The organism is Streptomyces sp. NRRL F-5135, from assembly GCF_000719775.1.
Lineage (GTDB): Bacteria > Actinomycetota > Actinomycetes > Streptomycetales > Streptomycetaceae > Streptomyces > Streptomyces hebeiensis.
Genome location: NZ_JOHR01000019.1, coordinates 1 through 180,835, shown reverse-complemented (window position 1 = coordinate 180,835; position 180,835 = coordinate 1). Strand labels below are relative to the sequence as shown.

157 protein-coding genes, 8 tRNA genes and 2 pseudogenes are annotated in these 180,835 nt (G+C 72.1%); 112 read left to right on the top strand and 55 right to left on the bottom strand.

Annotation, left to right across the window (positions count from 1 at the left end; genetic code table 11):
* Positions 1-206: 206 nt before the first annotated feature.
* Positions 207-294 (bottom strand) — tRNA-Leu (locus IG02_RS0129390).
* Positions 295-513: 219 nt separating this feature from the next.
* Between IG02_RS0129390 and IG02_RS0129385 the strand changes: the two genes are divergently transcribed.
* The 3 genes from IG02_RS0129385 to IG02_RS43720 all read left to right on the top strand — a co-directional run bounded on the left by IG02_RS0129385 (position 514) and on the right by IG02_RS43720 (position 3,309).
* Entirely contained in the window at positions 514-1,839 is a 1,326-nt protein-coding gene (locus IG02_RS0129385; protein ID WP_030754603.1) for a M20/M25/M40 family metallo-hydrolase, read from the top strand.
* 185 nt (positions 1,840-2,024) lie between these two features.
* Positions 2,025-2,258: a chaplin ChpH gene (chpH, locus tag IG02_RS0129380; protein WP_030754601.1), complete on the top strand. Its 234-nt coding sequence runs from the start codon at positions 2,025-2,027 to the stop codon at positions 2,256-2,258.
* A gap of 160 nt (positions 2,259-2,418) precedes the next feature.
* Positions 2,419-3,309, top strand: coding sequence for a chaplin family protein (locus IG02_RS43720; protein WP_030754599.1), 891 nt, complete (start codon positions 2,419-2,421; stop codon positions 3,307-3,309).
* A gap of 62 nt (positions 3,310-3,371) precedes the next feature.
* Here the strand turns inward: IG02_RS43720 and IG02_RS0129370 are convergent, their stop codons facing one another.
* Positions 3,372-3,560 (bottom strand): DUF5703 family protein, encoded by a 189-nt coding sequence (locus IG02_RS0129370; RefSeq protein ID WP_030754597.1) that lies wholly within the window; start codon positions 3,558-3,560, stop codon positions 3,372-3,374.
* Between the two features lie 47 nt (positions 3,561-3,607).
* Here IG02_RS0129370 and IG02_RS0129365 point away from each other — a divergent pair, with 47 nt between their 5' ends.
* Positions 3,608-4,261, top strand: coding sequence for a hypothetical protein (locus IG02_RS0129365; protein ID WP_030754595.1), 654 nt, complete (start codon positions 3,608-3,610; stop codon positions 4,259-4,261).
* Positions 4,262-4,538: 277 nt separating this feature from the next.
* On the opposite strand, the gene IG02_RS0129360 is transcribed toward IG02_RS0129365, so the two are convergent.
* Positions 4,539-6,959: a helix-hairpin-helix domain-containing protein gene (locus IG02_RS0129360; RefSeq protein ID WP_078854924.1), complete on the bottom strand. Its 2,421-nt coding sequence runs from the start codon at positions 6,957-6,959 to the stop codon at positions 4,539-4,541.
* Positions 6,944-7,927, bottom strand: a complete 984-nt coding sequence (locus IG02_RS0129355; RefSeq protein ID WP_030754591.1) for an aldo/keto reductase — start codon at positions 7,925-7,927, stop codon at positions 6,944-6,946. The genes IG02_RS0129360 and IG02_RS0129355 overlap by 16 nt, the downstream gene beginning before the upstream one ends.
* A 126-nt stretch (positions 7,928-8,053) precedes the next feature.
* Between IG02_RS0129355 and IG02_RS0129350 the strand changes: the two genes are divergently transcribed.
* Together IG02_RS0129350 and IG02_RS0129345 are read left to right on the top strand one after the other, a co-directional pair.
* Positions 8,054-9,103, top strand: coding sequence for an LLM class F420-dependent oxidoreductase (locus IG02_RS0129350; RefSeq protein ID WP_030754589.1), 1,050 nt, complete (start codon positions 8,054-8,056; stop codon positions 9,101-9,103).
* 358 nt (positions 9,104-9,461) lie between these two features.
* Entirely contained in the window at positions 9,462-10,247 is a 786-nt protein-coding gene (locus tag IG02_RS0129345; RefSeq protein ID WP_030754586.1) for a ferritin-like domain-containing protein, read from the top strand.
* A 99-nt stretch (positions 10,248-10,346) separates the two neighbouring features.
* Here the strand turns inward: IG02_RS0129345 and IG02_RS0129340 are convergent, their stop codons facing one another.
* Positions 10,347-11,354 carry a magnesium and cobalt transport protein CorA gene (locus IG02_RS0129340; protein WP_030754583.1) on the bottom strand — a complete coding sequence of 336 codons (1,008 nt, stop codon included), beginning with the start codon at positions 11,352-11,354 and terminating at the stop codon, positions 10,347-10,349.
* A 110-nt stretch (positions 11,355-11,464) separates the two neighbouring features.
* Between IG02_RS0129340 and IG02_RS0129335 the strand changes: the two genes are divergently transcribed.
* The 4 genes from IG02_RS0129335 (at position 11,465) to mshC (ending at position 15,366) form a co-directional block, all read left to right on the top strand.
* A complete protein-coding gene (locus IG02_RS0129335) occupies positions 11,465-12,163 on the top strand; it encodes a histidine phosphatase family protein (protein ID WP_030754581.1) in 699 nt (232 codons plus the stop codon).
* Positions 12,164-12,280: 117 nt separating this feature from the next.
* Complete coding sequence (locus tag IG02_RS0129330) at positions 12,281-12,871, top strand: DUF3090 domain-containing protein (RefSeq protein WP_078854923.1); 591 nt, start codon at positions 12,281-12,283, stop codon at positions 12,869-12,871.
* Positions 12,872-13,059: 188 nt separating this feature from the next.
* Positions 13,060-13,854, top strand: coding sequence for an SCO1664 family protein (locus IG02_RS0129325; RefSeq protein WP_030754576.1), 795 nt, complete (start codon positions 13,060-13,062; stop codon positions 13,852-13,854).
* A gap of 282 nt (positions 13,855-14,136) precedes the next feature.
* Positions 14,137-15,366, top strand: coding sequence for a cysteine--1-D-myo-inosityl 2-amino-2-deoxy-alpha-D-glucopyranoside ligase (gene mshC / locus IG02_RS0129320; RefSeq protein WP_030754574.1), 1,230 nt, complete (start codon positions 14,137-14,139; stop codon positions 15,364-15,366).
* A 249-nt stretch (positions 15,367-15,615) separates the two neighbouring features.
* On the opposite strand, the gene IG02_RS0129315 is transcribed toward mshC, so the two are convergent.
* Complete coding sequence (locus IG02_RS0129315; RefSeq protein ID WP_078854921.1) at positions 15,616-16,779, bottom strand: PAC2 family protein; 1,164 nt, start codon at positions 16,777-16,779, stop codon at positions 15,616-15,618.
* 276 nt (positions 16,780-17,055) lie between these two features.
* Between IG02_RS0129315 and IG02_RS0129310 the strand changes: the two genes are divergently transcribed.
* The 5 genes from IG02_RS0129310 (at position 17,056) to IG02_RS0129290 (ending at position 23,198) form a co-directional block, all read left to right on the top strand.
* Positions 17,056-18,459 (top strand): enolase C-terminal domain-like protein, encoded by a 1,404-nt coding sequence (locus tag IG02_RS0129310; protein ID WP_078854920.1) that lies wholly within the window; start codon positions 17,056-17,058, stop codon positions 18,457-18,459.
* Positions 18,456-19,232, top strand: a complete 777-nt coding sequence (locus IG02_RS0129305; protein WP_030754567.1) for an SDR family NAD(P)-dependent oxidoreductase — start codon at positions 18,456-18,458, stop codon at positions 19,230-19,232. Before IG02_RS0129310 ends, IG02_RS0129305 begins: the two co-directional genes overlap by 4 nt.
* Positions 19,233-19,316: 84 nt before the next feature.
* Entirely contained in the window at positions 19,317-20,408 is a 1,092-nt protein-coding gene (locus IG02_RS0129300) for a sugar ABC transporter substrate-binding protein (protein ID WP_051765852.1), read from the top strand.
* A 7-nt stretch (positions 20,409-20,415) separates the two neighbouring features.
* Positions 20,416-22,173, top strand: a complete 1,758-nt coding sequence (locus IG02_RS0129295; protein ID WP_078854919.1) for a sugar ABC transporter ATP-binding protein — start codon at positions 20,416-20,418, stop codon at positions 22,171-22,173.
* Positions 22,170-23,198 carry an ABC transporter permease gene (locus IG02_RS0129290; RefSeq protein WP_030754560.1) on the top strand — a complete coding sequence of 343 codons (1,029 nt, stop codon included), beginning with the start codon at positions 22,170-22,172 and terminating at the stop codon, positions 23,196-23,198. The genes IG02_RS0129295 and IG02_RS0129290 overlap by 4 nt, the downstream gene beginning before the upstream one ends.
* 75 nt (positions 23,199-23,273) lie before the next feature.
* On the opposite strand, the gene IG02_RS0129285 is transcribed toward IG02_RS0129290, so the two are convergent.
* From IG02_RS0129285 to IG02_RS0129265, 5 genes are all read right to left on the bottom strand, one after another.
* Positions 23,274-23,945 (bottom strand): FadR/GntR family transcriptional regulator, encoded by a 672-nt coding sequence (locus IG02_RS0129285; protein ID WP_030754558.1) that lies wholly within the window; start codon positions 23,943-23,945, stop codon positions 23,274-23,276.
* 121 nt (positions 23,946-24,066) lie between these two features.
* On the bottom strand, positions 24,067-25,677 hold the full coding sequence (locus tag IG02_RS0129280) for a glycerol-3-phosphate dehydrogenase/oxidase (RefSeq protein WP_030754556.1): 1,611 nt from the start codon (positions 25,675-25,677) through the stop codon (positions 24,067-24,069).
* Between the two features lie 63 nt (positions 25,678-25,740).
* Positions 25,741-27,303 carry a glycerol kinase GlpK gene (gene glpK, locus IG02_RS0129275; RefSeq protein ID WP_030754553.1) on the bottom strand — a complete coding sequence of 521 codons (1,563 nt, stop codon included), beginning with the start codon at positions 27,301-27,303 and terminating at the stop codon, positions 25,741-25,743.
* Between the two features lie 36 nt (positions 27,304-27,339).
* A complete protein-coding gene (locus IG02_RS0129270) occupies positions 27,340-28,131 on the bottom strand; it encodes an MIP/aquaporin family protein (protein ID WP_030754551.1) in 792 nt (263 codons plus the stop codon).
* Positions 28,132-28,356: 225 nt separating this feature from the next.
* Positions 28,357-29,121 (bottom strand): IclR family transcriptional regulator, encoded by a 765-nt coding sequence (locus IG02_RS0129265; protein WP_030754549.1) that lies wholly within the window; start codon positions 29,119-29,121, stop codon positions 28,357-28,359.
* A gap of 272 nt (positions 29,122-29,393) precedes the next feature.
* Here IG02_RS0129265 and metH point away from each other — a divergent pair, with 272 nt between their 5' ends.
* From metH to IG02_RS0129250, 3 genes are all read left to right on the top strand, one after another.
* Positions 29,394-32,906 carry a methionine synthase gene (gene metH, locus IG02_RS0129260; protein ID WP_030754547.1) on the top strand — a complete coding sequence of 1,171 codons (3,513 nt, stop codon included), beginning with the start codon at positions 29,394-29,396 and terminating at the stop codon, positions 32,904-32,906.
* Positions 32,907-33,108: 202 nt separating this feature from the next.
* Positions 33,109-33,810, top strand: coding sequence for an HAD family hydrolase (locus IG02_RS0129255; protein WP_030754544.1), 702 nt, complete (start codon positions 33,109-33,111; stop codon positions 33,808-33,810).
* Between the two features lie 505 nt (positions 33,811-34,315).
* The gene (locus IG02_RS0129250) at positions 34,316-35,926 is read left to right on the top strand and encodes an ABC transporter substrate-binding protein (RefSeq protein WP_030754542.1); all 1,611 of its coding nucleotides are present in this window, start codon (positions 34,316-34,318) and stop codon (positions 35,924-35,926) included.
* Between the two features lie 233 nt (positions 35,927-36,159).
* Here IG02_RS0129250 and IG02_RS0129245 read toward each other — a convergent pair whose 3' ends face one another.
* Positions 36,160-36,831 (bottom strand): response regulator, encoded by a 672-nt coding sequence (locus tag IG02_RS0129245; protein WP_030754539.1) that lies wholly within the window; start codon positions 36,829-36,831, stop codon positions 36,160-36,162.
* A gap of 129 nt (positions 36,832-36,960) precedes the next feature.
* A complete protein-coding gene (locus tag IG02_RS0129240; protein ID WP_420707802.1) occupies positions 36,961-37,863 on the bottom strand; it encodes a RecB family exonuclease in 903 nt (300 codons plus the stop codon).
* A gap of 157 nt (positions 37,864-38,020) precedes the next feature.
* On the opposite strand from IG02_RS0129240, the gene IG02_RS0129235 reads away from it, so the two are divergent.
* From IG02_RS0129235 to IG02_RS0129225, 3 genes are all read left to right on the top strand, one after another.
* Complete coding sequence (locus IG02_RS0129235; protein WP_030754535.1) at positions 38,021-39,268, top strand: site-2 protease family protein; 1,248 nt, start codon at positions 38,021-38,023, stop codon at positions 39,266-39,268.
* A gap of 137 nt (positions 39,269-39,405) precedes the next feature.
* Positions 39,406-40,302, top strand: a complete 897-nt coding sequence (locus tag IG02_RS0129230; RefSeq protein ID WP_030754532.1) for a tRNA (adenine-N1)-methyltransferase — start codon at positions 39,406-39,408, stop codon at positions 40,300-40,302.
* A 233-nt stretch (positions 40,303-40,535) separates the two neighbouring features.
* Entirely contained in the window at positions 40,536-41,123 is a 588-nt protein-coding gene (locus IG02_RS0129225; RefSeq protein WP_030754531.1) for a hypothetical protein, read from the top strand.
* A gap of 61 nt (positions 41,124-41,184) precedes the next feature.
* Here IG02_RS0129225 and IG02_RS0129220 read toward each other — a convergent pair whose 3' ends face one another.
* Positions 41,185-41,505 carry a ferredoxin gene (locus IG02_RS0129220; RefSeq protein ID WP_030754530.1) on the bottom strand — a complete coding sequence of 107 codons (321 nt, stop codon included), beginning with the start codon at positions 41,503-41,505 and terminating at the stop codon, positions 41,185-41,187.
* 252 nt (positions 41,506-41,757) lie between these two features.
* Here IG02_RS0129220 and arc point away from each other — a divergent pair, with 252 nt between their 5' ends.
* From arc to prcA, 5 genes are all read left to right on the top strand, one after another.
* Positions 41,758-43,524 carry a proteasome ATPase gene (arc, locus tag IG02_RS0129215; RefSeq protein ID WP_030754529.1) on the top strand — a complete coding sequence of 589 codons (1,767 nt, stop codon included), beginning with the start codon at positions 41,758-41,760 and terminating at the stop codon, positions 43,522-43,524.
* Between the two features lie 251 nt (positions 43,525-43,775).
* On the top strand, positions 43,776-45,287 hold the full coding sequence (gene dop / locus IG02_RS0129210; RefSeq protein WP_344278716.1) for a depupylase/deamidase Dop: 1,512 nt from the start codon (positions 43,776-43,778) through the stop codon (positions 45,285-45,287).
* Positions 45,288-45,431: 144 nt separating this feature from the next.
* Entirely contained in the window at positions 45,432-45,650 is a 219-nt protein-coding gene (locus IG02_RS0129205) for a ubiquitin-like protein Pup (protein WP_030754525.1), read from the top strand.
* Between the two features lie 144 nt (positions 45,651-45,794).
* Complete coding sequence (prcB, locus tag IG02_RS0129200; protein ID WP_030754523.1) at positions 45,795-46,640, top strand: proteasome subunit beta; 846 nt, start codon at positions 45,795-45,797, stop codon at positions 46,638-46,640.
* Positions 46,641-46,692: 52 nt separating this feature from the next.
* Positions 46,693-47,457: a proteasome subunit alpha gene (gene prcA / locus IG02_RS0129195; protein ID WP_037804598.1), complete on the top strand. Its 765-nt coding sequence runs from the start codon at positions 46,693-46,695 to the stop codon at positions 47,455-47,457.
* A 69-nt stretch (positions 47,458-47,526) separates the two neighbouring features.
* Here the strand turns inward: prcA and IG02_RS0129190 are convergent, their stop codons facing one another.
* A complete protein-coding gene (locus tag IG02_RS0129190) occupies positions 47,527-48,561 on the bottom strand; it encodes a LacI family DNA-binding transcriptional regulator (RefSeq protein ID WP_030754519.1) in 1,035 nt (344 codons plus the stop codon).
* A 159-nt stretch (positions 48,562-48,720) separates the two neighbouring features.
* Here IG02_RS0129190 and IG02_RS0129180 point away from each other — a divergent pair, with 159 nt between their 5' ends.
* From IG02_RS0129180 to IG02_RS0129130, 11 genes are all read left to right on the top strand, one after another.
* Positions 48,721-49,989: an MFS transporter gene (locus IG02_RS0129180; protein WP_030754516.1), complete on the top strand. Its 1,269-nt coding sequence runs from the start codon at positions 48,721-48,723 to the stop codon at positions 49,987-49,989.
* A gap of 9 nt (positions 49,990-49,998) precedes the next feature.
* Positions 49,999-51,360, top strand: a complete 1,362-nt coding sequence (gene pafA, locus IG02_RS0129175; protein ID WP_030754514.1) for a Pup--protein ligase — start codon at positions 49,999-50,001, stop codon at positions 51,358-51,360.
* 228 nt (positions 51,361-51,588) lie between these two features.
* The gene (locus IG02_RS0129170; protein WP_030754512.1) at positions 51,589-52,524 is read left to right on the top strand and encodes an FKBP-type peptidyl-prolyl cis-trans isomerase; all 936 of its coding nucleotides are present in this window, start codon (positions 51,589-51,591) and stop codon (positions 52,522-52,524) included.
* 43 nt (positions 52,525-52,567) lie between these two features.
* Entirely contained in the window at positions 52,568-52,942 is a 375-nt protein-coding gene (locus IG02_RS0129165) for an FKBP-type peptidyl-prolyl cis-trans isomerase (protein WP_030754509.1), read from the top strand.
* Positions 52,943-53,128: 186 nt separating this feature from the next.
* Entirely contained in the window at positions 53,129-54,085 is a 957-nt protein-coding gene (locus IG02_RS0129160) for a helix-turn-helix transcriptional regulator (protein ID WP_030754507.1), read from the top strand.
* A 19-nt stretch (positions 54,086-54,104) separates the two neighbouring features.
* A complete protein-coding gene (locus tag IG02_RS0129155; protein ID WP_030754505.1) occupies positions 54,105-55,118 on the top strand; it encodes a helix-turn-helix transcriptional regulator in 1,014 nt (337 codons plus the stop codon).
* Positions 55,119-55,159: 41 nt separating this feature from the next.
* Positions 55,160-55,411: a hypothetical protein gene (locus tag IG02_RS0129150; RefSeq protein ID WP_420707801.1), complete on the top strand. Its 252-nt coding sequence runs from the start codon at positions 55,160-55,162 to the stop codon at positions 55,409-55,411.
* Between the two features lie 9 nt (positions 55,412-55,420).
* Entirely contained in the window at positions 55,421-55,618 is a 198-nt protein-coding gene (locus IG02_RS0129145; RefSeq protein WP_030754501.1) for a hypothetical protein, read from the top strand.
* Between the two features lie 226 nt (positions 55,619-55,844).
* Positions 55,845-56,135, top strand: a complete 291-nt coding sequence (tatA, locus tag IG02_RS0129140) for a Sec-independent protein translocase subunit TatA (protein WP_030754498.1) — start codon at positions 55,845-55,847, stop codon at positions 56,133-56,135.
* A gap of 187 nt (positions 56,136-56,322) precedes the next feature.
* Positions 56,323-57,273, top strand: coding sequence for a twin-arginine translocase subunit TatC (gene tatC / locus IG02_RS0129135; RefSeq protein ID WP_030754495.1), 951 nt, complete (start codon positions 56,323-56,325; stop codon positions 57,271-57,273).
* A gap of 136 nt (positions 57,274-57,409) precedes the next feature.
* Positions 57,410-60,238, top strand: coding sequence for a DEAD/DEAH box helicase (locus IG02_RS0129130; protein ID WP_030754493.1), 2,829 nt, complete (start codon positions 57,410-57,412; stop codon positions 60,236-60,238).
* A gap of 109 nt (positions 60,239-60,347) precedes the next feature.
* On the opposite strand, the gene IG02_RS0129125 is transcribed toward IG02_RS0129130, so the two are convergent.
* From IG02_RS0129125 to IG02_RS0129115, 3 genes are read right to left on the bottom strand one after another with little or no spacing between them, the layout of a single operon-like run.
* On the bottom strand, positions 60,348-61,730 hold the full coding sequence (locus tag IG02_RS0129125; protein WP_030754491.1) for a cryptochrome/photolyase family protein: 1,383 nt from the start codon (positions 61,728-61,730) through the stop codon (positions 60,348-60,350).
* 46 nt (positions 61,731-61,776) lie between these two features.
* On the bottom strand, positions 61,777-62,535 hold the full coding sequence (locus IG02_RS0129120) for an anti-sigma factor (RefSeq protein ID WP_030754489.1): 759 nt from the start codon (positions 62,533-62,535) through the stop codon (positions 61,777-61,779).
* Positions 62,532-63,116 carry a sigma-70 family RNA polymerase sigma factor gene (locus IG02_RS0129115; protein ID WP_030754487.1) on the bottom strand — a complete coding sequence of 195 codons (585 nt, stop codon included), beginning with the start codon at positions 63,114-63,116 and terminating at the stop codon, positions 62,532-62,534. Before IG02_RS0129115 ends, IG02_RS0129120 begins: the two co-directional genes overlap by 4 nt.
* A 214-nt stretch (positions 63,117-63,330) precedes the next feature.
* Here IG02_RS0129115 and IG02_RS0129110 point away from each other — a divergent pair, with 214 nt between their 5' ends.
* From IG02_RS0129110 to IG02_RS0129100, 3 genes are all read left to right on the top strand, one after another.
* Positions 63,331-64,098, top strand: a complete 768-nt coding sequence (locus tag IG02_RS0129110) for a PadR family transcriptional regulator (RefSeq protein ID WP_078854930.1) — start codon at positions 63,331-63,333, stop codon at positions 64,096-64,098.
* Positions 64,099-64,565: 467 nt separating this feature from the next.
* Positions 64,566-65,588, top strand: a complete 1,023-nt coding sequence (locus IG02_RS0129105; protein ID WP_234314952.1) for an ATP-binding cassette domain-containing protein — start codon at positions 64,566-64,568, stop codon at positions 65,586-65,588.
* Positions 65,585-66,364: an ABC transporter permease gene (locus IG02_RS0129100; protein WP_030754479.1), complete on the top strand. Its 780-nt coding sequence runs from the start codon at positions 65,585-65,587 to the stop codon at positions 66,362-66,364. Before IG02_RS0129105 ends, IG02_RS0129100 begins: the two co-directional genes overlap by 4 nt.
* Before the next feature lie 60 nt (positions 66,365-66,424).
* Here the strand turns inward: IG02_RS0129100 and IG02_RS0129095 are convergent, their stop codons facing one another.
* The gene (locus tag IG02_RS0129095) at positions 66,425-67,396 is read right to left on the bottom strand and encodes a hypothetical protein (RefSeq protein ID WP_030754478.1); all 972 of its coding nucleotides are present in this window, start codon (positions 67,394-67,396) and stop codon (positions 66,425-66,427) included.
* Positions 67,397-67,470: 74 nt separating this feature from the next.
* Between IG02_RS0129095 and IG02_RS43535 the strand changes: the two genes are divergently transcribed.
* Positions 67,471-68,151 carry a MerR family transcriptional regulator gene (locus tag IG02_RS43535; protein ID WP_267958543.1) on the top strand — a complete coding sequence of 227 codons (681 nt, stop codon included), beginning with the start codon at positions 67,471-67,473 and terminating at the stop codon, positions 68,149-68,151.
* Between the two features lie 317 nt (positions 68,152-68,468).
* On the opposite strand, the gene IG02_RS0129085 is transcribed toward IG02_RS43535, so the two are convergent.
* Together IG02_RS0129085 and IG02_RS0129080 are read right to left on the bottom strand one after the other, a co-directional pair.
* Positions 68,469-69,323 (bottom strand): siderophore-interacting protein, encoded by an 855-nt coding sequence (locus tag IG02_RS0129085; RefSeq protein WP_030754473.1) that lies wholly within the window; start codon positions 69,321-69,323, stop codon positions 68,469-68,471.
* 67 nt (positions 69,324-69,390) lie between these two features.
* The gene (locus IG02_RS0129080) at positions 69,391-70,314 is read right to left on the bottom strand and encodes a 5'-3' exonuclease (RefSeq protein ID WP_030754472.1); all 924 of its coding nucleotides are present in this window, start codon (positions 70,312-70,314) and stop codon (positions 69,391-69,393) included.
* Between the two features lie 300 nt (positions 70,315-70,614).
* Here IG02_RS0129080 and IG02_RS0129075 point away from each other — a divergent pair, with 300 nt between their 5' ends.
* The 3 genes from IG02_RS0129075 (at position 70,615) to IG02_RS0129065 (ending at position 75,303) form a co-directional block, all read left to right on the top strand.
* On the top strand, positions 70,615-71,805 hold the full coding sequence (locus IG02_RS0129075) for a quaternary amine ABC transporter ATP-binding protein (protein ID WP_030754470.1): 1,191 nt from the start codon (positions 70,615-70,617) through the stop codon (positions 71,803-71,805).
* Positions 71,798-74,434 (top strand): ABC transporter permease/substrate binding protein, encoded by a 2,637-nt coding sequence (locus IG02_RS0129070; RefSeq protein WP_030754468.1) that lies wholly within the window; start codon positions 71,798-71,800, stop codon positions 74,432-74,434. Before IG02_RS0129075 ends, IG02_RS0129070 begins: the two co-directional genes overlap by 8 nt.
* Before the next feature lie 320 nt (positions 74,435-74,754).
* A complete protein-coding gene (locus tag IG02_RS0129065) occupies positions 74,755-75,303 on the top strand; it encodes a helix-turn-helix domain-containing protein (protein ID WP_030754466.1) in 549 nt (182 codons plus the stop codon).
* A gap of 165 nt (positions 75,304-75,468) precedes the next feature.
* On the opposite strand, the gene IG02_RS0129060 is transcribed toward IG02_RS0129065, so the two are convergent.
* From IG02_RS0129060 to IG02_RS0129050, 3 genes are all read right to left on the bottom strand, one after another.
* Positions 75,469-76,236 (bottom strand): gamma-glutamyl-gamma-aminobutyrate hydrolase family protein, encoded by a 768-nt coding sequence (locus IG02_RS0129060; RefSeq protein WP_078854916.1) that lies wholly within the window; start codon positions 76,234-76,236, stop codon positions 75,469-75,471.
* Positions 76,237-76,363: 127 nt separating this feature from the next.
* The gene (eat, locus tag IG02_RS0129055; RefSeq protein WP_030754462.1) at positions 76,364-77,851 is read right to left on the bottom strand and encodes an ethanolamine permease; all 1,488 of its coding nucleotides are present in this window, start codon (positions 77,849-77,851) and stop codon (positions 76,364-76,366) included.
* A gap of 145 nt (positions 77,852-77,996) precedes the next feature.
* Positions 77,997-78,734, bottom strand: coding sequence for a FadR/GntR family transcriptional regulator (locus IG02_RS0129050; protein WP_030754460.1), 738 nt, complete (start codon positions 78,732-78,734; stop codon positions 77,997-77,999).
* A gap of 90 nt (positions 78,735-78,824) precedes the next feature.
* On the opposite strand from IG02_RS0129050, the gene IG02_RS0129045 reads away from it, so the two are divergent.
* The 4 genes from IG02_RS0129045 (at position 78,825) to IG02_RS0129030 (ending at position 83,530) form a co-directional block, all read left to right on the top strand.
* Positions 78,825-80,189: a glutamine synthetase family protein gene (locus IG02_RS0129045; RefSeq protein WP_030754458.1), complete on the top strand. Its 1,365-nt coding sequence runs from the start codon at positions 78,825-78,827 to the stop codon at positions 80,187-80,189.
* Positions 80,190-80,294: 105 nt separating this feature from the next.
* A complete protein-coding gene (locus IG02_RS0129040) occupies positions 80,295-81,677 on the top strand; it encodes an aldehyde dehydrogenase family protein (RefSeq protein ID WP_030754456.1) in 1,383 nt (460 codons plus the stop codon).
* Positions 81,678-81,682: 5 nt separating this feature from the next.
* Positions 81,683-82,525 carry a 3-oxoacyl-ACP reductase gene (locus tag IG02_RS0129035; RefSeq protein WP_234314948.1) on the top strand — a complete coding sequence of 281 codons (843 nt, stop codon included), beginning with the start codon at positions 81,683-81,685 and terminating at the stop codon, positions 82,523-82,525.
* Positions 82,526-82,579: 54 nt separating this feature from the next.
* Entirely contained in the window at positions 82,580-83,530 is a 951-nt protein-coding gene (locus IG02_RS0129030; protein ID WP_030754451.1) for a DUF2510 domain-containing protein, read from the top strand.
* 89 nt (positions 83,531-83,619) lie between these two features.
* On the opposite strand, the gene IG02_RS0129025 is transcribed toward IG02_RS0129030, so the two are convergent.
* Positions 83,620-84,822 (bottom strand): amino acid deaminase/aldolase, encoded by a 1,203-nt coding sequence (locus tag IG02_RS0129025; RefSeq protein WP_030754448.1) that lies wholly within the window; start codon positions 84,820-84,822, stop codon positions 83,620-83,622.
* Between the two features lie 1,060 nt (positions 84,823-85,882).
* Here IG02_RS0129025 and IG02_RS0129020 point away from each other — a divergent pair.
* Both IG02_RS0129020 and mycP read left to right on the top strand, forming a co-directional pair.
* Positions 85,883-86,734, top strand: coding sequence for a hypothetical protein (locus IG02_RS0129020; protein ID WP_234314947.1), 852 nt, complete (start codon positions 85,883-85,885; stop codon positions 86,732-86,734).
* A gap of 77 nt (positions 86,735-86,811) precedes the next feature.
* Positions 86,812-88,107 carry a type VII secretion-associated serine protease mycosin gene (mycP, locus tag IG02_RS0129015; RefSeq protein WP_051765848.1) on the top strand — a complete coding sequence of 432 codons (1,296 nt, stop codon included), beginning with the start codon at positions 86,812-86,814 and terminating at the stop codon, positions 88,105-88,107.
* A 139-nt stretch (positions 88,108-88,246) separates the two neighbouring features.
* On the opposite strand, the gene IG02_RS0129010 is transcribed toward mycP, so the two are convergent.
* Positions 88,247-88,891, bottom strand: coding sequence for a serine hydrolase (locus tag IG02_RS0129010; protein WP_234314946.1), 645 nt, complete (start codon positions 88,889-88,891; stop codon positions 88,247-88,249).
* A gap of 41 nt (positions 88,892-88,932) precedes the next feature.
* Between IG02_RS0129010 and IG02_RS0129005 the strand changes: the two genes are divergently transcribed.
* Positions 88,933-89,715 (top strand): SseB family protein, encoded by a 783-nt coding sequence (locus IG02_RS0129005; RefSeq protein WP_030754433.1) that lies wholly within the window; start codon positions 88,933-88,935, stop codon positions 89,713-89,715.
* Positions 89,716-89,814: 99 nt separating this feature from the next.
* Here IG02_RS0129005 and IG02_RS0129000 read toward each other — a convergent pair whose 3' ends face one another.
* Positions 89,815-90,204 carry a DUF1844 domain-containing protein gene (locus tag IG02_RS0129000; RefSeq protein ID WP_030754431.1) on the bottom strand — a complete coding sequence of 130 codons (390 nt, stop codon included), beginning with the start codon at positions 90,202-90,204 and terminating at the stop codon, positions 89,815-89,817.
* A 367-nt stretch (positions 90,205-90,571) separates the two neighbouring features.
* On the opposite strand from IG02_RS0129000, the gene infC reads away from it, so the two are divergent.
* From infC to IG02_RS0128955, 9 genes are all read left to right on the top strand, one after another.
* Positions 90,572-91,210, top strand: coding sequence for a translation initiation factor IF-3 (gene infC / locus IG02_RS0128995; protein ID WP_037804583.1), 639 nt, complete (start codon positions 90,572-90,574; stop codon positions 91,208-91,210).
* Positions 91,211-91,337: 127 nt separating this feature from the next.
* Positions 91,338-91,532, top strand: a complete 195-nt coding sequence (gene rpmI, locus IG02_RS0128990; protein ID WP_030754426.1) for a 50S ribosomal protein L35 — start codon at positions 91,338-91,340, stop codon at positions 91,530-91,532.
* 101 nt (positions 91,533-91,633) lie between these two features.
* Positions 91,634-92,020 carry a 50S ribosomal protein L20 gene (gene rplT, locus IG02_RS0128985; RefSeq protein ID WP_017945472.1) on the top strand — a complete coding sequence of 129 codons (387 nt, stop codon included), beginning with the start codon at positions 91,634-91,636 and terminating at the stop codon, positions 92,018-92,020.
* A 130-nt stretch (positions 92,021-92,150) separates the two neighbouring features.
* Positions 92,151-92,990, top strand: coding sequence for a TrmH family RNA methyltransferase (locus IG02_RS0128980; RefSeq protein ID WP_030754423.1), 840 nt, complete (start codon positions 92,151-92,153; stop codon positions 92,988-92,990).
* 378 nt (positions 92,991-93,368) lie between these two features.
* Positions 93,369-94,484: an ATP-binding protein gene (locus tag IG02_RS0128975; protein WP_051765862.1), complete on the top strand. Its 1,116-nt coding sequence runs from the start codon at positions 93,369-93,371 to the stop codon at positions 94,482-94,484.
* Positions 94,485-94,730: 246 nt separating this feature from the next.
* On the top strand, positions 94,731-95,858 hold the full coding sequence (pheS, locus tag IG02_RS0128970) for a phenylalanine--tRNA ligase subunit alpha (RefSeq protein WP_030754419.1): 1,128 nt from the start codon (positions 94,731-94,733) through the stop codon (positions 95,856-95,858).
* Entirely contained in the window at positions 95,858-98,386 is a 2,529-nt protein-coding gene (gene pheT / locus IG02_RS0128965; RefSeq protein WP_030754418.1) for a phenylalanine--tRNA ligase subunit beta, read from the top strand. Before pheS ends, pheT begins: the two co-directional genes overlap by 1 nt.
* A gap of 416 nt (positions 98,387-98,802) precedes the next feature.
* The gene (locus tag IG02_RS0128960) at positions 98,803-100,143 is read left to right on the top strand and encodes a hypothetical protein (RefSeq protein WP_030754417.1); all 1,341 of its coding nucleotides are present in this window, start codon (positions 98,803-98,805) and stop codon (positions 100,141-100,143) included.
* Between the two features lie 222 nt (positions 100,144-100,365).
* Positions 100,366-100,896, top strand: coding sequence for an NUDIX hydrolase (locus tag IG02_RS0128955; RefSeq protein ID WP_030754415.1), 531 nt, complete (start codon positions 100,366-100,368; stop codon positions 100,894-100,896).
* A 96-nt stretch (positions 100,897-100,992) separates the two neighbouring features.
* Here the strand turns inward: IG02_RS0128955 and IG02_RS0128950 are convergent, their stop codons facing one another.
* The gene (locus IG02_RS0128950; protein ID WP_030754413.1) at positions 100,993-101,250 is read right to left on the bottom strand and encodes a hypothetical protein; all 258 of its coding nucleotides are present in this window, start codon (positions 101,248-101,250) and stop codon (positions 100,993-100,995) included.
* Positions 101,251-101,467: 217 nt separating this feature from the next.
* A complete protein-coding gene (locus IG02_RS0128945) occupies positions 101,468-102,328 on the bottom strand; it encodes a 3-hydroxybutyryl-CoA dehydrogenase (protein WP_030754411.1) in 861 nt (286 codons plus the stop codon).
* A gap of 408 nt (positions 102,329-102,736) precedes the next feature.
* Between IG02_RS0128945 and IG02_RS0128940 the strand changes: the two genes are divergently transcribed.
* Positions 102,737-104,011, top strand: a complete 1,275-nt coding sequence (locus IG02_RS0128940) for a glycoside hydrolase family 10 protein (RefSeq protein ID WP_030754409.1) — start codon at positions 102,737-102,739, stop codon at positions 104,009-104,011.
* A gap of 289 nt (positions 104,012-104,300) precedes the next feature.
* Here IG02_RS0128940 and recQ read toward each other — a convergent pair whose 3' ends face one another.
* Both recQ and IG02_RS0128930 read right to left on the bottom strand, forming a co-directional pair.
* Entirely contained in the window at positions 104,301-106,205 is a 1,905-nt protein-coding gene (recQ, locus tag IG02_RS0128935; protein WP_030754405.1) for a DNA helicase RecQ, read from the bottom strand.
* Between the two features lie 202 nt (positions 106,206-106,407).
* Positions 106,408-106,599, bottom strand: coding sequence for a DUF1059 domain-containing protein (locus tag IG02_RS0128930; protein ID WP_030754403.1), 192 nt, complete (start codon positions 106,597-106,599; stop codon positions 106,408-106,410).
* A 134-nt stretch (positions 106,600-106,733) separates the two neighbouring features.
* Between IG02_RS0128930 and argC the strand changes: the two genes are divergently transcribed.
* The 5 genes from argC to IG02_RS0128905 all read left to right on the top strand — a co-directional run bounded on the left by argC (position 106,734) and on the right by IG02_RS0128905 (position 111,704).
* A complete protein-coding gene (gene argC / locus IG02_RS0128925) occupies positions 106,734-107,762 on the top strand; it encodes an N-acetyl-gamma-glutamyl-phosphate reductase (RefSeq protein ID WP_030754401.1) in 1,029 nt (342 codons plus the stop codon).
* Positions 107,759-108,925, top strand: coding sequence for a bifunctional glutamate N-acetyltransferase/amino-acid acetyltransferase ArgJ (argJ, locus tag IG02_RS0128920; protein WP_030754399.1), 1,167 nt, complete (start codon positions 107,759-107,761; stop codon positions 108,923-108,925). The genes argC and argJ overlap by 4 nt, the downstream gene beginning before the upstream one ends.
* Complete coding sequence (gene argB / locus IG02_RS0128915) at positions 108,922-109,899, top strand: acetylglutamate kinase (protein ID WP_051765846.1); 978 nt, start codon at positions 108,922-108,924, stop codon at positions 109,897-109,899. Before argJ ends, argB begins: the two co-directional genes overlap by 4 nt.
* A gap of 95 nt (positions 109,900-109,994) precedes the next feature.
* Entirely contained in the window at positions 109,995-111,146 is a 1,152-nt protein-coding gene (locus tag IG02_RS0128910; protein ID WP_051765860.1) for an acetylornithine transaminase, read from the top strand.
* 15 nt (positions 111,147-111,161) lie between these two features.
* Entirely contained in the window at positions 111,162-111,704 is a 543-nt protein-coding gene (locus IG02_RS0128905) for an arginine repressor (protein WP_030754392.1), read from the top strand.
* Positions 111,705-111,850: 146 nt separating this feature from the next.
* Here IG02_RS0128905 and IG02_RS0128900 read toward each other — a convergent pair whose 3' ends face one another.
* The 6 genes and pseudogenes from IG02_RS0128900 to IG02_RS37070 all read right to left on the bottom strand — a co-directional run.
* Positions 111,851-112,642, bottom strand: a complete 792-nt coding sequence (locus IG02_RS0128900) for an FAD:protein FMN transferase (protein ID WP_234314945.1) — start codon at positions 112,640-112,642, stop codon at positions 111,851-111,853.
* Positions 112,642-113,088, bottom strand: a complete 447-nt coding sequence (locus tag IG02_RS0128895; protein WP_030754388.1) for an FMN-binding protein — start codon at positions 113,086-113,088, stop codon at positions 112,642-112,644. Before IG02_RS0128895 ends, IG02_RS0128900 begins: the two co-directional genes overlap by 1 nt.
* A gap of 8 nt (positions 113,089-113,096) precedes the next feature.
* Positions 113,097-114,464: a ferric reductase-like transmembrane domain-containing protein gene (locus IG02_RS0128890; protein WP_030754385.1), complete on the bottom strand. Its 1,368-nt coding sequence runs from the start codon at positions 114,462-114,464 to the stop codon at positions 113,097-113,099.
* 124 nt (positions 114,465-114,588) lie between these two features.
* Entirely contained in the window at positions 114,589-115,401 is an 813-nt protein-coding gene (locus IG02_RS0128885; RefSeq protein ID WP_107055725.1) for a L,D-transpeptidase family protein, read from the bottom strand.
* Between the two features lie 162 nt (positions 115,402-115,563).
* Positions 115,564-116,145 (bottom strand): pyridoxamine 5'-phosphate oxidase family protein, encoded by a 582-nt coding sequence (locus IG02_RS0128880; RefSeq protein ID WP_030754380.1) that lies wholly within the window; start codon positions 116,143-116,145, stop codon positions 115,564-115,566.
* A gap of 14 nt (positions 116,146-116,159) precedes the next feature.
* A pseudogene (locus tag IG02_RS37070) lies at positions 116,160-116,947 on the bottom strand (hypothetical protein); the annotation flags it as partial.
* A 227-nt stretch (positions 116,948-117,174) separates the two neighbouring features.
* Here IG02_RS37070 and IG02_RS0128870 point away from each other — a divergent pair.
* From IG02_RS0128870 to IG02_RS0128855, 4 genes are all read left to right on the top strand, one after another.
* On the top strand, positions 117,175-118,368 hold the full coding sequence (locus IG02_RS0128870) for an argininosuccinate synthase (RefSeq protein ID WP_030754378.1): 1,194 nt from the start codon (positions 117,175-117,177) through the stop codon (positions 118,366-118,368).
* A 138-nt stretch (positions 118,369-118,506) separates the two neighbouring features.
* Entirely contained in the window at positions 118,507-119,964 is a 1,458-nt protein-coding gene (gene argH, locus IG02_RS0128865) for an argininosuccinate lyase (protein WP_030754375.1), read from the top strand.
* 108 nt (positions 119,965-120,072) lie between these two features.
* The gene (locus IG02_RS0128860) at positions 120,073-120,621 is read left to right on the top strand and encodes a TetR/AcrR family transcriptional regulator (protein ID WP_030754374.1); all 549 of its coding nucleotides are present in this window, start codon (positions 120,073-120,075) and stop codon (positions 120,619-120,621) included.
* Positions 120,618-122,162, top strand: a complete 1,545-nt coding sequence (locus IG02_RS0128855) for an MFS transporter (RefSeq protein WP_030754372.1) — start codon at positions 120,618-120,620, stop codon at positions 122,160-122,162. Before IG02_RS0128860 ends, IG02_RS0128855 begins: the two co-directional genes overlap by 4 nt.
* Before the next feature lie 187 nt (positions 122,163-122,349).
* Here the strand turns inward: IG02_RS0128855 and IG02_RS0128850 are convergent, their stop codons facing one another.
* Complete coding sequence (locus IG02_RS0128850) at positions 122,350-123,057, bottom strand: lysophospholipid acyltransferase family protein (protein WP_078854915.1); 708 nt, start codon at positions 123,055-123,057, stop codon at positions 122,350-122,352.
* Positions 123,058-123,345: 288 nt separating this feature from the next.
* On the opposite strand from IG02_RS0128850, the gene IG02_RS0128845 reads away from it, so the two are divergent.
* The 3 genes from IG02_RS0128845 (at position 123,346) to IG02_RS0128835 (ending at position 126,117) form a co-directional block, all read left to right on the top strand.
* Entirely contained in the window at positions 123,346-124,509 is a 1,164-nt protein-coding gene (locus tag IG02_RS0128845) for a glycerophosphodiester phosphodiesterase (RefSeq protein ID WP_030754366.1), read from the top strand.
* A 441-nt stretch (positions 124,510-124,950) separates the two neighbouring features.
* On the top strand, positions 124,951-125,577 hold the full coding sequence (locus tag IG02_RS0128840) for a sigma-70 family RNA polymerase sigma factor (RefSeq protein WP_107055727.1): 627 nt from the start codon (positions 124,951-124,953) through the stop codon (positions 125,575-125,577).
* Between the two features lie 36 nt (positions 125,578-125,613).
* Positions 125,614-126,117 (top strand): GNAT family N-acetyltransferase, encoded by a 504-nt coding sequence (locus IG02_RS0128835; RefSeq protein WP_030754361.1) that lies wholly within the window; start codon positions 125,614-125,616, stop codon positions 126,115-126,117.
* Between the two features lie 164 nt (positions 126,118-126,281).
* Here IG02_RS0128835 and IG02_RS0128830 read toward each other — a convergent pair whose 3' ends face one another.
* Both IG02_RS0128830 and IG02_RS0128825 read right to left on the bottom strand, forming a co-directional pair.
* Positions 126,282-126,740 (bottom strand): hypothetical protein, encoded by a 459-nt coding sequence (locus IG02_RS0128830; protein WP_037804580.1) that lies wholly within the window; start codon positions 126,738-126,740, stop codon positions 126,282-126,284.
* Positions 126,741-126,746: 6 nt separating this feature from the next.
* On the bottom strand, positions 126,747-127,106 hold the full coding sequence (locus tag IG02_RS0128825) for a hypothetical protein (RefSeq protein ID WP_030754357.1): 360 nt from the start codon (positions 127,104-127,106) through the stop codon (positions 126,747-126,749).
* A gap of 174 nt (positions 127,107-127,280) precedes the next feature.
* Between IG02_RS0128825 and IG02_RS0128820 the strand changes: the two genes are divergently transcribed.
* From IG02_RS0128820 to IG02_RS0128780, 9 genes are all read left to right on the top strand, one after another.
* A complete protein-coding gene (locus IG02_RS0128820) occupies positions 127,281-127,925 on the top strand; it encodes an HAD family hydrolase (RefSeq protein WP_030754355.1) in 645 nt (214 codons plus the stop codon).
* Between the two features lie 441 nt (positions 127,926-128,366).
* Positions 128,367-129,518, top strand: coding sequence for a methionine ABC transporter ATP-binding protein (locus IG02_RS0128815; RefSeq protein ID WP_030754353.1), 1,152 nt, complete (start codon positions 128,367-128,369; stop codon positions 129,516-129,518).
* Positions 129,515-130,186 carry a methionine ABC transporter permease gene (locus tag IG02_RS0128810; RefSeq protein WP_030754351.1) on the top strand — a complete coding sequence of 224 codons (672 nt, stop codon included), beginning with the start codon at positions 129,515-129,517 and terminating at the stop codon, positions 130,184-130,186. The genes IG02_RS0128815 and IG02_RS0128810 overlap by 4 nt, the downstream gene beginning before the upstream one ends.
* Positions 130,187-130,279: 93 nt before the next feature.
* Entirely contained in the window at positions 130,280-131,134 is an 855-nt protein-coding gene (locus IG02_RS0128805) for a MetQ/NlpA family ABC transporter substrate-binding protein (RefSeq protein ID WP_030754348.1), read from the top strand.
* 160 nt (positions 131,135-131,294) lie between these two features.
* Entirely contained in the window at positions 131,295-131,933 is a 639-nt protein-coding gene (locus IG02_RS0128800) for a GNAT family N-acetyltransferase (RefSeq protein ID WP_051765856.1), read from the top strand.
* A gap of 346 nt (positions 131,934-132,279) precedes the next feature.
* Positions 132,280-133,500 carry a precorrin-6y C5,15-methyltransferase (decarboxylating) subunit CbiE gene (gene cbiE / locus IG02_RS0128795; RefSeq protein ID WP_030754344.1) on the top strand — a complete coding sequence of 407 codons (1,221 nt, stop codon included), beginning with the start codon at positions 132,280-132,282 and terminating at the stop codon, positions 133,498-133,500.
* Positions 133,501-133,843: 343 nt separating this feature from the next.
* A complete protein-coding gene (gene cobT, locus IG02_RS0128790) occupies positions 133,844-137,905 on the top strand; it encodes a nicotinate-nucleotide--dimethylbenzimidazole phosphoribosyltransferase (protein ID WP_030754342.1) in 4,062 nt (1,353 codons plus the stop codon).
* A 553-nt stretch (positions 137,906-138,458) separates the two neighbouring features.
* Positions 138,459-139,793: a uroporphyrinogen-III C-methyltransferase gene (cobA, locus tag IG02_RS0128785; RefSeq protein ID WP_078854914.1), complete on the top strand. Its 1,335-nt coding sequence runs from the start codon at positions 138,459-138,461 to the stop codon at positions 139,791-139,793.
* Positions 139,786-140,604, top strand: coding sequence for a TrmH family RNA methyltransferase (locus IG02_RS0128780; RefSeq protein WP_030754336.1), 819 nt, complete (start codon positions 139,786-139,788; stop codon positions 140,602-140,604). The genes cobA and IG02_RS0128780 overlap by 8 nt, the downstream gene beginning before the upstream one ends.
* Positions 140,605-140,645: 41 nt before the next feature.
* Here the strand turns inward: IG02_RS0128780 and IG02_RS0128775 are convergent, their stop codons facing one another.
* Positions 140,646-141,857 (bottom strand): serine/threonine-protein kinase, encoded by a 1,212-nt coding sequence (locus tag IG02_RS0128775; RefSeq protein WP_199814105.1) that lies wholly within the window; start codon positions 141,855-141,857, stop codon positions 140,646-140,648.
* A gap of 217 nt (positions 141,858-142,074) precedes the next feature.
* On the opposite strand from IG02_RS0128775, the gene IG02_RS0128770 reads away from it, so the two are divergent.
* Positions 142,075-142,335, top strand: a complete 261-nt coding sequence (locus tag IG02_RS0128770) for a hypothetical protein (RefSeq protein WP_030754332.1) — start codon at positions 142,075-142,077, stop codon at positions 142,333-142,335.
* A gap of 186 nt (positions 142,336-142,521) precedes the next feature.
* Positions 142,522-142,728 (top strand): hypothetical protein, encoded by a 207-nt coding sequence (locus tag IG02_RS0128760; RefSeq protein WP_030754327.1) that lies wholly within the window; start codon positions 142,522-142,524, stop codon positions 142,726-142,728.
* A gap of 213 nt (positions 142,729-142,941) precedes the next feature.
* On the opposite strand, the gene IG02_RS0128755 is transcribed toward IG02_RS0128760, so the two are convergent.
* The 5 genes from IG02_RS0128755 to IG02_RS0128735 all read right to left on the bottom strand — a co-directional run bounded on the left by IG02_RS0128755 (position 142,942) and on the right by IG02_RS0128735 (position 143,401).
* A tRNA-Val gene (locus IG02_RS0128755) sits at positions 142,942-143,013 on the bottom strand.
* Between the two features lie 30 nt (positions 143,014-143,043).
* Positions 143,044-143,115: transfer RNA gene (locus IG02_RS0128750), tRNA-Val, on the bottom strand.
* A 28-nt stretch (positions 143,116-143,143) separates the two neighbouring features.
* A tRNA-Val gene (locus IG02_RS0128745) sits at positions 143,144-143,215 on the bottom strand.
* Between the two features lies 1 nt (position 143,216).
* Positions 143,217-143,290, bottom strand: a tRNA-Cys gene (locus tag IG02_RS0128740).
* Positions 143,291-143,328: 38 nt separating this feature from the next.
* Positions 143,329-143,401, bottom strand: a tRNA-Gly gene (locus IG02_RS0128735).
* A gap of 294 nt (positions 143,402-143,695) precedes the next feature.
* Here IG02_RS0128735 and IG02_RS0128730 point away from each other — a divergent pair.
* From IG02_RS0128730 to IG02_RS0128720, 3 genes are all read left to right on the top strand, one after another.
* A complete protein-coding gene (locus tag IG02_RS0128730) occupies positions 143,696-144,757 on the top strand; it encodes a chorismate-binding protein (RefSeq protein WP_030754325.1) in 1,062 nt (353 codons plus the stop codon).
* On the top strand, positions 144,758-145,579 hold the full coding sequence (locus IG02_RS0128725; RefSeq protein ID WP_030754322.1) for an aminotransferase class IV: 822 nt from the start codon (positions 144,758-144,760) through the stop codon (positions 145,577-145,579).
* Positions 145,580-145,671: 92 nt separating this feature from the next.
* The gene (locus IG02_RS0128720; RefSeq protein WP_030754320.1) at positions 145,672-146,511 is read left to right on the top strand and encodes a GNAT family N-acetyltransferase; all 840 of its coding nucleotides are present in this window, start codon (positions 145,672-145,674) and stop codon (positions 146,509-146,511) included.
* Positions 146,512-146,575: 64 nt separating this feature from the next.
* Here the strand turns inward: IG02_RS0128720 and IG02_RS0128715 are convergent, their stop codons facing one another.
* Positions 146,576-147,094 (bottom strand): DsbA family protein, encoded by a 519-nt coding sequence (locus tag IG02_RS0128715; protein WP_030754317.1) that lies wholly within the window; start codon positions 147,092-147,094, stop codon positions 146,576-146,578.
* A gap of 249 nt (positions 147,095-147,343) precedes the next feature.
* Here IG02_RS0128715 and IG02_RS0128710 point away from each other — a divergent pair, with 249 nt between their 5' ends.
* Together IG02_RS0128710 and IG02_RS42300 are read left to right on the top strand one after the other, a co-directional pair.
* Positions 147,344-147,790, top strand: a complete 447-nt coding sequence (locus IG02_RS0128710) for a hypothetical protein (protein ID WP_030754315.1) — start codon at positions 147,344-147,346, stop codon at positions 147,788-147,790.
* A 227-nt stretch (positions 147,791-148,017) separates the two neighbouring features.
* Positions 148,018-148,170, top strand: a complete 153-nt coding sequence (locus IG02_RS42300) for a hypothetical protein (protein WP_199814103.1) — start codon at positions 148,018-148,020, stop codon at positions 148,168-148,170.
* 3 nt (positions 148,171-148,173) lie between these two features.
* On the opposite strand, the gene IG02_RS0128700 is transcribed toward IG02_RS42300, so the two are convergent.
* Together IG02_RS0128700 and IG02_RS0128695 are read right to left on the bottom strand one after the other, a co-directional pair.
* Positions 148,174-148,743, bottom strand: a complete 570-nt coding sequence (locus tag IG02_RS0128700; RefSeq protein ID WP_030754313.1) for a CGNR zinc finger domain-containing protein — start codon at positions 148,741-148,743, stop codon at positions 148,174-148,176.
* Between the two features lie 454 nt (positions 148,744-149,197).
* Complete coding sequence (locus IG02_RS0128695; RefSeq protein ID WP_003959770.1) at positions 149,198-149,611, bottom strand: SsgA family sporulation/cell division regulator; 414 nt, start codon at positions 149,609-149,611, stop codon at positions 149,198-149,200.
* 190 nt (positions 149,612-149,801) lie between these two features.
* Between IG02_RS0128695 and IG02_RS0128690 the strand changes: the two genes are divergently transcribed.
* The 3 genes from IG02_RS0128690 (at position 149,802) to IG02_RS0128675 (ending at position 150,802) form a co-directional block, all read left to right on the top strand.
* Complete coding sequence (locus IG02_RS0128690) at positions 149,802-150,275, top strand: TIGR02611 family protein (RefSeq protein WP_030754310.1); 474 nt, start codon at positions 149,802-149,804, stop codon at positions 150,273-150,275.
* Between the two features lie 54 nt (positions 150,276-150,329).
* Positions 150,330-150,401, top strand: a tRNA-Val gene (locus IG02_RS0128685).
* 326 nt (positions 150,402-150,727) lie between these two features.
* Positions 150,728-150,802 (top strand) — tRNA-Val (locus IG02_RS0128675).
* 84 nt (positions 150,803-150,886) lie between these two features.
* Here IG02_RS0128675 and IG02_RS0128670 read toward each other — a convergent pair.
* Positions 150,887-151,612, bottom strand: a complete 726-nt coding sequence (locus IG02_RS0128670) for a 3'-5' exonuclease (protein WP_030754308.1) — start codon at positions 151,610-151,612, stop codon at positions 150,887-150,889.
* A 516-nt stretch (positions 151,613-152,128) separates the two neighbouring features.
* On the opposite strand from IG02_RS0128670, the gene thrS reads away from it, so the two are divergent.
* A complete protein-coding gene (gene thrS, locus IG02_RS0128665; RefSeq protein WP_030754306.1) occupies positions 152,129-154,105 on the top strand; it encodes a threonine--tRNA ligase in 1,977 nt (658 codons plus the stop codon).
* A gap of 68 nt (positions 154,106-154,173) precedes the next feature.
* Here thrS and IG02_RS0128660 read toward each other — a convergent pair whose 3' ends face one another.
* Complete coding sequence (locus tag IG02_RS0128660; protein ID WP_030754304.1) at positions 154,174-154,848, bottom strand: potassium channel family protein; 675 nt, start codon at positions 154,846-154,848, stop codon at positions 154,174-154,176.
* A gap of 66 nt (positions 154,849-154,914) precedes the next feature.
* Here IG02_RS0128660 and IG02_RS0128655 point away from each other — a divergent pair, with 66 nt between their 5' ends.
* Positions 154,915-155,484: an HIT family protein gene (locus tag IG02_RS0128655; protein ID WP_030754301.1), complete on the top strand. Its 570-nt coding sequence runs from the start codon at positions 154,915-154,917 to the stop codon at positions 155,482-155,484.
* Between the two features lie 104 nt (positions 155,485-155,588).
* On the opposite strand, the gene IG02_RS0128650 is transcribed toward IG02_RS0128655, so the two are convergent.
* Entirely contained in the window at positions 155,589-157,241 is a 1,653-nt protein-coding gene (locus IG02_RS0128650; protein ID WP_030754299.1) for a membrane protein, read from the bottom strand.
* Positions 157,242-157,622: 381 nt separating this feature from the next.
* Positions 157,623-159,830 (bottom strand): elongation factor G-like protein EF-G2, encoded by a 2,208-nt coding sequence (locus tag IG02_RS0128645; protein ID WP_030754298.1) that lies wholly within the window; start codon positions 159,828-159,830, stop codon positions 157,623-157,625.
* Between the two features lie 321 nt (positions 159,831-160,151).
* Between IG02_RS0128645 and pgsA the strand changes: the two genes are divergently transcribed.
* The 15 genes from pgsA to IG02_RS0128570 all read left to right on the top strand — a co-directional run bounded on the left by pgsA (position 160,152) and on the right by IG02_RS0128570 (position 175,972).
* The gene (gene pgsA, locus IG02_RS0128640; RefSeq protein WP_030754296.1) at positions 160,152-160,883 is read left to right on the top strand and encodes a phosphatidylinositol phosphate synthase; all 732 of its coding nucleotides are present in this window, start codon (positions 160,152-160,154) and stop codon (positions 160,881-160,883) included.
* Entirely contained in the window at positions 160,880-161,905 is a 1,026-nt protein-coding gene (locus IG02_RS0128635) for a phosphatidylinositol mannoside acyltransferase (protein ID WP_078854913.1), read from the top strand. Before pgsA ends, IG02_RS0128635 begins: the two co-directional genes overlap by 4 nt.
* Positions 161,902-163,062, top strand: coding sequence for a glycosyltransferase family 4 protein (locus IG02_RS0128630; protein WP_030754292.1), 1,161 nt, complete (start codon positions 161,902-161,904; stop codon positions 163,060-163,062). The genes IG02_RS0128635 and IG02_RS0128630 overlap by 4 nt, the downstream gene beginning before the upstream one ends.
* A gap of 162 nt (positions 163,063-163,224) precedes the next feature.
* A complete protein-coding gene (locus IG02_RS0128625) occupies positions 163,225-163,773 on the top strand; it encodes a membrane protein (protein ID WP_030754290.1) in 549 nt (182 codons plus the stop codon).
* Positions 163,774-163,883: 110 nt separating this feature from the next.
* The gene (pdxS, locus tag IG02_RS0128620; protein ID WP_030754288.1) at positions 163,884-164,798 is read left to right on the top strand and encodes a pyridoxal 5'-phosphate synthase lyase subunit PdxS; all 915 of its coding nucleotides are present in this window, start codon (positions 163,884-163,886) and stop codon (positions 164,796-164,798) included.
* A gap of 6 nt (positions 164,799-164,804) precedes the next feature.
* Complete coding sequence (gene pdxT, locus IG02_RS0128615) at positions 164,805-165,413, top strand: pyridoxal 5'-phosphate synthase glutaminase subunit PdxT (RefSeq protein WP_030754285.1); 609 nt, start codon at positions 164,805-164,807, stop codon at positions 165,411-165,413.
* A 61-nt stretch (positions 165,414-165,474) separates the two neighbouring features.
* Positions 165,475-166,227: a YebC/PmpR family DNA-binding transcriptional regulator gene (locus tag IG02_RS0128610; protein WP_030754282.1), complete on the top strand. Its 753-nt coding sequence runs from the start codon at positions 165,475-165,477 to the stop codon at positions 166,225-166,227.
* Between the two features lie 210 nt (positions 166,228-166,437).
* Complete coding sequence (gene ruvC / locus IG02_RS0128605; RefSeq protein WP_030754279.1) at positions 166,438-167,004, top strand: crossover junction endodeoxyribonuclease RuvC; 567 nt, start codon at positions 166,438-166,440, stop codon at positions 167,002-167,004.
* On the top strand, positions 167,001-167,627 hold the full coding sequence (ruvA, locus tag IG02_RS0128600) for a Holliday junction branch migration protein RuvA (RefSeq protein WP_030754277.1): 627 nt from the start codon (positions 167,001-167,003) through the stop codon (positions 167,625-167,627). The genes ruvC and ruvA overlap by 4 nt, the downstream gene beginning before the upstream one ends.
* A gap of 108 nt (positions 167,628-167,735) precedes the next feature.
* Complete coding sequence (gene ruvB / locus IG02_RS0128595; protein WP_030754273.1) at positions 167,736-168,827, top strand: Holliday junction branch migration DNA helicase RuvB; 1,092 nt, start codon at positions 167,736-167,738, stop codon at positions 168,825-168,827.
* Positions 168,828-169,004: 177 nt separating this feature from the next.
* Complete coding sequence (gene yajC / locus IG02_RS0128590; protein WP_030754270.1) at positions 169,005-169,553, top strand: preprotein translocase subunit YajC; 549 nt, start codon at positions 169,005-169,007, stop codon at positions 169,551-169,553.
* Between the two features lie 144 nt (positions 169,554-169,697).
* Positions 169,698-171,509, top strand: coding sequence for a protein translocase subunit SecD (gene secD / locus IG02_RS0128585; protein ID WP_030754268.1), 1,812 nt, complete (start codon positions 169,698-169,700; stop codon positions 171,507-171,509).
* Position 171,510: 1 nt separating this feature from the next.
* Positions 171,511-172,632: a protein translocase subunit SecF gene (gene secF / locus IG02_RS0128580; protein ID WP_030754265.1), complete on the top strand. Its 1,122-nt coding sequence runs from the start codon at positions 171,511-171,513 to the stop codon at positions 172,630-172,632.
* Positions 172,629-173,174 (top strand): adenine phosphoribosyltransferase, encoded by a 546-nt coding sequence (locus IG02_RS0128575; RefSeq protein ID WP_030754262.1) that lies wholly within the window; start codon positions 172,629-172,631, stop codon positions 173,172-173,174. Before secF ends, IG02_RS0128575 begins: the two co-directional genes overlap by 4 nt.
* A gap of 197 nt (positions 173,175-173,371) precedes the next feature.
* A complete protein-coding gene (locus tag IG02_RS0128570) occupies positions 173,372-175,972 on the top strand; it encodes a RelA/SpoT family protein (RefSeq protein WP_030754259.1) in 2,601 nt (866 codons plus the stop codon).
* Between the two features lie 92 nt (positions 175,973-176,064).
* Here IG02_RS0128570 and IG02_RS0128565 read toward each other — a convergent pair whose 3' ends face one another.
* Both IG02_RS0128565 and IG02_RS0128560 read right to left on the bottom strand, forming a co-directional pair.
* Positions 176,065-177,294, bottom strand: a complete 1,230-nt coding sequence (locus IG02_RS0128565) for a DUF349 domain-containing protein (RefSeq protein ID WP_030754257.1) — start codon at positions 177,292-177,294, stop codon at positions 176,065-176,067.
* A 151-nt stretch (positions 177,295-177,445) separates the two neighbouring features.
* Positions 177,446-178,234, bottom strand: coding sequence for a peptidylprolyl isomerase (locus tag IG02_RS0128560; protein ID WP_030754254.1), 789 nt, complete (start codon positions 178,232-178,234; stop codon positions 177,446-177,448).
* Between the two features lie 208 nt (positions 178,235-178,442).
* Between IG02_RS0128560 and IG02_RS0128555 the strand changes: the two genes are divergently transcribed.
* The 3 genes and pseudogenes from IG02_RS0128555 to IG02_RS0128545 form a co-directional block, all read left to right on the top strand.
* Positions 178,443-179,159 carry an MBL fold metallo-hydrolase gene (locus IG02_RS0128555; RefSeq protein WP_030754252.1) on the top strand — a complete coding sequence of 239 codons (717 nt, stop codon included), beginning with the start codon at positions 178,443-178,445 and terminating at the stop codon, positions 179,157-179,159.
* Positions 179,160-179,172: 13 nt separating this feature from the next.
* Complete coding sequence (hisS, locus tag IG02_RS0128550) at positions 179,173-180,435, top strand: histidine--tRNA ligase (RefSeq protein WP_030754250.1); 1,263 nt, start codon at positions 179,173-179,175, stop codon at positions 180,433-180,435.
* A 210-nt stretch (positions 180,436-180,645) separates the two neighbouring features.
* Positions 180,646-180,835: pseudogene (locus IG02_RS0128545) on the top strand (hypothetical protein); the annotation flags it as partial.

The following is a 180,835-nucleotide window of genomic DNA, read 5'->3' as shown; positions in this document are numbered from 1 at the left end:
GTCCGGGCGCAGGGACGGGAAGGACAGGCGTGCGGCATCGGTGAACAGGACCCAGGTGAGCGTGGTCTCCGCCACCGCCTTGACCGCCTCGCGGGACGGCGCCGGGCCCAGCTCGCCGAAGCCCAGGTGCATCAGGAAGCCGACGAGGACGAAGACCACGGGCCGGAAAACAGAAAAACCCCAGATCAACTGGGGTTTTCGCTGGTTGGTGTCCGAGGGGGGACTTGAACCCCCACGCCCGATAAAGGGCACTAGCACCTCAAGCTAGCGCGTCTGCCATTCCGCCACCCGGACAAGGTGTCCGTCGTCGGGCCCTGGGCCGTTCCGACGTGGAAAACCATAGCAAACATTCAGGGGTGCCCGATCACGGCCGGTCCTGTGTGACAGCCGTATGACAGGCGTCCGAGGTGCGGATCCCGCCCTTGGGCGGCGGGGGCGGAACGCGCGAGGATATGGGGGACCCACCAGCGCGGAAACACCGGAAACAGCAGCAACGACCTGGGAGTGAGCAGCGTGAGCGAACCGAACGAGGGCCGGGCCCTGTCCGGCCAGGACGAGGTCGTGGACCTCTGCCGGGACCTGATCCGGATCGACACCAGCAACTACGGCGACCACTCCGGCCCCGGCGAACGTCTCGCGGCCGAGTATGTCGCGGAGAAGCTCGCCGAGGTGGGCCTCGAGCCCAAGATCTTCGAATCCCACAAGGGCCGGGCCTCGACGGTCGCGCGGATCGAGGGCGAGGACCCCTCCAAGCCCGCCCTGCTCATCCACGGCCACACCGACGTCGTCCCGGCCAACGCCGAGGACTGGCGGCACGACCCGTTCTCCGGGGAGATCGCGGACGGCTGCGTCTGGGGCCGGGGCGCCGTGGACATGAAGGACATGGACGCGATGACCCTCGCCGTCGTACGGGACCGGATGCGCACCGGCCGCAAGCCCCCGCGCGACATCGTCCTGGCGTTCCTGGCGGACGAGGAGGCGGGTGGTACGTACGGCGCGCGGTACCTGGTCGACCACCACCCCGAGCTCTTCGAAGGCGTCACGGAGGCGATCAGCGAGGTGGGCGGCTTCTCCTTCACGGTCAACGAGAACCTGCGGCTGTACCTCGTCGAGACGGCGCAGAAGGGCATGCACTGGATGCGCCTGACCGTCGACGGCACCGCCGGGCACGGCTCGATGACCAATACCGACAACGCCATCACCGAGCTGTGCGAGGCCGTCGGGCGGCTCGGCCGGCACCAGTGGCCGGTGCGGGTGACCAAGACCGTACGGTCGTTCCTGGACGAGCTGTCCGACGCGCTCGGCACCCCGCTCGACCCCGAGGACATGGACGCCACGCTCGTCAAGCTCGGCGGCATCGCCAAGATGATCGGCGCCACGCTGCGCAACTCGGCCGCCCCCACCATGCTCGGCGCCGGCTACAAGGTGAACGTGATCCCCGGCCAGGCGACCGCGCATGTCGACGGCCGCTTCCTGCCCGGGTACGAGGAGGAGTTCCTGGCCGACCTCGACCGCATCCTCGGCCCGCGCGTCAGGCGCGAGGACGTGCACGGCGACAAGGCGCTGGAGACCAGCTTCGACGGCAAGCTGGTGGACGCCATGCAGACGGCGCTGGCGGCGGAGGACCCGATCGCGCGGGCCGTGCCGTACATGCTCTCCGGCGGTACGGACGCCAAGTCCTTCGACGACCTCGGCATCCGGGGCTTCGGGTTCGCCCCGCTCAAGCTGCCCCCGGAGCTGGACTTCGCGGGGATGTTCCACGGTGTGGACGAGCGGGTGCCGGTGGACGGACTGAAGTTCGGCGTTCGCGTACTGGACCGGCTCATCGACCACAGCTGACACGGCGACGCGGCACGCCCTCCGGGAGGCGGCTCAACGGCCTTACGGGGGGCCGGAATCGACAGCGCGTGCGCATCCGACTGAGAAGGGTGAATCCGACCATAGGCTCGTAGCTCCATTACTCCCTCCTCGTTACACGTGGTGCGGTCCGCGGCTGGGACCGCATGTGACTACAAGGAGGAAAAATGCTCAAGAAGGTCGTCGCCACCGCTGCTGTCACCGGTGGTCTGGTGCTCGCGGGCGCGGGTATGGCCGCCGCCGACGCGGGGGCCCAGGGTGCGGCTGTGAACTCCCCCGGCGTGGTCTCGGGCAACGTCGTCCAGGTTCCGGTCCACGTGCCGGTGAACGTCTGCGGCAACACGATCTCCGTGGTCGGTCTGCTGAACCCCGCGTTCGGCAACGTCTGCCTCAACAAGTGACGTCGTACGGCGTCACCGTGTGACGTCGTCACCCGGCCCGCGAGCGGGCCGAGCCTGTGCGGCCCCGGAGTGCGCGCCATGCACTCCGGGGCCGTCGGGCACCCTGCCCCCGGCACCGACGCCAGGGGCAGTCCGGCGGTCGAAAGGCAGGGATCGAACAATGAGGCAGGTCACCCGCAAGGGCTTGATCACCGTGGCGGCGGCGGGCGGCGTACTCGCGCTGGGCGGCGCTCCCGCGCACGCGGACGCGACGGGAGGGAGTCTCGCGACGCATTCACCGGGCGTGCTGTCCGGCAACAGCGTCCAGGTTCCGGTGCACGTGCCGGTCAACGCGTGCGGCAACACCGTCAACGTGGTCGGAGTGCTGAACCCGGCCTTCGGCAACCGCTGCGGCAATGTGTCGCACGGGAAGAAGACCGGACAGACCGGGCAGGGGGCGGGCCGCGGCGGTGCTCACGCGGGCGGCGGCGCCCATCACTCGCCGGGCGTCGGCTCCGGCAACACGGTCCAGGTGCCGATCGACGCTCCCGTGAACGTCTGCGGCAACAGCGTCAGTGTCGGCGGCCTCGGCAATCCGGCCTTCGGCAACGAGTGCGGGAACGGCTCCCCGGCGACGCCGCCGGGGAAGCCGCAGCAGCCCGGCAATCCCGGTAACCCGGGTACGCCGGGTCAGCCCGGTAACCCCGGCACTCCGGGGGAACCCGGTCATCCCGGCACGCCGGGCACCCCTGGCAACCCCGGTACGCCGGGCAATCCCGGTCATCCCGGCACCCCCGGAACACCGGGGCATCCGGGCAACCCCGGCCACCCCGGTGCGCCCGGCACCCCCCACACCCCGTCCGAGCACGCGGTGACGCCCCCGTCGGCCCCCGCCGCGCACACCCCGGGTGCGCGCGGCGTCTCGTACGAGCGTGCCCCCGGCCGGCGGTCCGAGGTCACCGGGGAACTCGCCCGGACGGGCGCGGGATCACTCGCGCTGGCGCTCCCCCTGGGCGCCGGCATGCTGCTCGCGGGCAGCGTCCTCTACCGCCGAGCCCGCGCCGGAGCGTAGCCGTACGGGCACCCGGACGGCCGAGGGCGGGCCCCGCAGCAGTGGGGCCCGCTCCGCCGCCCTCACCAGGTGGCGCGCACCTGACGGATGATGCGCCGCCGCAGCCGTACCCGACGGCTGCCGTCCCGGCGCAGGCTCAGGCGGTCCAGTTCCCAGTGCCCGTACTCGGCATGGTCGGTCAGGAGACGGGCCGCTTCCTTGCGGGAGACCCCGCGCGGCACGTACACGTCGACAAATTCGTATTCCGGCATCGCATCTATTGTGCGGGCAGAGCCCCGGTACGGATAGCGTCTGCACTATGTCTGATGCTGCGCAGCCCACCGCTGCCGAGGTACGTGCTGCCGCCGAGGCGGTCAAGGTAGCCCTGGACCGCCATCTCGCGGCGGTCGAACACCGCACGGGTGAGGACGACCCGGCCGTCTCCGAAGCGTTCAATGCCCTTGCCGTCGCGGCCGAGGTCTACGACGAGCGGCTCTACAACAGGTACGACGAAGTCACCCCCTTCGAGATCCCGGACCCCGACGATTCCCTGCCGCCCTACAACGGCCCGGAGGAGCCGAACGCCCTGAGTGTGCTGATCCGGCGCGACTACGCGGTGGTGGAGCCGCAGCGGTTGCTCGCGCAGGCGCAGCGCATCGCCGACGCGGACGGGGACGACGACGATTCGGGCGCGGTCGTGGGCAGCAGTGTGCACGCCGCCCTCGGCGTGCTCTTCGGCGAGTACGAACCGGACGAGATCGCCTCCCGGCACAAGGAGTTCGGACTCGAAGAGGGCGATTCCACCCTGTGGGTGGCGGCGGCCGACGACCTTCCCGAACCGGGGGAGTGGCTCAGCGCCCCCTTCGACCAGGCCGACCCCCAGCAGGTGGTCTGCCGCTTCGACGTCAGCGCGGTCTTCGACGAGGACGACCTCGACCAGGACCTGGACGACCTGGAGGAGCAGGACGCCTGACCCCGGCGCGCCCGGCCCCGTACTCCCGGCCGGGCCTCCCGCCCCGCCCCCGCCATCGGTCCCGGCCGACGGCGGGAGGCGGGGCCGGTCCTCACGCGCCGTTCCCCAACCGTCCCGTTCCGTGCCCCTCCCGACGCGTTCGCTCCCGCGTGTCCCGGCCCCGTGCATCCGTGGGCGTCCCCCGCGGCCGTTCCCCCGCTGCCGGGCCGGGCGAGGGCGACGGGGGGAGCGCGCGGGGGAACGGCGGAGCGGCCCCGGGCCGGGCTCGGGTGAGCCGTCAGCCCTGCCGCTCCGCCGTGTGGTCCGGCGGCGCCAGCAGGGCCCGCACCAGCGGCAGCAGCCGCGTCGTGCGCTCCTGGGCCGGGATCTCGGCCACCGCGCGCGGCAGAGCCCGGTCGACGCCGTGCACCACGGACAGATGGCGCTCACCCCGGCCGAACGCCGTGTAGACCCAGGGCCGGCTCAGCCCCTTCGCCGCGTCGCCCGGCAGGACCACGACCGCCGCGGGCCACCGCATTCCCGCCGCCTGGTGCGCGGTGAGCGCCCACCCGTGGCGTACGGCCGACTCGACACGATCCCTCGGCACGACGACCGCCGCGCCCCCGCAGTCGAGCCGCAGCCCTTCGGCGTCCGCCGAGACCACCGAGCCCTCGAGCGTCCGGCCCGGTTCCGGTACGTACGCGACCCGGTCGCCCGGATCGAAACCGCCGAACCGGCCGGGCCCCGGGTTGAGCCGTTCCTTGAGCGCCGCGTTCAGCGCGCGCGTGCCCGCCGATCCGCCGTGTCCGACGGCGATCACCCGCGTCCGCGCCGGCTCCGTACCGAACGCGCGCGGGACGGAGTCGGCGACCAACTGCACCGTCCGGTGCACGGCCTCGCCCGCGTCCCGTACGGGCACGATCACGACCTCCTTGCCCGGCGCCGCCACCTCGTTCAGCTCGCCGGCCCCGATTCCGGAGACCAGCTCGCCGATCGGACCGGGATCGGGGGTGCGGGACGCGACGCGCGGGCACACCCGGGCGGCCAGCAGATCGGCGAAGACCCGGCCCGCGCCCGCCGACCACAGCACACCGGGGTCGCCGCTGAGCACCAGCCGGGCCCCGTCGGGCAGCGACTCCACGAGCATGGCCGCCGTCTCCACGTCCAGCTGCGGGGCGTCCAGGACGACGAGGAGGTCCAGCGCGAACATCCCGTCCGCGTCCCGGCCCGGGCCCTCCGCCCCGGCGAGCAGCCCGGCCACGGTGACCACCTCGGCAGGCTCCGGCCCGCCGGCCGTCCGCAGCCGGTCCCGGCCGTTCTCGCTGTGGACCGCGACGGTGGCGCGCAGCCCGTGCGCGCGGACGGATTCCGCCAGCGCGACCGGCTCCGCGCGCGCCGCCTCACCGCCCGTGTGGAGCACGAGCCCGTGGCCGGTGGCCGCACGCGCCAGGTCGGCGGCCACCGGGGGCGCCGCCTCCACCGCTTCCGGCCAGGGAGCCTCGGAACCGGTCCTGACCAGCCGGGCGAGGCCGTCGGCGAGGCTCTCCTCCGCCAGCGCGTACCGGTCGAGACCCAGCAGGACCGGGACCTCCGGGGCGCCGGCGCCGTCGGCTGCTCCCGCTCCTGGGGCGACCGTCTCGGACGTGCTCTCGGCGTCCCCGTCCGGGGCCTCCTCGAACTCTCCGCCTTCTTCGCCGCCTTCGAGACCGTCCTCGTCGCCCTCCCGGAACACCAGCACCGCGCCCTCGGCGACGGCGTGCCGCACCGCCTCGTCCGGGTCCGGAACCGCGTGTCCGGCCAGCGCTTTCCGTACCGCCGACGCCTCCAGCGCCGTGTGTCCCTGGAGCGCGGCCCGCTCCAGCAGCCATCCCACCAGGGCGACGGCCCGCCGTGCGTCTCCGGGCCCGCACTCCGCGCCGAGCAGCGCCCGCGCGAAGCCGTCGGCCTGCTCGGGCCGGACCCCCGCCACGGCCAGCAGCCGCCAGGGGTCCGCACGCAGCGCGTCGGCTGCCCGCTCCCCGAGCACGGCCGCGACCCGCCCCGCCAGCGCGTCCGGCGCACCGCCCCGCGCCAGCACCTCCCGGACGGCGGCGACCGCCTCCGGCGGTACGCGCGGCGAGGCCGCGGGAGTCGGCGGGACTCCGGGCGCCGTGGGGGCCGCGGGACCGGCCGGGCCCGGCGGCCGCTGGGGGCGCGAGGGGGCCCGTCCCTCCGTCGGCCGCCCGTCACCGCCCGGGGCGGCGGCCGGCGGCCGCGCGGCCGGTGGCGGGCCCAGCAGACCCGGCTCGACCCGCTCGCCGCTCTCCACGGCCCGTACGGCCGCGAGCAGATCGGCGGCCCGGCCGCTCAGCTTTCCCCCGGCGTCGATGGGCCCCGCCTTCTCCGCCTTCCGCTGCTCGATCCGCTCCCGCACCGCCCGCTGCGCGGCCAGCTCAGCCTCGGTCTCGGACAGCTCCCCGGCGCTTGCGGCCTCCTCGGCACTGTCGGTGTCCCCGCTGCCGTCCGCGTCACCGGAGCCGTCGCCGACCTCGGACGGCCCCTCCTCGGGAGCGGCCTCGGAAGGGGCCCTGGAAGTGGCAGCGGCGGCGGCCCCGGCGGTTCCCGGGGCCGCCGCCGTCCCGGGCTCCGGCGCCGGGTCCGCGGCGACCCGGCCCGTGTCGGCGGCCGGCCCGGTCTCCTCCCTGGCGGCCTCGCGGTCCGTGCTCACAGCGTGCTCCAGTCCTGGTCGGGGTAGCGGTGCACGGGCGCGGACACATCGTCCAGCGCCCGGCAGATCTCGTCAGGAAGACTAAGGCTCTCCACTGACAGTGCCGCGGTGAGCTGCTGCGCGTTGCGCGCGCCGACGATCGGCGCCACCACCCCGGGGCGGTCCCTGACCCACGCCAGCGCCACCTCCAGCGGTGTCGTGGCGAGCCCGTCCGCCGCCGTCGCGACCGCGTCCACGATCCGGCGCGTCGGATCGTCCAGATACGGCTCCACGAAGGGCGCCATGTGGTCGGAGGCGCCCCGTGAGTCGGACGGCGTGCCGTGGCGGTACTTGCCCGTCAGCACGCCCCGGCCCAGCGGCGACGACGGCAGCAGCCCGACGCCCAGGTCGAGCGCGGCCGGCAGCACCTCCCGCTCCACCCCGCGCTGCACCAGCGAGTACTCCATCTGAGTGCTGGCCAGCCGGGTCCGCACGCCCGGCGCCGCCAGCTGCCACGTGGCGGCCTTGGCGAGCTGCCAGCCGCTGTAGTTCGACACCCCCGCGTACCGGGCCCGGCCGCTGGAGACCGCGATGTCCAGCGCGTGGAGCGTCTCCTCCAGCGGGGTGCCGGTGTCGAAGGCGTGTATCTGCCACAGGTCCACATGGTCCGTGCGGAGCCGTTCCAGCGAGGCGTCGAGCGCGGCGAGCAGATGGCCCCGGGAACCGTCGAAGCGCCGGTAGGGATCCGGCACGCTGCCGGCCTTCGTGGCGATGACCAGGTCCCGGCGCGGGATCAGCCGCTCCACGAGCTGCCCGAGCAGGTATTCGGCCTCCCCGCCGCCGTACACGTCGGCCGTGTCGATCAGAGTGCCGCCCGCTTCCCAGAACGTCTTCAACTGGTCCGCGGCATCGTGTTCGTCGGTGTCCCGGCCCCAGGTCAGGGTGCCGAGCCCGATCCGGGACACACGCAGGCCGGTACGGCCGAGATGCCTCTGCTCCATGCCGCCTGAGGTTACTGGCCGGGACGGCGCGGGCGGAGAGGCTGTGGACAACGTGCCCCTGACGGATGGCGGTGCCGCGCGCTAGAGTCCGGCACACGGACGTTACTGATCAGTAAGGGAGTGGTTATGCGGCTCGGCATCAATCTCGGGTACTGGGGCGCGGGGATGGACGGCGACAACCTCGAGGTCGCGCGCGAGGCCGACCGGCTCGGCTACGACGTCTGCTGGGCGGCCGAGGCGTACGGTTCCGACGTCCCGACCGTGCTCAGCTGGGTCGCCGCGCAGACCGAGCGCATCGACGTCGGGTCCGCCATCCTCCAGATCCCGGCGCGGCAGCCCGCCATGACCGCGATGACCGCGGCCACGCTCGACTCCCTCTCCGGCGGCCGGTTCCGGCTCGGTCTCGGGGTCTCGGGCCCGCAGGTCTCGGAGGGCTGGTACGGCGTCAAGTTCGACAAGCCGCTCGCCCGCACCCGGGAGTACGTCGAGATCGTCCGCAAGGCCATGTCCCGGGAGCGCCTGTCGTACGAGGGCGAGCACTGGACGCTGCCGCTGCCGGGAGGGCCCGGGAAGCCGATCAAGCTCACCGTCCACCCGCAGCGCGAGCACATCCCGCTCTACATCGCCGCCATCGGTCCCAGGAACCTGGAGCAGACCGGCGAGATCGCCGACGGCGCCCTGCTGATCTTCCCCTCCGCCGACCACCTGGAGGAGACGGCGATCAGCCACCTGCGTGCGGGCCGGGAGAAGGCCGGGCTCACCATGGACGGCTTCGACGTCTGCCCCACCGTGCCGCTGGCGGTCGGCGACGACGTGCACGCCCTGGCCGACACCTTCCGGCCGTACACCGCGCTGTACGTGGGCGGCATGGGCAGTCGCAAGCAGAACTTCTACAACCAGCTCGCCCGGCGGATGGGGTACGAGAAGGAGGCCGCCGAGATCCAGGACGCCTACCTCTCCGGCGACAAGGACGGCGCCGCGGCTGCGGTCCCGCACCAGCTGATCGACTCGACCACGCTGCTCGGCACCGTGGAGCGCATCGCCGACCGGATGGCGGCGTACGCCGCCGCGGGGGTCACCACGCTGACCCTGTCGCCGTCCGGATTCACACGGGACGAGCGGATCGCGGCGCTGCGCGCGGGCACCGAGGCGCTGGAACGCGCGGGACTGGCGTGATGACCGGCCGCCGTCCCTGACCGGGCCCCGGCCCCCGACGCGGACGCGGCGTCCCGCCCGGATTCACGGGCGTGCGTCCGGGCCGGACAGCGGCTCCGGACTCCGAGACCGGCCACCAGGAGGTGACGTGTCCGGAGCCGGCGGCCGCTGCCCGTGGCGGAGGCCCCGGTGCCGGCCCGTCACGAACGGGTACCGCGACATCCCCGCCCGCGCCCGCGCCCGCGCCCGCTCACGCGCCGCACGCCGCGCCCCGCCGCGATCCTTCGTTCGGCGCAGTGCGGCGGCGCACCTGTTGCCCGGCGTCCCGCATCCGATTTGACTCGGTTTCTGCGGATGTCCGCGTATGGAGGTGACAGTGATGTTCTCGGCCCGAAGCCTGTTCCAGGAGATCCTGGACGACGACCGGACCTTCCGGCTCTTCTGTTCCGTCGCGGCCAGCGGCGAGGCCCAGGGCGGCTGGGAGAACGGCCGGATCGCCGCCCTCGTCCCCGAGAGCATGCGGGACCTCGCCCCGAAGATCGCCCGGCACGGCGCCGACGAGGACAAGCACGGCCGGATCTTCAACGCCCTCCTGAGGAAACGCGGTCTCACGCCCGTGCCCGTCCCGGCCGACACCGACTACACGATGCTGTTGGAGCGCCGCGGCATCGGCCTCGCCCACAGCAAGCTGCGCCGCGACGAGCCGCTGACGGAGCGGGACATCGTCGTCTACCTGTCGCACAGCCGGATCACCGAGCAGCGGGCGGCCGACCAGATGGTGATGCTGGTCAGGTACTTCGGCGACCACCCCGAGGTCGGCAAGGCCATCAAGATGATCAGTAACGACGAGGAGAACCACCTCGCCTACTGCCACGAGGAGCTGCTGCGGCTGGCCCGGGCGGGCCACGGCCGGCTGATCCAGCGCGTCCTGCGCCAGTGCGTCCGGGTCGAGATCCGCGTCTACCGGCAGGTGAGCCTCGCGGTGATGAGCCGGATGGGGCGCCTCCTCGGCTGGTCCACGCCCAAGGCCACGGTGCTGGCGCTGGGCATCAACGCCCTGTACGCCTACGAGCGGCTCATCGGCTGGCGCCGGATGGTGAACCTCACGATGCCCGAGCGGCGCGACGCGCTCGGCGGCCCGGCCGCCCCGGCCCCCGCGTCGTGAGTGCCGGCGTCGCGAGCCCCGCGTCGTGGGCCGAGGCCGCCGCTCAGGGCCGTACGGACCCCGCTCGGAGCCCTCCTGGGCGCCCTGGTCCCGGACGCCTCAGAGCCAGCCGCGGTGCTTGAACATCCGGTGCAGGCCGAAGACGACGAGCGCCATGAAGACCAGTACCGCCGGATACGCCCAGACGTAGGCCAGCTCGGGCATGTGCCGGAAATTCATCCCGTAGATCCCCGCCACCATCGTGGGGACGGCGGCCATGGCCGCCCACGCCGAGATCTTGCGCATGTCGTCGTTCTGCCGCACCCCCATCTGCGCGAGGTGTGCCGAGAGGATGTCGGAGAGCAGCCGGTCCAACGACTCCACCTGCTCGTTCGCATGCGTCAGATGGTCGTTGACGTCCCGGAAGAACGGCCGGGAGCGCTCCTGCACGAAGGGCACACCCGCCCCGGCCAGCCGGGTCATCGGCGCGGCCAGCGGCCCGCTCGCCCGGCGGAACTCCAGCACCTGCCGCTTGAAGTCGTAGATCCGCGCGGCGGTCGGGGTCCCCGAAGCGGACGACCGTGCCGGCCCGTCCGGCGCGAAGACCTCCGCCTCCAGCTCCTCCAGGTCGACCTGGAGCTCGGCGGCGACGTCTATGTAGTGGTCCACGATCGCGTCGCCGACCGCGTACAGCACGGCGGTGGGGCCGTGGGCCAGCACCTCGGGCTCCGCCTCGAGCCGCCTCCGTACGGCGGCGAGCGGGGCGCCCTCGCCGTGCCGCACGGTCACCACGAAGGAGTCGCCGATGAAGACCATCAGCTCGCCGGTGGTGACCTCGTCGCTCTCCGGCGCGTACTCCACCGGCTTCAGCACCACGAACAGCGAGTCGTCGTACACCTCCAGCTTCGGCCGCTGGTGCGCGGTGAGGGCGTCCTCCACCGCCAGCGGATGCAGCCCGAACTCGCTGCTCACCAGGGAGAACTCGTGCTCGGTCGGCTCGTGGAGCCCGATCCACAAGAACGCGTCCCCCACCGCGCGCGCCTGGTCCAGGGCGTCGGAGAAATCGGCGGGACCGTCCGTGCGGTGTCCGTCGCGGTAAATGGCGCAATCCACGATCACGGCGGGCATTCTGCCCGCTCCTGGGGCGGCCAATCCACGACTCGGAGGTCGCGCGGACAGGGCGGACAGGTGGGGGCGACGCGCCCCGCCTGTCCGCGCGACCTCTTACGCTGGCGGGCATGGCCACCTTGCTCCTCGTACGTCATGGACGCTCCACCGCCAACACCGCCGGGCTGCTCGCGGGCTGGACCCCGGGCGTCGCCCTGGACGAGCGCGGCGCCGCCCAGGCCGCCGCCCTGCCCGGGCGTCTCGCCGACGTGCCGCTCGCCGCCGTCGTCACCAGCCCGCTCCAGCGCTGTCAGGAGACCGTCCGGCCACTGCTGGACGCCCGCCCCGGCCTCCCGTCCCACAGCGACGAACGGATCGGCGAGTGCCACTACGGCGAGTGGTCGGGCCGCAAGCTGGCCGAGCTGGCCGACGAGCCGCTGATGACGGTCGTGCAGCAGCACCCGTCCGCCGCGGCCTTCCCCGGCGGCGAGTCGATGCGCGCGATGCAGGCACGCGCCGTGGAGGCGGTGCGGGACTGGAACGCGCGGATCGAGGAGGAGCACGGCGAGGAGGCCGTCTTCCTGATGTGCTCCCACGGGGACATCATCAAGGCGCTCGTGGCGGACGCCCTCGGCATGCACCTCGACCTCTTCCAGCGGATCCACGTGGACCCCTGCTCCGTGACGGCCGTCCGCTACACCCGCTTGCGGCCCTTTCTGCTGCGGCTCGGCGAAACGGGCGACCTCGGCGGTCTCGCACCCCGGGGGAACAGCGGCAACGGCCAGGGAAACGGTGACGGTGTCGTAGGAGGCGGCGCGGGAGCACCGTGATCGCTCAGCGCAGTAGGGTGGACGCGCCGTCCGTACGGGCCGGGAAGTGCCGGGCCCGCCGGCGGCACCGTTCCGTACCGGTTTCCACGACTTCCACGACTTCCAAGGGAGCAGGACGTGTCCCGTCAGGTGTTCCTCTACGACCCGCCGGACCGATTCGTCGCCGGTACGGTCGGGCTGCCTGGCCGCCGTACGTTCTTCCTCCAGGCTTCCGCCGCGGGGCGCGTGACCAGCGTCGCCCTGGAGAAGACGCAGGTGGCCGCGCTCGCCGAGCGGATCGACGAACTGCTGGACGAGGTCGTGCGCCGGACCGGCGGCAACGCGCCCGTACCGGCTGTGGCGCCCGCCGAGATCGCCGACTCCGCGCCGCTGGACTCCCCGGTCGAGGAGGAGTTCCGGGTCGGCACGATGGCGCTGGCGTGGGACGGTGACGAACAGCGCATGATCGTCGAGGCGCAGGCACTGGTCGAGCTGGACGCCGAGACCGACGAGGACTTGGCCGAGGCCGAGGAGCGGCTGCTCCAGGACGAGGAGAACGGCCCGCCGATGCTCCGCGTACGGCTCACCGGCGCGCAGGCCAGGGCGTTCGCCAAGCGCGCGCTGGACGTGGTCAACGCGGGCCGCCCGCCGTGCCCGCTGTGCAGTCTGCCGCTCGACCCGGAAGGGCATGTGTGCCCGCGCCAGAACGGATACCGGCGGGGAGCATGACCTCGTCGGAGAACACGCGGGTACCGTCCCAGGTGGACGGGGCGTCGTCGCGGGACGTCGCGCCGCCGGGCGGCGCGGCCGGTACGGGCGATGTCGCCGGGACGGCCGGGACCGCCGAGGTTGCCGAGGTCTCCGGGACTGTCGTGGCGGCCGAGGCGGCAGTCGGGGCCGACGCCGGGGCCGGGGGCGTGACCGTCCTCGATCTGCTCGCCAAGGGCGAGCTGACGGTCCTCGGCCGGATCGAGGAGGCGTCGAACGCGGCGCTGTACTGCTCCGTCACCTACCGGGGCAGGCAGGCCCACTGCGTCTACAAGCCCGTCGCCGGTGAGCGGCCGCTGTGGGATTTTCCCGACGGCACGCTCGCCCAGCGGGAGGTGGCGGCGTACGAGGTCTCCGAGGCCACCGGCTGGTCCCTCGTACCGCCGACCGTGCTCAGGCAGGGCCCGTACGGCGAGGGCATGTGCCAGCTGTGGATCGAGCCGGGCACCGACGACGCGACGGACCCGCTGCTGGCCCTGGTCGAGGACGAGGAGCCCGGCGAGGGCTGGAAGGCGATCGGCCTCGCCGAGGTGGGGGAGGGCCGCACGGCCCTGCTCGTGCACGCCGACGACGAGCGGCTGCGACGCCTCGCCGTGCTCGACGCGGTGATCAACAACGGCGACCGCAAGGGCGGCCACCTGCTGCCCGCGCCCGAAGGACGGCTGTACGCCATCGACCACGGTGTGACCTTCAACGTGGACGACAAGCTGCGCACCCTGCTCTGGGGCTGGGCGGGCGAGCCGTTGACCGAGGAGACCCTCCAGGTGCTGGCGAGGCTGGAGGAACGCCTGGCCGGGGCCGGGGCCCTCGCCACCCGGCTGGCGGAACTGCTCACGGCCGCCGAGACCGAGGCCGTACGGTCCCGGATCCGCGAGCTGCGCCGGACCGGACGGCATCCGGAACCCTCCGGTCAGTGGCCGCCGATACCCTGGCCACCCGTGTGACCTGGCCCTGCCTGCCCGGGTGACCGGGCCCCGCCCGGCCGTGTGTCCAGGCCCCGCCCGGCCGACCGGCCGGTCAGGTCCGGTCAGGTCCGGTCGGGCCTGGGCAGGTCCGGGGCGTCCGAACCCCTGAGCGCGACCCCGTCGAGCCGGGCGTGCGTGGCATCGGCCGACGCCCTCCCACGCGCGCGAAGCAGGTCCCACCCGAGTGCGCAAGAGGGCCCAACCGGCCATGACCGCACCTCCGGTTCGTATCCGGAAGTTCCGTCCGGTTAGGCTCATGACATGCATGCCTGGCCCGCTTCCGAGGTCCCCGCCCTGCCTGGCAAGGGCCGCGACCTCCGGATACACGACACGTCGACCGGCGGACGAGTGACCCTCGACCCCGGTCCCGTCGCCCGTATCTACGTCTGCGGCATCACGCCGTACGACGCCACCCACATGGGACACGCGGCGACCTACAACGCGTTCGACCTCGTGCAGCGCGTGTGGCTCGACACGAAGCGGCAGGTCCACTACGTCCAGAACGTCACCGACGTCGACGATCCGCTGCTGGAGCGGGCGCAGCGCGACGGCGAGGACTGGACCGGGCTCGCGGAGCGCGAGACGGCCCTCTTCCGGGAGGACATGACGGCGCTGCGGATGCTGCCGCCCCAGCACTACATCGGGGCGGTAGAGGCCATACCGGGCATCGTCCCGCTGGTGGAACGGCTGCTGGAGGCGGGTGCCGCCTACGAACTGGAGGGCGACGTCTACTTCTCCGTGGCGGCCGACCCGCACTTCGGCGAGGTCTCCCGGCTGGACGCCGAGGCGATGCGGATCCTGTCCGCCGAGCGCGGCGGCGACCCGGAGCGCCCCGGCAAGAAGAACCCGCTCGACCCGCTGCTCTGGCTGGCCGCGCGCCCCGGCGAGCCGAGCTGGGACGGCGGCAGCCTCGGCCGCGGCCGGCCCGGCTGGCACATCGAGTGCGTGGCCATCGCCCTCGACCACCTGGGCATGGGCTTCGACGTCCAGGGCGGCGGCAGCGACCTGGCCTTCCCGCACCACGAGATGGGCGCCTCGCACGCGCAGGCGCTGACCGGCCAACATCCGTTCGCGCGGGCGTACGTGCACGCCGGAATGGTCGCCCTCGACGGCGAGAAGATGTCCAAGTCCAAGGGAAACCTCGTCTTCGTCTCCGCGCTGCGCAGGCAGGGCGTGGACCCGGCGGCGATCCGGCTCGCGCTCCTCGCGCACCACTACCGCGCCGACTGGGAATGGACGGAGCAGGTGCTTCCGGACGCCGAGGCCCGGTTGGCGCGCTGGCGCGCGGCGGTCTCCCGGCCGGACGGCCCGCCGGCCGAGGCGCTCGTCGAGGAGGTCCGCGAGGCGCTGGCGGACGACCTGGACGCGCCGTCCGCGCTGGCGGCCGTCGACCGCTGGGCCGCGCTCCAGCAGGAGGCGGGCGGCACGGACGAGGGGGCGCCCGGCGTGGTGTCGCGCACGGTCGACGCGCTCCTGGGCGTGGCACTGTGACGCCAACGCGAGTGAACCGGACGCGGGCGAGCGGGAGGCCCGTGCCCGTGAACGCGGTGCCGGTGTAAGGGGAACGGCGCGGGTCGTCCCTCGTCCGCCCACTCATCCATGCGCTGACGGCACGGCCGGTAGGGGACCGAAGCGTCCCTTACCGGCCATGCCGTGCTGTGCGATTCGGCCAAACCCGAACCCGGTGCGGCTGCTGCGCCGCCCCTCCGCCGGCCCCGCGGGGCGGCCGGGCGCCCTCGCTCAGTCCTCCGAAGGGCTTGACGGACCGTCAGGGGAGGGGCCGTCAGGGGAAGGACCGTCCGCGCCGTCCGGCCCCGATTCCTTCCCCGAGCCCTTGCCCGCCCCGTCGTCCTTCCCGGTGCCCGCGCCCGTGTCCGTACCGGAGCCGGAGCCGGAGTCGGAGCCCGCGCCCGGTGCCGGTCCGGGCTCCGGGCCGCCCGCCGCGTCCGGGCCGCCGCGAGCGGGCCCCCGCGGCCTGCCCCGGCCGCCCGGCGCGTCGCGCAGGAATGACGTGCCGTCACCCGTCTCCGTCGCGTGCCCGCCGGACGCCGTCTGTCCGGGGCCGCCGTCGCGGCGCCGCAAATACCGCTCGAACTCCCGGGCGATGGCCTCGCCAGAGGCCTCCGGCAGCTCCGCAGTGTCCCGCGCCTCCTCCAGGGACTGCACGTACTCCGCGACCTCGCTGTCCTCGGCGGCCAGCTGGTCCACGCCCAGTTGCCAGGCGCGCGCGTCCTCCGTCAGCTCGCCCAGCGGGATCCGCAGGCCGATCAGGTCCTCCAGCCGGTTCAGGAGCGCCAGCGTCGCCTTGGGGTTGGGCGGCTGGGACACGTAGTGCGGCACGGCGGCCCAGAGGCTCACCGCCGGTACGCCCGCGTGCGTGCACGCCTCCTGGAGGATGCCGACGATTCCGGTCGGGCCCTCGTACCGGGTCTCCTCCAGGTCCATCGTCCGGGCCAGGTCCGTGTCCGAGGTGACCCCGCTGACCGGTACCGGACGGGTGTGCGGGGTGTCCCCGAGCAGCGCGCCCAGGATCACCACCATCTCCACGCCCAGCTCATGGGCGAAGCCCAGCAGCTCGTTGCAGAACGAGCGCCAGCGCATGGACGGCTCGATGCCGCGGACCAGCACCAGGTCACGCGGGGTCTCCCCGCCGACCCGCACCACGGACAGCCGGGTGGTCGGCCAGGTGATCTTCCGCACGCCGCCCTCCAGGAAGACCGTGGGCCGGTTGACCTGGAAGTCGTAGTAGTCCTCGGCGTCGAGCGCCGCGAACACCTCGCCCTTCCACTCCCGGTTCAGGTGCGCGACCGCGCTGGAGGCTGCGTCGCCCGCGTCGTTCCAGCCCTCGAACGCGGCCACCATGACCGGGTCGATCAGCTCGGGAACACCGTCGAGCTCGATCACCCAGTGCCTCCTTCCGAAGTTTTCTGCCGTACGGACCAACCTTACGGCTTGAACAGTGCCCGCCCGCAGCCCCGTGCACGCGCGGGTGAACTTCGCGGTAGTGGCGTATAAGCCCGAGGAATTAGTGCGTTGCTCAGCCGATTCATCCGAGCTGTGGTTCCGGAGGCATCTGAGCAATGGGGGTAAATATCGTTCTCGCTCTGGACGATCGAGGTCGTCCGACGCTATACATCGGATGACCGACAGAGGTCCGATGTACTTCTCCAGGGGGCGTCCATGAGCCAGACCGTCACGGGCTTCGAGGTCCATGACATCCGCTTCCCCACCTCGGAACAGCTCGACGGCTCCGACGCCATGAATCCCGACCCCGACTACTCGGCCGCGTACGTCGTCCTGCGTACCGCCGACGGCCGCGAGGGGCACGGGTTCTGCTTCACCATCGGCCGGGGCAACGACGTGACAGCCGCGGCCATCGAGGCCCTGCGGCCGTACGTCCTGGGGTCCCCCGCGCCGGGCGACGCGGCCGGGCTGGCCGCGCTCTCCCTCGCGCTCACCCACGACTCGCAGCTGCGCTGGCTCGGTCCCGAGAAGGGGGTGACGCACATGGCCGCCGGTGCCGTGATCAACGCGGCCTGGGACCTGGCGGCCAAGAGGGCGTCCAAGCCCGTCTGGGAGTTCCTGGCCACCATGACGCCCGAGGAACTCGTCTCGCTGGTCGACTTCCGCTACCTGACGGACGCCCTCACACCGGACGAGGCGCTCGCCCTGCTGCGCGCGGCCGAGCCGGGGCGCGCCGAGCGGACCGCGCGGCTGCGGGCCGAGGGATATCCCGCGTACACCACCTCGCCGGGCTGGCTCGGCTACTCCGACTCCAAGCTGGTCACGCTCGCCCGGCAGGCGGTCGCGGACGGCTTCACCCAGATCAAGCTCAAGGTCGGCGGCGACCTCGCGGACGACGTCCGCAGGATGAAGCTGGCGCGCGACGCCGTCGGTCCCGACGTACGGATCGCGGTCGACGCCAACCAGCGCTGGGACGTCTCCGACGCGCTGCGCTGGATGGCCGCCCTCGCCCCGTACGCCCCGCACTGGATCGAGGAGCCGACCAGCCCCGACGACATCCTCGGCCATGCCGCCGTACGGGCCGGGCAGCCCGTCAAGGTCGCCACCGGGGAACACGTCGCCAACCGCGTCGTCTTCAAACAACTGCTCCAGGCCGGAGCCGTGGACTACCTCCAGATCGACGCGGCACGGGTCGCGGGCGTCAACGAGAATCTGGCCGTCCTGCTGCTCGCGGCGAAGTACGGTGTGCCCGTCTGCCCGCACGCGGGCGGCGTCGGACTGTGCGAACTCGTCCAGCACCTCTCGATGTTCGACTACATCGCCGTCTCCGGCAGCCGGGAAGGACGCGTCATCGAGTACGTCGACCACCTCCACGAGCACTTCGCCGACCCCGTGGTGATCGCCTCCGGCCACTACCGGGTGCCCACCGCGCCGGGCTTCTCGGCCCGGATGCACCCTGCTTCGATCGCCGCCCACCGCTATCCGGAGGGGCCCGTCTGGCGGGCCCGCCGCGCGGCCGGGTGGTCCGCGGACGAGAGCACCGGGAACGACGCCGAGAAGACCGCCGGGGAGATGGCCGGGACGACCGTCGACGAGACGGCGGAGAGGAGCAGCCGATGACGGACATACGGGACTTCGAGGGGCTCGGCGCCCTGGTGACCGGCGGCGCGTCCGGCATCGGCGCGGCCGTCGCCGCCCTGCTGCTCCGGCGGGGCGCCCGCGTCGCCGTGCTGGACCGGGACACCGCGGGCGCGCCCGCCGGGACGCTGGCCCTGACGGCGGACGTGACGGACGACGCGGCGGTACGGGAGGCGGTGGACGCGGCGGCGGCCGAGTTCGGGGGGCTGCACACCGTCGTCTCCAACGCCGGTGTCGGCGCCGTCGGCACGGTCGAGGACAACCCCGACGACGAGTGGCGGCGGGTCCTCGACATCAACGTCCTCGGCATGGCCCGCACCGCCCGGCACGCCCTGCCCCATCTGCGCCGCGCGGCCCCGGAGCGGCCCGGCTGCGTCTCGATCACCCAGACCTGCTCCATCGCGGCCACCGCCGGGCTGCCGCAGCGCGCGCTCTACAGCGCCAGCAAGGGCGCGGTCCTGTCGCTGACCCTGGCCATGGCCGCCGACCACGTCCGCGAGGGAATCCGCGTCAACTGCGTCAACCCCGGTACCGCCGACACGCCCTGGGTCGGACGACTGCTCGACCAGGCCCAGGACCCGGCGGCCGAACGCGCCGCCCTCGAAGCGCGCCAGCCCACCGGACGGCTGGTCGGCGCGGACGAGGTCGCCGCCGCCGTCGTCTACCTCGCCGGCCCGGCCGCTGCCGCCGTCACGGGCACGTCGCTCGCCGTCGACGGCGGGATGCAGGGCCTGCGCCTGCGCCCCGCCACCTGATCGCACTCCCGGGCCGCCGCCCGGGCCCCGGGCCAGGACCCCGGCCCGTACTCACTCCCCAGGGACGCAAAGGACGGGACATCCATGCACGGCACCTCCACGGCACACCACTTCGGGCGGCGAAGGGTCCGCACGACGAGGGTCCGCACGACGAGCGTCGCGGCGTGTGCGGCGCTCCTCGCTGTCATGGCCCTGGCAAGCTGTAACCGGGACCACGGCGCCGGCGCGGCCGGTGGCGGCAAGGTCGGCATCGACCTGCCCCGCAGCGACAGCGACTTCTGGAACTCGTACCAGAACTACATCGAGAAGGGTGTCGAGGACGGCGAGGTCGGGGCCCTTCCCCTGACCAACTCGCAGAACGACATCGGCAAGCTCGTCTCCAACGTCCAGGTCTTCACCGACCAGGGGGCCAAGGCCGTCATCATGGCCCCGCAGGACACCGGCGCCATCACCGAGACGCTCCGCACGCTGAAGGAGCGGAAGATCCCGGTCGTCTCCGTGGACACCCGCCCCGACCAGGGCGATGTCTACATGGTCGTACGGGCCGACAACCGCGCGTACGGCGAGAAGGCGTGCGCGTACCTGGGCGAGCAGCTCAAGGGCAAGGGCAAGGTCGCCGAGTTCCAGGGCGACCTGTCCTCCATCAACGGCCGGGACCGGTCCGAGGCGTTCAAGTCCTGCATGCGGCGCGAGTTCCCCGGCATCACGGTCTTCGAGCTGGCCACCGACTGGAAGGGCGACGTCGCCTCGGCCAAGCTCCAGTCGACGCTCGCCGCCCACCCCGACCTGGGCGGGATCTACATGCAGGCCGGCGGAGTGTTCCTGCAGCCCACCCTGGCGCTGCTGGAGCAGAAGAAACTGCTCAAGGCACCCGGCACCCCGGGCCACATCACGATCGTCTCCAACGACGGCATCCCCGAGGAACTGGACGCCATCCGGGCGGGCAAGATCGACGCCACCGTCTCCCAGCCCGCCGACCTCTACGCCAAGTACGCGCTGTACTACGCGAAGCGGGCGCTGGCGGGCGAGACACCGAAGACCGGGCCGACCGACCACGACTCCACCGTCATCAAGATCCCGGGCGGCTTCGAGGACCAGCTGCCCGCACCCTTGGTGACCAAGGACAACGTGGACGATCCGGGGCTCTGGGCCAATCAGCTGGAAAAGAAGAGCTGATCAGATCATGGATGCCGCACGAGCCGACGGGCACGCGCACGACGAGGCGCACGCGCACGACGAGGCACACGCACACGACGAGGCACACGCACACCCGCCCGCGCACGCACCCGCCGGGCGGGCCGGGCACCGGGACCGGCACGCGTCGGCCCCGGCAGCGCTCCGGGCGGAGGGCATCGTCAAACGCTTCGGCCCCACCCTGGCCCTCGACGAGGTACGGCTCACGGTCCGGCCCGGCGAGTCCCACGCGCTCGTGGGCCGTAACGGCGCGGGCAAGTCGACCCTGGTCGGAGTGGTCACCGGACTGCACCGGCCGGATGCGGGTGAGGTCACCTTCGACGGCGATCCCGCCCCCGCCTTCGGTGACACCGGGGCCTGGCGCTCCCGGATCGCCTGCGTCCACCAGAAGTCCATGGCGGTCCCCGACCTGACCGTCGCCGAGAACCTCTTCCTGGGGGACTACGGGCTCGACCGCGGCCGCCGCCTGATCAACTGGCGGGGGCTGCGCCGGCGCGCGCGGGACCTGCTCGCGGAGTACGGCGTCGAGGTCGACCCGGACACCCGCGCGAAGGACCTGCCCGTCGAACACCGGCAGTTCATGGAGATCGCGCGGGCGCTGTCCTTCGGTGCCCGGCTGATCGTCCTGGACGAGCCCACGGCACAGCTCGACGCGCGCGGGATCCAGCGGCTGTTCGACAAGCTCCGCGAACTGCGCGAGCAGGGGGTGGCGTTCCTGTTCATCTCCCACCACCTCCAGGAGGTGTACGAGCTGTGCACGACCGTCACCGTCTACCGGGACGCCCGCCACGTGCTGACCGCCCCCGTGGCGGGACTGCCCAAGGCGGACCTGGTGGCGGCGATGACGGGGGAGTCCGCCGGGGCGGCCGGGACCTGGCACGCGAAGCCCGCGGGGGCGGAATCCGCGTCGGCTCCCGCGCCCGGCCTCGTACCGGAGGCCGTACCCGGTTCCCGTCCGGGGCCCGCGCACGGTACCGCCCCGGACCGCGCGGCCGGCGGGTCGTCCGCCGGCCGCGCCGAGCCCGTCCTGACCGCCGAAGCCCTCGCGCTCGACGGGGAGTTCGAGGCTCTCGACCTCGCCGTGCGGCCCGGCGAGGTGCTCGGCCTCGCCGGGGCCGCCGCCAGCGGCACCACCGCGCTGGGCGAGACCCTCGTCGGGATGCGCGCGGCGACATCCGGCCGGATCGCCGTGCGCGGACGCCCGGTCCGGTCCGGCAGCGTCCCGCACGCCCTGGACGCCGGCATCGGCTACGTCCCCGAGGACCGGCACCGCCAGGGGCTGGTCGCCGACCGCAGCGTCGCGGAGAACGCCACGCTCACCGTGACCGACCAGCTCGGCCGCTGGGGGGCCGTACTGCCGTCCCGTACCAGGGAGTTCGCCCAGGGCATGATCGAATCGCTGGACATCAAGACCCGGGGGCCCGAGCAGCCGGTCTCCGGACTGTCGGGCGGCAACCAGCAGAAGGTCGTCGTCGCCCGCGCGCTGGCCCGTGGGCCGGCGGTGCTGGTGGCCCTGCGGCCCACCGCGGGGGTGGACGTCACCTCGAAGAACGCGCTGCTCGGCGTCGTGCGCCGGGTCGCGGACGAGGGCCGCGCGGCCGTGATCGTCTCGGACGAGCTGGACGATCTGCGGGTGTGCGACCGGGTGCTCGCCCTCTTCCACGGGCGGGTGGTGGCAACGTTCGGGAGCGGCTGGAGCGACCGGGAACTGGTCGCCGCGATGGAAGGTGTGGGGGAGCGGGAATGACACAGACCGTACAGCCGCCGACGGCGGGCGCCGCGGAGCGCGCGGCCCCGCGGAGCCGGGTGCGGGCCATCCGGTGGAGCGACTTCTCCCTGGTCCCGGTGATCCTGGTGCTGATGGTGATCGGCTTCATCGTCTCGCCGGTGTTCCTCACCGCCGACAACCTGATCAGCGTCGTCCAGCAGTCCTCGGAGCTGAGCCTGCTGGTGCTGGGCCAGGCGCTGATCCTGATCTGCGGACGGATGGACCTGTCCCTGGAATCGACCATCGGTATCGCGCCGGTCGTCGCCATGTGGCTGGTACTGCCCACGGAGGGCGGCCGGTTCGCCGGGCTCGACCTGCTGCCGGTCTGGCTGGCGATACCCGCCTGCCTGCTCGTCGGCGTGGTCATCGGCCTCGCCAACGGCTTCCTGATGCTCAAGCTGCGGGTCAACGGCTTCATCGCCACCCTCGGCATGCTCACCATGCTGCGCGGCCTGCACATCGGTATCACCGAGGGCAAGTCGATCACCGGTGTGCCGGAGTCCTTCCGCTACCTCGGCAAGACCGACTGGCTGGGCGTCCCGGCCGCCGTGTGGATCTGTCTGGCGCTGTTCGCGCTCGGCGGCGCGGCGCTGGCCTGGCTGCGGCACGGCCGCGCGCTGTACGCCATCGGCGGCAACCCGGAGGCGGCGCGCGCGGCCGGGATCCGGGTGGACCGCGTCACCTGGACCGTCCTCGCCGTCGGCGGACTGCTCGCGGCCTTCGCGGGCATCCTCTACACCGGCCACTACGGCTCGGTCGCGGCCACCCAGGGCAACGGCTGGATCTTCCAGGTCTTCGCCGCCGCCGTCATCGGCGGGATCAGCCTCAAGGGCGGACGCGGCACGCTCTTCGGCGCGCTCACCGGGGTGCTGACCCTCCAGCTGGTGGTGAACGTGATGACGCTGGGAGGCGTGCCGGCGCTGTGGAACCAGTTCCTCAACGGCGCGATCATCATCCTCGCCCTGGTCATCTCGCGCTTCGCGAGCGGCGAGAAGCAGGACTGACGCGGCTGACGGGTGTGACGTCACCTGACGGGCCCTCCGGCACACCGCGCACGGCGTACAGGCGTCGTGCACGGCTCACAGCGTGGAGCGCAGCCACATCTCCACGCTCGCGATATGGACCGTGGCCCAGGACCTGGCCGCCTCCGCGTCCCGGTCCCGGAGCGCGGAGAGGATCGCCCGGTGCTCGTGGAGCGTACGGCTGACCGCGTCCCGCTGGGTCAGCCCGCGCCAGATACGGGCCCGGGTGGTCGGCCCGGAGAGCCCGTCCAGCAGGGAGCACAGCACCGAGTTGCCCGACGCGGAGACGATGCCGTGGTGGAACTCCAGGTCGGCCGCGACGAGCTGCTCCACCGAAGGGTCCGGGCCGAGCGCGTCCAACTGGGCTTCGAGCGCGTCCAGTTCGGCATCGGTGACGCGGCTGCTCGCCATGGCCGTCGCGGCGGGCTCCAGGATGCGGCGGACGGCGAGGAACTCCAGCACGGTGTCGTCGCGGTGGAAGTCCACGACGAAGCTCAGCGCCTCCAGCAGGAGCTGGGGATCGAGGCTGGTGACGTACGTACCGTCCCCCTGCCGTACGTCGAGGATGCGGATGAGCGACAGCGCCCGCACCGCCTCGCGCAGCGAGTTGCGCGACAGCCCCAGCTCGGCGGCGAGTTCGCTCTCCTTGGGCAGCCGGTCACCCGGGCGCAGCGCGCCGGAGACGATCATCCCCTTGATCTTCTCGATGGCCTCGTCGGTGACAGCCATGGCGACCCCTCCGCACATCCGATGTATCGGCCCATTATGCGCGCTGGGGCAGGTGCGCGGCGGCGCTCCCCCGGACGGCCCGTACGGTCCGGGGGAGCGCCCTGTGCGCGGCGTCCGGAGATCAGGCCGGCCGCTTGCCGAGGACGTCCTCGACCCCGGCGCGGATCTCGTCCGTGGCCAGGCCGCGGATCGTCAGCGTCGTACGGCGGCGCAGCACGTCGTCCGCCGTCTCGGCCCATTCGTGGTCCCGGGCGTAGACGACCTGCGCCCAGATCTCCGGCGCGTCCGGGTGGATCCGCTCGGCGAGCTCGGGGCGTTCGTTCGCCAGCCGCGCGATGTGGAAGGAGAGCGAGCCGTAGTGGGTGGCGAGGTGCCGCGCGGTGTCGGAGGCCATGGCCGGTCCCTGCCCCGCGCCGTCGACGAGCAGCCGGTGGGCGACCGCGCGCGGACTGGCGATGCCCGGCAGCGGCGGCTTCTTCGGCAGCCGGGAGACGGGTTCCATGCCCTGGCCGAGGGGGTGCCCCGGCAGGGCCGCCAGCTTGTTCAGGACCGTACGGCCGATGTGCCGGAACGTGGTCCACTTGCCGCCCGCGACCGAGAGCATGCCGCCGCGGCCCTCGGTCACGACGGTCTCGCGCTTGGCCTTGGAGGTGTCGCCCGGCCCGCCGGGCAGCACCCGCAGACCGGCGAACGCGTAGGTGATCAGGTCCCGGTCCAGCTGCTGGTCCCGTACGGAGAACGCCGCCTCGTCGAGGATCTGGCGGATGTCCTTCTCGTCGACCGAGAGGTCCGCCGGGTCGCCCTCGTACTCCTCGTCCGTCGTTCCCAGCAGCAGCATGTCCTCCCAAGGGAGGGCGAAGGTGATGCGGTACTTGTCTATCGGGGTGGCGAGCGCGGCCCGCCAGGGGGCGGTGCGCTTGAGGACCAGGTGCGCCCCCTTGGAGAGCCGGATGGAGGGTGCCGCGTCCGGGTTCTCCATCTTCCGCAGGTGGTCGACCCAGGGACCGGTGGCGTTCAGCACGAGCCGGGCGTCCACCCCGAACTCGGTGCCGTCCACCCGGTCCTCGAGGTCGGCGCCGGTCACCCGGCCCCCGGTGAACCGCAGGCCGGTGACCTGGGCGTGGTTGAGGACGACCGCGCCGGACTCGACGGCGGCCCGGACCGTCATCAGCGCCATCCGCGCGTCGTTCATCTGGTCGTCGCCGTAGACGGCCACGGCCTTCAGATCGTCCGTACGCAGCTCGGGAACGGCCCGCCGGGCCTTGTCCGGGCTGATCACATGGCCGACGCCGTCGCCGAACGCGGAGAGCGCGGAGTAGGCGAAGACGCCCGCGCCGAGCTTGGCCGCGCCGTGCGGGCCGCCCTTGTAGACCGGCAGATAGAAGGTCAGCGGGTTGGCCAGGTGCGGTGCCACCTGCCGGGAGACCGCACGGCGCTCGAAGTGGTTCTCCGCGACCAGCTTCACCGCGCCGGTCTGGAGGTAGCGCAGACCGCCGTGGAGCAGCTTGGAGGAGGCGGAGGAGGTGGCGCCGGCGAAGTCACCGGCGTCGACCAGGGCCACCCGCAGACCCGACTGGGAGGCATGCCAGGCCGTGGAGATGCCCAGGATGCCGCCGCCGATCACCAGGAGGTCGAATGCCGCGTTGGACAGCCGGTCCCGGGTCTCGGCGCGGCTCGGCAGGAAACCGCCGGCCGGGTGGGTCCCCAGAGCGGGGACGTGCAGGGTGCTCATCGTTAACTCCTCTTCGCCTCTCTCCGGCTCGCGGCTCGGGCGGCCGGCCGGGCTGGGTGTGGTTCAGCTGTCGTCGTCGACGTCGAGCCAGCCCGTGGTGCGCTCGACGGCCTTGAGCCAGTTCTTGTACTCACGGTCCCGGGTCGCCGGGTCCATCCGGGGCGTCCACTCGGCGGCCCGGCGCCAGTTGGCGCGCAGCGCCTCGGTGTCCGGCCAGAAGCCCACGGCCAGGCCGGCCGCGTAGGCGGCGCCGAGACAGGTGGTCTCGGCGACCATCGGGCGCACCACCGGCGCGTCCAGGACGTCCGAGAGCGTCTGCATCAGCAGGTTGTTGGAGGTCATCCCGCCGTCGACCTTGAGCGAGGTCAGCTCGACCCCGGAGTCCTTCGTCATGGCGTCACTGATCTCACGGGTCTGCCAGGCCGTGGCCTCCAGCACCGCCCGGGCGATGTGCGCCTTGGTGACGTAGCTGGTCAGGCCCGCGATGACGCCGCGCGCGTCGGGGCGCCAGTGCGGGGCGAAGAGCCCGGAGAAGGCGGGCACGAAGTACGCGCCGCCGTTGTCGTCCACCGAGGACGCCAGGGTCTCGATCTCGGCCGCGGAGTTGATCAGGCCCATCTGGTCGCGCATCCACTGCACCAGCGAACCGGTGACGGCGATGGAGCCCTCCAGGGCGTAGACCGCGTCCTGGTCGCCGATCCGGTAGCCGACCGTCGTCAGCAGGCCGGCGTAGGAGTTGACCGGCTTGTTGGCGGTGTTCATCAGCATGAACGTGCCGGTGCCGTACGTGGACTTCGCCTCGCCCTCGGCGAAACAGGTCTGGCCGAACAGCGCGGCCTGCTGGTCACCGAGCGCGGAGGCGACCGGGATGCCGTCCAGGACGCCGCCCTTGGCGGTGCCGTACACCTCGGCGGAGGACCGGATCTCCGGCAGCATCGCGGTCGGGACCTCCATCGAGGCCGCGATCTTCGCGTCCCACTGGAGGGTGTGCAGGTTCATCAGCATCGTGCGGGAGGCGTTGGTGACGTCCGTGACGTGCACGCCGCCGTCGGTGCCGCCGGTGAGGTTCCAGATGACCCACGAGTCCATCGTGCCGAAGAGGATCTCGCCGCGTTCGGCGCGCTCGCGCAGCCCGGGCACGTTGTCCAGCAGCCAGCGGGCCTTCGGCCCCGCGAAGTAGCTGGCCAGCGGCAGGCCGGTCTCACGGCGGAAGCGGTCCTGGCCGACGTTGCGGCCGAGCTCGCGGCAGAGCGCGTTGGTCCGGGTGTCCTGCCAGACGATGGCGTTGTGGACGGGCTCACCGGTGTTCTTGTCCCACAGCAGCGTGGTCTCGCGCTGGTTGGTGATGCCGATGGCCTTGACGTCCGCGGAGGTGATGCCGGCCTTCTCGACGGCGCGGGTCACGACCTCCTGGACATTGGCCCAGATCTCGGTGGCGTCGTGTTCCACCCAGCCGGGCCTGGGAAAGATCTGCTCATGCTCCTTCTGGTCGACGGAGACGATGCGGCCGTCCCGGTCGAAGACGATGCAGCGGCTGGACGTGGTGCCCTGGTCGATCGCCGCGATGAAGGGTCCCGAGCCGTGCGAGGAGGTGCCGGTCGTGCCGGTGGTTGTCGTGTCGCTCACGGTGTCTGCTCCTGTTCGGTGCGAAGGGGAGGGGGCTTACGCGAAGACCCAGTTGTAGTAACCGCCGGCGAGGGCTCCGCCGATCAGCGGCGCGACCACCGGGATCCAGGCGTAACCCCAGTCGGAGCCGCCCTTGTTGGGCAGCGGCAGCAGCGCGTGCACGATGCGGGGACCGAGGTCACGGGCCGGGTTGATGGCGTAGCCCGTGGGCCCGCCCAGGGACAGGCCGATGCCCACGACGAGGAACGCGGTGATCAGCACACCGAGGGGGCCGAGGCCGTCGCCCTCGTTGTTCAGTCCCTGGGTGAGGATCGATATGACCAGGACGAAGGTGGCGACGATCTCCGTGAGCGCGTTCTGCAGGGCGTTGCGGACCTCGGGACCCGTGGAGAAGACACCGAGCACGGGCCCCGCCGCGGGTGCCGCCTTCTGATCCACCAGGCCCTCCTTCTCCGGCTGCGCGGCGAGAATCTCCGGGTCGGTCAGATGAGCCTTGAACTGGCCCATGTAGACCACCCACACCAGCAAAGCGCCGATCATCGCGCCCAGCATCTGGGAGCCGATGTAGAGGGGTACGTCGCTCCACTTCGTACCGCCCTCGATGGCGAGGCCGAGAGTGACCGCAGGATTGAGGTGGGCACCGGAGACACCGGACGAGAGATACGCGCCGACCATCACCGCGAAGCCCCAGCCGAGGCTGATGGCGACCCAGCCGGCGTTGTGCGCCTTGGAGCGCTTGAGCACCACGCCGGCGACCACGCCGCCGCCGAGCAGGATGAGCAGGGCCGTACCCGTGACCTCACCTATGAAGATGTCGAAGTGGGACACCCGAGACTCCTTCGTCCAGGGGTAGACAAACCTCCGGTTCGCACCAGTGGTCCGCGCCCTCGGGCGAGGGCGTTGCCGGCTGATGGCGTTGTCACACACTAACTCCTATGGTCGATAGGCGTTCGACAATGCCGACCGTTGAACGGCAGTTTTGTCCCGCGATCCTCCGTCGTCAAGGGTTCGGTGCCCGAATTCCGACTCGTTATCGACGACCGGCCGTCGGCTTCAGAACCGCCCGGCGCCGATGTCCCGGGAGACGGCGCGGGCGCACTCCCGTACGGCGGCCACCAGCTCGGAACGCACCTCGCCGGCCGGGCAGATCCGCTCCACCGCGCCGGTGATGGCGATGGCGCCGACCGGCATCCGGCGCCGGTTGTGGATGGGGGCGGCCACCGCCGCCACGCCCTCCCAGGTCTCCTCCAGGTCCTCCGCCCAGCCGCGCGCCCTGGTCAGGTCGAGCACCTTCTCGAACGCCGCCAGGTCCGTGACCGTGCGCGGCGTGAGGACCGCCCGCTCGTTCTCCACCGCCTCGTTGTGCGCCACCGGGTCGTACGCGGCGAGCACCTTGCCCAGCGCGGTGGAGTGCAGCGGCTGCATCGCGCCCACCTCCAGCACCTGCCGGCTGTCGTCAGGGCGGAAGACGTGGTGGACGATCAGGACGCCCGCCTGGTGGACGACGCCCAGGTGCACGCTCTCGCCGCTGGAGCGGGCCAGGTCGTCCGTCCAGACCAGGGCGCGGGCGCGCAGCTCGTGCACGTCGAGGTAGCTGTTGCCCAGGCGCAGCAGCTCGGCGCCCAGCTGGTAGCGGCCGGAGGCGGTGTCCTGCTCGACGAAGCCCTCCGCCTGGAGGGTGCGGAGGATGCCGTGGGCGGTGCCCTTGGCCAGCCCGAGGGAGGAGGAGATCTCCGACAGGCCGAGCCTGCGCTCGCCCCCCGCGAGCAGCCGGAGCATCGCCGCCGCCCGTTCCAGCGACTGAATGTTCTTCGCCATCGGCCCCGGTCCTCCACTACGTTCGACAATGCTGAACACTATCGGTCGTTGCCGACCTTTTCTCACCGTGGAGACGATCTGTCAAGACCTGGTGCCCCTTCCGGCGTTCCTCGCCGGTCGCGGCCCCGACCCCCGGTTTTTCCGCAGAACAGGATGCCGTCCGCCCACCGGGACACCCCACCGAGAGTCGAGCGGGAGAGCTAGGCTGGCCCGGTGCGCTCGCCCATCGCGGGCGCAAAGCCGACAGCCGTCGCAGCCCAGGGAGTACTTTCATGGCCCCGTCGCCGACCCCCGCCACCGACAGCAGGACCCGTATCGAAGCCCTCCGCGAGGCGCTCGCCACCCGTGTGGTGGTGGCCGACGGCGCGATGGGCACGATGCTCCAGGCGCAGGACCCCACCCTCGCGGACTTCCAGGACCTGGAGGGCTGCAACGAGATCCTGAACGTGACGCGCCCGGACATCGTCCGGTCCGTGCACGAGGAGTACTTCGCGGTCGGCGTCGACTGCGTCGAGACCAACACGTTCGGCGCGAACTTCGCGGCCCTGGGGGAGTACGACATCCCCGAGCGGGTCTTCGAGCTCTCCGAGGCCGGTGCCCGTATCGCCCGCGAGGCCGCCGACGAGGCCACCGCCGCCACCGGACAGCAGCGCTGGGTGCTGGGCTCCATGGGCCCCGGTACCAAGCTGCCGACCCTCGGCCACGCCCCGTACACCACCCTGCGCGACGCCTACCAGCAGAACGCCGAGGGCATGATCGCCGGCGGCGCCGACGCCCTGCTGGTGGAGACCACCCAGGACCTGCTCCAGACCAAGGCCGCCGTCCTCGGCGCCCGCCGCGCGCTGGCGGCGACCGGCGCGAACCTCCCCGTCATCTGCTCCGTGACGGTCGAGACGACCGGCACGATGCTGCTCGGCTCGGAGATCGGCGCGGCCCTGACCGCGCTGGAGCCGCTGGGCATCGACATGATCGGCCTCAACTGCGCCACCGGCCCGGCCGAGATGAGCGAGCACCTGCGCTACCTCGCCCGGCACTCCCGCATCCCGCTGTCCTGCATGCCGAACGCCGGCCTGCCGGTGCTCGGCAAGGACGGGGCGCACTACCCGCTGACCCCCGGCGAGCTCGCCGACGCCCAGGAGACCTTCGTCCGGGAGTACGGCCTGTCCCTGGTCGGCGGGTGCTGCGGTACGACCCCGGAGCACCTGCGCCAGGTCGTCGAGCGGGTGCGCGGCGTGGCCTCCACCGAGCGCACCCCGCGCCCCGAGCCCGGCGCCGCGTCCCTCTACCAGTCCGTTCCCTTCCGGCAGGACACCGCGTACCTCGCCATCGGTGAGCGGACGAACGCCAACGGTTCGAAGAAGTTCCGCGAGGCCATGCTGGCCGGCCGCTGGGACGACTGCGTGGAGCTGGCCCGCGAGCAGATCCGCGAGGGCGCCCACCTGCTGGACCTCTGCGTCGACTACGTCGGCCGGGACGGCGTCGCCGACATGGAGGAGCTCGCCGGACGGTTCGCCACCGCCTCCACCCTGCCGATCGTTCTGGACTCCACGGAGGTCGACGTCATCCGGGCGGGCCTGGAGAAGCTCGGCGGCCGCGCGGTGATCAACTCCGTGAACTACGAGGACGGCGACGGACCCGAGTCCCGCTTCGCGAAGGTCACGGAACTGGCGCGGGAGCACGGCGCCGCGCTGATCGCGCTGACCATCGACGAGGAGGGCCAGGCCCGCACCCCGGAGAAGAAGGTCGAGATCGCCGAGCGGCTGATCGACGACCTGACCGGCAACTGGGGCATCCACGAGTCGGACATCCTCATCGACACCCTGACCTTCACCATCTGCACCGGTCAGGAGGAGTCCCGCAAGGACGGCGTCGCCACCATCGAGGCGATCCGCGAGCTCAAGCGCCGCCACCCCGAGGTGCAGACCACCCTGGGCCTGTCCAACATCTCCTTCGGACTCAACCCGGCCGCCCGGATCGTCCTGAACTCCGTCTTCCTGGACGAGTGCGTCAAGGCGGGTCTGGACTCGGCGATCGTGCACGCCTCGAAGATCCTTCCCATCGCCCGTTTCAGCGAGGAAGAGGTGCGAACGGCCCTCGACCTGATCTACGACCGCCGCGCCGAGGGGTACGACCCGCTCCAGAGGCTCATGGAGCTGTTCGAGGGCGCCACCGCCAAGTCCCTCAAGGCGGGCAAGGCCGAGGAACTGGCCGCCCTGCCGCTGGACGAGCGCCTCCAGCGCCGCATCATCGACGGCGAGCGCAACGGCCTGGAGGCCGACCTGGACGAGGCGCTGCTCACCCGGCCCGCCCTGGAGATCGTCAACGACACCCTGCTGGAGGGCATGAAGGTCGTCGGCGAGCTGTTCGGCTCCGGTCAGATGCAGTTGCCGTTCGTCCTCCAGTCCGCCGAGGTCATGAAGACGGCCGTGGCGCACCTCGAACCGCACATGGAGAAGTCGGACGACGAGGGGAAGGGCACGATCGTGCTCGCCACCGTCCGCGGCGACGTCCACGACATCGGCAAGAACCTCGTGGACATCATCCTCTCCAACAACGGCTACAACGTGGTGAACCTGGGCATCAAGCAGCCCGTCTCCGCGATCCTGGACGCCGCGCGCGAAAACCGCGCGGACGTGATCGGCATGTCCGGTCTGCTGGTGAAGTCGACCGTGATCATGAAGGAGAACCTGGAGGAGCTCAACCAGCGCAGGATGGCCGCCGACTACCCGGTGATCCTCGGTGGCGCGGCCCTCACCCGCGCCTACGTCGAGCAGGACCTGCACGAGATCTACGAGGGCGAGGTCCGCTACGCGCGCGACGCGTTCGAGGGCCTGCGCCTGATGGACGCGCTGATCGCCGTCAAGCGCGGTGTGCCCGGCGCCACCCTCCCCGAGCTCAAGCAGCGCCGGGTCAGGGCCACGGCGAGCGCGGTCGTGGAGGACCGGCCCGACGAGGGCGCGGTCCGCTCCGACGTCGCCGTCGACAACCCCGTGCCCACGCCGCCGTTCCGGGGCACCCGGGTCGTCAAGGGCATCCAGCTCAAGGAGTACGCCTCCTGGCTGGACGAAGGCGCTCTCTTCAAGGGCCAGTGGGGCCTGAAGGAGTCCCGCAAGGGCGACGGCCCCGGCTACGAGGAACTGGTGGAGACCGAGGGACGGCCCCGGCTGCGCGGCTGGCTCGACCGGTTGCAGACCGAGAACCTGCTGGAAGCCGCCGTCGTGTACGGCTACTTCCCCTGTGTGTCCAAGGGCGACGACCTCATCCTGCTGGGCGACGACGGCGCCGAGCGCACCCGCTTCACGTTCCCGCGCCAGCGCCGGGGCCGCAGGCTCTGCCTGGCGGACTTCTTCCGCCCCGAGGACTCCGGCGAGACGGATGTCGTCGGGCTCCAGGTCGTCACCGTCGGCTCGAAGATCGGCGCGGCCACGGCGGAGCTGTTCGAGGCCAACGCCTACCGCGACTACCTCGAACTGCACGGCCTGTCCGTCCAGCTCGCCGAGGCGCTCGCCGAGTACTGGCACGCCCGGGTCCGCTCCGAGCTGGGCTTCGCGGGAGAGGACCCGGCCGACGTCGAAGGCATGTTCGCCCTGAAGTACCGGGGCGCGCGCTTCTCGCTCGGTTACGGGGCCTGCCCGGACCTGGAGGACCGCGCGAAGATCGCCGAGCTGCTGGAGCCCGAGCGGATCGGGGTGCGGCTGTCGGAGGAGTTCCAGCTCCACCCCGAGCAGTCCACGGACGCGATCGTCATCCACCACCCGGAGGCGAAGTACTTCAACGCCCGCTGACGCCGTCCGCACGGGGCGCCGCCTGTGGCCTGATCCTCCTCAGGGATGTGCTCCGACCCGGGCGCCTCGTCCGGTCCCCGGGCGGCGTGCCCGGCGGACCGGACGTACACTGGTCGGTCCAGTGCAGGCCGGTCGCCTGTCCCGATGGGAAACCACGCCGGGGAAGGTGGCCGGCCTTCTCGTCCCTCACGGAGGTGTCCGGATGACCAGTACGGTCCCCGCGTCCTTGACCCGAACGGCGGATGGCTCCGCCCTGCAGGCCGTCCTGCTCGACATGGACGGCACCCTGGTCGACACCGAGGGCTTCTGGTGGGACGCGGAGGTCGAGGTCTTCAAGGCCCTCGGCCATGTCCTCGACGAGACCTGGCGCGACGTGGTGGTCGGCGGGCCCATGACCCGCAGCGCGAGCTTCCTCATCGAGGCCACCGGCGCCGCGATCACGCTCGCCGAACTGACCGTACTGCTCAACGACACCTTCGAGGACCGCATCGCCCGAGGCGTGCCGATGATGCCGGGCGCGCGCCGGCTGCTCGGCGAACTGGCCAACCAGGGCGTGCCCGCCGCCCTCGTCTCCGCCTCGCACCGCCGCATCATCGACCGCGTGCTGACCTCGCTGGGGCCCGAGCACTTCGCGCTGACCGTCGCGGGTGACGAGGTGCCCCGCACCAAACCGCATCCCGACCCGTACCTGCTCGCCGCCCGCGGCCTGGGCGCGGACCCGGCCCGCTGCGCCGTCGTCGAGGACACCGCCACCGGCGTGGCCGCCGCCGAGGCCGCCGGCTGCCGCGTGGTCGCCGTACCGTCCGTCGCGCCGATCCCGCCCGCCTCCGGGCGTACCGTCGTCGCCTCCCTCGAAGAGGTGGACCTCGCATTTCTGCGCCGGATGATGACGCGCCGCCCCTGATTCGCACACCGAGCGTCGCCCCGAAAGCGGTACGGAAACTCTGGGCATTGGCCCGGACGTTTTCCGTTACCCCGTATACGGTATTCATGATCCCGAAAAAAGCCTCCGGACGTGACCTTTATCACTGGTATATGCGTCGACAGGTGGCGTCCCTGCTGATCCAGACCGCACTCGGGCAGGCCCGACTGTGTCCTTGTGTCCGGATTGGTGGAGGGGTGTACGAAACCTTCCCGAGCCCGGATATCACCAGGTCGCTATTGCCGATCACTGTGTGACGCCGACGCCCTTCGGGCCCGTTCCGGCATTCCTGGCGCCGCCGACTAATCTCATCGCGAGCACTTCGCCGCATCAAACGAACGCGTCCCGGCGGTCACCCAAGTCGCCGTGGCACAGGACCGATCGCTCTGATTCCCGGCCCGATCGCACTGCCCCGACCGGGTGGGCACGGCGGAGTCTCCCATGTGCATCGCTGTATCTCAGTGCCGGATGAGGGAGTACGTCCAGGATGAACCGCAAGACTTTGGTGCTGTCGGCCACGTTCGGCCTGCTTGCGCCCGTGCTCGCCGGTTGCGGCGGTTCGGACGGCGGCTCTGACGGCGGTGACCCCATTGTCGTGGGCACCACGGACCGGTACGAGGCCACGAAGGACGCCCCTGCGCCCCTCGACCCGGCTGCCGCGTACGACGTGGGCATCTGGAACATCCTGCGCCAGACGGTGCAGACGCTGATGTACGTGCCGCGCGGCGGTGGCGCGCCCGTGCCCGAGGCCGCCTCCAGCTGCGGCTTCACCGACCGGGAGAACCAGAGTTTCCGCTGCAAGCTGCGCGAGGGGCTGAAGTTCTCCAATGGCGACCCCGTGACGGCGGAGGACGTGAAGTTCTCCTTCCAGCGAGCCCTGTCGATCAAGGATGCCAGCGGTGTCTACGCCCTGCTGTCGAACATCGACACGATGGAGACCAACGGCGACTCCGAGATCATCTTCCATCTCAAGGCGTCCGACGCGACCTTCCCGTACAAGCTGACGACGCCGGTGGCCGGCATCGTGAGCCCCAAGCTGTACTCGGCGAACAAGGTCCGGGACGGCTTCGACGTCGACGGCTCCGGCCCGTACACCTTCAAGGGTGAGGTCAAGGACAACACGCTCGTCAAGGCCACCTTCACCAAGAACCCGAACTACAAGGGCGACCTGAAGGTCCTGAACGACAAGGTCGAGATGCGGTCCTTCGAGGACGCCGACGCCATGGGCAAGGCGCTCGACTCCGACGACATCGACGTGATGACCCGGGCCATGTCGCCCGAGCAGGTTCAGGCGATGCTCAAGAAGCCCAAGGACGGCATCGAACTCACCGAGATGCCCGGCCTCGAGATCCGTTTCCTCGGCTTCGACACCAGCGCGCCGAACGCCAAGGAGAAGGCGGTGCGCCAGGCGATCGCCTACGCCATCGACCGGGGTGAGCTGATCAGCAAGGTGTACAGCGGCATGGCGGAGCCGCTGTACTCCCTCATCCCGTCCAGCGTCGCCACGCACACCAACTCGTTCTTCAACAAGTACGGTGACCGCGACCTGGCCAAGGCCACCAGCACGCTCAACAACGCCGGGATCGAAGCCCCGGTGAAGCTCACGCTGCACTACACGACGGACCACTACGGCTCGGGCACCCAGAAGGAGTTCGAGGTCCTCCGGGACCAGCTCAACAGCAGCGGGCTCTTCGACGTCTCCATCAAGGGCGAGGAGTGGAAGGACTACCGGCCGAAGCAGATCGAGGGTGAGTACGAGGTCTACGGCATGGGCTGGTTCCCGGACTTCCCGGATCCGGAGAACTACATCGTGCCCTTCCTCGACAAGGACAACACCATCGGTTCGCCCTACGTCAACAGCACACTGCGCGGCCAGCTGATCCCGCAGTCGCGCCGCGAGGCCGACCGCAGCGCCGCCACGAAGACGTTCGGGGAGATCCAGAACATCGTCGCCGACGACGTGCCGGTGCTGCCGCTGTGGCAGGGCAAGACCTATGTCGCCGCGCGGGAGGACATCGCCGGTGTCGAGTGGGCGGTCAACCCCGCCTCCGAGCTCCAGCTGTGGGAGCTGCGCCGCGGCTCGGTCGACCCCACCTGATCCGACGCCGCGTGCGCACGGCGGTCCCGAGCAGCACGGTCGTGATCACTGCGGCTGCGAGGACGGCGGCTGTGAGGGCGACGGCTGCGCGTACGGCGCGAGCACCAGGGGCCGCGCGGAACACCTTCCGCCCGGCCCGGCCCGCGTACGCCGGCCCGGGGACCGGCGGCCCTGGGGGCCGACGCCGGGCGGGCGGAAGGCGTCCCCGGGCGGCCCCGCGCCGTGGCCTCGGCTTACTGGGCGCCGGGGCGCACCAGTCCGCTCTCGTACGCGTACACCGCCGCCTGCACCCGGTCGCGCAGCCCCAGCTTGGTCAGCACATGGCCCACGTGCGTCTTGACGGTGGTCTCGCTGACGAAGAGGTCCGCGGCGATCTCGGCGTTGGACAGGCCGCGGGCGACCAGCTTCAGCACCTCCATCTCGCGCTCCGTCAGCGAGTTCAGCGTGTCCGGCACCGGCTCCTCGCCGGAGGGCAGATGGTCCGCGTACTTGTCGAGCAGCCGGCGCGTGATGCTCGGGGCGAGCATCGCCTCGCCCGCCGCCACCACCCGGATGGCCTGCACCAGTTCGTGCGCGGGCGCGTCCTTGAGCAGGAAGCCGCTGGCCCCCGCGCGCAGCGCCTCCACCACGTACTCGTCGAGGTCGAAGGTCGTCAGGACCAGCACCTTCGCCGGGCCGTCCCGGCCGGGGCCGGTGATCTGACGCGTCGCCTCGACCCCGTCCATCCGCGGCATCCGGATGTCCATCAGCACCACATCGGGCTGGAGCGCGCGAACCTGGTCGATGGCCTGGAGGCCGTCCCCGGCCTCGCCGACGACCGCGATGTCCTGCTCCGCCTCCAGGATCATCCGGAACCCGGTGCGCAACAGCGGCTGGTCGTCGACCAGTAGGACGCGGACAGTCACGGGGAACTCCTTCACTAGACCGGCCCCATTCTGCCCTGCCCCCTTGTCCCGCCACCGAGCCGGGCAGGGGCGCCGCTCCGCTCCCTGCGACGCGCCGGCCGCGTCGTTTCCAGGCGCGCTCGAACGCGCTCAGGCCCCCTCGGGCGCCACCTCCGCCGGTGCGTCCGACGCCGACGCCGACGACCGGGCGGGCCCCGGGCTCGGCTCCGCCGCCGTACCCGGCGCCCGCGCGGAATCCGACGGGGACGAGAACGCCGGCTCCGCACGCTGGGCCGGCACCGTGAGCGGATACACCGGCGGAGTCCCGCCGAACTCGGGACAGAACGCCTGGTGGTCGCACCAGCCGCACAGCTTGGTGGGCCGGGGCCGCCAGTCGCCCGTCCGCGTGGCGTGGCTGATCGCCTCCCACAGGGCCAGCAGCTTGCGCTCCACCCGCTTCAGGTCCGCCTCCACCGGGTCGTACGTCACGACCTCGCCGCTGCCCAGGTAGACCAGCTGGAGCCGGCGCGGCACCACGCCCTTGAGCCGCCACACCACCAAGGCGTAGAACGTCATCTGGAACCGCGCGCCCTCCGCGTACTCAGGACGCGGGGCCTTGCCCGTCTTGTAGTCGACGATCCGGACCTCGCCCGTGGGCGCGACGTCCACCCGGTCGATCACCCCCCGCAGCCGCAGCCCCGACTCCAGCTCCGTCTCGACGAACAGCTCCCGCTCCACGGGCTCCAGGCGCGTCGGGTCCTCCAGCGAGAACCACCGCTCCACCAGCCGCTCGGCCTCGCCCAGCCACCGCGTCAACCGCTCGCCGCCGGGATCCTCCGCGAACAGCCCGGCCAACTCGGGACGTGACGCCAACAGCCGCTCCCACTGGCCCGGCACCAGCCCCCGTGCCCGCGGCGCCGTCCGCTCGCCGGCCGGGGCGTCGAACAGGCGCTCGAGCACGGCATGCACCAGCGTGCCGCGCGTCGCCGCCTCGCTCGGCTTCTCGGGCAGCTTGTCGATCACCCGGAACCGGTACAGCAGAGGGCACTGCATGAAGTCGCTCGCACGGGACGGCGACAGCGAAGTGGGCGGCTGGCTCGTACTCATGACGCCGACCCTACGGCCCGCCACCGACAGCCGGACGAATACCATCGACTGCAGAACCCCTCGCACCGCCTGGCCGAGCGGGTGACGCCGACGAAGGGAACCCGTGAACGAGGACGACGAGCGCGGCGAGAGCGGGAGGCCGCAGCCCGGCAAGGGGGACACGGGCCCCGGCTCGGACGGCAAGCCGCCGCGCCGTGAGGATCCCGGCGGTGGCATTCTCATGGGCCGCCCCTTCGGCGTGCCCGTCTACGTCGCCCCGAGCTGGTTCGTGGTGGCCGCGCTCATCACCTGGATCTTCGGCGGCCAGCTCGAGCGGGTGCTGCCGGAGCTGGGCAACCTGCGGTACCTGGTCTCCCTGTTCTTCGCGGTCGCCTTCTACGCCTCCGTCCTGGTGCACGAACTGGCCCACACGGTCGCCGCGCTGCGCTTCAAGCTGCCGGTGCGCCGCATCCAGCTCCAGTTCTTCGGCGGGGTCTCCGAGATCGAGAAGGAGTCCGAGAGCCCAGGCCGGGAATTCGTCCTGGCCTTCGTGGGACCGCTGCTCTCGCTGGTCCTCGCCGGCGTCTTCTACCTGGGCCTGCTGGCCGTCGAGGGCGGTACGGTCCCCGGCGTCCTGCTGGCCGGCCTGATGGTCTCCAATCTGATCGTCGCCGCCTTCAACCTGCTGCCCGGCCTGCCGCTGGACGGCGGCCGGATGCTGCGCGCCATCGTCTGGAAGATCACCGGCAAGCCGATGAGCGGTACCGTCGCCGCCGCCTGGGTCGGCCGCGCGCTGGCCGTCGCCGTGCTGATCGGTCTGCCGCTGCTCACCCGTACGGGCGCACTCGGCAGGTCCGCCGCGAACGCGAGCGCGATGGAGACGGTCACCGACGCGCTCCTCGCCGCGATCCTCGCGGCGATCATCTGGACCGGAGCGGGCAACAGCCTGCGGATGGCGCGGCTCCGCGAGCACCTGCCCGAACTCCGCGCCCGCGCGCTCACCCGCCGCGCGGTCCCGGTCGAGGCCGCGACGCCCCTGTCCGAGGCCCTGCGCCGCGCGAACGAGGCGGGCGCGCGCGCCCTGGTGGTCGTCGACGGCCAGGGCAACCCGACGGCCCTGGTCCGCGAGTCCGCCATCGTCGGCGTCCCCCAGCACCGCCGCCCCTGGGTCGCGGTGAGCACCCTGGCGCAGGACCTCACGGAGGGCATGAAGGTCCCCGCGGAACTGGCGGGCGAGGCGCTGCTGGAGCGCCTGCGGGCGAGCCCGGCCACGGAGTACCTGGTGCTGGAGGAGACGGGCGAGATCTACGGGGTGCTGTCGACGGCGGACGTGGAGAAGGCCTTCGTGGCGGCGATGGCCCGCCCGCAGTAGGCGGAGGCCCGCCCGCGGTGGACGGATACCTGCCCGCGGTGGACGGGGACCCGCCTGCCCCCGCGGTGGGCGGGCGGCGGACGGTGTGCGCGGGAACGGGCCGCCGGGCCGGGAATACGAACGGCTAAGCTGGGGGCATGTCCGAACCGACCGGTGCCGCCCGTCGTCGCGGCCCCTTCAAGGTCGGGGACCAGGTCCAGCTCACCGACCCCAAGGGACGTCACTACACCTTCACGCTCGAGGCCGGGAAGAACTTCCACACCCACAAAGGGTCCTTCCCCCACGACGAGCTGATCGGTGCTCCCGAGGGCAGTGTTGTCCGTACCACGGGAAACGTCGCCTACCTCGCGCTGCGCCCCCTGCTCCCCGACTATGTCCTGTCCATGCCCCGCGGTGCCGCCGTGGTCTACCCGAAGGACGCGGGCCAGATCCTGGCCTTCGCCGACATCTTTCCCGGCGCGCGCGTCGTCGAGGCGGGGGTGGGATCCGGGTCGCTCAGCAGCTTCCTGCTGCGCGTCATCGGTGACCAGGGCATGCTGCACTCCTACGAGCGCCGGCAGGACTTCGCCGACATCGCCCGCCAGAACGTCGAGCGCTACTTCGGCGAGCCGCACCCCGCCTGGCAGCTGACGGTCGGCGACCTCCAGGACAACCTGTCGGACACGGATGTCGACCGCGTGATCCTGGACATGCTGGCGCCCTGGGAGTGCGTCGAGGCGGTCTCCAAGGCACTGGTGCCCGGCGGCATCCTGTGCGCGTACGTCGCGACGACCACCCAGCTCGCGCGGACGGTCGAGACGATCAGGGAGTTCGGCACGTTCAACGAGCCGGCCGCCTGGGAGTCCATGATCCGCAACTGGCACGTGGAGGGCCTGGCCGTACGGCCGGACCACCGGATGATCGGGCACACCGGCTTCCTGGTGACCGCCCGCCGCCTCGCGGACGGTGTGGAGCCGCCGCTGCGCCGCCGTCGGCCCGCCAAGGGCGCGTACGGCGAGGACTACGAAGGGCCCGGCAGCGGATCACGCGGCTGACACCGACCCTCCTCTCCCGTCAACATCATGACGGCACCGCCCAGTTCGGCTCCCCCGAGCGGAACTGGGCGGTGCCGTTCTCACGTTGGGCTCAGGGCGCCTTTCACCGAGAGCGTCCGATCAAGGACCCTCTACGCACCCCGCTGTTCCGCGGCGCTGTGACGTGTGGCACCATGCTGTCCACCTCCCCCGCTGGCCATGTGCCGCCACCGCCTCCACAGGAGACACCTCGCGTGCAGATCTCCGACCTCCCGGACCTCGCGCACACCCGCCCCACCGCGATGCACTGGCTCGCCACGGCCACCGCCATGGCAGCCGTCGTCGCCCTCGCCGGTGTGCTGGAGCCGGACGCCGCCACGGCGTCCCAGTCGGCCGACCGCACGCTCAGAGCCACGGGCAAGGGAGGCGCGCCGCTGCCCGCCCCCGATCCCTCCGCCGTCGTCTTCCCGCTGGAGTGCGGCGGCGCGAGCACGGTCGTCACGCGCAAGGCGTCCGGAGATCTCGACGGGGACGGCAATCCCGAGACGGTGGCCGCGGTCCGCTGCGACGCGGGATCGGGCACGCCGCCCAGCGGCATGTACGTACTCACCAGGGGCGAGGAGAACGAACCCCGGGTCGTGGCGACACTGGTCGAGCCGAGGGACCAGCAGAGCGTGGGCCCCGGTCTCGTGGTGCGGGACGGGCGGATCCTGGCGACACTGCTGGGTTACTCGGGCTCCGACGTGCCGCGCTGCTGCCCCGATCAGGAGTTGCGGGTCGCCTGGCAGTGGCGGAACGGGGCGTTCGTCCGCGGCGAACAGCCCGCGGCGCGCGGCGTATGAGCGTCACCTCCCGTCACGCGCGGTGAGGCGACGGGTGCGGCCGTCGGGGCCGGGCGGCGGACTACTCCGCGTCGGGGCCGTAGACCTCGACCTTGTCCGATACGCGGCGTACGTGGATGCAGTCGCCCGGGCACTCCTTGGCGGAGTCGACGACCTCGGTCAGAAGGGGCAGTGGTACGCGCGTGGTCGCCCCCGGGTCCTGGAGCAGTTCGTCGTCCTCGCTCTTGACGTAGGCCAGACCGTCGATGTCCAGCTCGAAGACCTCGGGCGCGTACTGTGCGCAGATTCCGTCACCGGTGCACAGATCCTGATCGATCCAGACCTCAAGGGGGTCTCCGGTCCCGGTGGCGCCTTCGGCGGGGGCCTCCTGCTGCACGGTCATCTCTCCTGACCTTTCCTGCGTCGTGCGGCGTGGAATGACGTAAGTCATGCCAGCGCTGACGGGTGTTGAACGCTTCGACGATACAACCGGCAGCTTTCCGATGCCGCTGGGTGGGTATTCCCCTGGCGTGAGGGAGAGCGCAAGGGTGAAGATCGGACATACGCCGACAGTCTTTGTGATCTAGGGTTTCAATCATCACCCACCCAGGTAGGGTCAGGAAGCGTCCAGCTCCCCTTGGAGGAGGTGAGGACCGTGGCAGCACACGACGACGACATCAACCGCGGCATCCGGCCGGGGCGGGGGTCTGAAGACCCCGCGGGCCAGGTTGCCTATCTCGAGCAGGAAATCGCCGTCCTGCGACGCAAGCTCGCCGACTCTCCGCGGCACACGAGAATTCTCGAAGAGCGGATTGTCGAGCTGCAGACGAACCTGGCGGGCGTGTCCGCACAGAACGAGCGGCTCGCCAATACGCTCCGTGAGGCCCGCGACCAGATCGTGGCCCTCAAGGAAGAGGTCGACCGGCTGGCCCAGCCGCCGGCGGGCTTCGGCGTCTTCCTCCAGGCCAACGAGGACGAGACGGCCGACATCTTCACCGGCGGGCGCAAGCTCCGGGTGAACGTCAGCCCCGGCGTCGAGCTCGACGAGCTCAGGCGCGGCCAGGAGGTCATGCTCAACGAGGCGCTCAACGTGGTCGAGGCCATGGCGTACGAGCGCGCCGGGGACATCGTCACCCTGAAGGAGGTCCTGGAGGACGGCGAGCGAGCCCTGGTGATCGGGCACACCGATGAGGAGCGGGTGGTGCGGCTCGCCGAGCCCCTGCTGGACACCACCATCCGCCCCGGCGACGCCCTCCTGCTCGAACCCCGCTCCGGCTACGTCTACGAGGTGGTCCCCAAGAGCGAGGTCGAGGAGCTGGTCCTCGAAGAGGTCCCCGACGTCGACTACGACAAGATCGGCGGTCTGGGCGGCCAGATCGAGATGATCCGCGACGCGGTCGAGCTCCCGTACCTCCACCCGGACCTGTTCAAGGAGCACGAGCTGCGCCCGCCGAAGGGCATCCTGCTCTACGGCCCGCCCGGCTGCGGCAAGACGCTGATCGCCAAGGCGGTCGCCAACTCCCTCGCCAAGAAGGTCGCGGAAGTGACCGGCAGGCCCGCGGGGAAGAGCTACTTCCTGAACATCAAGGGCCCGGAGCTCCTGAACAAGTACGTCGGGGAGACCGAGCGCCACATCCGCCTGGTCTTCCAGCGGGCCCGGGAGAAGGCGAGCGAGGGCACCCCCGTCATCGTCTTCTTCGACGAGATGGAGTCGCTCTTCCGCACCCGTGGCTCCGGTGTGAGCTCGGACGTGGAGAACACGATCGTTCCCCAGCTGCTCGCCGAGATCGACGGCGTGGAGGGCCTGGAGAACGTCATCGTGATCGGCGCGTCCAACCGCGAGGACATGATCGACCCCGCGATCCTGCGGCCCGGCCGGCTCGATGTGAAGATCAAGATCGAGCGTCCGGACGCGGAGGCCGCGAAGGACATCTTCGCGAAGTACCTCACGCCTTCTCTGCCGCTGCACGTGGACGACCTCTCCGAGCACAATGGATCGAAGGAAGCCGCGACGCTGGGCATGATCCAGTCCGTCGTGGAGCAGATGTACGCGGAGTCCGAGGAGAACCGCTTCCTGGAGGTCACCTACGCCAACGGTGACAAGGAAGTTCTCTACTTCAAGGACTTCAACTCCGGCGCGATGATCCAGAACATCGTCGACCGGGCGAAGAAGATGGCCATCAAGGCCTTCCTCGACCACAACCAGAAGGGTCTTCGGGTCTCCCACCTCCTCCAGGCGTGCGTGGACGAGTTCAAGGAGAACGAGGACCTGCCGAACACCACCAACCCGGACGACTGGGCCCGTATCTCCGGCAAGAAGGGCGAGCGGATCGTCTTCATCCGCACCCTGGTGACCGGGAAGCAGGGCGCGGACACCGGGCGCTCCATCGACACGGTGGCGAACACCGGGCAGTACCTGTAGAGCGCGGACCGGCTGCGGGTGTCCGGGAGGGCATCCGCAGCCGGTTGCTTTCCCGCACCACTCACCCCACGGGCCGACCACCACACCAGGCCAATGACGGAAATGATCTCCCCAGCGGCGCAGAGGCGTTCTAGGCTCTTCCGTACCGCCGCGTCGCGCAGTGCGGGGCCGGGCACCGTACACGCACCGGAGCACCAGCGGTACTTGAGCGCCGCTCCCGGAGGGGAGCGCCGCCGGGCAAGGAGGGCCGCATGACCGTACGGCGAGTAATGGGCATCGAGACGGAGTACGGGATCTCCGTTCCCGGCCACCCGAACGCCAATGCCATGCTCACCTCGTCCCAGATCGTCAACGCCTACGCGGCCGCGATGCACCGGGCGCGGCGCGCACGCTGGGACTTCGAGGAGGAGAACCCGCTGCGGGACGCCCGCGGCTTCGACCTCGCCCGGGAGACGGCCGACGCCAGTCAGCTCACCGACGAGGACATCGGCCTGGCCAATGTGATCCTCACGAACGGCGCGCGGCTGTACGTGGACCATGCCCACCCGGAGTACAGCTCTCCGGAAATCACCAACCCGCGGGACGCGGTCCTCTGGGACAAGGCCGGCGAGCGCGTGATGGCGGAGGCCGCCGAGCGGGCCGCCCAGCTGCCGGGCGCCCAGCCGATCCACCTGTACAAGAACAACACCGACAACAAGGGCGCGTCCTACGGCACGCACGAGAACTACCTGATGAAGCGGGAGACGCCGTTCTCGGACATCGTGCGCCACCTGACGCCGTTCTTCGTCTCCCGCCAGGTGATCACCGGCGCCGGCCGGGTCGGCATCGGCCAGGACGGCCACGAGCACGGCTTCCAGATCAGCCAGCGCGCGGACTACTTCGAGGTCGAGGTGGGTCTGGAGACGACCCTCAAGCGGCCCATCATCAACACCCGCGACGAACCGCACTCGGACGCCGAGAAGTACCGTCGGCTCCACGTGATCATCGGCGACGCGAACCTGTCGGAGATCTCCACCTACCTCAAGCTCGGCACGACCGCGCTCGTCCTGTCCATGATCGAGGACGGCTTCATCAACGTCGACCTGGCCGTGGACCAGCCGGTCCGCACGCTGCACCAGGTCTCGCACGACCCTTCGCTGGCCCAGCTGGTCACGCTCCGCAGCGGCCGGACACTCACCGCGGTCCAGCTTCAGATGGAGTACTACGAACTGGCCAGGAAGTACGTGGAGGAACGGTACGGCGTCGACGCGGACGAGCAGACCAAGGACGTCCTCGGGCGCTGGGAGGACACGCTGAGCCGGCTGGAGAGCGACCCGATGAGCCTGTCGGGGGAGCTGGACTGGGTCGCCAAGCGGGAGCTCCTGGAGGGCTACCGCCGCCGTGACGGCCTGGACTGGGACGCGGCCCGGCTGCACCTCGTGGACCTCCAGTACGCCGACGTACGGCCCGACAAGGGCCTCTACAACCGGCTGGCGTCCCGCGGCAAGATGCGGCGGCTCCTGGACGAGCAGGACGTCGAGCGGGCCAGGACCCGGCCCCCGGAGGACACGCGGGCCTACTTCCGCGGCCGCTGCCTGGAGCAGTACGCGGACGACGTGGCCGCGGCCTCCTGGGACTCGGTCATCTTCGACCTGCCGGGCCGCGACTCGCTGCAACGGGTGCCCACCCTGGAACCGCTGCGGGGGACCCGTAATCACGTCAAGGAACTCCTCGACCGGTGCCGCACCGCCGAGGACCTGGTACGGGTGCTGTCCGGAGGCTGATCCACGGCTGAAAGGGGCCGGGCCCGGGAATGATCGGGGTGGTGCCCGGACGTTGGGCAAGTACGGGGCCGATGTCCGACCCTCCTTGTAGGGTCGGATCTTGCAGGTCACATCGAGCTGGGCGAACCGAGCGGGGTGAGGGTTATGGCGACCAAGGACACCGGCGGCGGACAGCAGAAGGCGACGCGTTCCACCGAGGAGACCGAGGAGCAGGCGCAGGAGGCGCAGGCGTCCGAGGACCTCAAGGAGCGCCAGGAGAAGCTGTCGGACGACGTGGACTCCGTCCTGGACGAGATCGACGACGTGCTCGAGGAGAACGCCGAGGACTTCGTGAGGTCCTTCGTCCAAAAGGGCGGCCAGTAGCGATGGTCGTCCGCCCCGGTCCGCCCGGCGAAAGCCCGGGGGACCGGGGCGGATGACGCGCGACGGCGCGGGTAAGGTCCGTGCACAGTTTCGTGAAATCGGCCCGGCCCCAGGGGCGGGCCGCCGCCCACCGGAAGGAAACGTGTGGAAGCCAATCCTCGTAGCACCGGGCGTCTGCCGGCAGCCTTCCTGACGCCCGGCTCGTCCTCGTTCATGGACTTCCTGTCCGACCACTCGCCGGAGCTGCTGCCCGGGAAGCGCACCCTGCCGCCCGTGCAGGGCGCCATCGAGGCGCCGCACGGGACGACGATCGTCGCGGCCTCGTTCCCCGGCGGAGTGGTGCTGGCCGGTGACCGGCGGGCCACGATGGGGAACATGATCGCGCAGCGCGACATCGAGAAGGTCTTCCCGGCCGACGAGTACTCGGCCGTGGGTATCGCGGGCACCGCCGGGCTCGCCGTGGAGATGGTCAAGCTCTTCCAGCTGGAGCTGGAGCACTTCGAGAAGGTCGAAGGGGTGCAGCTCTCCCTGGAGGGCAAGGCCAACCGGCTCTCCACGATGATCCGCAGCAATCTGGCCATGGCCATGCAGGGCCTGGCGGTCGTCCCGCTCTTCGCGGGCTGGGACGTGGACCGGCAGAAGGGCCGCATCTTCTCGTACGACGTGACGGGCGGCCGTTCCGAGGAGCAGGGCTTCGCGTCCACCGGCTCGGGATCGATCTTCGCCCGGGGAGCGATGAAGAAGCTCTTCCGTGAGGACCTGTCCGAGGAGCAGGCCATCACCCTGGTCGTGCAGGCGCTCTACGACGCGGCGGACGACGACTCGGCGACGGGCGGCCCGGACGTGGCCCGCCAGATCTACCCGATCGTCACCGTGATCACCGACGAGGGGTTCCGGAAGCTGGGCGACGACGAGTCCGCCGGGATCGCCCGCTCGATCCTGGAGCGCCGCCTGGAGCAGCCCGACGGCCCACGCGCCGCGCTGCTGTGACGCCGTCCTTTCCCGTATACCGATGCCACTGACAGAAAGGGACGGATAGCCGGTGTCGACGCCGTTCTATGTCTCACCCCAGCAGGCCATGGCCGACCGGGCGGAGTACGCCCGCAAGGGCATCGCCCGTGGCCGGAGCCTGGTCGTGCTCCAGTACGCCGACGGCATCGTGTTCGTCGGCGAGAACCCGTCCCGCGCCCTGCACAAGTTCAGCGAGATCTACGACCGGATCGGCTTCGCGGCCGCCGGGAAGTACAACGAGTACGAGAACCTGCGCATCGGCGGCGTCCGCTACGCCGACCTGCGCGGATACACCTACGACCGGGACGACGTCACGGCCCGGGGGCTGGCCAACGTCTACGCCCAGACTCTGGGCACGATCTTCTCCAGCGCCGGCGAGAAGCCGTACGAGGTGGAGCTGGTCGTCGCCGAGGTCGGGGCCACGCCCGACGGCGACCAGATCTACCGGCTGCCGCACGACGGCTCCATCGTGGACGAGCACGGCTCGGTCGCGGTCGGGGGCAACGCGGAGCAGATCAGCACCTTCCTCGACCAGCGGCACCGCGACGGCATGTCGCTGGCGGAGGCGTTGAAGCTGGCCGTCCAGGCCCTGTCCCGGGACACCAACGGCGGCGAGCGGGAAATCCCCGCCGAGCGCCTGGAGGTCGCGATCCTGGACCGGACGCGGCCACAGCAGCGCAAGTTCAAGCGCATCGTCGGCCGGCAGCTGGCCCGGCTGCTCGAGGCGGACGGGGCGGCCTCGACCCCGACGGACGCCCCTTCCGACGAGGAGGAGCCGGACGACTCCGAGAAGTAGCGGGAGCCGCCCCTTCAGGGCGGCGACCGCGCCCCGGGCCGTCGACGCACGGCCCGGGGCGCGCCCGTGTCAGTCGTCCTCCGGCGGCGGGGGCGCCGTGGAGGCCCGGAGGACCAGCGTGACCGGGAGGGGGGCGCCCGGGGGCGGGATCCGGCCGTCCAGGACCGTCAGCAGGGCGGTCATGCCGCGCTCGCCCACCCGCTCGGCCGGCAGGCCGACCGTCGTCAACTCCGGTTCCACCGCCCGCGCCAGCGCCAGGTCGTCGAAGCCGGTGACGGAAACGTCCCGCGGCACCCGCAGGCCGAGTCCGCGCACCGCCTTGCAGGCGCCCGCGGCCAGGACGTCGCCGTCGCAGATCAGCGCGGTGGGCCGGGGGCCGGGACCGGTCAGGGCGCGTTCGGCTGCGGCCCGGCCGGCCTCCACTTCCAGCGGCGCGGACACCGTCGTCACGGTCGTGTCCGGAGCGGTCCGTACGACCTCGGCGATCGCCCGCGCCCGTACGTCGAAGGTCCAGGAGGGGACGGCCGACGCGAGATGGACCATCCTCCGGTGGCCGAGGTCCAGCAGGTGCCGCGTCACCTGGCGCATACCGTCCTCGATGTCCACATTCACCCGTGCGGCGGGTCCCGGCGCCGCCGGATCGCTGTCGAGCATCACCAGGGGCAGATCCGCGCCGTCGGCACCCCGGAACGCGTCGAGCGCTTCGGCCGCCATCGAGGACGCGATCACCCCGTCCAGCGCGTGCCGGGCCGAGGCGAAGGGGTCGCTGGCCGGGCCCGTTCCGGCCGGGGAGGGGTAGAGGAGCACACCGACCCCGTGCTCGGCGGCCACCCCGGCCGCGCCCGTGTAGACGCGGGCGAAGAACTCGTTGGTGAGCGCGGGCACGACCAGCAGAACGGTCCTGGTCCGGCCCAGCCGCAGATTGCGGGCGGCCAGGTTCGGCCGGTAGCCGAGCGTCCGCGCGGCCTCCCGCACCAGGGCCGCGGTCCGCTCCGAGACGCGGCCCCGCCACTTGTCGCCGAGCACGAGGGAGACCGTGGCCTGGGACACGCCCGCGGTCCTGGCCACGTCCCTGCTGGTGGGCCTGGCGGGCCGCTCCGTCATCGCGCCGTACTCCGTCGTGTCGGTCGAACTCGTGCGCCGCGGCGTCATGGTGGACCCGCGGACTGCGCACATGGTACGTATGACCCTGGACGTTATACGTAACACGTGAGGGCCGGGGACCACGGCACGGCCGGAGAACACGTGAAGAGGGGGCGGGACATGGCCGCGGGAGCGACCGGTTACGGGGACATCCTCAAGGCGCCGCACGCCGTGCGGCTGCTCGTCGGCACACTCGTGGGGAGGCTGCCCAACGCCACGGGTCACATCGCGATCGTGATGTTCACGCGCGCCGAAGGCGGCAGTTACACCCTCGCGGGCGCGCTGGCGGCCGTGTACGGCATCGCCACGGCGGTCGGCCAGCCCCTGCTCGGCCGCGCCGTCGACCTCTTCGGCCAGCCCCGGGTGCAGCTCCCGGCGGCCGTGGTCTCCGCGCTCGGCATGGTCCTGCTCACCGTTTCCGGTACGGACGTCCTGCCGCTCGCCTACGCCGCCGTGGCCGTGGCGGGGCTGTTCACGCCCCCGCTGGAGGGCGGGCTGCGGGCGCTGTGGCCGAGCGTCCTCGGCGGCGAGGACCGGGTGCACCGCGCGTACGCGCTGGACGCCGTGGCCCAGGAGGTGATGTTCACACTCGGGCCGCTGCTGGTCACCCTGCTGGTCGCGGTCCAGTCCCCGGCCGCCGCCCTGCTCGTCGTCAACGCGCTCGGCGTGCTCGGCGCGCTCTCCGTCGTCGTGTCCCGTCCGTCGCGCGCCTGGCGCTCCGCGCCCCGCGAGGCGCACTGGCTGGGCGCGCTGCGCTCACCGGGGCTGCTCGCCCTGCTGGCCGCGTTCCTCTTCGTCGGGCTGGCCCTCGGCTCGATCACGGTCGCCGGGGTCGCGTACGCCGACGACCACGGCCGGGAGTCCGTCTACGGCTGGCTGATGGCGGCGCTCGGGCTGGGCGCGCTGGTGGGCGGCGCGGTCTACGGGGCCCGGCAGTGGTCGGACGCCCCCGAGCGCCGGCTGCGTGTCATCGTCGCCCTGCTCGCCCTGTGCTACCTGCCGCTGACGCTCACCCCGGGTGTCGTCGCCATGACCGCTCTGGCCGCCCTCGCCGGACTCTTCCTGGCGCCCGCGCTCGCCTGCGCCTTCGTCGTCGTGGACCGGCACGCGCCCCGAGGCACCGTCACCGAGGCGTTCTCCTGGCTCGTGACGACCTTCGGTGTGGGCGCGGCCCTGGGAACGGGCGTGGCGGGCCCCGCCGTAGAGCTCGGCGGCACGGCCGCGAGTTTCGCCGTGGCCGGGGCCGGGGGAGTGGCCGCGTCGTTGGTGCTGCTGGTGACACAGGGGGTTCTCGGTGCTCCCGAGCATCCCGCGGACGTGCCGCCCGGAACGGAAAATGATCGAAGCGGGGCGGCCGAACCCGGTTTCAGCTCAGGCCATCAGGCGTAATGTTCAGACATGGACCGCCGCATTTTCGGGCTGGAGAACGAGTACGGCGTCACGTGCACGTTCAGGGGACAGCGCCGACTGTCACCTGACGAAGTGGCGCGCTACCTCTTCCGCCGTGTCGTCTCATGGGGCCGCAGCAGCAATGTCTTCCTGCGGAACGGCGCCCGTCTGTACCTCGACGTGGGCTCACATCCGGAATACGCGACCCCCGAATGTGACAACGTGACCGAGCTGGTCACCCACGACAAGGCCGGCGAGCGCATTCTCGAGGGCTTGCTCGTCGACGCAGAGCGCCGCCTGCACGAGGAGGGAATCGCGGGCGACGTCTATCTCTTCAAGAACAACACCGACTCGGCGGGAAACTCCTACGGCTGCCACGAGAACTATCTGGTGGCCCGGCACGGCGAGTTCTCGCGGCTGGCGGACATCCTGATCCCCTTCCTCGTCACGCGACAGCTGCTCTGCGGCGCCGGCAAGGTGCTCCAGACCCCGCGCGGTGCCGTCTACTGCGTCAGCCAGCGAGCCGAGCACATCTGGGAGGGTGTCAGCTCCGCCACCACCCGCTCACGGCCGATCATCAACACCCGCGACGAACCGCACGCCGACGCGGAGCGCTACCGCCGCCTGCACGTCATCGTCGGCGACTCGAACATGTCCGAGACGACCATGCTGCTCAAGGTCGGCGCCACGGATCTCGTGCTCCGGATGATCGAGGCCGGCACGGTCATGCGCGACCTCACGCTGGAGAATCCGATCCGCGCCATCCGCGAGGTCAGCCATGACCTGACGGGGCGGCGCAAGGTACGCCTGGCGAGCGGCCGGGAGGCCTCCGCCCTGGAGGTCCAGCGGGAGTACTACGAGAAGGCGGTGGACTTCGTCGAGCGCCGGGGCATCCGCACCGGCACCGTCGAGAAGGTCCTGGAGCTGTGGGGCCGCACGCTCGAGGCGATCGAGCAGGAGGATCTCGACCGTATCGCCACCGAGATCGACTGGGTGATGAAATACCAGCTCATCGAGCGGTACCGGGCCAAGCACAACATGACCATGTCGCATCCGAGGGTCGCGCAGATAGACCTCGCCTACCACGACATCCACCGTCGCCGCGGCCTGTATTACCTGCTGGAGAAAAAGGGGCAGGCCACCCGCATCTGCAATGACCTGAAGATCTTCGAGGGGAAGTCGGTTCCCCCGCAGACCACGCGGGCGCGGCTGCGCGGCGATTTCATCCGCCGCGCCCAGGAACAGCGGCGGGACTTCACCGTCGACTGGGTGCACCTCAAACTCAATGACCAGGCACAGCGCACGGTGCTCTGCAAGGACCCGTTCCGTTCGGTGGACGACCGGGTGGAAAAACTGATCGCCGGTATGTGAGCCGGTGAAGCGGTGGATCCGGTGGACGGGCGGCGCACGGGCAGTGAACGGGCCGCGCGCGGCCCGTGAATGAGCGGCCGGCGAGCCGGCACGGGACACCGTCCTCCCGGCCGGAACGTGACACGCAGTGGTGGAATGCGGCCAGGGCCCCGTCGTATCGCGGACGGGGCCCTCGTCACGCCCTAGAGTGGCGGGCGACTACTGTGCCGTCTGAGATCTGAGGAACACGTGCGCCGACTTGCCGGCCTGATCGTCGTCCCCTTGCTGCTGCTGTCGACAGCGGCCTGCGGTGACGAGAAGGGCTCCGAATCCACCTCGTCCAAGAGCGGACTCCCAGCCGTCACCGCGGGCGAGAAGTTCGGTGAGAAACCGACCCTCGACAAGGGGGAGGGGAACCCGCCGAAGAAGCTGACGGTCGACGTCCTCAAGAAGGGCGACGGCGCCACGGTCAAGAGCGGCGATGCCGTCCAGGTCAACTACCTGGGCCAGAGCTGGGACTCCGTCAAGCCGTTCGACAACAGCTTCGACCGCAAGCAGCCGTTCGACCTGACCCTCGGCGCCGGCATGGTCATCAAGGGCTGGGACCAGGGCCTGGAGGGCCAGAAGGTCGGCAGCCGGGTCGAGCTGGGCATCCCCCCGGAGCTCGGCTACGGTTCCCAGGGGCAGGGTGACATCAAGCCCAACGCCACGCTCGTGTTCGTCGTCGACATCCTGAAGTCGACCCAGGTCCCCAAGTCCGCCAAGGGCACCGAGGTCCCGCAGAGCGACGCCGCCCTGCCGAAGGTCGGGACGAACACCGACGGCAAGGAGCCGGAGGTGACGATCCCGAAGACCGACCCGCCGAAGAAGCTGGTCTCGAACTACGTGCTGGAGGGCACGGGCGAGCCGGTCAAGGCGACGGACACGGTCGTCCTCAACTACACGGCGTACATCTGGAACGACCGTAAGCAGTTCGACAGCACGTACAAGACGGGCCGTACGGCCACCTTCCCGCTGCCGCAGCTGACCCTGAAGGGTCTCAAGGCCGGCGTCGTGGACAAGAAGGTGGGCAGCAGGGTGCTCCTGGTACTCCCGCCCGACCAGGCGTTCGGCGACCAGGAGCAGCAGGGCATTCCGAAGAACTCCACACTGGTGTTCGCGGTGGACATCCTTGCGAAGGTGTAAGACTGTCCCGGTTGCCCCGTTCATCATTTAGAGGAGCAGTTCAGTGAGCATCGACAAGCCCGAGGTCGACTTCCCGGGCGGCGAACCGCCGGCCGATCTGGAGATCAAGGACATCACCGAGGGCACCGGCCCGGAGGCCAAGGCGGGCGACACCGTCTCCGTCCACTACGTGGGCGTCTCCTTCTCCACCGGCGAGGAGTTCGACGCGTCCTGGAACCGGGGCACGCCGCTCCAGTTCCAGCTGGGCGCCGGCCAGGTCATCCCTGGCTGGGACCGGGGCGTGCAGGGGATGAAGGTCGGCGGCCGGCGCCAGCTGACCATCCCGGCGCACCTCGCGTACGGCGACCGCGGCGCGGGTGGCGGCCGGATCGCGCCGGGCGAGACGCTGATCTTCGTCTGTGACCTGATCTCCGTCTGACCGGACAGTCGGACCTCCGAGGGCCTCCGCCGGCCGGCGGAGGCCCTCGAGTCCGTCCGGACGCCGGGTACGTACGCGGGCCGGCACCGGGCGGGTGTACGAGGGGCTCGGCTTTTGCCGCGCCACCCCGGGGCGGTACGGTCAGGCGGGCGGGTGCGGCACGATCAAGTGGGGTGTAGGGCGTCGATGGCGATTGCCAAGGCCGAGCGGCTGATGAACCTTGCGCTGTGTCTACTGGGCACCCGGCGCCCCCTCAGCAAGCGTGAGCTGCGTGGCTCCATCGAGGCGTACCTGGAGGCCGGCGGCGACGACTCGTTCAACCGTATGTTCGAGCGGGACAAGGAAGACCTGCGCGAACTCGGCCTGATCATCGACACGGTGGAGAACCTCGACGGCGAGACCGGGTACCTCGCCCGCCGCGACAGCAACCGGCTGCCCGCCATCACGCTCGACGCCGAGGAGGCCGCCGCCCTCGGTCTGGCGGCCAAGGTCTGGCAGCAGGCCCGGCTCGCCGGCGCCGCCAGCGGCGCCCTCCAGAAACTGCGCGCCGCCGGGATGCCGGAGGCGGAGGACGCGTACGAGGTCCACCACAGCGCCCTCGAGCCGCGGATCCCCGTCCACGAGGCCGCTTTCGAACCGCTGATGCTCGCCTGCCGCGACCGGCGCCCCGTCGTCTTCGACTACCGCAAGGCCAACGCCGCCCGGCCCGAGCAGCGCCACGTGGAGCCCTGGACCCTGGAGTGCTGGCGGGGCCACTGGTACCTCGCCGGGTGGGACCGGGACCGGGGCGCCGAGCGCGTCTTCAGGCTCTCCCGGATCACCGGCAGGGTCCGCTCCCGTGCCGGGGTCTTCAGCGCGCCCGTACCCGATGTCGTCACGGTACGGGAGACCGTGGAGAGCTGGGCGGGGGAGAGCGCCACCCGCTCCGCGCTGATCAAGCTGCGCTCCGGCTGCGGCTACCCGCTGCGCGCCAAGGCGCTCTCGTCGCGGGCGCTGGGCGACGGCTGGGACGAGCTGGAGATCCCCTACGGCCACGGCCTGGACGCCTGGCTCGTGGAGTTCGGCCCGGACGTGGTCGTAGTGGAACCCGCGGACCTGCGGGCCGATGTGGTGGAGCGGCTGCGCGCCGTGGCCAAGGGCTGAGGGGGGCTCGTAACACACCATGGCAGTCAACGCGATCGACCAGACCCGTCGGATGCTCTCGCTGGTGACGTACCTGCGGGAGCGGCCGGGCGCCCATGTCAGCGATGTGGCCCGCGCCTTCGGGATCAGCGAGGACGAGCTGATCTCGGACCTCGACGTCCTGCCCATGTGCGGGACCAGCTTCCGGGGCGGTGACCTGCTCGACATCGACACCGACGGCGACCGCATCTGGTGGCACAACCCGGACGACGTCGCCGAGCCGCTGCGGCTCGCCGCCGACGAGGCGACGGCGCTGCTGGTCGCGGCCCGCGCCGTCGCCACCCTGCCGGGGCTGCGCGAGGGGGACCGGCAGGCGCTGCTGCGCGCCACCGCGAAGCTGGAGAACGCGGCCGGGGAGGCCGCCGGGGCGAGCTCCCGCCTCTCGGTGACCTTCGAGGCCGAGGGCGGGGTGTTCGCGGAGGTCGACCGGGCCATCTCGGAGCGGCGTCGGCTGTGGCTGCGCTACTACTCGCCGGCGCGTGACGAGCTGACGGAGCGCGAGGTCGACCCGATCCGGCTGTTCGCCGTGGGGCGCACCTATATGGAGGCGTGGTGCCGGCTCTCCGAGGACCGGCGTACGTTCCGGCTCGACCGGGTCGCGGCGATCCGGCTGCTCGACGAGCCGGCCGCGCCGCCGGAGCTGGAGCTCAGGGACCTGTCGGAGGGGCTGGTACAGCCGTCGGCGGAGGACCCCGAGGTGGTGGTGGAGGTCGGGCCGGGCGGACGCTGGGTCGCCGAGTACTACGCGCACGACAGCGCGGTCGAACTCCCCGACGGCGGGCTCCGGATCACACTGCGCGCCTCCGCGCCGGCTCTGCTGCGCAGGCTCGCGCTGCGGCTCGGCGCGGACGGACGGATCCTCTCCCCGCCGGAACTGGCGGAAAGCGCCCGGCTGGCGGCCGTCGAGGCGCTCGCGGCCTATGAGGTCCAGGACGGCCACGACGGCTATGACGGCCGTGGCCCCGACGGCCACGGCTACGACGGCCACGAGTGAACGGCCGCTGAGGACAAGGAGAGCCAAGGAATATGTCGACGATGTCTGATGTGTCCGGTTTCTCGACCATTGCTCCTGTCTTCTTCAAGGCAGCCTGCCCCGAGTGCAGAGCCCGCTTCGAACTCTCCGCCGGGGCACTGCGGCTGGCCATCGGCGCCAGCCGGAGCACCACGTTCTACACGTTCACCTGCCCCGAGTGCGAAGCACCGGTACGCAAGCCGGCGGGGGAGCGCATCATCGAACTCCTCACCGGCGGCGGGGTGCGGACGCTGCGCCTCCACTCCACGGTCTAGGCTCTGCCCATGTTCTGGCCCATGCTCGCCATCGCCCTGGGTTTCTGCGGGATAGCCGTGCTCGGCGTGCTCGCGATCCGCGTCTTCATCGAGGCCCAGCGGCTCGGCCGCCAGGTGGCCGCCACCACGGACCGGATCAACCGGGCCGCCGAGGACCTGGAGCGGTCGGCCACCCGGTTGGCGGCGACGGGGGACGCGCTGCGTTGAAGGCGGCGTCAGAGGCGTACGGAGGCGCTCTCCTCCGGAAAGCCGACGGCGGGTACCCTGACGATCGTGGCCTGACGAGGGGCCGCCGGACGCCGCCGGGAGTACGCACAGGGATTGCCTCACGTTTACCCCTGCGGGTTACGATCGCGTTCGGCACCAATGCCGGGCGTGGGTCCGGTGTCTACGGGAAGCCCCACCCGCCGTCTCAGTGAGAAGGAAGTCCCACATGATCGGCAACCTGAAGCCGCTCGAGATCGTTCTGATCATCGCCGTCATCCTGCTGCTGTTCGGCGCCAAGAAGCTTCCCGACATGGCGCGCTCGCTCGGCAAGTCGGCCCGGATCCTCAAGAGTGAGGCCAAGGCCATGAAGAAGGACGACGAGAAGTCGGCCCCTGCCGGCGAGCAGCCCGCCGACACGAGCGCCCAGCAGGCCACGCACCGCACGATCCAGGCGTCCCCGGGCGATGTGACCAGCTCCCGCCCGGTCGGCGAGCCGAACCGCACCGCGCAGAGCTGACCCGGGCCGCTCGGACGGCCGGGACCGGTGTACGGTCCTGAGCCGATGGGGCGTCGGACCGGAAGGCCGAGGCCCTGCCCGAACAGCCTGACGCCTTCCCGGAGCGAGCCCTGGCCGGGCTGCGGCCCGGGCCGATGTAGCTGACGTACTTCACTGACGGCCGTTGTTGACGAGACGAGGACGTGGGTTGCTCAAGTCTGCCCCGAAGCAGGAGAAGGACGCCGAGGGGCGCATGCCTCTCGCGGAGCACCTGCGTGAACTGCGAAATCGCCTGCTGAAGTCAGTGCTGGCGATCTTGGTCATCACGATCATCGCGGCATTCTTCTACAAGGAACTGATCGCTTTCCTTATGGACCCAATCCTTCACTCGGTTGGGTGCGTTGATGGTTCCCTGAAACAGAAGAACGGCGAGCCATGCGCGGACATGACCGTGAACGGTCTGATCTCGCCCTTCTCCATCGCGCTCAAGGTCTCGCTGGTGGCCGGCCTGGTGCTGGCGGCGCCGGTCTGGCTTTACCAACTCTGGGGCTTCCTCGCGCCAGGTCTGCACAGCCACGAGAAGAAGTACGCGATGTCCTTCGTGGGCGTGGGTGCCCCGCTCTTCCTGGCGGGGGCCGTTCTCGCGTACAAGATCCTTCCGCAGACCGCGACGGTCCTCCTCGGCTTCACTCCCGAGAACGCCCGCAACCTGCTGCCACTGGACGAGTATCTCGACCTCATCGTGCGGATGGTCATCGTCTTCGGACTGGCCTTCGAGCTGCCCTTGCTGCTCGTGCTGCTCAACTTCACCGGCATACTGTCCGCGAAGCGGCTCGCCGGCTGGTGGCGCGGGTTCGTGCTGGGTATCACGATCTTCTCCGCCTTCGCCACGCCGACCGGTGACCCGCTGACGATGCTGTCGCTGGCCGCGCCCATCGTCGTGCTCTACTTCGCGGCGCTCGGCGTGTGCCTCATCAACGACCGCCGACGCCGGCGCAACAACCCGGACGCGGATCTGGACGACGACGAGGCCTCGGACCTGGACCTGACCCCCGAGCGCGTCGGCCCGATCGAGTCGGTCTCGCCACCGCCCGCCCTCCCCGGACAGTCCGACGGCGGCCGGTCGAACCGGCTGAACGGCTACGACGACATCACCTGACGCGCGAGGTCTGCCGAAGACCGGCCCCGGGGTGGACCTTCCTCCACCCCGGGGCCGGTGTGGTTCGCAGGTGCGTTCCAAGCCCGGCTAAAGATCGTGCTGATTGTCAGAGGTGCCGGGTAGGCTCGACCGCAAGATGACAGAGGACCTCTCACCAGCCGAGCGGTACGCCGCAGCCCGGATCCGCGCCGCCGAGCAGGCCACGGCGCTGTATTCGTTCCGGGAGATGTACGACTTCGGCCTGGATCCCTTTCAGGTCGAGGCGTGCCAGGCCCTGGAAGCCGGCAAGGGCGTGCTGGTGGCGGCGCCCACCGGCTCGGGGAAGACGATCGTCGGCGAGTTCGCCGTCCATCTGGCCCTGGCCGAGGGCCGTAAATGCTTCTACACGACGCCGATCAAGGCACTCTCCAACCAGAAGTACGCCGACCTGGCCAAGCGCTACGGGGCCGACAAGGTCGGCCTGCTGACCGGGGACAACAGTGTCAACGCGGACGCTCCCGTGGTCGTCATGACCACCGAGGTGCTCCGCAACATGCTGTACGCGGGCTCGCAGGCACTGCTCGGGCTCGGTTATGTGGTCATGGACGAGGTGCACTACCTCTCCGACCGTTTCCGGGGCGCCGTCTGGGAAGAGGTGATCATCCACCTGCCCGAGTCGGTCACCCTGGTGTCGCTCTCCGCGACGGTTTCGAACGCGGAGGAGTTCGGTGACTGGCTGGACACGGTCCGCGGCCACACCGAGGTGATCGTCTCCGAGCACCGGCCCGTGCCGCTCTGGCAGCATGTGCTGGCCGGCCGCCGGATGTACGACCTCTTCGAGGAGGAGACCGACCACGGGGGCCGCGGGGGCGCCCGGCGGGAGGTGAACCCCGACCTGGTCCGGCTGGCCCGGATGGAGAACCAGCGCACGTTCAACCCGCGCGAGCGACGGCGCGGCAAGATGCTCCGGGAGGCGGACCGGGAGCGGGAGCGCCGCCAGCGCAGCCGGATCTGGACGCCCTCGCGGCCGGAGGTCATCGACCGCCTCGACGCCGAGGGGCTGCTGCCCGCGATCACCTTCATCTTCAGCCGGGCCGGCTGTGAGGCCGCCGTTCAGCAGTGCCTCTACGCGGGCCTGCGGCTCAACGACGAGGACGCCCGGCGCCGGGTGCGTGAGCTGGTCGAGGAGCGCACGGCCTCCATCCCCCATGAGGATCTCCACGTCCTCGGTTACTACGAATGGCTCGAAGGGCTGGAGCGGGGCATCGCCGCGCACCACGCCGGCATGCTGCCGACCTTCAAGGAGGTGGTGGAGGAGCTGTTCGTCCGAGGGCTGGTCAAGGCGGTCTTCGCCACCGAGACCCTGGCGCTCGGCATCAACATGCCGGCCAGGTCCGTGGTCCTGGAGAAGCTCGTCAAGTGGAACGGCGAGCAGCACGCCGACATCACTCCCGGCGAGTACACCCAGCTCACCGGACGCGCGGGCCGCCGGGGCATCGATGTGGAGGGCCATGCCGTGGTCCTCTGGCAGCGCGGTATGGATCCGGGCGCGCTGGCCGGGCTGGCCGGCACCCGGACGTATCCCCTGCGCTCCAGCTTCCGGCCGTCGTACAACATGGCGGTCAATCTCGTCCAGCAGTTCGGCCGGCACCGCTCGCGTGAGCTGCTGGAGACGTCGTTCGCGCAGTTCCAGGCGGACAAGTCGGTCGTCGGGATCTCGCGCCAGGTCCAGAAGAACGAGGAGGGACTCGAGGGCTACCGCGCGGGCATGACCTGCCACCTCGGGGACTTCGAGGAGTACGCGCGGCTGCGCCGCGACCTCAAGGACCGCGAGACCGAGCTGGCCAAGCAGGGCGCGGCCCAGCGCAGGGCCGCCGCGGCGGCGTCGCTGGAGAAGCTCAAGCCGGGTGACGTCATCCACGTGCCGACCGGGAAGTTCGCGGGTCTGGCGCTGGTCCTGGACCCGGGCCTGCCCGCCGGCCGGGCCAACGGACACCGCGGGTTCGAGTACCAGGACGGTCCGCGCCCGCTCGTGCTGACGGCGGAGCGTCAGGTCAAGCGGCTGGCGTCGATCGACTTCCCGGTGCCCGTGGAGGCGCTGGAGCGGATGCGGATCCCGAAGTCCTTCAACCCGCGCTCACCGCAGTCCCGCCGGGACCTGGCGTCCGCGCTGCGCACGAAGGCCGGGCACGTCGTGCCCGACCGGCACCGCAAGCAGCGCGGGCCCGCCGCGGACGACCGGGAGATCGCCCGGCTGCGCACGGCGTTGCGCGCCCACCCCTGCCACGGCTGTGACGAGCGCGAGGACCATGCACGCTGGGCTGAGCGCTACCACCGCCTCAAGCGGGACACGCACCAGCTGGAGCGCCGGATCGAGGGGCGGACGAACACGATCGCCCGCACCTTCGACCGGATCGTCGCGCTCCTGACGGAGCTCGACTACCTGCGCGGCGACGAGGTGACCGAGCACGGCAGGCGGCTGGCCCGGCTCTACGGGGAGCTGGACCTGCTGGCCAGCGAGTGCCTGCGCGACCAGGTGTGGGAGGGGCTCACCCCGGCCGAGCTCGCCGCGTGCGTCTCCGCGCTGGTGTACGAGGCGCGGCAGGCCGACGACGCGGTGGCGCCCAAGCTGCCCTCGGGCGCGGCGAAGCAGGCACTGGCCGAGATGGTGCGCATCTGGGGCCGGCTGGACGCCCTGGAGGAGGACCTGAAGATCAACCAGGCGGAGGGCGTCGGCCAGCGCGAGCCCGATCTGGGCTTCGCCTGGGCGGTCTACATGTGGGCCTCGGGCAAGGGCCTGGACGAGGTGCTGCGCGAGGCGGAGATGCCGGCCGGGGACTTCGTGCGCTGGTGCAAGCAGGTCATCGACGTGCTCGGCCAGATCGCGGCGGCCGCGCCGCGCGAGCACAGCACGGTCGCGAAGAACGCCCGTAAGGCGGTCGACGCGGTGCTGCGCGGGGTGGTGGCGTACAGCTCCCTGGGCTGACCCGGCCGGCCGACGCGGCCTCGGGCCGGGTCGGCCGCGCCTCGACCGGCCGTCCTGGGATCGGCGTCAGCGCGGGCCCCACCAGGGGCGGCGGGTTCGGCCGGGCAGGTCAGGTCCCGCCGCCTCGGCGGTCCCGGGCTCGGGCGAAGCGCTCTCCGGCTTCCGTCAGGTCCACGATCGGATCCGGGTAGTCGAGGCGGGCCCGGACGCGGGCGTCGAGTTTCCATGGCTGGTGGACGGCCGCGCCCTCGATGCCGGCCAGTTCCGGTACCCAGCGGCGCACGTAGTCGCCCCGCGGATCGAACCGCTTGGCCTGGGTCAGCGGATTCAGTACCCGGTTGGGGCGGGTGTCCGTGCCGGTGCCCGCCACCCACTGCCAGTTGAGCTGGTTGTCGGCCAGGTCGCCGTCCACCAGCAGGTCCAGGAAGTGGCGCGCGCCCTCCCGCCAGTCCACGTAGAGGGTCTTGGTGAGGAAACTCGCCGTCAGCAGCCGGGCCCGGTTGTGCATCCAGCCCTCGTAGCGCAGTTGGCGCATCGGCGCGTCCACCACCGGGTAGCCGGTACGGCCCTCCCGCCAGGCGATCGTCTCGCTTCGTGCCGCCAGGTCCCCGCGCCAGCGGTCGTGGCGGGCGCGGTAGTCCGAGAAGGCCGACTCCGGGCGTGCCGCGAGTACTTGGTGGTGGAAGTCGCGCCAGGCCACTTGCCGCACGAAGGCGTCCGCTCCCGGGCCGTCCGCGCGCAGGGCCCGTTCGGTCAGCTCCACCGGGGACAGACAGCCGAAGTGGAGGTAGGGGGACAGCCGTGAGGTGGCGTCGTCGGCGAGACCGTCCTGCCGGTCCTCGTACGTCTCGATCCCTCGTGTCAGCCAGGACGACAGGCGGGCGCGTCCCGCCTCCTCGCCGCCCTCGGGGACCCCCGGTGACACGCCCTCCACCGTGTCCCGGACGGGCAGCGGCTCGCCGCCGACGGACGGGGGGACCCGGACCGTACGGGGCGCGGCCATCACGGCGCGCCGGTCCGTCTCCCGCCAGCGGCGGAAGTAAGGCGTGAATACCGCGAAGTGGTCCTTGCCCGACGGTACGAGCCGGCCCGGCGGCACGACGGTGATCACCGAGTCGTGGACGACGAGCGCGCACGTCCCCTCGAGTGCCGTGCGCAGCCTGTCCTCCCGGCGTGCGGCGTATCCGCTGACCCCGGCCGCCAGGTGCACCTCCCGGGCCCCGGCCTCCCGTACCACCCGGCGGACCTGCTCGACGACCTCACCCGAGCGGACGACCAGCCGGCCGCCCCGGCGCCGCAACGACGCGTCGAGCGAGGCGAGACAGTCGGCGAGGAACGCCCGGCGGTTGGGGACGTCGTAACCGGCCGCCGTCACCCCGGAGTCGCGCACGAACAGGGGCACCACCTCGTCGGCGGCCCGCAGGGCGGCACGCAGCACGGGCTGGTCGTGCACGCGCAGATCGGAGGTGAACAGGGCGATCGCGACGCTCATGCCTCCCGTCCTAGCCCGGCCGTCCGAGGTGGGCCCGCACATGTGCTCACGTGGCGGGGAAGCTCAGCAGAACGAGTGGATCCGAGGTGGGGTGGGCGGAGCCGCCCGCCGGTTCCACCGTGAGGCCCATGCCGGAAGCCGCGCCGACGGGACCGGCCAGCAGGACGGCGTCCGATTCCGTGGCGGGGTCCATCAGACCGGCGCCCCGCATCGTCCCGCCGTCGTCGTACCAGAGCTGGTAGACCATCCCCCTCGGAGCCTTCGGCAGCCCGGACGTAAGGAACACGGCCTTGTCCTGACCGCGCGAGACGACCACGGTGCTGTTCGCGCCGCTGGGCAGCCGCGCCGTGGCGAGCTTGGCGTCCGGGGCGGCGAGGACCGCGACCACGGCCTGGGAACGCTGCTCGGCCGCCTCGGCCCGGCCGCGTGCGTCCTGGGCCGCCCGTTGTTGCCACGCCGCCACGCCGCCGAACGCGGCGGCCGCGGCCAGACAGGCGGCCAGCGCGAACCGGGACATCGCGCGCCCCCGCGCTCCGCCGCCCCCGCTCGGGCGGGAGCGCGCGCGGCCCCTGGGTGGGTCCTGTCGTTCGGTGGCGATCCGCCGGAGCACCTGTTCCTTGAGGGCGGGCGGCGGGGAAACGGCCGCGGCGCTTCCCAGTCGGGCGGCGGTGGCGGCCAGTTCGCGCACTTCCTGGGCGCACGGCGGGCACGCGTCGAGGTGCCCTTCGAACGCGGCGCGTTCCCCGGGCTCCAGGGCGTGCAGTACGTACGCGCCGGTCAATGTGTGCAGATCGGCCGCGGTCATGCGGACACCCCCAGGCAGTCGCGCAGTCGGATGAGCCCGTCGCGCATCCGGGTCTTGACCGTGCCGAGCGGCACCGAGAGCAGCTCGGCCACCTCCCGGTAGGCCAGGCCCCGGTAGTAGGCCAGCGTCACGGACTGGCGCTGGAGCTCGGTCAGGGTGCGCAGACAGCGGCGCACCTGTTCACGTTCGAGTCCGGCCTCCACCTGTTCGGTGACCTCGTCGTAGGCCGGTGTCCGCTCCAGCAGCGCGGCCCGGCGTTCCCGGTCGCCGGCCGCCTGGGCCGAGCGGACCCGGTCCACCGCGCGCCGGTGGGCGAGGGTGAGGATCCAGGTCATGGCGCTGCCCCGGTCGGACCGGAAGCGCGGCGCCGTACGCCAGACCTCCAGCAGTACCTCCTGGACGACCTCCTCCGACTGGGCGGGGTCGCGCAGGACGGACCGCACGAGGCCGAGGACGGGCCCACTGGCCAGGTCGTACACGCGGGAGAACGCCTCCTGGTCACCCCGGGCGACCAGGGCCAGCAGTTCCTGGAGGTCCGGGCCCGCGGAGGAGGGTCCCCCGATGAAGACGGCTTCTTTCACGCGGTTTCCTTCCGAACGGACTGCACTCGGCATTCGGAGCCGGGGCTCCGGCGGATTGCCGTGACGAGGCTGCGTTGCGAAGTGATGATTCCATGATCTGATGAAACGCGATATGTCGCGTTGACTGAACCGCGCCTTCGCGATATGTTCGTTGGCGAGTATTCGTCCGCGGAGCATGTCTCCGTCGATCCGTCGCGTGCGGCAGGGGGTGGAGATGAAACGGCGCAAGCTCGGCAATCCGCTGGCGTTGGCGGTGATGACGCTGTTGTCCGAACGCCCCATGCATCCGTACGAGATGGCGCAGACGCTGCGCAGGCGCGGCAAGGAACACAGCGTCAAGATCAATTACGGCTCCCTCTATACGGTCGTACGGAACCTGGAGAGGTACGGGTTCGTGACGGTCGCCGAGGTGCAGCGGCAGGGCAACCGGCCGGAACGCACGCTGTACGGCCTCACACCCACCGGGCGCGAGGAGATGCGGGAGTGGCTGGCCGACCTGCTGGCGGTCCCCGCGCGCGAGTTCCCGCTGTTCGGGACGGCGCTGTCGCTGATAGGAGCGCTGTCACCGGACGAGGTGATACCGCTGCTGCGGGAGCGGGCGGCCTCGCTCGACATAGAGGCGGCGGGGCTGAGGGGGGTGCTGGCGAAGCTGTGCGAGCGGCTGCCGCGGCTCTTCGTCGTGGAGACGGAGTACCAGCTGCACATGGTCGAGGCCCAGGCCGGCTGGATCAGGGGACTGCTGGCGGAACTGGCCGACGGGACGCTGACGGGCCTGGACGGCTGGCGCCTGTTCTACGAGACGGGCGAGGTGCCCCAGGAATGGCGAGAACTGGACGGTGTGGAAATCGACGTACACAACTACACGCACAGCGACGTACGCGGTGACGTGCGCAGCGGTATGAACACCGACACAGGCGGCGGCGACGCGGGTGGCGACGGAGGCTGCGATGTGATGAAGGAGGGCCGGTCCCGCCGGCCCTGAAAACCGGAAGGACCCCGGCGGCGGCTGTTGCAGCAGCGACCGCCGGGGTCGCGAACCCCGGACCGGGCCTGCCGCGAGGGCGCCCGGGCGATCGAGGTGCGGCACGCCTACCATAGCCCGGCGCTCCTCGGGCGGACCGGCTCGGTATATCCGAGTACCGTTCACCGAAGGAGAGTTCTGTCATGAGTACCGAAACGCCGGGAACGGCCGCGTCCGGGGCCGGCGCCCTGGCCGTCGGCCCGGGCGCGGCGAGTCCGGTGGCCAGGGCCGAGGCCCATGGCGCGGACCGCGCCGAGGCAGGTACGGATGCCCGTGGTGAGTCGCGCACCGATGCCTCCGGAGAAGCGCGTGGCGCCGCCGTCGACCGGGCGGGCGCCGGGCCGGCCCGCACGGGGACGGCCGCGCCCGCCGTATGGGCGCGAGGCCTGGTCAAGACCTATCCGGGTGGTGTCACCGCGCTGAACGGCATGGACATCACCGTCACACCCGGCACGGTCCTCGGGCTCCTCGGGCCCAACGGGGCGGGCAAGTCCACCGCGGTGAAGATCCTGACCACGCTCGCCCGCCCCGACAGCGGCACGGCCACCGTCGCCGGGCACGACGTCCTGCGCCACCCCGACCGCGTGCGCCGGGCGATCGGGGTGGTCGCCCAGCGGTCCGGCGCCGACCCGGTGGCCACCGGCCGGGAGAACCTGATCCTCCAGGGGCGGCTCTACGGTCTGCGCGGCGCGGAACTGAACCGCCGGGCGGACGCCCTGCTGGAGCGGTTCACCCTCACCGACGCCGCGAAGCGGATGGTGCAGGGATATTCGGGCGGGATGCGACGACGGCTCGATGTGGCGCTCGGACTGGTCCACCGGCCCGAGGTGCTCTTCCTGGACGAGCCCACGACCGGGCTCGACCCCGAGGCCCGCACGGCGATGTGGGACGAGATCGGCCGGCTCGCCGGGGACGAGGGGCTGACGATCGTGCTCACCACGCACTACCTCGAAGAGGCGGACAGGCTCGCCGAGCGCATCGCCATCGTGGACCGCGGCCGGGTGGTCGTCGAGGGCACCCCCGACGAGCTGAAGGGGGAACTGCGCGGTGACGCCGTCCATGTGGAACTGCGCGCCGACGGCGACCGTACGACCCTGACCGAGGCCCTCGCCGGGCTGACGGGCCTGCACGACCTCACGCTGGACGGCCGCAGGGTCAGCGTCCGCGCCGACGACGGGGCTGCCGCCGTACCGGCCCTGCTCGCCGCCCTGGAGCGGGCCGGCGCGGCGGTGGCCGCCGCGACCGTGGCCCGGCCCTCCCTGGACGACGTCTACCTGCGCTACGCGGGACGCCGTTTCTCCGAGGCCGAGGCGGCGGAGCCCGCGGACCGCGCGGACCGCGTCGAGGCCGTGCCGGATACGACCGACGAGAAGGACGCCACGGACGCGAAGGACGCGAAGGCCACCGGACCCGACGCGTCCGGCCGGGCCACCACCGGAGGCACCCGATGAGTACGAACGTCCTCGCTCACACCTGGTTCATGACGCAGCGCCAGCTCATGGCGATCGTGCGGCAGCCCGTGTTCCTGCTGGTCAATCTGATCCAGCCGGTGATCTGGCTCTACCTCTTCGGCAGCCTGTTCAAAAAGGTCGTCCAGCTCGGCGGCTTCGGTACGACGTCGTACCTGGACTACCTGATCCCGGGCATCGTCGTGATGAGCGCGTTCGGCTCCAGCATGTGGACCGGCATGGGCACCCTGGAGGAGATCGAACGCGGCACGCTCAACCGCTTCCTGACCACCCCGGTCAGCCGCAGCGCCCTCCTGCACGCCAACGTCGTGCAGAACGGCATCACCACCGCCTTCCAGTCCGTGGTCATCGTGGTGCTGGGACTGATCGGCGGGGCCGACTACCCGGGAGGGATCGGTGGACTGCTCATCCTGGTGGTCGCGTCCGTCCTGCTCGGTACGGTCTTCGGTGCGCTGTCCAACGCCCTCGGCATGCTGGTCCGCCGCCGCGAGTCCATCATCGGCATCAACACCTTCCTGCTGCTGCCGCTGACGTTCCTCTCCTCCGCCTTCATGGCGCCGGCCCAGATGCCGGACTGGATGGTGCGGATCGCGGACTTCAACCCGGTCAACTGGGCCATGGTCGCGGGCCGTTCCGCGTTGTCCGCCGATACCGACTGGACGGTCGTGCTCAGCAGGGGCGGGGCGCTGCTGGCCCTGACAGTGGCGGCGGTCTGGCTGTCGACCCGATCCTTCCGCACGTACCAGAAGGCCGTGTGAAGTCGTCCGGGAGCCGCCCGGAGCCGTCCGAGGGCCGGGGCGACCGGTTCCCTCCGGTGCTCACCGCCCGGACTGGACGCGCTCCGGCGGAGTCACGGCGGTGACCGGTACGGCCGCGGCCGGTCGCAGCGCCGCATAGGCGGCGAGGGCGCCGCAGAGGAGGACGAGGGCGGCTGCCGAGGCGGTTGCCCCGTCCGGGCGGACCAGCGGCTGACCACGCAGGGCCTGCCAGGTGAGCACGGCGATGACGGCCGCGTAGACTCCCGAGAAGACGAATACCAGGCGGAGCCGTGCCCGTTCGTCACGCAGCAGGGCGAAGCGCGGGGCGAGCGCGACGAGGACGAGCAGGAAGAGCGGGACCAGTTGCAGGCCGTGCAAGCCGACGAAGTGCGGTATGCGCAGGTCTCCGCCCGTGGCCGCCCAGCCGGTGAGCGGCAGCGCGGGACCACCCTCCGGTACGCCCACGCTGTGCGAGCCGATCACGTCGGCCACGCCCCGGCCGTCGGCCGCGCGCTGCTCGGGCGTCGGCCGGGTCATCAGCATGCCGAGGGCTGCCCCGGCCAGGCTGATGACCGCACCGAGTCGCATCGCCCAGGCGGCCGGCCGGTCGGCCAGCGGGGAGCGGAACAGCAGCACCACTATCAGCAGCGACGCGCACCACAGGACGACGATGGTGACGGCCATGATGTCGAAGAGCAGGCTGTCGAACGGGGTCTCGTTGTTGAAGTGGCTGCGCTTGCCCCGTATCACCTGCCCCACGATGATCACCATTTCGGCCGTGCCCGCCAGGGCGACCACCGTGCCCGCCCATTGACCCGCACGGCGGCCCCGGGTGGTCAGCGAGAGCATCCAGGCCAGCGACAGCGCGTACATCAGCAGCGACACCGAGAACTTGAACGGCTTGAACCAGATCGGCGAGCCGACCAGGACCCGGTCGTCGACGACCATGCCGACCGCCGAAACGACGGCGAGCAGACCCATCGCCGCGGCGTGGAACACCAGTGGGCGGTGCCAGGAACGCCATGAAGACATGAGTGACCCCCCGAAGAGTTTATGGATAGCGGCACTTTCCGCTAACCGATAGTTGCACTATCTATGATGGATCGGTGACATGGCAAGGCGAACGGAGTGAACGCGCGGTGCGCATCGGTGAATTGAGTCGCAGGACCGGCGTCCCGGTGCCGACGATCAAGTACTACGTCCGTGCGGGACTGCTTCCGTCAGGGGAGCTGACCAGCCCGAACCAGGCGAGTTACGGGGAGGCGCACGAGCGCAGACTGCGCCTGGTGCGTGCGCTGCTGGAGGTGGGCGGCCTGAAGGTGGCGGCCGTCGCCGAGCTCCTCGCGGTGGTGGATGATCAGAACAGAACGCCACACAAGGTGCTCGGAGCGGCGGCGGCCCGGCTCGGCGGACCGGGCGATGACGACGAGGACGAGGAGGCCGTGGCCGCGCGCGCCGAGGTCGAGGCGCTGGCGGCGCGGCGTGGCTGGAAGCTGGACGAGTCGAATGCCGCCACGGCGGACCTGGTCCAGGCGCTGGCCACGATGTTCCGGCTGGGGCACGGCGAGTTCGCGCGGGTGCTGGACGACTACGCGGAGGCGGCGGAGCGGGTCGCGCGCGCCGACCTCGACCATGTGGGGCGGTCCGGTGACCTCGAGGGCATCGTCGAGAGCATGGTGATCGGAACGGTGCTGGGCGAGGTGGTGCTGGCCGCGATGCGCCGCGTCGCGCACGTGAACGCCTCGGCGGACAAGTTCGGTGACGGCAGCGGCCCGGCCGGCGCCTGAAGGAGGCGGCGCGGTCGCCGCGGACCGGTCATGGCCGTGCGGGCGGCCATGTCATCGGCCCGCCGTGTGGTGGGCCGGCGTACGGCGCCGCCGAGCCGGCCCGTGCGGACCGGCTCGGCGGCGCCGTGGGTGGGATGGCAAGGCGCCGGAGAGCCCTGGGACGGGCTCTCCTCCGTTCGAACGGAGATTCGACTCGTACGCCCGGTTGAAACCGCCGAGCTGAGAGTTCGAGGAAGGAGTTACCCGGGTTCTCCGACAACGCGGCGAGGTGTGGTGCCGGGCCGCGCGCCCCGGACGGACAGAGTGCGAGGAACCCTTCAGGCCGCGGGGGACTGCTGAGTCTCCTGCTCCCGCTCCACCTGCTCGTTCCACGCGCGCTTGACGCTCCGCCATGCCTCGTCGGTCTGGCCCAGCCGCCAGTAGCCGGAGATCGAGAGCCGTTCGCGCGGGATCCCCCGGTCCAGCCGCAGATGACGGCGCAGCTCCTTCACGAAGCCCGCCTCGCCGTGCACGAACGCGTGCACCTCGCCCTCGGGGAAGTCCAGCTCCCGTACCGCCCTGACGAGGCCCTCGCCCACCGGACGGTCCCCACGGTGCAGCCAGGTGATGCCGGCGCCGTCCGGGGTCGTGATCTTCTGCTCCTCCTCCGGGCCGGGGACCTCGACGAAGGCGTGCGCGGTGGCTCCGGCCGGGACCCGCTCCATGGCCGCGGCGATCGCCGGCAGGGCGCTCTCGTCCCCCACCAGCAGGTGCCAGTCCGCGGCCGGGTCGGGCGCGTACAGCCCGCCCGGGCCGAGGAGGCGTATCGTCTCGCCGGGGCGGACCCGGGCCGCCCAGGGACCGGCCAGGCCCTCGTCCCCGTGGACGACGAAGTCGATGGTCATCTCCAGCGCCGTCGGATCCCAGGCGCGGACGGTGTATGTGCGGTTCGCCGGCCACTGCTCGCGCGGGAACTCCGCGCGGATCCGCTCCATGTCGAAGGGCTCGGGGTAGGTCACGCCCGGCACGGGGAACAGCAGCTTGACGTAGTGGTCGGTGAATTCGCCGGCCCGCACCGCGGCCAGCCCCTCACCGCCGAGGACCACGCGCACCATGTGCGGCGAGAGCCGTTCGGTGCGCAGCACCCGCCCCTCGTGCGTGGTGGGTGAGGTGCGAGCCGGCTTGTCTGCCACGGTGGTCTCCCTGCCTTCCGCTCACAGGCGGACTTCTGGGCTGCTTAGGCTTACCTAAGCTAACACCTCAGGCCGGGCCCGGCGCGTGGACGCCGAGGGTTTCCAGCAGCCGGTTGAGCGGCGAACGCAGTCCCCAGCGCTCAGAGAGGTCCACGAGCGCGGCCGGGTCCCGCGGCTCGCGCGGCAGCGCCGGATCGAAGGCCGGCAGGGGAACGTCCCCGGCGACCCGGACCACCGTGGGCGCGACGGCCAGGTACGCGCGGGACTCGTCCAGGCGACGGCGCCGGGCGGGGGTGAGGCGGGCGACCGGATCGGCGGCCGCCGCGAGGATGCCCGCGAGGTCACCGAACTCCGCGATGAGCTGCGCGGCCGTCTTCTCGCCGATGCCCGGGACGCCCGGCAGGCCATCGCTGGGGTCGCCGCGCAACACCGCGAAGTCCACGTACTGAGCGCCGGTCACACCGTACTTCTCCCGCAGCAGTGCCTCGTCGGTGGACTGGAGCGTGCCCACGCCCTTGACCGGGTAGAGCACCCGGACCTCGCGGGCGTCGTCGACCAACTGGTAGAGGTCGCGGTCCCCGGTGACGATGTCCACCGGCCCTCGCGCCCGGCCGGCGAGGGTGCCGATCACGTCGTCCGCCTCGTACCCCTCCGCGCCGACCCGGGCGATGCCCAGCGCGTCGAGCACCGCCTCGATGACGGGGACCTGGGGCGCGAGCGTGTCCGGCGTCTCCTCCTCGTCGGGCCCCTCCGCGTGCTCCTCCGCCACCCGGTGGGCCTTGTACGAGGGGATCAGCTCCACCCGCCAGGCCGGCCGCCAGTCCGCGTCCATGCAGGCCACCAGCTCGTCGGGGCGGTGGTCCTGGACCAGGCGGGCGATGAAGTCCAGCAGCCCGCGCACCGCGTTGACCGGGGTGCCGTCCGGGGCCCGTACGGAGTCGGGAACCCCGAAATATGCCCGGAAGTACAGGGAAGCGGTGTCGAGGAGCATCAGGCGTCGCGTCACAACCCCGATCATGCCGCAGCCCACTGACAGCAGCCCACTGACAGAGCGGCCCCCTGACAGCGTCCCGTCGCCCCGCGGGCCCCGTACGTCTGACCAGCGACGCCATCGAATGTGACGTGAATCACTTAATTGTTTGTCTCGTGTAAGCCGGGGCAGGCGCGCAGCCGGAGCGAACCAGGTTGCATCTTCAAGCACCGCGACCGGGTGGGCGGGCCGACCCCGCCTGTTCCACGGCCTGCCCGCGGGGGTGGTAGGCCGTTTTTCCGTTCAACGCGTGAGGTGTATGTGTCCAGGCTGCAAGCCGAACACCTGTACAAAGTCTTCGGCAGACGACCCGATGAGGCCGTGGGGAAGCTCAAGGAGGGTACGGACCGTAACCAACTCCGCGCTGATGGTACGACCGCCGCGGTGATCGATGCCTCCTTCTCGGTCGAGTCCGGCCAGATCTTTGTGGTCATGGGCCTGTCCGGCTCGGGGAAGTCCACGCTGCTCCGCATGCTCAACGGCCTGCTGGAGCCGACGTCCGGCCGGGTGCTCTTCGACGGCCAGGACCTGACCGCTCTCAGCCCGCAGGAGCTGCGGCACGTCCGCTCCACGAAGATCAGCATGGTGTTCCAGCACTTCGCGCTCTTCCCGCACCGCAGTGTGCTGGAGAACGCGGCGTACGGTCTCGAGGTGCAGGGGGTGCCCCGCGCGGAGCGCGAGAAGCGTGCCGCCGAGGCGCTGGAGCTGACCGGTCTGGGCGGCTGGGAGACGTCCTGGCCGGACGAGCTCTCCGGCGGCATGCAGCAGCGCGTCGGCCTCGCCCGCGCGCTGGCCACGGACGCCGACCTGCTGCTGATGGACGAGTCCTTCAGCGCGCTCGACCCGCTGATCCGTCGCGACATGCAGGATCAGCTGCTGGAGCTCCAGAAGCGGCTCAAGAAGACCATCGTCTTCATCACCCACGACCTCAACGAGGCCATGCGTCTCGGTGACCGCATCGCCGTGATGCGGGACGGCGAGATCGTGCAGCAGGGGACCGCCGAGGACATCCTCGTCACCCCGGCCAACGACTACGTCGCCTCCTTCACCCAGGACGTCGACCGCTCCCGTGTGCTCACCGCCGGGGCGATCATGGCCGACCCGGAGACCGCCTTCGGTACCCGGACGGACGGTGGCAGGGAACTGCGCACCGCCCAGGACGTGCTCGACGCGGCGCCCGCCAGGGTGACCGAGTCCGCTCCGATCATCGACCTGTTCACCCCCTGCTCCACCAGTGGGGTCGCCGTGGCCGTCGTCGGTGAGGAGGGCGATCTCATAGGGGTCGTGCCCCGCGCCCGGCTGCTGGCCGTGCTCGGTGAGCCGATGGTGTCGGACACGCCCGTGGCCGGGCCGGGCCCCCTCTCGAAGGACGGCACGGCGGGCGGCTCCCGGGCCGACGCGGGCGACAACGGCGAGACGGCTCAGTCGGACAAGGCGGTAGCAAGTGCCTAGGATCCCTCTCGGCGACTGGGTCGACAGCGCCGTCGACTTCCTCCAGCTGCACCTCGGCTGGCTGTTCGACGCTGCCTCCTCGGTCGTCTCGGGCATGTACGACGGCATCAACGCGGTGCTGTCGGCTCCCGAGCCCCTGCTCCTCGCGGGCATCTTCGCGATACTCGCCTGGTGGCTGAGCAGTCTCTCGGCCGGTGTGTTCAGCTTCCTGGGCTTCGCCCTGATCGACTCCATCGAGCTGTGGGACGCCGCGATGGAGACCCTCTCGCTCGTGATGGTCGCGACGATCGTGATCCTTGTGATCGCGGTACCACTCGGCATCTGGGCCGCGCGGTCCAAGACGGTGAGCGCGATCGTCCGGCCGGTGCTCGACCTGATGCAGACCATGCCCGCCATGGTCTACCTGATCCCGGGCGTCGTCTTCTTCGGTCTGGGCGCGGTGCCCGGCATCATCGCCACGATCATCTTCGCCCTGCCGCCCGGTGTCCGGATGACCGAACTCGGCATCCGGCAGGTGGACGAGGAGCTGGTGGAGGCCGCCGAGGCGTTCGGCACCACGCCCAAGAACACCCTGCTCCGGGTACAGCTGCCGCTGGCCCTCCAGACGATCATGGCCGGCGTCAACCAGGTGATCATGCTCGGCCTGTCCATGGTGGTCATCGCCGGCATGGTCGGCGGCGGCGGGCTCGGCGGCGCCGTCTACCGCGCGCTCGGCAACATCGACATCGGCCTCGGCTTCGAGGCGGGCGTCTCCGTGGTGATCCTCGCCATGTACCTGGACCGGATCACCGGCGCGCTCAGCCTCCAGGCGTCCCCGGTCGGGCGCCGTGCGCTGGCCAAGGCCAAGGAGATGGCCGGCGGGCTGAAGATCTGGAACCACCGTCCGCAGCCCGTCGTGGCCATCGCGGGCGTGGTCGTCCTCGCGCTCGTCGCGGGCGGCATCGGCATGTTCGGCGGCTCGAAGAGCGAGACCGCGAACGGCGCCGAGAACGTCGGCCAGGGCAAGAAGATCACCATGGGGTACATCCCCTGGGACGAGGGCATCGCCTCCACCTTCCTGTGGAAGGAACTGCTGGAGCGGCGCGGCTTCGAGGTCGACGCCCAGCAGTACGAGGCGGGCTCGCTCTACACGGGCCAGGCGAACGGCCAGATCGACATCCAGACCGACTCCTGGCTGCCCGTCACCCACGCCAATTACTGGAACAAGTACAAGGACAAGCTGGAGGACATGGGGGCCTGGTACGACAAGACCTCCCTGGAACTCTCCGTGCCGTCCTACGTGAAGGGCGTCAACTCGCTCGAGGACCTGAAGGGCAAGAGCTCCACCTTCAAGGGCAAGATCATCGGCATCGAGCCCAGCGCGGGCGAGATGGGCCTGCTGAAGGACAAGGTCCTCAAGGCGTACGGGCTCGACAAGGAGTACCAGCTTCTCGACGGCTCCACCTCCGGCATGCTCGCCGAGCTGAAGCGGGCGTACGCCAAGAAGGAGCCGATCGTCGTCGTGCTGTGGTCGCCGCACTGGGCGTACAGCGACTACGACCTGACCAAGCTGAAGGACCCGAAGAAGGCGTTCGGCGCGGAGAGCGACGGCGTCCACACCCTGGCGCGCAAGGGCTTCTCGTCGGATAACCCGACGGTCGCCAAGTGGCTCAAGGACTTCAAGATGAATGAGGAGCAGCTCACGAGTCTCGAAGCCAAGATCCAGGCCACCGGCAAGGGCAAGGAGCAGGAGGCCGTCCGCGCCTGGCTCGAGGAGAACCCGGGTCTCGCCGACAAGTGGGCCCCGGCCGGCGGCTCCGCGCAGTCGGCCGGCAAGGCCGCGAACGGCAAGGACGAGCGTGAGCGGCCCCTGGAGATCGGCTGGTTCCCCTGGGAGGAGGACATCGCCGCCACCTACCTGTGGAAGGCGGTCCTTGAGGAGCGCGGCTACAAGGTCAACCTCAAGCAGTTCGAGCTCGGGCCCATGTACGCGGCGATGGCCGAGGGCCAGGTCGATGTCCAGTTCGACGCCTGGCTGCCCAACGCGCAGAAGAGATACTGGGACAAGTACCGAGACGATCTGACCCAGCTCGGGTCCTGGTACGGGCCCACGACCCGCGAGATCGCCGTCCCCTCGTACGTCAAGGGAGTGGACTCGCTGGCCGATCTCAAGGGCCGCGGGGACGAGTTCGCGGGCCGCATCGTCGGCATCGAGCCCGGTACCGAGGAGATGAACGTCCTCAAGGACAAGGTCCTGCCGGAGTACGGGCTCGACGACGAGTACAAGGTCGTGGACGGCTCGACGCCGGGGATGCTCGCGGAGCTGAAGCGGGCGTACGCCAAGAAGGAGCCGATCGCGGTCACGCTGTGGACCCCGCACTGGGCCTACAAGGAGTACGACCTGATCAAGCTGAAGGACCCCAGGAAGACCTTCGGCGACGGTGACCGGCTCACGAACGTCGCGCACAAGGACTTCCCCGGGAACTACCCGCAGCTGACGAAGTGGCTCAAGGACTTCAAGCTGAGCGAGCAGCAACTCGCCGGCCTGGAGAACGAGATCCAGAAGCGCGGCACGGGTCACGAGGAGGAGGCCGTCGCGGCGTGGATGAAGGAGAACCCGGGCATCGCGGACAAGATGGCCCCGCAGTAGGGGCGCCGTAGCGGACGGGCACGACGGACACGTCCGTGGTGCCCCCGCACCGGGCACGGAAGGGGTGGACCTCGCCGCTGGGCGGGGCCACCCCTTCGGCCTGTCCCGGCCCGGAGAACCGGGCGTCTCCCCTGTCCGAACGGGCCCGCTGACCCGGGCCTTTGCGATTCACCCGGCGGCGCGCATCATGGATCCGGGGAACACCCGTTCTCTTCGCTCACGTGTTCGTATCAGTGGGATCGGTCGCGGGTGAGGCAGGACAGCTCTTGTACCGGCGTCAACTCTGAGAGGATGACGATCCGGGCGGGAGGGAGCCAGTCATGGACGACAAGGAAGCGCTCAGGGTGGGCGCGGCCGTCCGCAGGCGGCGCAGGTCCCTGGGCCTGACCCTGGCGGCGGTGGCTGCCCGCAGCGGACTGTCCGTGCCTTTCCTCAGCCAGATCGAGAACGAGCGCGCCCGGCCGAGTGTCCGTTCGCTCGAACGGGTGGCGGACGCCCTGGAGACGACCCCGGCCCGGCTGAACGCGGCCGCCGACTCGGCGCGCACGGTGGATGTCGTACGGGCGGCGGACGGCGGGGGCGGGGTACGCCGGGTGGTGCGCGGCGGGCACCAGTTGAACGCGAAGGAGTTCACCGGCGAGCAGGACACCGGGCGGGAGTACCAGCACCGCAACGACGAGATCATGTACGTCGCCGACGGCGCCGTCGAGGTGGAGGCGGAGGGCCGGGCGTACCGGCTGGAGCGCGGGGACACGCTCTACCTGTCCGGCGGAGTGCGGCACCGCTGGCGGGCCACCGAGGCGGATACGCGCATTCTGGTGGTGGCCGTCGCCGAGCACATCGACGCGACGGTCGACCCGCGGCAGTGAGGCGCGGGGCCGCGGGCGGCGGCGGGCCGCGCCGGGAGAGGCGGGACGCCGAGCCCCGTGGCGGCGGCGCGGGCTGCGAGGCGGCGCGGAGTCGCGGGCCCGCCGTCCGCCGGGCGCCCGGCTCTCGCGCACGCGCCGTGATCGCACGACCGGACAGGACAGGTGTCAGGCGCTCTCGGCGCGTGGTGTGCCGCCGGCCCGCGGTGACGCGCTCGTGTCGACGATGCCCGCGGCCCGCACTCCGCGGGCACGGGCCGCCGCCGCGCGGACGAGCGAGGCCATGACACGGGTGTCGTCCGCCATCTCCGGATGCCACTGGACGCCCACCACCCATCGAGGGGCCGGCAGCTCCACCGCCTCGACCGTGCCGTCCGCGGCGAACGCCGAGACCGTCAGCCCCCGGCCGAGCCGGTCCACCGTCTGGTGGTGATGGGTCGGTACGCGGGACTCCTCCGGCACCAGGTCGCCGTACCGGGTCCCGGACACCGGCTTCACCGTGTGCTCGCCGAAACGGCCGGCGACGGCCGAGGTGTGCCCTTCCACGTGCTGGACGAGCGTTCCGCCCAGGGCCACGTTGAGCAGTTGCATGCCCCGGCAGATGCCCAGCACCGGGATGCCCGCCGTGAGGGCCGCCTCGATCAGCGCCAGCTCCCAGGCGTCCCGCTCCCGGGCGGGCGGTCCGGTACGGGGATGACGCGCGGCCCCGTACCGTACGGGCTCGACATCGGGGCCGCCGGCGATCACCAGGGCGTCGAGCCGGCCCACCACGGAGGCGGCCTCGGCCGGGTCGTCCGGTGGGAGCATCGCGGCCAGCCCGCCGGAACGCCGGACGAGCCGGGGGTACCCGGCCGGCAGCAGAGCGGCGGGGAGATTCCAGGTGCCCCACGCGGCGTTCTCCTCCAGATACGTGCTGATGCCGATGAGCGGCTTCACGGGTCGTCCTCCGTCGTGGGGTGTGCCGGGCGCTTGGTGCGTTCCCTACCCGGACCTTCGGCCCGTTGACGCGGAGAACGCGGTTTCCGCGCGGATGTCCGCCGCCGGACGCGTTCCCCTTTCCGCCTCAGTCGCGTTCCAGTTCCGCCTCGGCGGCGGCCAGGGCCGCGAATTCCTCCTCCGGCGCCGCCGCGACCAGCCGGTGCCTGCTGTAGAGGGCGAAGTAGGCGAGGGCGACCGCGTAGACGACCAGCGCGATGACCGCCGCCGCGACGTCCACCAGGAACGTCGCCACCAGCGCGGACAGGGCCAGGAAGAACGCCACGCCCGAGGTGAGCGCCCCGCCGGGCGTGCGGTAGGGGCGGGGGAGCGCGGGTTCGCGGCGGCGCAGCACGAGGTGGGACAGGGCCATCAGCGCGTACGAGATGGTCGCCCCGAACACCGCGATGTTGAGCATCCGGCCGCCGTCACCGGTGCTCGCGGCGAGCGCGAATCCGATGGCGCCGGGGATGAGGAGACCCGGATAGGGGGCTTTGCGGGCGCTGGTGAGGGACAGGAAACGGGGCAGGTAACCCGCCCGGGACAGTGCGAAGAGCTGCCGGGAGCCCGCGTAGATGAGGGAGAAGAAGGATGCCACGAGACCGGCGAGCCCCGCGTAGTTCACGAACCGGCTCAGCGGGGTCGGGGCACCGTCGCCCTGGAGGGCCACCACCAGCGGATTGCCCGCCTCCTGGACGGCGGCCGAGCCGCGCGCCCCCGTCGCCGCGAAGAAGGTGATCAGGGCGAGCAGTACCAGTACGCCCATGGCGATCGACAGGGCCCTGGGCATCGAGCGGACGGGGTCCTTGGCCTCCTCCGCCGCGAGCGGGACTCCCTCCACCCCGAGGAAGAACCACATGCCGAAGGGGAAGGCGGCCCAGATGCCGAGGAGTCCGAACGGCAGCCAGGAACTGGCCCCGAACGCGTCGTGGTCGACGGGGATGTCGTTCAGACCGCCCGCGTCGAACTCGCTGAAGGCGCCGACGGCGAAGATCAGCAACGCGGCCACCGCGATCGCGGTCACGACGAGACTGAAGCGCAGGGCCTCGCCCACGCCCCAGAGGTGGATCCCGATGAAGACGGCGAAACAGGCCAGGTAGACGGGCCAGCCGGCGGTGAGCCCGAAGAGGTGGAGGGACTCGACGTAGTCCCCGATGAAGATGGAGATCGCGGCGGGAGCGAGGACGTACTCGATGAGGATGGCCGTACCGGTGAGGAAGCCGCCCCAGGTGCCCAGCGCACGGCGGGCGAAACCGTATCCGCCGCCGGCGGTCGGCAGGATGGCGGACAGTTCCGCGAGCGAGAAGACCAGACAGGCGTACATCGCGCCCATGAGCACAGTGGCGATCGCGAGACCGCCGAAGCCTCCTTCGGACAGGCCGATGTTCCAGCCGGAGAAGTCCCCGGAGACGACGTAGGCGACCCCGAGGCCGGTGAGCAGCAGCCAGCCGGCGCTGCCGCGGCGCAGGGAACGCCGCCGGAGGTAGTCGGCGTCCGTGCCGGGCGCGAGGGACTGTCCGGAGGGCGAAGCGGTGGGAGCGGGCGGCGGAACGCGCGAATCGGTGCCGTCGGGCATGATCAGCTCCTGCCTCGGGAAGGGTAAAGGTGTGAGGCCATACCATTGCGGCCGGGCAGGTCGCGCGCAAGTCCCCCGCGTCAACAGGCTGTTACGGCTGCTCCGCGTCGGGGGAGGTGCCGCGCCGGCCCGCCGTGCCCGGGCATCAGGACAGAAAGCCCCGCAGCAGGGCCGCCGTACCCCCGCAGTGCTCGCGCGCTATCTCGCGCGCCGCGTCCGCGTCCGCGTCCAGCACGGCCTCGACCAGGGCCGTGTGCTGGCGCTGCGAGTGCTCCAGGTTCCGCACGAGCAGCGGTATGCAGTCCAGCAGGCCGTTGACGGTCGCCCGCACCGCCGCGTAACTCGCGGTCAGGGTCGCGGAGCCGGACAGCTCGGCGAGGGACAGGTGGAGCAGCGTGTCGCACCTGCGGTACTCCGTCAGGGGCGCGTCGTGGGTGGCGGCGAGCGCGGCCCGCAGCCGTTCCGCCCGCTCGCCGGACAGCGCCGCCGTGGCGCACAGCCCCGCCGCGCCCACCTCCAGCACCTCGCGGAAGCGCAGGACGTCCTCGATGTCCACGTCCGCCACCCGCCGCCGCAGCTCCTCCTCGGCGCCGCGGGGCGGCGCGGCGGCCCGCGGCCGTACGAAGGTCCCGCCGTAGCGGCCGCGCCTGCTCTCCAGCAGCCCCTCGTCCTGGAGCACCTTCAGCACCTCGCGCAGAGTGACCCGGCTGATTCGCAGCCGGTCCGCCAGTGCCCGCTCGGCGGGCAGTCGTTCGCCGCCCGGCACCAGGCCGAGCCGCACGACCTGAAGGATCTGCTCCAGGGCCTCCTCGAACCCGTTTCCCGCGCGCACGGGCCGCAGCACCGGAGTGAGCGGATCCGTCGGCTCGTCCTTCGTCGCCACGTCGCCGGCTCCTCTTCCGCATCACTTCCCAACCAAAGGTCTCCAGGCATACCTTATGGCTTCCGGTCGATCCAAGGAGGAGCGAGACCCGTGGCAGACCGCACACCCCCGCTCGGCGTCGAGGAACTGCGTCTCCTCGTGGAGAGCGGCGAGATCGACACGGTCGTCCTGGCCTTCCCCGACATGCAGGGCCGTCTCCAGGGGAAGCGGTTCGCCGCCCCGTTCTTCCTGGCCGACGTCCTCGAGCACGGCACGGAGGGCTGCAACTACCTGCTCGCCGTCGACACCGACATGAACACCGTCGACGGGTACGCCATGTCCTCCTGGGAGCGTGGTTACGGTGACTTCGCCATGCGTCCCGACCTGTCCACCCTGCGCCGTGTTCCCTGGCACGAGGGCACGGCACTGCTGCTGGCCGACCTCGCCTGGGAGAACGGCTCACCCGTCGTCGCCGCGCCCCGGCAGATCCTGCGGCGCCAACTGGAGCGCCTGGCCGCCCACGGCTACACGGCGCACGTCGGCACGGAACTCGAGTTCATCGTGTTCCGCGACACCTACGAGCAGGCGTGGGACAGCGGCTACCGCGGCCTGACCCCCGCCAACCAGTACAACGTCGACTACTCGGTCCTCGGCACCGGCCGCGTCGAGCCCCTGCTGCGCCGGATCCGCAACGAGATGGCGGGCGCGGGGCTGACCGTCGAGTCCGCCAAGGGCGAGTGCAACCCGGGCCAGCACGAGATCGCCTTCAAGTACGCGGACGCCCTCACCACCTGCGACCAGCACGCCGTGTACAAGACCGGAGCCAAGGAGATCGCCGCGCAGGAGGGCGTCTCGCTCACCTTCATGGCCAAGTACAACGAGCGGGAGGGAAACTCCTGCCACATCCACCTCTCCCTCCAGGACGAGTCCGGCTCCAGCGTCATGGCGGGGGACGGTCCCGGCGGCATGTCGCCGGTCATGCGGCACTTCCTGGCGGGCCAGCTCGCCGCGCTGCGCGACTTCTCCCTGCTGTACGCGCCGACCGTCAACGCGTACAAGCGCTTTCAGCCGGGATCCTTCGCGCCCACCGCCGTCGCGTGGGGCCGGGACAACCGCACCTGTGCGCTGCGGGTGGTCGGCCACGGCAGGTCGCTGCGGTTCGAGAACCGGCTGCCCGGCGGGGACGTCAATCCCCATCTGGCCGTCGCCGGGATGATCGCCGCCGGGCTCCACGGCCTGGAGAACGAGCTGGAGCTGCCAGAGCCGTGCGCGGGCAACGCGTACGCCGCCGCCTACGAGCACGTCCCGCGCACCCTGCGGGACGCCGCGGAGCTCTGGGAGAACAGCCCGCGGGCCAAGGACGCGTTCGGGGACGAGGTTGTGGCCCACTACCGCAACATGGCGCGGGTCGAGGTGGACGCGTTCGACGCCGCGGTGACCGACTGGGAGCTTCGCCGCTCCTTCGAACGCCTGTGACCGAGGCCCGTGAGCGACACCGGCGACCGGGATTCGCGACCGATACCCGCGACCGATGCCCGTGACCTCCGACCGCGACCGAAGCCCGTGACTGTGAGGAACGACGTGCAACAGCAGCCCCATCGCGCGACAGAACACCAGATCCTCAACCCGGCCACCGGAGAGGTGATCGCCACCGTCCCCGCGACGACCGCCGCCGAGGTCGACACCGCCGTCGCGCGCGCGACGGCCGCCCAACGCGGGTGGGCCGCCGCGGCGCCCGCCGACCGGGCCCGGCTGCTGCGCCGCTTCGCCCTCCTGGTGGACGAGCACATCGGAGAACTGGCCGGGCTGGAGGTCCGCGAGGCGGGCCACACGCTGGGGAACGCCCGCTGGGAGGCGGGCAACGTCCGCGACCTGCTGGACTACGCGGCCGGGGGAGTGGAGCGGCTGAGCGGCCGGCAGATCCCCGTCGCCGGCGGGCTCGACGTCACGTTCCTCGAACCGCTCGGCGTGGTCGGGGTGATCGCCCCCTGGAACTTCCCCATGCCCATCGCCGCCTGGGGCACCGCCCCCGCCCTCGCGGCGGGCAACGCGGTCCTGCTCAAACCCGCCGAGACGACCCCGCTCACCGCGCTGCGCCTGGCCGAACTCGCCCTGGCGGCGGGACTGCCCGAGCATCTGTTCCAGGTGCTGCCCGGCGCGGGCGACGAAGCGGGCGACGCGCTGGTGGAACACCCGGGCGTGGCCAAGATCGTATTCACCGGCTCCACCCGTGTCGGCAAGCGGATCATGGCCAAGAGCGCCGCGCGGGTGAAGCGGGTGACCCTCGAACTCGGCGGCAAGAGCCCGAACATCGTCTTCGCCGACGCCGACCTCGAGCGGGCCGCGGCCACCGCCCCCATGGCCTTCCTCGACAACGCCGGCCAGGACTGCTGCGCCCGCACCCGCGTCCTCGTACAGCGTGAGGTCCACGACCGGTTCCTGGAACTGCTCGCCCCGGCCGTCGAGTCGGTCGTCGTAGGCGACCCGTCAGACGAGAGGACCCAGATGGGGCCGCTGATCTCGGCGGCCCAGCTGGAACGCGTACGGTCCTATGTCCCCGACGGGGCCAAGGGCATCCGGGGCAGCGCGCCCGCGGGCCCCGGCTTCTGGTTCCCGCCGACGGTCCTCACCGACGCGGCCGCCGACTCCCCGGTGGCCACCGACGAGGTCTTCGGGCCGGTGGCCGTCGTGCTGCCCTTCGAGGACGAGGACGAGGCGGTACGGCTGGCCAACGCCACCGACTACGGGCTGTCCGGCTCGATCTGGACCCGGGACGTCGGGCGGGCGCTGCGGGTCTCGCGCGCCGTCGCCGCAGGGAACCTGTCCGTCAACTCGCACAGCAGCGTCCGCTACGGGACGCCGTTCGGCGGGGTCAAGCAGTCCGGACTCGGCCGCGAACTGGGGCCCGACGCCCTCGCCGCCTTCACCGAAACCAAGAACGTCTTCATCAGCACGGAGGCATGAGCAGCATGAGCGACCGCACGAACCGGCCCCTGCCCGACGCCACGCCCGACACCGACACCAGTCCCGGGCCCGAGGTAGCGGTCTGCCGCCGGCTGGTCGGCCGTACCGCCGTCGTCACCGGCGCCGGCAGCGGCATCGGACTGGCCGCCGCCCGCCGGCTCGCCTCCGAGGGCGCGCGTGTCGTCTGCGGGGACATCGACGAGAGCGCGGGCAAGGCGGCGGCCGAACAGGTGGGCGGCATCTTCGTCCGCGTCGACGTGACCGACGCCGACGAGGTCGAGGCGCTGTTCCGGACGGCGTACGAGACCTATGGCAGCGTCGACGTCGCGTTCAACAACGCGGGCATCTCCCCGCCCGAGGACGACTCGATCCTCACCACCGGGATCGAGGCGTGGGCGCGCGTCCAGGAGGTCAACCTCACCTCCGTCTACCTGTGCTGCAAGGCCGCGATCCCCTACATGCGGCGCCAGGGCAAGGGTTCCATCATCAACACCGCCTCCTTCGTGGCCCGGATGGGAGCGGCGACCTCACAGATCTCGTACACCGCGTCCAAGGGCGGAGTGCTCGCGATGTCGCGCGAACTGGGGGTGCAGTTCGCGCGCGAGGGGATCCGCGTCAACGCGCTGTGCCCGGGACCCGTCAACACCCCGCTGCTGCGCGAACTGTTCGCCAAGGACCCGGAGCGTGCGGCGCGGCGGCTGGTGCACATCCCGCTCGGGCGGTTCGCGGAGGCGGACGAGATCGCGGCGGCGGTCGCCTTCCTCGCCAGCGACGACTCGTCGTTCGTGAACGCGACGGACTTCCTGGTCGACGGAGGCATCTCGGGGGCGTACGTCACCCCCGTATAGGCGTCCACCGCTTCTCCTGTGTGGGGGCCGGGGATCAGACCATATGGTGGGCGGATGAGTATGCCGACTCCACCGGGCTGGTACCCCGATCCCGGTGTCCCCTCGCTCGAACGCTGGTGGGACGGGACCGCCTGGACCGCCCACACCCGCATGCCGGGCGGCGGCGAGGAGCAGGGCGCCGGCGGGGCGCGTCACGGAGACGGTGGAGGCACGGCAGGGGGAGGCGGAGGCAAGGGCGGCCGGAACGGCGGCCTGTTGGCGGTGTTCGCCGTCGGTGTGGCTCTCGTCGTGGCGGTCGCCGCCGGAGTGACACTGCTCGGCGACGACGAGGCCGGGACCCGGCCGAGCGCCACGGGCGGCGACGTGCCCCCGCCCTCCACGCCCGCCGCGGCGGAGGGCGGCACCGGCGCGACGCCCAGCGGCACCCCCGGCCAGGACGCGACGGTCCTGGTCGACCAGCTCAACGGCATCACGCTGCCGATTCCCGACGGCTGGGAGATACCGCAGAGCACGATCGACGGGAACGTCACGATGTCCACGACGGACACCTATGAGTGCCCGGGCGACTCGGGGCGGTTCTGCCCCTGGGGCAGGGTCACCACCCGCACGGTCACGGACACCGACGAGACCTCTCCGCGGGCGCTGGCCGAGCAGGACATCTCCCGGGCCGCCGACACGATGTACGAGGAGAACGTCGTCGGTGACCGCCTCTACGGGCGCATCGTGTCCCACACGGTGGTCACGTCCGGACCGGCCGTGGTCGCCAACCGCTCCGGGTATCTGGTGCGGTGGCAGGTGAGGACCAAGCACGGGCCGGGCGGCTATGTGCAGTCGCTGGTCTTCCCCTCGGCGCGGGGCAGTGAGTCACCGGTCGTCGTGCGCTTCGCCTTCGACAAGGGGCCGGAGTCGAGGACGGTTCCGCCGGGCATGATGGACACGATCACCGAGGGGATCCGTCCGATCGGCGATGTCTCGGGCGGGGTGGGCAGTTCGATCGGTCCGTGAGGCGCGGGCGCCCGGACGGGCCGCGCGGGGCCGGGCGGTGGGCCCGGGCGGCCGGTCCGGCAGACGCGTCGGCGCCCGCCCGCGGGCGGTCACAGGAACGTGTGGCCCTCGCCCCGGTAGGTGGGGACGGACTCGACCACCCGGTCGCCCTCGACCAGGTGCAGGGTGGCGAACCGCTCGCACAGCTCCCCGGCCTTGGCGTGCCGGAACCACACCTTGTCACCGACCAGCAGGTCGTCGGCGGCCGGACCGAGCAGCGGGGTCTGCACCTCGCCCGCGCCCTCCTGCGCGTCGTAGCGCAGTCCCTCGGGGAGGTACGGCTCGGGCAGCCGGTCCCGGCCCGCCGCCCCGGACGCGGGATAGCCGCCGCCGAGGACCGTGACGACGCCCACGCCGGGCCGACGGACCACGGGCAGGGCGAACAGGGCGGCGGGGCGGCCGGTGAACGACGTGTAGTTGTCGAACAGCCGTGGCACGTAGAGGCCGGAGCCCGCGGCGATCTCCGTCACCGCGTGCTCGGCGGCGGTGTGCTGGACACTGCCCGTGCCGCCGCCGTTGACGAACTCCAGGTCCGGGGCGACGGCCCGGACCGCCCGCACCACGGCCGCGCGCCGCTCCGCCAGTTCGCGACGGGCCACGGACTGCATCACACGGATCGCGCGCGAGCGCAGCGGCCGTCCCGCCAACGCGTCCCCGACACCGGCCACATGGCCCTCGTACGCCATCAGCCCGACCAGGCGGAAACCGGGCCGGCGCGCGACGGAGCGGGCCAGCTCGGCCAGTTGGGCGGGCTCCCGCAGCGGTGAACGGCGTGCGCCGACCCGGAACCGGCCACCGAACAGGCTTAAGGACGTGTCCAGTTCCAGACAGACCCTGATCTCTTCCCGGCCACCGTCACGGGCCGCGTCGATCAGGTTCAGTTGCGCGGGGTCGTCGACCATCACGGTGACGGCGGCGGCCAGTTTCGGATCCGCCGCGAGCCGCGCGTAGCCGGCGCGGTCGGCGGAGGGATAGGCGAGGAGCACGTCGTCGAACCCCGCTCCGGCCAGCCACAGCGACTCGGTCAGGGTGAAGGACATGATCCCGGCGAAACCGTCCCGCGCCAGGACGCGTTCCAGGAGCGCCCGGCTGCGGACGGACTTGCTCGCCACCCGGACGGGTTTGCCCGCCGCGCGCCGGACGAGGTCGTCGGCGTTGGCGTCCAGCGCCGCCACGTCGACGAGGGCGAGGGGAGCGTCGAGATGGGCGGTCGCCCGGTCGTAGCGGGCCCGGTCAGTGGCGCGTGGAGTCATGGGCCGAGCTTGCCAGACCGGATCAACGCGCGGCAGGGGGATGATCTGGGCAGATCGCCCGGGGCTTTCGCGCGTGTACCCGCGGGGGCCGCTCCAGCCCGTAGAGTGACGCACACAGGATCGCGAACGTGCCTGATCCGCCAGGACGATCCGGGCCCCGGCCCGGCGGCGCCGGCGGGTCGGGAGATCCGGTCGGCAGGGGCGGCACAGTGGCACAGGGGGGCGGATGACCACCGGAGCGGGACGTGCCCCCGTACCTCGCCCGGTACCGTCCGGGCCCGCGACGCCCGCTGAGCCCGACGGGGAACCGGAGGCGGGGCGTACACCGGTCTCACGGATCACGGAAGCGCTTCTTCCGCCGTCCGAGCCGCCGTCCCGGATACCGGCTCGTACGGTGCCCCCGCCGTCTCCCTCCCCCTCGTCGACCGCGCCGCCCGCGTCGGCCGCGCCGCCGGTCAAGGCCCAGGGCCCCGACCGTCCGCGGCCGCCCGCGGCCCGCGCGCACGGCGCGACCGGGGCACCGCCGCCCCGTCCGGCCCCGGTCCCGGCGCCCGGCTCCTCGGCCGGGCGGCCGCAGGCGCCGCGGGCCGGCGCCCCGGAGGCCGGTGCGCGACCGGTACCGGCGGCCGATCCGCGAACCGGTCTGGCCCGCCCGCGCGCCGCGGGCGGCCCCGCCCGCACCACCGTTCCACGCCCCGCACGGGCACCGTCGGCCGGCGGCCCCCGCCCCGGTGAGCGACCGGGCCCGGCCGTCCCGCCGCCGGGCGGTGCCGAGGAACGCCCCGCCGCTGCCGGCCCGCGTACGCCGCAGCGGACGCCCTCCGCCGGGGGGCCGGCGCGTGTGAGCGGTCCGGCCGACGGCGACCGTCCCGTACCGCCGGCGGTCCCGCCCGCCGCGCGGCCGGACCCCGCGCCGCGTCCAGCGCCCGCCGCGCGTCCCGTACGCGCGCCGGCGCCACGTCCCGCGCCGCCCTCGGGGCACACGCCGCCCTCCGGGCACACATCCAGCGAGACGACGACCCGGCTGCGGCCCGTCCCCGCCTCCGTTCCCGTGCCGCCCATGCCGCGCACCCGTCCCTTCGGCGGGGCCGCCCCCGGCGTCGCGTACCCACCGGATCAGCCGATTCCGTGGGAAGGCGAACAGGCCCGGCCCGCACGGCGGCGCGGCAGGGCCGTGGCCGCCGTCGTCTGTGTCGTCCTCGGACTCGGGCTGATCGGCGGTGCCGCCACGGGCAGTTGGCTCACCGGCGACTCCGCGGCCGAGCCCCCCGCCCAGGACACGTTCACCACCGCCCGGGGCCTCTGGCACAGCCTCCCCGTCGACACCTTCTTCCCCCGCACCCTCAAGGGGAACGGCGCGGGTCCCGGCGGCGCCGACCGGGACTGGGTACGCGTCGGCGTGGCGCCCGACAGCGGCTGCGCCGGTACGGTCGACACCCGGCTGCTGACCGCCCTGCGCCCGGTCGGCTGCGCGCGCGTGCTGCGCGCCACCTACGCCGACACCACCTCCAGCACCGTCACCACCGTCGGCCTCGTCTTCACGGAGGCGGACGCCGCCGCCATGACCGCCCTGCGCACCCGCTTCAGGACCGACGGCCTCGACGAGCGCGCCGATCTGATGCCCCGCGGCTTCCCGGTCAGGGGGACCCCCGCCGCCGGTTTCGGGGACGCCCAGCGCGCGAGCTGGACCGTGAACGTCCTCACCGACGCGCCCGTCGTCGTCTTCGCCGTCTCCGGCTTCGCGGACGGACGCGTCGTCAGCACCCCGCAGCCCGCGGCCGCCGCGATGGCCAAGGGCGCCACGACCGCGCCCGCACAGGCCGGCCTCGGGCACGAGGCGAAGGGCATCGCGGACCGGGTCGAGCGCGGACTGCGCAAGGCCGTCGACGACGGTACGGAGGAGAAGCCGTGAGCCCGGCCGGGGAAGCCGTGAGCCCGGCCGCCGGGGCGGCGGGCACAGCACGTATCCGTACGAGCCCGAGGACCGCCATGCCCGCTTCGCACACCGGCCCACGGACCGCCCCGGCCACCGCCTCGCGGACGGCCCCGGGCGCCGGCTCCCGCCGCCCCGGCCGCCGCGCCCGGCACCGGGTCGCCGCCGTACTCGCCGCCGCGTCCTTCCTGCTCGTCCCCGCCGCACCCGCGCACGCCGATACGATCCGGGCCCAGCAGTGGGCCCTCGACGCGCTGCGCACCGAACAGGCGTGGCGCACCAGCCAGGGTGCCGGCATCACGGTCGCCGTCCTCGACACCGGCGTCGACGACTCCCACCCCGACCTCACCGGACAGGTCCTGCCCGGCCGGGACCTGATCGGTTTCGGCGCCACCTCCGGCGACCGCTCCTGGGCCCGGCACGGCACCGCCATGGCCGGGATCATCGCCGGGCACGGGCATGGCACCGGCGACGCCGACGGCGTCCTCGGCATCGCGCCCCAGGCCAAGATCCTCCCCATCCGGGTGATCCTCGAAGGCACCGACCCCGCCCGCGACAAGGCCCGGGCCTCCAAGGGCGGCGCGCTCGCCGAAGGCATACGCTGGGCCGCCGACCAGGGCGCCGACGTCATCAACCTCTCCCTCGGCGACGACAGCGAGTCCGCCCACCCCGAGCCGGCCGAGGACGCCGCGGTCCGCTACGCCCTCGACAAGGGCGCGGTCGTCGTCGCCTCCGCCGGCAACGGCGGCGAGAAGGGCGACCGCGTCTCGTACCCCGCCGCCTACCCCGGCGTGATCGCCGTGGCCGCCGTCGACCGCTTCGGCTCGCACGCCCCCTTCTCCACCCGCCGCTGGTACGCCACCGTCAGCGCCCCGGGCGTCGACGTCGTCATAGCGGACCCCGACCGCCGCTACTACGAGGGCTGGGGGACCAGCGCCGCCGCCGCGTTCGTCTCCGGGGCCGTCGCCCTCGTACGGTCCGCGCACCCCGACCTGACCCCCGCGCAGATCAAGAAGCTCCTCATGGACACGGCCCGGGACGCCCCCGCGGGCGGGCGGGACGACCTGCGGGGGTACGGGTTCGTGGACCCGGCCGCCGCGATCGAGGAGGGCGGCAAGCTGTCCCGTACCGATCCGCGGGACGAGGCCGCCGACTACGGCAAGCGGTACTTCGGCAGCGGTCCGGAGCGGGCCGAGGCGGCGCCCGAGCCCTCCGGATGGATCGCTCCCGTGGCCGGTGGCGCCGGTGCGCTCCTGCTCGCCTGCGCGGTGGTCCTGTGGCGCGGGGGCGCGGGCCTCCGCCGTACCGACGGCACGGCGTCCCGGTACCCCGGCAGCGCGTCGTACCGGTGACGCCGGACGCGACCGCGTGAGTCGGCCACCGACCGTGGGATTCGGACGCCGGGAGCCAGGAGCCGGGAGCCGGGAGCCGGGAGCCGGAATACCGCGAGCCGGGGCGTCGTGACCCACTGACCCGGCGAGCCGACCCGTGTCACACCGGGCGCCGCATCGCCCCCTTCGCCGCCTCCTCCACCCGGGCTATCCCTTCCTCCATCGAGGCGTGACCGTCCGACAACACCGCCATCAGACGGTGATCCACCCGCCCCACCGAGTGGATCACCCACAGGCCGCTGTCGCTCCTCGGCAACCAGCCGTTCTTCAGGGCCCAGTCACCGCCGGCCGCCGAGACGCCCCAGTCCTGGCCCGGCACCACACGCCCCATCAGTCCCGCCAGATACGCGCGGGAATCGCCGTCGAGCGCCGCGGCGGCGGCCTCGGGTGCGAACACCGCTCTCAGCAGGGTCAGTTGGTCGCTCGCGGTGGTGCGGGTCAGTCCCCACGCCCGCTCCGCCTCGGTCCTGCCCATCCCCAGCCGCGCGTGGGCGGCGCGCAGCCCCTCGATACCGCCGACCGCCTCCCGCAGGGCCGTCGCCGCGTCGTTGTCGCTGCGCCGCATCATCTCCTCGGCCAGGCGCTCCTGTTCGGCCGTCAGCCACCGGCCCGTGTCCTGGGCCCTGAACAACAACGCGGCCAGGATCGCCGTCTTCACCACACTGGCGGTGACGTACACGCGGTCCGCGCCGTACGCCGTTCCCCGCCCGTCCGCCATGTCGTATACCGCGACCGAGAGATTCACCCGACGACTCTACGGCGGAGCCGCTCATCTAGTCTCGACTTGTGGAGCTGAAGAACATCCCGGACCCCGGTTTCTCGGACGACGACGGCGGCGCCGACCCCGCTCTCGCGGCGGCCCTCGCCGCCTGGGCGGCGGATCCCTCCGCCGAGCCGGAGGTCCTGGCCGCGCTGAAGGGGGCCCGGCTGCTCGTGCCCGTGGTCGCGGTCCTCGGCGAGGTGGAGGAGGACGAAGACGAGGGGGGCCGCGCAGCGTCCGGTGAGGGCGGTGGTGGGCGACGGGCGGGCGGGTTGCGGCGCGAGAAGACCAGTGACATGGCCGTGCCCACGCTCACCGCCGGCGACCGGCGCGCGCTGCCCGCCTTCACCTCCACCGAGACGCTGGCCCGCTGGGACCCGGCGGCCCGGCCCGTCGCCGTACCCCTGCACCAGGCGCTCCGGGCCGCCGCGCACGAGAAGGCCGACACGCTGGTGCTCGACCTGGCGGGCCCCGTCCCCTACCAGCTGGCGGGTCCCGCCCTGCTCGCCCTCGCCGAGGGGCGCATCAGCGCCGATCCGCTCGACGACCCCGCCGTCACCGCGGCGGTGCGTTCCGCGGTCGCCGCGGAACCCGCCGTGCTGCGCGCCTATCTCGGTCCGGGCAGCGCGGACGGCACGCTCGCGCTCGTCCTGGGGCCGACGGCGCCGCCCGCCGAGGCGGCCCGCCGGGTCGCCCGGGCGCTGGCGGCCGACGACGTGCTGAGGGCCCGCCTGGTGCGCGGGCTCGACCTGGCACTGCTGCCGGCCGAGGCCACGCCACCGGGCGAGCCCTTGTTCGTGCGCGGATGAGTGGTGAGGGGGACGGGGGCGCCCCGTAACGGCGCGGGCACCCGCGCCGCACGGACGGCGGAAGGCGCACGCGACCTGGAAGGCGCGGCGCCCGGCGGCTCAGCCGTAGACCGGACCCGTGTACTTCTCGCCGGGGCCCTGTCCCGGCTCGTCCGGCACGAGTGACGCCTCCCGGAACGCGAGCTGGAGCGACTTCAGCCCGTCCCGCAGCGGTGCGGCGTGGAACGAGCTGATCTCCGTCGTGCTCGCGTCCAGCAGCCCGGCCAGCGCGTGGACCAGCTTCCGCGCCTCGTCGAGATCCTTGTGCTCCGCGCCGTCCTCGGTCAGGCCGAGCTTGACGGCGGCGGCGCTCATCAGGTTGACCGCGACCGTGACGATCACCTCGACGGCGGGCACCTCCGCGATGTCGCGGGTCATGGCGTCGAAGCCGGCCGACGCGGCGGCGGCATCGGCTCCGGCGTCGGGGGAGGAGGGGGTCACGTCGCTCATGCTCCACACGATAGGCCCCCGCCGCCGCGGCCCCGTCCCCGGGATTCCGGCGGACGCCTGGTTAGCGCACCCGCGCGGCGGCTGCTAACCTGGAGTGACGACCGGCCGGACACCAGAGTGCCCGGCCCGCAAGTGGAGGCTCCGATCTCCCACCTGGCTGCCCCTGTCGGGCAGCGGGTCACCGGTCAGGCGGCGGCCATCGTTCCGTACGGACGATGGAGGTCGCCCGATGCGCCCCGTGGCAGTACGCGGCGGTGCTCCGGTTTCGAGGAGCTCCTGCCTGTGTGCCGTTCCGGGGCATTTTTGATGTGCCGCCGCGGTTGGTCCGAAGAGAAACAGACGTTGCGCGGCTGTCTGCCAGACAGTCGTGTGGTGCTACCGAGGAGGATCCATCAGCGCCGAGCCCCGCATCAACGACCGGATTCGCGTTCCCGAGGTGCGACTTGTCGGTCCCAGTGGTGAGCAGGTGGGCATCGTCCCGCTGGCCAAGGCACTGGAGCTTGCGCAGGAGTACGACCTGGACCTGGTCGAGGTCGCGGCGAACGCCCGTCCGCCCGTGTGCAAGCTCATGGACTACGGGAAGTTCAAGTACGAGTCGGCCATGAAGGCCCGTGAGGCGCGCAAGAACCAGGCGCACACGGTCATCAAGGAGATGAAGCTCCGGCCGAAGATCGACCCGCACGACTACGACACCAAGAAGGGTCATGTCGTCCGGTTCCTCAAGCAGGGCGACAAGGTAAAGATCACGATCATGTTCCGCGGTCGTGAGCAGTCCCGGCCCGAGCTGGGCTTCCGGCTGCTCCAGCGACTCGCTTCGGATGTCGAGGACCTCGGGTTCATCGAGTCGAACCCGAAGCAGGACGGCCGGAACATGATCATGGTTCTTGGCCCGCACAAGAAGAAGACCGAGGCCATGGCCGAGGCACGCGCGGCTCAGGACGCCCGCAAGGCGGGACGCCAGAGCGAGGCGGCCGAGACCCCGGCCGAGGCGTCTTCCGAGGCATGAGCCGGGGCGGACCGCTCGCGCGGCCCCCGGTTCCCGCCCGGAACCCCATACCAGAGATCTGACGCTCCCGCTCGCCGGTCGCCCGCGACCGGCTGGGAGCGCCACTGACGAGGAGAGAAACGGCGCCATGCCGAAGAACAAGTCGCACAGCGGTGCCAGCAAGCGCTTCAAGATCACCGGCTCCGGCAAGGTGCTGCGCGAGCGGGCCGGCAAGCGCCACCTGCTCGAGCACAAGTCGTCCAAGCTGACGCGTCGCCTCACCGGCAACGCCGAGATGGCCCCGGGCGACGCCAAGAAGATCAAGAAGCTTCTCGGCAAGTGAGGCCGCGTCCCCCGGTGACGGGGGCCGCGACCACAGGACCGGGATCATTCGTTTCCGGGCCGTGTGAGCACTACCACGGCCCCGCTACAAGGAGTTAACACGTGGCACGCGTCAAGCGGGCAGTCAACGCCCACAAGAAGCGCCGGGCAATCCTCGAGCAGGCCAGCGGCTACCGCGGCCAGCGCTCGCGCCTGTACCGCAAGGCGAAGGAGCAGGTCACCCACTCCCTCGTCTACAACTACAACGACCGCAAGAAGCGCAAGGGCGACTTCCGTCAGCTGTGGATCCAGCGCATCAACGCCGCTGCCCGCGCCAACGGCATCACCTACAACCGCTTCATCCAGGGGCTGAAGGCCGCCAACGTCGAGGTGGACCGCAAGATCCTGGCCGAGCTGGCGGTCAACGACGCGAACGCGTTCGCGGCGCTGGTGGAGGTTGCCCAGAAGGCGCTTCCGAGCGACGTCAACGCCCCGAAGGCCGCCGCCTGACCGTCGACCGACCGTCGTCAGGACGCCGTTTCTTCCCGCCGGACCCGCAGGCACAGCGCCTGCGGGTCCGGTGCGTTCCGGCCCTGCCCGCCCCCGTTCCGACCCGTACGAGAAGTGAGAGCCGTCGCCCATGGGCACCCCCGAGCTGATCTCCCCGCGTTCCCCGCGTGTCACGGCCGCGCGGCGGCTCGCCAAGCGCGCCTTCCGGGGCAAGGAGCGGCGGTTCATCGCCGAGGGGCCGCAGGCCGTACGGGAGGCGGTGGCGCACCGCGGTGAGGGCGGTGAACCGACGCTCCTGGAGCTGTTCGCCACCGTCGAGGCCGCCGAACGGTACGCGGACATCGTCACCGCGGCCCGCGCGGCCGGCGCCCGCGTGCACTTCGCCGCCGACACGGTGATCGCCGAGGTGTCCCAGACCGTCACCCCCCAGGGGCTGCTCGGCGTCTGCCGCTTCCTCGACTCGCCGTTCGAGGACATCCTGCGCTCCCGGCCCCGGCTGGTCGCCGTCCTGGCGCACGTCCGCGACCCGGGGAACGCCGGTACGGTGCTGCGCTGCGCGGACGCCGCGGGCGCCGACGCCGTCGTGCTCACCGACGCCTCCGTCGACCTGTACAACCCGAAGTCGGTGCGGGCCTCCGTGGGCTCGCTCTTCCATCTGCCGGTGGCCGTCGGCGTCCCCGTCGAGCGGGCCGTCCACGGGCTCAAGGAAGCGGGCGTCCGGATTCTGGCGGCCGACGGGGCGGGCGCGGACGACCTGGACGACGAACTGGACGCGGGCACCATGGGCGGGCCCACGGCCTGGATCTTCGGCAACGAGGCATGGGGGCTGCCGGCGGAGACCAGGGCCCTCGCGGACGCCGTCGTGCGGGTGCCGATCCACGGAAAGGCGGAGAGCCTGAACCTCGCGACGGCCGCGGCCGTATGTCTCTATGCCTCAGCGCGCGCCCAGCGAACCCGCGGCGAACGCTGAGGGGGTCCGCTCCGTCACGTTCAGCTAGTAGTGTGGCGGTTTCGGAGCCCCACTGAGCACTGAGCGACGCGGAAGAAGGTGGGATGCGGGATGGTTGTCGGCGCGAGCGGCCCCGCCCGGGTCCAGGGACCCTTACCTTCACCACGTGCCTCCGACCGGTGCGGAACAGGCACCACCGGTTCCGCGCCGGACCCTGCCGCCGGGCCGGCGTCGGACGACGGGGTGGCCGGTGCCGCCGTCGGCCGTGTCGAAGCCGGGACGGCGTCGCTCCCCGGGAACGGACCCCGCGACGGGACCGGACGCGCTCCCGGTGCCGGGCACGGGCCCGGGACCGGTCCCGACGAGGACCTGGCCGGTGACCCGGGAACCGGTGAGCCCGTGGCCGGCGGCCCGGGGATCGGCGAGCCTCGGGGCGGTGACCTGGGGATCGGCGATCTGGGAATCGGCCCCGACGACCTCCCCGACGGCCTGGTCGTCGCCGACGAGACCGGCCGCGTCATCGGCTTCAACGCCGCCGCCGTCCGTATCACCGCCGTACCGCTCTCCGAGGCGCTCGGCGAACCGCTGGAGCGCGCCCTGCCGCTGGAGGACCTCAAGGGCCGCCGCTGGTGGGCCCTGACCGACCCGTACGGGGGGCTGGCCACGCGGGTCGGCCAGCCCGAGCGGAACCTGCTGCTGCCGGGCGGCCGCGAGGTCCTGGTCTCGGCGCGCTACGTCCGTACCCGGCCCACCGGGCCCGTCCACCGGCTGGTCGTCTCCATCCGCGGCACCGAGGCCCGGCGCCGTACGGAGCGCAGCCACGCGGAGCTGATCGCCACCGTCGCCCACGAACTGCGCTCGCCGCTGACGTCCGTGAAGGGGTTCACGGCGACGCTGCTGGCCAAGTGGGAGCGGTTCACCGACGACCAGAAGCGGCTGATGCTGGAGACCGTCGACGCCGACGCCAACCGGGTCACCCGGCTGATCGCGGAACTGCTCGACATCTCCCGCATCGATTCGGGCCGGCTGGAGGTACGCCGCCAGCCGGTCGACATCGGCGCGGCCGTCGGCCGCCACGTCCAGGCCCACACCGCCTCCGGACAGTCGCCCGACCGGTTCCTGGTACGGATCCAGCAGCCGCTGCCCGATCTGTGGGCCGACCCCGACAAGATCGACCAGATTCTCGCCAACCTGCTGGAAAACGCGGTGCGCCACGGCGAGGGAACCGTCACCATCGAGGTGGCGGCCGCGCGCCTCGTGCGCGCGGACAGCGAGGAGAAGGGAACGGCCGTCACCGTGTGCGACGAGGGCCCCGGTATTCCCGAGGAGTCGATGAGCCGTGTCTTCACCCGCTTCTGGCGGGGCAGCAAGCGCGGCGGGACCGGTCTCGGCCTCTACATCGTCAAGGGCATCGTCGAGGCCCACGGCGGCACGATCACGGTCGGCCGGGGGCCCTGCGGCGGCGCGGAGTTCCGATTTACCCTGCCCGTCGGCGCTCCGGCCTATCTGTCCTGAGCCGCCCACGGGCTCCCCCGGGTCACTCGCTCCGGCCGCCCGGCCCGCGCACGGCCGACCGCCGGCCTCCGCGCCGCGCGGACCGCACGCACCGCGCGGCGGACCTTGCGACCGCCTCACCCCCGTACGGCCCGTAGACTCGACTTTCGGCACCTTCGCGCCCCGTGATCGCGCCCCCGGAGTCCGAGCCGGTTCCAGGGACCCGACGGGGGCCGTTTCGCCAGCCAATCGGAAGTACGGGAAGAGATGTCGGCACCCAACAAGTCGTACGACCCAGTCGAGGTCGAAGCACTGAAACCGGAAGAGATCGAGCGCATGCGGGACGAGGCGCTCGCCGCCTTCGCCGCCGCCGGTGACCTCGACGCGCTCGCCCACGCCAAGACGGCCCACACCTCGGGCACCTCGCCGCTGGCCCTGGCCAACCGCGAGATCGGCGCGCTGCCGCCGCAGGCCAAGGCCGAGGCGGGCAAGCGGGTGGGGCAGGCGCGCGGCGCCGTGTCCAAGGCGCTCGCCGCCCGTCAGACGGAGCTGGAGGCCGAGCGGGACGCCCGGGTGCTGGTCGAGGAGGCGGTGGACGTCACCCTGCCCTACGACCGCGTCCCCGCCGGCGCCCGCCACCCGCTGACCACGTTCATGGAACGGGTCGCCGATGTCTTCGTCGCCATGGGCTACGAGATCGCGGAGGGACCCGAGGCCGAGGCGGAGTGGTTCAACTTCGACGCGCTCAACTTTGTCCCCGATCATCCCGCGCGCCAGATGCAGGACACGTTCTTCGTGCGGGGCCCGGAGGGAACGGCGGCCGACGAGTCCGGTGTGGTGCTCCGCACGCACACCTCGCCGGTCCAGGCCCGTACGCTGATCGACCGCGAGCCGCCCGTCTACGTCGTCTGCCCGGGGCGGGTCTACCGCACCGACGAGCTGGACGCCACGCACACCCCGGTCTTCCACCAGATCGAGCTCCTCGCCGTCGACGAGGGCCTGACCATGGCGGACCTCAAGGGCACCCTCGACCACATGGTCCGGGAGCTCTTCGGGCCCGGTATGAAGACCCGGCTCCGCCCGAACTTCTTCCCCTTCACCGAGCCGTCCGCCGAGATGGACATGGTCTGCTACGTGTGCCGCGGCGAGTCCGTCGGCAACCCCGACCGGCCCTGCCGCACCTGCGGCAGCGAGGGCTGGATCGAGCTGGGCGGCTGCGGCATGGTCAACCCCAAGGTGCTCACGGCCTGTGGCGTCGATCCCCGGAAGTACAGCGGATTCGCCTTCGGGTTCGGCATCGAACGGATGCTGATGTTCCGCCACAACGTCGAAGACATGCGAGACATGGTCGAAGGTGACGTCCGGTTCACCCGGCCCTTCGGGATGGAGATCTGATGCGCGTCCCGCTTTCCTGGCTGCGGGAGTACGTCGACCTGCCGGCGACGGAGACCGGCCGTGACGTCCAGGCGAGGCTCGTCTCCGCCGGTCTGGAGGTCGAGACCGTCGAGCGGCTCGGCGCCGACCTCAAGGGTCCCCTGGTCGTCGGCAAGGTGCTCACCATCGAGGAGCTGGAGGGCTTCAAGAAGCCGATCCGCTTCTGCACGGTCGACGTCGGCACCGCCAACGGCACGGGCGAGCCGCAGGAGATCGTCTGCGGCGCCCGCAACTTCGCCGTCGGGGACAAGGTCGTCGTGGTGCTGCCCGGCGCGGTCCTCCCCGGTGGCTTCGCGATCTCCGCGCGCAAGACGTACGGCAAGGTCTCGCACGGCATGATCTGCTCCGGCGACGAGCTGGGCATGGGCGACGACGGCTCGGGCGGCATCATCGTGCTGTCGCCCGAGCACGAGGCCGGCACCGACGCCATCGCGCTGCTGGAGCTGGTGGACGAGGTCCTCGACATCGCCGTCACCCCCGACCGCGGCTACTGCCTCTCGATGCGCGGGGTCGCGCGGGAGACCGCCATCGCCTACGGCCTGCCGCTGCGCGACCCGGCGCTGATCGACACCCCGGCCCCGAACGCCTACGGCCACCCGGTCAAGGTCGCCGACCCGGTGGGCTGCTCCCGCTTCACCGCCCGTACGGTCACCGGCATCGACCCCGAGGCCCGCAGCCCGATCTGGCTCACGCGCCGCCTCCAGAAGGCGGGCATGCGGCCGGTCTCGCTCGCCGTCGACATCACCAATTACGTGATGCTGGAGCTGGGCCAGCCGCTGCACGCCTACGACCGGTCCCGGCTGGAAGGGCCGATCGGTGTCCGGCGCGCCCGGTCCGGGGAGAAGATCACCACCCTCGACGGCGCCAAGCGGGTCCTCGACCCCGAGGACCTCGTCATCACCGACGACCGGGGCCCCATCGGGCTGGCCGGCGTGATGGGCGGTGCCGACACCGAGATCGCCGACCCGGTGGCCGACCCCGGGACCGGCGAGGTGACGGGCACCACCGAGGTGGTCATCGAGGCCGCGCACTTCGACGCGATCACGATCGCCCGCGCCGCGCGCCGCCACAAGCTCCCCTCCGAGGCGTCCAAGCGCTTCGAGCGGGGCGTCGACCCCGAGGCCACGGCAGCCGCCGCGCAGCGGACCGCCGACCTGCTGGTGCTGCTCGCCGGCGGTTCGGCCGAGGCCGGCGTCACGGAGGTCATCGCGCCCTCCGCGCCGCACACCGTCGCCATGCCGGCCGACCACCCCGACCGGGTCGCGGGAGTCGACTACGGCCGGGAGACCGTCGTACGGCGGCTCCAGCAGATCGGCTGCGACGTCTACGGGCAGGACGAGCTGGTCGTCACCGTCCCGTCCTGGCGGCCCGACCTGCGCGAGCCCAACGACCTCGCCGAGGAGGTCATCCGCCTGGAGGGGTACGAGAACCTCCCCTCGACGCTGCCCACCCCGCCCGCGGGGCGCGGGCTGACCGAGCGGCAGCGGCTGCACCGCCGGGTGGGCCGGGCGCTGGCGGGCGCCGGTTACGTCGAGGCGCTGAACTACCCGTTCCTCGGGGACGCGGCGCTCGACGCCCTGGGCCTGCCCGCCGACGACGACCGGCGCCGTACGGTCACGCTGGCCAACCCGCTCTCCGACGAGGAGCCCGCGCTGCGCACCACGCTGCTGCCGGGCCTGCTCGCCGCGCTCCGCCGCAACGACGGCCGGGGCTCGCACGACCTGGCGCTGTTCGAGACCGGGCTGGTCTTCCGGGCCACCGGCGAGGAGACCGTACCGGCCCGGCTGCCCGTGGACCGGCGCCCGGCCGACGAGCAGCTGGCCACGCTCGACGCGGCGCTGCCGCGCCAGCCGCGGCACGCCGCCGTCGTCCTGGCCGGGGCCCGCGAACAGGCCGGCTGGTGGGGCCGGGGCCGCCCGGCCGACTGGGCGGACGCCGTCGAGGCGGCCCGTGGCGTCGCCCGCGAGGCGGGGGCCGAACTGCTCGTCCGGGCCGGCCAGTACGAGCCGTGGCACCCGGGCCGGTGCGCCGCGCTCTTCGTCACCGTGGACGGCGTCGAGACGCCCGTCGGCCACGCGGGCGAGCTGCACCCGCGGGCCGTGAAGGCACTCGGGCTGCCCGCCAGGACCTGTGCCATGGAGCTCGACCTCGACCTGCTGGAGCGCGCGGGCACGGGCCCGCTCCGGGCGCCCCGCATCTCCGCCTACCCGGTCGCCACCCAGGACGTGGCGCTGGTCGTCCCGGCCGAGGTGCCGGCCGTCGAGGTGGAGCGGGCGCTGCGCGAGGGCGCGGGCGAACTCCTGGAGTCCCTGCGGCTGTTCGACGTCTTCACGGGCGAGCAGATCGGCGCGGGCCACAAGTCGCTGGCGTACGCCCTGCGCTTCCGCGCGGCGGACCGGACGCTGACGGTCGAGGAGGCCACGGCGGCCCGGGACGCGGCGGTCGCCCTCGCGGCCGAGCGCACGGGCGCGGTGCTGCGCGGCGCGTAGGCCGTGTCGGAGAAGCAGCGCCGTCCGTATGTGTCCGCGGGCTGTCGTGTCGAGGGGTGTACTCGGATCTCCTTTCCGGGTACGCCCCTTGTCCGTTTGTCCGGCCCGGTGGTGAACCGGGCCGGCGCCGTCCGCCCCGCCGCGGGAGCCGGGCAGGACAACGGGACGGACGGCGCGGGAGCGGGCCGCCGTACCTGTATACGCGGGAGGCCGGCGGCCCGGCCGCCTCCCCGGCCCCGTCCGGCCGGCGAGCTCCGTCGGGAGGCGGGGAACAGTCAACCGCCGCCGTGGCCGCGGCGGCAGAGTGCGTGCGGCACGGCCCGGCGCATTCCGTTCACACCCCGTGTGTTCCGCGGGCTTCGCTACTCTGGGTGGGCTTCGCTACTCTGGGTGTACCGAGTCACCGGAGGGGCCAGATGCAGCCCAACACCCTGCTCGATTCCTTACTTGACGAAGCGGGCATTTCCCATGCGGGCCTCGCCGCACGGATCAACCACGCGGGCCGGGCCAGGGGCCTCGCGCTGCGCTACGAACACACCGCCGTCTCACGCTGGTTGAAAGGCCAGCGGCCGCGCGGCCAAGTACCCGACCTGATCTGTGTGGTGCTCGGCGACCGGCTGCGACGGCCGTTGTCGCTGGACGACATCGGTCTCGGCGTACCGGGCGAACCGCTGACGCCGGGCGCCACTCCGCTCGCCGGGTTCGTGGAGCGGGCCACGGCGCTGTGGCGCAGCGACGAGCAGCAGCGGCCGCACATCGTGAGCGCTCCCGCCGTCACCGGCACCCCCGCCGTGATGCCCGTGTGGGAGTGGGAGAACCCGCCGGAGGACTCCGACGTCTCCCGCCCGGGCCGGACGAAGGTCTCGCCGGCCGACGTCCACCTGCTGCGGGCGGCACGGGCTCACTACGAACTGATGTACCGGCGGACGGGCGGGGTCGCGACCCGCGCCCGCGTGGTCGGCTTCCTCAACGCCGAGACGGCGCCGCTGCTGCGCGGCGGCTACACCGACTCCCTGGGACGGCAGTTGCACCGGGCGACCGGCGGGCTGGTCGCGGTGGCCGGAATCTGCGCCTACGACTCGGACTCCCACGGGCTGGCCCAGCGCTACTTCCACCAGGCGCTGCGGCTGGCCAAGGCGAGCGGCGACCGGGGGCTCGGCGCCTATGTGATCGCGCTCCTGGTCAACCAGTCCGTGTACCTGGGGGAGTACCGCCAGGCCGTCGCCTTCGCCGAGGCGGCGCTGCGTACGGCGGGCCGCCAGATCACCCCCGCGCTGGCCGCGGATCTGTACGCGATGCAGGCGAAGTCGTATGCGCACCTCGGCGACGCCGCCGGGGCGCTCGGCTGTATCCGGCGGGCGGAGACGGAGGCTGAGCGCATCAGACCGGGGTACGAGCCGGACGAGACGGGCTACGTCCAGCCCGGACTGGTGAACGTACAGGTGGCGGAGGCACTGCTCAGCCTCGGCGAACTGGCGGCCGCCCAGGAGCATGCCTCGGCGGCCGTCGAGACCCCGGCGCACGACCGGGGCCGGGTGCACCGGCTCGCCATGCTCAGCCATATCGAACTGCGGCTGGGCGAGGCGGACCGGGCCGCGCGGACGGCGGCGGAGATGGCGGAACGGGCCCGGGGCATGGAGTCCCAGCGGCTGCGGGACCGGCTGCGGGAGGTCCGCGAGCAGTTGGTCGCCAGTGGTTCCGCGGACGCGGGCGAGACGGCCGAACTGATCGACGGGGCCCTGCGGGTTCCGCTGTAGAGGACGCCCTCGGCGGATCCGCTCCAGGATCCGGACGGAGGTCCGGACCGACGACCGGCCCGGGCCCAGGGTCCTCGGCCAAGCCGGAAGGGAAGGCTCCGGGGCCGGTCGGGGCCCGTGCGGGGCCTGGGGGCAAGGCCGTCGGTGATCGCCCCGCGCATTCCCGCGCGGTTGTACGGCTGCTGCCATATTGCCACCAACTCGAGGGAAGGTGGCAGAAACGTGCAGTGGACAAACTTGAGCGAACAGACCGTGTATGAGAACCGTTGGTTCCGGGTCAACCTCGCGGACGTCAAGCTCCCCGACGGCCGGCACCTGGACCACTTCCTCATCCGGCTCCGCCCGGTCGCCGTGGCGACCGTGGTCAACGACGCCAACGAGGTGCTCATGCTCTGGCGGCACCGCTTCATCACCGACAGCTGGGGCTGGGAGCTGGCCGCCGGTGTGGTCGAGGACGGCGAGGACATCGCCGCCGCGGCGGCCCGGGAGATGGAGGAGGAGACCGGCTGGCGGCCGGGGCCGCTGCGGCACCTGCTCACGGTCGAGCCCTCCAACGGCCTGACCGACGCCCGGCACCACCTCTACTGGGGGGACAGCGCGACGTACATCGGCCATCCCGAGGACGACTTCGAGTCCTCACGCCGGGAGTGGGTCCCGCTCGAACGCGTGCCGGGCATGATCGCCCGGGGGGAGATCCCGGCCGCCAATATGACGGCCGGTCTCCTGATGCTCCATCACTTGAGGCTCGGCTGACGGCCGGCGGGGCCGTTCGGAGCTGTCGGGTCTTCGGACCGTAGGGGCTCGTCGGGGGACGCGGGGGGTTTCGTCAGGGGCCGCCGGCCGATGAGGTCAGCGGCCGAGCACCTGCCAGACCGTCACGACAAGCGCTCCGAGTGAGCAGAGCGTCCCCAGAGCGGGCAGCGGCCACCTGGAGTGTTCCAGCGCCGCGACGCGCGCGGCCAGATCGTCCACGTCTCTCTCGGTCTGGTCGTTGCGCTGGGCCAGTAGCGCCATCCTTCCGTCCGCCTTGGCGAGACCGACGTCGAGGCCGCGACGTAACTCCGCGTAGGTGTCGGCGGCCACGGGCTGATCGGTATCGGGGGTCAAGAGTTCGCTCCTGTTCGGGAAAGTCGTTCTTCGGTTCTCATGTGCGCAGAACCGAGTCAACTCCCCTGAGGAGCAGGCCGGAAGGTGTGTGGCGTGCATATGCGGGCGCCCTGCGCACACGCCGTGTGAACCGGGTGTGCGGGTGTGCGCAGGGGCGTGCGGGCGCGTCCGGGAACGCGCGGATCATTACACGCTCGGTGACGGCCCGTGCCGGTGGTCAGGCGTACGGGTAGAAGCCCGCGCCCGACTTCCGGCCGAGCCGGCCCGCGTCCACCATGCGCTGGAGCAGCGGGGGAGCGGCGTACAGGGGCTCCTTGAACTCCGCGTACATCGAGTCGGCGACCGACGCGACGGTGTCGAGACCGATCAGATCGGCGAGCTTGAGCGGCCCCATCGGGTGGGCGCACCCCATCTCCATGCCGTTGTCGATGTCCTCGCGGCTCGCGGCGCCCGACTCGAACATCCGGACCGCGGCGAGCAGATACGGGATGAGCAGCGCGTTCACCACAAAGCCCGAGCGGTCCTGGGCCCGGATGGCATGCTTGCCCAGCAGTCCCGTGACCACCGCCTCGGCCCGCAGGACCGTCTCCTCGGAGGTCGTCAGCGCCGGGATCAGCTCGACCAGCCTCTGCACGGGCGCGGGGTTGAAGAAGTGGATCCCGATCACCTGGTCGGGGCGGGAGGTCGCGACGGCGAGCTTGACCAGCGGGATGGAGGAGGTGTTGGAGGCGAGGATCGCGTCGGAGCGGGTCACCACCTGGTCGAGCACCTGGAAGATCTCGGTTTTGACCTGCTCGTTCTCCACGACCGCCTCGATGACGAGGTCACGGTCGGCGAACTCCCCGAGGTCCGTGGTGAAGCTGAGCCGGTCGATGGCGGCGTCCCGCTCCGGCTCGGTGATCTTGCTGCGCTCGGCGGCCTTCGCGAGCGAGTTCAGCAGGCGGGTACGGCCGATCTCCAGCGCCTCCCCGGTGGTCTCCGCGACCATGACCTCCAGGCCGCTGCGGGCGGCGACCTCGGCGATGCCTGCGCCCATCTGGCCGCAGCCCACCACTCCGACGCGGGCGATATCGGTCAGGGTCTCGGTCACATCGTGCCTTTCGCTGGTCCGTGTCGCGGCAGGTCCCCATGGTCGCCGGCTGCTGTCCGGCGCCCGCCTCGGGACAGGACGTTACTCCGCCGAGGTGTGTGGGCGGTGGGCCGGGGCGGGAAGGCTGCTGTGCCCGGAGCGGCCGTAGGGACGGGTGTGACGGGGTGCGATGGTGTCAGGACGCGCTGTGGCGCGGTGAGGTGCGGTGCGGTCCGGTCCCCGTGGGGTCGGTTCCGGTACGGAAGGACGGTGGCGAGACGTATGGCGGCGGAGTGGAAGCGGACGGGGCCCGACGGCGGGACCGGACACGGGGCCGGTCACAGAGCCGGCCGCGGGGCGGGTCACGCGGCGGCTGACGGGGCGGCCGGAGGGACGGCCCGGAGGGCGGGGACCGGCATGGGAGGGCGATCGGCGTCCGACGTGATCGGCCGGCGCGGGCTCGTGGCGGGCGCGGCGGGGCTGGCGGCCGCGCTGCTGACGGCGGGGGACATGCCCGCCGACACGTACCCGCGGGAGACGAACGCCCGGGGCACGGACCTGCGCGGCATGTGGATCGCCACCGTGACCAACCGGGACTGGCCGTCGAAGCCCGGACTGACCGCCGCTCAGCAGCGCGCCGAGCTGATCCGGCACCTGGACACGGCGGTGAAGCGCGGGCTGAACGCCGTCATGCTCCAGGTCCGGCCCACGGCGGACGCCCTGTGGCCCTCGCCGTACGAGCCGTGGGCCCAGTGCCTCACCGGCGCCCAGGGCAAGGACCCGGGGTGGGACCCGCTGGGCACGGCGGTGCGCGAGGCGCACGCGCGCGGCCTGGAACTGCACGCCTGGTTCAACCCGTACCGAGTGGCGAACCACACCGACCCGTCGCGGCTGACCGCGAAGCACCCCGCGCGGCTGCACCCCGGCTGGGTCGTGCCGTACGGCGGCAAGCTGTACTACAACCCCGGGCTGCCCGAGGTCAGGAAGTTCGTCCAGGACGCGATGCTGGACGCGGTCCGGCGGTACGCGATCGACGCCGTCCACTGGGACGACTACTTCTACCCGTACCCGGTCGCCGGCCAGACGTTCCAGGACGACGCGGCCTACAAGCGCTACGGCACGGGTTTCTCCAGCCGGGCGGCCTGGCGCCGGGACAACATCGACCGGCTGGTGCGGGAGACGTCGGAGCGGATCGCGAGGACGAGGAAGGGCGTGCGGTTCGGGATCAGCCCGTTCGGCGTGTGGCGGAACGCCACCACCGACCCGGCGGGGTCCGACACGCGGGGCGGCGTCCAGACGTACGACGACCTGTACGCCGACACCCGCACATGGGTCAGGAAGGGCTGGATCGACTACGTCGTCCCGCAGTTGTACTGGGAGATCGGCCATGCCGCGTGCGACTACGGCACGCTGCTGCGCTGGTGGAACGGGGTGGTCCGGTCCACCGGAGTGGATCTCTACGTGGGCGAGGCCCTCTACAAGGCCGGCGACCCGGCCCAGCCCGCCCCCTGGCGCGACCCGGCGGAGCTGTCCCGGCACCTCACGCTGGCCAAGAAGCACGCGGGCGTGCGCGGACACGTCTTCTTCGCCGCGAAGGAGGTGGGCGGGGACCCGGCCGGGGCGATGACCCGGGTGGTCAAGGACCACTACGGCAAGCGCGCGGCGACACCGGACCGGGCGCCGGGGAAGTAGACCGGCGCCCGGACCGTGCGCGGGCAGGGCCGGAACACGTCGGCGGCGGCGACCGGCGGACCGGAGCCCCCTGGCGCCGACGCCCGGCCGACCGGTCCACCGGGTCGGCACACGGCACACGGCACACGGCACACGGCACACGGCGTACAGCACACGGCGTACGGCGCACGGGCGGGGCGCACGGGCGGTCCCGGTCCGCATGGACGGGGCCGGACCGCATGGACGGGGCCTGGACCGCCGCGCCCGTGTGCCTCGCGCGGCTCGTGCGGCTCATGGGCTCACGGCCGCCTCAGAGCGCGTCCAGCGTCTGAAGGATCTGCTCCCCGTACTTCGCCAGCTTGTTCTCCCCGACCCCGGTCACCGTGCCCAGCTCCGCCAACGTCGTCGGGGCCGTCGTCGCGATCTCGCGCAGCGTCGCGTCGTGGAAGACGACGTACGCGGGCACGCCCTGCTCCTTCGCCGTCGCCGCGCGCCAGGCCCGTAGCGACTCGAACACCGGGACCGCCTCGGCCGGCAGGTCGACGGGGGCGGCCGAGCGGCCCTTGGCCGCCTTCTCCGTGCGGGGCGCGCGGGCCGGTTTCTCCGGCTCGCGGCGCAGCGTCACCCGGCGCCGGCCGCCCAGCACCTCGCCGCTGTCCTCCGTCAGCACGAGCGTGCCGTAGTCGCCCTCGACCGCGATCAGGCCCTGGGCGAGCAACTGCCGTGCCACCGAGCGCCATTCCGCCTCGCGCAGGTCCGTGCCGATGCCGAACACGCTGAGCGCGTCGTGGTCGAACTGGATGACCTTCGCCGTCTTCCGGCCCAGCAGGATGTCGGTGATCTGGCCCGCGCCGAACTTCTGGTTCCGCTCGCGCTTCAGCCGTACCACCGTCGACAGCAGTTTCTGCGCCGGAACCGTCCCGTCCCAGGACTCCGCGGGCGTCAGGCAGGTGTCACAGTTCCCGCACGGCCCGCTCTTCTCGCCGAAGTACGCCAGCAGTTGGACCCGGCGGCACTCCACCGTCTCGCACAGCGCCAGCATCGCGTCGACGTGCGCGCCCAGCCGGCGCCGGTGCGCCTCGTCGCCCTCGGAGGTGTCGATCATCTTCCGCTGCTGGACGACGTCCTGGAGTCCGTACGCCAGCCAGGCCGTGGACGGCAGCCCGTCCCGCCCGGCCCGGCCGGTCTCCTGGTAGTAGCCCTCGACCGACTTCGGCAGGTCGAGATGGGCCACGAAGCGCACGTCCGGCTTGTCGATGCCCATGCCGAACGCGATCGTCGCCACCATGACCAGCCCCTCCTCCCGCAGGAAGCGCGCCTGGTGCTCGGCGCGCGTCGCGGCGTCGAGACCCGCGTGGTACGGGAGCGCGGCGACCTCGTTCCGCACCAGGAACTCGGCGGTCTTCTCCACCGAGGCCCGGGAGAGGCAGTAGACGATCCCCGCGTCCCCGGGGTGCTCGGTGCGCAGCAACTGGAGCAGCTGCTTCTTGGGGTCGTTCTTGGGCGCGATCCGGTACTGGATGTTGGGCCGGTCGAAGCTCGCGACGAAGTGCCGGGCGTTCTGGAGGCTGAGCCGCGTGGCGATCTCCGTGTGCGTGGCCTCGGTGGCGGTCGCGGTCAGCGCGATGCGCGGCACGTCCGGCCAGCGTTCGTGCAGCGACGACAGGGCGAGGTAGTCGGGCCGGAAGTCGTGCCCCCACTGCGCCACGCAGTGCGCCTCGTCGATGGCGAACAGCGAGATCGTGCCGCGCTCCAGCAGGCGTACGGTCGACTCGACGCGCAGCCGCTCGGGCGCCAGGTAGAGCAGGTCCAGCTCGCCGGAGAGGAACTCGGCCTCCACCAGCCGCCGTTCGTCCAGGTCCTGCGTGGAGTTCAGGAACCCGGCGCGGACGCCGAGCGCACGCAGGGCGTCGACCTGGTCCTGCATGAGGGCGATCAGCGGGGAGACGACGACGCCGACGCCCTTCCGCACGAGTGCCGGGATCTGGTAGCAGAGCGACTTGCCGCCACCGGTCGGCATGAGGACGAGCGCGTCGCCGCCGGCCACCACGTGATCGATGATCTCCCGTTGGGCGCCCCGGAAGGAGTCGTACCCGAAGACGCGGCGCAGCGTGCGCAGCGCTTCGCTCTCCTCGGTGGCCGCGCCGGCCGCCGGGGAGTTCGCCGCGGTGCCTGGCTCGGAGGTGATCACGGGACCGGAGTCGGGAGCGCTCATCCGGCGATTCTACGAGCCGGACACGGCGGGAGCGGCGGCGCCGGTAGGACCGCCGGAGATCCACGGGAAGGGGGCCGGCGGACCGGCCCGGGCGAAGCGGGCCCGCCACCGGGAGGGAACCGGTGGCGGGCCCTGGCCCGGGCCGCGATCCAGGTCTGCGACGCAAGGTCCGCGTCACGGCCTACGGCATCAGCCGTGCGGCTCAGGCGTGCTGCGGGACGTCGTCCTTCAGCATGGAGCGGATCTGCTCCCGCAGCTCCGGGCTGTTCGTGTGCCCGTGCACGGACTCGGCGTGTTCGCCGGCGGCGCGCACGACTTCCTCCTCCTCACCGGAGATCGCGAGGGTGCACTTGGTCTCGCTGGGGAAATCCCGGCAGTCGGCAATCTTGCGCATGACGCACCTCCTCGTTCCAGTATTAGCCCGTACGTTCGATGGGGCTATTCGGACCGTCGGGCGGCCGCGATCCAAGCCATTGCATAAAGCTGCAAGCGATCGTATAGTCATGCTGTTACCGAGGAGGATTTTCCATGGCTGTACGTGCGGCAGTGGCAGGAGCGAGCGGGTACGCGGGCGGCGAGCTGCTCCGTCTGCTGCTCACACACCCAGGGGTCGAGATAGGCGCCCTCACCGGCAACTCCAACGCGGGGCAGCGCCTCGGCGGGCTCCAGCCGCACCTGCTGCCGCTGGCCGACCGGGTGCTGGAGCCGACCGCGCCGGAGGTGCTCGCCGGGCACGAGGTGGTCTTCCTCGCGCTGCCGCACGGGCAGTCCGCGGCCGTCGCCGAGCAGCTCGGGGACGAGGTGCTGGTGGTCGACATGGGGGCCGACTTCCGGCTGCGGGACGCGGGGGACTGGGAGCGGTTCTACGGGTCCCCCCACGCCGGGACCTGGCCCTACGGGCTGCCCGAGCTGCCGGGCGCGCGCGCCGCGCTGGCGGGGACCAAGCGCATCGCCGTGCCCGGCTGCTACCCCACCGCCGTCTCGCTGGCGCTCTTCCCCGCTTACGCGGCGGGCCTCGTCGAGCCCGAGGCCGTGATCACCGCCGCGTCGGGCACCTCCGGCGCCGGCAAGGCGGCCAAGCCGCACCTGCTCGGCTCCGAGGTGATGGGCTCCATGAGCCCGTACGGCGTCGGCGGCGGTCACCGGCACACGCCCGAGATGATCCAGAATCTCAGCGAGGCGGCGGGCGAGCCCGTCACCGTCTCCTTCACCCCGACCCTGGCCCCGATGCCCCGCGGCATCCTGGCCACCTGCTCCGCCAAGGCGAAGCAGGGCACGACGGCCCAGGACGTGCGGCAGGCGTACGAGAAGGCGTTCGCCGACGAGCCCTTCGTGCACCTCCTTCCCGAGGGACAGTGGCCGGCCACCGCCTCGGTCTACGGATCCAACGCGGTCCAGGTCCAGGTCGCCCACGACGAGGCCGCCGGCCGCGTCATCGCCATCAGCGCCGTCGACAACCTCACCAAGGGCACGGCGGGCGGCGCGCTGCAGAGCATGAACATCGCCCTCGGACTCCCCGAGGACACGGGACTTTCGACGATCGGAGTGGCACCTTGAGCGTCACGGCAGCGAAGGGATTCACGGCGGCCGGAGTGGCCGCCGGGATCAAGGAGAACGGCGGGCTCGACCTGGCCCTCGTGGTCAACGCCGGGCCGCGCCGCGCCGCCGCCGGCGTCTTCACCTCCAACCGGGTCAAGGCCGCCCCCGTCCTGTGGTCCGAGCAGGTCCTCAAGGGCGGCGAGGTCACCGCAGTCGTCCTCAACTCCGGTGGCGCCAACGCCTGTACGGGCCCGAAGGGCTTCCAGGACACCCACGCCACCGCCGAGAAGGCCGCCGAGGTCCTCGACGGCCACAGCGCGGGCGAGATCGCCGTGGCCTCGACCGGGCTGATCGGGGTCGAGCTGCCCATGGACAAGCTGCTGCCCGGGCTGGACAAGGCCGCCGCCGAACTCTCCGCGCACGGCGGTGAGAAGGCCGCCATCGCCATCAAGACCACGGACACCGTCCACAAGACGGCCGTCGCGAGCGGCGGCAGCGGGGACGCCTGCTGGACCGTCGGCGGTATGGCCAAGGGCGCCGGCATGCTCGCGCCCGGCCTCGCCACCATGCTCGTCGTCCTCACCACCGACGCCGACGTCGAGGCCCCCGCGCTCGACTCCGCGCTGCGCGCCGCCACCCGTACCACCTTCGACCGGGTCGACTCCGACGGCTGCATGTCGACCAACGACACCGTGCTGCTGCTCGCGTCCGGGGCCTCCGGCGTGGTGCCGGAGTACGACGCCTTCGCCGAGGCCGTCCGCACGGTCTGCGCCGACCTCGCGCGTCAGCTCATCGGGGACGCCGAGGGCGCCTCCAAGGACATCCGCATCGAGGTGGTCAACGCCGCGAGCGAGGACGACGCCGTCGAGGTGGGCCGTTCCATCGCCCGCAACAACCTCCTCAAGTGCGCCATCCACGGTGAGGACCCCAACTGGGGCCGGGTGCTCTCCGCCATCGGCACGACGAGCGCCGCCTTCGAACCCGACCGCCTCAACGTGGCCATCAACGACGTGTGGGTCTGCAGAGACGGTTCGGTCGGCGAGGACCGCGACCTGGTCGACATGCGCTACCGCGAGGTGCGGATCACCGCCGATCTCGCGGCCGGCACCGAGTCCGCGGTCATCTGGGCCAACGACCTGACGGCCGACTACGTCCACGAGAACAGCGCGTACAGCTCATGAGCACCCGCAAGCACACCGCGCTCCCCAAGGCCCGGATCCTCGTCGAGGCCCTGCCCTGGCTGACCCGGCACAACGGGAAGACCGTCGTCATCAAGTTCGGCGGCAACGCCATGGTGGACGACGAGCTCAAGGCCGCCTTCGCCCAGGATGTCGTCTTCCTGCGGCAGGCCGGGCTCAAGCCGGTCGTCGTGCACGGCGGCGGCCCGCAGATCAGCGCCCAGCTCGACCGGCACGGGCTGGTCAGCGAGTTCAAGGCGGGACTGCGCGTCACCACGCCCGAGGCGATGGACGTCGTACGGATGGTGCTGGCCGGACAGGTCCAGCGCGAGCTGGTCGGCCTGCTCAACCAGCACGGCCCGCTGGCCGTGGGCCTGACTGGCGAGGACGCGCACACCATAAGCGCGAGCCGGCACCGCCCGCGGATCGACGGCGAACTGGTCGACATCGGCCGGGTCGGCGAGATCACCGAGATCGACACGGGCGCGATCGAGGCGCTGCTGGCCGACGGCCGTATCCCGGTGATCTCCTCGATCGCGCGCAGCGTCGACGACGGCCATGTCTACAACGTCAACGCGGACACCGCCGCCGCCGCGCTGGCCGCCGCGCTGGGCGCGGAGACGCTGATGGTCCTCACCGACGTGGAGGGCCTGTACGAGGACTGGCCGAACAGCGACGAGGTCATCAGCAGGCTCACCGCCAGTCAGCTGGAGAAGCTGCTGCCCGACCTGTCCAGCGGCATGGTGCCCAAGATGGAGGGGTGCCTGTTCGCCGTACGGAACGGGGTCGTCACCGCCCGGGTGATCGACGGCCGGGTACCGCATTCGATCCTGCTGGAGATCTTCACCGACGAGGGAATCGGCACGATGGTCGTGCCCGACGGTCAGAGCGACACGGTGCGAGGCGACCAGGGCGACCAGGGCGAACAGAGTAACCAGGGCGAACAGGGCGAACAGAACGAAGGGGCGGCACAGTGACCGGCACCGGTACCGGCAACGCCGACATCAGCGGCGCCGCCGACGGCGGCAGTGGCAGCGGCAACCAGGGGCTCGTGACCCGCTGGCAGGGCGTCATGACCGACAACTACGGCACGCCGAAGCTGGCGCTCGTCCGGGGCGAGGGCGCCCGTGTCTGGGACGCGGACGGCACCGCGTACGCCGACTTCGTCGGCGGCATCGCGGTCAACGCCCTCGGCCACGGGCACCCCGCCGTCGTCGAGGCCGTCTCCCGGCAGATCGCCTCGCTCGGCCATGTCTCCAACCTCTTCGTCGCGGAGCCCCCGGTCGCGCTCGCCGAGCGGCTGGTGCGACTCGCCGGCCGCCCCGGCCGGGTGTTCTTCTGCAACTCCGGCGCGGAGGCCAACGAGGCCGCGTTCAAGATCGGCCGGCTGACCGGCCGTACGCACATGGTCGCCACCGCCGGCGGCTTCCACGGCCGCACGATGGGCTCGCTGGCCCTCACCGGCCAGCCGGGCAAGCGGGAGCCGTTCGAGCCTCTCCCGGGCGATGTGACGCATGTGCCGTACGGGGACGCCGAGGCGCTGCGCGCCGCGGTGACCGAGGAGACCGCGCTGGTGATCATCGAGCCGATCCAGGGCGAGAACGGAGTGGTCGTCCCGCCCAAGGGCTATCTGGAGGCGGCCCGCGAGATCACCCGCGCCACCGGCACCCTGCTCGTGCTGGACGAGGTGCAGACGGGTATCGGGCGGACCGGCCAGTGGTTCGAGCACCAGGCGCACCAGGGCGTCGAACCCGACGTCGTCACCCTCGCCAAGGGGCTGGGCGGTGGTCTGCCGCTGGGGGCGGTCATCGCCTTCGGCGAGGCGGCGGAGCTGCTGCGGCCGGGACAGCACGGCACGACGTTCGGCGGCAACCCGGTCGCCTGCGCCGCCGGGCTCGCCGTCCTCGACACCCTGGCCGCCGGCCATCTCCTGGACCAGGTGAAGCGGCTCGGCGAGAAGCTGCGCGCGGGCGTGGAGGCGCTCGGCCACCCGTTGGTCTCTTATGTCCGTGGCGCGGGCCTGCTCCTGGGTATCGTGCTCACCGAGCCCCTTGCGCCACAGGTGCAACAGGCGGCTCAGGGTGCCGGTTTCCTCGTGAACGCGCCCGCCCCCGACGTCGTCCGGCTGATGCCGCCGCTGGTCATCGGCGACGAGGAGGTGGACGCGCTGCTGGGGGCTCTCCCCGGCATCCTCGACAACGCGTACGGGGACGGGCGAGCCTGAGAGATGAGACGGACGATGACCGAGGCCCAGGGGCCGGAGACCGAGCAGAGCGGGCCTTCGGTGCCGCAGACCAGAACGGCCCGCCACCGCAGGATCGTTGACATCCTCAACCGGCAGCCGGTGCGTTCGCAGAGCCAGTTGGCGAAGCTGCTCGCGGACGACGGGCTGAGCGTCACCCAGGCGACGCTCTCCCGGGACCTGGACGAACTGGGCGCGGTCAAGATCCGCAACACCGGTGGTGAGTTGATCTACGCGGTCCCCAGCGAGGGCGGCTTCCGCACCCCGCACGCCCCGCTCGGCGAGTCGGCGAAGGAGGAGCGGATGCGCCGGCTCGCCGGTGAACTGCTCATCTCCGCCGAGGCGTCGGCCAACCTGGTGGTCCTGCGGACGCCGCCGGGCGCGGCGCAGTTCCTGGCGTCCGCGATCGACCAGGCCGAACTGCACGCCATCCTGGGCACGATCGCGGGCGACGACACCCTGCTCCTGATCAGCCGTGACCCGGCGGGCGGCCAGGCACTGGCGGACCACTTGCTGCGACTGGCCCAGAACGACCGCTGAGCTCCGCCGCCGCGCGGGGGGTTGCTCTCGGGCAGGGCCGGGCAGGGCCGGGCCGGGCTCGGGGTGCGCGCGGGGCCGGGGGCGTGCCGGTCGGCCTCCGGCCGGCCCGCCGGGCGACGGTCCGGGCCGGTGCCCGCTCCCGCGCCCTACACCGCCAGCTGGGCCGCGTAGTGGCGGAACCCCGTGGTCGTCCAGGTCCCGCCCGTCGCCGTGACGGCGAAGCCCTCCGCGTCCGGGAGCGCTTCCAGCCAGTCGCGGGCCTCCTCGCCCATGGCGTACGCGGCGGTCGCCCGGGCGTCCGCCGCCGTCAGGCCCGTCGGGCAGACCACCGTGATCGACGCGAGGCCGCGCACCGGGGGCTCACCCGTGTGCGGGTCCAGGACGTGGCAGCCGCGCTCCGCCGGGCCCGAAGTGGCCACGGCCAGGCCCTCCTGGGCCTCCGGTGCCTCCACCACCGTCGCCAGCGCGCCCGGGCGCAGCGGGTCGGCGATGCCCACCCGCCAGGGGCCGCCGTGGAGCTGGACGTCGCCGCCCCCGTTCAGGCACACCGACTCCGCTCCCGACGAGGCGATCATCCGTACCGCCCGCTCCACCGCCCAGCCCTTCACCAGGCCCGTCGGGTCGAGCCGGCCCGCGTGGCGGGTACTGAACCAGCCGTCGCTCTCCCGCTCCGCCGCCGCGCACAGATCCAGGACCTCCGCGACCTCCGTCACACACTCCGCCGGCGTCAGCTCGCCCCGGCCGAGCCGCGTGATCTGGCTGTCCGGCCGGAACGTCGAGAAGATCTCGTCCACCCGGTGCAGCGAGGCCACGGCCGCCCGCAGCCCGGCGCGTACCCGTGCCTCGTCCGTCACACCGCGGATGTCGAACGAGAAGACCGTGCCCATCGACTCCTCGACGTGGCGCAGCCGTCCCGGCTCCGGGGACCCGGCCGCCATCAGAGGCCGGCCTTGTCGAGGGCGCTCTGGAGTGATTCCTGGTAGCCCTTGCTGGTGTAGCTGGCTCCGGAAACGGCGTCGACCTGGGCGTTCTGAGTGGTGAGGGCGGCTTGGTTGAGTTTGGGTACGGCGTTGGCGGTGATGGACTGGCTGCGGGCGTCGCTGTCGGGTGCCTGGACGGCTTCGGCCTGGGTGATCTTGCCGTCCGTGACGGTGACGCGGACCTGGACGGGGCCGTACTGGGTGTTCACCGCCTCCCCGAGCACGGTCTGCCCGGCCGCGGCCCCGGCCGCCCCCACCGACGTCCCCGCCCCGGCCCCCGGCTGTTGTGCGGGCCCCGCCACCGACGAGCCGCCGGGCTGCTTCAGCGCGAGCAGGGCGACAACGGCCGACGCGGTCGCGGCGGCACCGATCATGATCCGCCGGAACGGATGTTTCCTCTTCACCGGCTGCCTCACATTTCGAAGGACTCGTGGTGGATACGGCGCGTGGGCACTCCGGCCGCACGCAAGGCGTCGTACGTCTGCCGGGCGAGTCCCGTGGGCCCGCACACGTACACGTCGTGGTCTTCGATGTCCGGCAGCAGCTCGCGCAGCCGGTCCGTGGTGATCTCGGGCCGTACCCCGTCCGGCCCGTTGACCGCGTACAGCAGCCGGGCCCCGCGCGCCGACGCGATCTCCCGCAGCTCGGCCCACAGCGCCAGATCCTCCGTCTTGCTGGCCCGGTAGAGCAGCGTGAGATCGCCGGGCCCGCCGGGCAGCGTCTCGAACAGCGCGCGCATCGGCGTGATCCCGGCGCCACCCGCGATCATCAGCACCTTCTCCTTGCTGCGCCGCGCCGCCGTCATCGCCCCGTACGGGCCCTCGGCCCATACCCGTGTGCCCGGCTCCAGCCGCGACAGCGCCTCGCTGTGCTCGCCGTTCGCGCGGACGGTGATCCGCAGCAGGTCGGGCCGGGGCGGTGCCGAGAGCGAGTACGGGTTGGAGCTCCAGCGCAGCCCGGAGGTGCGGAACCGCCAGCGGAAGAACTGCCCCGGCTCGGCCCCCAGCCGGTGCAGACGCCTGCCGCTGATCAGGACGGACACCACGCCCGGCGCCTCGTAGACCGTCGAGTGGACCCGCATCCGATGGCGCTGGTTGAGCCGGATCGGGGTCAGGACGCGGTACCAGACCAGCAGCGCGCCGGCGGCGCCGTACAGCACGTACCAGGCCGTCCGTGCCGTCGCGTCGCCCACGAACTCGGCACCGGTGGCGAGCTGGTGCCAGAACGTGAGGTAGACCGCGACATAGGTGAGCAGGTGGATGTAGTACCAGGTCTCGTACGCGACCCTCCGGCGCACCATGCCCACCGAGACGAAGCCGATGATCAGGAAGAGCACGGTCCCGGCGGTCGCCTCGATCATCCGCGGGAAGGTGGTGACCATGTCGACGGTCTGCCGGACGAAGTCCACCTGGGCCTGCGCCGCGTACCCGGCGATGGTCAGCGGTACATGGGCGATCACCAGACAGATGGCGTACCGCCCGCTCATCGCGTGCCAGCGGGCCACGCGGTCCGAGCCCACCCGCCGCTCCAGGGCCGGTACGCGGGCCATCAGCAGCACCACGATCGCGATCATGTAGCCGCCGAGCAGGCCGGTCAGCCGGCCCGCACCGGTCAGCCACTCGGCCAGGGCCATGCGCACGAGCGGGGTGTTCTGCCACCACAGCGCCATGACGGCCGCCGCGCCCGCCCAGCCCAGGATCAACAGGGGCAGCGCGCCCGACCGTTGCGGGCGGATGGCACGCATGGTCTGCCGTCTGGCCGCCCGGCCGTTGTGCAACATCGCCACGGGACCGCTCCTCAGCTCTCCTCCGTGCCCGCCGATACGGATTTGAGCGGCGGCCAGTTCAAACGGATGCCGGAGGAGACCGAGCGGAGTCGGCCTTTGGCCGTTTATGGAGCTTCTGTTACGAGGCTTTCCGGGCGGCTCGCTGCCGCGCGGTGTGTCCGTCACCCACGATGTCCGTGATGGCGGTCGGGCCGGTGGCCGTGCCGATCGCGATGTGCGGGGCCCGGACCGGGTCGGCCCAGCTCAGGATGGCGCTCATGGTGCCGGCGGGTACGGAGACGCACCCCGCGGTGGCGCCCTTGCCGTTGACGTGCAGGAAGATCCCGGCGCCCCGGCCGCGCACCGGACGGTCGTAGTTGAAGCCGATCACCAGGCCGCGCGCGTACTGCTGCCCGTAGTCGGCCATGTGCTCGGCGCGGGAGGCCCGGCAGTCGTCGGGCAGGCCCTCCACCCAGCGGTTGTAGGAGACCGAGTCGTTGTCCTGGCACCACCACGAGTCGTCCGTCACCGGCCGGTAGCCGTACAGCGTCCCCGCCGGAGCGCGCTCGATACCGAAGGCGTACGGCATGGCGTACACCCCCGCGGGGGTGGTGGAGGTGCCCTGTTCGCGTTTCCTGCCGGCCACCAGCCCGCCCGCCCCGAAGCGCGCCTTCGCGGAACCGGCGGCCACCCAGTGGCCCTCGCGCCGGTCCCACCAGGTGACCGTGCCCGTGGTCGATGTGGTGGCGGGCGCCTCGGCGGTGATGAGCTGGTCACCGCCGCCGGTGTCCGCCATCCGCTCGGGCAGGGGGGTGTCGGCGGGTGGCAGGGAGGGCTGGGACGGTGCCCTCCGCGGCGCGGGGGAGGCGCGGGCGTCCGGGGCCGTGACAGCGGTGGCGGTCAGGGCCGCCGTGGTGAGCAGCGTGGCGGCGAGTACGAGGGAGAGACGCATGGTCCGGACCGTAGCCGGGCGGGCGGGAGGCGGCCTGCTCACTGCGCCGAACGGCCCGCACCCCGACGGCCGGACCGCGGCGGGATCCGAGGCACGAGGTGCCGTCCGGCCCGCGCGGCCCGGTCGCGGGGACCGCGGCGTGAGGAGGTGACCGGCCCGGCGTCAGTCGCCGCGCGGCGGCAGCGGCAACGGCAGGGCCGGCAGCCCGTCCAGGCTCACTCCCACGTGGTCCTTCTTCTCGCAGTACGCGGCGAACTCCTCGTCCGTCTTCCGGGCGAAGTGTTCGGCGTGCTGCGTGCGTTCCTCGCGGTAGTCCATGAACGGCACCGCGAATCCGCAGGAGTCACTGACGCGCTCGGCGTGGATGACGATGATCGCCCGGGCGGCCGGCCCGTCGGCGTCCTTGAAGTACGGGATGTACAGCGCCCAGCGCGGGTCGTCCCGGAAGACGGGCTCGCCCCGGCCGTGCACCCGGAGCACCTTCGGCGGTCCGGTGAACGCGCACCACATCAGGGTGATCCGGCCGTTCTCCCGCAGATGGGCGATCGTCTCGGCGGCGCTGCCGCCGAAGTCGAGGTAGGCGAGGGTCAGGCTGTCGAGCACTGCGAGTGTCCCGGCCCGTCCCTTGGGGGAGACGTTCACATGGCCGTCGCCGGTCAGCGGGGCGGTCGCGGTGAAGAAGACGGGCTGTTCCTCGATGAAGGCGCGGATACGTCCGTCGATCCGTTCGTAGAGCTTTCCCATGGGGCCGAGTATCGGCCGTCGGCCGCCGCCCCGGAAGTTCCCATGGCGGTGGCGATGCGGTTGATGGTGGCGACGCGCTTGTCCTCCAGCGGGCCGAGGATGGCGTTCTGGACGAAGTTGGCCCCGCCCTGGCCGACGGTGTCGATCAGGCGCTGGTTGGCCTCGCTGATCTGGGTGTCGAGGAGGGCGAGGTTGCGGTCCACCTCGGCCTGGGCGGAGGCGGGGATCGCGGGCAGGCTCGGCGCGACGTCCGGACAGTTCACCGTGGAGGCGCCCGTGGCACCGCCGGCCCCGTCCCCTCCGGCGTTGCCCGCGTCACCCCCGGCGTTCCCGGCACCCGCGTCGCCGGCGCCCGCGCCCGCGTTCCCGGCCCCGGCGTCACCGGCGCCCGCGTTCCCGGCACCGGCTTCCCCGGCATGGCGGTGGCGATGCGGTTGATGGTGGCGACGCGCTTGTCCTCCAGCGGGCCGAGGATGGCGTTCTGGACGAAGTTGGCCCCGCCCTGGCCGACGGTGCTGACCAGGCGCTGGTTGGCCTCGCTGATCTGGGTGTTCAGCAGCGCGAGATTGCGGTCCACCTCGGCCTGGGCGGAGGCCGGGATCGCGGGCAGGCTGGGCGCGACGTCCGGGCAGTTCACCGAGCCGGGCGACGCCGCCGTACGGCCGTCGGCCGCCGCCTGGCCGCTGTCGCCCTCCCCCGCCATGGCACTGCTGACGATCACCGCGCCCGACAGCACGACCGCTGCCGCGCCACCCGCGATGAGAACACGGCGCTTGTTGTACTTCGCGATACCCCTGGACATGCGGAAACCTCACTCGGATCAGGGTGGGGAGGACGCCGTCCGGTGCGTGGCCGGACGGCTTGCCCTTGATGGTCTGGACGCGGCGCCTGCGTTCGGTGAGGTGTACGGGACCGGGCGTCCCGGTGTTCAAACCTGGTGCGGATTGTTCGAACCAATCTGAGATTGACGAACCATACGGAGCAATGCATAGTTATACCCATCAGTGGATGCACCGTAAGGAGAAACCCGTGACCGAGCGCGTCGTACTCGCCTACTCGGGCGGCCTGGACACCTCCGTCGCCATCGGCTGGATCGCCGAGGAGACGGGCGCCGAGGTCATCGCCGTCGCCGTCGATGTCGGCCAGGGCGGCGAGGACCTGGACGTCATCCGCAAGCGCGCGCTCGCCTGCGGTGCCGTCGAGGCCGAGGTCGCGGATGCCAAGGACGAGTTCGCCGACGAGTACTGCCTCCCGGCGATCAAGGCCAACGCCCTCTACATGGACCGGTACCCGCTGGTCTCCGCCCTCTCCCGGCCCACGATCGTCAAGCACCTCGTCGCCGCCGCCGAGAAGCACGGCGCGGGCACCGTCGCGCACGGCTGCACCGGCAAGGGCAACGACCAGGTGCGGTTCGAGGCCGGTATCGCCGCCCTCGGTCCCGACCTGAAGTGCATCGCCCCGGTCCGTGACTACGCGATGACCCGGGACAAGGCGATCGCCTTCTGCGAGGAGAAGAACCTCCCGATCGCCACCACCAAGAAGTCCCCGTACTCCATCGACCAGAACGTTTTCGGTCGCGCGGTGGAGACGGGCTTCCTGGAGGACATCTGGAACGCGCCGATCGAGGACATCTACGAGTACACGCAGAACCCGGCCACCGCCCGCGAGGCCGATGAGGTCGTCATCTCCTTCAAGGAGGGCGTCCCGGTCGCCATCGACGGCCGGCCCGTCACCGTCCTCCAGGCGATCCAGCAGCTCAACGAGCGGGCCGGCGCCCAGGGCATCGGCCGGATCGACATGGTCGAGGACCGGCTCGTGGGCATCAAGTCCCGGGAGGTCTACGAGGCCCCCGGCGCGATCGCGCTGATCACCGCCCACCAGGAGCTGGAGAGCGTCACGGTCGAGCGCGAGCTGGCCCGCTACAAGCGCCAGGTCGAGCAGCGCTGGGGCGAGCTGGTCTACGACGGCCTGTGGTTCTCCCCGCTCAAGCGAGCCCTGGACGGCTTCATCAACGAGGCGAACCAGCACGTCACGGGCGACATCCGGATGACGATGCACGGCGGGCGCGCCGTCGTCACCGGCCGCAGGTCGGAGCAGTCGCTGTACGACTTCAACCTCGCCACGTACGACACGGGCGACACGTTCGACCAGTCCAAGGCGCAGGGCTTCATCGAGATCTTCGGCCTCTCCTCGAAGATCGCGGCCAAGCGCGACCTGGGCTGAGTCCAGCCCCGTCCGTACGGCGACACGCGTACGACGGCCGCCTCCCCGGCCCTCGATCCGGCGGGGGCGGCCGCGTCTCCCCGGCGCCGTGCCCGTCCGGCACCGCGTCCGTCCTCCCCGCCTTCCCAAGGAGCAGAAGTGAGCAGCAACAACGGTGACGTCCGGCTCTGGGGCGGCCGTTTCGCCGACGGGCCGTCCGAGGCCCTGGCGGCCCTGTCGGCGTCCGTCCACTTCGACTGGCGGCTCGCTCCGTACGACATCGCAGGCTCCCGCGCCCACGCCCGCGCGCTGCACCGGGCCGGGCTGCTCGGCGACGACGAACTGACCCGCATGCTGGCCGGTCTCGACCAGCTGGAGGCGGACGTCGCCGACGGCTCCTTCACCGGCACGGTCGCCGACGAGGACGTCCACACGGCCCTGGAGCGCGGCCTGCTGGAGCGTCTCGGCGCCGATCTCGGCGGCAAGCTGCGGGCCGGGCGGTCCCGCAACGACCAGATCGCCACGCTGTTCCGGATGTACCTGCGCGACCACGCCCGGATCATCGGAGGACTGATCGCGGACCTCCAGGACGCGCTGGTCGGCCTCGCCCAGAAGTACGCGGACGTCGCCATGCCCGGCCGTACGCACCTCCAGCACGCGCAGCCCGTCCTCTTCGCGCACCACGTCCTGGCACACGTCCAGGCGCTGTCCCGGGACGCGGAGCGGCTGCGCCAGTGGGACAAGCGGACGGCGGTCTCCCCGTACGGCTCGGGCGCGCTGGCCGGGTCCTCGCTCGGCCTGGACCCCGAGGGCGTCGCCATGGACCTGGGCTTCGAGCGCGGCTCGGCGGGGAACTCGATCGACGGCACGGCCTCGCGCGACTTCGTCGCCGAGTTCGCCTTCATCACCGCGATGATCGGCGTCAACCTGTCGCGGATCGCGGAGGAGGTCATCCTCTGGAACACGAAGGAGTTCTCCTTCGTCACGCTGCACGACGCCTTCTCCACCGGCTCGTCGATCATGCCGCAGAAGAAGAACCCGGACATCGCGGAGCTGGCGCGCGGCAAGTCGGGGCGGCTCATCGGCAACCTGACCGGCCTGCTGGCCACCCTCAAGGCGCTGCCGCTCGCCTACAACCGTGACCTCCAGGAGGACAAGGAGCCGGTCTTCGACTCCTGCGACCAGCTGGAGGTCCTGCTGCCGGCCCTCACCGGCATGATGGCGACCCTGACCGTGCACCGGGAACGGATGCAGGAGCTGGCCCCGGCCGGGTTCTCGCTGGCCACCGACATCGCCGAGTGGCTGGTCCGGCAGGGCGTGCCGTTCCGGGTGGCGCACGAGGTCGCGGGGGAGTGCGTCAAGGAGTGCGAGGCGCACGGCATCGAGCTGGACCAGCTGACCGACGAGCAGTTCGCGAAGATCTCCGAACACCTCACACCGGAGGTGCGGTCGGTGCTCAACGTGCCGGGCTCGCTCGCGTCCCGGAGCGGCCGGGGCGGTACGGCGCCTTCGGCGGTGGCCGTCCAGCTCTCGGAGGTCAAGGCGGACCTGGTGATCCAGCACGCCTGGGCCGACGCCAAGAACAAGGTCGCGAAGGGCGACGACGCGAAGAGTTGAGGACGCTGCGGGCTGACGGCTCGAACAGTCGCGGCCGGTCGAACAGCCGATAGATGACCGAGTCACCCACATGAGACGTTCATGTCTCATGTGGGTTATCTTTGACTCATGGCTGTCAATCGTGAACAGGTGCTGCGCAGCGCTGCCGCGCTCCTCACCCGGCAACCGACCGCGACGATGGACGAGGTCGCCAAGGCCGCCGGCATCGGCAGGGCCACGCTGCACCGGCACTTCGCCGGGCGCGAGGTGCTGATCGAGGCGCTGGAGGAGCTGGGCATCCAGGAGCTGGAGGCGGCGATCGACGGGGCCCGGCTGGACGAGGGCGCGGCCGACGAGGCGCTGCGGCGGCTCGTCGAGCGGATCGAGCCCGCCGCGGGCCTGATCGCCTTCCTCGTCACCGAGAACCAGCTCTTCGAGGGCGACGTGCACGAGGGCTGGGCACGGACCGACGCGCGCTTCGCCGCGCTGTTCCGGCGCGGCCAGGAACAGGGCGAGTTCCGGATCGACCTCAGCCCCGCCTGGCTGACCGAGGCCCTGTACGGACTCATCGGTGCCGCGGCCTGGTCGGTCCAGGACGGGCGGGTGGCGGCCAAGGACTTCTCGTACATGGTCGTCGAACTGCTGCTCGGCGGCGCGCGCCGGAGCGTGCGGTCATGACCGGTGTGCAGAACCCGGCTCAGGCCGAGAGCGCCGTCGCCCAGCGCCCCGGGCGGTGGCTGGCCCTGGTGGTGCTGGTGCTGGCGGTACTGCTGGTGGCGGTCGACGCCACGGTCCTCGGTCTCGCCACGCCCTTCCTCAGCGAGGACCTCAAGCCGTCCGGCACCCAGTTGCTGTGGATCGGCGACATCTACTCGTTCGTGATCGCGGGCCTGCTGGTCTCCATGGGCAGCCTCGGGGACCGCGTCGGCCGCAAGAAGCTGCTGCTGTGCGGGGCGGTCGCGTTCGGCGGGGTCTCCGTCCTGACCGCCTACGCGGCCACGCCCGAGATGATGATCCTGGCCAGGGGCCTGCTCGGGGTCGCGGGCGCCACTCTGATGCCGTCGACCCTCGCCCTGATCCGGACGCTCTTCCACGATCCCAGGGAGCGCAGTGTCGCCATCGGTGTCTGGGGCGCGATGGCCTCGGCGGGCGCGGCGGTCGGCCCGGTCGTCGGCGGCTTCCTGCTGGAGCACTTCTGGTGGGGCTCGGTCTTTCTGATCAACCTGCCGGTGATGGCGCTGCTGGTGGTCGTCGGCATCAGGACGCTGCCCGAGTCGCGCAACCCGGCGCCCGGTCCGTGGGACGCGCCCAGCGTGCTGCTGTCGCTGGTCGGCATCGTGGGCGTCGTCTACGCGATCAAGGAGGCGGCGGCGCACGGGCCGGTCTGGAGCGCCGGCGTGGCGGGTGCGCTGGGCGCGGGCGCCCTGTACGCGTTCGTACGGCGCCAGCTCACGCTCCCGTCGCCCCTGCTGGACATGCGGCTCTTCCACCGCCGGGGCTTCTCGGCGGCCGTCCTGGCGGACCTGCTGGCCATCCTCGGCCTGTCGGGACTGGTGTTCTTCCTGTCCCAGTACCTGCAACTGGTCCAGGGGCGTTCGCCGTTGGAGGCGGGGGTGGCCGAACTGCCGGCCACCGTGGGCGCGATCGTGGCGGGCCTGATCGCCGGGCGGGTGGCGCGGCGCTTCTCCGTGCGGTCCGTCGTGAGCGGCGGCCTCGCGGCGATCGGAGTCGCGCTGGCGGCCCTGCTGTGGCTCGGCGTCGCCACGGGCTATCCGCTGCTGGGCACGGTGCTGCTGGTCGTCGGTGTCGGCGCGGGCTTCTCGTTCACGGTCACGGCGGACGTGATTCTCTCCAGCGTGCCCAAGGAGGAGGCCGGTTCGGCCTCGGCGGTGTCCGAGACGGCCTACGAACTGGGCGCGGCGCTCGGGATCGCGCTGCTGGGCTCGATCGTCACGGGTGTCTACCGCGGCTTCCCGACCCCGCCCGGCGTCCCGGGGGACGCCGCGTCGGCGGCGCACGAGTCGCTGGGCGGCGCGGCGGAGACGGCCGCCCACCTACCGTCTCCGCTCTCCGCCGACCTCATGGCCGCGGCCCAGGAGTCCTTCGTCGCCGGTCTGCACGCCGCCTCGGCGGTCGGGGCGGTGGTCCTCCTGGCGGCGGCGACGGCGACGTGGTTCCTGCTGCGCGGCCAGAAGCTGGGGCACGACACGGAGCACTGAGCCGGCCGTCCCACCCGGGGCCCGGGGCCGGGGCCATCCCGAGGTCCACCGCCCCGGCCCGTTCCGAGGCCCGTCGCAAGCGCCTTCCCGGGCCCGGCACCCCGCCATCGACGCGGGCCCCGTCGGGTCCGGCCGGGTACGGGCGGAGCGCACCGCGGGGATCACTCCCGGGGCGCGCCCCGCCCCGTCACGCCGCTTTCGCCTTCGTGGCGTACATGTCCACGTACTCCTGCCCCGACAGCCGCATCACCTCGGCCATCACCGAGTCCGTCACCGCCCGCAGCACATAACGGTCGCGGTCCATCCCCTCGTACCGCGAGAACTCCATCGGGTCCCCGAACCGCACGGTCACCTTGCCGAGGCGCGGCATTCCCGCACCGTTCGGCTGGAGCTTGTCCGTGCCGATCATGGCGAAGGGGACCACCGGCGCGCCCGTCATCAGCGTCAGCCGCGCGATGCCCGTACGGCCCCGGTACAGCCGGCCGTCCGGCGAGCGCGTGCCCTCCGGGTAGATGCCGAAGATGTTGCCGCCCTCCAGCACCCGGCGGCCCGTCATCAGCGCCGCGACCCCGCCGCGCCCGCCGTCGCGGTCCACCGGGATCATGCCGACGCCCGTGAAGAACCAGGCCATCAGCCGCCCCTTGAGGCCCTTGCCCGTGACGTACTCGTCCTTGCCGATGAAGAAGACCTGGCGGTCGCAGACCAGCGGCAGGACCACCGAGTCGATGAACGTCAGATGGTTGCCGGCGAGGATCACCGGCCCGCTCCCCGGGATCTTCTCCGCGCCCTCCACTCGAGCGCGGAACAACAGGCGCAAGATCGGTCCGAGCACTGCCTTGAGGAGTGCGAAGCGGGACAACGGATCCTCCCGTGTCGTGGGACGGTCTGAGAACAGTGGGTCGTGCGGGTACCGCCGGTGTCACGTGCGCCGACCGCCCGTCCGTCGTGCCGAAGCCGTCGGCCGGTGAAGTCTGTGCAGGTGAGGACGATACTCGCGGACCGACCATCCGCGCACACCGGGTTCACCGATGTGATACGCGCTGTTGACATGTGTTCCCGGTGAGTTCGCCGCACGTCTCCCCCACGGAGGGCCGCGCCGCTTACGCTCGGGCCCCGTCCGGCGGGTGCGGGACATCACACCCGGCGCCGCACCGGACACCACATCGAGGAGCAGGGAGCCTTCATGACTCAGGGTGCGCACCACACGCCCGGACGGCGGACCGTACTGGGAGCAGCGGTGCTCGGCTCGGCCGCCGTCGGGCTGCCCGTCGCGACACAGGCCACGGCACAGGCCGCCGAGCGCGGTACGGCGGACCGCGGCCCCGCGGGCCCCCGCCTCCCGGTCCCCACGATCGTCGGCCACCGCGGCGCCAGCGGCTACCGCCCCGAGCACACCCTGGGCTCGTACCAACTGGCCCTCGACATGGGCGCGCACGTGATCGAGCAGGACCTGGTGCCCACCAAGGACGGCCATCTCGTATGCCGTCACGAGAACGACATCACCGCCACCACGGATGTCGCCGACCATCCCGAGTTCGCCGGCCGCCGGACCACCAAGAGCGTCGACGGCGTCAGCCTCACGGGCTGGTTCACCGAGGACTTCACACTCGCCGAGCTCAAGACCCTGCGCGCCAAGGAGCGCATCCCCGGCACCCGCCGGCACAACACCCTCTACGACGGCCGCTGGACGGTTCCCACGTTCGAGGAGGTGCTGCGCTGGGCGGACGAGCAGGGCCGCCGCCGGGGCCGCCCGGTCTGGCTCTACACCGAGACCAAGCACCCCACCTACTTCCGTTCCCTCGGCCTCGGACTGGAGGAGCGGCTGGCGAAGCTGCTGCGCCGCCACGGGCGGGACCGCGCGGACTCCGCGATCTTCCTCCAGTCCTTCGAGCCCAGCAGCATCCAGCGGCTGGCGAAGCTGGTCGACTCGCCCGGCGTCGTCCTGCTCGACGCGGCGGGCACCCGGCCCTGGGACTTCAAGGTCGCGGGCGACCCGCGTACGGTCGACGACCTGGTCGCGCCGGCCGGCCTGAAGTGGATCGCCTCCTACGCGCGGGGCATCGGCCCGACCCTCGACCTCGTCATCCCGAAGGACGGCACGGGCAAGCTGGGCGAGCCGACCCCGCTGGTACGGGACGCGCACGCCGCGCGCCTGGTCGTCCACCCGTACACGCTGCGCAACGAGAACGCGTTCCTGCCCGCCGACTTCCGGCGCGGTACGGACCCGGCCGCCTTCGGTGACGCCTTCGGCGCGCTCACCGCGTACTTCGAGACGGGCATCGACGGCATCTTCACCGACCACCCGGACACCGCTCTGCTGGCCCGGGCGGATTTCGTCAGCCGCTGACGCCCCGTTGCCCCGGTCGGGTGACGTGCCCGGCCGGGAGCAACCGTCCGTCGCCGTCGTGTCGTCCCGCCCGTCATGACGCCGGACTTCATGCCAGCCCCAGGCCCACTCTCCCGGAAACCGGACATGGCCGTCCCGTCCCGCCGCGCGGCCCGGCCGCCCCGGACCGGCGCGCCGCGCGCGCCCCTGCCCGAACGGCCCAGGACCGTGCCGGTGGCACGAACCTCGCGCGGCACGGGCGGTACGGGCGGCTCAGGGGGCGCAGGCAGCACGGGCGGACCGACCGGCACGGGCGGCACACACGTCCCAGCCGGACCGACAGGCACAAGTATCCCGAGCATCCCGGGTGTCCCCGGCATCCCGGGTGTCCCCGGCATCCCGGGGAGGCCGGAAGGGCGCACCGCCTCGGACGCACCGGCCTCCTCCGACGACCTCTTCCGCGTGCTCCTCCCGCTCGTACGCGCCGAGGCGGAGGCCGAGGCCGCGGCGGCCGGCGCCGAGGCGCGTGACCTCGAACAGGGCGTCTGGGTACGGCTGCTGGAACGGCTCGCGCACGCCCCGGCGGGACGCCACGCCCCCGGCGGCCGCCGTCCCCGTGACGCCTCCGATCCGTACGTCCCGGCCCCGCATGCTCCCGCCGCCCCGGGCCTGCCCGGCCCGTACGCCCCCGCCCAGGACGCTCCCGGCCCCGGCGACGGCCTCGCCCACTGGGTACGGGACGCCGTACGGGAGGAGGCCCGCCACGCGCTGCGCATCGCCGCGCACGAAGGCCGTTACGTCCGCCGCGACGGCCCCGCCGCCGGCCCGGAGACCGACCCCGAAGGGCTGGCGCTGCGCACCGACCGGCGCCGTACGCTCCGCGCGGCCGTCGGACGCACCCCCGGTCGCTGTCCGGAGGTGCTCACCGCGATGCTGTCGCCCGAAGACCCCACCTACCGTGAGATCGCGGGGGAGTTGGGTATGTCACAGGGCAGTTTGGGGCCATTGAGGTCGAGATGCCTGGGATGCCTTCGCAGATTGCTGGTGGCGGAGGTTGGGCTTCCGGGCCGAAGGGGAAAGGAGCGATAGACAACCGGTCGGCAAGTGAGCGGGAGGCATGCACACATGGGCATGAGCGTGACCATCTCAGCGGCGAGAGCGCAGGACGCGGAGCAGATCCTCAAGCTCCAGTACCTCTGCTACCAGTCAGAGGCCGAGCTCTACGGCGACTACACCATCGAGCCGCTCACCCAGAGCCTCGACGACCTCACGGCCGAACTCGCCCGCGGGCACGGCCTGGTGGCCCGCCTCGGTGACGAAGTGGTGGCGTCGGTACGCGGCTGTGCGGACGCGGAGGGCACCGCACGGATCGCCAAGCTCGTCGTCCACCCGCGGCTGCGCCACCACGGTCTCGGGGGACGGCTGCTCGACGCCATGGAACTCCACTTCACGAGCGATCCGGCCGTCCGGCGCCTGCAGTTGTCCACCGGCCACCGCAGCGAGGGCAATCTGCGGCTGTACCGCAGCCGTGGCTACACGCCCGTGGCGACGGAACAGGCCGGGCCGCGCCTGCGGCTGGTCACCCTGGAGAAGGCGGCTCCCTCCGGGGCGTATGCGGCGAGCGCCTGACGTGCGGGGCGGAATCCTTCGGGTCGCTCCGGTCCCGCCCGCTGTTCCCGCCGGTCCCGTCCGGTCCCGGGCGTCCGACCGACTCGGCCGCAGAGGATTCCGCCGTCATCCGCCTCCCGCCGGCCGGCCCCTGTCACCCGGCCTCCGCTGCCAACCGGTCCCCGTCATCCCGTCGCCGAACCGGATCCCGTCGCCGAACCGGCCGCCGCTCCGTTCCGCCGGGACCTCCGCAGCCAGAGGATGCCGGTCACGGGCAGCAGCACGGGGATGAACACGTATCCCATGCCGTAGTCCGACCAGACCGTGGCGTCCGGGAAGGCCGACGGATCCGCCAGCGTCCAGGTCCCGACGATCAGGACCCCCGCCAGCTCGGCGCCGCAGCACACCAGCGCCGCCTTGCGCGCCGTCTCCCCGCCGCGCACGAACGTGTACGTGATGAACACGTACACCACGCCCGCCACGGCCGACAGGACATGGGCCAGGGGCGCGCCGTCGAAGTCGGTGGCGATCTGGTAGACCGACCGTGAGACGGCGCCGACGGACATCACGCCGTACAGCCACACCAGCAGCAGACCGGGGCCCCGCACCAGCTTCGCCGGTGCCACCCGCCCTTCCTCCGCCATGCCGCGTCACCCTCCCCAGATGTCGTGCAGCCGCACTTCCAGCACCGCGAGGACGACCGCGCCCGCCGACACGGTCACCGAGCCCCAACGGGTCCGCTCACCGAGCGAGAGGAAGCCTGCCGCCGGAACCGCCAGCAGGGCGCCCAGCAGGTACGAGACGAAGATCACCGACCCCTGCGCGGGCCGTTCACCGCGCGCCAGCAGCACGATCGCCACCGCCAGTTGGGCGAGCGTCAGCACGGTCACGACGGCCATGCCGATGAAGTGCCAGTCCTTGGTGGGCTGGTCGCGGTACGCGGCGTGACCGCACCAGGCGGCGAGGACGAGCGCGGTCACGGAGACCGCGACCGTCAGGGCGACAAGCATGGACCTGAGCGTATTACGGGGTGAAAAGCCCTCGTCGCGCGCCCCCGGACGGCCCGTGCCCGACCTCCCCGGGGACCTCGGGCGGCGGTCCGGACCCCGGGCATGGGGGGTGTGCGCGGCCCGGACACCGCCCGGACGCGGACCGGTCGTCCCGGCCACGTAGGGTCGGGCCACATGAAGACGCACGCCGAAGCCCTGCTGTTCGACAACGACGGGACCCTTGTCTCCTCCCAGGACTCGGTGGACCGCTGCTGGGGCCTGTGGGCGAAGGAATACGGCATCACCGCCGAGGACCTGGCGCGTGCCGGGCTGCACGGCCGTCCCGCGGTCGAAATCGCCGCCGACCTGCTGCCCGCCGGTATCGTGCCCGCCGCCCTGGCCCGCATCGAACAGCTGGAGGTGGACGACGTCGCCTCCGTCACGGTGCTGCCGGGCACCGCCGACCTGCTCGCCGCCCTGCCGGGCGAGCGCTGGGCCGTGGTCACCTCCGCCACCCGCCGCCTGGCCGAGGCCCGGCTCGCCCGGGCCTCCATCCGGCCCAAGACGGTGATCGCCGCCGACGACATCACGCGGGGCAAGCCCGACCCGGAGCCGTATCTGCTCGCCGCCCGGCGGCTCGGGGTGGCGCCGGAGCGCTGTGTCGTCTTCGAGGACGCCCCGGCCGGACTCGCGTCCGCGCACGCCGCCGGTATGCGGACCGTGGCCTTGGCCACAACACACGACCGGTCCGAACTGACCGCCGACGCGGTGGTCAGCGACCTCTCCCAGGTATCGGTGCAGGTCACGGCGGACGGGGTGGAGATCCGTACGGCCGGGTGACGACCTCGACGCGAGGGCGCCGTACGGCGTGGACCGGTCGAGCCGTCCGAATGCCGCGACATAAATGTCCGGTATACGGACTGCCCTCTTTCGGTCGCGCGCCGGTCTGCTTTACTGACGGCATGACCACGACGAGCTACCGCGCCCCCGCGACCGAGGCGATCACAACGCCCGGTGCTCGTTGTCTGTGTCGAATGTGCGCCATCTGAGGGCCCCTGCCCGACGCCTCGCGCCCCGAAGCGAGGCCCGTACGACAGCCCGCGCCACGTCCGCGCGCCATGGGGCCCCGTCACACCGGGGACCGTGCGCCGGATTGCCCCGCCTCCGCCCGCACACACCGCCGCACGGCCACCCGCCGCGTCGGTGTGGAGCGTCGGAACGACGAATGCCCCGTGTCCGGCTCACACTGCGCCGGGCACTCGACAGTGACGGATACCCCCTGTGATCACTACTACGGGCCTGACGAAGGTGTACCGGTCCGCGCGCTCGCGCGGCCGGCACGTCACCGCGCTCGACGGCGTCGACCTGCACGTCCGCGAGGGCGAGGTCTTCGGCGTCGTCGGACAGAGCGGCGCCGGGAAGTCGTCGCTCATCCGCTGCGTGAACCTCCTGGAGCGCCCCACCTCCGGCACCGTGACGGTGGACGGCCAGGACCTCACCGCACTCGCCGGCCGCGGCCGGCGGGCGGGGCGGGAACTGCGCAAGGCCCGCAGCTCCATCGGCATGGTCTTCCAGCACTTCAACCTGCTCTCCTCGCGGACGGTCAAGGACAACGTCGAGCTGCCGCTGGAGATCCTGGGGGTCTCCGGCCAGGCACGCTCCCGCCGCGCCCTGGAACTGCTGGACCTGGTCGGCCTGGCCGACAAGGCCAAGGCGTACCCCGGCCAGCTCTCCGGCGGGCAGAAGCAGCGCGTCGGCATCGCCCGCGCGCTGGCCGGTGACCCCAAGGTGCTGCTGTCCGACGAGGCGACCAGCGCGCTCGACCCCGAGACCACGCGCTCGATCCTCCAGCTGCTGCGCGACCTCAACCAGCAGCTCGGCCTGACCGTGCTGCTCATCACGCACGAGATGGAGGTCGTCAAGACGATCTGCGACTCGGCCGCGCTGATGAGCGGCGGCCGGATCACCGAGTCCGGCACGGTCGACGGACTGCTCGCCACCCCCGGTTCGCGGCTCGCGCGGGAGCTGTTCCCGGTGGGCGGGGCGGCCTCCGGCCCGGGCCGTACGGTCGTCGACATCACCTTCCACGGGGAAACGGCGAGCAGGCCGGTGATCTCGGAGCTGGCCCGCACCTACAACATCGACATATCGATCCTGGGCGCCGCGATGGACACCGTCGCCGGACGCCAGATCGGCCGGATGCGCATCGAACTGCCCGGCTCCTACGAGGACAACGTCGTGCCGATCGGCTTCCTGCGGGAACAGGGGCTCCAGGCCGAGATCGCGGACGGGGACGGCGGGGACGCGAAGAACCACCGGACCGCCGGGGCCGCGGCCGCCCCCGAGGCGGCCGGGACGGCGGAGGCCGCACGCGGCGCCGCGCCGACCGTGCCCGCGCAGCAGACCGCCCCGGCGAAGGAGACGTCCAAGTGACCTGGTCGGAAATGCAGCCCCTGCTGTCCCAGGGGACCATCGACACCCTCTACATGGTGCTGTGGTCCGCGCTCGTCACCATCGGCGGCGGACTGCCCCTCGGACTGCTGCTCGTCCTCACGGACCAGGGCGGACTGCTCCGGAACGCGCCGGTGAACAAGGTCCTCGGTGCGATCGTGAACATCGGCCGCTCGCTGCCCTTCATGATCCTGCTCATCGCGCTGATCCCGTTCACCACCCTGGTGGTGGGGACGTTCATCGGCCCGACCGCGATGATCGTGCCGCTCTCCGTCGGCGCCATCCCGTTCTTCGCGCGGCTCGTCGAGACGGCGGTCCGCGAGGTCGACCACGGACTGGTCGAGGCGGTCCAGGCGATGGGCGGCTCGATCCCCACGATCATCCGCAAGGTGCTGCTGCCACAGGCGCTGCCCTCGCTGGTCTCCGCGGTGACCACCACCGTCATCGTCCTCATCGGCTACTCGGCCATGGCGGGCGCGGTCGGCGGCGAAGGTCTCGGTTCCAAAGCGGTCACCTACGGGTTCCAGCGCTTCGAGAACAACTTCATGATCGCCACGGTCGTGATCCTCATCCTGATCGTCACCGTGATCCAGCTGATCGGGGACGGAGTCGTACGGCTGCTCGCCCGCCGGGGCCGCGCCGCGTCCTGATCCCCGGCCGGCTCTCCCGACCTTCCGCCGGCCCGCACTCCTTGTCCGGGCCCTCACCACGACACCCGTTTCTTTCGGAAAGAGGCACTTTTCGTGCGTACCAGCATCAAGTACACGGCGGCCGCGGCCGCCACCGCCGCCCTCGCCCTCGGTCTCACCGCCTGCGGCACCGCGTCCGACCCCGGCTCCTCCGACGACGCCACGGCCGACACCTCCAAGCCGCTGGTCGTCGCGGCGTCCCCGACCCCGCACGCGGACATCCTGAACTACGTCAAGAAGAACCTCGCGGCGAAGGCCGGCCTCAAGCTGGAGGTCAAGGAGTTCACGGACTACGTCCTGCCGAACACCGCCACCCAGAGCGGCGAGGTCGGCGCCAACTTCTTCCAGCACAAGCCGTACCTGGACGACTTCAACAAGAAGAAGGGCACCGACATCGTGCCCGTCGTCAACGTCGAGCTGGAGCCCCTGGGCCTGTACTCGAACAAGGTCAAGGACATCAAGGACCTCAAGTCCGGCCAGACCGTGGCGCTCCCGAACGACACCACCAACGAGGGCCGCGCGCTCAAGCTGCTCGCGGACAACGGTGTGATCACCCTCAAGGACGGCGTGGGCAACGACGCCAACCTCTCCAGCATCAAGGACGCCAAGGGGCTGAAGTTCAAGGAGCTGGAGGCGGCCACCCTGCCCCGGGCCCTGAACGACGTCGACGCGGCCGTCATCAACGGCAACTACGCCATCGAGGCCAAGCTCAGGCCCGCCGAGGACGCGCTGGTCCTGGAGAAGGCGGAGAACAACCCCTACGCCAACTTCCTCGCCGTGAAGCGCGGCAACGAGAAGGACCCGCGGGTGACGAAGCTGGCCGAGCTGCTCAACTCGCCCGAGGTGAAGAAGTACATCGAGGACACCTTCGACGGCGCGATCGTGCCCGCGTTCGGCGCGGTCGAGTAGGACCGGCCCGCCAGGACCGCCGGACCGTCGCCCGTCGGCGAGTGCCCCGCGTACACCCGTTGTGCGCGGGGCACTCGTATCCGTACCGCCCCGCCCATGCGCATCCCCGCCCGATGCTGCATGCTGTGCATTTACGACGGACTGAGGCATGGAGCTGTGCATGACTACCACCTTTCCGGACGTCTCCATCAGCACGGAGCGGTTGGTGCTGCGCCCCTTCGAACGGGCGGACATTCCGGCGCACATCGAGATGATGAACGACGAGTTGGTCACCGCCTGGACCTCCGTACCGCACCCGTACACCAGGAGGGACGCCGAGGAGTGGGTCAGCAGGATCGCCCCGGCCGAACGTGAGAAGGGCCGCGGGATCGCCTTCGCCGTCACCGAGTTCCTCACCCAGCGGCTCGTCGGTGTCATACGGCTGCGCAACACCAACTGGCACGCCCTCGCCACCGAGGCCGCGTACGTCACCGCTCCCTGGGCCCGGGGCGAGGGGTACGCCACCGAATCGGTGCTCGCCGTCGCCCAGTGGCTGTTCCGCGACCAGAAGTTCGAGCGCATCGAACTGCGCACGGCCGCCGACAACACCGCCTCCCAGCAGGTCGCGCAGAAGATCGGCTGTATCAGCGAAGGTGTCCTGCGCAACGCGTGGATAGCCAGGACCCGTACCGAGGACGGCGGCTGGACCGACATCAGGACCGACCTCATCGTGTGGGGCCTGCTGCCCGAGGACCTCGAGGGAGTCGCCGAACAGCTGGCGGACACCTCGGGATACGCGTCGTACACCGACTGGCGCTGAGAGCCGCCGCGCGCGAACCGGCGACGACGCCCCGACCGGCCGTCCCGCACCGCCGCCCGCACCACGGGCCCGTGCCGGCCATATCCCCGTACCACCCACGCCGCCGTACCACCCACGCCACCGCACCGGACACCACCCGGCCGTTCCACCCCCGGCCGCCCGGCCGCCCGAAAACCGGGACAGGTACTCTCACCGTGCCCAACCCGCCCGCCACCGCGCGGCCGAGCCCCCGGTGCCACGGCCGCGGCCCGTGCCGACGACGGCCGACCGCCGGGCGGCGGCACCAGGCGCGATCCCTCGCGCCCGCCCGCGCCCGCCCGCGACAACACTCGGGAGACTGACGACGATGGCCGACCGCGTCATGGTGATCGGCTGGGACGGCTCGCCCCTCACCCCCGCGGCCAGGTCCGCGCTCTCGGCCGCCACCCTGGTCGCCGGTGCCGCCCACCACCTCGCGCTCCCGGAAGTGCCGCCGAACGCCGAGCGCATCCGGCTCGGCAGCATCGACCTGGCCGCCCGCCGGATCGCCGGGCACCGCGGCAGCGCCGTCGTCCTCGCCGACGGCGATCCGGGCTTCTTCGGCGTCGTCCGTACCCTGCGCGCCCCCGAACACGGCCTGGAGGTCGAGGTCGTACCGGCGGTCTCCGCCGTGGCCACCGCCTTCGCCCGCGCCGGGATGGCCTGGGACGACGCCCAGATCGTGGTCGCCCACCCGCGTACGCTGCGCCGTGCCGTCAATGTCTGCCGGGCGCACACCAAGGTCGCCGTCCTCACCTCCCCGGGCGCCGGGCCCGCCGAACTCGCCCTGCTCCTCGAAGGCGTCCACCGCACCTTCGTCATCTGCGAGGAACTCGGCACCGAGCGGGAACAGGTCAGCGTGCTGACCTCCGACAAGGCCGCCGACCACGTCTGGCGGGACCCCAACGTCGTGATCGTCATCGGCGGGATCGGCACGGCGGCCTCCCCGGGCGCGGGCTGGCTCGCGGGCCGGGACCCCGGCTACCCGCCCGCCGCCCGCGGCTGGGCACTGCCCACCGCGGAGTACGGCGTCACCCTCGACGAGGGCGAGTCGACCTGGCTGCGCGCCGCCCAACTGGCCAGGCTCGGCCCGCGTACCGGCGACCTCATCTGGGACATCGGCTCGGGCAGCGGGGCGATCGCGGCGGAGGCCGCCAGGTTCGGCGCCGCCGTGATCGCCGTGGACGACGAGCCGGGGGCCTGTGCCAGCACCGCCGCGGCCGCCCGCCGCGCCGGGGTCCAGATGCAGGTCGTCCAGGGCCGCGCGCCGCAGATCCTGGAGCGGTTGCCCGAGCCGGATGTCGTACGGATCGGGGGCGGCGGCATCGACGTCGTCGTCGCCTGCGCCGACCGCAGGCCCGAACGGATCGTCACCCACGCCGCGACCAGGGACGAGGCGGAGGCTGTCGGCACGGCGCTGCGGGGCGGCGGGTACGTGGTGGAGTGCACCCTCCTGCAGTCCGTCGAACTCGACACCGGCGCCTGGTCGGAGCGCGAACGGTCGGTCGTCTTCCTGGTCTCGGGACGGCGGCGGGAAAGCGCCCCCTGACCCGCGTTCCGCCTGGCGCGAGGTAGGCTGGCCGATCGTTGTACGGCAGCCGGGCGTTCGTCGTTTCGTTCGTCAATGTCCGGAAAAGGGGACTGTTTTGGGCCCCCTGTGGTACGACGAGGACCGGGGGACGCGTCGACGTGGCGCAGTCCACACAGCCGGGACGGACCTCCCGCCACGGCTGTGCAAGCCCGCGTGAAACCGCGAGAATTCGTGGACGACCGCGGGCCATTCGTGCCGCGTGGCGCCGACGCTCGTTGTTCTCGACGGGCGCCGCGAGCGCCACGGCGCGGGCGCCCGGTCGAAGGGCTGAAGGAGCACAACCAATGGGCGAGGGGTACGCATGACTGACACCGGCCAGGTCCCGGGCGAGGGACTGCCGGAGAACGCAGGCATGGTGGATCAACCGGGCATGCCCGCTCCCGGCGCGTACACCTACCTGGACCCCTCGGCACCCGCCACCGAGGACGAGGACGTCCTGCTGATGCCGAGTTCCCAGGGGGGCTGGGGCGATCCGCAGGTGGTGCCCGCGGAGACCCACGCCGCGTACGCCGCGCCCGGGGGCTACGCCGTCCCCGAGGGGTACGCGGCGAACGGGGGCTACGCGGTCCCCGAGGGCTACGCGACGCAGGAGGGCTACGTGGCCCCCGACGGGTACGCCGTGCCCGAGGGGTACGCCGCCCCCGCCGAGGTGTACGCGGGCGCGGGGGCGGCCGGTCACCCCGGCCAGGGTGCCGAGGCGTACGCGAACCCCGAGCAGGCCCAGGTCCAGCAGGTCGCGGTCCAGCAGCAGGTACCGCCCATAGAACAGCCGGCGCCGACGGCGGAGCCGGTGGCCCAGACCCGGACCGAGACGCAGCTGCCGGCTCAGGCCCAGGGCGGCCCGGCGATGCCGGGGCAGCAGGCCGTCGCGGAGGCGCGGCACGCCTACGGGACGCCCGAACAGCCCGAGTTCGCCCCGGCGGGGCCGGACGCGACGGCGTCGGCGCAGGCGGTTCCGGAGGCCGGGACGGCCGTTCCCGACGCGGGCCAGGGGCCGGAGGCCGCCGCCGGGACCCAGGCCCCGCACCAGCCGGACGCGCACGAGACGGGGGGCCGCGACACCGGTTCGGTGGACCTCAGCGGTGTACGGATGCCGGCCCCGCCCACGCCCGCCCCGGCGCCGGGCCCGGCCGCCCCGACGCCGCCGCGCCGTCCGTTGCACCTCGGCCCGCCGGTGCCCGACCCGACGGGCGGTGTGGTGCGCTCGCTCGCCGACCGGGGGCCCGCGGGTGCCCCGTCGCGCACCGCGCGGGCGCGGAAGCGGCCCCAGCAGGCCCAGGCCCAGGCGGCCGCGCCGGTCCAGGTCCCCGTCCAGGCCCCGGCCCAGGTCCAGATTCAGGCGCCGCCCCAGGCCGCCCCGGCGGTCGCGGTGGAACAGCCCGCCGTCGCGGGGGGCGAGGGCGCGACGCCGCCGGGGCCGTCGCTCGGCGAGATGCCGCCGCGTGCGGGCGAGCCGTGGACGACGGAGGCACCGGCCGAGCCGCAGCCGCGGCAGCAGTCCGGTACCGGACCGGCCACGGCCGAGGCGGAGGTGCCCGCAGAAACGGTCGTCCCCGAGGCGGTTCCCATGCCGGCCCCCGAGCAGGTGACGGAGCCCGCCGGGACGACGCAGGCGCCCCAGGAGGTGCCGACGCCTCAGGAGCCGCAGGCCCCGCAGGGAGAGGAGGCCCCCGAAGCCGCGGTAGCGGAACCCGCCGCGCAGCCGGCCGCCGAGCCCGTCCCGGTGCCGGAGGCCGCCGTCGCGGAGCCCGCCGCCGTGGCCGAGGTGCCCGTGCCGGAGGCCCCGGCGGAACCGGCCCCGGTGACCGAGACCCCCGCTCCGGTGGCCGAGGCGCGACAGGAGCCGGAGCCTGCCGTTCAGCAGGAGCAGGAGCAGGAGCAGGAGCAGGAGCCTGCCTTTCAGCAGGTGGTGGAGCCGGAGCCGGTACCCGAACCGGCCGCCGAGGCCGTGCCGGAGGAGCGGCCGGAAGCGCAGGCCGAGCCGGCGCGGGCAACCGAACCGGCCCAGGCCCAGGTCCACGTCCAGGCCGAGGTCCAGGTCCAGACGCCTGATCAGGCAGAAGCCCCGGCCCCCGAGACGGAACCTGCCACCGAGCCGCCCGTCGTCCAGGAGGCGGCCCCGGAGCCGGATCCCCAGCCGTCCCCCGAAGCCGAGCCCGTTGCCGAAGACCGGACCGAAGCCGGCCGGGCGCCCGCCGCGGAGGAGGCGGAGGTGCCCGCCGCCCCGCCCGCTCCCGAGTCCGTACCGGAACCCGCACCCGAACCCGCCGCCGCGCCTGCTTCCGAGCAGCCGCCGGAGCACCGGGCCGAGCGGGAGACCGCTACGGAGGCCCCCCAGGAGGTCCAGGAAGCCGCCCCGGACCCCGTGTCCGAGCCCGAGCCCGCTCGGCCGGCCCCCGCGACCGCGCAGGCGGCGCAGCCGGCAGCGGACTCCGTACCGGACTCAGCACCTCAGCCGGCTCCGGCCGCCGAGGCGCTGACCGAGAGCCGGCCGGAGTCCGGGACAGAGGCCGAGGCGGAGTCCGGGACAGAGGCCGAGGCGGAGTCCGGGACAGAGGCCGAGGCGGAGACCGGGACACCGGCGGAGACCGCTGCCACCGCTTCCGCCACCCAGGACGAGATCCCCGGCACGCCCGCCGAGTCCGGCTACGACGACGCCGAGCGCGAGGCGGTGCTCCGCGTGATGCGCGAGCGCCGTGACATCCGCAACGGCTTCCGCCCCGACCCCATCCCGCACGAGGTGCTGCTCCGCGTCCTGGAAGCCGCGCACACGGCCCCCAGCGTGGGCCACTCACAGCCCTGGGACTTCGTCGTCATCCGCTCCGCCGAGACCCGGCGGTCGATGCACGAACTGGCCCAGCGCCAGCGCGACGCGTACGCCAAGTCGCTGCCCAAGGGCCGGGCCAAGCAGTTCAAGGAACTGAAGATCGAGGCCATCCTCGACACCCCGGTGAACATCGTCGTCACCGCCGACCCGACGCGCGGCGGACGCCACACCCTCGGCCGGCACACCCAGCCGCAGATGGCGCCGTACTCCTCCGCGCTCGCCGTGGAGAACCTCTGGCTCGCGGCCCGCGCCGAGGGCCTCGGGGTCGGCTGGGTCAGCTTCTTCGACGAGCGGGAGATGGTCCGCACGCTGGGCCTGCCCGAGCACCTCGAGGTCGTGGCGTACCTCTGCGTCGGCTACGTGGACGAGTTCCCGCAGGAACCGGAACTGCTCCAGGCGGGCTGGTCCAAGCGGCGACCGCTGTCCTGGGTCGTGCACGAGGAGACCTACGGCCGCCGGGCCCTGCCGGGCGAGGACCCGCACAATCTGCTCCAGGAGACCATCACCGGCATCCGCCCGCTGGACGCCAAGGCGCTCGGTGAGGCGTGGGAGCGCCAGAAGCGGATGACCAAGCCGGCCGGTGCGCTCGGCATGCTGGAGATCATCTCGGCACAGCTGAGCGGGCTGTCGCGGATGTGCCCGCCGCCGATCCCGGAGCCGGCCGCCGTAGCGGTCTTCGCGGGCGACCACGGCGTGCACGCCCAGGGCGTGACCCCGTGGCCCCAGGAGGTGACCGGACAGATGGTCGCCAACTTCCTGGCCGGCGGGGCGGTGTGCAACGCGTTCGCGACCCAGGTGGGGGCGGAGGTGTGCGTCGTCGACGTGGGGGTCGCGAGCGAACTCCCCGCGACCCCGGGCCTGCTGCCGCGCAAGGTCCGCGCCGGCACGGCCGACTTCACGACCGGACACGCGCTGACCCGCGAAGAGGTCCTGTCCGCGATCGAGGTCGGCATCGAGACGGCGCGCGACCTGGTGGCCGCGGGCAACAAGGCGCTGCTGACGGGCGAGATGGGCATCGCCAACACGACCGTGTCCGCCGCGCTGATCTGCGTCTACACGGGCCAGGACCCGGCGGAGGTGACCGGGCGCGGCACGGGCGTCAACGACGAGACGCACGCGCGCAAGGTCGACGTGGTGCGCCGCGCGCTCGAACTCCACCAGCCCGACCCGTCCGACCCCATCGGCGTCCTCGCCGCCGTCGGCGGTCTCGAACACGCGGCGCTGGTCGGCTTCCTGCTCGGCGGCGCGTCGATGCGGACACCGGTGGTCCTGGACGGTGTGAGCGCGGGGGCGGCGGCGCTGGTGGCGCGCGCGATCGCGCCGGAAGCCCTGGCGGCGTGCATCGCGGGCCACCGCAGCGCGGAACCGGGCCATGCGGTGGCCCTGAACAAGCTGGGCCTGCGTCCGCTGGTCGACCTCGACCTACGCCTGGGCGAGGGTACGGGCGCGCTGCTCGCCCTGCCGTTGATCCAGAGCGCCGCGCGCGCGATGCACGAGGTGGCGACGTTCGATTCGGCGGGGGTGACGGAGAAGTAGCGGGCCGCTTCCCCGTCAGGCCTCCGCGCATCCACGGGCCCGGCGGCGAGGCCGCCCCTCCCGGGTCCGGGCGCCGGGCACACGGAGCCGTGGGATCGGCCGTGAGCCCACGGACGGGCCCGACGGCCGTCCGCACCCGGCTCCGCCCCCTGGTACACGGGAACGGACCTCCGCCCCGTACCCGCCCGGCCCCGGGCACGTCCTCGAGCGGACCGGACACGCCGGACCGGACACGCCGGACCGGACACGCCGGACCGGACATGCCGGACCGGACGCGCCGGAGCGGGCGCGGCGCGGCGCCTGCCGCGGTGGCGCGCCCGAGGAAGGGCCCGAACAGCCGGAACAGGGCGTGGTGGGCGCACCCCCGCGGCGCCGCCGCCCCGTAAGCTGATCCCCGGGCCACCCGCCCCCACCAGCCGCTTCACCGACGCAGCGGCCCGCGGCCGGCAGCCTGTGTTCCGCGCCCGGCCGCACCGCGCAACGCGCCCGGCGCGATGCGCACCGCACGCCCGCGCCGCACTACCCGCCCGCTGTCCGAGGAGCCCCTACCGATATGGCCGAGCACGCCGACCGCGCCGCGCAGACGACGCACCCCGCCTACCCCGTAGGACTCCGCCTCGCCGGACGGCGCGTCGTCGTCCTCGGCGGCGGTCAGGTCGCCCAGCGCAGGCTGCCCGCGCTCATCGCGGCCGGCGCGGACGTCCTGCTGGTCTCGCCGTCCGCGACGCCCTCCGTCGAGGCCATGGCGACAAGCGGGGAGATCCGCTGGGAGCGCCGGCGCTACCAGGAAGGCGATCTCGACGGCGCCTGGTACGTCCTCGTCGCCTCCAGCGACCCCGAGGCCAACCGCGCCGCCTCCGCCGAGGCCGAGCGCGGCCGCGTCTGGTGCGTCCGCAGTGACGACGCGGACGCCGCTACCGCCTGGACCCCGGCCACCGGCCGGGACGAGGGCGTCACGGTCGCCGTGCTCACCGGCCGCGACCCGCGCCGCTCCGCCGCCGTACGGGACGCCATCGTCGATGGACTGCGCGAAGGCACCCTCGCCGCCCCCCAGCACCGCACCCGCACCCCCGGCGTCGCCCTCGTCGGCGGCGGCCCCGGCGACCCCGACCTGATCACCGTGCGCGGCCGGCGGCTCCTGGCCGAGGCCGATGTCGTGATCGCCGACCGGCTGGGCCCGCGCGACCTGCTGGACGAACTGCCGCCGCACGTCGAGGTGATCGACGCGGCGAAGATCCCGTACGGCCGCGCCATGGCCCAGGAGGCCATCAACGAGGCGCTGATCGAGCACGCCAGGGCGGGCAAGGCGGTCGTACGGCTCAAGGGCGGCGACCCGTTCGTGTTCGGGCGCGGCATGGAGGAGGCGCAGGCGCTCGCCCGGGCGGGCGTCCCGTGCACGGTGGTGCCCGGCATCTCCAGCTCCATCAGCGTGCCCGGCGCCGCCGGGATCCCCGTCACCCACCGGGGGGTGGCCCACGAGTTCACCGTCGTCAGCGGTCATGTCACGCCGGACGACGACCGTTCCCTGGTGGACTGGGCGGCGCTGGCCCGGCTCCGCGGCACGCTCGTGCTGCTGATGGCCGTCGACAAGATCGGCGCCATCGCCGAGGCGCTCGTCGCGCACGGCAAGGACCCCGGGACACCCGTCGCCCTGGTCCAGGAGGGCACCACGGCCGCCCAGCGCAGGGTGGACGCGACGCTCGCGACGGTGGGGGAGCGGGCCAGGGCCGAACAGGTACGGCCGCCCGCCGTCATCGTCATCGGGGACGTGGTGGCCGTGGCGGCCGATACCCGGGTCGCCACGGCCGGCGCGCCGCGCACCGCGGCCGGCGCGGTCCCCGCCCCGGCCGACGCGGACCCGACGGGGGCGGCGCCCGGCCGTGGCTGACCTCATCACCGTCGACGACCCCGACGACCCGCGCCTGCGGGACTACACCGGCCTGACCGACGTGGAACTGCGCCGTCGGCGGGAACCGGCCGAGGGCCTGTTCATCGCCGAGGGCGAGAAGGTCATCCGCCGTGCCGGGCAGGCCGGGTACGCGATGCGGTCCATGCTGCTGTCGGCCAAGTGGGCGGACGCGATGCGGGACGTCATCGAGTCCGCCGGGGCACCGGTGTACGTGGTCGAGCCCCGGCTCGCCGAGCGGGTGACCGGCTACCACGTGCACCGGGGCGCCCTGGCCTCCATGGGCCGTAAACCGCTGCCGACGACGGCCGAGGTGCTGCGTACGGCCCGCCGCGTCGCGGTGATGGAGGCGGTCAACGACCACACCAACATCGGCGCGATCTTCCGCAGCGCCGCCGCGCTCGGGATGGACGCGGTCCTGCTCTCCCCGGACTGCGCCGATCCGCTCTACCGGCGTTCGGTGAAGGTCTCCATGGGCGCGGTCTTCGCCGTCCCGTACGCCCGTCTCGACGGTTGGCCGACCGCGCTGGAGGCCGTGCGGGAAGCGGGTTTCCGGCTGCTGGCCCTCACCCCGGACGCGGCGGCGGTGCCGATGGACACCGTCGCGCCGCACCGGATGGAACGGGTCGCGCTGATGCTGGGCGCGGAGGGCGACGGGCTGTCCCGGCGGGCGCTCGACGCGGCCGACACCCGGGTCCGGATCCCCATGGCACACGGGGTGGACTCGCTGAACGTCGGTGCCGCCGCGGCCGTCGCCTTCTACGCGGTCACGGCGGGCCGCCCGGAGAGCTGACGGGCCCGCCGGCCACGGGGCGGGCACAGTGAAAGGACCCCTCAGAGCTGCTGGGCCGCCGCGATCCCCAGTGCCACGATCAGCGTCACCACGACGAAGACGATCAGCCGCTGCCGCAGCAGGCGCGGATTGGCCGGTCTGAGTCCGGAGGACGAGGGCCGCGCGCCGGTCCGCCTGCTCCCTCCGGTGGGCGAGCCGCCACGGGGCCGCGGGGCCCGTGCGCCACCGGGCCGGGCGGAGGAGCCCGTACCGCGTGGGGGACCGGCGGACCGGGAGGCCTGGCCGCCCGGAGCCCGGCCGGGGGGGCCGACGGAGCCGCGGTCGGACATGCGCTCGGCGGCGCGTTCCGTGTACCGCTCGGTCAGCCGGGGCGCCGGTGGCTCCTGCCCCTCCCGGGCCCGCCGGACGAACGGCCGGCTGTCGGACAGCCCCTGCGCCTCCCGCGCCGCGATCTCCTTGAGCCGCATGGACAGCTGGAGCGTGCTGGGCCGCTCCTCCGGGTCCTTCGCCAGACAGGCCCGCACCAGCGGCGCGAGGGCGTCCGGCACCCCGTACAGCTGGGCCTCCTCGTGCACCACCCGGTAGAGCATGACCTCGGAACTGCCGTGCCCGAACGGCGAATCGGCGGTGGCCGCGTACGCCAGCGTCGCGCCCAGCGAGAACACGTCCGTCGCGGGCGTGACCGCCGCGCCGCGCACCTGCTCGGGGGCCAGGAACCCGGGCGAGCCGACGGCCGTGCCCACGTGCGTCAGCGTGCTCGCGCCGGTCGCCCAGGCGATGCCGAAGTCGATGATGCGCGGTCCCTTGGGGGAGAGCAGGATGTTCGACGGCTTGAGGTCGCGGTGCACGACCCCCGCCTCGTGCACGGCCACCAGACCCTCGGACAGCGCGGCACCCACCGATGCCACCTCGGCCGCGGTGAGCGGGCCCTCCTCGTTGACCTTGTCGTGCAGCGAGGGCCCGGGAACGTACTGGGTGGCGAACCACGGCCGGTCCGCTTCGAGATCGGCGGCCACGAGCCGCGCCGTACAGCCTCCCCGGATCCGCCGGGCGGCGGACACCTCACGGGCGAACCGCGACCGGAACTCCTGGTCCTCGGCCAGATCCGGCCGGATCACCTTCAGCGCGACGCGCTGGCCCCGCCGGTCGGAACCCAGGTAGACCACACCCATGCCGCCCGCGCCCAGCCGCCGGTGCAGCCTGAACGAGCCGACGACACGCGGGTCCTCGCGCCGGAGCCGCATCATCGCCATGTCCATCCCCGCTGCCCGGTCGTCCGTGTGACGTGGCACAGCTTACGTACCCGCACCCCGGTGCGCTCATAGGCCGCGCCCTCGCGGACCGACCGATTGTCAGTGCCGGGTGGGAAACTTGAGGAGTGGTCAGGGGGGCGGGGCCGTGGGCGGAACGATCCCGGGTCCCCGCCCCGTGCGAGATCCCAAAGATCCGGTACAGAAGGGGGATTGGATCGTGAAGGGTGACCGTGTGGAGATAGTCGTGGACGCTGGGGACACGACGCGTACGTACGAAGTGGTGGCGAGCAGGGCGGGCCGCCGGGTGGAGACGGCCGTGCGCCGTGGCGTGGTGGAAGTGAGCGAAGTCACCCGTAGCGGGGCGGTGGTCAGGACGGCGCGTTTCATGGCGAGCCGGGTGCTCGCGCTGGTCGAGCAGCCGGCGCCCGTGGACGCGCCGTCGCAGCGTCCCCCTCTCAGGGAATCCCCCCAGGCCTAGGACCCGCTCTCCACCCAGGGGAGTACGTCCCGGGGGCGCGCGTCATCCTCCGGGAGGCCCGGCAATCGGTACGCGGGCATGACGCCGTACGTCCGCCCGGTCCCTAGTGTTGGGGCCATGCGGCGGGTGCAGCACTCGTCCCCCGAGGTCGACACCCGCCGCTCCTGAACGGACAGGGAGAGGGACATGGCGGACACGGCAGCGCGGGCGATGATCCGGACACGGGGGCGCAGGGCGTTCGCCGCGTTCGCCGCCCGCCCGTCCGGCAGGCGCCACCCGCTGGTGGCGACGGCGATGGTCCTCCCCCTGGCGGCACTGCTCGTGGTCGCCTTCGGCGGCTGGGAGGCAGTGGTGACACAGGCGTCGTCCGTGGGCGTGATGCTGGGGCGCTGAGCGGCGCCCCGGACCCGGGAGAGCGGCCCGGGTCGGGGACATCCGGCCAAAACCCCGTGGGGACGGGGGTGCGGCGGACGGCAGTGATCGGCCGGTCAGCTGGGGAGCTGACCGGCCGTTTCGCGTGCCCGCCCCGTCGGTCCCACCGCCCCCCTGGTCACCGGCCACAGAAGAAGCCCCCGGTCGATGATCCGACCGGGGGCTCCCCACAAGTGCGCGATACTGGGATTGAACCAGTGACCTCTTCCGTGTCAGGGAAGCGCTCTCCCGCTGAGCTAATCGCGCAGGTGAACCTGCGTTGGTGCGTGTGCCGCGTGCGCGATACTGGGATTGAACCAGTGACCTCTTCCGTGTCAGGGAAGCGCTCTCCCGCTGAGCTAATCGCGCGGGGAATCCGGACGGATCCAGGATTCAGTGGACGATACTGGGATTGAACCAGTGACCTCTTCCGTGTCAGGGAAGCGCTCTCCCGCTGAGCTAATCGTCCTTGGAGGTGGAGACGGGATTTGAACCCGTGTAGACGGCTTTGCAGGCCGTTGCCTCGCCTCTCGGCCACTCCACCAGGAGTGCGGGAACTCCGTGAAGATCCCCCACTGTCCGAGCGGACGACCAGGTTCGAACTGGCGACCTCAACCTTGGCAAGGTTGCGCTCTACCAACTGAGCTACGTCCGCGTGCCGTTTTCCGGGTCCAGTTGCGCGGCCCGGCGACGTGTTGAACTCTAGCGGATTCCGGGGCCAGCACAAAAACGCGTTTCCGCAGCGTGCTGCGGTGCGTTCGCCGCAGGCCCGGGCCCGGCCGAGGGGCGGGGCGAGCCGGGGCCCGCGTCCGGCGGGGTGCCGCGTCCGGCGGGGTTGCCCGGTGAGGGGCGTGCGCACCGGCCGTCGCGACGCGGTGTACGCCGCCGGGAGGGGCGCCGGTGCCGCGACCGGGCGAACCTCGCCGGGAGGGGCACTAGACTCGCAAACGTGTACGACCTCGCGCCTTTGGCCCGTTTCGGCGGCCTCGTAGCCACGGGTCTGCGGGATGTCACCCATGATCCGGAGGCGCTCGACTCCACCGGCTTCTGGGCGGTCGCCGCCGACTTCGAAGGGCGCTTGACCTGCGCCCGCTTCGCCGATGTGCGGCCCGCCGCGGTGCCCGCTCCCGAGCCCGGCCAATGGCGCGGACCGGGGCCCGGTGACTGGACGTCCTCCCTCGACCGCGCCGCGTACACGGCGGGTGTACGCCGTATCCGCGAGCACATCGCGGCGGGCGAGGTCTACCAGGCCAACCTCTGCCGTGTGCTGTCCGCTCCGCTGCCCGGGCCGGACTCCGCGACGGCCGACGTCGACGCGCTCACGGCCCTGCTGGCCCGCGACAACCCCGCGCCGTACGCGGGCACGATCCGGCTGCCGGCGCACGGCGTGGAGATCTCCACCGCCTCGCCCGAGCTCTACCTCCGCCGCACCGGCCGCGTCGTCGAGTCCGGCCCCATCAAGGGCACCGGCCGCACCGCCGCCGACCTGCTGGACAAGGACCACGCCGAGAACGTCATGATCGTGGACCTCGTCCGCAACGACCTCGGCCGGGTCTGCGCCACCGGATCCGTCACCGTGCCCGCCCTGTGTGCCGTCGAGCCCCACCCCGGCCTCGTCCACCTGGTCTCGGCCGTACGGGGGCGGCTCGCCGGCCGGGCCGGCTGGCCCGAACTGCTGGCCGCCACCTTCCCGCCCGGCTCGGTCACCGGCGCCCCCAAGTCCAGCGCCCTGAAGATCATCGAAGAGCTGGAGACGGCCCCGCGCGGCCCCTACTGCGGCGGCATCGGCTGGGTGGACGCGGACCGCGGCACCGCCGCGCTCGCGGTCGGGATCCGCACCTTCTGGATCGACCGCGCCACGGCGGCCCGGCCCGTGCTGCGCTTCGGCGCCGGGGCCGGGATCACCTGGGGATCCGATCCGGAGGCGGAGTGGGAGGAGACGGAACTGAAGGCCTCCCGGCTGCTCGCGATAGCGTCGGGAGCATACGAGGCGAGTGGAAGGACCGCGTAGATGAAGATCTGGGTCAACGGCGGACTGGTGACCGCCGAGGGAGCCCTGGTGTCCGTGTTCGACCACGGCCTCACCGTGGGCGACGGCGTCTTCGAGACGGTCAAGACCATCCAGGGGCGCCCGTTCGCCCTCACCCGCCACCTGGACCGGCTCACCCGCTCCGCCCGGGGCCTCGGGCTGCCCGCCCCCGACCACGACGAGGTGCGCCGCGCCTGCGCCGCCGTCCTGGAGGCCGACCCCGTGGACCTCGGCAGGCTGCGGATCACCTACACCGGCGGGCTGTCGCCCCTGAGCTCCGACCGGGGCGACAAGGGCCCCACGCTGGTCGTCGCCGTCACCGCCATCACACGCCGCCCGGACGACACCGCCGTGATCACCGTCCCCTGGACGCGCAACGAACGCGGTGCCGTCACCGGCCTGAAGACCACGTCGTACGCGGAGAACGTCGTCGCGCTCGCCCGCGCCCACGAACGCGGCGCGACCGAGGCGCTGTTCGCCAACACCGTGGGACGGCTGTGCGAGGGCACCGGCTCCAACGTCTTCGTCGTCCTCGACGGCGAACTGCACACACCGCCGCTCTCCTCCGGCTGCCTCGACGGCATCACCCGGGCGCTCGTCGCCGAATGGTCCGGCGCCCGGGAGACCGACCTGCCGCTGGACGTCCTGGAACGCGCCGACGAGATCTTCCTGACCTCCTCGACGCGCGACGTACAGGCCGTCAGCCGTGTCGACGGCCGTGAACTCCCGGGCGCGGCGGGGCCGGTGACCAGCAAGGCGATGCGCGTCTTCGAGGAGCGCGCGGGCGCCGACCTGGACCCGTGAGAAACCGGCCCGCACCGGTGGGACGACGGCCCGGACCGCGTCATCCTTTAATCGGATGACGCGCCACCGCGCGGCGGGTACAACACCCTGTGATGACCACCACCCTGCGGCCGGCCGGGCCGCTTCACGAGACCGCCGACGGCAGCAGGTCGCGCACCTACGACGTCTGTGTGAACAGCCGCCCCGTCGGATCGATCGAGCTGGCCACGGACCCCGTCTTCGGTCACACGGCCGTGTCCGTGCCGACGCTGCGGATCGACGAGGCCGACCGGCGGCGTGGTCGCGCCACCGTCGCCGCGCTCGCCGCGGAGGAGATCGCGCGCGGCTGGGGCTGCGGCCTGATGACGGCCTCCGTGCCGCCCGCCGCGCACGCCGCACTGCGCCTGGCCGAATCCCTCGGCTACACCGAGCGCAGCCGCAACATGGTCAAGACGCTGCCCGCGCACCCGCCGGAGCCGCCCGCGGGGGTCGAGGCCCGGTCCATGACCGCCGCGGAGTACGAGCGGTGGCTGGCCGGCGCGTACGACGACTACGCCCAGAGCTGGATCGACCGCGGCCTGTCCCCGGACGTGGCCCGCGCCAAGTCGCGGGAGAGCTTCGCGAAGCTGCTGCCCGACGGCCTCGCCACGCCCGGCACCTCGATCGAGGTACTGGTCCACCAGGGTGCGGTGGTCGGCCATGTCTGGGTCGCGCGCCGCGAGTTGAGCCCCGGCACGTCGGGCGCGTACGTGTACGAGGTGGTCGTCGTCGAGGAGCAGCGGGGCAAGGGCCACGGGCGCGCGCTGATGCTCCTGGCCGAGCGGACCGCCCTGGCCGCCGGGCACACGGAGCTGGGACTGCACGTCTTCGCGGACAACACCCCGGCCGTCCGCCTCTACGAATCCCTCGGCTACGCGACCACCCGGCACAACTACTTCAAGCGGTTGCTGTGACCGCCGGGCCCTTTCGGCTCGCGTACCGGTGAGCGAGCCGAAAAGGCCCGGCGGCGGCACGCGGTCAGGCGTCCCCGGCCGACGCCAGCAGCCGGTCCGCGATCTCCTGGATCCGCTCCCGCAGCCCCGCCTGGCTCTTGCCGCCGTCGAGACGTTCGTCGCCGATGACGTACGTCGGGGTGCCGGTGACGCCGATCGCCCTGCCCTCGGCCTGGTCGGCGTCCACGGCCAGGAGGTGACGCCCGTCGATCAGCGCGGTGTCGAACTCCTCGGCGTCCAGGCCCAGCTCGCGCGCCACCTCCAGCAGAACGGGCTCGCCGCGGGCTGCCAGGTCCTCCGCCCGGACCAGCAGCGCCTCCGCGTACTCCCACCCCCGGCCCTGCTCGGCGGCTTCCTCGGCGGCCTGCGCCGCCGCGTAGGCGTGCTTGTGCTTCGCCAGCGGGAAGTGCCGCAGCCGCTGCTCCAGTCGGTCGCCGTAGCGCTCGCGCAGGGCACGCAGATCGGTCAGGGCGGCACGGCAGTCGGTGCACTGGAGTTCGCACCACACGTCGAGGACGACGCGGGCGGGTGAGGAGTCGCTCATGGGGCCAGTCTCGCAGGACCCGATCGCCTCCCCGCCCGTCGGGACGCGGTCCGCAGCCCGGTCCGGGGCCGGCTCCCCGGACGCGGCCCGGCCCTCCTCGGTCTGGGACCTGGGGAGGACACCGCCCCCGAGATCTCCCCGAGATCCGCCGGGAGCGGGCACCCCACCGTGGCCCGGAGCGGTCCGCCAGGTGCACGATGGGGGGAGAAGACCGGTTCGGCCGAAGACACGCTCTGCCTGGAGGACCCGATGATTGCCGAGACGATCGGCGCGGCGGTGTCGGCGGCGGGCCTGGGCATCGCCGCGATCACGGCGTACCGCAAGCGATTCCTCGCGGCGACGAGGATCGCCGCCTACGCCCTGATCCCGGCCGCGCTGGTGATGACGGGACTGGTGAAGTGGGCCGCCAACACGGCCTTCAGCCTGACGGCGTGGGCCGGCTTCGGTGTCCTCGCGGTGGCCTGGCTGCTCTTCATGACGACCCGGGCCGTGGAGCGCCGGACCGGCGGCAGCCGCAAGGAGCGCAGGGCGGCGGCCAGGGCGGCCCGGGAGGACGCGGTCGAGCCGGCCGCGTCCGCGCCCTCGCTCGGCCCGGGCGCCGGGCCCGCCGAGCGCCGCCCGGCGGGCAAGCGGCCCGCCGCCCAGGAGGACGACTTCAGCGACATCGAGGCCATCCTCAAGAAGCACGGCATCTGACGGACCTGACCTGCGACGCGCGGCCACGAGGAACACGAGAGCGGTCGTCGGCGCAGGTCAGCGGTTCACATGCCGGCCGTGACCCGGTGCTGCGCGCGACATGGATCACAACTCGGCGCTCCGCGTAGGGGATTCCCGGCCACAATCCACGGAATATGATGAACTCCCGGCCTGGTTACACGTGTTGGCCGGTGGCCGGGATTCCGGTAGGTCATCATCGCCCCGAGATGCTCGATACCTCCCGGGATGAACCTCCCGCACCCACCGATGAGCAGCGCGGTTGCCTTTTCGCGCTGTCCCAGCCGCCGTTGATGATCTTCCTGGCGGTGATCGGCTCGCTGCTGCTGATGGCGGCGGTGCACGATTTGTTCCTGCTGTGAACGTCAACCGGCCGCTTCCTTGCGGCGCGCCCGGTAGGCGGCCACGTGCAGTCGGTTGCCGCAGGTCCGGCTGTCGCAGTAACGGCGCGAGCGGTTGCGCGACAGGTCGACGAACGCGTGCCCGCAGTCCGGGGCCCCGCACCGCCGCAGCCGTTCCCGTTCGCCGGCCACCACCATGAAGGCCAGGGCCATGCCGCCGTCGGCGGCGAGATGGTCGGCGACCGACGCCCCGGGGGCGAAGTAGTGGACGTGCCAGTCGTAACCGTCGTGGTCGGTCAGCTGCGGAGTCGTCCCCGCGGCGGCCACCAGCCGGTTGATCAGCTTGGCCGCGGTGCGCGGGTCCGGGGCCGCGACCACCTCCGTGAAGCGTCTCCGTACGGCCTGTACGGCGCGCAGGTCCCGCTCGCCGAGCTCACCCACCCCGCTGACGTCGTGGGCGCGGAGGAAGCCGTAGAGCGCCTCGACGTCCGCGAGCCGGTCGGCCGCGCCGTCCCCGGCGTGCGTCCGCGGCGCGGTGTTCACCAGGTCCGTGACGGTGGCGAGGGCGATCCGGGTGTCGTGTGGAATCAGCACGGTCCGCTCCCTGGCCTGCCCGCGGGCCGGTGCGCCCGCCGATCCCGCCGACTTTAGTCCCTGCCGGGCGGCGGGGGGACGGGGGACGGGCGGGGAACATACGGGCGGGCGCGGGCCGCCACCGGCGCCGGCCCGCGCCACCCGGCCCGCCTTGCCCACCGCGTCCCCGGCGCGGTCGTGTCCTGCCGCGCCGACCGCCTGACCGTGGTCGTACGCGTCCGCGATGATCACTCCCACCGCGGTCGTCCCCGTCCGCCGTCGTCCCCGGCCACGACGGCCATCGGCCGCGGTGCCCGGCGTCGGCGCCCCGTGCGCGTGCCGTGCCCCGATCACGCGCGCCGGCGCCCTCCCCGCGGTGGTTTCCGCGGCGACGGCGCCGGTGTCCTCCGTATGAGGTTGTCCGCGCGGCGCCGTCTCCCCGAGTCGGACGGCGCCGAGCAGCTCTCGGCCTGGCTCAGCTCTCGGCCAGGATGTGTGAGAGTTCCGTGTCGAGGTCGAAGTGACGATGCTCGGTGCCCGGAGGCACCGCGGCGTCGGTCCGCTTCAGGAACGACTCCAGGGCCCGCGCGGGGGCCTCCAGCAGGGCTTCGCCCTCCGGGGAGCTCAGCGCGATGCAGACGACGCCCTGACCGTGGCTGCGGGACGGCCAGACCCGGACGTCGCCGGTGCCGGTGGGCCGGTGCAGCCCCTCGGCGAGCAGGTCGCGGGCGAAGACCCATTCGACCGTCTCTTCGGCTCCGGTGTGGAAGGTGGCGTGCACGGCATAGGGATCGGCCGTGTCATACCGCAGGCCCGCCGGTACAGGCAGTGAGGACTCGCTCGATACAACGAGGCGCAGGTGCAGCTCGCAGCTGACCGTGGTGTTCATAAGCGCCAGGGCCTTTCGCTCAGTGTGCGCTCGGGGATTCGCACGTCGGCGAAATCGACATGCCACCTACGGTGCCGTTGTAAACCCCTCTGTCTGTTTTGTGATCCTTCGGGTACCTCGTACAGCGGTGTGTGACTTCGAGGCATACCGCCATTCCGGTGAAGGCGAGGACTCGGGTAGGTTGAGCCCCATGCGTGCGGAGAGTGACGAGCGGGGGCGTGGCGGGGTGCCGACGGCCGTGGACGTGGACACCGCGACGGAGGCGGTGACGGGCGACGTGGCGACGGGCGGGCGGCCGCTCGGCTCGCGCGCGCCGCGATTCATCAAGGCCTCGCGACCGCTCCACCTGAGCTGGCAGGTCGGCGTCTTCGTCGTCGGCCTCGCGGTGGTGATCACGGGCATCATCATGCTTCCGCTGCCGGGCCCCGGCTGGCTGGTGATCTTCGCGGGCATGGCGATCTGGGCGACCGAGTTCGTCTGGGCGCAGCTCGTGCTCCGCTGGACCCGGCGGAAGGTCACCGAGGCGGCCCAGCGCGCCCTGGACCCCGCGGTCAGGCGGCGGAACATCATCCTCACCGGCGTCGGTGTGGTGATCATGGCCGTGCTGGCCGGGATCTATGTGTGGAAGTTCGGCCTCGTCATGCCCTGGAAGATCGACCAGTGACCGGGCGGGCGGCGAGGAGCGCCGCTGACATCGGGTAATGTGTGCGGTGCGCCCGGGCGATTAGCTCAGTGGGAGAGCGCTTCGTTCACACCGAAGAGGTCACTGGTTCGAACCCAGTATCGCCCACGTCCGGAGCCGAGGCCCCGAGGACCGACAGGTCCCGGGGCCTTTGCCGTACGCGGATCTTCCGCGGGCCCGGGCCTTCGCGGGCTCCCCGTGATCGGCGCGTCCGGCCGGCGAGTGGCCCGTACGTCGTCCTCGCACCGTCCAGGAGGCGGCGCGAAGCCCGGCGCGTCGGCAACCGGCCCCCGCGCGCGTCGAGTCGGGTCGACCGCCGGGCCGTGGCGGGACCTTCTCCGCGACCGGCGAGTGTGGCGCCGGAAGTCGGCGTGAGTACGTCGTATCCGGTTTGAAGGAAAGCCGCCGAGACCTGTAAGGTTCAGTCCGTTCCCGGGCGATTAGCTCAGCGGGAGAGCGCTTCGTTCACACCGAAGAGGTCACTGGTTCGAACCCAGTATCGCCCACCAGGAGAGGCCGGTCCGTCCATGACGGACCGGCCTTTACTCGTTGACTCATTCCGCCGCCCGGCCGTTCGCGCGGACATCGGGCGGTCAGGCCGCGGCGGGCAGTGCGGGCCTGAACGGCCACGCCGTGTCCACCGGCTCCTGCGCGCCGTTGCGCGAGAACCAGGTCTGCCCGGCGCGCGCCTGCGCCGCGTGCCACCTGGCCTGGAGCGTGTGCAGTTCGGCGGCCGTCAGGCGCTCCATCCGGGCGCAGAACCGCCGGCCGACCGCCCGCACCACCTCCAGCGCCGCCAGCGCGTCGGACGACGCGTCCTGTGCCTCGTCCGGCTCGACGCCGTACCGCGCGCACAGGTCCGTGAGCGCACGGCGGCCCTTGCGGTAGCGGTCCAGGTGCCTGTCGAGCACCAGGGGGTCCAGCACCCGCAGCGGAACGCCCGCCAGGCGGCCCTCCAGTGACGAGGCCCGGTGCCGGCGCAACTCGCGGTCCAGCAGCGTGAGATCGAACGGCGCGTTCATCACCACCAGGGGACGGCCCGCCGCGCACTGGGCCGCCACCTCGCCGGCCAGCTCCTCCACGGCCGGCGCCGGCCACCGGCCGTTGCGGTGCAGGAAGTCCGCGGTCAGGCCGTGGACGGCGGTGGCCTCCGGCGGCACCGGCACCCCCGGATCTATCACCCAGCGGGCCACCCGCAGCCGGCCTTCCGGTATGTCCTGGACGACCACGGTGGCCGAGACGATCCGGTCCTGCTCGACGTCCACTCCTGTCGTCTCCGTGTCAAATGCCGCCAACGGCCCCTCGAACCAGTACGTCATTTCCGAACTCCTCGCGCCCGCACGGCAGATGACGCTCATCCACTGCCCGATCCGGTTGATACCCGGACAGGTCGTGCGGTACGCGCCGTTCAGGACGGGCGGGCCCTCGGCGGCCCGGGGGTGCCTCGCCGCCTTGTCGCCGGGGGCGGGGTCGTACGGCTGCCGTCCCGGCGGGCGCCGAGTCGTTCCGCCTGCGTCGGGCGCGCGTGTCCGGCCGACCGGACGATCGGTCCGGTCGGTCCGGGCGGTCGGCGGGAGCGGAGCCCGGCCCGAGCGCCGGCACCGCGCGAGGAACGGCTCGTCGGGCGTCACGGGTCGTCGGCGACGCCGGGACCGGTTGTGAGCGCGTGCGGTCCACGGGGGCTCCCCGGCCGAGGCCCGGAGGTCGGCCCCGGGCCCCCGGTCGGGCGCTGCGGCTCCGCGGCCGGTGAACCGTTTCGCGAGTGGCCCCGGCGGCTCGGTACGATTCAGAACGCGCAGTGTCCGCTGTCGCGCCCCTTCAGTCAGGAGAGACCGGTGTCAGACGTCCGTGTGATCATCCAACGCGATTCCGAGCGGGAAGAGCGCGTGGTGACGACGGGCACTACGGCGGCCGAGCTCTTCCCCGGCGAGCGCACCGTGATCGCGGCCCGCGTGGGCGGCGAGCTGAAGGACCTCGCGTACGAGCTCTCCGAGGGCGAGGTCGTCGAGCCCGTCGAGATCTCCTCCGAGGACGGTCTGAACATTTTGCGCCACTCCACCGCGCACGTCATGGCACAAGCCGTGCAGGAGCTGCACCCCGAGGCCAAGCTGGGCATCGGCCCGCCGGTCAAGGACGGCTTCTACTACGACTTCGACGTGGCCACCCCCTTCACCCCCGATGACCTCAAGGCCATCGAGAAGAAGATGCAGGAGATCCAGAAGCGCGGCCAGCGCTTCTCGCGCCGCGTCGTCACCGACGAGGCGGCCCGCGAGGAACTGGCGGACGAGCCGTACAAGCTGGAGCTGATCGGCATCAAGGGCGCCGCCTCGACCGACGACGGCGCGGACGTCGAGGTGGGCGGCGGCGAGCTGACCATCTACGACAACCTCGACGCGAAGACCGGCGAGCTGTGCTGGAAGGACCTGTGCCGGGGCCCGCACCTGCCGACGACCCGGAACATCCCCGCGTTCAAGCTGATGCGGAACGCCGCCGCGTACTGGCGGGGCAGCGAGAAGAACCCGATGCTCCAGCGCATCTACGGCACCGCGTGGCCCTCCAAGGAGGAGCTGAAGGCGCACCTGGACTTCCTGGCCGAGGCCGAGAAGCGCGACCACCGCAAGCTCGGCAACGAGCTGGACCTGTTCTCCTTCCCCGACGAGGTCGGCTCCGGTCTCGCCGTCTTCCATCCGAAGGGCGGCATCATCCGTCGCGTGATGGAGGACTACTCGCGCCGCCGGCACGAGGAGGAGGGCTACGAGTTCGTCTACTCGCCGCACGCCACCAAGGGCGCGCTCTTCGAGAAGAGCGGGCACCTGGACTGGTACGCCGACGGGATGTACCCGCCCATGCAGCTCGACGAGGGTGTGGACTACTACCTGAAGCCCATGAACTGTCCGATGCACAATCTGATCTTCGACGCGCGGGGCCGTTCCTACCGTGAACTGCCGCTGCGCCTCTTCGAGTTCGGAACGGTGTACCGGTACGAGAAGTCCGGCGTCGTGCACGGCCTGACCCGGGCCCGCGGCTTCACCCAGGACGACGCGCACATCTACTGCACCCGCGAGCAGATGGCGGACGAGCTGGACTCGACGCTGACCTTCGTGCTGAACCTGCTGCGCGACTACGGTCTGACCGACTTCTACCTGGAGCTGTCCACGAAGGACCCGGAGAAGTTCGTCGGGTCGGACGAGGCGTGGGAGGAGGCCACCGAGGTCCTGCGCAAGGTGGCCGAGAAGCAGGGGCTGCCGCTCACTCCCGACCCGGGCGGTGCCGCGTTCTACGGCCCGAAGATCTCGGTGCAGGCGCGCGACGCCATCGGGCGGACCTGGCAGATGTCGACCGTGCAGCTCGACTTCAACCTCCCCGAAAGGTTCGATCTCGAGTACACCGCCCCCGACGGCACCAAGCAGCGGCCCGTGATGATCCACCGCGCGCTGTTCGGCTCGATCGAGCGGTTCTTCGCGGTGCTGCTGGAGCACTACGCGGGCGCGTTCCCCGCGTGGCTGGCGCCGGTGCAGGCGGTGGGCATCCCGGTGGGTGACGCGCACGTGCCCTATCTTCAGGAGTTCGCGGCCGAGGCGCGGAAGAAGGGCCTGCGGGTCGAGGTGGACGCGTCGTCCGACCGCATGCAGAAGAAGATCCGCACGCAGCAGAAGCAGAAGGTCCCCTTCATGATCATTGTCGGTGACGACGACATGAACGCGGGCACGGTGTCCTTCCGCCACCGCGACGGATCGCAGGAGAACGGCGTTCCGCGGGACGAGGCGCTGGCCAAGCTCGTCGACGTGGTGGAGCGCCGCGTACAGGTGTGACGGCCGGCCGCCGCCGGCATCGGAGGCCCCGGGAGCGTCGTCGGCTCCCGGGGGCCTTCTCCGTGTCCTCAGCGTCCGACCGGTGGCTCCTGGCCGTTCCGGTCCTCCCGGCCGAAGGCCTGGATCAGCCACGACGAGAACGAACCCGTCACCGCGCCCAGCAGCGCGACTCCGCATGCCATCAGCAACACCGCGCACGCCCGTCCGAGCGGGGTCACCGGCGTCGCGTCCCCGTACCCGACCGTCGTGATCGTCGAGCACGCCCACCACACCGAGTCACCGAAGGTCACGATCGTCGCGCCGGGCGCGTCCCGTTCCAGCTGGTAGACGGCGAGGGCGGCGGAGAAGCTGAGCAGGACCGAGGTGATCCCGGCGTAGGACATCACCCGCGCGTACAGGCTCAGCCGGGGGCGCTCCCGACGGCGCTGGAGCTTCGTGTACGTGTCGACGATCCGCAGGGGCCGCAGCAGCGGCAGGAGCAGGACGACCGTGTCCAGCCAGTGCGTCCGTACGAAGCCGATGCCCTGGCCGCTGAGGACCAGGCGCACCCCGTAGTCCAGCGCGAACCCCGCCCAGATCGTCAGGGCCAGGGCCAGCGCGAGATCGCGCAGGAGCGGGTCGGCCCCCTGCGCGAGGACGCGTACCGCGTAGCAGGCGAGGAAGACCGGCGAGGCCACCAGCAGGGGCAGATCCGTGCGCTGTTCCCAGTGGCGCAGCCGGTCGGGGCCGGGGCGGACATGCATCCGCCCAGCATCCCCGCAGGCCCTGCGGCGCGGGCCCGACGACACGCTCGGGGGGCCCGAAGTCATATGCTGCACAGCATGACGAGTGAGCCGGAGCAGCAGATCGGAGTGGGCACCCAGGACGCGTTCCAGCGTCTGTGGACGCCCCACCGGATGGCCTACATCCAGGGTGAGAACAAGCCCACGGGGCCGGGCGCCGACGACGGATGCCCGTTCTGCTCGATCCCGTCGAAGTCGGACGAGGACGGCCTGGTCATCGCACGCGGTGAGCGGGTGTACGCGGTGCTCAACCTCTACCCGTACAACGGCGGGCACCTGATGGTCGTGCCCTTCCGGCACGTCGCCGACTACACGGAGCTGGACGAGGCCGAGACCGCCGAGCTGGCCGTCTTCACCAAGCGCGCGATGACCGCCCTGCGTACGGCGTCGGGCGCGCACGGGTTCAACATCGGGGTGAACCAGGGCGTCGCGGCGGGCGCCGGGATCGCCGCCCACCTGCACCAGCACGTCGTGCCGCGCTGGGGCGGCGACGCCAACTTCATGCCGGTCGTCGGACATACGCGCGTGCTGCCGCAGCTGCTCGCCGACACCCGCGCGATGCTCGCGGACGCCTGGCCCGCCTCCGTCGAGCCGTAGGCGGCGGTCCCGCTGCCGCCACCACGGGACGTGGCGACGCGGGCACGCCTCCACATGCCCGCGTCCTTGTGGCTCCGTGCCTGTCCTCCTCCGTGCCTGTCGGCCTACGCGTCGTAGACGTCGGCCTTCTTCGGTGAGGCGTCCTGGACCGCGCCGCCGAGGGACAGGGAGCGGTTTCCGAAGCGCTCGGTGTCCACACCGTGCTCGTCCAGGACCTTCAGCGCGGCGTTGTGCGCCACCCGCAGGATCGGGGTCGCCGCGCGCATCGCGTCGTCGGCCATGAAGCGGTGCCGCCACGGCTGGTCCGCCCAGGCGTGCCGCAGACCGAAGGGCTCGGGCAGGGAGAGCTTGCCGCCGAGGAAGTCGAGGACCGGCGGATACCAGGTGAGGGGCGCGCGCACGGCGAGCCGGACGACCTCCCTCGGCTCGACCAGGGGCAGGGTGGTCGACGTGGTCTCCCAGAACCGGACGGTCTTGGGCTTGGTGATCGTCTTCGGGGACGACTTCGTCGTGAAGAGGGGGTGAACCGGGCCCAGGGCGTGGCCGGTGATCTCGATGCGCAGGGTCTCGTGCAGCACGGTGACCGTGATCATCATGGTGATGATCAGCTGGCCGTCCCAGAGGACGAACTGCACGCCCAGGTAGTGGCGCTCGTTGCTGCCGAACTGCTGCTCGTTGCAGATCCGCTGTATCTCGTGCGGCTTGACCTGGAACGCCTCGACGTCCTGCCCCTCGCGCCGGGACACCGAGCCGGCGCCCTCACCGACCGCCGAGACGATCCAGTGCTTGACCGAGGGCTTCGGGAAACCGCCCGAGTTCAGCGGGCCCCGCTCCAGCATCTTCAGCTGGTCGTGCATCGCCCGTATCACGTCGTAGCTGCGGAACTGGTGGATCTCCTTGCCCGGCTCCTTGGGGACCAGCTCCTCGGCGAGCTGCCAGCTGCCCCAGCGCGTGCCCATGCCGAGAATGCCCTTGGGGCCGGCGTAGAAGACCATGTTCGAGTGCTGCTCGGCGGTGAGGTTCTGGAGGCTCTGGCGCAGCGCCTCCCGGGCCGAGTCGCCGGGATTGCCGGGGACCGCGTCGGGGATCTTGGCGCCGAGACTGCCGCCCGACAGGAGGCCGTCCCAGCGCTCCCGCAGGTCCTTGGCGGTCGACTCGCAGATCCGTTTGGCGAGCACCCAGCCGATGACGGGGGCGACGAGCATGGCGCGCAGGTACCAGCCCAGGACGCCGTCGAACGGCAGCCGGATCAGGAAGATCACGGCCAGTACCCCTACGGCCAGCAGCGCCCCGTTGCCCAGCAGTCCGGTCCGCTTGTCCTTCGACCCCGCGAGGGTGCGGCGCAGTTGGAAGACGCCCAGCCAGATCAGCAGGCCGGGCAGGAAGAGCACGCCGAACACGACGGTCACGGCGGTGAGTTTGCTGTCCCGCTCCTTGCGGATGTGGCCGGCCGCCAGGGCGTGCTCCACCACGGTCTGCGGCTCCATGCCGAAGGACTGGATGAGCGCCGCCCGGCCGGCGCCCAGCATCCGCACCCGGACGGCCTGCGAGAACGCCTCGCCGAGATTGGGCTCGAAGAGCGAGAAACGGCCCTTGGTCACCTTGGACTTGTGCCACTCGTTGTCGGCCTTGAGGATCTCCTCCATCGGGCTGTCCCGGTACGCCGCCGAAGCGAGCGCATGGGTCGCCGCGGTCTGGCCGGCCGCGCCCTGGAGCGGCACCTGCGCTCCTGGGCTGAAGTCGAACCCGTCCGCCATCGCCGCCGCCCCCTTGCCGCACGTAAACGCGAGTAGTCCTGCCGCCCGAGCCTCTTCCCGGCTCGCGTGCCCCGCACACCTGCTGGAGCTGCGCATCACAGCGTAACCGTGCGGCACTCTCCGCGTCAGGGGGTCCGCCCGTCTTCGGCCACCGGCATGTGCGTACGCGTACGCGCCGATGCTCGCCGCCAGTTGAGGCGTGCGCGGGCGCTCGAGAGCGCCCGGGGGCGTGCGCCGGTGCGCGTGCCTGCCCCGGGGATGCGTCGGCTGTGGTGCCCGGCCACGGAGCCGGGAGGCGGCGACGTACCCGCCGCGTGCCTGCGGCCTGCCCGCGTCGTCCCTCGACGGCGCGGGCACGCCGCCCCGTTGCCGGGAGGGGTACTAGACCTCGGCCGCCTCCCGTTCACCGAGCCGGTCCGCGACGGCCGTCGGCATCGGCTCGTGGCGGGCGTACGAGCGGTCGAACCGGCCGGCGCCGTGGGTGACCGACCGCAGGTCCACCGTGTAGCGGCCCAGCTCCAGCTCCGGCACCTCCGCCCGGATCAACGTCCGCCCCGGGCCGGCCTGTTCGGTGCCGACCACCCGGCCGCGCCGCCCGGACAGGTCGCTCATCACCGGTCCGACATACGCGTCGGGCACCAGGACCGCGACGTCCGCGACCGGCTCCAGCAGTTGGATCGCCCCTTCCCCGGCCGCCTCGCGGAGCGCCAGCGCGCCCGCTGTCTGGAACGCGGCGTCGGAGGAGTCCACCGAGTGGGCCTTGCCGTCGAGCAGCGTGACGCGGACGTCGACCAGCGGGTACCCGGTCGTGACCCCGCGCGCGGCCTGTGCCCGCACCCCCTTCTCGACGGACGGGATGAACTGGCGCGGCACCGCGCCGCCGACCACCTTGTCCACGAACTCGACGCCGGACCCGGCCGGCAGCGGCTCCACCTCGATCTCGCAGATGGCGAACTGCCCGTGGCCACCGGACTGCTTGACGTGCCGGCCGCGCCCCGCCGCCCGCGCGCCGAAGGTCTCCCGCAGGGCGACCTTGTACGGTACGGCGTCCACCTGGACCCCGTACCGGCCGCGCAGCCGGTCCAGCGCCACCTCCCGGTGCGCCTCGCCCAGGCACCAGAGCACCACCTGGCGGGTGTCCGGGTTCTGTTCGAGGCGCATCGTCGGGTCCTCCGCCACCAGCCGTGCCAGCCCCTGGGACAGCCTGTCCTCGTCGGCCTTGCTGTGCGCCCGCACCGCGAGCGGCAGCAGCGGGTCGGGCATGGTCCAGGGTTCCATCAGGAGCGGGTCCGCCGCGGCGGAGAGCGTGTCCCCGGTCTCGGCGCGGGAGAGCTTGCCCACGCACGCGAGGTCCCCGGCCACGCAGTGGGCCAGCACCCGCTGCTGCTTGCCGAAGGGGGAGGAGAGCGCTCCGATCCGCTCGTCGACGTCGTGGTCCTCGTGGCCGCGGTCGGTGAGGCCGTGGCCGGAGACGTGCACCGTCTCGTCCGGCCGCAGCGTGCCGGAGAAGACCCGTACCAGGGACATCCGGCCGACGTACGGATCGGAGGCGGTCTTGACCACCTCGGCGACGAGCGGCCCGTCCGGATCGCAGGAGATCTCCGGGCGCGGGGCGCCGTCGGGCGTGGTCACGGCGGGCGCCGGCCGCTCCAGCGGGGTGGGGAAGCCGTTCGCGATCAGATCGAGCAGTTCGACCGTGCCCAGGCCCTGCCGGGCACCCGGCGCGGCGGGCGCCGCCGCGAGCACCGGGTGGAACACGCCCCGCGCGACCGCCTTCTCCAGGTCCGCGACGAGCGTCTTGACGTCGACCTCACCGCCGCCGAGGTAGTGGTCCATGAGGGTCTCGTCCTCGCTCTCGGCGATGACGCCCTCGATGAGCCGGTTGCGGAACTCCTCGATCACCGGCAGCCGGTCCGGGTCGGGCGGGAGTTCGCGGCGCTCCCCCGAGGCGTAGTCGAAGATCTTCTGGGAGAGCAGTCCGACCAGCCCGGTGGCCGTGGCGTGGCCGTCCGGGCCGGGGGCGCCGAACACCGGCAGGTACAGCGGCAGCACCGCGTCGGGGTCGTCCCCGCCGAAGATCCGCGCGCAGATCGCGGTCATCTCGTCGAAACCGGTGCGGGCCGTGTCCAGGTGGGTGATGACGAGGGCGCGGGGCATGCCGACGGCCGCGCACTCCTCCCAGAGCATGCGGGTGGCACCGGCGACGGCCTCGGGTTCCTGCGCGGCCGAGACGACGAAGAGGGCCGCGTCCGCCGCCCGCAGACCGGCCCTCAGCTCCCCGACGAAGTCCGCGTAGCCGGGGGTGTCCAGGAGATTGATCTTGTACCCGTCCCATTCCAGGGGGACGAGGGAGAGCTGTACGGACCGTTGCTGGCGGTGCTCGATCTCGTCGTAGTCGGAGACCGTCGCGCCGTCCTCGACCCGGCCCGCCCGGCTCAGCGCGCCCGCGGTGAGCGCGAGCGCCTCGACGAGTGTGGTCTTGCCCGAGCCGCTGTGGCCGACCAGGACCACGTTCCGTACGGACGCGGGCCGGTCGGCCGTCGTCGCCCTGCCGGCGGCCCCGGGGTGGGTGTGCGCCTTGTCGCCCATGATTCCTGCCTCCTGATCGGTGGCACGGTGAGGGGGTATGGGGAGAGATGGAGGGAGATGGGTGATGTGGGAGTCGGGGAGCGGGCGTGGCGGGCGGAGAGCCGTCCGGCGGCTCCCACGGCGCCCTCGCCGGTCCTTCGAGCTTCGCACTCCGGCCATGGTGCGTCCATACGTCGTACCCGCGGCCCCGGCCAGGGTGGGCGGCGGTGCGGCGATGGGGGCGTGGCTACGATGGGCCTGACCTGTCGGCCCCAGGACCTGGACCGGCCGGCCCGCCGGTGGCCGTAGGGGCCGCCCGGCACACCGAACCTCGGGAAGGCCATGCTGAACAAGTACGCGCGTGCATTCTTCACGCGTGTCCTCACACCGTTCGCAGCGTTTCTGCTCCGTCGTGGAGTCAGCCCCGACGCGGTCACGCTCGTCGGTACCGTCGGGGTGATGGCGGGCGCGCTGGTCTTCTTCCCGCGCGGGGAGTTCTTCTGGGGGACGATCGTCATCACGGTCTTCGTCTTCTCGGACCTCGTCGACGGCAACATGGCCCGGCAGGCGGGGATCTCCAGCCGCTGGGGCGCCTTCCTGGACTCGACGCTCGACCGGGTCGCCGACGGCGCCGTCTTCGGCGGATTCGCGCTCTGGTACGCGGGCACCGGCGACAACAACGTGCTCTGCGCGGTTTCGATCTTCTGCCTGGCCAGCGGCCAGGTCGTGTCGTACACCAAGGCGCGGGGCGAGTCGATCGGGCTGCCGGTCGCCGTCAACGGGCTGGTGGAGCGCGCGGAGCGGCTGGTCATCTCGCTGGTCGCGGCCGGGCTGGCCGGACTGGGCGCCTTCGGAGTGCCGGGCATCGGGATCCTGCTGCCGATCGCGCTGTGGGTCGTGGCCGTGGGCAGCGCGGTGACGCTCGGCCAGCGGGTCGTCACCGTACGGCGGGAGGCGGCGGAGGCCGACGCGGCGGCGCGCGCCGACGGGCCGTCCGACGGGCGCTCCGGCAAGCCGTCCGACGGGCCGAGCGGTGCCGACAGCGGCCGGCGGGGGAGCGAGGCGGCGTCATGAGCGAGGTGCGCGAACGGCTGACCGACGCGCTCTACGGCCTCGGCTGGAGCACGGTCAAGAAGCTGCCCGAGCCGGTGGCCGTCGCCCTCGGCCGGGCCGTCGCCGACGCCGCGTGGAAGCGGCGCGGCAAGGGCGTCCTGCGGCTGGAGGCCAATCTCGCCCGCGTGGTGCCGGACGCGGGTCCCGAGCGGCTGGCCGCGCTGTCCCGGGCCGGCATGCGCTCGTACACGCGGTACTGGATGGAGTCGTTCCGGCTGCCGGCCTGGAGCAGGGAGCGGGTGCGCGACAGCGTCGAGGTCAAGGACATCGACCTCCTGACCGACACGCTGGCCACCGGGCGCGGTGTCGTGCTCGCGCTGCCGCACCTGGCCAACTGGGACCTGGCCGGCGTCTGGGCCACCAGGGTCCTCGGGGTGCCCTTCACGACGGTCGCGGAGCGGCTGAAGCCGGAGTCGCTGTACGACAGGTTCGTGGCGTACCGCGAGGGCCTGGGCATGGAGGTGCTGCCGCACACCGGCGGGTCCGCCTTCGGCGCCCTGGCGCGCCGGCTGCGCGCCGGCGGGCTGGTGTGCCTGGTCGCGGACCGGGACCTGGCGGAGTCCGGTGTCGAGGTGGACTTCTTCGGCCACCGCGCCCGGATGCCGGCGGGCCCGGCGCTGCTGGCCCAGCAGACCGGGGCGCTGCTGCTGCCGGTCACGCTGTGGTACGACGACGCGACGATGATGCGGGGGCGTGTCCTGCCGCCCGTCGAGGTGCCCGGGACAGGCACGCGCGCCGAGAAGACGTCTGTGATGACACAGGCGATGGCCGATGCCTTCGCCGGCGGGATCGCCGAGCACCCGGAGGACTGGCACATGCTGCAGCGACTGTGGACCGCCGATCTGGACGGGTCCTCCGGGCCGCGACGGGGGCCCGGACCGGAATCCTCCCGACCGGGGCCTCCGCGCCAGGGGGCCGCCCAGCAGGAGTCCTCACGACCCGGCTCCTGCGACCAGGGGCCGTCCCGACAGGAGTCCCGGTGAAGATCGGCATCGTCTGCCCGTACTCCTGGGACGTGCCGGGCGGCGTCCAGTTCCACATCCGGGACCTGGCGGAACACCTGATCCGACGGGGTCACGAGGTGTCCGTCCTGGCGCCCGCCGACGACGAGACCCCGCTGCCGCCGTACGTCGTCTCCGCCGGCCGCGCGGTGCCCGTGCCGTACAACGGCTCCGTGGCGCGGCTGAACTTCGGTTTCCTGTCGGCGGCACGGGTGCGGCGGTGGCTGCACGACGGCACGTTCGACGTGATCCACATCCACGAGCCGGCCTCGCCGTCCCTGGGGCTGCTCGCCTGCTGGGCGGCGCAGGGCCCCATCGTGGCGACGTTCCACACCTCGAACCCCCGCTCGCGGGCCATGATCGCGGCGTATCCGATCCTCCAGCCCGCGCTGGAGAAGATCAGCGCCCGGATCGCGGTGAGCGAGTACGCCCGCCGGACGCTGGTCGAACACCTGGGCGGCGACGCCGTGGTCATCCCGAACGGCGTCGACGTCGACTTCTTCGCCAAGGCCGGGGAGGAGCCGGCGTGGCAGGGCCGCACGATCGGCTTCATCGGCCGCATCGACGAGCCGCGCAAGGGGCTGCCGGTGCTGATGCGGGCCCTGCCGAAGATCCTCGCGGCGTACCCGGAGACCCGGCTGCTGGTGGCGGGGCGCGGAGACGAGAAGGAGGCCGTGGAGTCGCTTCCGGCGCCGCTGCGGGAGCGTGTCGAGTTCCTCGGGATGGTCAGCGACGAGGACAAGGCCCGGCTGCTGCGCAGCGTCGACCTGTACGTCGCGCCGAACACCGGCGGTGAGAGCTTCGGCATCATCCTGGTCGAGGCGCTTTCGGCGGGCGCGGCGGTCCTGGCGAGCGACCTGGACGCGTTCGCGCAGGTCCTGGACCACGGCGCGGCGGGCGAGCTGTTCGCCAACGAGGACGCGGACGCCCTGGCGAACGCGGCGGTACGGCTGCTGGGGGACGCGGCGCGGCGGGCGGAGCTGCGGGAGCGGGGGAGCGCGCACGTGCGGCGGTTCGACTGGTCGACGGTCGGGGCGGACATCCTGGCGGTGTACGAGACGGTGGCGGACGGCGCGGCGTCGGTGGCGACGGACGACCGGCCGGGGCTGCGGGCGAGGTTCGGCCTGGCGCGGGACTGACGAGGTCCCCGCGGGGCGCGGGCCTCGGCCGGGGCCTGGAGGTGTCTGCCGGTGGTCCCGGAGACCGCACAGCTGTAGCCGTCCGCCGGCCCCCGGCACCCCCCACCGGGCGCCCGCGCACCCCACGGCCCGCCGCGAGGGCGACCGGTAACGTTGGGCCGCGTGATCGAAACCCTCATCTGGATCGTCGTCGCCGTCGTCGCGATCGGGCTCTACCTCAGCTGGACCGCCGGCCGTCTCGATCGTCTGCACACGCGTATCGACGCCGCTCGCGCGGCGCTCGACGCGCAGCTCCTGCGGCGGGCGTCGGTCGCGCAGGAGCTGGCGACCTCGGGGGTGCTCGATCCCGCCGCGTCGATCGTGCTGTACCAGGCCGCGCACGCCGCCCGGCAGGCCGAGGAGGAGCAGCGCGAGGTCGCGGAGAGCGAGCTGAGCCAGGCGCTGCGCGCCGTGTTCGGGGAGGCGGCGCAGGTGGAGGCCGTACGGGCGGCGCCGGGCGGCGAGGAGGCCGCCGGGGAGCTGGCCGCGGCCGTGCGCCGGGTGCCGATGGCCCGGCGGTTCCACAACGACACCGTGCGCGCCGCCCGCGCCCTGCGGCGGCACCGTACGGTCCGCTGGTTCCGGCTGGCGGGCCATGCCGCGTTTCCGCTGGCGTTCGAGATGGACGACGAGCCACCCGCCGCCCTGGCGGACCGTCCGGGCAGCGCCTGACCGACGGGAACGATCCACCGGCTGTTCATTGGCCCTTGTCCCGGGTGGTGTCCGCGGCGTCTCCTTTCGGTGGCAGTTCTCCGCTTTCAGCCCCTTGAGAGGTCACTTCCGTGTCCAGCACGCTCCCCACCACCCCCCAGACCCCCGAGACCGGCACCGCACGCGTCAAGCGCGGCATGGCGGAGCAGCTCAAGGGCGGTGTGATCATGGACGTCGTCACCCCGGAGCAGGCCAGGATCGCCGAGGACGCCGGCGCGGTCGCCGTGATGGCGCTGGAGCGGGTGCCCGCCGACATCCGTAAGGACGGCGGCGTCGCCCGGATGTCCGACCCGGACATGATCGAGTCCATCATCGGCGCCGTCTCGATCCCCGTCATGGCCAAGTCCCGGATCGGCCACTTCGTGGAGGCCCAGGTCCTGCAGTCCCTCGGCGTGGACTACATCGACGAGTCCGAGGTGCTCACCCCGGCCGACGAGGTCAACCACTCCGACAAGTGGGCCTTCACCACGCCGTTCGTCTGCGGCGCCACCAACCTGGGCGAGGCGCTGCGCCGGATCGCCGAGGGCGCGGCCATGATCCGTTCCAAGGGCGAGGCCGGCACGGGCAACGTCGTGGAGGCCGTCCGGCACCTGCGGCAGATCAAGGGCGGGATCGCCAAGCTGCGCGGCTGCGACAACAACGAGCTGTACGCGGCGGCCAAGGAGCTGCGGGCCCCGTACGAGCTGGTCAAGGAGGTCGCCGAACTCGGCAAGCTGCCCGTGGTGCTGTTCTCCGCCGGTGGTGTGGCCACCCCCGCCGACGCCGCGCTGATGCGTCAGCTCGGCGCCGAGGGCGTCTTCGTCGGCTCCGGCATCTTCAAGTCCGGCGACCCGGCCAAGCGCGCCGCCGCGATCGTGAAGGCGACCACCTTCCACGACGACCCGAAGATCATCGCGGACGCGTCCCGGGACCTGGGAGAGGCCATGGTCGGCATCAACTGCGACACGCTCCCCGAGAACGAGCGCTACGCGAACCGGGGCTGGTAACCGCCGATGCCCACCACCTCCGGAACGCGGGCTCCCGTGATCGGGGTCCTGGCCCTCCAGGGCGACGTACGCGAACACCTCGCCGCCCTGGCCGCCACGGGCGCCGAGGCCAGGACCGTACGCCGCCCCGAGGAACTCGACTCCGTGGCCGGGCTGGTGATCCCCGGCGGCGAGTCCACCACCATGTCCAAGCTCGCCGCGCTCTTCGGGCTGCTGGAGCCGCTGCGCGCCCGGGTACGGGACGGGCTGCCGGTGTACGGCACCTGCGCCGGGATGATCATGCTGGCCGACAAGATCCTCGATCCCCGCTCGGGGCAGGAGACGATCGGCGGGATCGACATGATCGTCCGCCGGAACGCCTTCGGCAGGCAGAACGAGTCGTTCGAGGCGGCGGTGGCGGTCGCGGGCGTCGACGGAGGGCCCGTGGACGGCGTCTTCATCCGGGCGCCCTGGGTGGAGTCGGTGGGCGCCGAGGTCGAGGTGCTGGCCGAGCACGGCGGCCACGTCGTGGCCGTACGTCAGGGAAACGCGCTGGCCACGTCGTTCCACCCGGAACTCACCGGCGACCACCGGCTGCACCGTCTCTTCGGCGAGATGGTGCGCGACTCGGGGTGAGCCGAGCCCGGTAGGATCGCTGCCGAAGGAGCAGAACCGGTTACGCGAAGGAGACAGGCAGATGTCCGGCCACTCTAAATGGGCTACGACGAAGCACAAGAAGGCCGTGATCGATGCCAAGCGCGGCAAGCTCTTCGCGAAGCTGATCAAGAACATCGAGGTCGCGTCGCGCACCGGCGGCGCCGACCCCGACGGCAACCCGACCCTCTTCGATGCCATCCAGAAGGCGAAGAAGAGCTCGGTGCCCAACAAGAACATCGACTCGGCGGTCAAGCGCGGCGCCGGCCTGGAGGCCGGTGGCGCCGACTACGAGACGATCATGTACGAGGGCTACGGCCCGAACGGGGTGGCGGTGCTCATCGAGTGCCTCACCGACAACCGCAACCGGGCGGCGTCCGACGTCCGCGTCGCGATGACCCGTAACGGCGGCTCGATGGCCGACCCGGGCTCCGTCTCCTACCTCTTCAACCGCAAGGGCGTCGTGATCGTCCCCAAGGGCGGGCTGAGCGAGGACGACGTGCTGGGCGCGGTGCTGGACGCGGGCGCCGAGGAGGTCAACGACCTCGGCGACACCTTCGAGGTGCTCAGTGAGGCCACCGACCTGGTCGCGGTCCGTACCGCGCTCCAGGAGGCCGGCATCGACTACGACTCGGCCGACGCCAACTTCGTGCCGACCATGCAGGTCGAGCTGGACGAGGAGGGCGCCCGCAAGATCTTCAAGCTGATCGACGCCCTGGAGGACAGCGACGACGTGCAGAACGTCTTCGCCAACTTCGACGTCTCGGACGACGTGATGGAGAAGGTCGACGCCTGAGTGACGCGGCCTCACCCGGACCCGCCTCACCTGACCGCCCGCACCTGACGGGCCGACGGGCCCGGTCACCCGTCGGCCGGTTCGGCGCCCGGCCGCCGTCCCGCACCGCCCCGACGATGTCGGCCCGCCCGTTGTCAGTGGCGACCGCTACTGTGCTGATCAGGGTTTTCACCCGAGGGTGGAACGAGTGATCGAAAGAGTGGGGGCGCGATGCGGGTGCTGGGAGTCGACCCCGGGCTGACCCGGTGCGGTGTGGGTGTCGTGGAGGGCACGGCGGGCCGCCCGTTGACGATGCTCGGCGTCGGCGTGGTCCGTACGCCCTCGGACGCGGAGATCGGCGACCGGCTGGTCGCCATCGAGCAGGGCATAACGCACTGGCTGGACGAGCACCGGCCCGAACTCGTCGCGGTGGAGCGGGTGTTCGCCCAGCACAATGTCCGTACGGTCATGGGCACCGCGCAGGCCAGCGCCGTCGCCGTGCTCTGCGCCTCCCGGCGCGGCATCCCCGTCGCCCTGCACACCCCCAGCGAGGTCAAGGCCGCCGTCACTGGCAGTGGCCGGGCGGACAAGGCACAGGTCGGCGCGATGGTGACCAGGCTGCTCCGGCTGGCCGCGCCGCCCAAACCGGCCGACGCCGCGGACGCCCTCGCGCTCGCCATCTGTCACATCTGGCGCGCGCCCGCCCTGAACCGCCTGCGGCAGGCACAGTCCGCGGCCCGCCCCTCCCGCCTTCCCGCCTCGCCCCCGTCCTCCTCCGTACGGAAGGTCACGCGATGATCGCCTTCGTCAGCGGCCCGGTCGCAGCCCTCGCCCCGACCACGGCGGTCGTCGAGGTCGGCGGCGTCGGCATGGCCGTCCAGTGCACGCCCGCGACGCTGGCCGAGCTGCGGATCGGTCAGGAAGCGCGGCTCGCCACGTCCCTGGTGGTCCGCGAGGACTCCCTGACGCTGTACGGCTTCGCGGACGACGACGAGCGGCAGGTCTTCGAACTGGTGCAGACCGCCAGCGGCGTCGGACCCCGGCTTGCCCAGGCCATGCTCGCCGTGCACACTCCCGACGCCCTGCGCCGCGCGGTCTCCACCGGCGACGAGAAGGCGCTGACCGCCGTCCCCGGCATCGGCAAGAAGGGCGCCCAGAAACTCCTGCTGGAGCTGAAGGACCGGCTCGGCGAGCCGGTCGGCACGGGCGGGGCGCGGCAGGGGGCGGTCGCCGCCGCCCCCGCCTCCTGGGCCGAGCAGCTGCACTCCGCCCTCATCGGCCTCGGCTACGCGGCCCGGGACGCGGACGAGGCCGTCGCCCAGGTCACCCCGCAGGCCGAGGCCGCCCTCGCCGACGGGGGGCAGCCGCCCGTGCCCCAGCTGCTGCGCGCCGCTCTCCAGAGCCTGAACAGAACGCGGTGAGCCCCGCCCGGTCCGCTCCCGCCACACGGGGGACGCATGGACCGGGCCCTGCGCCGTGCCGTACTTCCCGGGCGCCCCGACGCGCCCGACTCCCCGAGGTGAAACTGCGTGAACCCGGACGACACCAGCAGCGAGACCCCGACCCCGCCGAGGGCGGACGCGGCCGAACGGCTCGTCGGCGCGTCCGCCGACGGCGAGGACCAGGCGGTCGAGGCGGCGCTGCGGCCCACGTCGCTGGGCGAGTTCGTGGGCCAGGAGCGGGTGCGCGAGCAGCTCGACCTGGTCCTGAAGGCGGCCCGGGCCCGTGGCGCCACCGCCGACCACGTCCTGCTCTCCGGGGCACCGGGCCTCGGCAAGACCACGCTGTCCATGATCATCGCGGCCGAGATGAACGCGCCGATCCGGATCACCTCGGGTCCCGCCATCCAGCACGCCGGGGACCTCGCCGCGATCCTCTCCTCCCTCCAGGAGGGTGAAGTCCTCTTCCTGGACGAGATCCACCGGATGTCCCGCCCGGCGGAGGAGATGCTCTACATGGCGATGGAGGACTTCCGGGTCGACGTCATCGTCGGCAAGGGACCCGGCGCCACCGCCATCCCGCTGGAGCTGCCGCCGTTCACCCTGGTCGGGGCCACGACCAGGGCCGGACTGCTGCCGCCCCCGCTGCGTGACCGCTTCGGCTTCACCGGCCACATGGAGTTCTACGAGAGCGCCGAACTGGAGCGCGTGCTGCACCGCTCGGCGCGCCTGCTGGAGCTGGAGATCGACGCCGAAGGGGCGGCCGAGATCGCCGGCCGCTCCCGGGGCACGCCCCGCATCGCCAACCGGCTGCTGCGCCGGGTCCGTGACTACGCCCAGGTCAAGGCCGACGGCCGCATCACCCGTGAGGTGGCGGCCATGGCCCTGAAGGTGTACGAGGTCGACTCGCGCGGTCTGGACCGGCTCGACCGGGCGGTGCTGCACGCCCTGCTCAAGCTCTTCGCCGGGGGGCCGGTGGGGCTGTCCACCCTGGCGGTGGCCGTGGGGGAGGAGCGGGAGACGGTGGAGGAGGTCGCGGAGCCCTTTCTCGTACGGGAGGGACTGCTGGCGCGCACGCCGCGCGGCCGGATCGCCACGCCCGCGGCCTGGTCCCACCTCGGGCTCGTACCCCCGCCGCAGACGCCCGGCGCGGGCGGGCAACAGGGCCTGTTCGGAGCGTGAGGGGCGCGAGCAGCGACGCGGGCGCCCCGGGTCAGGAACCCCGACGCCTCGCCGGGCGTTGTTCCAACGATGCGGACTCGCTTAGACTCCGCCGATGCCGCCCTTCATGGTCGGCGTGCCCACCCCCCGTAGACCAGGCCGCTCGACAGCGCGGTCGTGCGAAGGAAGTACCCTCCCGTGAGTCTCGCTGCCCTCTTCCCCTTCATCCTGCTCATCGGAGCGATGCTCCTGATGACCCGGTCCGCCAAGAAGAAGCAGCAGCAAGCTGTTGCGATGCGTGACCAGATGCAGTCCGGTTCCGGTGTCCGCACCATCGGGGGCATGTACGCCACGGTCAAGGAGGTGCGCCACGACACGGTCCTGCTCGAGGTCGCTCCCGGCGTGCACGCCATTTACGCGAAGAACGCGATCGGGGCGGTGCTGGAGGACGACGAGTACAACCGCATCGTGCACGGCGACGACCCGATCGGTGACGACACCTCCGTCGTCGTCCCGGACGACGCCTCCTCGCTGACCGACGCCGACGCCACCGTCTCGGAGGACACCACGGCCGAGGCCGCCGAGAAGCCGGAGAAGGACGCCAAGGACGCCGAGGACACGACGGATGGCACCAAGATCGACCTGGTGAAGGGCGCCGAGGCCGACGGCGACGCGGCCCGGGACGTGAAGGACGCGAAGCCCGAGCCCAAGGACGGCAAGGGCGACGGCGACACCGACGCGAAGTAGCCACGTCCACGGCGGCCGGCCGGCCGGGCGGCCACCGCCGCCCACGGCCCGGGCGGAATCCTGCGGGGGCAGGCCCCCACTACACTTCGTGGCCGCTCCGGCACACACCCGGACCGGGGCGGTTGGACAGGGAGAATCGAGAAGGTGGCAGCACCCAACAAGGGCAAGGGCAGAAAGCCGGCGGGCTCGCCAGGGAGGCCGGGGCGCACCCTGGTGTTCTTCCTGATCGCCATGGTCGCCCTCACCGGCGGGATGTTCTGGTCCGGTCATGTCACTCCGCGGCTGGGGATCGACCTGGCCGGCGGCACGAGCATCACGCTCGAGGCGAAGAACACGCCGGGCAAGCCGAACGCCATCAACAAGACCAACATGGACACGGCGGTCAGCATCATCGAGCGCCGTGTCAACGGTCTTGGCGTCTCCGAGGCCGAGGTCCAGACCCAGGGCGAGAAGAACATCATCGTCAACATCCCCCGGGGCACCAACGAGAAGCAGGCCCGGGAGCAGGTCGGTACGACCGCCCAGCTGTTCTTCCGGCCCGTGCTGACCTACCAGGCCGGCACCCCGACCGCCCCGAAGCCCTCCGGGAGCCCTTCGCCGGGAGCCTCGGCGGACAAGGGTGACGCGGCGGACAAGGGCGACAAGGCCGGGGAGACGGCCGACAAGCCGTCCGACCCGGCCAAGCCCTCCGCCGACGCCACCGCCCAGGGCCGGGCCGTCACCGGCGCCCTCACGGCGGACGAGACTCCCTCTCCCGGAGCTTCCTCCGACTCCGGCGGCTCGGACAAGGGTTCCGACGGCAAGGATTCCCCGAAGGACTCGCCGAGCCCGGCGCCGTCCGCCGACCCGGGGACCGCGGCCCTCCAGAAGAAGTTCGAGGAGCTGGACTGCACGACGCAGGCCGCCCGTACCAAGGCCAACCAGGGGACCACGCCCAAGGACACGATCGTGGCCTGCGGCAAGAACACCCAGGGCCAGTGGGAGAAGTACATCCTCGGTCCCGCCGAGGTCGAGGGCACGGACGTCGACGACGCCCAGGGCGTCTTCGACCAGCAGCGTGGCATGTGGATCGTCACGATGGACTTCACCGGTGCCGGCACGAAGAAGTTCCAGTCGATCACCGGCAAGCTCTCGCAGCAGCAGCCGCCCATGAACCAGTTCGCCATCGTGCTCGACGGCAACGTGGTCTCGGCGCCCTCGGTGAGCCAGCGGCTCGGCGGCAGCGCCGAGATCTCCGGCAGCTTCGACCAGCAGTCCGCCCAGGACCTGGGAAACATCCTCTCCTACGGCGCGCTGCCGCTCAGCTTCCAGGAGCAGAGCGTCACGACGGTCACGCCCGCGCTGGGCGGTGAGCAGCTGGAGGCGGGCCTGATCGCCGGTGCGATCGGCCTCGCCCTGGTGATCGTCTACCTGGTGGCCTACTACCGGGGCCTCGCCGCGATCGCGATCGTCAGCCTCATCGCCTCCGGGATCCTGACGTACACGATCATGGCGCTGCTCGGCCCCGCCATCGGGTTCGCGCTGAACCTGCCCGCGGTCTGCGGTGCGATCGTCGCCATCGGTATCACCGCGGACTCGTTCATCGTCTACTTCGAACGGATCCGCGACGAGATCCGGGAGGGCCGTACGCTCCGGCCCGCGGTCGAGCGGGCCTGGCCGCGCGCCCGGCGCACGATCCTGGTCTCCGACTTCGTGTCGTTCCTCGCCGCCGCGGTGCTGTTCCTGGTGACCGTCGGAAAGGTCCAGGGCTTCGCCTTCACCCTCGGTCTGACCACCCTGCTCGACGTGGTCGTGGTGTTCTTCTTCACCAAGCCGGTGATGACGCTCCTCGCCCGGAAGAAGTTCTTCGCCGGTGGCCACTCCTGGTCCGGACTGGACCCGAAGAGGCTCGGCGTCCAGCCGCCGCTGCGCCGCTCCCGCCGTATCAGCGCCCCCATCGACCCGAAGGAGGCGTGAGATGTCGAGACTCGGCGTACTCGGCGCCCGGCTCTACCGCGGCGAAGTCGGCTACGACTTCGTCGGGAAGCGCAAGATCTGGTACGGGATCTCGATCCTGATCACCATCACGGCCATCGTCGGCCTGGCGGTGCGCGGCCTGCACCTGGGCATTGAGTTCCAGGGCGGCGCCGTCTTCACCACCCCGAGCACGAGCGCCACGGTGACCCAGGCCCAGGAGATCACCCAGAAGGCGTCGGGGCACCCCGCGATCGTCCAGAAGCTCGGCAGCGGCGGACTGCGGATCCAGGTCACCGAGCTGGACACCCAGCAGGCCAACGCCGTGAAGAGCCAGCTGGCCGACAGCCTGAAGGTCGACGAGACGAAGATCAACGCCGACCTCGTCGGGCCGAACTGGGGCGAGACCATCGCCAACAAGGCGTGGACCGGCCTCGGGATCTTCATGATCCTGGTGGTGATCTACCTCGCGATCGCCTTCGAATGGCGGATGGCCCTCGCGGCCCTGATCGCCCTGATCCACGACCTCACGATCACCGTCGGTGTGTACGCGCTGGTGGGATTCGAGGTCACCCCGGGCACGGTGATCGGTCTGCTGACCATCCTCGGTTACTCCCTGTACGACACGGTGGTGGTCTTCGACAGCCTCAAGGAAGGCACGAAGGACATCACCAAGCAGACCCGCTGGACCTATGGCGAGATCGCCAACCGGTCGATCAACAGCACGCTGGTGCGGTCCATCAACACCACCGTGGTCGCGCTGCTGCCGGTGGCGGGACTGCTGTTCATCGGCGGTGGCGTCCTCGGCGCCGGCATGCTGAACGACATCTCGCTGTCGCTCTTCGTCGGCCTCGCGGCGGGCGCGTACTCCTCGATCTTCATCGCCACCCCGCTGGTCGCCGACTTCAAGGAGCGCGACCCGAAGATGCGGGCGCTGCGCAAGCGGGTGCTCGCCAAGCGGGAGGCCTCCGCCGCCAAGGGCGAGCCCGCCGAGGCGGGCGCGGACGCAGGCGCGCCCGGTGCGGCCGTGGGCAGCGACGAGGACGACCCGCAGGACGCGGCACCCGCCGTGGCGGGCCAGCGTGGCCGCGGTGGACGCGGCCGGTCCACGGGCAGGCGCCGATGACCGACCAGAGCACGCGGGAGCTGCTGCTCAGCCGCATCCGTGACGTTGCCGACTACCCCAAGCCCGGAGTGGTGTTCAAGGACATCACCCCGCTGCTGGCCGACCCGAAGGCGTTCACCGCGCTGACGGAGGCGCTGGCCGAGACGTGCGTACGGCACGGGGCGACGAAGATCATCGGCCTGGAGGCGCGCGGCTTCATCCTCGCCGCGCCGGTGGCGGTCCGCGCGGGCGTCGGGTTCATCCCCGTACGCAAGGCGGGCAAGCTCCCCGGCGCGACCCTGGCACAGGCGTACGAGCTGGAGTACGGCACCGCCGAGATCGAGGTGCACGCCGAGGACCTGGAGGCGGGAGACCGCGTCCTCGTCATCGACGACGTGCTCGCCACCGGTGGCACCGCCGAGGCGTCGCTGGAGCTGGTCCGGCGGGCGGGCGCCGACGTCGTCGGCGTCGCCGTCCTGATGGAGCTCGCGTTCCTGAAGGGACGGGAGCGACTGGAGCCCGCCCTGCACGGGGCGCCGCTGGAGGCCCTGATCACGCTCTGAGCGCGGGCGGAAGCCACGCGTGGTCGATACGCGCGGCGCGCACACGACGGACGGGCACCCGGGAACAACCGGGTGCCCGTCCCGCGTTGTGGGACCCCGGTCCGATTCCGCCCCCGGGAGAACCGGACCCCTGAGGTCAGTACCATGGAACTTCCCCGGGCCCGACCCGGGCCCTGGATCCGCTACGAGGAGCGCTCTTGCCAGACGAGGTCCAGCCAGTGGCCGCCGTGCCGTCCGAGCCCCGCCAGGACCAGCCGCGGGCCGCAGCCGCCGCGGCCGGGGACACGTCCGCCCCGGCGGACGGGACGGCCGCGCGCACGACCGCGCACGCTCCGGCAGGCACCTCCGACGCGCGCCCCGTCCAGAGCCCCGCCGGGAAGCCCGCGCCGCCCGACCGCCGGGCCTCGGCGCCCGCCGAGCGACGCCCGGCCCCGGAGCGCCCCGCGACCCCCGTCACCGCCCCCAAGCCGGGCCCCACGGCCGCGCCCCGCTCCGGCGGCTCCTCCAACCGTGTACGGGCCCGCCTCGCCCGGCTCGGGGTACAGCGCTCGTCGCCGTACAACCCGGTCCTGGAGCCCCTGCTGCGGACCGTGCGCGGCAACGACCCCAAGATCGAGACCGCGACGCTGCGCCAGATCGAGCGCGCCTACCAGGTCGCCGAGCGCTGGCACCGCGGCCAGAAGCGCAAGAGCGGCGACCCGTACATCACCCACCCCCTCGCGGTCACGACCATCCTCGCCGAGCTGGGCATGGACCCGGCCACCCTGATGGCGGGCCTGCTGCACGACACGGTCGAGGACACCGAGTACGGCCTCGACACGCTCCGCCGCGACTTCGGCGACCAGGTGGCGCTCCTGGTGGACGGCGTCACCAAGCTGGACAAGGTCAAGTTCGGCGAGGCCGCGCAGGCCGAGACCGTGCGCAAGATGGTCGTCGCCATGGCCAAGGACCCGCGCGTCCTGGTCATCAAGCTCGCGGACCGTCTGCACAACATGCGCACGATGCGCTACCTCAAACGGGAGAAGCAGGAGAAGAAGGCCCGCGAGACCCTGGAGATCTACGCTCCGCTGGCCCACCGGCTGGGCATGAACACCATCAAGTGGGAACTGGAGGACCTCGCGTTCGCGATCCTCTACCCGAAGATGTACGACGAGATCGTCCGGCTCGTCGCGGAGCGCGCCCCCAAGCGGGACGAGTACCTGGCCATAGTGACCGACGAGGTCCAGTCGGACCTGCGCGCCGCCCGCATCAAGGCCACCGTCACCGGCCGGCCCAAGCACTACTACAGCGTGTACCAGAAGATGATCGTCCGCGGCCGGGACTTCGCGGAGATCTACGACCTGGTGGGCATCCGCGTCCTGGTCGACACCGTCCGTGACTGCTACGCGGCGCTCGGCACCGTCCACGCCCGGTGGAATCCGGTCCCCGGACGGTTCAAGGACTACATCGCGATGCCCAAGTTCAACATGTACCAGTCGCTGCACACGACGGTCATCGGGCCCAACGGCAAGCCGGTCGAGCTCCAGATCCGCACCTTCGACATGCACCGCCGCGCCGAGTACGGGATCGCCGCGCACTGGAAGTACAAGCAGGAGGCCGTCGCGGGCGCCTCCAAGGTCCGCACCGACGTGCCCCGGCACGCGGGCAGGGGCGCGGGCCAGGACACCGTCAACGACATGGCGTGGCTGCGCCAGCTGCTGGACTGGCAGAAGGAGACCGAGGACCCCGGCGAGTTCCTGGAGTCGCTGCGCTTCGACCTCTCCCGAAACGAGGTCTTCGTCTTCACGCCCAAGGGCGACGTGATAGCGCTGCCCGCCGGAGCCACCCCCGTCGACTTCGCGTACGCCGTGCACACGGAGGTCGGCCACCGCACGATAGGAGCGCGCGTCAACGGGCGGCTCGTCCCGCTCGAATCGACGCTCGACAACGGCGATCTCGTGGAGGTCTTCACCTCCAAGGCGTCCGGGGCCGGCCCCTCGCGTGACTGGCTGGGCTTCGTCAAGTCGCCCCGGGCCAGGAACAAGATCCGCGCCTGGTTCTCCAAGGAACGCCGCGACGAGGCGATCGAACAGGGCAAGGACGCCATAGCGCGCGCCATGCGCAAGCAGAACCTGCCGATCCAGCGCATCCTCACCGGGGACTCGCTGGTCACGCTCGCGCACGAGATGCGCTATCCCGACATCTCGTCCCTGTACGCGGCCATCGGCGAGGGCCATGTGGCCGCCCAGGGCGTCGTCCAGAAGCTGGTGCAGGCGCTCGGCGGCGAGGAGGCCGCCAACGAGGACATCGCCGAGAGCGCCCCGCCCTCGCGCGGCCGGAGCAAGCGCCGCTCGAACGCCGACCCCGGGGTGGTCGTCAAGGGCGTCGACGACGTCTGGGTGAAGCTGGCCCGCTGCTGTACGCCGGTCCCGGGCGACCCCATCATCGGCTTCGTCACCCGGGGCAGCGGCGTCTCCGTGCACCGCGCGGACTGCGTCAACGTGGACTCGCTGTCCCAGCAGCCCGAGCGGATCCTGGAGGTCGAGTGGGCGCCGACCCAGTCGTCGGTCTTCCTGGTCGCCATCCAGGTCGAGGCGCTGGACCGGTCCCGGCTGCTGTCGGACGTCACCCGGGTGCTCTCCGACCAGCACGTGAACATCCTGTCCGCGGCCGTCCAGACCTCCCGGGACCGGGTCGCCACCTCGCGGTTCACCTTCGAGATGGGCGACCCGAAGCACCTGGGGCACGTGCTGAAGGCGGTACGGGGCGTGGAGGGCGTCTACGACGTCTACCGGGTCACCTCGGCGCGCAGGCCGTAACGGACGACGAGAGGGGTTCCCCGTACCTCAACGTACGGGGAACCCCTCTCGTCGCGCCTCACGGGCCGGTCGGGGCCGGGGCCTGGGGGGCACTAGCCGCCGAACTCCTGGAGGCCCTTCAGCGCCTGGTCCAGCAGCGCCTGGCGACCCTCCAGCTCCTTGGCGAGCTTGTCCGCCCTGGCGTTGTTGCCCGCCGCGCGCGCCGCGTCGATCTGGCCGCGCAGCTTGTCCACGGCCGCCTGGAGCTGGCCCGTCAGACCCTCGGCGCGCGCCCGCGCCTCCGGGTTCGTCCGGCGCCACTCGTTCTCCTCGGACTCCTGCAGCGCCCGCTCCACCGCGTGCATCCGGCCCTCGACCTTGGGCCGCGCGTCCCGGGGCACGTGCCCGATGGCCTCCCAGCGCTCGTTCAGGGACCGGAAGGCCGCCCTGGCCGCCTTGAGGTCCGTGACCGGGAGCAGCCGCTCGGCCTCGACCGCCAGCTCCTCCTTCAGCTTCAGGTTCTCGGCCTGCTCGGCGTCCCGCTCGGCGAAGACCTCGCCGCGCGCCGCGAAGAAGACGTCCTGGGCGCCGCGGAAGCGGTTCCACAGGTCGTCCTCCGCCTCGCGCTGGGCGCGGCCCGCCGCCTTCCAGTCCGCCATCAGCTCGCGGTACCGGGCGGCCGTCGCCCCCCAGTCCGTGGAACCGGACAGCGCCTCGGCCTCCGCGACCAGCTTCTCCTTGGTCTTACGGGCCTCCTCGCGCTGCGCGTCCAGCGCCGCGAAGTGCGCCTTGCGCCGCTTCGAGAACGCCGAGCGGGCGTGCGAGAAGCGGTGCCACAGTTCGTCGTCCGACTTCCGGTCGAGCCTCGGCAGGCCCTTCCAGGTGTCCACCAGGGCCCGCAGCCGCTCGCCCGCCGCCCGCCACTGGTCGCTCCGCGCCAGCTCCTCGGCCTCGGTGACCAGCGCCTCCTTGGCCCGGCGCGCCTCGTCGGCCTGCTTGGCGCGCTGCGCCTTGCGCTCCTCACGACGCGATTCGACGGTCGCCACCAGGGAGTCGAGCCGCGCGCGCAGCGCGTCCAGGTCTCCCACGGCGTGGTGCTCGTCGACCTGTGTCCGCAGATGGTCGATGGCGGCCATCGCATCCTTCGCGGACAGGTCGGTGGTCCTCACCCGCCGTTCGAGGAGGTCGATCTCGACGACCAGGCCCTCGTACTTGCGCTCGAAATAGGCCAGAGCCTCTTCCGGAGAGCCGGCCTGCCACGATCCGACGACCTGCTCGCCCTCGGCCGTCCGCACGTACACGGTGCCTGTGTCGTCGACACGGCCCCACGGGTCGCTGCTCACAGCGCCTCCTCCACCTGATGCCCATGAGGGGATGGGCTCCCCGGGCATCGTCCACAGTTTCCAAGGGCGGGCCTCGCCCGCCCCGCACAACGCCAATCTAGGCGACCGGCCGCCCGGCTGTCCGCACTCAGCGCGGCCGAAATTCGCAAGGTCACACCTTGTCGACCGTCGCTTTCTCGACCGTGACGGCCGTCTTGGGCGGGCCGTCGCCCCCGCCGCCCTCCACTCCGGCCTTCGCCACGGTCTCGACGGCCTTCAGGCCCTCGTCGTCCATGGTCCCGAACGGGGTGTAGGCGGGCGGGAGTTTGGAGTCCTTGTAGACCAGGAAGAACTGGCTGCCGCCGGTGTGCGGCTGGCCGGTGTTCGCCATGGCGACCGTGCCCGCCTTGTACGTGACGAGGCCGTCCGCGGCGGCCTTGCCCAGGCTCTGAAGATTCTCGTCCTCGATCGTGTAGCCCGGCCCGCCGGTGCCGTCGCCCTTCGGGTCACCGCACTGGAGGACGTGGATACCCTGCGTGGTCAGTCGGTGGCACTTCGTCTTGTCGAAGAAGCCCTTGTCCGCGAGTGACTTGAACGAGTTCACCGTGTGCGGCGTCTTCTTCGCGTCCATCGCGACCGGGATGTCGCCCTGATCGGTCTTGAGGAGCATCGTGTACTTCGCCGAGGCGTCGATCGCCATCTTCGGCTCCGGGGTGGTGCTCTCGCTCGCCGACGGCGAGGGCGGGGCCGCGGCCTCCGCCGCCTTGTCGTCCTTCTTCTTGGCGCCGTCGGTCAGACCGGTGGCGTACGCACCGACGCCGGCGGCCACCACCACGGCCAGCGTGGACGCGATGATCACATTGCGCCGTTTCGCCTTGCCCCGGGCCTCCGCCCTGCGCCGCTGCTGCCGCTCGAACTTCTCCCGCGCGAGCTGCCGCCGCCTCTGATCGCTGTTGACCACCGGGTCTTCTCCTCGTCGCTGTGAGCCTTCGGCCTGACCGGGTCCTGTCCGGCCGGTCTTCGTGGGCCCGCGAAGATCGACCGGACAGGACCCAGGCCCGTACGCTATATGGGTTCGCTGTGGATTGAGGAGCGCCGGTAGGCTCTGATCTGCCGCATTCCCCCTACGGGCGATGCGTTCCCCGACGGACGACACATAAAGGACGATCGTGCTCATTGCCGGGTTCCCCGCCGGGGCCTGGGGGACCAATTGTTACCTGGTCGCCCCGGCCGCGGGTGAGGAGTGCGTGATCATCGACCCGGGCCACCAGGCCGCCCAGGGCGTCGCGGACGCGGTCGGGAAGCATCGGCTCAAGCCCGTCGCCGTCGTCCTCACCCATGGCCACATCGACCATGTCGCCTCGGTGGTACCGGTGTGCGGAGCCCATGACGTACCGGCCTGGATCCATCCGGAGGACCGCTACATGATGAGCGACCCGGAGAAGGCCCTCGGCCGCTCCATCGGGATGCCGCTGATGGGCGAGCTGACCGTGGGGGAGCCGGACGACGTCAAGGAGCTGACCGACGGCGCCCGACTCGCCCTCGCGGGGCTGGAGTTCACCGTCGCGCACGCGCCCGGCCATACCAAGGGGTCGGTGACCTTCGGACTGCCCGAGGCCACCGGCGGAGCCGATATCCCGCCGGTCCTCTTCTCGGGCGATCTGCTGTTCGCCGGCTCCGTCGGACGCACCGACCTGCCCGGTGGCGACCACGCCGAGCTGCTCGAGTCACTGGGCCGGGTGTGCCTGCCGCTCGACGACTCGACCGTGGTGCTCTCCGGCCACGGTCCCCAGACCACCATCGGCCGGGAGCGCGCCGCCAACCCGTACCTGCGGGAGGCGGCCGCCGGCAGCGGCCCGAGCGCCGCTCCACGACGAGGAATGTGAAGCACCGATCTCCATGAGCGCCTTCCAGGCCCCCAAGGGCACGTACGACCTGATCCCGCCCGTCTCCGCGACCTACCTCGCGGTCCGGGACGCGATCTCAGAGCCCCTGCGCAACTCCGGTTACGGATACGTCGAGACCCCCGGCTTCGAGAACGTCGAGCTGTTCGCCCGGGGCGTCGGCGAGTCCACCGACATCGTCTCCAAGGAGATGTACGCCTTCGAGACCAAGGGCGGCGACCGGCTGGCACTGCGCCCCGAGGGCACCGCCTCCGTGCTGCGTGCCGCGCTCGAAGCCAATCTGCACAAGGCGGGCAACCTCCCGGTCAAGCTCTGGTACTCGGGTTCGTACTACCGTTACGAGCGCCCCCAGAAGGGCCGGTACCGCCACTTCTCCCAGGTCGGCGCCGAGGCCATCGGGGCGGAGGACCCGGCGCTGGACGCCGAGTTGATCATCCTGGCCGACCAGGCGTACCGCTCGCTCGGCCTGGCGGACTTCCGTATCCTTCTCAACTCGCTGGGCGACCAGGAGTGCCGGCCGGTCTACCGGGAGGCGCTCCAGGGTTTCCTGCGCGGGCTCGACCTGGACGAGGACACCCGCCGCCGGATCGAGATCAACCCGCTGCGGGTGCTCGACGACAAGCGCGCCGAGGTCCAGAAGCAGCTCGTCGGCGCACCGCTGTTCCGGGACTACCTGTGCGACGCGTGCAAGGCGTACCACGAGGAGGTGCGGGAACTGCTGAGCGCCGCCGGGGTGGCGTTCGAGGACGACGAGAAGCTGGTGCGCGGACTCGACTACTACACGCGCACGACCTTCGAGTTCGTCCACGACGGCCTCGGCTCGCAGTCCGCGGTGGGCGGCGGCGGACGCTACGACGGGCTGTCCGAGATGATCGGCGGCCCGGCCCTGCCGTCGGTCGGCTGGGCGCTCGGAGTGGACCGTACGGTCCTGGCGCTCCAGGCCGAGGGCATCGAACTCGACATCCCGTCCGCCACCAGCGTGTACGCGGTGCCGCTCGGCGAGGAGGCGCGCAGGCGGCTGTTCGCGGTGGTCACCGAATTGCGCAGGGCGGGAGTCGCCACGGACTTCGCCTTCGGCGGCCGGGGCCTCAAGGGCGCGATGAAGTCCGCCAACCGCTCGGGCGCGCGCTACTCGATCGTCGCGGGCGAGCGTGATCTCGCCGAGGGCGTGGCCCAGCTCAAGGACATGGAGAGCGGCGAGCAGGAGGCGGTGGCGCTCGACGCCCTCGTCCCGGAGCTGATCCGCCGGCTCGGCTGAGCGATTCCCCCACGTGTGAGGGCCCGGACGGTCGTCGGTCGACCGTCCGGGCCCTCACCCATGGGGCGCCCCGCCCGGTGTCCCGCGCGCCCGCCGCCCGCCACGTACTCGCCGATGGCCACTTATGCACGGTGAACGGTGGTCATGGGGGCGTGTGCGGCAGAATGGCCGTGCCCCTACCGGCCTCCCAGCGATGGATGGAACGGCGAAATGACACGTGCGACGGTGGACGACATCTCCTCGGACCAGGAGGAGACACGTGCCGTGCACACGGTCGGTGGGAGCCGGGCGTTGGCGCTGCTGTTGGTGGTCACGGGGGCGGCGGGGTTGCTGGCCGCGTGGGTGATCACGATCGACAAGTTCAAGCTGCTGGTGGATCCGGGGTTCACGCCGGGGTGCA

What these genes read in the sequence shown, in the direction of transcription:
- IG02_RS0128890 (WP_030754385.1), bottom strand. Translation starts at nt 114,464, where the DNA reads ATGTTGCACAACGGCCGGGCGGCCAGACGGCAGACCATGCGTGCCATC.
- IG02_RS0129255 (WP_030754544.1), top strand. Translation starts at nt 33,109, where the DNA reads ATGACCAGTACGGTCCCCGCGTCCTTGACCCGAACGGCGGATGGCTCC.
- IG02_RS0128855 (WP_030754372.1), top strand. Translation starts at nt 120,618, where the DNA reads ATGACCGGTGTGCAGAACCCGGCTCAGGCCGAGAGCGCCGTCGCCCAG.
- IG02_RS0128960 (WP_030754417.1), top strand. Translation starts at nt 98,803, where the DNA reads ATGCAGCCCAACACCCTGCTCGATTCCTTACTTGACGAAGCGGGCATT.
- IG02_RS0129125 (WP_030754491.1), bottom strand. Translation starts at nt 61,730, where the DNA reads ATGAGCGTCGCGATCGCCCTGTTCACCTCCGATCTGCGCGTGCACGAC.
- IG02_RS0128910 (WP_051765860.1), top strand. Translation starts at nt 109,995, where the DNA reads ATGACCGACAACTACGGCACGCCGAAGCTGGCGCTCGTCCGGGGCGAG.
- IG02_RS0129150 (WP_420707801.1), top strand. Translation starts at nt 55,160, where the DNA reads ATGTCTGATGTGTCCGGTTTCTCGACCATTGCTCCTGTCTTCTTCAAG.
- IG02_RS0129080 (WP_030754472.1), bottom strand. Translation starts at nt 70,314, where the DNA reads ATGCTCCTCGACACCGCTTCCCTGTACTTCCGGGCATATTTCGGGGTT.
- eat (WP_030754462.1), bottom strand. Translation starts at nt 77,851, where the DNA reads ATGCCCGACGGCACCGATTCGCGCGTTCCGCCGCCCGCTCCCACCGCT.
- secF (WP_030754265.1), top strand. Translation starts at nt 171,511, where the DNA reads ATGTCGAGACTCGGCGTACTCGGCGCCCGGCTCTACCGCGGCGAAGTC.
- cbiE (WP_030754344.1), top strand. Translation starts at nt 132,280, where the DNA reads ATGGCCGACCGCGTCATGGTGATCGGCTGGGACGGCTCGCCCCTCACC.
- hisS (WP_030754250.1), top strand. Translation starts at nt 179,173, where the DNA reads ATGAGCGCCTTCCAGGCCCCCAAGGGCACGTACGACCTGATCCCGCCC.
- IG02_RS0129265 (WP_030754549.1), bottom strand. Translation starts at nt 29,121, where the DNA reads ATGGCGAAGAACATTCAGTCGCTGGAACGGGCGGCGGCGATGCTCCGG.
- IG02_RS0129340 (WP_030754583.1), bottom strand. Translation starts at nt 11,354, where the DNA reads ATGCCCGCCGTGATCGTGGATTGCGCCATTTACCGCGACGGACACCGC.
- IG02_RS0129365 (WP_030754595.1), top strand. Translation starts at nt 3,608, where the DNA reads ATGTCTGATGCTGCGCAGCCCACCGCTGCCGAGGTACGTGCTGCCGCC.
- IG02_RS0129130 (WP_030754493.1), top strand. Translation starts at nt 57,410, where the DNA reads ATGACAGAGGACCTCTCACCAGCCGAGCGGTACGCCGCAGCCCGGATC.
- IG02_RS0128845 (WP_030754366.1), top strand. Translation starts at nt 123,346, where the DNA reads ATGACTCAGGGTGCGCACCACACGCCCGGACGGCGGACCGTACTGGGA.
- IG02_RS0128715 (WP_030754317.1), bottom strand. Translation starts at nt 147,094, where the DNA reads ATGAGCGACTCCTCACCCGCCCGCGTCGTCCTCGACGTGTGGTGCGAA.
- IG02_RS0129285 (WP_030754558.1), bottom strand. Translation starts at nt 23,945, where the DNA reads ATGGCTGTCACCGACGAGGCCATCGAGAAGATCAAGGGGATGATCGTC.
- IG02_RS0128860 (WP_030754374.1), top strand. Translation starts at nt 120,073, where the DNA reads ATGGCTGTCAATCGTGAACAGGTGCTGCGCAGCGCTGCCGCGCTCCTC.
- IG02_RS0129300 (WP_051765852.1), top strand. Translation starts at nt 19,317, where the DNA reads ATGCACGGCACCTCCACGGCACACCACTTCGGGCGGCGAAGGGTCCGC.
- pheS (WP_030754419.1), top strand. Translation starts at nt 94,731, where the DNA reads ATGTCGGCACCCAACAAGTCGTACGACCCAGTCGAGGTCGAAGCACTG.
- IG02_RS0129180 (WP_030754516.1), top strand. Translation starts at nt 48,721, where the DNA reads ATGGCCGCGGGAGCGACCGGTTACGGGGACATCCTCAAGGCGCCGCAC.
- IG02_RS0128670 (WP_030754308.1), bottom strand. Translation starts at nt 151,612, where the DNA reads ATGACGTACTGGTTCGAGGGGCCGTTGGCGGCATTTGACACGGAGACG.
- IG02_RS0128655 (WP_030754301.1), top strand. Translation starts at nt 154,915, where the DNA reads ATGCTGCACAGCATGACGAGTGAGCCGGAGCAGCAGATCGGAGTGGGC.
- IG02_RS0129220 (WP_030754530.1), bottom strand. Translation starts at nt 41,505, where the DNA reads ATGACCGTGCAGCAGGAGGCCCCCGCCGAAGGCGCCACCGGGACCGGA.
- IG02_RS0129000 (WP_030754431.1), bottom strand. Translation starts at nt 90,204, where the DNA reads ATGAGCGACGTGACCCCCTCCTCCCCCGACGCCGGAGCCGATGCCGCC.
- IG02_RS0129100 (WP_030754479.1), top strand. Translation starts at nt 65,585, where the DNA reads ATGAGTACGAACGTCCTCGCTCACACCTGGTTCATGACGCAGCGCCAG.
- IG02_RS0129030 (WP_030754451.1), top strand. Translation starts at nt 82,580, where the DNA reads ATGAGTATGCCGACTCCACCGGGCTGGTACCCCGATCCCGGTGTCCCC.
- metH (WP_030754547.1), top strand. Translation starts at nt 29,394, where the DNA reads ATGGCCCCGTCGCCGACCCCCGCCACCGACAGCAGGACCCGTATCGAA.
- pafA (WP_030754514.1), top strand. Translation starts at nt 49,999, where the DNA reads ATGGACCGCCGCATTTTCGGGCTGGAGAACGAGTACGGCGTCACGTGC.
- IG02_RS0129145 (WP_030754501.1), top strand. Translation starts at nt 55,421, where the DNA reads ATGTTCTGGCCCATGCTCGCCATCGCCCTGGGTTTCTGCGGGATAGCC.
- argC (WP_030754401.1), top strand. Translation starts at nt 106,734, where the DNA reads ATGGCTGTACGTGCGGCAGTGGCAGGAGCGAGCGGGTACGCGGGCGGC.
- IG02_RS0128720 (WP_030754320.1), top strand. Translation starts at nt 145,672, where the DNA reads ATGACCACCACCCTGCGGCCGGCCGGGCCGCTTCACGAGACCGCCGAC.
- IG02_RS0128725 (WP_030754322.1), top strand. Translation starts at nt 144,758, where the DNA reads ATGAAGATCTGGGTCAACGGCGGACTGGTGACCGCCGAGGGAGCCCTG.
- IG02_RS0128695 (WP_003959770.1), bottom strand. Translation starts at nt 149,611, where the DNA reads ATGAACACCACGGTCAGCTGCGAGCTGCACCTGCGCCTCGTTGTATCG.
- pheT (WP_030754418.1), top strand. Translation starts at nt 95,858, where the DNA reads ATGCGCGTCCCGCTTTCCTGGCTGCGGGAGTACGTCGACCTGCCGGCG.
- cobA (WP_078854914.1), top strand. Translation starts at nt 138,459, where the DNA reads ATGGCCGAGCACGCCGACCGCGCCGCGCAGACGACGCACCCCGCCTAC.
- IG02_RS0128930 (WP_030754403.1), bottom strand. Translation starts at nt 106,599, where the DNA reads ATGCGCAAGATTGCCGACTGCCGGGATTTCCCCAGCGAGACCAAGTGC.
- IG02_RS0128645 (WP_030754298.1), bottom strand. Translation starts at nt 159,830, where the DNA reads ATGGGCGACAAGGCGCACACCCACCCCGGGGCCGCCGGCAGGGCGACG.
- IG02_RS0128900 (WP_234314945.1), bottom strand. Translation starts at nt 112,642, where the DNA reads ATGGCGGCCGGGTCCCCGGAGCCGGGACGGCTGCGCCACGTCGAGGAG.
- IG02_RS0129105 (WP_234314952.1), top strand. Translation starts at nt 64,566, where the DNA reads ATGGACATCACCGTCACACCCGGCACGGTCCTCGGGCTCCTCGGGCCC.
- rpmI (WP_030754426.1), top strand. Translation starts at nt 91,338, where the DNA reads ATGCCGAAGAACAAGTCGCACAGCGGTGCCAGCAAGCGCTTCAAGATC.
- chpH (WP_030754601.1), top strand. Translation starts at nt 2,025, where the DNA reads ATGCTCAAGAAGGTCGTCGCCACCGCTGCTGTCACCGGTGGTCTGGTG.
- argB (WP_051765846.1), top strand. Translation starts at nt 108,922, where the DNA reads ATGAGCACCCGCAAGCACACCGCGCTCCCCAAGGCCCGGATCCTCGTC.
- ruvC (WP_030754279.1), top strand. Translation starts at nt 166,438, where the DNA reads ATGCGGGTGCTGGGAGTCGACCCCGGGCTGACCCGGTGCGGTGTGGGT.
- IG02_RS0128880 (WP_030754380.1), bottom strand. Translation starts at nt 116,145, where the DNA reads ATGGGAAAGCTCTACGAACGGATCGACGGACGTATCCGCGCCTTCATC.
- IG02_RS0129290 (WP_030754560.1), top strand. Translation starts at nt 22,170, where the DNA reads ATGACACAGACCGTACAGCCGCCGACGGCGGGCGCCGCGGAGCGCGCG.
- IG02_RS0129345 (WP_030754586.1), top strand. Translation starts at nt 9,462, where the DNA reads ATGTTCTCGGCCCGAAGCCTGTTCCAGGAGATCCTGGACGACGACCGG.
- IG02_RS0129295 (WP_078854919.1), top strand. Translation starts at nt 20,416, where the DNA reads ATGGATGCCGCACGAGCCGACGGGCACGCGCACGACGAGGCGCACGCG.
- IG02_RS0129335 (WP_030754581.1), top strand. Translation starts at nt 11,465, where the DNA reads ATGGCCACCTTGCTCCTCGTACGTCATGGACGCTCCACCGCCAACACC.
- IG02_RS0129035 (WP_234314948.1), top strand. Translation starts at nt 81,683, where the DNA reads ATGAGCGACCGCACGAACCGGCCCCTGCCCGACGCCACGCCCGACACC.
- IG02_RS0128610 (WP_030754282.1), top strand. Translation starts at nt 165,475, where the DNA reads ATGTCCGGCCACTCTAAATGGGCTACGACGAAGCACAAGAAGGCCGTG.
- IG02_RS0128800 (WP_051765856.1), top strand. Translation starts at nt 131,295, where the DNA reads ATGACTACCACCTTTCCGGACGTCTCCATCAGCACGGAGCGGTTGGTG.
- IG02_RS0129250 (WP_030754542.1), top strand. Translation starts at nt 34,316, where the DNA reads ATGAACCGCAAGACTTTGGTGCTGTCGGCCACGTTCGGCCTGCTTGCG.
- IG02_RS0128820 (WP_030754355.1), top strand. Translation starts at nt 127,281, where the DNA reads ATGAAGACGCACGCCGAAGCCCTGCTGTTCGACAACGACGGGACCCTT.
- IG02_RS0129020 (WP_234314947.1), top strand. Translation starts at nt 85,883, where the DNA reads ATGCCGCGCACCCGTCCCTTCGGCGGGGCCGCCCCCGGCGTCGCGTAC.
- IG02_RS0129095 (WP_030754478.1), bottom strand. Translation starts at nt 67,396, where the DNA reads ATGTCTTCATGGCGTTCCTGGCACCGCCCACTGGTGTTCCACGCCGCG.
- pgsA (WP_030754296.1), top strand. Translation starts at nt 160,152, where the DNA reads ATGCTGAACAAGTACGCGCGTGCATTCTTCACGCGTGTCCTCACACCG.
- recQ (WP_030754405.1), bottom strand. Translation starts at nt 106,205, where the DNA reads ATGAGCGCTCCCGACTCCGGTCCCGTGATCACCTCCGAGCCAGGCACC.
- IG02_RS0129305 (WP_030754567.1), top strand. Translation starts at nt 18,456, where the DNA reads ATGACGGACATACGGGACTTCGAGGGGCTCGGCGCCCTGGTGACCGGC.
- IG02_RS0129370 (WP_030754597.1), bottom strand. Translation starts at nt 3,560, where the DNA reads ATGCCGGAATACGAATTTGTCGACGTGTACGTGCCGCGCGGGGTCTCC.
- IG02_RS0128830 (WP_037804580.1), bottom strand. Translation starts at nt 126,740, where the DNA reads ATGGCGGAGGAAGGGCGGGTGGCACCGGCGAAGCTGGTGCGGGGCCCC.
- IG02_RS0129355 (WP_030754591.1), bottom strand. Translation starts at nt 7,927, where the DNA reads ATGGAGCAGAGGCATCTCGGCCGTACCGGCCTGCGTGTGTCCCGGATC.
- IG02_RS0129310 (WP_078854920.1), top strand. Translation starts at nt 17,056, where the DNA reads ATGAGCCAGACCGTCACGGGCTTCGAGGTCCATGACATCCGCTTCCCC.
- tatA (WP_030754498.1), top strand. Translation starts at nt 55,845, where the DNA reads ATGATCGGCAACCTGAAGCCGCTCGAGATCGTTCTGATCATCGCCGTC.
- IG02_RS0128905 (WP_030754392.1), top strand. Translation starts at nt 111,162, where the DNA reads ATGACCGAGGCCCAGGGGCCGGAGACCGAGCAGAGCGGGCCTTCGGTG.
- mycP (WP_051765848.1), top strand. Translation starts at nt 86,812, where the DNA reads ATGCCCGCTTCGCACACCGGCCCACGGACCGCCCCGGCCACCGCCTCG.
- IG02_RS0128710 (WP_030754315.1), top strand. Translation starts at nt 147,344, where the DNA reads ATGATTGCCGAGACGATCGGCGCGGCGGTGTCGGCGGCGGGCCTGGGC.
- IG02_RS42300 (WP_199814103.1), top strand. Translation starts at nt 148,018, where the DNA reads ATGCTCGATACCTCCCGGGATGAACCTCCCGCACCCACCGATGAGCAG.
- IG02_RS0128940 (WP_030754409.1), top strand. Translation starts at nt 102,737, where the DNA reads ATGGGAGGGCGATCGGCGTCCGACGTGATCGGCCGGCGCGGGCTCGTG.
- IG02_RS0129240 (WP_420707802.1), bottom strand. Translation starts at nt 37,863, where the DNA reads ATGCAGTGCCCTCTGCTGTACCGGTTCCGGGTGATCGACAAGCTGCCC.
- ruvA (WP_030754277.1), top strand. Translation starts at nt 167,001, where the DNA reads ATGATCGCCTTCGTCAGCGGCCCGGTCGCAGCCCTCGCCCCGACCACG.
- IG02_RS0128825 (WP_030754357.1), bottom strand. Translation starts at nt 127,106, where the DNA reads ATGCTTGTCGCCCTGACGGTCGCGGTCTCCGTGACCGCGCTCGTCCTC.
- IG02_RS0128635 (WP_078854913.1), top strand. Translation starts at nt 160,880, where the DNA reads ATGAGCGAGGTGCGCGAACGGCTGACCGACGCGCTCTACGGCCTCGGC.
- IG02_RS0129120 (WP_030754489.1), bottom strand. Translation starts at nt 62,535, where the DNA reads ATGACCGCGGCCGATCTGCACACATTGACCGGCGCGTACGTACTGCAC.
- mshC (WP_030754574.1), top strand. Translation starts at nt 14,137, where the DNA reads ATGCATGCCTGGCCCGCTTCCGAGGTCCCCGCCCTGCCTGGCAAGGGC.
- IG02_RS0128835 (WP_030754361.1), top strand. Translation starts at nt 125,614, where the DNA reads ATGGGCATGAGCGTGACCATCTCAGCGGCGAGAGCGCAGGACGCGGAG.
- IG02_RS43720 (WP_030754599.1), top strand. Translation starts at nt 2,419, where the DNA reads ATGAGGCAGGTCACCCGCAAGGGCTTGATCACCGTGGCGGCGGCGGGC.
- pdxT (WP_030754285.1), top strand. Translation starts at nt 164,805, where the DNA reads ATGCCCACCACCTCCGGAACGCGGGCTCCCGTGATCGGGGTCCTGGCC.
- IG02_RS0129350 (WP_030754589.1), top strand. Translation starts at nt 8,054, where the DNA reads ATGCGGCTCGGCATCAATCTCGGGTACTGGGGCGCGGGGATGGACGGC.
- IG02_RS0128690 (WP_030754310.1), top strand. Translation starts at nt 149,802, where the DNA reads ATGCGTGCGGAGAGTGACGAGCGGGGGCGTGGCGGGGTGCCGACGGCC.
- IG02_RS0129205 (WP_030754525.1), top strand. Translation starts at nt 45,432, where the DNA reads ATGGCGACCAAGGACACCGGCGGCGGACAGCAGAAGGCGACGCGTTCC.
- IG02_RS0128660 (WP_030754304.1), bottom strand. Translation starts at nt 154,848, where the DNA reads ATGCATGTCCGCCCCGGCCCCGACCGGCTGCGCCACTGGGAACAGCGC.
- IG02_RS0128980 (WP_030754423.1), top strand. Translation starts at nt 92,151, where the DNA reads ATGGGCACCCCCGAGCTGATCTCCCCGCGTTCCCCGCGTGTCACGGCC.
- IG02_RS0128760 (WP_030754327.1), top strand. Translation starts at nt 142,522, where the DNA reads ATGGCGGACACGGCAGCGCGGGCGATGATCCGGACACGGGGGCGCAGG.
- cobT (WP_030754342.1), top strand. Translation starts at nt 133,844, where the DNA reads ATGACTGACACCGGCCAGGTCCCGGGCGAGGGACTGCCGGAGAACGCA.
- IG02_RS0129065 (WP_030754466.1), top strand. Translation starts at nt 74,755, where the DNA reads ATGGACGACAAGGAAGCGCTCAGGGTGGGCGCGGCCGTCCGCAGGCGG.
- IG02_RS0129110 (WP_078854930.1), top strand. Translation starts at nt 63,331, where the DNA reads ATGAAACGGCGCAAGCTCGGCAATCCGCTGGCGTTGGCGGTGATGACG.
- IG02_RS0129280 (WP_030754556.1), bottom strand. Translation starts at nt 25,677, where the DNA reads ATGAGCACCCTGCACGTCCCCGCTCTGGGGACCCACCCGGCCGGCGGT.
- IG02_RS0128650 (WP_030754299.1), bottom strand. Translation starts at nt 157,241, where the DNA reads ATGGCGGACGGGTTCGACTTCAGCCCAGGAGCGCAGGTGCCGCTCCAG.
- IG02_RS0129160 (WP_030754507.1), top strand. Translation starts at nt 53,129, where the DNA reads ATGGCGATTGCCAAGGCCGAGCGGCTGATGAACCTTGCGCTGTGTCTA.
- IG02_RS0129155 (WP_030754505.1), top strand. Translation starts at nt 54,105, where the DNA reads ATGGCAGTCAACGCGATCGACCAGACCCGTCGGATGCTCTCGCTGGTG.
- IG02_RS0129230 (WP_030754532.1), top strand. Translation starts at nt 39,406, where the DNA reads ATGTCCGAACCGACCGGTGCCGCCCGTCGTCGCGGCCCCTTCAAGGTC.
- IG02_RS0129190 (WP_030754519.1), bottom strand. Translation starts at nt 48,561, where the DNA reads ATGACGGAGCGGCCCGCCAGGCCCACCAGCAGGGACGTGGCCAGGACC.
- IG02_RS0128775 (WP_199814105.1), bottom strand. Translation starts at nt 141,857, where the DNA reads ATGGCGATGATGCGGCTCCGGCGCGAGGACCCGCGTGTCGTCGGCTCG.
- IG02_RS0128885 (WP_107055725.1), bottom strand. Translation starts at nt 115,401, where the DNA reads ATGCGTCTCTCCCTCGTACTCGCCGCCACGCTGCTCACCACGGCGGCC.
- dop (WP_344278716.1), top strand. Translation starts at nt 43,776, where the DNA reads ATGACCGTACGGCGAGTAATGGGCATCGAGACGGAGTACGGGATCTCC.
- IG02_RS0129025 (WP_030754448.1), bottom strand. Translation starts at nt 84,822, where the DNA reads ATGACTCCACGCGCCACTGACCGGGCCCGCTACGACCGGGCGACCGCC.
- IG02_RS0128575 (WP_030754262.1), top strand. Translation starts at nt 172,629, where the DNA reads ATGACCGACCAGAGCACGCGGGAGCTGCTGCTCAGCCGCATCCGTGAC.